The following is a 225,941-nucleotide window of genomic DNA, read 5'->3' as shown; positions in this document are numbered from 1 at the left end:
GGGGATCATCGCGATCCCGGCGATGGACACGCGGTTCTAGGACCGACACTTGCCCCCTACGGACCGCTTCGCGGTCGTCTTCCCCCAGAGGGGGAAGAGCGGTCCCGGCAGGGGGGCTCCGCCCCCTATGGGGGCGGACAGGCGGCGAAGCCGCCAGGTGGGGGCAAGTAATCGCTACCCGAGCCCCCGCAGCACCTTGACCACCGCGGCCACCACGGCCTGGTCGGTGTCCCGCAGACCGTCCTGCACGAAGCCCAGCTTGTAGGCGCGGTCCTCGTGCCCCTGGCCCAGACCGTAGGTCATCGGTCCGCTGCACGAGCCGTGCACCTCGCGCACGCCGGTCCGCGCCACCAGCTCGGCGACGTTCGACGGATTGACCCCGCCGCCGGCCAGGATGGCGATGCGGCCGGCCGCGCGCTCGACCAGGGCCGCGATCGTCTCGGCCCCGGCCATGGCGTTCAGGGCGCAGCCCGAAGTCAGAATCCGCTCGAAGCCCAGGTCGATGGCGGTCTCCAGCGCGACGGGCGGGTCCGGCGTCAGGTCGAAGGCCCGGTGCAGGGTCACGCCCAGGCCCTCGGCGTGGGCGACCAGCAGGGCCAGGGCGTCGACGTCCAGCTCGCCCGACGGGGCGTTGGCGCCGATCACCACGCCGGCCAGGCCGGCGTCCCGGACGGCGTCGATGTCCCGCAGGATGGCGTCCAGATCCTCGCCGCCATAGACGAAATCGCCGTTGCGCGGCCGGATCATCGGATAGATCGGGATTTCCGCCTCGGCCGCGATCGCCATCAGCCCCGGCGCGGGGGTCAGGCCCTGCAGGGCCAGGGCCGAGCACAGTTCGATCCGATCCGCGCCACCCGCGATCGCCGCCGCCAGTCCGGCGGGCGTATCGACACAGACTTCCAGGATAATGCGGTCGGGCATCTTCGCCTCTTCCAGGCTCGTGCTAGGGGATTCGCCGACAAGGTTGTCGGCAGCGTTCTTGGAGCACACCCATGCTGAATCGCAGAGGCCTAATCGGCGCGTCCCTGATCGGAGCGGGGCTGGCGGGCGCCCGGGCGACCGCCGCCGCGCCGGCCGGCGGAACAGGGATCCAGCTGACCAGGCCCTGCGTGATCTCCACCTGGGACTTCGGCGTGCCGGCCAACCAGGCGGCTTGGGCGATCCTCGGCAAGGGCGGCCGGGCGCTGGACGCGGTCGAGGCCGGGGCCCGCGTCCCCGAGCAGGACCTGAAGAACCACAGCGTCGGCCGCGCCGGCTACCCCGACCGCGACGGCCACGTGTCGCTGGACGCCAGCATCATGGACGAGCAGGGCAACTGCGGCGCCGTCGCCGCCCTCGAGCACATCGCCCACCCGATCTCGGTGGCCCGGGCGGTGATGGAGAAGACGCCGCACGTCCTGCTGGTCGGAGCCGGGGCCCTGCAGTTCGCCCAGGAGCAGGGCTTCCCCCGCGAGGAGCTGCTGACCCCGGAGTCCCGTGCCGCCTGGGAGGCGTGGAAGAAAGACGCCAAGTACGCCCCCAAGGCCAACAGCGAGGTCGGCGACTACGGCAAGACCTCGGGCCAGCTGGGCACGCCCGGCGGGGCGGGCAACCACGACACCCTCGGCATGCTGGCCCTGGACGCCCAGGGGAACCTGTCGGGAGCCTGCACCACCAGCGGCATGGCCTGGAAGCTGCGCGGCCGGGTCGGCGACAGCCCCATCGTCGGCGCCGGGCTCTATGTCGACAACGACGTCGGCGGCGCCACCTCGACCGGAGTCGGCGAGGAGGTGATCCGCAACGTCGGCAGCTTCCTGGTCGTCGAGCTGATGCGCCAGGGCCGCTCGCCGCAGGACGCCTGCAAGGAAGCCGTCGCCCGGATCCTGAAGAAGAAGCCGCAGGCCAAGGACATCCAGGTGGGCTTCCTGGCCGTGAACAAGCAGGGCCAGGTCGGGGCCTGGGCGATCCAGAAGGGCTTTACCTACGCCCTGTGCGACGGGGCGCGGCAGGATCGGCTGGTGGCGGGGGACAGCTTCTACTGAGAACGGAAGCCGCTCAGTACCAGCCCGCCTCGCGCAGCGTGCGGGCGTAGGCGCGGCTGACGGGCGCCTCGACGCCGTTCTTCAGGGTCAGGGTGGCGCGGCCGTCGCCCCGCTTGGCGTCCTGAACCGCCGCCTTGGCCACCCACCAGGAGCGATGGGTCTGGGCGCCCTCGATGCCCTCCAGTTCGGCCACCGCATCGGACAGGCGCAGCAGGATCAGGTCCTGGCCCTTGGAGGTGTGCAGGCGCAGATAGTGGTCCTCGGCCTCGACGGCGTAGATCTCGCCGCCGCGCAGGCGCGGGGGCAGGCGTTCGAGGAAGCGGGGCGGGGGCGCCTCCGGCGGCGCGGCGTGGGTCTCGATCGCGCGCCGGGTGGCCAGGGTCATCAGGGCGGTCATGCCGCTGGTCATCAGCAGGGTGACGCCGAAATAGGTCGCCGCGACCCGCGGGGTCAGGGGCGAGCGGCCGCCCGCCAGCCAGACCAGCACCGTGAACAGCGGCGTCAGCACCACGACGATGATCAGGGCGCGCCACCAGGTCGAGGCCAGGCCCGGCCACAGGCCGCCGACGGCCTGGGCGACGGTCGTGCCCAGCACCGCGCCCAGGACCGACAGGCCGATCCAGTAGGCCAGGCGCGGAACCAGGGGCGTGTCGCTGGTGCCCAGCGCGCCGACCAGAGCCAGGAAGACGCCGGCGACCACGGCCACCGCCAGCGGGCGCAGATAGCTTCGCAGGAAGGCCGGAACAGGCGTGTCCGTTGGCGCTTCGCCAATGGCGGCGGCCCGCCGTTCACGAACTGCCGACGCTTTCTCACGCACCTTCGGATGACCCCCGCCGCCGCCGATCCTAAGCCGGACCCGACCTTATCGCCCATCTGGGATCGCCCCAGCTCTGGCGCGATCGCTTCGGGAGAAACAAGATGTCCGACACCAGCCTGTCAATCGGCCCGGCTCGCTTTATCCGCACGGCGCTGATCGCCCTGGCCGTCACCGTGGGCCTGATCCTGGCGACGGGTGCGTCCCAGGGCCATGGACCGGCCGCCGTGCTCGGCGGTTTCCTGCACCTGAAGGGCCAGCTCCACGCGCCTCACCTGGGCCTGCTGGCGGCCGCGCCGCTCCAGATCCAGGTCCATGTGGCGGCGGTGAGCACCGCCCTGGCGATCGGCGTCGTCCTGATGCTGGGCCTGAAGGGAACCACCATCCACCGCGCCCTGGGCTGGATCTGGGTGGTCGCCATGGCGACGGCGGCGATCTCGTCGCTGTTCATCCACCGGTCCAATCCCGGCGGCTACAGCTTCCTGCACCTGTTCGCCGGCTGGACCCTGATCGCCCTGCCCATGGGGGTGTTCGCCGCCCGCAAGCACAAGGTCCGCCTGCACGGCCGGACGATGACCGGCCTGTTCGTCGGCGGCCTGCTGATCGCCGGAGCCTTCGCCTTCCTGCCCGGCCGGCTGATGTGGCAGATGGTGTTCGGCTGAGCCCTGCCGCTTGCCAGAGCCGCGCCGGGAGGCCTACGAACGGTCAAGCAAAGCGCGGACCCCGGAACATGACCTCGCAAGTTCGAGCCCCTCGCGCCCAGCCCGTCCCTCGCGCCAAGCCGGCCGGCCGCGGCCGGCCGTCCAAGGCCACGGGGCGGGACCTGAAGGAGACCATCCTCGACGCCGCCGAGGGGCTGTTCGCGCGCCACGGCTTCCACGGCGTCACCATCCGCCAGGTGGCCGCCGAGGCCGGCGTCGACACCGCCCTGATCCACTACTATTTCGGCGCCAAGCGCGAGCTGTTCGACTCGGTGTTCCTGCGCCGGGCCGAGATCCTCAACACCGCCCGCAGCGTCTCGATGGACGCCTACGAGAAGAACCATCCCGGGACCATGACCGTCGAGGGGGTGATCGAGGCCTTCATCGAGCCCCTGCTGCGCATCTCCCAGGACGGCGGCCAGGGCTGGAAGAGTTATTTCGCTCTGGTGGCCCAGGTGAACAACACCCCAGCCTGGGGCGGCGAGACCATGGCGCGGTTCTTCGACCCCGTCGTCCACCGCCTGGTCGAGACCCTGAAGGCGGTCCGTCCGGATGCTGAATATCGCGACCTCTACTGGAGCTACCAGTTCCTGACCGGCTCGATGATGCTGGCCCTGTCGGAGACCGGCCGCATCGACTCCCTGTCCAATGGCGAATGCCATTCCAGCGACCTGGGGGCGGTGCGGGCCCGACTGTTCGCCTACTGCGCGGCCGGCTTCGAGGCCGTCATCGCCCGCGCCCCCCAAGGCTGATTTCCCAGGCTTTCCCGAGCCTTGCGGCGTTCCATGTCTTCATTTCATCAGATGATGAAAAAAGGCTGGCGCAAACCGCAACTCTGGGTGACAGTGTTCTCCAATTCGCGGGCGAATGAATTCGCGGAAGCCGGGAAATGCGTCCGTTCGACGGCGCTGTCCGGCACGGGACGGAACGCATAGGGGAGGGGAAAACCCATGAAGATGATGCTCAAGCTCGCGCTGCTGGCCGGCGCGGCCTGGTCGGCGGCCGCGACGACCGCGATCGCCCAGGACGCCGCGCCCGCCGGCGCCGACGCCGCCGCCAGCCCGGTGGCGGTCGACGAACTGGTCGTCACCGCCCGCCGGCGGGAGGAAACCCTCAAGGACGTGCCGATCGCCGTCTCGGCCTTCAGCGCCGAGACGCTGGAGCGCCAGGCCGCCAACGACATCACCACCCTGTCGCAGACGACGCCGAACATCACCGTGCAGACCGCGCGCGGCTCGAACTCGACCCTGATCTCCTACATCCGCGGCATCGGTCAGCAGGACCCGCTGTGGGGCTACGAGCCCGGCGTCGGCCTCTATGTCGACGACGTCTACATCTACCGTCCGCAGGGCGCCGTGCTGGACGTGTTCGACGTCTCGCGGATCGAAGTGCTGCGCGGCCCGCAGGGCACGCTCTACGGCCGCAACACCATCGGCGGCGCGATCAAGTACGTGACCAACCGCCTGGGCGACGAGGCCGGCGGCAAGATCCGCGGGACCTACGGCAGCTTCAACCAGACCGACCTGCTGGTCGAGGGCCACACCCCGGTCGCCGGCGGCCTGTCGGTGGGCGGCGCCTACGCGCTCTACAAGCGCGACGGCTACGGCACGAACCTGACGACGGGGGCCGAGCAGTACAACAAGGACGTCCAGGCCTACCGCCTGAGCGCCGAGTACAAGCCCAGCGACGACCTGTTCTTCCGCCTGGCCTATGACAAGGTGAAGGACGACTCCAATCCCCGCCACGGCCACCGCGAACTGCCGGCCCTGGTCGGCGGCTACAAGGTGCTGGACGTCTATGACACCCAGGCCGGCCTGGGCGATTCCAACTCGGTCGAGACCGAGGGCCTGTCGTTGACCGGCGAGTACCACGCCAGCGACTATCTGACCTTCAAGTCGATCACCGCCGGCCGCAAGGGCCACACCGACACCCTGATCGACTTCGACGGCACGCCGCTGCCGACCCTGGACGTGCCGGCCACCTATGACGACCGTTCGTTCTCGCAGGAACTGCAGGCGGTCTATTCCGACGACACCGTCCAGGGCGTGTTCGGCCTCTATTACATGAACAGCCAGGCCTCCGGCGAGTTCGACACCATCGCCGGCAACCTGGGCGTGGCGATCGCCGACGGCGGCAAGGTCAGCACCCAGAGCTTCGCGGCCTTCTTCGACGTCTCGGCCAGCTTCACCGACCGCTTCAAGGTCTCGCTGGGCGCCCGCGCCACCCGCGACCACAAGCGCAGCAACACCTTCCGGTTCTTCTACCTGGGCGCCACGCGCACGCCCTACCAGGGCGGGACGGCGCGGCCGATCCTGCAGGTGCGCACCAACTACAGCGCCGAGAAGACCTTCGAGGAGTTCACCCCGCGCCTGTCGGCCTCGTACGCGCTGACCGACGACCTGAACACCTACGTCTCCTATTCGAAGGGCTACAAGTCGGGCGGCTGGGACATGCGCGGCGACGCCTTCCTGACGCCCCAGACCGTCAACGGCTACAACCCCGAGACCGTCAACGCCTACGAGGTGGGGCTGAAGGGCAATCTGTTCGATCGCCGGGTGTCGTTCGCCACGGCGGCGTTCCTGTCCAAGTACAAGGACCAGCAGGTCACCACCCAGGTGGTCGTGCCGACCGGCATCGCCAGCTCGGTCGACAACGCCGGGGCCTCCACCCTGTACGGCGTGGAGTTCGAGGCCAACGCCCGGTTCAGCCAGCACCTGTCGGGCACGGTGGCCCTCGGCTACATCCACGCCAAGTACGACACCTTCAGCCGGTTCGTGCCGGCCGGGGCGCCGAACCCGGTCAATCCGTCCCAGACCATCCCGGCCGGCGGCCAGGTGGTCAACGTGGCCGACCTCTACGGCTTCCAGAACACCCCGGAATGGACCGGTAACGCCAGCCTGACCTGGCGCGGAACGGTGGCCGGCGGCGAGCTGCAGATCACGCCGATGGTCAGCTATCGCGACGACTACCAGCAGTTCGAGCAGCCTCTGCCGCTGCTGGACCAGAAGGCCTTCACCCTGGTGGACCTGACCGCCAGCTGGGCGCCGGAAGGCGGTCGCTACAAGATCTCGGTGGCCGGCAAGAACCTGACCGACGAGCGCTATCGCACCGGCGGCTACAACTTCGGGGTCGCCACCTACAACAACTCGGTGATCGGCTTCTACGGCCCGCCGCGCACCTATTCGGCCTCGATCGAGGTCAAGTTCTAGGCCCCTTTCGATCCTCGACCTGACCGGCGACGGCTTGCTGCAACGGGCCGTCGCCGTTTCCTTGTCCATCTTGACGATTCGCGGCGGGACCCGATGAGCGACCTACAGATTCAGAAAGTCCAGGCCGGCTCGCGCTATCGCTATGTCGTGCTGGCCATGCTGATCCTGGTCTACACGCTCAACTTCCTGGACCGGCAGATCCTCGGCATCCTGGCCAAGCCCATCAAGGAGGAGTTCGGCCTGACCGACGGCCAGTTCGGCCTGATGAGCGGCCTGGCCTTCGCCCTGCTCTACACGACCCTGGCCATCCCGATCGCCTGGCTGGCCGACCGCTTCAGCCGGGTGTGGATCATGACCGCCGCCCTGACCCTGTGGAGCGGCTTCACCGCCCTGTGCGGCTTCACCGGCGGGTTCTCGCAGCTGTTCCTGGCGCGGATGGGCGTGGGCATCGGCGAGGCGGGCGGTGTGGCGCCGGCCTATTCGATGCTGGCCGACTATTTCCCCAAGTCGCAGCGGGCCCGGGCCCTGGCGGCCTACGCGTTCGGCATTCCGCTGGGCACGGCGGCCGGCGCCCTGGTGGGCGGCCTGCTGGCGGTGCATTTCGGCTGGCGGACCGCGTTCATCGCCGTGGGCGCGGTCGGCGTGCTGCTGGCTCCGGTCTTCCGGCTGGTGGTCCGGGATCCCCGCCGGGGCGGGGCCGACATGGCGGCGGGCGACACCACCACCGTCCAGGCCCCGGCCGCGCCGCTGGGCCAGGTGGTGGGCGTGCTGGCCAGGAAGCCCAGCTTCTGGCTGCTGTCGTTCGGCGCGGCCTCGTCCTCGGTCTGCGGCTACGGCGTGGCGCTGTGGCTGCCGTCGTTCTTCATGCGCAGCCTGGGCCTGACCCTGCGCGAGACCGCCTGGTACTATTCCGGCATCGCCTTCTTCGGCGGCCTGCTGGGCATCTGGCTGGGCGGGGTGGTGGCCGACCGGCTGGGCGCGAAGTCCAAGGCCGGCTACCCATTGACCCCGGCGGTGGCGTTCCTGATCTCGGTGCCCTGCTTCCTGCTGGCGATGAACAGCGGGTCGCTGGTCGGCGGGCTGGGCGGCCCAATGGGGAGCAACTGGGCGGCCCTGGCCCTGGCCTTCGCGATCTTCCTGATCCCCACGGGCCTGAACCTGGCCTGGCTCGGACCGATCACGGCCGCCGTGCAGCATCTGGCCCCCGCGCCGATGCGCACCACAGCCTCGGCCCTGTTCCTGCTGATCAACAACCTGCTGGGGATCGCGGTCGGCACCTATTATTTCGGCCTGGTCTCGGACCTGCTGAAGCCGGTGTTCGGCCAGGAATCCCTGCGCTGGTCGATCTATACCGGCATGGGCTTCTACCTGGTCGCGGCCCTGCTGTTCTTCCTGGCCTCGCGCCGGCTGGCCCGCGACTGGGTGGATTAGCATGGCGCGTCCGACGGACGCCCGATGGGGCGATTGACCGCACCCAAAGAAGCGCCACTGTTCCGACACGTTCAGGTTACAAGAGCCGGCTGACGAACGCGGGACTGCGAGCATGGGCGGCGACGACCGGCATATCTTCCACGACCCCACCGGCCGGCGGGACCGGAGGATGCGACTGATCCTGGGGATCACCCTGTCGGCCTTGGCCGCGATCGTGGCGGCCTTCCTGGCCACCCTGGCCTTCGCGCCGCGCCTGCCGGCCGTGACCCTGAAGGACCCGCACGTCCTGTCGTCCCTGCACAAGGAGTCGGCGCATCGGTTGAAGCGGAACCTCGACTGGCGCAAGGTGCCGCGCCCGACGACCGCGGCCACCGGCGCGTCCCAGTCCCGGCCGATCAGCGTCGGCTTCTATGTCAGCTGGGACGAGGACTCCCGCGAGTCCCTGCGCCGCAACATCGACAAGCTGGACGTGGTCTCGCCGCAGTGGGTGGCGCTGCGCGGCCCCGGCGGCGACATCGCCATCGACGACGACCCGCAGGGCGTGGCCCGGATCGCCGCCGCGCCCAACCATCCGGCCGTGCTGCCCCTGGTCCACAACTCGGCCAACGCCGCCTTCAACGGGCCGCTGGCCGACGCCCTGCTGGCCAATCCGCAGGCCCGGGCCAAGCTGATCGCCGGCCTGGCCGACCTGGCGGTCCGCCGCGGCTATGGCGGCTATGTCTTCGACCTGGAGAACCTGTCGCCCGCCGGCCTGGCCAACTATCCCAAGCTGCTGAACGAGGCGCGCGCGGCCTTCAGGCCGCAGGGCCGCGAGGTGTGGGTCACCGCGCCGTTCGACGGCCAGGGCTGGCCGCTGAAGGCGCTGCAGGACGCGTCCGACACCCTGGTGCTGATGGCCTACGACCAGCACTACGCCGGCGGCGATCCCGGGCCCAACGCCGGCCAGGACTGGTACGAGGGCGAGCTGGCCAAGCGCTTCGCCAAGCTGGATCCGGCTCGTACGGTCATGGCCCTGGGCGCCTATGGCTACGACTGGACCCTGAACAAGGCGGGCAAGGCGGTGGCGGGTTCGCCGGCGACCTTCCACGAGGCGATCCGCAACGCCCAGGACGCCGGCGCCAATATCGACATGGACGACGACGCCCTGAACCCGACCTACGACTATGTCGACGACAACGGCGACAGCCATGAGGTCTGGTTCCTGGACGCCGCCACCCTGTTCAACCAGGTCAAGGTCACCGACGAATGGAAGCCGCGGGGCTATGGCCTGTGGCGGATGGGCATGGAGGATCCGGGCGTCTGGAGCGTGCTGGGCAAGCCCTATGGCCAGGCCTCGGCCGCCGGCCTGACCCGCATCCCGGCCGGAACCAGCGTCGACTTCGACGGCGGCGGCGAGGTGCTGCGGGTGGCCAACCTGCCGACGCCGGGCAAGCGCAGCGTGACGTTCGATCCCGACACCGGCCTGATCTCGGACCAGACCTACGACGTCCTGCCCAGCTCGTACGTGATCGAGCGCTACGGCCAGAAGCCGGGCCTGGTGGCCCTGACCTTCGACGACGGCCCCGACGCGCGCTGGACGCCGAAGATCCTCGACATCCTCAAGGCGAAGAAGGCCCCGGCCACCTTCTTCGTGATCGGCGAGAACATGCAGACCCGGCCCGACCTGGTGAAGCGCGAGGTCGCCGAGGGTCACGAGGTGGGCGGCCACACCTGGACCCACCCCAATATCGGCGAAATCCCGATCGCCCAGACCGATGTCGAGCTGAACGCCACCCAGCGCCTGTTCGAGGTGATCACCGGCCGTTCGATGCGCTTGTTCCGGCCGCCGTTCTTCGGCGACGCCGAGCCGTCGACCCCGCACGAGGTGGCCCCGCTGGTGATCGCCCAGGAGCTGGGCTACCTGATCGTCGGCCTGCGGATCGACACCGACGACTGGCAGAAGCCCTCGCCGCAGACGATCATCGACCGCACGCTGGAGCGCCTGGACCATCCGGGCGACAGGCCTGGGCAGGTGGTGCTGCTGCACGACGCCGGCGGCAACCGCTCGCGCACCGTGGAGGCCCTGCCGGGCCTGATCGACGCCATCCGGGCGCGCGGCTATCGCCTGGTCACGGTCGGCGAGCTGGCCGGCCTGACCCCGGCCCAGGCCATGCCGGTCAGCGACCGCGATCCCTTCGCCCTGGCCCTGGACCGCGTGGGCTTTGGCCTGTTCCGCGGCTTGAAGTTCATGCTGAGCGCGCTGTTCATCACCGCCATCGCCCTGGGCCTGGCGCGGCTGGTGTTCCTGGCCGGCCTGGCCCTGGTCCATCGCTGGACTCACCAGAGCCCCGCCAACCTGGACCCGCAGAACGGTCCGCTGGTCAGCGTGCTGATCCCTTGCTTCAACGAGGAGAAGGTGATCGCCGCCTCGGTGTCGCGGATCCTGGAATCGGAGTGGAAGAACATCGAGGTCCTGGTCCTCGACGACGGCTCCAAGGACGGTACGGCCGAGGCGGTGCGCCGGGCCCACGGTTCCGACCCGCGCGTGACCCTGCTGAGCTTCGAGAACGGCGGCAAGGCGCGGGCGGTCAATCGCGGCCTGGCGGTGGCCAAGGGCGATTATGTGGTGGCGCTCGACGCCGACACGCTGTTTCCGCCGAAGACCATCGGACGTCTTGTCCGCTGGTTCCAGGACCCGACGATCGGGGCGGTGGCCGGCAACGCCATCGTCGGCAACCGCCTGAACATCGTCACGCGGTGGCAGGCCCTGGAATATGTCACCGCCCAGAACCTGGAGCGCCGGGCCCTGGCGGCCCTGGGAGCCGTCACCGTGGTGCCCGGCGCGGTCGGCGCCTGGCGCAAGAGCGTGCTCGACGCCCTGGGCGGCTATCCGTCCGACACCCTGGCCGAGGACCAGGACCTGACCATCGCCTGCCAGCGCGCCGGCTGGAAGGTGGCCTTCGACCCGGCCGCCCAGGCCTTCACCGAGGCCCCGGACACGGTCGGCGGCCTGCTAAAGCAACGCTTCCGCTGGTCGTTTGGCACCCTGCAGTGCGTCTGGAAGCACCGCGCGGCCCTGTTCAACCCCAAGACCCCGGCCCTCGGCTTCATCGCCCTGCCGCAGATCTGGCTGTTCCAGATCCTGCTGGCCGTCGCCGCGCCGCTGGTCGACCTGGCGGTGGTCTGGAGCCTGATTTCGGGCCTTTACGGCGCGCTGGCCCATCCGGTGGAGTGGTCGCCCGACGACACCATTCGCGGCCTGCTCTATTGGGGCGTGTTCATCCTGGTCGACCTGTCGGCCGGCGCCCTGGGCATGGCGCTGGAGAAGCGCGCGCCCTGGGCCGACCTGCCGTACCTGCCGGTCCAGCGCTTCGGCTACCGCCAACTGATGTACTACGTGGTGGTCAAGTCGGTGCTGACCGCGGCCCGCGGCGGACGGGTGGGCTGGGGCAAGCTAGAGCGCCGCGCGACCGCGACGCTCAAGTAATGGGCAGGGGGTGAGCAACGGATGGGCAGGCGGTCTGCGCGGCGCCCGCGTGACAAGGCTGTCATTCGCTTTCAACGATGGTAGCGGTACCTTTTTTCCGTCGATCGGGGGTCAGCCTGACCCTGTCCCAGCCCCGCGTTCGGTGAAAAAGTCCAATGGGTTTCGGGCTCGCTGGAGTCCACCCCACTTTTTCGCCTGAGCTGAACAATCGGGCCCAGCGCGGTTGCGCCTGCGAAATCACGCTCCTATAACCCGGCCACAATTTTCAGAAGCCGTCGTCGAGACCGGTCCCTCATGAACATCCACGAACACCAAGCCAAAGCCGTCCTCGCAGAGTTCGGCGCTCCCGTTCCGCGCGGTTATCCCGCCTTTACCGTCGAGGAGGCCGTCGCCGCCGCTGAAAAGCTGGGCGGACCGGTGTTCGTCGTGAAGTCCCAGATCCACGCCGGCGGGCGTGGCAAGGGCAAGTTCGAGGGCCTGGGCCCCGACGCCAAGGGCGGCGTCCGCGTCGTCAAGTCGGTGGAAGACGTCAAGACCAACGCCGCCGAGATGCTCGGCCGCGTGCTGGTGACCCACCAGACCGGCCCCAAGGGCAAGCAGGTCAACCGCCTCTACATCGAGGAAGGCGCGGCGATCGCCAAGGAATTCTACCTGTCGCTGCTGGTCGACCGCGAGACCTCGATGGTCTCGGTGGTCGCCTCGACCGAAGGCGGCATGGACATCGAGGACGTGGCCCACGCCACCCCCGAAAAGATCCATAGCTTCTCGATCGACCCGGCGACCGGCGTGTGGCCGACCCACACCCGCGCCCTGGCCAAGGCCCTGGGGCTGACCGGCGGCCTGGCCAAGGAAGCCGCGACCCTGCTGGGTCAGCTCTATACGGCGTTCCTGGCCAAGGACATGGCCATGCTGGAGATCAACCCGCTGATCGTCACGGAAGACGAGCACCTGCGGGTCCTGGACGCCAAGCTGTCGTTCGACGGCAACTCGCTGTTCCGCCACCCCGACATCCGGGCCCTGCGCGACGAGAGCGAGGAAGACCCCAAGGAAATCGAAGCCAGCAAGTACGACCTGGCCTATATCGCCCTGGACGGCGAGATCGGCTGCATGGTCAACGGCGCCGGCCTGGCCATGGCCACCATGGACATCATCAAGCTGTACGGCGCCGAGCCGGCCAACTTCCTGGACGTCGGCGGCGGCGCCAGCAAGGAGAAGGTCACCGCGGCCTTCAAGATCATCACCGCCGACCCGGCCGTCAAAGGCATCCTGGTCAACATCTTCGGCGGCATCATGCGCTGCGACATCATCGCCGAAGGCGTCATCGCCGCCGTCAAGGAAGTGGGCCTGAAGGTTCCGCTCGTCGTTCGCCTGGAAGGCACCAACGTCGAGCTCGGCAAGAAAATCATTTCGGAAAGCGGCCTGAACGTCATCGCCGCCAACGACCTGTCGGACGGGGCCGAGAAGATCGTCGCCGCTGTCAAAGGGGCTGCGTAACTCTCATGTCCATCCTCATCGGTTCTGAAACCAAGGTCATCACCCAGGGCTTCACCGGCGCCCAGGGCACGTTCCACTCGGAACAGGCGATCGCCTACGGCACCAAGATGGTCGGCGGCGTCACCCCCGGCAAAGGCGGCCAGACCCATATCGGCCTGCCGGTGTTCGACACGGTCGGCGAAGCCAAGGAAGCCACCGGCGCCGACGCCTCGGTGATCTATGTCCCGCCGCCCTTCGCGGCCGACTCGATCCTGGAAGCCATCGACGCGGAAATCCCGCTGATCGTCTGCATCACCGAGGGCATCCCGGTGCTGGACATGGTCAAGGTCAAGAAGGCCCTGCAAGGGTCGAAGTCGCGCCTGATCGGCCCGAACTGCCCCGGCGTCCTGACGCCCAAGCAGTGCAAGATCGGCATCATGCCGGGCTCGATCTTCTCGGAAGGTTCGGTGGGCGTGGTCTCGCGCTCGGGCACCCTGACCTATGAAGCCGTGTTCCAGACCACCAACGCCGGCCTGGGCCAGACCACGGCCGTCGGCATCGGCGGCGACCCGGTCAAGGGCACCGAGTTCATCGACGTGCTGGAGCTGTTCCTGGCCGACGAAGCCACCAAGTCGATCGTCATGATTGGCGAGATCGGCGGCTCGGCCGAGGAAGAAGCGGCCCAGTTCCTGAAGGACGAAGCCAAGCGCGGCCGCAAGAAGCCCATGGTCGGCTTCATCGCCGGCCGCACGGCCCCTCCGGGCCGCCACATGGGCCACGCCGGCGCGATCATCTCGGGCGGCAAGGGCGGCGCGGAAGACAAGATCGCGGCGATGGAAGAGGCGGGCATCCGCGTCTCGCCGTCGCCGGCCAAGCTGGGCGAGACCCTGCTCGAGGTGCTCAAGGGCTAACTAGACACCGAAACCCCGCCCCGCGCGGGGCCCAGGTTTTTTGCGACCGCCAGTCGACGATCCGAAAAAATCACCTGGGCCCCGTTCGTTCTACGGGCGTCCGGTGATTGAGAGACTATATTTACGCGACGCAGGTAAGCGGTGGCGTAAAAGGATCTAAGGCGAAGACGATGGCGGACGACGCAGGCATCATCAATCAGGTCTTGACCGAGACCTCGTTCCTCTACGGGGCCAATGCGGCCTTCGTGGAAGATCTCTACGCCCGGTGGGCGGAGAATCCCGGATCGGTCGAGCCTTCCTGGGCCGCCTTCTTCGCCACGCTCTCGGATCAGGCCGACCAGGTCAAGGCGGCCGCCAAGGATCCGGCCTGGACGCCGCGCCAGGCGCCGGCCGTCCGCCCCGAATGGCTGTCGGCCATCGACGGCCAGTGGCCGACCGTGGCGCCCGCCGTCGAAGCCAAGATCAGCAAGGCCGTCGAGGCCAAGGCGCCCGGCTCCTCCGCCGAGGCCGTCCGCGCCGCCACGCTGGACAGCCTGCGCGCCATCATGATGATCCGCGCCTACCGGATGCGCGGTCACCTGGCCGCCAATCTCGACCCGCTGGGCCTGGAGCCCAAGCCCGCCGCCCCCGAACTGGATCCGGCCACCTACGGCTTCTCGGAAGCCGACTACGACCGCCCGATCTTCCTGGACTTCGTGCTGGGCCTGGAAACCTCGACGATCCGCGAGATCCTGTCGATCCTGCGCCGCACCTACTGCGACAATGTCGGCGTGCAGTACATGCACATCTCGGACCCGACCGAGAAGGCCTGGCTGCAGGAGCGCATCGAGGGCCGCGATAAGGAAATCGTGTTCTCCAAGGAGGGCAAGGTCGCCATCCTCAAGAAGCTGATCGAGGCCGAGGGCTTCGAGCGCTTCCTGCACAAGCGCTTCCCCGGCACCAAGCGGTTCGGCCTGGACGGCGGCGAGGCCACGGTCCCCGCGCTGGAGCAGATCATCAAGCGCGGCGGCGCCCTGGGCGTGAAGGAAATCGTCATCGGCATGCCGCACCGCGGCCGCCTCAACACCCTGGCCGCCGTGATGGGCAAGCCCTATCACGTGATCTTCCACGAGTTCCAGGGCGGCTCGTCGGTGCCCTCCGACATCGAGGGCTCGGGCGACGTGAAGTACCACATGGGCGCCTCGTCGGACCGCGAGTTCGACGACAACAAGGTCCACCTGTCGCTGACCGCCAACCCCTCGCACCTGGAGATCGTCAATCCGGTGGTGATCGGCAAGGCCCGCGCCAAGCAGGCCTTCACCCTGCGCGAGCAGCCGGACGCCGGCCGCGGCCACGTGCTGCCGCTGCTTCTGCACGGCGACGCGGCCTTCGCGGGCCAGGGCGTGGTGGCCGAGTGCTTCACCCTGTCGGGGCTGAAGGGCTACCGCACGGGCGGCACCATCCACTTCATCGTCAACAACCAGATCGGCTTCACGACCAGCCCGCGCTATTCGCGCAGCTCGCCCTATCCGTCGGACGTGGCGCTGATGGTCGAGGCCCCGATCTTCCACGTCAACGGCGACGATCCCGAAGCCGTGGTCTTCGCGGCCAAGGTCGCCACCGAATATCGCCAGATGTTCGGCAAGGACGTGGTCATCGACATGTTCTGCTATCGCCGGTTCGGTCACAACGAAGGTGACGACCCGACGATGACCTCGCCCTTGATGTACGCCAAGATCAAGGACCACATCTCGACCCGCGAACTCTACAGCCAGCGCCTGGTCGGCGAGGGCGTGATCACCCAGGCCGACGCCGACGCCTGGGTTGGCGAGTTCGAGACCTTCCTCGACCGGGAGTTCGAGGCCGGCAAGAGCTACAAGGCCAACAAGGCCGACTGGCTGGACGGCAAGTGGAAGGGCCTGGCCCTGCCCGGCGACGAAGAGCGCAAGGGCAAGACCGACGTGGCCCGGACCAAGCTCCTGGAGCTGGGCCGTCAGATCACCACGATCCCCGACCGCATCAACGTCCACAAGACCGTCAAGCGGGTCATCGAGAACCGCCGCGAGGTGATCGAGAAGGGCGAGAACATCGACTGGGGCACCGCCGAGCACCTGGCCTTCGCCACCCTGCTCGACGAAGGCTTCCCCGTCCGTCTGTCCGGCCAGGACAGCGTGCGCGGCACCTTCACCCAGCGCCATTCCGACATCATCGACCAGACGACCGAAGAGCACTACACGCCGCTGAACAACCTGCGTCCCGGCCAGGCCCACTACGAAGTCATCGATTCGGCCCTGTCCGAAGAGGCGGTGCTGGGCTTCGAATACGGCTTCTCGTTGGCCGACCCCAACACCATGACCCTGTGGGAAGGCCAGTTCGGCGACTTCGTGAACGGCGCCCAGGTGGTGATCGACCAGTTCATCAGCTCGGGCGAGCGCAAGTGGCTGCGGATGAGCGGCCTGACCATGCTGCTGCCGCACGGCTACGAAGGCCAGGGGCCCGAGCACAGCTCGGCCCGCCTGGAGCGCTTCCTGCAATCGTGCGCGGAAGACAACATGCAGGTGGTCAACTGCACCACCCCGGCCAACTACTTCCACGCCCTGCGTCGCCAGATGCACCGCGAGTTCCGCAAGCCCTTGATCGTCATGACGCCCAAGAGCCTGCTGCGCCACAAGAAGGCGGTGTCGAACCTGTCGGACATGGCCGAGGGCTCCAGCTTCCACCGCGTGATGGTCGACGGGGCCGAGGCCGGCTGCGACGTCGGCGGCGTCACCCTGAAGAGCGACGACAAGATCACCCGCGTCATCGCCTGCTCGGGCAAGGTCTATTTCGACCTGATCGACGCTCGGGCGAAAGCCGGCCGCGACGACGTCTACATCGTGCGCCTGGAGCAGTTCTATCCGTGGCCGCTGAAGTCGGTGCTGGCCGTGCTCGGACGGTTCAAGAACGCCGAGCTGGTCTGGTGCCAGGAAGAGCCCAAGAACATGGGCGGCTGGACCTTCGTCGATCCGTGGCTGGAGCTCAGCCTGGCCAAGCTGGACGTCAAGGCCAAGCGCGCCCGTTATGTCGGCCGTCCGGCCTCGGCCTCCACGGCCGCGGGCATGATGAGCCGCCACCTGAAAGAACTCGAGACCTTCCTGAACGAAGCCTTCGCCTGATCGCTCCGCTCAGACCCTGAACCGAACCGCCCGGACCAAACAAGAGACATCGGAACCCCACATGGCCGACATCATGACCCCCGCCCTCGGCGAATCCGTCACCGAAGCGACGGTGGCCCGCTGGACCAAAAAGGCCGGGGAGGCGGTGAAGAAGGACGAACTGCTTGTCGAGCTGGAGACCGACAAGGTCAGCCTCGAGGTCGTGGCCCCGGCCGACGGCGTCCTGGCCTCGATCAGCGCCGAGGAAGGCGCGACCGTGACCCCGGGCGCGGTGCTGGGCGTGGTGACCGAAGGCGGCGCTGCGACTGCCGCTCCGGCCGCCCCGAAGGCCGCCGAGCCCGCCAAGGCCGCGCCGGCCCCCGCCCCGGCCCCTGCTCCCGCGCCCGCCGCAGCTGCCCCGGCCGCCGCCGCTCCGGTCAGCCCGGCCCCGGCCCGCATCGCCGCCGAGAACAACCTGGACCTGTCAAAGGTGGCCGGCACCGGCAAGGACGGCCGGGTGACCAAGGGCGACGCCCTGGCCGCCCTGGAAGCCCGCGCCAACGCTCCGGCTCCGGCCGCCGCCCCGGCCGCGCCGCGTCCGATCCACGAGCGCGAAGAGCGCGTGAAGATGACGCGCCTGCGCCAGACGATCGCCCGCCGCCTGAAGGAAGCCCAGAACAACGCCGCCATGCTGACGACCTTCAACGAGGTCGACATGACGGCGGTGATGGCTCTGCGCAATGCGTACAAGGACGTGTTCGAGAAGAAGCACGGCGTGAAGCTGGGCTTCATGTCGTTCTTCACCAAGGCTGTCGTGGCCGCCCTGAAGGCCGTGCCGGACGTCAACGCCGAGATCGACGGCCAGGACATCGTCTACAAGAACCACTACGACATCGGCGTGGCCGTCGGCACCGACAAGGGCCTGGTCGTCCCGGTGGTCCGCGACGCCGACGTGCTGAGCCTGGCCGAGATCGAAAAGGCCATCGGCGGCCTTGGCAAGAAGGCCCGCGACGGTCAGCTGGCCATCGAGGACATGCAGGGCGGCACCTTCACCATCACCAACGGCGGCATCTACGGCTCGCTGATGTCGACCCCGATCCTCAACGCGCCGCAGTCGGGCATCCTGGGCATGCACGCGATCAAGGAGCGGGCCATGGTGGTCGGCGGCAAGATCGAGATCCGCCCGATGATGTACCTGGCGCTGAGCTACGACCACCGCGTGGTCGACGGCCAGGGCGCGGTGACCTTCCTGGTCAAGGTCAAGGAAGCCCTGGAAGACCCACAGCGCCTGCTGCTGGAGCTGTAGGGATTGAAGCAGGGTCCCGGCGGGCGCATCTCTATCTCATAGAGCTATGGAGGCGATCTTGCCGGGATTCGAGGAAGAGGGGCGGGGTTTCAAAGGACCGACGGCCGCCGACGCCGAAGCGGCGGTCAAACGCCAGGGCGGCGCGGAGCTTTGGGCCAGGATCGACGCCATCGAAGTCTCCGAGCCCTTGGCCTATCCGGAGCAGCCGATCATTCGGGAACTGGATTTCGGCGCGTGATCCTTAGCCTCGACACCAATGTCATGATCGACATCTGTAATGGTCGGGCTGGGGTGCGAGAGCGTTTCGATCAAGCGGTCGAGGACGGCTTCGAAATCGTCGTGAACCCCGTGGCGAGCCATGAACTGCTCTATGGATGCCTGATCAGCCCGCGCCCACAGCACCATCTTGATCGGGCGCAGGCGTTGCTGGCCGATTTACGACCTGTGGACCTGACGCACGAGGACAGCCTGGCCGCCGCGCGAATTCGCCAGGACCTGCGCAGGGCGGGACGCTCGATCGGCGCCTATGATTTGCTGATCGCGGGCCAAGCGCTCAATCGGGGTTGGACCATGGTCAGCGCCAATTTGCGCGAATATACGCGCGTCGAGAATTTGCGGGTGGTCGATTGGACAAGACCAGCCAGCCATCAAACCGAGGATTAGGACTCATGGCTCAATACGACGTCGTCATCATCGGGGGCGGCCCCGGCGGCTACAATGGCGCGATCCGCGCCGGGCAGCTGGGTCTGAAGACCGCCATTGTCGAGGGGCGCGGCAAGCTGGGCGGCACCTGCCTGAACGTCGGCTGCATGCCGTCCAAGGCCCTGCTGCACGCCTCGGAGATGTTCGAGGCGGCCAGCGGCGGCGAGTTCGCCAAGCTGGGCATCGAGGTCAAGCCGAAGCTGAACCTGCCGCAGATGATGGCCCAGAAGGCCGAGAGCGTCGAAGCCCTGACCAAGGGCGTCGAGTTCCTGATGAAAAAGAACAAGGTCGACTACATCAAGGGCTGGGGCCGCATCGACGGGCCATTCTCACAGGGTATTGGCAAGGTGGTGGTCAAGGCCGAGGACGGTTCGGAAACCGTGCTCGAGACCAGGAACATCGTCATCGCCACCGGCTCGGAGCCCACCCCGCTGCCGGGCGTGACCATCGACAACAAGCGCATCGTCGACTCGACCGGCGCCCTGTCGCTGCCGGAAGCGCCCAAGAGCCTGATCGTGGTCGGGGCCGGGGTGATCGGCCTGGAACTGGGCTCGGTCTGGAAGCGCCTGGGCGCCGAGGTGACCGTGGTCGAGTTCCTGGACCGCATCCTGCCGGGCACCGACACCGAGGTGGCCAACGCCTTCCAGAAGATCCTGACCAAGCAGGGCTTCAAGTTCAAGCTGGCCTCCAAGGTCACCGGCGCCACGGCGACCGACAAGCAGGTGCAGCTGACGCTGGAGCCCGTGGCCGGCGGCGACGCCGAGACCCTGCAGGCCGACTACGTGCTGGTGGCCATCGGCCGCCGTCCCTACACCCAGGGCCTGGGCCTGGAGACGGTCGGCATCGTGCCCGACAAGCGCGGCGTGATCGCCAACGACCACTACAAGACCGGCGTCGACGGGATCTGGGTGATCGGCGACGTGACCTCGGGTCCGATGCTGGCCCACAAGGCCGAGGACGAGGCCGTGGCGTGCATGGAGCTGATCGCGGGCAAGGCCGGCCACGTGAACTACGACATCATCCCGGGCGTCATCTACACCAAGCCGGAAGTCGCCACGGTGGGTAAGACCGAAGACGACCTGAAGGCGGCGGGCGTCGCCTACAAGGTCGGCAAGTTCCCGTTCCTGGCCAACAGCCGCGCCAAGATCAACCACGAGACCGACGGCTTCGTGAAGGTGCTGGCCGACGCCAAGACCGACCGCATCCTGGGCGCCCACGCCGTGGGCCCCAATGTCGGCGACATGATCGCCGAGATCTGCGTGGCCATGGAGTTCGGCGGCGCGTCGGAAGACGTGGCCCGCACCTGCCACCCGCATCCCACCCGCGCCGAGGCGTTCCGCCAGGCGGCCATGGGCGTGGAAGGCTGGACGATGCAGGCCTAACGGGCCCGTCTTGAATTAACGAGCGTTCGCGTTCGACTGGACGTAGAGTGGCGGGGTTTCGGCAACGGAGCCCCGCCATGCTTTTATCCGCCTTGCTGCTGGTCGCCGCCGTCCAGGCCACGCCGTCCGAGAGCCTCGCCGCTGGACGGCCGACTTTCTACGGCTCAGGGCCTGAGGCCGTTGAGGCCGTCGCGACGAACAGGGCCTGCCAGACCTCCGGCCTGGACTATGCGATGAACGTCGCGCCGACCACCCGCGCCGCCGTGAAGAAACTCGGCGACCTGTCGCCGGCCAACCACACCCTGACCGTGCTGCGCAGCATCGACGGCTGCCCGGTGTCGTCGACGGTCCGGTTCAACGTGGATCGGCCAGCCGGGCGGTAGGGACATGGAAAACCCCGCCGGGGGCAATCCGGCGGGGTCTAACGCTTCGTCCTTGAGGGGAAAACGCCCTCCGTCACGCGAGGGCGGTACGCTTACTGAACTCTAGAATTCTTCCCAGTCGTCGCTGCTGGGCTGGGCCGAGCCGGCGAAGGCGGCCAGCTTGGCCTGGGCCGCGGCGACCGGGTTGGCGCCGGGGCGGCTGGCGGCGGTGGCCGGGGCGACCGGCGCGCGGGGGGGCGGACGGGTCACCTGGGTGGCCGGGGCGCTGCGGCGGGCGGGGGAGCCCACGGCGGCCTGGGCGCCCGACACCTGGAAGCGCCCGATCATCTCCATCAGGCCGTTGGCCTCGCCTTTCAGGGCGTGGCTGGCGGCGGTCGACTGCTCGACCATGGCGGCGTTCTGCTGCACCGTCTGGTCCATCTGGTTGACGGCGGCGTTGACCTGGTTGAGGCCGGTGGCCTGTTCCGAGCCCGAAGCGGCGATCTCGCTGACCAGGCCGTCGATCTCGCTGACCTTGCCGACGATGGCCTGCAGGGCCTCGCCGGTCTGGCCGACCATCGACACGCCCTGGCTGACCTGCTGCGAGGAGGTCGAGATCAGGGTCTTGATTTCCTTGGCGGCGTCGGCCGAGCGCTGGGCCAGGGCTCGGACTTCCTGGGCGACGACGGCGAAGCCGCGGCCGGCGTCACCGGCCCGGGCGGCCTCGACCCCAGCGTTCAGGGCCAGCAGGTTGGTCTGGAAGGCGATTTCGTCGATGACGCCGATGATCTGGCTGATCGACTGCGACGACTTCTCGATCTGGTTCATGGCGTCGACGGCGCTGCGCACCACGACGGCCGAACGCTCGGCGTCCGAACGGGTGGAGGTGACGACGCGCGAGGCTTCGACGGCGCCGGCCGACGAGCGCTTCACCGTGGCGGTGATCTGGTCCAGGGCGGCGGCGGTTTCCTCCAGGCTGGCGGCCTGCTGCTCGCTGCGGCGCGACAGGTCGTCGGCGGCCGAGGCGATCTCGTCCGAGCCCGAACCGATGCTGTTGGCGGCGTGGACGATGGTGCGCATCGCCTCTTCCATCTGGGCGATGGCGCCGTTGAAGTCGCTGCGCAGACGCTGGTAGGTCTGCGGGAAGTCGGCGTCGACGCGATAGGTCAGGTCGCCGTCGGCCAGGCGGTTCAGGCCCGTGGCGATGTGCTCCATGACGAAGGCCTGCTCGCGGGCGGCGGCCTCGGCGGCCTCCTGATTGCGGCGGCGCTCGGCCTCGGTCTCGGCGGCGGCGCGCTGCTGGGCGGCCTCGGCGGTGCGCAGGGCCAGGGCGTTGTCCTTGAACACCTGGACCGAGCGGGCCATGGCCCCGACCTCGTCCTTGCGCTGGGCGCCGACCACCTCGACGTCCACCGAGCCCTGGGCCAGGACGTCCATGGTGCGGGCCACGCCGGTCAGCGGGGCGGCGATCTTCGAGCGGCCGATCCACAGGGCGAAGACCAGGGCGGCGGCCGAGGCGATCAGGCCAAAGGCGATGGTCATCAGCGTGCCGGTCTGCGCGTGCTTGGCGGCCTCGGCCACCATGGCCTTGGTCTCGTCGGAGTGGCCGTTGGTGTAGGCGGCGATGTCCTTGCCGAGGCTGGCGATGTCGGGGTCGATCACGCCCATGACCATCTTGGCCGCGTCGTTGGCGTTCTGCAGGCCCAGGTCCGCGCCCTGGCGGGCGCTGGAATAGATGCGGTCCATGCGGACGCCGAAATCGTTGAGCAGCTTGGCGTCGGCCGGGTCGGTGCGCTTGATCCTGTCGAGGGCGATCTTGCCCTCCTTGTAGGCGGTGTCGATGTCGGCGCTGGCCTGCTTGGCCTCGGGCGAGGCGGCGTCATAGGCGATGGTGCGATAGGCGGCGTAGCCGATGAGCGCGACGCGACGATTGAACCGCGCGCCCTCCAGTTCCGACGGCGCGCGCTGTTCGACGATCACCTTGGTGGCGGCTTCCGCCACCCTCGCCTGCCAGGCGCCGACCCCGGTGATCGCCAGGGCGACCACGGTCAGGATGACGGCCGGCAGGGCCACCTTGGTGGAGATCTTCAGATCGTCGAACTTCATCTCTGGCCCCATGTCCGTTCGCCCCCAAAAAGGTGGGACGGGCTCCGGTCTTGGCGTCCAGAAGGCGGCCAGCGCCGTAAAAGCACAGTTAATCGCAAGGTTTTGGCCGCATTGGGCGACGGAATGTCACAGCGCGGCGGCCCCGCTTCGAGAACATCTACGCCCTTGAGTAATCGTGAATCGACTCGGCAACCTTATGGTGTATTCTCCAAGCTTCGCTGTACCGCGACACGATCGCGCCCATCTGCACGCGCGAAGGAGAGGGGACCATGACCCAGGCGAGCCGGCCCAACATCCTGCTGATCACCTGCGACCAGTACCGGTTTCCGAGGTTTTCCTATGGGGCGGACGCGGGATTCGACGAGCCGCTGAAGCGGATCCTGGGCTTCCAGCGCGAGGACGACGCCCACAACCCCTACGCCCAGTATTTCCCCGGCCTGCTGGCCCTGCGCCGGAACGCGGCCCTGCTGCGCAACCACACCATCGCCGCCAGCGCCTGCACGCCCAGCCGGGCGGTGATCTATACCGGCCAGTATGGGACCAAGACCGGGGTCACCCAGACCGACGGCCTGTTCAAGAGCGGCGATTCCTACAACTTCCCCTGGCTGGCGGCCGACGGCGTCCCCACCCTGGGAACCTGGATGCGCGAGGCCGGCTACACCACCCACTATTTCGGCAAGTGGCACGTCAGCAACCCGCCCGAGCATTCGCTGGACCGCTACGGCTTCGACGACTGGGAGGAGTCGTATCCCGAGCCGCACGGGGCGGCGATCAACAATCTGGGCGTCTATCGCGACGCCGGCTTCACCGACCAGGCCTGCGCCTTCCTCCGTCGCAAGGCCCTGGCCCTGAACTACAACCGCGCCCAGGCGAACGAGCAGGCCCAGGATCCCTACGCCTCCGGTCCCGACCTCGAGGCCATCCCGCCCTGGTTCGCGGTGGCCTCGTTCACCAACCCGCACGACATCGCCACCTATCCGGCGGTGATCGCCCAGGCCCTGCCGACCCCTGACAATTCGGGCACGCAGTCGATCTTCGGCCCGCTGACGACGCCGCTTGCCGGGCAGAAGACGCCGCCGCCGACCGCCGGCACGATCCAGATCCCGCTGAACGAACACGGCTTCCCGCAGGACTGCGCCAGGCCCTCGCCCACCCAGAACGAGTCCCTGGCCGACAAGCCCAGCTGCCAGCACGACTACGCCTACAAGGTGGGCCTGGCCCTGAACGCCAAGACCGGCTTCAACCTCGTCAACACCATCAAGACCAAGGTCGACGACAAGTTCCCCAACCTGCCGGGCCCTGGTCTGCTGGACGACGAGCGGTCGATCCAGGTCGCGGTCCAGCAGGCTCTGAACGGCGTGCTGCCGTTCCAGCTCAGCGAGGATCCCGAGTGCTACGCGCTGGGATTCCTGCAGCTCTACGCCTGGCTCCACTCGATCGTCGACGTCCACGTGGCGGCGGTGCTGAAGACGCTGGAGGAGACCGGCCAGGCCGACAACACCATCGTCATCTTCCTGGCCGACCACGGCGAATACGGCGCGGCCCACGGCATGATGATCGAGAAGTGGCACACGGCCTACCAGGAGGCCCTGCACGTGCCGGTCATCGTGCGCTTCCCGCCGTCGACCCAGGTGGTCGAGGACGAGCCGGGGACGGGCGACGGGCCGCTGGGTTGCACGCCGCGCCAGATCGACGCCCTGACCAGCCATATCGACATCCTGCCCACGGTGCTGGGCCTGGCCGGGGTGACGCCGCAGCAGCGGGCGACGATCGCCGAAACCCTGGGCCGGCGCCGTCCCGTGCCGCCCCTGCCGGGGGTGGACCTGTCGGGCCTGCTGAAGGGCGAGACCGATCAGGTGATCGAGCCCGACGGCGGCGAGCGCCGAGGCGTGCTGTTCATCACCGACGACGAGATCACCGCCCCGTCGCCGTCGAACGACGACCCGGCCAACCTCAAGTGCGACAAGGAGTTCGAGGTCTATCGGCGCGTGGTCGACACGGTGAACCAGGAGCATCCGGCCGTGAACCTGGCGCCGGGCCCGGTGCGCCAGCCCAACCATGTCCGCTGCGTGCGCACCGCCCGCCACAAGCTCAGCCGCTATTTCGACCCGTCCGGCCAGGCGGCCCAGGAGTGGGAGATGTACGACCTGGAGCGGGATCCCAACGAGACCGTCAACCTGGTGCAGGTGACGCGTTCGCCGCCGACCGCCCGCGCAGACCTACCCTCGCCGTTCGTGGCGGCGGCGGTGCAGACCGAGGCCGACCGGCTGGCGATGCTGCTGGCCGAGCTGGAGGCGCGGGATCTTTAAAAAAACCCCGCTCATCCCGGCGTTCGCCGGGATGAGCGGATCAAGGGATCAAGCCCGCGGATGCGCCTTGCCGTAGGCCGCCAGCAGGCCCGCGGCGTCCACCTGGGTGTAGCGCTGGGTGGTCGACAGCGAGGCGTGGCCCAGCAGGTCCTGGATCGCCCGCAGGTCGGCGCCGGCCCCCAACAGGTGGGTGGCGAACGAATGGCGCAGGGCGTGCGGCGTGGCGCGGTCGGACAGGCCCAGGCGGCTGCGGAGCGCCTGCATGGTCGCCTGGACATGGCGCGGCGACAGCGGCCCGCCGCGCTTGGCGCGAAACAGCGGATCGTCGGCCTGTAGGGCGAACGGCAGGGCGGCCAGGTAAGCGTCGATCCGCTCACGGACGATATCGAGCACCGGCACGAGCCGGGTCTTGCCACCCTTGCCGGTGATCCGCAAGGACTCGGCCAGGGGCGCGTCGCGGCGGGCCAGGGCCAGGCCCTCGGAGATCCGCAGGCCGCAGCCCCACAGCAGGGTCAGCACGGCCTCGTCGCGGGCCGCTTCCCAGTCCTCGCGGTCGGGGTCGAGGGACAGTTCGGCGATCAGGCCGCGGGCCTGGTCCTCGGACACCGGACGCGGGGCGCCGACCTTGAGGCGCGGGCCGCGCACCAGGCCGATGGCGGCGTTGGGCGTGTCCAGCCGATGGTCGAGCCAGCGGTGGAAGGCCCGGATCGACGACAGGCTCTGCGACAGCGAGCGCGGCGACAGGCCGTCGCGGACGTCATTCTGGGAAGGTGGCGGCTGGCGGCGGAAGGCCAGGTAGGCGCGCAGCTCGGCCGCCGTGATCCCGCCCAGGTCGGCGACCGACAACGCCTCGCCGCGATGGCGCTCCAGGAAGTTCAGATAGGCCAGGACGTTGTCGCCGTAGGCCCGCACGGTGCGCGGCGAGGCGCGCCGCTCGAGCGTCAGGTGGTCCAGCCAGTCGGAAAGGGCCGCGCGGGCGGTCATCGGCTCACCCGCGAGGCGGGGAGGCGCGGGCTCACAGGATCGGCCAGCGCTCGGCCGTGCGTTCGACGACGCGGGCCAGGAAGGCCACCAGGTCCGCGCCCATGTCGGCCGTGAAGCCTTCCGGGTCGGCCGAGCCGAAGGCCAGCAGGCCCTGGCGCGAGGGCTCCCACAGGGCCATGCGGACCAGGGCCATGCTCCTGATCTGGTCGATGCGGTCGCCGAACAGGCCCAGGGCGGGGGCGTGGAAGCCCATGCGGGCGACGCCGTGGTCGCCCATGGTCATGTCGATCTGGCCGGCGATCAGGGCGTGCCAGCCGGCGGGCACGCGGCCCGGGCCTTCCAGAACGACCACCCCGGCGGCCAGGCCGAAGCGCAGGATGGCCATCTCGTCGACCCGGCGAGCCAAGTCGGAATGGTTGCGGGCGTCCAGCAGGTCGATCACCGCGGCGTGGGTCTGGGCCTGGGCCGAGTGGTTGGCGCGCGCCGTGGCCTCGATCTGGCGGCGGACCAGGGCCTCGCGCTCGTGGGCGGCCGAGACCCGGGCCAGGGCGGCCGGGCCGAAGTCGACGATGTTGCTGGCGTCGGGGCGTAGGCCCAGGTCGCTGAGCAGGTCGGGATCCTGGTGCAGGAAGTCGGGCTCGGCCCTCAGGAAGTCGCGGACCAGCGCCGGGTCGACCGCCGGAAACAGCCTGGCTTGCGTGGCGTCGGTCATGGGGCGGGTCTACTCCGTTACACAGGCCGTCCCCATGTGTGAGGACCTGATCGATGAAGCCCCAGTTCGGTTAACAGCCGCTTGATGGTCGCCCGCCGGCTCTCGACCTGCCGGCGTTTCCAAGGCAGAACCCGATCGTCCCCATGTCAGGTCCCATGCCCCGCATCGCCTCCGTCCTGCTGCCCATGCCGCTGCCCGAGGCGTTCGACTACGCCGAGCCGGAGGGGCTGGACCTCAGTGTCGGCGACCATGTGGCCGTGCCGCTGGGCCCGCGGGTGATTCGCGGCGTGGTCACCGGCCTGCGCGACGGGACCGGCGGCAACCGGCCGCTGAAGCCGGTGCTGGAGCGGGTCGACGACCCGCCGCTGCCGCCTGGCGTCCTCAGCTTCGTGGAGTGGGCGGCGCGCTATTCGGTCGACGTTCCCGGCTGGCCCCTGGCCATGGCCCTGCGCGGCCTGCGCCATCCGGCCGCCAAGCCCGACAAGGCCCTGGTCCTGACCGGAACCCAGCCGGCCCGCATGACGCCCGCCCGGCTGAAGGTGCTGGCCGCCGCCGAGCAGGGGCCGATGGCGTCGGGCGCCCTGGCCGCCGCGGCCGGCGTCTCGGCCAGCGTGGTCAAGGGCCTGGTGGACGAGAGCGCCCTGGCGGTCACCTGGATCGAACCGGACGCCAGTTTCCCCCAGCCCGACCTGTCGCGGCCGTCCCAGGCGCTCAATCCCAGCCAGCAGGCCTCGGCCGACGTGCTGGCCGAAATGCTGGCGGCCGGGGGCTTCCAGGCCGCGCTGCTGGACGGGGTCACCGGCTCGGGCAAGACCGAGGTCTATCTGGAAGCCGTGGCCGCCGCCCTGGTCGCCGATCCCGACAGCCAAGTGCTGATCCTGCTGCCCGAGATCGCCCTGACCCAGGCGGTGCTGGCCCGCTTCGAGGCCCGGTTCGGCGTCGCCCCGGTCGAGTGGCACTCGGCCGTGTCGCCGCCCCGCCGTCGCCGGGCCTGGGAGGGCGTGGCCACCGGCCAGGCGCGGATCGTGGTCGGGGCCCGCTCGGCCCTGTTCCTGCCGTTCCGCAAGCTGCGGCTGGTGGTGGTGGACGAGGAGCACGACGGCTCGTTCAAGCAGGAGGAGGGCTTCATCTACCAGGCCCGCGACCTGGCCGTGGCCCGCGCCAAGATCGAGGGGGCGCTGGTGGTGCTGGCCTCGGCCACCCCGTCGCTGGAAAGCCTGTGGAACGCCCAGGCCGGCCGCTATCGCTGGCTGCGGCTCAGCGCCCGCCATGGGGCGGCCCAGCTGCCCGACATCGGCCTGATCGACATGCGCGAGACCCCGCCGGAGCCCGGCCGCTGGCTGTCGCCCCCGCTGGTCAAGGCCGTGTCGGTGGCCCTGTCGCGCGGCGAGCAATCCCTGCTGTTCCTGAACCGCCGGGGCTATGCGCCCCTGGTGCTGTGCCGGGCCTGCGGCGAGAAGATGAAGTCGCCCGACACCGACAGCTGGCTGGTCGAGCACCGCTATACCGGCCGCCTGGTCTGCCACCTGACCGGCTTTTCGATGAAGAAGCCCGAGGCCTGCCCGCACTGCGGGGCCAAGGACAGTCTGACCTCGATCGGTCCCGGCGTGGAGCGGGTCGAGGAGGAGGCCCGCCACCTGTTTCCCGACGCCCGGATCGCGGTGTTTTCGTCCGACACCGTGTTCGACGCGGCCGGCGCGCGGGCCCTGGTCGACAGCATGGCGGCCGGCGAGATCGACATCCTGGTGGCGACGCAGGCCGCCGCCAAGGGCCACAACTTTCCGAACCTCACCCTGGTGGGCGTGGTCGACGCCGACCTGTCCCTGCGTGGCGGCGACCTGCGGGCCGGCGAGCGGACCTTCCAGCTGCTGGCCCAGGCCGCTGGCCGGGCCGGCCGGCACGAAAAGCCGGGGCGGGCGCTGCTGCAGACCTACGCGCCCGAGCACGGCGTGCTGCAGGCCCTCAAGGCCCAGGACCGCGACGCCTTCGTCGAGGCCGAAATGGCCATGCGCCAGGAGGCCGGCCTGCCGCCGTTCGGCCGGCTGGCGGCGGTGATCGCCTCGGGGCCGGACCCTGTCGCCCTGGACGCCTATTGCCAGGCCCTGGCGGCCGCCACGCCCAATGCCGATGGCGTCGAGGTGTTTGGCCCGGCCGACGCGCCGCTGGCCCTGGTGCGTGGGCGGCGGCGCAAGCGCTTCCTGGTCCGCGCGGAGCGGTCGGTGGACCTGCAGGGCTTTCTCGCGGCCTGGCGGGCCAGGGCCAAGGTCCCGAACTCCGTGCGGGTGGTGTTCGACGTGGATCCGTACAGCTTCCTCTGACCCCAAATCCGCTCATCCCGACGAAAGTCGGGACCCAAGCTGAACCTCAGAAGGACCGTTGGGCGGCTGCGCAATCAGCGGTCGCCTTGCCGACCCGGCTTGGGTCCCGGCTTTCGCCGGGATGAGCGGAGAATGTGAGGCTAAACCGCCTCCTTCTCCAGCACGGGCTCGGGCCCCGGCTGGCGGCCGCGCAGCGGCAGCTCCGGGATCAGCAGGATCGCCACCAGCCCCGCGGCGATCACAACCAGCCCCGCCGCGAACACCCCGGTGATGGCGTGGGTCAGGGCCTGGGCCAGCAGCGGGTCGGCGTGGCGCGCTGCGCCGCTGGCGGTGGCCTTCAGCGCCAGGCCCTGCAGCGCGCCCAGGTCCAGCCCCTGGCCCTCGTTGGCTAGGCGGTGAGTCAGTAGGGCGCCGAACACCGCCACCCCGATGGTCGAGCCGATCTGGCGGAAGAACTGGTTGGAGCTGGTGGCCACGCCGATGTCGCGCACCTCGACGGCGTTCTGGGCGGCCAGGTTGAATAGGCTCTGGCCGGGTCCCAGGCCCAGGCCGACGATCGCCATCCGCCAGCACAGGTCGAGCAGGCTGGTGTGGGTCGTCACCCGGCTCAGCAGGCCGATGCCGATCATCAGCAGCACAGCTCCGCCGATCATCAGCGGCTTGTAGCGTCCCGTCTTGCTGACCAGCTGGCCCGCGGCGGTCGACGCGACGATCAGTCCGGCCATCAGCGGCAGGATGGCCAGGCCCGAGGTCGTGGCGTCCACCCCCAGGCCCAGCTGCATGTAGAGCGGCAGGAAGGTCACCACGCCCAGGAACGCCATGGAGATCAGGAAGCCGGCCAGGTTGGCGGCGGCGAACACCCGGTTGGCGAACAGCCGCAGCGGCAGCAGCGGATTGCTGACCTTGGTCTCGGCATAGAGGAACAGCGCCAGGGCGACGGCCGCGAAGGCGAACAGGCCAAGGCTCTGGGGTGAGCTCCAGGCGAAGTCGTGGCCGCCCTGGCTGAGCGCCAGCAGCAGCGGCACGAAGGCGGCGACCAGCAGGAGGGCGCCGGCATAGTCGACCGCCCCCGAGCGCCGGTGCTCCAGCGGCGGCATCTTCACCAGGATCATGAACAGCGACAGCAGGCTGAGCGGCAAGTTGACATAGAACACCCAGCGCCAGCCGGCGATCACCTGACCGCCCAGGTGGATGGTCCCATGGTCGGTGAAATAGCCGCCGATCAGCGGCCCCAGCACGCTGGCCAGGCCGAACACCGAGCCGAAGATGCCGGCGAACTTGCCCCGCTCGCGCGGCGGATAGAGGTCGGCGATGATCGCGAAGGCGGTGGTGAACAGCGCCCCGCCGCCGACGCCCTGCAGGGCGCGGAACACGATCAGCTGGACCATGCCGCTCATTCCGGCGACCTCGCCGAACTCGCCCGACAGGCCCGACAGCCATGAGCCAGCCAGGAAGATGGCGATGCCGGCCAGCAGGATGGGCTTGCGGCCATAGAGGTCGCCCAGCTTGCCCCAGATCGGCACCATCACCGTCGAGGTCAGCAGATAGGCGGTGGTCACCCACGAATAGAGGGTCAGGCCGTTCAGCTCGGCGATGATCCGCGGCATGGCCGTGGAGACCACCGTCTGGTCCAGGGCGCTGAGCAGGAAGACGATCAGCAGCCCGGCCAGGGTGGTCCGCCGCTCGGTGTCGGTGAAGGTCTGGGTGGTCATCGTCTTCCCCGCGTGTCGCCGCGCCGCTAGATGCGGACGCGACGAGCCCTTCGCAAGTCGGAACGCGGGGTGGACCAGAAGGCTTCAGGGTTCCCCACTTGCCCCCACCTGACCGCTTCGCGGTCTGTCCGCCCCCAGAGGGGGCGGAGCGCTCTTCCCCCTATGGGGGAAGACGGCCGAAGGCCAGTAGGGGGCAAGTGAGCGGTGGAGCGCCGTCAGCCCTTCTTCGCGCCCTTGCGCCGCGACAGCATGTTCAACCCCTCCACCCCGGCCGAGAAGGCCATGGCGGCGTAGATGTAGCCCTTGGGCACGTGCACGCCGAAGCCCTCGGCGATCAGCACCGCGCCGATCATCAGCAGGAAGCCCAGGGCCAGCATGACCACGGTGGGATTGTTGTTGATGAAATTACCCAGCGGGTCGGCGGCCAGCAGCATCACCGTCACCGCCACGATCACCGCGACGATCATGATCGGCAGGTGGTCGGTCATGCCCACGGCGGTCAGGATCGAGTCGATCGAGAACACGATGTCCAGCAGGATGATCTGGAAGATCGCCCCGCCGACATTGGAGATCGCCGCCGTCTTGACGTCCGGGGCGGACTCGTCGGCGTCGGGGTCGACATTGTGGTGGATCTCCTTGGTGGCCTTCCAGATCAGGAACAGGCCGCCGGCGATCAGGATCAGGTCGCGCCACGAGAAGGCGGTCTCGAAGGTCGGCTCGCCATGCGACAGCGGACCGGCCAGGCCCAGGTCGAACACCGGGGCGGTCAGGCCGACGATGAAGGCGATGGTCGACAGCAGCGCCAGCCGCATGATCAGGGCCAGGGAGATGCCGATCCGGCGGACTCTCTGGCGGTGCTCGGGCGGCAGCTTGTTGGAGAGGATGGAGATGAACACCAGGTTGTCGATGCCAAGCACGACTTCCATGACGATCAGCGTGACCAGGGCGGCCCAGGCGGCTGGGTCCGCGACGAGGTGAAGGAGTTCGTTCATCGTACCGATCTAAGCTCTGGTTCGGAAAACGCGCCACCGCCTACCCCTCCGTAGGCGCCGTTCATGCAAGGAACGCGACGGAGGCCCCCAGGCCTCGCCGAACCGAGAGTCGAGATGATGCCAGACGCCGCCAATATCAAGCCCCTGACGGCCCTTCGGTTCTTCGCCGCTTTCTGGGTGGTGATGTACCACTATTGGCCGAACCTCTCGGCGGCGGTTCCGCCGGCGATGATCGGCAAGGGCTATCTGGGGGTTGAGGCGTTCTTCACCCTGTCGGGCTTCATCCTCTGCCACGTCTATCTGCAGGGCGTCGGGAACGGGAGGTTCCGCTATGGCGACTTCCTGTGGAACCGGCTGGCGCGGGTCTATCCGCTGCACCTGGTCACCCTGGCGGGCGTCGGGCTGATGGCCGCCGCCGCCGGCCTGGCCGGAATCGCCGTCGACCAGAACATGCTGGCCTGGAGCGCCCTGCCGGCCAACCTGCTGCTGGTCCAGGGCTGGGGCTTCGCGCCAGTTTCGGGCTGGAACCACCCGTCGTGGTCGATCTCGGCCGAGTGGTTCGCCTATCTCAGCTTCCCGGCCTTCGCCTGGGGCGCCTGGCGGCTGCGGGCGCGGCCGCGCCTGGCCGTCGGCCTGGCCCTGGCCCTGATCGCCGCCCTCTATCCGCTCTTCCAGGCGTTGGCGGGCTTCCCGCTGACCGAGGCGACGATCCGCTGGGGCTTCCTGCGCATCGTCCCGTGCTTCGCCTATGGCTGCGCCCTGCACGCCCTGTGGCGTTCCGGGGCCGTCACCGGCCGGTTCTCCGGCCTGGGCGCCTGTTTTGCGGGCGCCGCCGTGCTGCTGGCCGTGCATTTGCGGGCGCCGGACCCGGTCATCGTCATGACCCTGGGGGCGCTGATCGTCATGCTGGCGGCCCTGGCCGCGGCCGGGTCGCGGTTCGCCACCCAGGCTCCGCTCGTGTATCTGGGCGAGATCAGCTACTCGACCTACATGATCTGCATCCCGTGGAAGATCCTCGCGGTCAACGCTGCGCTCAAGCTTCTGAAGATCGAGGGTGATCAACTGCCGCTCTATGCTTGGCTGTTGATTGTCGCGGCACTGGTCCCGCTGTCGGCGATGTCGTATCACATCATCGAAAAGCCGGCCCGCGAGCGGATGAAAGCTTGGGCAAAAAGCTGGGGACAGCGTCGACCTGCCGCGGCGAAAGCCGGATAAACAGACTTTTCATCTTTCCCCGTCAGGGTTATCCCTTAGCCCAGTGACGCGGGGGAGTACCCACAGCATGACGAAACGGACGAGAACCCTCTGGGGTTCCCTGGCCGCCGCCGCCATGATCAGCCTCGTGCCGATGTCCGGCGCGATGGCCGACGGGTACTGGCAATGCGTCCCGTTCGCGCGTCTGATGTCGGGCATCCAGATCTTCGGCGACGCCCGGACGTGGTGGTCGCAAGCCATCGGCAAGTACGACACCGGCTTCGTGCCCCGCGCGGGCGCCGTGCTCTGCTTCAAGCCCACCGCCCGCATGAACCTCGGCCACGTGGCCTTCGTCAGCCAGGTTCTGACCGACCGGGTGATCCAGGTGACCCACGCCAACTGGTCGATCATCGACGGCGGCCGCGGCCAGATCGAGAAGGACGTCACCGTCGTCGACGTCTCGCCGGCCGGCGACTGGAGCCAGGTCAAGGTCTGGTACGATCCGATCCGCGATCTCGGCTCGACCGTCTATCCGACCCACGGCTTCATCTACCAGAACAACCAGGCGGTCACGATCGCCGCCGCCACCAGCAAGCTGGCCCTGGCCCAGAACGCCGCCGTCTCGCTGGCCAAGTCCGCCGCCAACCAGGTCGCCGCCTCCGTGCGGGTCAGCTCGCCGCTGGACATGATCAACCAGGCCGCCGACTCCACCGACCGCATCGCCGCCCTGATCTCCCAGTCGCAGGCCTCGGGCCAGGCGCAGGACGCCGACAAGCCGCAAGCGCCGCGTTGACGCCGGGCGCGCTCTGGGCCATGCCCAGGGCTCGACTTCGTGGGCGTGAGCGAGGCTAGATCCACATGCTGAGGGTGCTGCGCCATGGCGCGCCGGGTTTCGAGCCGGGCGGCCTGACGGCCGACTGGGCTCTGCCCGCCGACGCGGTGTGGATCGAGCTGGTCAGCCCCACCCGCGCCGAGGAGGTGGCGGTCGAGAAGTCGATCGGCCTGCTGCTGCCCACCCGCGAGGAAATGGCCGAGATCGAGGCCTCCTCGCGCCTCTACCAGGAAGACGGCGGCACGTTCATGACCGCCACGGTGCTGGTCAACGCCGACGGCGACCTGCCGACCGCCGCGCCGATCACCTTCGTGCTGACCGGCGACCGGCTGGTGACCATCCGCTATGTCGAGCCCAAGTCGTTCGCGGTGTTCGCTGCCCAGGCCGAACGCCAGCCCAGCCTGTGCCCCGGCGGCGCCCAGACCTTCCTGGGCCTGCTGGACGCGGTGATCGACCGCACCGCCGACATCCTCGAGCGCACCGCCGCCGAGGTCGAGACCCAGTCGAGGATCATCTTCAGCCGGCCGCGCGGCGCGGCGTTCGAGGCCATCCTCAACCACCTGGGCCGCGCCCAGATCGTCAACTCCAAGGCCCGCGACAGTCTGGTCAGCCTGGCCCGCCTGCTCAGCTTCGCCTCGCTGGCCGACCAGTTCGAGGGCGACAAGGACCTGCGCGACCATCTCAAGTCGCTGCAGCGCGATGTCCAGTCGATCACCGACCATTCGGGCTATCTGTCGGGCAACATCACCTTCCTGCTCGACGCGGCCCTGGGCCTGATCAACATCGAGCAGAACGCGATCTTCAAGATCTTCTCGGTGTTCTCGGTGATGTTCCTGCCGCCGACCCTGGTGGCGGGGATCTACGGCATGAACTTCGCCCACATGCCCGAGCTCAACTGGCTGCACGGCTATCCGTTCGCCCTGGGCCTGATGGTGGTCGCCGCGGCCGGCCCGCTGCTGTGGTTCAAGCGACGCGGATGGCTCTGACCTTTCGGGTGAATTGAACGTTTCCTTAAAGGTGGCGTGACACGGTTCGCCGGAAAAGAGCGCCGTCTCATGCCCGCCCCCGCCCTGTCTGGTCGATCTCAGCCGCCGCTGATCCGCGCCCTGTCGCTCCCTGCGCTGAAGGCCGCGGTCGAGGCGCACCTGCGCTATCTGAAGGGGCTGCCGGGCGGGGCGCGCGCCAACCTCTCCTATGTGGATCTCGACAACGTCAACCTGGAGGGCGTCGACCTTTCCGAGGCCGACCTGACCGGCGTGCGCCTGGCCGGCGCCCTGCTGGCCCGCGCGGTGCTGACCCGCGCCACGCTCTACGGCGCCGACCTGCGCGACGCAGACCTGCGCGAGGCCAACCTGGCGCGCTGCGACCTGCGCGGCGCCTGCCTGCGCGGGGCCAATCTCGGCGGCGCCGACCTGTCGGGCTGCGACCTGCGCGAGGGCGTCATCGCCACCCAGGACAGCGTCGACGGCTTCCGGATCCTGCAGCACCGGGCGCGCCAGGGTGAGCTGGAGCACGCCGTGACCCGCGGGGCGCGGCTGGACGGCGCCCAGGTGGGCGGCGGCTTCGCCCGGGTGGCCGACCTGACCGACGCCGACCTGGCCGGGGTCAGCCTGAAGGGCGCCCGGCTGAACCGCGCCACCCTGGACGGCGCCAACCTGTCGCGGGCCAATCTCTACAACGCCGATCTGGGCGGCGCCTCGCTGCGCCGGGCGGTGCTGACCGGCGCCGACCTGGCCGGGACCACCTTCGAGGGCGCCGACCTGACGCAGGTGCTGCGCGCCCCGCCGCCGATCGTCTATGTCGACGACGCGCCCCTGCATGAGATCCTCGAGGCGCACGAACTCTACGTCGGGAGCGACGGCCGCGACGGGGCGCCGGCCAAGGTCCCGGCGGTCGACTTCCGGCCGCTGCGGCGGCTGCGCGGCCGGCGGCTGGCCGGGCTGTCGGCGCCGGGCGCGGTGTTCTTCGGCATGGACCTTGAGAACGTCCAGCTGCAGGGCGCCAACCTGGTCGACGCCGACCTGCGCGGCGTTAACCTGCGCGGGGCCGACCTGTGCGGGGCGCGGCTGGTCGGCGCCCGGCTGTCGCGGGCCGACCTCTCCGGCGCCCGGCTGGGCCCGCTGACCATCGCCCAGGGCCGGGTCCTGCGCACCGACCTCAGCCGCGCCGCCCTGCACGGCGCCGACCTAAGCGGCGCCGACGCCCGCCGCGCCCGCCTGATCGACGCCGACCTGACGCGCTGCCGGCTGGAGGGCTGCGACCTGACGAACGCGGAACTGCCGGAGGGGGTGGAGGGGTAGGACAGGCCGCGAGGGTCGGAGGGGAAGGGCGTTTGGTCTTGACCGAGACGGGCGCCGCCTGGAGACCAAGGGCTCGATCTGGCGCTTTCCCGACCTTATCGCCGGCCCGGGGCGGAAGGACTGGGCCCGTCCATGCCGACGATCTTCCGACCCCGCACATTTGCGGGCCGATGGGGCGACAAAACGTCTTCGACGAGCGTGAATTTGAGGACGGCCCGGGCCAGTCGCGATAGAGGTTCCGAACCGAGGAATCGGTGCGCCAGGATCTTGGCGTTCGGGGGAGCGAAATCGTGAACTGTCTGCCGACGAAGGCCGTGGCCGCCGCCGTTTTGAGCCTGTTGCTGTCTCAGGCCAGCCAGGCCGCGCCGGCCACCGCTCCGGTCACGGTGACCGGCGGCGCGATCGTCGGCTCGCAGGACGGCCCTCTGAACACCTATTTCGGGGTGCCGTTCGCGGCGCCGCCGGTCGGCGATCTTCGCTGGCGGCCCCCGCAACCCGTCGTCGCGTGGGCTGGCGAGAGGCCGGCGCGCGACTTCTCCCCCGCCTGCGCCCAGACGGCGACCTGGATACCCAATCCCAAGAGCGAAGACTGCCTGTATCTGAACCTCTGGGCGCCGGCAAAGGCCAAGGGCCTGCCGGTCATCGTCTGGATCCACGGCGGGGCCATGGACAGCGGCGCCGCCGCTGTGCCGGTCCAGAACGGCGCCAACCTGGCCAAGCGCGGGGCCGTCGTGGTCACCATCAATTACCGCCTGGGCATATTCGGCTTCTATGCGTCTCCGGAACTCAGCGCGGAGTCGCCCGAACATCTGTCCGGAAACCAAGGCATTCTCGACCAGATCGCGGCGCTGCGCTGGGTTAGGGCGAACATCGCGGCTTTCGGCGGCGACCCCGAACGGGTGACGATCATGGGGAATTCCTCGGGAGGGGAATCGGTCGCGCTGTTGGTGGCGTCTCCCCTGGCCAAGGGCCTGTTTCAGCGCGCCATCGCCGAGAGCGGCAACGATGCGATGCCGATTAGCCCGGAGGACGATCACCGCTTCGACCGCACGCCCGCCGCCGAAGCCAAGGGCTTGGCCTTCGCCCGAGCGGTCGGGGCTGAACGCCTGGCGGATCTACGCAAGCTGAGCGTTGGGGAACTGCAGAAGCAGGCCTGGACGCCGCGCGTGCATGTCGACGGCCATCTGCTGCGCGCCGACTTGACCACCACCTACCGCAACCACGACCAAAACGACGTGCCCCTGCTGGTGGGATGGACCGCCGAGGAGGGCAAGGACCTGACGGCGTTCTACCTGGACGCCGGCGCGTCCACCGCCGCCGGTCGCCGCGACCAGATGGCCAAGCTCCTAGGCTATCCGCCGTCCGATCGAATGCTGGCCGCCTATCCCGGCGCGACCGACGCCGAGGCTCTTGCCTCCATCAACCAGCTGACCAATGACTGGTGGGGCTGGCGAATGGTGCGCTGGGCGGCCTTGCAGGCCAACTACGGCCGCTCGAAGTCCTATGTCTACTACTTCGCCCACCGTCCCGCGGAACCGCCGACCCCGTGCTCCTGGGGCTGCGGCGCCGGTCACGGTGTCGAAATCCAGTACCTGCTCGACAATCTCGCCGTGGACCCGCGGGCCTGGACCGCGGAAGATCGGCGGCTGGCGAACCAATTGGCCGACACCGTGATCCAGTTCGCGCGAACTGGAAGCCCGGCGGGCCAGGGGCTGCCGGCGTGGCCGGCGTTCGATGGATCCAACGCGTCCATACGGGCGATCGGCGACGACGCCGAACTCCAGGCCCATCCGCTCCCGGACCTGTCGGCCTTTCGATAGCGGATGCAGCCTCCCCGCCGGACGGTATCGCTGGCGAAGGTCGCGTTTTGGAGGCGGCCCAGCATCTGGCAGTGACCCGAAGCCGCCCCCCAGCCCCCTACATCCGCTTCCTGACCGGCACGAGGTCCGGATAGACCGGCTCGCGGTTCTGGGCCTTGGCCTGGAAGGCTTCCAGCATGTGCGGCGGCGAGAACATGCCGGTCTGCCAGGTGGCGATGTAGTCCAGCCCGTCCCGGATCGAATGGTCGCGGGCGTAGTTGATCATCACCTTGCTGCCGGCCACGGCCAGGGGCGACTTGCTGGCGATCTCGCGGGCGGTGGCCAGGGCGTGGGCGACGACCTCCTCGTGGGTGGGCAGCACCTCGTTGACCAGGCCGATGTCACGCGCCCGAGCGGCCGGAAGCCGCCGGCCGGTGTAGGCCAGCTCCCGCACCCAGCCCTCGGGGATCAGCTTGCACAGGCGCGGGAAGGTGCCGACGTCGGCGGTCATGCCGATATTGATCTCGTGGATCGTGAAGAAGGCGTCGGCGCTGGCGTAGCGGATGTCGCAGGCGCTGGTGAAGTCGACTGCCCCGCCGATGCAGCCGCCCTGGATGGCGGCGATCACCGGCATCCGCGCCTCGTCCAGGCAGCTGAACGTGCCCTGCAGGTGGTGCACATGCCGGCGGAAGCTCTCGGCGGCCACGAAGCGGTCGGCGGGCTCGCCGCCCCCATTGACAAGATTGGTCACGCCCTCGCCGTCGGTGAACACCGACAGGTCCATGCCGGCGCAGAAATGCTTGCCGGTCGAGGAGATGACGATGCAGCGGGCGCGGGCGTTGTCGTCGATGTCGCGGATGATGGCCGGCAGCTCGTTCCAGAACGCCCGGGTCATGGTGTTGAGGGCCTCGGGGCGTTTCAGGCGCAGATGCGCCACGCCTGTCTCGATCTCGACATCGAAGCAGCTATAGTCTGGCTTGTCCGGCACGCTCATTTCTCCCTTATCGTTGATCAGTTTGTATCACGGGGGCGTCGGGCGCCAACGGGCCTTCCGTCGAGGGCCCGCCGCTTTCCAAAGGAGACCTTCCCCATGGCCAAACACTCGTTCGCCGCCACGCTCGGCGTCGGCGCCGTCCTCGCCTCGCTGGTCGCCGCGCCGCCGCCGGCCGCGGCCCAGTCGCGGGGGATCAGCGGCCTGTTCGGCTGCGAAGGCTCGGGCAAGAAGCAGGAGGGCGGGGCCCTGATCGGCGCCGCCGCCGGGGCCCTGGTCGGCCGTGCGGTCAGCAAGAACGAAAAGACCCTGGGCACGGTGCTGGGCGCGGCGGCCGGCGCGGCGGCCGGGGCCTATATCGGCTGCCGGATGCAGTCGACCGACCAGGCCATGGCCCAGCAGGCCACCAAGCGCGCCCTGGACAGCGGTCGCTCGGAGAGCTGGAGCAATTCGCGCACCGGCGCCTCGGGCCGCATCGACGTGGTGTCCTCGTCCTACGGCCCGCCGATCAGCGGCGACACCCTGCGCTTCGAGCGCGGCGTCCTGGTGCTGCGCAGCTACGACGCGGTCGGCGGCGACTACACCGCCCGCGGGACCGCCAACCTGCGCTCCAGCCCCTCGACCACCGGCAAGGTGGTCGGCAAGCTGTCGGCCGGCCAGCGGGTCGAGGTGCTGGGCGGGGCGCCGGGCAGCAACTGGCTGCTGGTGGGACGTGACGGCTACGGCGTCGGCTATGTCTCGGCCGCGCTGCTGAACCAGAGCGGCTACGGCCCCGAGCCCAGCTGCCGGATCATCAACGCCTCGATCAGCACCCGGGGCGACCGCCCGACCACCGAGCGCTACAGCGCCTGCAAGGACGACCGCGGCGAGTGGCGGCTGACGGCGGCCTGATCGGGGGCTGATTCCTTGCCCCCTACGGACCGCTGCGCGGTCGTCTTCCCCCATAGGGGGAAGAGCCGCGCGGTGAAGGCTCCGCCCCCTGTGGGGGCGGACAGGCCGCGCAGCGGCCAGGTGGGGGCAAGGGCATGGCCCATGCCGGTTTCGTCGGCCCTCCATGGACGAGGTCGCCCCGCGGGCCTAACCTAGGAACCAGCCGCCGCAACAGGAGCCCTTCCGCCATGGACGCGGCCGTCTTCCGGGAACCTCGCCGACGCTTCATCCCGATCGCCAGCCGCGCCGGGGCCGGCGAGATGGCGGTGCTGGAGTTCGGCCCCGCCGACCGGCCGGTGGACGTGGTCTTCGTCCACGCCAACGGCTTCAACGGCCAGACCTACCGCGCCCTGCTGGCCCCGCTGTCGGCCGGCCTGCGGATCCTGGCGGTCGACCAGCGCGGCCACGGCTCCAGCCGCCTGGCGGCCGATCCGGACCATCGCCGGAACTGGCTGGACCTGCGCGACGATCTGCTGGCCCTGCTGGCCGTGCTGGACCAGGGGGCCGTGGTGCTGGCCGGCCATTCGATGGGCGGCACAGTCAGCCTGCTGGCCGCCGCCGCGGCGGCGGAAAAGGTGCGCGGCCTGGTCCTGCTCGACCCGGTGATCATGCCGCGGATCCTGGCCTTCTACGCCCACATGCCCTGGACGTCCGGCGCCCTGTGGCGGCATCTGCCGCTGGTGCAGGGCGCGCTGCGCCGCCGGGCGGTGTTCGACAACCGCGAGGCCGCCTTCGCCGCCTATCGCGGCCGTGGGGCGTTCAGGACCTGGCCCGAGACCATGCTGGCCGACTATGTCGGCGGCGGCTTCAAGGATCGCGACGACGGCAAGGTCGAGCTGGCCTGCGCGCCGGCCTGGGAGGCCTCCAACTACGCCGCCCAGGCCCATGATCCCTGGCGGGCCATGGGCCGCATCCGCTGCCCGGCGCGGGTGCTCAAGGCCGAGAAGGGCTCGACCTGCCACGTCGGCGACGGCGCGGGCGTGATGCGCCGCCATCCGTCGATCCGCGTCGAGACGGTGACCGGCGCCAGCCACTTCCTGCCGATGGAGCGTCCCGACCTGGCGCGCGAGGCGATCTTCGAGATGGCGGCGGGCTAGGGCCTATCGTCATCCGACCTGGGCGCGAAGGACAAGGACCGCGCGCTGCGCCTGATCCTTGTTCGGCCTACAGCGCCAGCCCCGCCACCGCGTGGGTCATCAGCTCGGCCCGCGCCGCGTCGCTGATCGGCGCCACCTTGCGGGCGTCGAGGTCGAAGGTGACCGCCACGGCTTCCGACGTGCCCCAGGGCTGGCCGGTGGTCGGGTCCAGCAGCCAGTGCGCCACGTGCATCGCCGAGCCCTGGGTCCCGACCAGGCCGGAGCGCACCTCGACCCGGTCGCCGGCCCGGGGCCAGGCCAGCTGAGCCAGGCGGTACTCCAGAACCGCCCCTCCGACCCGGGCCGGCCGAGGCTCGGCGTGGCCGACCACGATGTCGCGGAACGGACCGATGAAGGCTCCGATGCCGTCCGAGACCCGGCCGATGAAGTACTCGGCGCGCATTCGTCCGAACACGTCGCAATCGGCCGGCGACAGGGCGCCCAGGCCGATGCGCTTGAGGTTCAGGGCCTCGGCGCGGGCCAGGCTGGCGGTCGGGGTAAAGGGCGACAGGTCGAGGCTGCGGGCCTGGGCCTGCTCCGGCGGCTCGACCTTCAGCGCCGCCGCCCGCTCGTGGACGATGCGCGGCCAGGCAAAGGCCTCGCCCTCGCGCGGGGTGACGTGGGCGATCGTCGTCTGGAAGGTGGCCGCCAGCTGGCCGGTGGCGGTGTGGACCAGCAGCTGCAGCACCCGGGCCTCGGTCTCGGAAATCGCGATCACCCCGCCCAGCATGTGCAGCGCCGCCCCGGCATGGGCCTCGCGCAGGAAGCGGATGTGCTGCTCGCGGACCATCAGGGTGGCGTTGGCCCAGGGCGAGAAGGCGTGCGGCAGGCCCAGCTCGGCCGCCAGCCCGGCCAGCCCCTCCATGGCCCGGGCGACATAGAAGCGCACGTTCATGTGCCCCATCTCGTCGCAGTCCCAGGTGTTGACCCCGCCGCGCCAGATCTCGACGCCGGGTAAGGCGGCCTGTTCGGTCGTCATGGCGTCGTCTCGGTGCGGGTGAACGGATGTTCGAGTCTAGCGGGGTTTGTCGAGATTCCGCAATCGAGCCTTTGGTTCACCCTCTCCCTTGGGAGAGGGAGGGGCCCGTCGCGAAGCGATGGGAGGGAGAGGGGTTACGAGGCTGGACGGCGTGCCGGCGCTCCGTCCGACGCGGTAACCCCTCTCCCCAACCCTCTCCCTTTGGGAGAGGGAGCAAATGTCTTCCGTCCGCCGCTCAACGCGCCCGCGTCACCCCTTGCAATCCGCGCACAGCCCGTGGGCCTCGATGGTCACGCCGGTCAGGGCATAGCCGGCGGCGGCGCCGGCGGCGATGATCTCGGCGCTGGCCTTGGGCTCGATCTCGCGGGTAGCGCCGCAGCAGTCGCAGATCAGGAAGGCGGCGGCGTGGCCGTCGGCCTCCTTGCGGCAGGCGACATAGGCGTTGAGGCTCTCGATCCGGTGGGCGAAGCCCTGCTTCTCCAGGAAGTCCAGGGCCCGGTAGATGGTGGGCGGCTTGGCGGGGGGACCGTCGACAGCGAAGCTGGCGATCAGGTCGTAGGCCTTCACCGGCTGGCCCGCCTGCAGCAGCAGTTCCAGCACCCGGCGGCGCGGGGCGGTCAGGCGCTGGTCGACGGCGCCGCAGCGCGCCTCGGCGGCGTCCAGCTCGGCCGCGAGGGCGGAACCGGCGACGCCGTGGTTGTGGTGGTCGTGATCGCACGCGGCGTGATGGGCCATGGCCAAGAGGTAGAGCCGGTGAGGGCCCGTTGCAACCGCGTTGGCGTCCCCGGTCAGTACGGTCGCTGGGCCAGCACCGCCGCCTCGGCCGCGCAGCGGGCGGCATCGGGGACGAGGCCGGCCGCCCGGGCGGCGTCCAGCTCGCGGCCGACGGCGGCCAGGTCGGCGGTGAAGGCGGGCGAGGTATCCAGGGTCCTGACCAGGGCGGCGGCGTTCAGCCGGCCGGCCTCGACCGAGGAGGCGTTGTGCACGCCGCAGACCACCCGGCTTTCGCCATAGGCCCGGGCGCGAGCCAGGATGGCCTCGGCCCGCTCCGGCTGGGCCTTGGCCAGGACCAGGCCGACGGTCCAGCCCCAGGTGGCGTGGCCGGACGGATAGTCGGGCGTCAGGGCGGTGACCAGGCCGCTGCGCACGCAGATCGCGCCCGGCTGGACCTGGTAGGGACGCTTGCGGTCGTAGAGCCGCTTGGGCGCCGCCACGGCCGGGCGCACGTCGCGACCGACCCGCTGCAGCAGCGCCGCCAGCCGCGGCGTGGCCTGGCGGCTGGGCGTCACGCCGAGGGCGCAGCTGTAGGCGTCGACGATCCCGGCCTTGTGGGCGTCCTGCCTGGCCAGCGACCAGCGGGGGGTGTCCTTCAGCCGCCGCGTGGCCAGGAACACCGCCCGGTCCCGCTGGTCGGCGGCGGATCCGGCGGGCGGGGGCGGCGGCACGGCCTGGCGCGCGTCATAGGCGCCCTTGGCCAGGTAGGGATCGGCCTGGGACCCTGTCAGGCTGGCGCAGCCGGCCAGCGCCAGGGCGGTCATCCCGATCATCAAGCCGACGCGCATGAAAAAGGTCCCCGAAGCAAACTTCGGGGACCCTGCAGTCTCGGTTCTTCCGTATCAAGCCTACTTGCCGAACAGCTTCTGCCAGCGCGGCTTTTCGCGGCCCTTCCAGTGCTCGCGGTGATAGGCGTCCGAGGCGATCAGCGGCACCACGGTGGTGGCTTCGGCGAACACCATCTGTTCATAGGTGGTCGAGACCTTGCCCCACGAGGCGGCTTCCTTCAGCGTCGACGACGAGCAGGCGCCGTCGCGCACGTCGGCCACGGTGATCTGCACCGCGTACTTGTGCATGTCGGCCTCGACGCCGAGGATCTCGGCGCAGACCACGGTGTCCTGGGCGAAGTTCTTGGGCACGCCGCCGCCGACCATGAACAGGCCGGTGGTGCCGGCCGCGATCTTGATGTCGGTCAGTTCACGGAAGTCCGCGACCGCGTCGATCATCAGATAGGGCTGCTTGGCGGCGATGCGCTCCTTCTGGTGCTTGACCAGGCCGAAGCCGGCCGAGCTGTCGACGAAGGCCGGGCAGAAGATCGGCACGCCTTCTTCATAGGCGGTCTGGATCAGCGAGCCGGGCTTCTTGGCGTTGCCTTCCGACAGCCACTTGCCCATCTCCCAGATGAACTCGCGCGAGGAATAGGCGCGCGGCTCCAGGCGGTTGCAGATCTCCAGGATCGTGTGGTCGCAGTTCTGGAGCTCTTCCTCGTCGATATAGGTATCGTAGATGCGGTCGATATAGTTGTCGCGCAGCACGTTGTCGTCGACCGGGCCGGCGGCCTGATAGTGCTTGAAGCCCAGGGCCTCGAAGAAGTCCATGTCGACGATCGAGGCGCCGGTGGCGACCACGGCGTCGATCATGCCGTTCTTCACCATGTCGCGGTAGACGTGCATGCAGCCGCCGGCCGAGGTGGAGCCGGCCAGGATCAGCCACGGCGAGCAGTCCTTGTCGGCCAGGGCCATGTTGAAGATGTCGGCGGCGCGGGCGGTGTCGCGCGAGCTGAACGACATCTTGCGCATGGAGTCGATGATCGGGCGGGCGTCGAACGCGGTGATGTCGATATGCTCGACGACGGTCTGGAGAAGCTCGGCCTTGGTGTTGTTCGGAACGGGAGCGTTCATCGCTTCGGTTTCCCTGACTTTGGACGCCCGTCGTTGATAGGAACCCTTCGCCGGGACGGAGCGACCGACGGGGGTAATGGGGAAATGCGGTTCGTGTCCAAACGCTCAAGCGATGGATGCGGCGCGCGGTTTAACTCAGATTTGTCACGGCGCTTAGTGACGTTTTCGCGTCGTGCGTCCTTCGAGGCCCACTGCGTGGGCGCCTCAGGATGAGGAATTCAGTGCGGTGAGGTCCTCATCCTGAGGTGCTCGCCGCCGGCGAGCCTCGAAGGACGCACGGCGGAGCAGCCCTATCGACGCCGCCGCTTCTTGCCGGCCGCGCCCTTGGGGCGCGAGAAGCGGACGATCTTGCGTTCCTCGGCCTCGGGCCGGGGCGTGGCGATCGAGCGCTTGGCCAGGCCGTACATCGAGGCCATCGGGGCGTCCGAAACCTGGGCGGTGTCGGTTTCTCCGAAGCCGTTGAAGCGGGTCGACATGGCCACGCCATAGGCGCCCAGCATGCCGATCTCGATATAGTCGCCCTCGTCGACGCTTTCCGGCAGGTAGAACGGGCCGGGCATGTGGTCGACGCTGTCGCAGGTGGGGCCGTAGAAGCGGAAGGGCTTGAGGCCCTCTTCCACCACTTCGCCGTTCTTGCGGTACAGCTTGACCGGGAAAGGCCACTTCATGTGGGCGGCGTCGAACAGCGAGCCGTACGAGCCGTCGTTCAGATACAGCGCGTCGCCCTTCTTCAGCTCGACCTTGACCAGCAGGGACGAGGCCTCGGCCACCAGGGCCCGGCCCGGTTCGCACCACAGCTCGGTGGTCTCGTGGACCATCATGTCGGCGAAGCCCCGGTCGATGGCGGCCAGGTATTCGGACATGTCGGGCGGCACCATGCCGGGATAGATCGACGGGAAGCCGCCGCCCACGTCGACGACGTCGGCCAGTACGCCGGCCCGCACCAGGGCGCGCGAGGCCTGGGCCATGGCCGCCTGGTAGGCGGTGGGGCGCATGCACTGGCTGCCGACGTGGAACGACACGCCCATCAGGTCCTGGGTCGAACGGCGGGCGGCCAGCAGCAGGGCCGGGGCGTTGTGCGGCTCGACGCCGAACTTGCCCGCCAGGCTGTAGGCCGCGCCGTCGGCCTGGACGCCCATGCGGACGATCAGGTTCAGATCCTTGGCCTGGCCGGTGGCGTCCAGGATCTTGGCCAGTTCCTCATGGGTGTCGAACGAGAAGGTCCGCACGCCGTGATCGAAATAGGCGGCCGAGATCGCCACGCGGCTTTTCACCGGGTGCATGAAGGCCATGCGCGAGCCGGGGGCGTGCTGGGTGACCAGCTCGACCTCGTTCAGCGAGGCGACATCGAAGGACCGGACGCCGGCGTCCGCCAGCTCGCGGATCACCCATGGCGAAGGGTTGGCCTTCACCGCGTAAAAGACATCGCCTTTGAATTCAGCCTGGAACCAGCGCGCCGCTACGGAAACCGCGTCTGGCCGCACGAGTGCGACGGGACGTTCCGGTGACCGCTCACGGACCAGGTCCAGGGGATTATGGTACGTGTGCAATTCACGTAGACCCCTGCAGAAGTTAAACCCAGGCCGGCGTTAGCAGCGCTTATGAGGACTTCGGGTCCGCCGGAGCGAGCGAAATAGGGTCATAGCCAGAGGATGTAAAGAGTCTTTTGGACGCGGGCCTTGCGCACGGGCAAGCCGCCGTCCCGGCCAAGCTTTCGGCGCGGTTTGCATCCCGCCCCGCCCAGGCCGGGCTGGGTAATCGATCCACCGTCCGTCACAAATCCGTTGCGTCCATGCCCCAAACCGACGAACGCATTTCCCAGCGCCTGAAACCACGGTAAGGATTCGCCCCGACCATGACGTCGGACCCTGTTCTCTCGATCCGCGCCGCCTCCAAGACCTTCGGGTCGCGCCGGGCGCTGGACGCCGTTTCGCTCGACGTGGGTCGCGGCGAGATGATCGCCCTCATCGGCCCGTCGGGTTCGGGCAAGTCGACCCTGCTGCGCTCGATCGACGGCCTGCAGACCGTGGACGCCCCCCCGGAGGGTAATGCGGGAGACGGGGTCATCACCGCCTTCGGCGGACCGGTCCAGGCCCGGGGCAAGGTCAGCGACCAGGTGCGCAAGGCGCGCATCCGCATCGGCTTCATCGCCCAGCAGTTCAACCTGGTCGGCCGCCTGACCCTGTTCACCAACGTCGCCCTGGGCTCGCTGGGGCGGATCGGCACGCTGCGCGGCCTGTTCGGGGCCTGGCCGGCCGAGACCAAGGCGGCGGCCATGGCCGCCCTGCACCGGGTGGGCGTGGCCGACTACGCCGCCCAGCGCGCCAACACCCTGTCGGGCGGCCAGCAGCAGCGCGGGGCCATCGCCCGGGCCCTGGTCCAGAAGGCCAAGATCATCCTCGCCGACGAGCCGGTCGCCTCGCTGGACCCGGTCTCGGCGCGCAAGGTCATGGAAATCCTCCGTGATCTGAACAAGACCGACGGCCTGACCGTGGTCGTCACCCTGCACCAGGTCGACTACGCCCTGCGCTACTGCGACCGGGTGGTGGCGCTGAAGGCCGGCCGGAAGGTCTATGACGGCCCGACCGCGGGCCTGGACCGCGCGAAACTCATCGACATCTACGGCCCGGAATTCGAGGACGTGTTCTGGGAAGGAGCCCCGCAATGATCCGCCGCACCGCAATCTCGCGCCTTGGGGTCGCCGGCCTCGGCCTCCTCGCCGCCCTGACGCTCGCCGCGTGCGGGGACAACAAGGCCGCCGGCCCGGCCGCGCCCAAGGACACGATCGTGTTCTCGATCCTGTCGACCGAGTCGGCCCAGAACATGGAGAGCTACTGGAAGCCCATCCTGGCCGACATGGAGACGTCGACCGGCATGAAGGTGAAGCCGTTCTTCTCGTCCAACTATTCGTCGCTGATCGTGGCCATGGGCGCCAAGCAGACCGACGTGGGCTGGTTCTCCAACGCCTCGGGCCTGGAGGCGGTGCGCCGCTCGGGCGGCGAGGTCTTCGCCCGCACCTTCGACCCGTCGGGGGTCGACGGCTACAAGTCGGTGATCATCGTCCCGGCCGACAGCAAGCTGACGGTCGAGGGCCTGCTCAAGTGCGACAAGAGCCTGAACTTCGGCATCGGCGACAAGAAGTCGACCTCGGGCACCCTGGCGCCGATGACCTACCTGTTCATCCCGGCCGACAAGAAGCCCGAGACCTGCTTCAAGACCGTGCTCAGCGCCAGCCATGACGCCAACCTGTTCGCGGTGGCCAACCACAAGCTGGACGCGGCGACCAACAACACCACGGCCCTGCGCCTGAACGAGTACGCCAAGGGCGGGGCCCAGGCCAGGAAGGTCAAGGTGATCTGGGAGTCGCCGACCCTGCCCGAGGACCCGATCGTCTGGCGCAAGGACCTCGACCCGGTGGTCAAGGAAAAGCTGCGCCAGTTCTTCCTGACCTACGGCCAGGGCGACACCCCGGTGGCGGCCCAGCAGCGCAAGAACCTGGCGCGGCTGTCGATGGGCGGGTTCAAGCCGGCCGACGACACCCACCTGCTGGTGGTGCGCGAGATGGAGGCGCTGGAGAACGTGGGCCTGGCCCGCGAGTCCGGCGACAAGGCCAAGCTGGCGGCGGCGGAAAAGTCCCTGGCCGGCATCAAGGCCGAGCGCCTGGCCGCCGAAGGCAAGGCCGGCTTGGCCGCGCCGGCCAATTAGGGGGCGATGCTCTGATGCACCAACATCCATCCGCTCATCCCGGCGAACGCCGGGACCCAGATCCAGCCTGAGCCTCCAGGATTCATCCGAGAAACCCCGTCTTATGATCTGGGTCCCGGCGTTCGCCGGGATGAGCGGATCAAAGGGGTTTCAAGGAGAGAAGCCTGAGCCTCCCATGAGCCAACAGCCATGAGCGACACGATCCCGCCCCCGCCCAGCAAGCCGCTCTCGGCGCGGGCCTTCGACCTGCTGCTGTGGGGCGGGGTGATCGCCCTGCTGGTGGTCAGCTTCAAGCCGGCCGAGATCGACAAGTTCCCGCAGCTGTTCACCGACGCCAGCAAGATGCAGGGCTTCGCCAGCGGCTTCTTCTCGCCGTTCGGCGATCCCAAGGCGTTCATGGCCGCCGACTGGGAGCTGTACATCGGCAAGATGTGGCAGACGATCCAGATGGCGCTGTGGGGCACGGCCCTGGCCATCGTCGTGGCCATCCCGCTGGGCCTGCTGGGGGCGCGCAACATCAGCCCGTGGTGGATCCAGCAGCCGGTGCGCCGCCTGCTGGACCTGATCCGCTCGATCCCCGACCTGGTGGTGGCGCTGATCTTCATCACCGCCGTGGGCCTGGGCCCGTTCGCCGGGGTCATGGCCCTGATGTTCAACACCGGCGGGGTGCTGGCCAAGCTGTTCGCCGAGGCGGTCGAGTCGATCGACAAGGGTCCGGTCGAGGGCGTGCGGGCGACCGGCGCGATCAAGCTGGCCGAGGTGGTCTGGGGGGTGATCCCGCAGGTCGCGCCGCTGTGGACCAGCTATGCGCTCTACCGCTTCGAAAGCTCCAGCCGGTCGGCGACCGTCCTGGGTCTGATCGGGGCCGGCGGCGTGGGCCAGGTGCTGCTCGATTCGATCAACGGCTTCCAGTACGACCAGACCGGCTGCATCGTTCTCGTCATCGTGGTGGCCGTCTCGCTGATCGACCTGTTGTCGCAGATCATCCGCACACGTCTGCTTTAGGGACCGTTCTGTGGCCCGGGGGCCACAATTAACGCCTTGAAAAGGCTTGTCATCGGTCTGTCATCAAAGGGTGGCGGAACCGTCACGGGACCCCCGTAAAGCGCTCCTACCTGATCCGGACCAACGGGCAGGGGGCAAAGCCTTAAGGGGAATTCTCACATGCGGAACAAGACCTCGCTGGTCTGCGGCGCGGCGCTGGGCGCCATGCTGGCCTGCGGCCTCGGCGTCGCGGCTCACGCGCAAGACAACACGATCGCCTGGAAGGGCGCTCCGCAATGGACCAACGACGACGTCTACTTCAAGGTCCGCGGCCGGATCCTGATCGACGGCGTGTTCCAGGACGTCGACCGCGAAGGCGCGGCGACCGACTACAAGACCAGCAACATCCGTGGTCGCCAGGTGTTCCTCGGCGTCGAAGGCAAGCTGAACAACTATATCGCCTACAAGGCCGAAGGCGGCTGGGTGAACGGCAACAACCCGACCTGGGACGACGTGGTCATCGAGGTCAAGCCGACCGAAATGACGTCGATCCTGATCGGCAACGTCAAGGCCACCGGCCTGGAAAACCTGACCTCGACCCGCTTCACCACCTTCATGGACCGCGGTCCGTACGGTGACTTCGGCGTCGACAGCTACCTGCTGAGCGTCGTGGGCAAGGTGCAGGGCCCCAACTGGAGCGTCACCGGCGCCGTCCAGGGCGACAGCATCAACAACGCCGACATCAACAACACCTCGTCGGCCACCAACACCAACCAGAACTCGCAAGAGCGCCTGGGCTTCACCGGCCGCGTCCACTACGCCCCGCTGCTGAGCGACACCGACAAGGTCCACCTGGCCGTCTCGGCCCGCTACCGCAACCACGGCAACGAAAGCGCCTTCAACTACCAGGGCCGCCCGGACACCAACTACGGCACCAACGGCCTGTACTACAAGACCGGCGCCATCGCCGACCGCGACACCACCCTGGCCGCCGAAGGCGCCTGGATCCACGGTCCGTTCTCGGTCCAGGGCGAATATTCGAACATCTCGGTCGAGCGCCTGGCCACCACGGCCCCGGGCTCCAACCCGGACATCAAGGTGGGCTACGCCTTCGTCAGCTTCTGGCCGACCGGCGAGACCCGCAACTACGATCCGGTCGCCGGCGAGATCAAGCGTCCGAAGATCCTGAACCCGATCACCGCCGGCGGCTTCGGCGGCGTCGAACTGGCCCTGCGCTACGACTACGCCGACCTGACCGAGGCCTACAAGACCGCCTCGACCGCGGCCAGCAAGACCCTGTCGCAGGACGCCGGCAAGTACACCGCCTGGACCCTGGGCGTGAACTACTACCCGACCGCCTATGTCCGCTTCCAGGCCAACTACACCGACGGCTCGGTCGATCCGGTCGTCGTCGGCCGCGGCACGGACATCAAGCAATTCCAGCTGCGCGCCCAGCTGGACTTCTAAGACCCACGGGCCGCCCTCTCCGGGGCGGCCCGACCTTCTCACAACGCTCCAGAGACTCCAGGAGTCCTCCATGAAGAAGCTGCTTTCCTGCGCGGCCGCCGCCGTCGCCCTGTCGGGCCTCGCCGCCGCCCCCGCCCACGCCGCCCGCGACTACGTCTGGGCCGCCGGTTCGTCGACCGTGTTCCCGTTCGCCACCCGCACCGCCGAAAACTTCGCCAAGAAGACCGGCAAGAAGGCTCCGAAGGTCGAAAGCCTCGGCACCGGCGGCGGCATCAAGCTGTTCTGCTCGGGCGCCGGCGAAGGCTTCCCGGACATCGCCAACGCCTCGCGCCCGATGAAGAAGTCGGAATTCGACGCCTGCGCCGCCAAGGGCGTCAAGGACATCGTGGCCATCAAGATCGGCTTCGACGGCATCGTGATCGCCACCGACAAGGACGGCGCCGACTACAACTTCAAGACCGAGCACCTGTACCTGGGCCTGTCCAAGCAAGTGCTGAAGGGCGGCCAGTTCGTCGCCAACCCGTACAAGACCTGGGACGAGATCGGCTCGGGCCTGCCGGGCAACCGCATCAACGTCTACGGCCCGCCGCCCACCTCGGGCACCCGCGACGCGTTCGTCGAACTGGCCATCGAGGCCGGCGCCCGCAAGTTCCCGACCGCCGACGCGATCCGCGGCGACAACGAGAAGAAGTTCAAGGCCCTGGTCGACCCGCTGCGTAACGACGGCTGGATCGACGCCGGCGAGAACGACAACGCCATCGTCGGCACCCTGACCAAGACCCCCGGCTCGCTGGGCGTCTTCGGCTGGTCCTACCTCGAAGAGAACATGGACAAGATCAAGGGCGCGTCGGTCAACGGCGTGCGTCCCTCGGCCCAGACGATCGCCGACGGCTCCTACCCGCTGTCGCGCTCGCTCTACATCTACGTCAAGAAGGCCAATATCGGCGTGACGCCGGGCCTGGCCGAGTTCGTGCAGGAGTTCACCTCCGACGCGGCGACCGGTCGCGGCGGCTATCTGCAAGGCCGTGGCCTGATCCCGCTGCCCCCCGGCCAGCACGAAGCCCAGAAGCAAGTCGCCGCCAACAAGACGGCGATGGCGCGTCCGGCTCAGTAAGGCCGAAACAGCGTCCGACAAGGCGACGCCGCGGTCCCCAGTGGGCCGCGGCGTTTTCTTTTGTATACTGGGCCACCGCGCCCGCCTGGGTCGCGCCAACCCTGAAGGGCCATGATCCTCCTCGCGCTCGCCGTCGTCCTGCTCCTCGTTCTCCTGAACGGGGTGTTCTCCATGTCCGAACTGGCGGTGGTCTCGGCCCGCCGCGCCCGGCTGCAGACCTTCGCCGACCGCGGTGACAAGGGCGCCAAGCTGGCCCTGGCCATGGCCGAGCATCCCACCCGGTTCCTGTCGGCCGTGCAGGTGGGCATCACCCTGATCGGCATCCTGGCCGGCGCCTATGGCCAGGCCACCATCGCCGGGGCCCTGGACGCCTGGCTGAAGGACAAGCCGGTGGTCGGGCCCCATTCCGAGGCGATCGCCACCACCATCGTCGTGATCGGCCTGACCTATGTCTCGGTGATCCTGGGCGAGCTGGTGCCCAAGCGCCTGGCCCTGCTGTTCCCGGACGTGATCGCCCGTCGGATGTCGCCGTTCCTGGCCGTGGTGGCCACGGTGCTGCGCCCGTTCGTCACCCTGCTGACGGTCTCGACCGCCGGCATCCTCAAGCTGATGGGCGTGCGCGACGAGCGGACCAACGACATCACCGCCGAGGAGGTCGAGACCGTCCTGGCCGAAGGCGCCGACGCCGGCCTGATCGAGCCCGAGGAGCGCTCGATGATCCAGGAGGTGCTGCGCCTGGGCGACCGTCCGGTCCGCGTGGCCATGACCCCGCGCCGCGACCTGTTCTGGATCTCGCTGACCGACAGCCAGGACCAGATCCTGGCCGAGATCCGCGACTGCCCCTATTCGCGCATCGTGGTGGCCAGCCAGGGCGACCTGGACGGCGACATCGGCGTGATCCTCAAGAAGGACCTGCTGGACGCCTGCCTGGGCGGCGAGGCCATCGACATCAAGGCCCACGTCCAGCAGCCGATCGCCATCCCCGAGACCATGTCGCTGCTGCGGGCCATGGCGGTGTTCAAGTCGACGCCGCTGCACATGGCCCTGGTGGTCGACGAGTTCGGCTCGATCCAGGGGGCGATCACCCCGCTGGACCTGCTGGAAATGATCGCCGGCGACTTCCCCGAGAACCACGACGAGAGCGACAGCCGCATCCTGCGCCGCGAGGACGGCACCTGGCTGGTCGACGCCCGCCTCGACATCCAGGAGCTGAACGACGCCCTGGGCGAGAGCTTCGAGGCCGAGGGCGGCTACCACACCGTGGCCGGCCTGATCCTCGACCGCCTGGGCCGCATCCCCCGCGAGGGCGAGATCGTGCCCCTGGGTGGCTTCGACGCCGAGGTCGTCGACATGGACGGCTCGCGGATCGACAAGCTGATCCTGCGCTGCGTGGCGAAGGAGTAGGGCGTGGGCCTGTCGAAAGAAAGCGCCCCGCGTCAATGAAGAGCCTGACAAGAAAGATCGGCGATTGGGCGGCGTTCATCTTGATGGCCGTCGGCGCCGGCATGTTCATATGGCCCTTCGGCAACCGGCACCGGACCGCACGGGAGTGGGTGCAGGAAACCGGGATCGATCTTTCGATCTGGCTTGGACTAGCAGTCGTCTTCCTTGTCGGCGGGCTATGTCTCCTGGCGGTCACCAAACTGCCTGATCGCAAGGACTGAGCGTTCTTATAGAACCGTCATCCCGGGCCTTGTGCCCGGGAACCCTGGTCCAGCTGACGGTGAAGCGAAATGGCGCCAGCGCGCCAAACCCCCGCACCTGCGGTGGATACAGGGTTCCCGGCACAAGGCCCGGGATGACGGCGAGATGGGGGAAGCGTTCCTTGAGTCCGCGTCCTCAACTAGCTCCGCCGCCGCAATCTCGTCTCTTCCACCGGCCCCCCTACCGGCTCGCCGCCGTCTCCACCAGGCGCTGGTAGAACCGCACCATGCGTTCGACATTGGCGATGGTCATGTGCTCGTTCGTGCCGTGGATCATCTCGGTGTCCTTGACCGACAACCGCAGGGGCTGGAAGCGGTAGATGTCGTCGGCGATCGGGCCCATGTAGCGGCTGTCGCTGGCGGCGGTCATCAGGGCCGGGGCGACGGGGGCGCGACTTTCGTCGCCGGCCAGGGCGGCCAGGGTCTTCCAGCCTTCGGAGGTGGTGGACGACACCTTGCTGGGCTCGTCCGGGGTCTTCACCCAGGCCAGCCTGACCGGCAGGTCGCCGACCGCGTCCCTGGCCCGGGCCATCACCTGCACCGAGCTGTCGCCCGGCGCGATGCGGTAGTTGATCCAGGCCGTGGCGTCCTGCGGCAGCACGTTCTCCTTGGGCGAGCCCTTCAGCATGGTCGGGGCGATGGTGGTGTGCAGCATGGCCGCCCCGGCCGGGGTCTTGGCGGTCTGGCTGACCAGCAGCGGTGAGAACAGCCAGGTGTTGGCCGCCGCCATCCTGATCGTCGTCGAGCTGTGCGGCGCCAGGCTTTTCAGCATGTCCGCGCCCGGGCCGCTGAACCGCATCGGGAACGGATGATCGGCGATGGCCAGCACCGCCTTGGCCAGGGTGGTCACCCCGGTCCGGGCCGGCGGGGCCGACGAGTGGCCGCCGACCGCCGGGGCCGTCACGGTCAGGGTAGCGTAGCCCTTCTCGGCGGTGGCGATCAGCGCCACGGGCTTGTTGGTCACCGGATGGTCCTCGACCACCACCATGCCCTCGTCGAGCACGAACTGGGCTTTCACGCCGCGCGACTTCAGCAGGGCCGCCGCCGCCCGAGCCCCGCCGCCGCGCACCTCCTCGTCGTGGCTGCTGACCACGATCACCGTGCGCCTGGGGACGAAGCCGGCCTTGGCCAGGCCGTCCAGCGCCTCGAACAGCGTGACCAGGCTGCCCTTGTCGTCGATCGCGCCCCGGCCCCAGACCGCGCCGTCGGCGACCACGCCGTCGAACGGCGGATGGGTCCACGCCCCCTCGCTGCCGGGGGTGACCGGCACCACGTCCTGGTGGGCCATCAGCACGATCGGGGCCAGGCTCCGGTCGGTTCCGGGCCAGGTGTAGACCAGGGCTTGGCCGGCCACGACCTCGCGGCCCATCGCCCGGTGGGCGTCGGGATAGGTCGCCTGCAGCCAGGCGTGCAGCCTGTCCCACTCGGCCGGCTGGTCCTCGGCCGGGTCCTGGTGGCTGACGGTCCGGAAGCGCACGGCCTCGCCCAGGTGCCGGGCGGCCAGGCCGGCGTCGACCGGACGGGCCGAGGCCAGGTGGACGCCCGAGGTGTCGGCCACGGGCGCCTTGAAGGTCGCCGTCCGCACCGCCACCACGGCCCCGACCGCCAGCACCAGCCCCACGGCCGTCAGCGCCGCCTTGCCCGTCCAGCCCATGGCCGTTCCCCCGAACATCTGTTTCGAGGACTGTGCGACGAGTTGAGAAGCGTGCCAACCGCCAAGTTCGCGGGGGCCCGCGCTCCGGTTCCAAGGGACGCAAGCGGCGGTCGCGTTTGCCTTGCGGCCCGGCCTCGCGCATAGGCTGGCGCTCGCGAGTCAGGAGTTTCGAGAAGCGGCATGGGCGTCCTGGTCCTTGGAGGGACGGGTTTCATCGGCGGCCCGGTGGCCGCGCGGCTGCTGGCCGACGGCGTCGAGACGGGCGTCGCCCACCACGGGGCGCGGGCCGTCGCGGCCGGGGCGGCGTCGGTGGTGCTGGACCGCCGCGACTCGGCGGCGGTGCTGGCGGCCGTGCGCGCGCTGGGCGCCGACACCGTGGTCGACCTGATCGCCTACACCGCGGCCGACACCCTGCCGCTGCTGGACGCCCTGTCGGGCCGGATCGCTCGCTATGTGCTGGTCAGCTCGGTCGACGTCTATCGCAACTACGAGGGCCTGCACCGCAAGGGCCGGCCGACGCCGATCTGGGACCGCCTGGCCGAGGACGCCCCGCTGCGCGACAGCCGCTTTCCCTACCGACTGGCCCGGCCGCGCGCCGCCGGCGATCCTCAGGCCTGGATGGACGACTACGACAAGATTCCTCTTGAAGACGCGGCGCGCGCCGCCCGTGGGTTCGAAACGGCCATCCTGCGCCTGCCGATGGTGTTCGGGCCCGGCGACCGCCAGCGGCGGTTCTCGTGGGCCATCCGGCCGATGGTCCAGGGCCGGCCGCGGTTCGTGATCCCCCATCCGTGGGCCAGCTGGCGGGCGACCTTCGGCTATGTCGACGACGTGGCGGCGGGGATCGCCCTGGCGGCCGTCCATCCTCGGGCCGGCGGCGAGACCTTCAATCTCGGCCGCGCCAACACCCCGACCAACATCGCCTGGGCGGCGACCTTCGCCGAACATTTGAACTGGCCCGGCCAGGTCCAGCTGGCCCATCCCGACGTGGCGCGCGGCGCCCTGGCCAAGGCGGTCTCGGGCCTGGACCTCGGCTACCCGCTGTTCGTCGACAACGCCAAGATCCGCCGCCGGCTGGGCTATGCCGAGGTGACGGACTTCGACGAAGCGCTGGCCCGGACCGTGGCCGACGAGATGGGGCGCTAAAGGTCCTTTTCCAGGACGATCGCTCCGATCAGGGCGGTCGCCACCCCCGCCAGCAGCCACAGGCCGCTGACCTTCAGCCAGCCCAGTTCGGTCCCGGCCCCGATGACGGGAATGAACGAGAAGGCCTGGACCCGATAGCGCCATTGCAGGGCGGTCGGGCCCAGTCCGCCGGCGGCGGGGCGGTGCGCCAGGATGACCGCCGCCGTCGCCGCAGCCGCCATGGCCGCGCCGCCGGTCGCCTCGCGCGGGTCCAGGAGCTGCAGGGCGGTCCAGATCGCCGCGCCGGCCAGGGCCAGGATCAGGGCGAAGCGCAGAGGCCGGATAGTCCAGCGGTACCAGAGGATCGGCAGGCTTGAGGCGCCGGCCGCACTGGCGATCATCGCGCCAGCGAAGGCCACGGTGGCGGCGGGCGGCGTCGCTTCCGGAGCGACCGTCATCAGGAAGCCCCACCAGACCACCAGGACGCTCTGGCCGACCAGCAGCTTCAGCGGCAGGGGCCAAGCTTTCGGTGACGGGTCGGCGTCGACCTCGCTGGTGACCACCGCCCACAGCGCCAGGGCGGCCGCGCAAAGGCCGATCCCAGCCGTCGCCCAGGCGTTGGCGGGGGCCAGGCTGGCCAGGAGCAGCAAGGCCAGGCTGAGGGGCGCCCAGCCGGCGCGCGCCCAGATCGGCGCCCGCCACGCCCAGGTCTCGCCCCACGCCCGGCGAAGCGGGAGCACGCCGAAGATCCAGAGGCTGGACACGGCCAGGCAGGCCGCGGCGCCCATCATGTAGAGTCCCAGCGCCGTCAGCGGGCTGGTCATCAGGCCGAGCGGCGCGGGGATCAGGGGGATCAGGGCGGCGATCCACAGGACCAGAGGCGACAGGTGGGGGCGAGTCAGGCGCTCCTCCCAGGCCGTCAAGGTCTCGGGATCGACGTCGGCGCGCAGGCTGGGCCGGCGGCCGATCTCGGCCAGCACCGCGCGCATGGCTGGTTCGAAGCCTGGCCAGCACCGGTCACGCCAGCTTGGTCCCCGGTTCAGCGGCCGGGTCAGGGCCAGGAAGGCCGGGCGCCGCGGGCCTTGGTCGCGAAGCAGGCCGGAGCGGAAGATGATGTCGGCGTCGCGGTCCAGCACCGCCTCGATCACGCCGCCGCCATGCAGGCCGGTGCGATCGCGGCTCCAGCGAAAGGCGTTGATGGCTGGGCGCACCAGGGGATCGGAACGCGGCGCGTTGTCGGCGATCAGGTGGGCGATGTGCTGCTCGGTGTGAACCGCCACCGCCAGCACCTCCATGGCCGGCGAGGCGACGATCGCAGCCAGGGAGGCCTCCAGGCGGGCCGGAGCGTCGTCCGTCGGATCGGCGACCAGCCCCTCCAGCTCGGCCAGCAGCCGCTCGTGCGCGTCGTGGCCGTGCAGCGCCGATGGATCCGGACGCCGCGCGGCTTCGAACGCGGGAACGCCGCCGCGCAGCAGGGTCAGCACGTCCGCGGCGTCGGCGAAGACGCCGGCCACGGGCGGAGGCTCGCCCTCCTGCTGCTCCAGGTTCTGCTGGCCGTCGTCGTCTTCCCACGCCCAATCCCAGTCCAGAGCGCTCAGCGCTTGCTCGTAGGCCTCGCGCAGGATCCTGAAGCCCTCGGCGTCGTCCTCGGGGCTGGTGACCTTCAGCCGGCGGGCATAGGCGCGGCGGATGGCGTCGCGGTCGCGGACCGGTTCCAGGCCCAGGACCTGCCAGATCTCCGAGTTCACAGGAAGGTCTCGCCGTCCAGCGCGTCCAGGCCCTGGATCAGCTCCTGTCGGGCGGCGTCGATCGCCCGCGGGTCTTGCCGGTCCAGGACGGCCTCGAAGCGCGAGATCAACTCGGCGACGTGAGCGCGGCGTTCGCCCAGGAACAGTTCATAGCAGCGCGCGGCCCGGGCGCTGGCGGCGCGGTTGGCGTCCTGGTCGCGGGGGTTGACCTTCAGGGCGGCCAGGGCGGCGCGGCGCTTTTCCAGGTCGGGCGGCGGGCCGTCCTCGTCGTCGACGATGACCAGTTGCCTGCGCTCGCCGGTGTGTGGAACGTGGACGTCCACCTCGATCAGCCCGTTGACGTCGTAGCTGAAGCGCACCTCGACCTGGATCTCGCCCGCCCGAGCCGGCGGCACGGGAATCTCGATCCGACCCAGGCGGATGTTGTCGGCGACCAGGCGCGACTCGCCCTGGAAGACGTTGAACACCACCTTGCGCTGGCCCGGCTGGATGGTGCTGAACACGTTCATGCGGCTGGCCGGCACGACGGTGTTGCGTTCGATGACCGGCGAGAAGATGCCGTCGCGCAACGTGCCGCCCGGCCCGGTCTCGGCGACGTCGACGCCCAGCGAATAGGGGCAGACGTCGGTCATCACCACGTCCTTGAGGGCGGCGTCGCGCGCCTTCAGGCCCGCCTGGATCACCGCGCCGATCACCACCGCCTCGTCCGGGTGCACGGCGTTGGATGGAAAGCGGCCGAACATCCGGGTCACCGCGCGACGCACGATCGGCATGCGGGTGGCGCCGCCGACCAGGACGATCTCCTTGAGGGCGACAGCCTGCACCGAGCCGTCGCGCAAGGCTCCCAGCACCGGCTCGCGCAGGCGGGCCAGCAGGGGCGCGGCCGCGCTCTCGAACGCCTCGGCCGTGACGTCCAGCGTCCAGCTTTCGTCTTCCCAAGTGACCGTCATCTTGGCGGCCGGCTGGTCGGTCAGGGTTCGGCGAGCCTTCTCGGCGGCGACCTGCAGGCGCTGGCGGAAGCCTAAGTCGGCCTCGGCCTTGCCCCAGGCCTTGCCATGCGCCTCGCGCATCATCTGCACCAGGACGGCGTTGAAATCCTCGCCGCCCAGCTGGTTGTCGCCGGTCGAGGCGCGGACCTCGATCACGCCCTCGAAGATCTCGAGCACCGAGACATCGAAGGTGCCCCCGCCCAGGTCGAACACCAGGAAGCGGGTCTCGTCGCCCAGTTCGTGGATGCCGTAGGCCAGGGCCGCGGCCGTGGGTTCGTTCAGCAGGCGCTCGACCTTCAGGCCCGCCAGCTCGCCGGCCCGGCGGGTGGCCTTGCGCTGCTTGTCGTTGAAATAGGCCGGCACGGTGATCACCGCCTCGGTGACCGGCTGGCCCAGATAGGCCTCGGCGTCGGCCTTCAGTCGCGCCAGCACCAGAGCGGACAGCTCCTCGGGCAGATAATCCTGCTTGCCCAGTCGCATGGTCCGGGTCGAGCCCATGTAGCGCTTGAAAGTCGTGGCGGTCAGGGCCGGGTGGGTCGAGCGGCGCTCGCGCGCAGCCAGGCCGACCAGCAGGGCCCCGTCGTCGTCGATGCCGACGGCCGACGGCGTCAGGACCGCGCCCAGGCTGTTGGGGATCAGCTCCACCTTGCCGTCGCGCCAAACGCCCACCGCGCTGTTGGTGGTGCCCAGGTCGATACCGATGATCACGCGACGCCCCCGTCCACACTCCCGCTTGGGTCTAGCCGGTCGGGAACGGGCTGAACAGTCATTCTCCACCCTGGGACGCGCCGCGCCGTGGTGAGATCGACCATCCTCGCCCGGCGGGCGTCAGCCGCCCCCGCCCAGCTCCACCACCTCCTCGAACGTCCGCAGGCCGGGGCGCTGGGCGCAGACCAGCACGGCCATGTTGCCGGGCAGGTGCTGGTTGGCCAGCATCTTCTCGTGGGCGGCGGGGATGTCGTTCCAGGGGAACACTTCCGACAGGCAGGGGTCCACCCGGCGGTCGATGACCAGCTGGTTGGCGGCGCTGGCCTGCATCAGGTTGGCGAAGTGGCTGCCCTGGACGCGCTTCTGGCGCATCCACAGGAACCGGGCGTCCATGGTCAGGTTGAAGCCGCTGGTGCCGGCGCAGATGGCCACCATGCCGCCGCGCTTGACCACGAACACGCTGACCGGGAAGGTCGACTCGCCCGGATGCTCGAACACCAGGTCGACGTCGCGGTTGCCGGTGACCTGCCAGATGGCTTTGCCGAACTTGCGGCTTTCCTTCATGTAGTCGGCGAATTCCGGGCCGTTGACCTTGGGCAGCTGGCCCCAGCAGTTGAATTCCTTGCGGTTCAGCACCGCCTTGGCGCCCATGCTCTTGACGAAGTCGATCTTGTCGTCGTCGCTGACGACGCCGATGGCGTGGGCTCCGGCCACGGCGGCCAGCTGCACGGCGAAGACGCCCAGACCGCCCGAGGCGCCCCAGACCAGCACGTTCTGGCCGGGCTTGAGCTCATGCGGCTTGTGGCCGAACAGCATGCGGTAGGCGGTGGCCAGGGTCAGGGTGTAGCAGGCGGCCTCCTCCCAGGTCAGGTGGCGGGGGCGCGGCATCAGCTGGCGCGACTGCACCCGGCAGAACTGGGCGAAACTGCCGTCCGGGGTCTCATAGCCCCAGATCCGCTGGCTGGGCGAGTACATCGGGTCGCCGCCGTTGCACTCCTCGTCGTCGCCGTCGTCCTGATTGCAGTGGATGACCACCTCGTCGCCCAGCTTCCAGCGCTTGACCTTGGCGCCCACCTTCCAGACGATCCCGGAGGCGTCGGACCCGGCGACGTGGAAGGGCTGCTTGTGGCCGTCCAGCGGGCTGATCGGCTCGCCCAGGGCGGCCCAGACGCCGTTGTAATTGACGCCCGCGGCCATCACCAGGACCAGCACCTCGTCCTCGCCGATCTCCCAGGTAGGCACGACCTCGACCTGCATGGCCTGGGACGGCTTGCCGTGACGCGCCTTGCGGATCGCCCAGGCGTACATGGTCTTGGGCACATGGAAAGCCGGCGGGATCTCGCCGATCTCGTAGAGGTCCTTCAGCCCGGGCGTCGGGTCCAGCGTCGCGGTGCTCATGTCTCTCCCCAGTCTCTTCGGCGCTGCAACACAAACGCCCGAACAGCTTCCTGCGCTCCGTGGATCGTTCGGCGCGGCGTGGACCCATCTTTCCCGGGCTCCTGGAGGGCAGTTTCTCCCCGAAGCCCGCCTAAGCTGTGACAAGCGTTTGACTCTGGCAAGCGGGAATCTATTGCGTCGCAGCATGGTTGCGCGTGAAACGACTCCTTCTGATCCGCGCATCTCGGCGTTGCCCGGACGCGCGGAGGCGAGGAGGGCGGGCCGAAAGCGGCAAAGGCTCAGCTTTCCAAATCCGCCCCTATCGGCCACGTTCCACCGATGAGCGCGATGATCCACGTCAGCCGCCCCACCGGCTCGATCCTGCTGCTGGAGCTGGACGCCCCGCCGGCCAACGCCCTGGGCCTGGCCGTGCGGGCCCAGCTGGTGAAGATCCTCGACGAGATCGCCACCGACGACGAGGTCCGCGCGGTGGTGCTGACCGGCCGGGGCGGGGTGTTCTGCGCCGGCGACGACCTGCGCGAGGCCCATGGCCGCACCGCGCCCGACGCCCTGGCGGCGGTCGAGAACTTCAACCGGCTGATGGACTGGATCGAGGCCCTGCGCGTGCCGCTGATCGCCGCCATCGACGGCTGGTGCTTCGGCGGCGGGCTGGAGCTGGCCCTGGCCTGCGACATCCGCCTGGCCAGCGACCGCGCGGCGTTCGCCGCCTCGGGGGTCAATATCGGGCTGATGGCCTCGGTCGCGCGCCTGCCCCGGCTGATCGGCCTGGCGCGGGCCAAGGCCCACCTGCTGACCGGCGCCCAGTTCGGCCCAGAGCGGGCCCTGGCCGACGGGGTCGTCACCGCCGTGCACCCGCCCGAGCGCCTGCTGCCCGAAGCCTTCCACCTGGCCGAGTGGATCGCCTCGCGCGCGCCCCTGGCCGTGGAGGCCACCAAGCGGGTCGTCGACGGCCGCTCCTATGTCGAGGAGGAGCTGCCGGCCCTGGTGGCCAGCGCCGACCACCGCGAGGCGATCGCGGCGTTCATGGCCAAGCGCTCGGCGCTGTTCCGGCGGGGGTAGTTCGAAGCCGGCCCCCTGGGTGGACGGCGCGGGGCGGCGGAGGCAGGATCGCGGCGACTTCCCGTCGATCCCGGAGCGCCATGAGCGACACCCTGACGCCCGCCAAGGTCGCCCCGCTCAGGCCGGACATGGCCGCCGCCCTGGACCGCGACGGCTATCTGCTGCTGCGCGGCGCCGTGCCCGAGGCCTGGCGCGCCGCCCTGCGCGAGGCCTTCGACGACGGCGTGGGGACGCCCGACCAGTGGGCCGCGCCGCGCAGTCCCGGCTGGCGCCACGCCCTGGTCGACCTGGATCCCGTCGTGCTGCGGACCTGCCGGCTGCCGCCCCTGCTGGCGGCGGCGGGACGGATGCTGGGCGGTCCGTTCTTCCTCGCCCAGGTCGAGGGCCGCGAGCCGCTGGCCGACGCCGGCCACCAGCCGCTGCACCGCGACGGCGCCGGCCAGAAGGCCGTGGCCGCCCTGGTCTTCCTCGATCCCTACGGGCCCGACAACGGCGCCACCCGCCTGGTGCCGCGCCCGCTCGACCCGGGCCGGCCGGACGAGGCCCTGGCCCAGGTCCTGGCGGGCGAGGCGGGCGACGTCCTGGTGTTCGACGCCGACCTGCTGCACGGCGCCACCCGCAACCGCTCCGGCGCGCGCCGCCGCTCGCTGCTGCTGAGCTTCAAGCCCGAGCGCGACCGGGCGAACGAGGAGGCCTGCCGCGCCGTCCGCAACGTGCGCATGGCGCGGAGCGAGGTGTTCGTGGTGTGAGTTGGCGCTCAAGCGCCAGTGTTCATATCCCCAACCTTCGTCATTCCGGGCCTTGTGCCCGGGATCCCTGGTTCAACTGACGGTGAAGCGCCTTGGCGCGCTGGCGCGCCACACCTCCGCACCTGCGATGGACAAAGGGGTCCCGGGCACAAGGCCCGGGATGACGGCCGAAAGAGGGAGCGAAAAGGTGGGCCAGCCCCGTCGCCTCAGGCCGCCGGCTTGCGCCTCAGCCGCGCCAGGCGTCGCAGCCGGCGCCAGAAGCGGGTCTTTTCCGGCTCGGGATAGGGCTGCAGGTTCTTGTAGAACTCCTCGGCGCAGGCCCGCCACGAGAAGCCCTCGGCGAACTTGCGCACCGCGGCGTGGTCGATCTCCAGGCAGGCCAGGCAGGCCTCGCGCAGGCCGTCGGTCTGGCCGGGAGCCAGCACGCCGGCGCCGGAGCCGGGGATGATGTCGATCGGGCCCGGGGCCGAGAACGCCGCTACGGGCACGCCGGCGGCCATGGCCTCCAGGATCACCAGGCCGAAGGTGTCGGTCAGGGAGGGGAAGCAGAAGACGTCGGCGCAGGCGAAATAGCGGCCCAGCTCTTCGCCGAACTTGGCGCCGGTGAACACCACGTCGGGATATTTCTCGGCCAGCTCCTCGCGCTGGGGGCCGTCGCCGACGATGACCTTGGTGCCGGGCAGGTCGAGGCTGGCGAAGGCCTCGATGTTCTTCTCGACGGCCACGCGGCCGACATTGAGGAAGATCGGCCGAGCCAGGCCCTCGAACACGTCCGGCTCGCCGTCCTGGCGCGGGCGGAACACGTCGGTGTCGACGCCGCGCGTCCAGGGCGAGATGTTGCGGAAGCCGTGGCGGATCAGCTCGTCGCGCATGGTGGGGGTGGCCACCATCAGTCGGCCCGACGGCTTGTGGAACCAGCGCATGTAGGTGTAGCCGGCCGACAGCGGCAGCGGCAGGCGGGCCGAGACGTATTCCGGAAAGCGCGTGTGGTAGCTGGTGGTGAACGGCAGCTTCCATTCCAGGCAGATGCGGCGGGCGGCCAGGCCGATCGGCCCCTCGGTGGCGATGTGGATCGCCTCGGGCTCGAACGACTTGAAGCGCTCCATCACCGGCTCGTAGGCGCCGATGGCCAGCTTGATCTCCGGATAGGTCGGCAGCGGGAAGGTCGGGAACTGGTCGGGGCTGACGACGTCGACCTCGTGGCCCATGGCCTTCAGCTCGGCCATCACCTTGGTGAGGGTCCGGACCACGCCATTGACTTGCGGTTCCCAGGCATCGGTGGCGAGTAGTATCCGCATCAGGCGGCGGCAGGCTCCGCTATCGGGGGCTCGAGGGTGAGCGCCCGCGCCCGGTCGATCACCGACCAGGACCTAAGCTTGGACCATTCCAGGATTTCGAGCCGTCCGTCCATATGTTCCACCAGCGCGGTGCAGCTTTCCACCCAATCGCCGTCGTTCACATAGAGCACGCCGTCGATCTCGCGCATCTCGGCCTTGTGGATGTGGCCGCAGATCACGCCGTCGACGCCGCGACGACGGGCTTCGTCGGCGACCGCGGCCTCGAAATTCTCGATGAACTGCAGGGCGTTCTTCACCTTGACCTTCAGATAGGCCGAAAGACTCCAGTAGCCGAACCCCAGCTTGCGGCGCGCGCGGTTGAGCAAGGTGTTCAGCATCAGGATGGTCCTATAGGACCAGTCGCCCAGGAAGGCCAGCCACTTGGCGTGCTGCACCACCCCGTCGAACTCGTCGCCGTGCACCACCAGGTAGCGCTTGCCGTCGGCCGCCTCGTGGATCATGTCGCGGGCCACCACCACCCCGCCGAAGTGGACGCCGCAGAAGTCGCGCACCCGGTCGTCGTGGTTGCCGGGGACGTAGATCACCTCCACGCCCTTGCGCGCCAGGCGCAGGATCTTCTGCACCACGTCGTTGTGGGCCTGAGGCCAGTACCAGCCGCTGCGCAGCTTCCAGCCGTCGATGATGTCGCCGACCAGGTAGAGCTTGTCGCACTCGATGTGGCGGATAAAGTCCAGCAGCAGCTCGGCCTGGCAGCCGCGGGTGCCCAGGTGCACGTCGCTGATGAAGATCGAGCGGTAGCGGCGGATCTCGATGTCGTTGTCGGTGACCATGGCTTGCCCCTCCGGCGGTCTGGTCGGCGTTCCCGTCCGGTCCCCCTCCGGACCGGTCGCGGCCCCGGTCCTGTCCGGGCGCTTCAGGGCGGCGATTAAGCTGATTGCATGTCGCTTTCATGAAACGGGGCCCCGCCCGTCACGTGGCGCGGCGCCGCAGCGCCGCCCGATTTTTGACCATCGGATGAAACTTGCCGGACGGGCGAGGCTTTGCCGGCGCTCGGCTGTTGCAGCGCAACATGGCTTTGGACTAGACCAGGGCCATGGACGCCGCCCGCCTCGCCAAGGATACGCCCAAGTCGCTGAAGACCCGGGCGCGGATTCTCGACCACGCGATGCGGCTGATCGCCGAGATCGGCTATTACGCCGCGACCAACCCGGTGATCGCCGACGCGGCGGGCCTGACGCGCGGGGCGATGCTCTACCACTTCCCCAGCCGCGAGGCCCTGGTCGAGGCGGCCGTGGCCCACGTCCAGGCCGAGCGCTCGGCCCTGTTCCGCGCCGCCGCCGACAGCCTGCCGCCGGGCGCCGACGTCACCGAGCACGCCATCGACAGCTACTGGGACCTGCTGCACACCGTGCCGTTCCTGGCCTTCGCCGAGCTGGAGGCCGCCGGCCGCACCGACCCGGCCGTCCAGGCCCTGCTGGCCCCGGCCCAGGCCGAGTTCGACCGCGCCCAGGCGGGCGACCACTTCCTGAAGATCCTCCACGCCGGCGCCGGCCCGAGGTTCCAGGCCTCGCGCGACCTGGCGCGGTTCATGCTGGAGGGCTTGGCGCGGGCCTCGCTGACCTACGACAGCGACGGCCGGCGCGAGCGCCTGCTGACGCTGATCAAGCGGGCCACGCACATGCTCAACCGCAAGGGCGACGTGCAGGATCTTTGGCCGGATTGAGGGGGCGGGACGTCTGTCCGCCTATTCTCAGATCGTTGCTGCCCGCACGGCTTCCCGCGCCAGTTCCCGTTGCACCTTCGAAAAGCCAAACGCCGCCGTCCAATGTTTGGTGAAGACCCAAGGACGTTTGCCGTCGGTGTAGTGCTCTGCGACGCGAGCAGCTTGATATTTTACGACGTTGAGAGGCGTGAGCTCATAGAGCTTTCGAACCAGAGGCATATTCGTTAGGCCAGGAAGAACCACCGCCCTTGGCTGGTAGTGGTCGATCAAATCTCGATTCATTCCCACGCAGAGCGGCAAGTGCTTCGAAGTGGCGAGTCGCCCAAAACGCTCGTTGAAGGCGCGACTATCGCGTGAACTCCAGAAGAACAGCTCCGCCAGAACGTAGTCGCTGTCATCCAGAAAATACTTTGCTGCCTTTGACCACCTGATCGCGCTACGGCCGCCGCCGAGCGCGACATGAAAGTCGAACCGACTGGTTTCCTCGGTCGGCTTGGGCGAGATTTTCCAGTCGTATGGCGTCTCTCCAGGATTGACGCCCATCACTACGAACCGGGGCGTCCCGCTGGGAGGTTGCCGAAGGTCGTAGAGAAAATGGTGAGCGGCGAGCAACTCGGCGTGTTCGGCGGTGTAGGCTGCAATTCTTTCGATGTTCGCAGTTAGTTTGTTGGACATGGCGTGCCCCCAAGTTCTAACTCTGGGTCAACTGTTGTTACGAATTCGCGTGCCTTGAGGGAAAGATGCATTCGCCCCAGCGGATGGAGCCTCACTTTAAACCCTTGGTGGATCGGAGCTCTGGCGTCTGGCCGTGTCAAGGACGGTGCAGGGCGCCGCCGCGGCGCGGCCGGCCAGAGGCCGGTCCTTGACACGGCCAGACGCCAACGCAGGCTCGCCATCAAGGTCTTAAGGTGAGGCCTCGCCGCTGCGGGCGGAGGGCGAAGCGGCGTTCTTTGAACTCCGCTCATCCCGGCGAAAGCCGGAACCCAAGCCGAGTTCGAAGTTTCGCGCTGAGCCAGGAACTGCCAACCCCGCTTGGGTCCCGGCTTTCGCCGGGATGAGCGGTCGTTGGAGGTCACAACCGCGCGCGACCGCCGCCCTTCAGCTTGTCCAGCGCCCGGCGGGCGTGGTCGGCTTGAGCCGCGACGGGGGCCAGGGCGGCGCTGAAAGCCGGGGCGGTGTCTGCGCCGGCCGGCGGCTTGCGCGGCGTCGGCGTCATCAGCGCCACCTTGCGGGCCATGGCGGCCAGCTCGCCGATCGCCTTGGCCTTGTCGCGGACCTTGCGGATCTCGGCCGGGTCGTGGCTGCGTTCGAGGGTCGCCCAGGCCGCGTCGAGGGCGGCCATGAGCTTGGCTTGCAGGGCCTGGGACCAGGCAAGCGACGGGGCGGGGGCGTGTTGGGTCTGGGTCATGTCCAGAAGTGTGCGCCCGTCCTGGAGGGTGGGGACAGGAAACGTGCGTTTTCGTGTAGGGCGTTGATTTCGTTGGGGGCGATTTCGGAAATGGCGGGGATAAGCGACCGCGACGCGGCCTCCCAACCATCATCCCGGGCCTCGTGCCCGGGACCCCTCCGTCCGCCGCCGGTGCAATTGTGTGGCGCGCTAACGCGCCATGGCTTCTCACCGTCAGCTGAACCAGAGTTCCCGGGCACGGCCCGGGATGACGGGCTGAAGGGCTTCTGAAGAACAACCCTGTGGATAACTTCACCCCGTCGCGATCGGCAGGGCCGTGGTGAACTTGATCTGCTCCATCGCAAACGACGACGACACGTCGGTCAGCGGGGCGGTGGCGATCAGGCGGCGGTAGAAGCGGTCATAGGCGGCGATGTCGCGGACCACGACCTTGAGCAGGTAGTCGACCTCGCCGCTCATCCGGTAGAACTCGACCACCTCGGGCAGGGCCTTGGCGCCGGCCGCGAAGGTCGCCAGCCACTCTTCGTCGTGGCGGCCGGTCTTGACCGCCACGAACACCGTCAGCGGCAGGTCCAGGGCCTCGCGGTCGATCAGGGCGACGCGGGCGGTGATCACGCCGCTGTCCTGCAGCCGCTTGACGCGCTTCCAGCACGGCGTCTGCGACAGCCCCACCCGCTCGGCCAGCTCGGCGATCGGGACGGTGGCGTCCTGCTGCAGGATGGCCAGCAGGCGGCGGTCGATCTGGTCCAGCGAAATCATTCTCTATGCGGCCGTGACTGAAGAATGGAGTTCTCCAAACCTGGCACGGCGTGGCGAATGAGACCATGTCATTCTCGCCAAGCGCGGCATCATGGAACGAGGTTTACCTGGGGCCCGCCATGCTCGATCTGTTCACCCGCCACCCCCGCTCGGTCGACGAGACCTATGGCCAGCACCTGGCCATGGCCTGGAGCTTCGCCTTTCCCATGCTGCTGGGCGGCCTGGCCTGTTTCGTCCACGGGATCTTCCCGTTCCTGTTCGAGACCACCGGCAGCCGCTGCGTGAAGCTGCTCTACACCCGGATCGCCAACCGCGGCCGCAGGCCCGACGCCGAGCTGCCCAACTGGGCGGCGTTCGACGCGGTGATCTGAATCCGAGACTCCGGCCGGGGACATGCCCTTGCGGCGTGTCCCCAGACGTCGCATGGCGCCAAGCGGTTGGGGACACGCCGCAAGGGCATGTCCCCGTTGGGCGCCGTTCACCCCGCTTGTGAGCGGTCGCCGTACAAGCTTGTCAGAATTCGTCGCCTCCGGAGCAAATTCTCCCCCTTGGCGGCGGCTTCCGGCTGCCCCAAGGTCCCGCCCACGCCTGTCCCCAAGGGACAGGCGCGAATCAAGCATTCAGAGCGTGGCGGACGCCGAAACCGGCATCCACTTTCGGCTGCCACGCTCTGGAGTCGGGAGACGAAACTTGAGCATCTGGAACCGCCGCAAGGCGATCGACACCGCCAGCGGCGACGCCGCCCACGCCCTGAAGAAGACCCTGAGCTGGTATCACCTGGTCGCCCTGGGCGTCGGGGCCATCGTCGGCACCGGCATCTACACCCTGACCGGGGTCGGGGCGGGGCTGGCCGGGCCGGGGGTGATGCTGTCGTTCCTGGTCGCCGGGGCGGTCTGCGCCTGCGCGGCCCTGTGCTACGCCGAACTGTCGACCCTGATCCCGGCCTCGGGCAGCGCCTACACCTACAGCTACGTGGCCATGGGCGAGCCGGTCGCCTGGTTCGTCGGCTGGAGCCTGATCCTCGAATACACCCTGGTCTGCGCGGCCGTGGCGGTGGGCTGGTCGGCCCACGCCCAGGGGCTGTTCCAGATGGCGGGCTTCCCGCCGGCGCTGCTGGCCGGGCCGCACCAGGGCGGGGTCGTCAACCTGCCGGCGGTGATCATCTCGATGGCGGTGGCCGGTCTGCTGGCCCTGGGCACCAAGGAGAGCGCCACGGTCAACATGGTGCTGGTGGTGATCAAGATCGCGGCCCTGGCGGTGTTCGTGGCCCTGTGCCTGCCGGCCTTCGACGCCAGCCACTTCACCCCGTTCATGCCGCAGGGCTTCGCCGCCCATACGGTCGCGGGCGCTGGCCCGGACGGGGTCAAGGTCGGGGTGATGGCCGCCGCCAGCCTGATCTTCTTCGCCTTCTACGGCTTCGACGCGGTGTCGACCGCCGCCGAGGAGACCAAGAACCCCAAGCGCGACCTGACCATCGGCATCGTCGGCTCGATGCTGGCCTGCACCCTGATCTACATGCTGGTGGCCGCGGTGGCGATCGGCGCCTCGCGGGCCGAGGTGTTCTCCAAGAGCGAAGCGCCGCTGGTCTTCATCCTGGAGACCCTGAAGCATCCGCGGATGGCCCAGCTGGTGGCCCTGGCCGCGGTGGTCGCCCTGCCGACCGTGATCCTGGCCTTCATGTACGGCCAGAGCCGGATCTTCTTCGTGATGGCCCGCGACGGCCTGCTGCCCCCGGCCCTGTCGCGGGTGAACCAGAAGACCGGCACGCCGGTGCTGATGACCCTGCTGACCGGCGTGCTGTCGGCGGTGCTGTCGGGCTGGCTGTCGCTGAAGGACATCGCCGAGCTGGCCAACGCCGGCACCCTGGCGGCCTTCATCGCCGTGGGCCTGTCGGTGATCATCCTGCGGGTGCGCGACCCCAGCCGGCCGCGAGTGTTCGCCACCCCGCTGTGGCAGGTAGTGGCGCCCGGGGCGATCCTGGGCTGCCTCTACCTGTTCTCCAGCCTGCCGGCCAAGACCCAGCTCTACTTCCTGTACGCCCATCTGATCGGGGCGGCGGTGTACCTGCTGTACGGGGTGCGACGGAGCGTCCTGGCGCGGGCCTAGAGCCGCCGCCTCTTTCCTTCCGGCCGGCCGCCGCTACAGTCTGCTCAAAACAGATGTTTGAAGCGGAAGGAACGCCATGGCCCTGGACCTCGAGACCCGCGAGCAGCTGATCGACATGGTGCGGCGTTTCGTCGCTGAACGGCTGCGCCCGATCGAGGCCAAGGTCGCCGAGGACGACGCCGTGCCGGCCGAGATCATCGAGGAAATGAAGGGGCTGGGGCTGTTCGGCCTGTCGATCCCGGAAGACTTCGGCGGCCTGGGGCTGAACATGGAGGAGGAGTGCCTGGTCGGGATCGAGCTGGGCCGCGCCTCGCCGGCCTTCCGCTCGGTGTTCGGCACCAATGTCGGCATCGGCAGCCAGGGGTTGGTGATGTTCGGCACGGACGCGCAGAAGGCCAGGTGGCTGCCGGGGATCGCGTCCGGCGAGATCGTCACCTCGTTCGCCCTGACCGAGCCCGAGGCCGGGTCGGACAGCGCGGCGGTCCAGACCCGGGCGGTGCGCGACGGCGACGACTATGTGCTGAACGGCTCCAAGCGCTACATCACCAACGCCGGCAAGGCCTCGCTGTTCACGGTGATGGCCCGCACCGATCCCGCCGCCAAGGGCGGTTCGGGCGTCTCGGCCTTCCTGGTCCCGCGCGACCTGCCGGGCCTGAGCGTCAGCAAGCCCGAGAAGAAGATGGGCCAGCAGGGGGCCCACATCCACGACGTGACCTTCGACAATGTCCGCGTCTCGGCCTGGAACCGGCTGGGGCAGGAGGGCGAGGGCTTCAAAGTGGCCATGCAGGTGCTGGACCGCGGGCGGCTGCACATCGCCGGGGTGTGCGTGGGCGTGGCGGAACGGCTGATCGCCGACTGCGTGGCCTATGCCAGCGAGCGCAGGCAGTTCGGCCAGCCGATCGCCAGCTTCCAGCTGATCCAGGCGATGATCGCCGACAGCAAGACCGAGGCCCTGGCGGCCCGGGCTCTGGTTCTGGAAACCGCCCGCAAGCGCGACGCCGGCCAGGGCGTTACCCTGGAGGCGGCGGCCGCCAAGCTGTTCGCCTCGGAAATGGTCGGCCGGGTCGCCGACCGGGCGGTGCAGATCTTCGGCGGGGCCGGCTATGTGGCCGACTACGGCATCGAGCGGCTGTACCGCGACGTGCGGATCTTCCGGATCTACGAAGGCACCAGCCAGATCCAGCAGCTGGTCATCGCCCGCGAGACGCTGAAGCGGGGCGGGTAGGGCTGCTGGGGACAGGCGCATGCGCCTGTCCCCAATCGGCGCACGGCCCCCCAAACGCAAAACGCCCCCGCCGGCCCCGGGCCGGAACGTCCCCTGTAAGGACGCTCCGGCGGAGCCAGCGGAGGCGTATTAAGATCCCCCCAGGAAAGCCTGGAGTGGGGAGCTTTTAGACTTACGCGCCGCCCGGGAAGCGGAACGGAACCTTCACGGTGCCGGTCTTGGCGCCCATCGGCAGCTTTTCAGCGATGCACATGGCGGCCTTGTCGAAACCCTTGCCGGCCGCGCTGTTGTCGACGACCTTGCACTCGGTCAGCTTGCCGGCGTCGGCCGTGCATTCCAGCATGACCTGGGCGGCGTCGCGCGTGTTGGCGAATTGTTGCAGGCAACGGCCCATTTGGTCTTCGAAGCCGCCAGCCGCCGAGGCGGCTTGAGCGACGAAAAAGCTGCCAGCGATTCCCGCGGCAATAGCGATCGGATATTTCATCCCGCTGCTCCTAGTAGTGTGTCTCGCCCCTTGGACGTCGCGTCGTCCGGACGCCTGAGCTTTTTCGCAGAAGCGAGTTAAAATATTCTGAGTCAGCGGAAGATAGTTTTCTTCATTTATTGGTAACCACGCTTACTTGGCGAATACGCCAGTTTCACTTGAAACTACACTCAGATTTCATCGTCGACGACTCGACCCTTGCATGGGCGTGACTCACGCGCGCGCCCGGTCCTTGATAACGGGGCCGCCGGATGGAAGGCCTTGCCTCGCGCGGAATCCGAGGGTGCGACACACCCTGCGGCAAACGCCCTTAACCAAAGTCAGGAACTATTAGGAATATGTCGTGATGATCGCCCTCGACGTTGGTGATCCGTGCGCACGGACCACCGCAAGAGGGGACCCAATCCGATGAAGCGCTTCCGGCTCGTCGATCTTCCGTTGATCATCAAAATCGGCTTCGCGCCGGCTTTCGCGCTTTTGATGCTGGCCCTGATGGCCGGCGGCGCGGTCGTCGTGCAGAAGAGCCAGTCCGCCGCGCTCAGGCAGGTCGTCGAGAACGACATGCGCGAGAACATGGAGATCCAGGCGATCTCCAAGCGGATCTCCAACATCAACGGCGAACTGTTCACCGTGATGACCCACAAGGCGGGGAACATCGAGGTCGACAAGAACGACGCCCGCATGGCGGCGATCCTGACCGAGACGGACGCGATCAAGAAGGACCTGACCGCTCTGAAGGGCAAGCTGCCCAAGGAAGAGCAGGGCAAGATCGCCGAGCTGATCAAGTCGCTCGACGAGTGCCGCAGCGCCATCGACACGGTCAGCGGGATGATCGGCGTCGACTTCAACATGGCCGCCGGCTTCATCGCCCCGTTCGAAGAACAGTACGCCAAGATGACCGCCCAGCTGGACGGGGTCGTGGCCGCCGCCAACACCCGCATCGCGACCGAGACCGCCAAGAAGCAGGCCGAGGCCAATGCGGCGATGAGCGCCACGATCGTCCTGTCGCTGATCACGCTGTGCGCGGTCGCCGGCCTGGCCTTCATGACCGTCATGACCACCCGCAAGTCGATCGGCGACATCGCCGGCGCCACCGAGAAGCTGTCGAAGGGCGACAACACGATCGACCTGGAGAAGATGACCCGCGGCGACGAGCTGGGCGCCATCGTCCGCTCGCTGAAGGTCTTCCGCGACAACCAGCTGCACCTGGAGCAGATGCGCGCCGAGCAGGAGAAGTCGGCCGCCCTGACCGCGGACGAGCGCCGGGCCAAGGAAGAAGCCGCCGCCGCCGCCGCCCGCGAGAACGCCCTGGTGGTGTCGTCGCTGGCCGACGCGCTGGAGCACCTGGCCAAGGGCGACCTGACCTATCGCGTCCAGGCCGACTTCCCGGGCGACTATCGCAAGCTGAAGGACGACTTCAACGCCGCCATCACCCAGCTGCAGGAAACCATCAAGGTCATCGCGGCCTCGACGGACGGCCTGCGCACCGGCGCCGACGAGATCGCCCACGCCTCGGACGACCTGTCGCGCCGCACCGAGCAGCAGGCCGCCTCGCTGGAAGAAACCGCCGCCGCCCTGGACGAGCTGACCGCCACGGTGCGCCGCACCGCCAGCGGCGCCAAGCAGGCTTCGGAAGTGGTCTCCAGCACCCGCGGCGAAGCCACCCATTCGGGCCAGGTCGTGCACGAGGCCGTCTCGGCGATGGGCGCCATCGAGGACTCGTCCAAGCAGATCAACCAGATCATCGGCGTGATTGACGAGATCGCCTTCCAGACCAACCTGCTGGCCCTGAACGCCGGCGTCGAAGCGGCCCGGGCCGGTGACGCTGGCCGAGGCTTCGCGGTCGTGGCCCAGGAAGTCCGGGCCCTGGCCCAGCGCTCGGCCGAGGCCGCCAAGGAGATCAAGACCCTGATCTCGTCTTCGACCCAGCAGGTCAGCCAGGGCGTCAGCCTGGTCGGCCAGACCGGCGAGGCCCTGCAGCGGATCGTCACCAAGGTCGGCGAGATCGACGCCCTGGTCACCGAGATCGCCGCCTCGGCCGCCGAGCAGGCCACCGGCCTGAACGAGGTCAACACCGCCGTCAACCAGATGGACCAGGTGACCCAGCAGAACGCCGCCATGGTCGAGCAGTCGACCGCCGCCACCCACTCGCTGAAGGGCGAGACCGGCGAGCTGGTGCGCCTGATCGGCCGCTTCCGGGTCGGCGACGGCCGCCAGCAGACGGCGTCCTACGAGCGTCCGCAGGTCGCCGACGCCGCCTACCACGCTCCCGCCGCCAATCCGGTGGCCGAGCAGCGCGCCCGCCTCAACGCCTTCGCCCGTCCCGGACGCGGCGGCGCGGCGACCGCGACCGCGGCCGCCCCGGCCAGCGACGGCTGGGAGGAGTTCTGATGTCGACAGCGATCGCTCTGCCCGAAACCCTTGACCTGAAGGCTTCGGGGCCGCTCAAGCAGGCGTTCGTCGAACGCCGCGGCCAGGACATCGAGGTCCATGCCGACCAGGTGCGCCGTCTCGGCGGGCTGTGCCTGCAGGTCCTGCTGGCCGCCCGCAAGGCCTGGGCCGAGGACGGCAAGCCTTTTTCGATCACCGCGCCTTCCGAGGCGTTCGTGGAAACCATCCGTCTTTTCGGGGCCGAAGGGGCCCTGCTTCAGGCCGAAATCCAAGGAGCTGCATCGTGACGCGTACTGTCCTCACGGTCGATGACTCGCGTACGATGCGGGACATGCTGCGCATGGCCCTCGCCGGCGCCGGGTTCAACGTCGTCGAAGCCGTCGACGGCGAACACGGGCTGGAAGTGCTGTCCGCCCATCGCCCCGACGTGATCATCACCGACATCAACATGCCCAAGCTGGATGGCTTCGGCTTCATCGAGGCGGTGCGGGTCGACGACGACTATCGCGCCATCCCGATCCTGGTGCTGACCACGGAAAGCGACCCCAGCAAGAAGCAGCGGGCCCGCGAGGCCGGCGCGACGGGCTGGATCGTCAAGCCGTTCAATCCCGAGAAGCTCGTTGAGGCGATCCGCCGCGTCGCGGCCTGATCGTCCAAGTGCTCTAGGTACTGAAATACCTTTGTAGGAAGTCGGGGAATGGACGAGCTAGAGGCCATCAAGGTCACCTTCTTTCAGGAATGCGAGGAACTGCTCGCCGATCTTGAAGGCGGGCTCTTGGCCATGCAGGACGGCAACGACGACGGCGACACCGTCAACGCCGTCTTCCGGGCCGTGCACTCGATCAAGGGCGGCGCCGGCGCCTTCGGCCTGGAACCGCTGGTGCGCTTCGCCCACGTGTTCGAGACCCTGCTGGACGCCCTGCGGTCGAACGAGATCCCGGGCACGCCGGACCTGACGGCCCTGCTGCTGCGCGCCTCGGACGTGCTGGCCGACCACGTCAGCGCCGCCCGCGGCCTGGGCGTCGTCGACATGGACGTCTCGGCCGCCATGGCCGCCGAGCTGAAGATCGCCACCGACCCCAACGCGGCTCCGGCCGCGCCTGCCCCCGTCGCCGCCGCGCCGGTGGACGCCGCGCCCCAGTATGTCGACGCCGCCCCGATCGTCATCGGGGCTGACGACGCCCTGGACGACGACGACCTGGGCTTCGACTTCCAGCCGATGACCATCACCCTCGACGCCCAGGCCGCCGACGCGGCCGTGCTCGACGGCAATGTCTGGACGGTGTCGATCCGTCCGAAGTCGGACCTGTACCGCAAGGCCAACGAAACGGCCCTGCTGCTGCGCGAGCTGAGCCGCCTGGGTCCGATCCAGGCCACCCTGGACGACAGCGCCCTGCCGGCCCTGGAATTCATCGATCCCGAAGCCGCCTACGTCACCTGGAGCGTCCGGCTCGAGACGGACCAGGGCGAAGAGGCCATCCGCGAAGTCTTCGAATTCGTCGACGGCGACTGCGAACTGGAGATCACCCGCGGCGAGGCCCCGGCGGCCGACGTGCTGGCCAGCCTGCTGGACGTGGCCGCCCCGGCGCCGGAGCTGGCGCCCGCCGCGATCGAAGCCCCCGTCGAAGCGCCGGTCGTCGCCGCCGCGCCGGCGCCCGAGCCCGCCGCGCCGGCTCCGGTGTCCGCGCCGGCGCCCGCCCCCGTGGCCGCCAACGCCCCCGCCGCTCCGGCCGCCAAGCCGGCCCAGATCGACGTCCCCGGTCCCGGCCAGTCGGTGATCCGAGTCGACCCCGAGCGCATCGACCGCCTGATCGACCTGGTCGGCGAGCTGGTCATCAACCAGGCCATGCTGGCCCAGCGCGTCGGCGAATACGGCATCGCCCCGTCCTCCAACCTGGCCATGGGTCTCGACGAGCTGGAGCAGCTGACCCGGGAGATCCAGGACAGCGTCATGGCCATCCGCGCCCAGCCGGTGAAGTCGGTGTTCCAGCGCATGCCGCGCCTGGTCCGCGAAGTCGCCAACATGACGGGCAAGCAGGCCCGCCTGGTGATGGACGGCGAGAACACCGAGGTCGACAAGACGGTCATCGAGCGCCTGTCCGACCCGATCACCCACATGCTGCGCAACGCCATCGACCACGGGCTGGAAAGCCCCGAGGAGCGCAAGGCGGCCGGCAAGAATCCCGAAGGCGTGGTGCGCCTGGCCGCCCTGCATCGCAGCGGCCGGATCGTCATCGAGGTCCAGGACGACGGCAAGGGCATCAACCGCGAGCGGGTCCACTCGATCGCGGTCAAGAAGGGCCTGATCTCGCCGGATCTTCAGCTGACGGACGAAGAGATCGACAACCTGATCTTCCTCCCCGGCTTCTCGACCGCCGACAAGATCTCGGACGTCTCGGGCCGCGGCGTCGGCATGGACGTGGTCAAGCGTTCGGTGCAGGCCCTGGGCGGCCGCATCTCGATCGCCTCGCGTCCGGGCCAAGGCTCGACCTTCACCCTCAGCCTGCCTCTGACCCTGGCCGTCCTGGACGGCATGGTGGTCGACGTCGCCGGCGAGACCCTGGTCATCCCGCTGGCCTGCATCGTCGAGAGCCTGCGCCCGAAGGCCGAGGAAATCCGGCCGCTGGGCCCGGTCGGCTCGGTCCTGGCCGTGCGCGACAGCTTCGTGCCGCTGATCGACGTGGGACTGACCCTGAACTACCGCGACCGCTCGCCGGCCGCGACCGAGGGCGTGGTCCTGCTGGTCGAGGGCGAGGACGGCTCGCGCGCCGCCCTGGTGGCCGACGCCATCCACGGCCAGCGCCAGGTGGTCATCAAGTCGCTGGAGCAGAACTACCAGCAGGTCGAGGGGGTCGCCGCCGCGACCATCCTGGGCGATGGCCGGGTGGCCCTGATCCTCGACGTCGACGCGGTGATCAACCTGCGTCGCCGCGGTCCGCCGCTGCCCTCCGATCCCACCCTCATCGCCGCGGAATAGCCCGATGACCGAACCCACACCCACGTCCAGCACCGAAACCCGCGAACTGATCTCGTTCCGCGTCGGCGAGCAGGAATACTGCGTGGACATCATGGCCGTCCGCGAGATCCGCGGCTGGAGCCCGGCCACCACCCTGCCGCAGTCGCCCGCCTACATGCGCGGCGTGATCAACCTGCGCGGCGCGGTCCTGCCGATCATGGACCTGGCCGCCCGCATCGGCATGCCGACCACCGAACCGAACGTGCGCAGCGTGTTCATCGTGGTCCAGGCCGGCGACCGCACCGTCGGCCTGCTGGTCGACGCGGTGTCCGACATCCTGTCGATCACAGACGACATGTGCCAGCCGACCCCGGACATCGCCTGCGAGAACGTCCGCCACTTCGTGCGCGGCATCATTTCCATCGAAGGGCGGATGATCAGCGAGATCTCGCTGGACCGCCTGCTCCCCGAGCGCGAGGCCCTGGCCGCCTGATATGACCACCCCCTCGACCTCCTTTTCCGATCGCCGCGAGGCCCTCGTCGACGGCGAGTTCGCCTTCACGAGCGCGGACTTCAAGCGGATCGCGGGCCTGCTGTACGACCAGGCCGGCATCAGCCTGCCCGACAGCAAGGCGACGCTGGTCTATTCGCGCCTGGCCAAGCGCCTGCGCACCCTGGGCCTGAAGTCGTTCGCCGAGTACTGCGCGTTCGTGGCCCAGGACGGCAATATCGACGAGCAGCAGCACATGCTCCGGGCCCTGACGACCAACGTCACCCGGTTCTTCCGCGAGCCGCACCATTTCGACGACCTGCGCGCCAACATCCTGGAGCCGGTGGCCGACAAGGTCCGGGCCGGCGGGCGCCTGCGCCTGTGGTCGGCGGCCTGCTCGTCGGGCCAGGAGCCCTATTCGATGGCCTTCACCGTGCTGTCGGTCTGGCCGAACGCGGCCGAGCTGGACATCCGGATCCTGGGCACCGACATCGACACCAACGTGCTGGCCACCGGCCGGGCGGCCGTCTACGAGGAACAGCTCCTCGAGGGCATCCCCCCCAACATGCGCAGCCAGTATTTCGAACGCGACGCCAGCGACCGCCGCAGCTTCCGCGTCTGCGAGGCGGCCCGCCAGCTGGTGGCGTTCCGCGAGCTGAACCTGAACGGTCCCAGCTGGCCGATGAAGGGGCCGTTCGACGCCATCTTCTGCCGCAACGTGGTGATCTATTTCGACGAGCCCACCCAGGAGCGGGTCTGGCAGCGCTTCGCGCCGCTGGTGTCGCCGGGCGGCAAGCTCTATGTCGGCCACTCCGAACGCGTGGGCGCGTCGGTCACGGCCTTTGAAAGCGCCGGCCTGACCGCCTATCGCAAGGTGGGAGGCCGCTGATGGCGAAGATTCGCGTTCTCGTCGTCGACGACTCCGCCACCATGCGCGGCCTGATCACGGCCGCTCTCAACCGCGATTCCGAGATCGAGGTGGTCGGCGCCGCCGGCGACCCGTTCGAGGCCCGGGGCATGATCAAGGCCCTCAATCCCGACGTCGTCACCCTCGACATCGAGATGCCGAACATGAACGGCATTGAGTTCCTCGAGAAGATCATGCGCCTGCGGCCGATGCCGGTGGTCATGGTCTCCAGCCTGACCCAGGCCGGGGCCGAGATGACCCTGCGCGCGCTGGAGCTGGGCGCGGTCGACTGCGTGGGCAAGCCGACCAACGCCACCGGCACCGCGGAGGCCCTGGCCGAGGTGGCCGACAAGGTCAAGGCCGCGGCCCGCGCCTCGGTGCGGACCAAGGCCGACGCCGCACCGGCCACGGCCCGCCGCCTGAACTACCTGCCGTCCGGCGACATCGTGGCGATCGGCTCGTCGACCGGCGGGGTGGAGGCCCTGCTGTCGATCCTCAGCCAGTTCCCCGAGACCGGCCCGCCGACGGTGATCACCCAGCACATGCCGGCCACCTTCACGGCCAGCTTCGCCGCCCGCCTGGACCGCGCCAGCGGCGCCAAGGTGCAGGAAGCCGTCGACGGCGCCCTGCTGGAGCCGGGCAAGGTCTATGTCGCGCCGGGCGGGGCGACCCACCTGGAGGTCGTCCGTTCGGCCGGGCTGCGCTGCCGCCTGGTCCAGGGCGACCCGGTCAGCGGCCACCGGCCGTCGGTCGACGTGCTGTTCAACTCGGTGGCCCAGGCGGTCGGCGACAAGGCGGTGGGCGCCATCCTGACCGGCATGGGCCGCGACGGCGCGCAGGGCCTGCTGGCCATGCGCAAGGCCGGCGCCCGGACGATCGGCCAGGACGAACAGAGCTGCGTCGTCTACGGCATGCCGCGCACGGCCTTTGAACTCGGCGCCGTGGAGAAGCAGGTCCCCCTGTCCTCCATGGGCCAAACCATCCTCGATCTGGCCTCCGCGAGGCGATGAACCCATGCCCCAAGCAAGCTCCATTTCCGTTCTCGTCGTCGATGACCAGCTGACCATGCGGGCGTTGATCCGCAACGCCTTGCAGCAGATCGGCTTCAAGGACATCCGCGAGGCCCCCGACGGCGAGGAGGCGCTCAAGAACCTCCTGGCCAAGCCGGCCAACCTGGTCATCTCGGACTTCAACATGCCGAAGATGGACGGGCTGGCCCTGCTGCGCGCGGTGCGCTCGCACCCGCCGATCCGCCAGACGGCCTTCGTGATGCTGACCGGCCGGGCCGACCGCGAGCTGGTCCAGCGCGCCGTGCAGTTCGGCGTCAACAACTACTGCGTCAAGCCGTTCACCGTCCAAGGCCTGAAGGAAAAGATCGAACAGGTCTTTGGCCAGCTGACATGATCGGTCGAGAGCCCTATCCAGACGAAGCGGGTCCCGCGATCAAGGTTCACGTCACCCAGGGCGAGAGCCATGTGTCGGCCGACCCGAACGTGGTCATGACCACGGTGCTCGGCTCGTGCATCGCCGCCTGCCTGCGCGACCCGACCACGGGCATCGGCGGCATGAACCACTTCCTGCTGCCGGACTCCGGCGACCGCAGCAAGGACAGCGGCGACGCCGTCCGCTACGGCGCCTACGCCATGGAGCTGCTGATCAACGGCCTCCTGAAGAAGGGCGCCCGCCGCGACCGTCTGGAGGCGAAGATCTTCGGCGGCGGCAAGCTGTTCGACGGCCTTTCGGACGTCGGCGCCAGCAACGCCGCCTTCGCCGAGCGCTTCCTGCGCGACGAAGGGATTCCGATCGTCTCGTCCAGCACCGGCGGCCTGTCGGCCCGCCGCGTCGAGTTCTGGCCGGCGTCCGGCCGGGTGCGCCAGCGCCTGGTGGCCGTCGACAACGCCCCGCAGGACGTCCGCCGTCCCGCGCCCGCCCCGATGCCTGCCGCGTCCAGCGGCGACGTGGACCTGTTCTGACGCCCATGACCGTCCAGCCGCTCGCCCTGACCGACACCGACGAGACCGCACCCGGGCAGCTGCCCGTGGGCGAGCTTTCGCGTCGGCTGGCGGCGGAGCTGATGGCGGCGGCGGCGATCTGCCGGGACTGCGAGCACATCGCCGGCGATCTAGCCAGCGGCGGCGCGGCCCTGGAGAACCTGTCGCGGCTGCAGGCCCTGGACGAGCTGAGCCAGCGCCTGCATGGCCTGTCCGACGTCCTGGCCCGTATCGGCCAGCACGCCTCGGGCGAGTGGAGCATGGCCGTCGAGCCGCTGCTCGAAGGCCTGGGCCTGGCCGACCTGGTGGTGCGCCTGCGCGACGCCCAGAACCACGAGGGCTGGGACGCCATGGCCGGCGAGCTCGACTTCTTCTAGGCCATGCGCGAACCGCTCCAAGCCGCCACCCGGATCAATCTCGAAAAGGTCGACGTCCTGCTCGTCGACGACAGCCTTCCGTCGCTGAACCTGCTGGCCCAGGTGCTGCTAGGCTTCGGCATCAAGAACCTGACCCGGGCCGAAAGCGCCAAGGCGGCCCAGGCGATGCTGCGCGAGCGCACCTTCGACCTGGTGGTCAGCGCCACCAACATGGCCGGGGTCGACGGCTACGAACTGGTCAAGTGGCAGCGCCGCGGCGCGCTGGAGGCCAACCGCTACCTGCCGGTGATCCTGGTCTCGGGCCACACCCCGCCCTCGCAGGTGTTCAAGGGCCGCGACGCGGGGGCCAACTTCACGATCGCCAAGCCGATCACCCCCAAGATCGTGCTGGAGCGGATCCTGTGGGCGGCCAAGGAAGATCGCCAGTTCGTCGAGTGCGACAGCTATCTGGGCCCCGATCGCCGGTTCAAGAACGACGGCCCGCCGGCTGGCGTCAAGGGACGGCGACGCGAGGACCCGCCCGAGGCGCTGCGTCCGCCGGGCGCGGTCGCGGCCCAGGCCGGGCTCGACCTCGAGAAAGTGAAATCATGAGCACCGTCCGCAAGTTCCGCGCCCCCAACCGCCTGTCGATGCTGGTGCGGGCCAATGGCGGCGTGACGGCCAAGGAGGCCCTGGCGGCCGCCGACGCGGCGCTGGAGCCGCTGCGCGCCGAGTCGCTGGCGGTGCTGGACGCCGCCCTGGCCGAGATCGACGCCCGGTTCGGCCGGTCGGCGGCGGCGACGAGGGCGGCCGGGGTCTTCGAGGACCTCTACGCCCTGGCCCTGCGCATCATCGACGTGTCCGGCTTCCTGCCGGGCTCGTGCGTCGACCAGGCGGCGGTTTCGTTCTGCGCCCTGGTCGACAACTGCGCCGAGGCCGGCGCCTGGCGCTGGGACGCCGTCGACGTGCACATCAACGCCCTGCGCCTGCTGCGCACCGCCGACCTCGGTCCTGACCAGCGCCGCGCGGTGATCGAGGGCCTCAACAAGGTCAGTCAACGGCGGATCGACGAGGCCTGAAGCCACGCTTGGAGACAAGCTTGGCCTTGATGTGGCCCAAACGACACGATTTCCGGGCCGCTACATTCCGCCACGCTTCAGCCATCTTGTGATCGGCGGTTTCATTTGATACCGCTTGCATTGCTACCGGTGTCAGGACAATGCTTCGAGCAGATTTGACACCGGTGTCAGAATAGACGGCCCAAGAACGGCCGCGCGGGAAGGAAGCGCGTACGCACTCTTCGGCCGGGCGATGCGAAAGCGTCGTTCAAAAAGAATGTGGTCACGGGAGGAGGATCCATGTCTCAGGTCTCTAAGCAGCGCGTCCGTGCGCTGAAGCTCGGTGCGTCCAGCGGCGCCATGCTGATGGCGCTGGCGCTGGCCGGCGCCGCCGCCGCGCAGGAAACGCCCGCGCCCGCTCCGGCGACCGAACCCGACAACGCCGTCGCGGAAGTGGTCGTCACCGGCTTCCGGGCCAGCCTGGCCAACGCCCTGGACATCAAGCGCCGCGAGAACGACCTGGTCGACGTCATCAAGGCCCAGGACATCGCCGACTTCCCCGACCTGAACCTGGCCGAGTCGCTGCAGCGCGTGCCGGGGGTGTCGATCGACCGCGACGGCGGCGAAGGCCGGACGATCACCGTGCGCGGCCTGGGTCCCGACTTCACCGTCGTGCGCCTGAACGGCCTGGAAGCCCTGGCCACCACCGGCGGCAAGGACAGCTCGGGCGGCGCCAACCGCGGCCGCCAGTTCGACTTCTCGATCTTCGCCTCGGAGCTGTTCAACAGCGTCACCGTGCGCAAGTCGACCTCGGCCATGAACGAGGAAGGCTCGCTGGGCGCGATCATCGACCTGCAGGCCTCGCGTCCGTTCGACTTCAGCGGCCCCGCCCTGAGCATGGGCGCCAAGATCGGCTGGAACGACCTGTCGCGGAAGAAGGACCCGCGCTTCACTTTCCTGGCCAGCAACCGCTGGGACACCGGCATCGGCGAGATCGGCGCCCTGATCTCGGTGGCCTACGCCGAGCGTAAGACGCTGGAAGAGGGCTCCTCGACCGGCCGCTGGGAAAACCCCAGCGTGGCCTTCAACTCCTCGACCGCGTTCCCCTGCACGGGCGCGGCCTATAATCCGGTCAGCGGCCCGCCTCTGACCTGCGCCCAGATCGGCACCGTGGTGGGCGGCACCACGCCGACGACGACGGCCGCCGCCGGCACCGCCAACAATCTGTGGCACCCGCGCATTCCGCGCTACGGCCGCCTGCAATATGACCAGAAGCGCCTGGGCGTGACCGGCTCGCTGCAATGGCGCCCGACCGAGAACTCGACCCTGACCCTCGACGCCCTGCTGGCCAAGTTCACCAACAACCGCGACGAGACCTATCTGGAAGTCATCTCCTTTAGCCGCAGCGGCGCGGGCCTGCCTCAGACCGACGTGGTCAACTTCCAGGCCGACGACAAGGGCCACCTGATCAAGGGCACGTTCGACGACGTCGACGCCCGGGTCGAGTACCGCCACGACGACCTGAAGACCGAGTTCAACCAGTTCACCCTGACCTACGACACCCGGTTCGGCGACGCGGGCCACCTGAACGTCGTCTACGGCCAGTCGCGGTCGATCCAGGACAACCCGGTCCAGACCACCTTCTCGTTCGATCGCTACAACAGCGACGGCTACAGCTACGACTACTCGCAGAACGACAAGCTGCCGAACTTCAACTACGGCTTCGACCCGACCAACCCGGCCAACTTCACCTACAGCGCCAGCAACGCCAACGGCGACGCGTCGCTGCTGCGCCTGCGGCCCAGCAAGGCGGTCAACACCTTCAAGACCTTCCGGGCCGACGTCGACTACGAGATCCTGGACGGCTTCAAGCTGCGCTACGGCGGCGACTACAAGGAATACGGCTTCTCCTCGTGGGAAAAGCGCCTGTTCTCGCGCAACCTGGCCGCCACGGGCACGACCTTCACCGCCGAAGCCGGCTTCCCGCTGCCGGCCGGCGTCACCGTCGCCGACGTCTCGCGCCTGATCACCGGTTTCGGCCGCGGTCTCGACCTGCCCTCCGGCGTGCCGACCTCGTGGATCGCGCCCGACCTGGACAAGCTGAAGAAGGCCATCGGCTACGACTGCAACTGCATCAACGCCAACGGCGACTTCCGCCTCAGCGTGCTCAACCAGCTGGGCGCCCTGCGGGCGATCACCGAGAAGGACACCGCCTTCTACATCCAGGGTGATTTCGACTACGACATCTTCAACATCCCGGTGCGCGGCAACCTGGGCGTCCGCTACGTGAAGACCGAGCAGTCGGCGACCGGCCACTACAACGCCGGCAACGTCGCCACGCCGGTGGCCACGCCGTTCGGCACGATTTCCGAGCAGATGGCCACCGACGCCATCCAGACCGTCAACCGCGAATACACCAACACCCTGCCGGCCCTGAACATCTCGGCCCAGCCGATGGAGAACTTCTTCATCCGCTTCGCCGCCGCCAAGGTGATGACCCGTCCGCAACTGCAGAACCTGACGCCGGGCTTCACCGCCATGAGCCAGAGCGCCCAGACCCTGACGCGCGGCAACCCGGATCTCGATCCGATGCTGGCCAACAACCTGGACCTCAGCTTCGAATGGTATCCGGACAAGGAAACCCTGCTGTCGGCGGGCTTCTTCCAGAAGGACATCAAGTCCTACATCCAGCAGACGGCCGAGGTCATGGCCTGGTCCGAGACCGGTCTGCCCAACAGCCTGCTGAGCAACGGCAACACCAGCGCCACGCCGTTCACGGTGACGACGAACATCAACAGTCCCGGCGGCAAGCTGAAGGGCTTCGAACTGAGCGCCCAGCGTCCGTTCACCTTCCTGCCGGCCCCGTTCGACAAGTTCGGCGCGATCGTCAACTACACCCACGTCAAGAGCGACATCGACTACATCATCAAGTCGCCGACCTTCGGCGGCACGCCCCGGGTCCAGACCGCCCCGGCGGTGCTGGTCACCCAGCCGCTGCTGAACCTGTCGCCCGACGCCTTCAACGCCACGCTCTACTACGAGAACGCCGGCTTCAAGGCGCGGATCTCGGGCTCATACCGCGACCAGTACCTGATCCAGGTGGCCCCCTCGGCGACCAACAACAACGACGTGCGGATCAAGGAAAAGACCTTCAACCTCGACGGCCAGGTCAGCTACGAGTTCAACAAGTTCACGGTCACCTTCGAGGCGATCAACCTGACCGACCAGGAAGACAGCAAGGTCGACGACTCCACGCGCATGAGCTCGGAAGAGTACGTGCACTTCGGCCGTCAGTTCTATCTGGGCGTGCGGTACAAGTTCTAGGTCGCCGCCCTCCCGAAACGACCGAAGGGCGCTGGTGCAAGCCAGCGCCCTTCTTCTTTGGTCCTCGCCCGCGTCCCGTCGGGAGGACTATGCGTTCACGGCGCCGTCGATCCAGGTGCGGCGCACATTCAGCGCCTCGTCCAGCAGCACCAGGTCGGCGGTCTGGCCGGCCTGGATCGCGCCGCGCTGCCCCCCCAGGCCCAGGAAGGCGGCGGGGGCGGAGGCGGCGATCGAGACGGCCTCTTCCAGCGACAGGCCCAGCATCGCCACGGCGTTGCGCACCGCGCCGATCATGTCCAGGTCCGAGCCCGCCAGGGTGCCGTGGTCATCGACGCAGACCCCGTCGACCACGCGGATATGCCGGCCCTGCAGGTCGAAGCTCTTGTCGGCCATGCCGACGGTGGGCATGGCGTCGGTCACCAGCATGAAGCGGTCCAGCGGCCGGGTGCGCAAGGCGATGCGCAGCACGGCGGGATCCACGTGACGGCCGTCGACGATGATCCCGCACCAGGCGGTCTGACTTTCCAGGGCCGCGCCCACCACGCCCGGCTCGCGGCTGGTCAGCGGCGACATGGCGTTGAACAGGTGGGTGAAGCCGGTCAGGCCCGCGTCCAGCGCCTTGCGCGCCGTGCCATAGGCGGCGTTGGTGTGGCCGGCCGCGACGATCACCCCGGCCTCGGCCAGGCGCCGCACCCGCTCGGGCGTGGTGGTCTCCGGCGCCAGGGTCACCAGGGTCTTGCCGCGCTTGAGCGAGCTGAGCAGGGCCACGGCCTCGTCGTCGAGGGTGCGGAACTTGCTGGCGTCGTGGATGCCCTTGCGCTTGGCGTTGAGGAATGGGCCCTCGATGTGCACGCCCAGCACGCCGGGCACGCCGGCCTCGATCGCCTGCTCGGTCGCCCGCATGGCCGCGTCGACCACGGCCAGGTCGTCGCTGATCAGGGTCGGCAGGAAACCGGTGGTCCCATAGGGCCGGTGGGCGGCGCCGATGGCGGCGATGGCCTCGACCGTGGTCGAGTCGTTGAACAGCACCCCGCCGCCGCCATTGACCTGGGTGTCGATGAAACCGGGAACGAGCAGGCCGCCGTCCAGGTCGTGGCGCTGAACGCCGACCGGCGCCGCGGCGGGGTCGATGAGGCCGTCGATCCGCCCGTCGCGGATCGCCACGGCCTTGCCGTCGACGATCCCCTGCGGCGTCAGGATGCGGCCATTGACGAGAACGGACTGCATCAGACGGTTTCTGTGACCTTGTTGAGGTGCGGGGGGCTGTCGGGATCGTAGCCGCGGGCCACCGACAGGGCGTTGGCCATGCGGTAGAAGCTCTGGATCATCAGGATCGGCTCGATCACCGGATGGGCGGCCAGGGCGGGGAGTACGCCCGCCCCCGTTTCGCCGGCGCCGGCCAGCAGCACGTCGCCGCCGCGCTCGGTCACGCCCTTGGCCATGGCGTCGACGCTGTCGCGGCTCTCGTCGTTCTGGGCGAACACCAGCACCGGGAAGCCTTCCTTGACCAGGGCCATCGGGCCGTGCAGCACCTCGGCGGCGCTAAAGGCCTCGGCGTGCAGGCCGCAGGTCTCCTTGAACTTCAGGGCCGCCTCCTGGGCCACGCCGAAGCCGACGCCGCGGCCCAGCACATAGAGGTTGCGGGCCAGCTTCAGGCGCTCGACGGCCGGGGTCCAGTCCAGGGTCCAGGCCTCGGCCAGCAGGGCGGGCAGGGTGGACAGCGCGGCGGTCAGGTCGTCGTCGCCGGTCCAGGCGGCGACCAGCTGGGCGATGGCGGACAGGGCGGCGATGTAGGACTTGGTGGCCGCCACGCTCAGTTCGGGCCCGGCGTGCAGCGGCAGGACCTCGTCGGCCAGGGCGGCGAGCGGCGAGTCGACGACATTGACCAGGGCGATGACGAAGGCGCCGGCGTCCTTGGCGGCCTGGACCGAGGCCAGCAGGTCGGGGCTTTTGCCCGATTGCGAAATGGCCAGGTAGAGCACCTCGCCCAGGTCCTGCTGGGCGGCGTAGACCGAGCTGACCGACAGGGCGGCCGACGAGGTCAGCACCCCGGTGCGGGTCTCGATCAGGTACTTGGCGAAGGTGGCGGCGTGGTCCGAGCTGCCGCGCGCGCAGGTGACGACGGCGCGCGGCGGCTTGGCCCGCAGGCGCTCGGCGATCCTGGCCGCGCGGGCGGCGTTGGCCCCCAGCTGGGCGGCGACCACCTGCGAGGCCTGGCCGGCCTCCAGGAACATGCGGGTCGATTCCGCCGTCAGAGGCCCACGCGTGGAGGAAGGTTCGGCGGGGGGGACGGATCGGGTCAAGACATGGGCCTCCAAGACGGGCGTTCCTTCAGATAAGCGCGGGGCGGGCCCCGTTCAGTACGGACCCTTCAGGAAAGGGCGTTCAGTTCGGCGACGAAGTCGTAGGCGTCGCCGCGGTAATAGGACTGGGTCACCTCGACGGCCCGGCCGTCCTTCAGGAAGCCGCGGCGCTCGATCAGCAGGCCGGCGTCCTTGGCCGGAACGCCCAGCAGCTCGGCGTGTTCGGCGGTGAACAGCACCGCGCGCAGCCGCTGCAGGGCGCGGGCGGGCCGGTGGCCGGTGGCCGCCAGCGCCTCATAGAGCGAGACCCCGACCGCCTCGGCCGAGGGCAGGGCGAAGCCGGCGATCGTCGAATATTCCACCGCCATCGGCGCGCCGTCGGCGTAGCGGATCCGGGCGAAGCGATAGACCTGGGTGCCCGGCGACAGGCCCAGGGTCAGGGACTCCTCGGGAGTGACCGAGCCCTCGGCCTTGCTGATCCACTCGCTGCGCGGCGTGCGTCCGCGCGAGATCATGTCCTCGGTGAACGACGACAGCTTGGAAAAGCTCTTCTCCACCCGGGCGGCGACGAAGGTGCCCGCGCCCTGGCGGCGGGTCAGCAGGCCCTCGCTGACCAGGCCGTCCAGCGCCTTGCGCACGGTGATCCGCGAGATGTTGAATTCCTCGGCCAGGTCGCGCTCGGCCGGCAGGGCGTCGTCGGGCGACAGCACCTTGGTCTGGATGGCCTCGCGCAGGGCGCGCTGCAGCTGCTTGTAGAGCGGGGCGTGATCGTCGCCGGCGAGGCCGCCGATCTTCTCAGAAAACATCGCCAATTCCACGCCCCCGCTCAAAACCGCGCCACCCCGTGACCCGGGAGATAGCATATGACCATTTCCGTACCAATAAGAACCTGGTCTGGAATTGGTTCTTTTTTGGCCTTGTCATCCGACAGATTTCCGTCACAGTCGCCCTCCGAGGCCCGAGAAGTACCGCATTCTACGGATGTCCGCAGATGATTGGTATCAGATTGGACTTGGAGTTCGCTCCGAGCCAGAGGCCTGGAACACGGGGAGAATTCGAAGATGAAAAGAATCCATAAAACCATACTGACCGCGTCCGCCAGCGTCCTGGCGGTTGCGTTGGCCGCGCCCGCCTTCGCGCAGGACTCAACGCAAGTCGACGAAGTGGTCGTCACCGGCATCCGGGCCTCTTTGCAGGCGTCGGTCGAGGCCAAGCGTAACGCCGATGCGGTGATCGACGTGATCACCGCCGAGGACATTGGCAAGTTCCCGGACAAGAACGTCGCCGAATCCCTGCAACGGGTTCCCGGCGTCACCATCCAGCGCGAATTCGGCGAAGGCGAGCGGATCTCGATCCGCGGCACCGCGCCGACCCTGAACCGGACCCTGCTGAACGGCCACGCCGTGGCCACGGCCGACTGGTTCATTCTCGACCAGTTCAAGGCCAGCCGCAGCTTCAACTACCTGATGCTGCCGTCGGAAATCGTCGGCAAGGTCGAGGTGTTCAAGAGCCCGATGGCCGACATCGACGAAGGCGGCGTGGGCGGCACGGTCAATGTGCACACCCGCAACCCGCTGGACCTGGCGCCGCTGTCGGTCTCCGGCTCGGTCCAGGCCTTCCATGACGAGAAGTCGGGCAACACCGATCCGACCGCCTCGGCCATGCTCAGCTGGCACAACGCCGACAAGACCCTGGGCGTCCTGGTCGGCGGCATCTACGACAAGCGCCGCATCCGCCGCGACGGCATCGAGGTGCTGGGCTACCAGGCGGTGACCACCGCCTCGGGCGACGGCACGAACATCAGCGGCATCACGCCCGACCAGACGGTCTATGCGCCCAGCCTGATCGGCTCGTCGCTGTTCACCCAGACGCGCGAGCGCAAGGGCGCCAACTTCGCCATCCAGTACGCGCCGACCGACAAGTTCGAACTGAACCTGACCGGCCTCTATTCCAAGATGGACGCCGACAACTTCAACCAGAACTACATGGCCTGGATCAGCCAGAAGATCGGCGCCCTCTCCACCTCGCCGGGCTCGCAGTTCAACATCACCCGCGTCGAGAACGGCACGGCCACCGCCGGCAACTTCAACGCCATCGGCGGCAACGGCGTGGTGTTCGACGCCATCGACCGCATCGCCCACACCAACGTCGGCTCGATCGACCTGGCCGGCAAGTGGCGTCCGTCCGAGGGCTGGGAGTTCAGCGGCCGCGTCGGCTACACCAAGGCCAAGGGCGCCACCGACCTGCAGCCGTTCTGGGAGACCAACGCCCCGACCGGCCTGACCTACGACCTGTCGAACGGCCTGCCGAAGGTGGCGTTCACCAACATCACCCCGACCACGGCCGACGACGAGATGACCCTGGGCTGGGTCTCGGCCAACACCACGGTCAACGACGACGACGAGTTCTACACCTTCGTCGACGGCGAGAAGTTCCTCGACGGCGGCGTCTTCAGCTCGGTCAAGTTCGGCCTGAAATACACCGACCATGACCGCGACGTGGTGCAGACCTACGGTCAGCGTCGGGCCCTGTTCGGCGCGACGGCGTGCGGCGGCCATGCCTGCTCGCTGGCCGACGTGGCCAATGGCGTGACGCCGGGCGACTATCTGGACGGCATCAAGGGGCCGGGCGTGCTCAGCTCGTACCTGACCGCCAGCAAGGACAAGATCGAGGCGATCTACGCCGCGATGGGGCCGGCGACGGTCTATGACCCGAACAACCCCAATGTCGGCGGCTGCATCGGCCTGAGCAACTGCGACCACTTCGGCCCGCTGGAGAGCTTCGACTTCAACGAGAAGACCTTCGGCGGCTACGTGATGGGCAACCTGAAGGGCGAGGGCTGGCGCGGCAATGTCGGCGTCCGCGTCGTCAACACCAAGATCGAGACCAACGCCTGGCGGGTGGGCGTGTCGGCCGGCACGCCGGGCGCCATCAACAACCCGTTCGGCCTGATGGCCCCGACCACGGGCGAGAAGGAATATACCGACATCCTGCCGTCGGCGAACTTCTCGTTCGACGTCCGCGACGACGTGGTGATCCGTCTGGCCGCCGGTCGTGTCCTGGCGCGTCCGGACTACGCCCAGATGGCCGGCTTCACCTCGCTGACCGAGTCCCTGCTGACGGCCTCGGGCGGCAACCCGGACCTGGATCCCTATCGCGCCAACCAGTACGACGCGACGGTGGAGTGGTACTTCGCGCCGCAGTCGATCCTGTCGGTCGACTTCTTCTACAAGGACATCTCGACCTACATCGTCCAGGGCGCGACGGTCGAGAAGCTGCCGCTGCAGGCGGCCGCCAACGACCCGCGGGTCGTCAACCCGGCCAACAACTGCGTCCTGCAATCGGCCGGCCTCTACAGCTGCGACTACAATGTCGGCCGTCCGGTCAACGTGGCCGGCGGCGAGACCAAGGGCTTCGAGGTCAACTTCCAGATGCCCGTCTGGAACGGCTTCGGCGTCCTGGCCAACTACACCTATTCCGACGCCAGTTCGTCGTCGGGCGTGCCGGTGCCGTCGAACTCGAAGAACATCTTCAACGTCAGCGGCTACTACGAGAACGAGCGCTTCAGCGCCCGCCTGTCCTACAACTACCGGTCCAAGTTCTTCGTCGACTACGACGCCGAGCGCGGCTACCGGCAGCTGTGGTCGGACTCGATCGCCTCGCTCGACGCGTCGGCCAGCGTCAACCTGACCGACCAGATCTCGCTCAGCCTCGACGCGGTGAACCTCACCGACGAGAAGCAGACCGACAACTACGACAACGACAAGAACCGTCCGGCCCGTATCTACAAGAACGGCCGCATGGTCTTTGGCGGCGTCCGGTTCAAGTTCTAGCCGGCATGGACGGGGTCATCGGCATCCGGGCCGCGGGCCCCGTCCTTGTTTTTCAGCCAGTCCTTGTTTTTCAGATTGTCGCGTCGGAGGCGGCATGGTCCAGGATCGCTTCATGACCTGCCCGCCGCCGATCGCGACCCAAGTCCTCCTGACTGCAAGCATGGAGCTGGGGCGGAGCGGTAAAACGCTCCGCCCGCTTTTTGCTTCCGGTCGGCTGGAGAGCCTTCGTTGATGATCCCAGCCCTGTCCTTCACCCGCGCTGCCCGGAGATTGGCCGGCGCCCTGTCGGTTTCGGCCGCCGCCCTGGCCTTCGCCTCGGCGGCCTGGGCCGCTGAACCGGCCCTGACCCTGACGCCGGCGCCTGCCCAGGCGACGATGGGACAAGGGGTCTTCGCCCTGACCGCCCGGACCCGGATCTTTGTCCCCCGGGGCGACGTCGAGGCCCGCGTCGTGGCCGGCCAGCTGTCCGACATGCTGTTCAAGGCCCGGGGTCTGAAGCTCGCCGTGGTCGAGGGCGCGCCGCCCGCCGGCGAGGCGGCTATCGTCCTGGCGCGCGGCCAGGCTGGCGGCGACAAGGCCGAGGCCTACGCCCTCCGGGTCGCCCCGACCGGCGTGACCATCACCGCCGCCCAACGCGCCGGCCTGTTCTACGGCGCGGTCAGCGTCTGGCAGCTGGCCGTCCAGGACGCGGCCAAGGGGCCGGCCCAGCTGCCGGCCGTCGCCATCGACGACAGCCCGCGTTTCGCCTGGCGGGGCTTCATGCTGGACAGCGCCCGCCATTTCCAGAGCGTGGAGACGATCAAGGCGATCCTCGACGCCATGGCCGCCCACAAGCTGAACGTCCTGCACTGGCACCTGGTCGACGACCAGGGCTGGCGGCTGGAGATCAAGAAATATCCCAGGCTCACCTCCGAAGGCGCCTGGCGCGTCCCGGCCGGGGCGGCGGGCCGGGATCCGCGGACCGGCAAGGCGATCCGCTATCAGGGCTTCTACACCCAGGATCAGGTGCGCGACCTGGTCGCCTACGCCGCCGCGCGCGGGATCACCGTCGTCCCGGAGATCGAGATGCCGGGCCACGCCCTGGCGCCGCTGGTGGCCTATCCGCAGTTCGGCATGACCAAGGCCCCGCCGCGCGCGTCGATGGGCGATTGGGGCGTGTTCCCCTACCTCTACCGGCCCAGCGAGGAGACGTTCACGTTCCTCAATGACGTGCTCGACGAGGTGATGGACCTGTTCCCATCCGAGTACATCCACGTCGGCGGCGACGAGGCGGTCAAGGACCAGTGGAAGGCCAGCCCCGAGGTCCAGGCCCAGATCCAGGCCCTGGGCGTCAAGGACGAGCACGGCCTGCAGAGCTGGTTCATCCAGCGGGCCGAAAAGCACATCAACGCCCGCGGCCGGCGGATGATCGGCTGGGACGAGATCCTGGAAGGGGGGCTCGCGCCCAACGCCACGGTGATGTCCTGGCGCGGGATCGACGGGGCGGTCGCCGCCGCCTCGCAGGGCCACGACGCGGTGCTGGCCCCCGACAGCACCCTCTACCTGGACCGCCGCCAGAGCGCCTCGGCCGACGAGCCGCCGGGTCGGATCAAGATCATCAGCCTGAGGGACGTCTACGACTTCGACGCCGCCCCGGCGGCGCTGACCCCGGCCCAGCGCGCCCACATCCTGGGCCTGCAGGCCACCTCGTTCACCGAGCACATGCGCACCGACGAACGGCTGGAACGGATGACCTTCCCCCGCCTGGTCGCGGTGGCCGAGAACGGCTGGACCCCCGTCGACAAGCACGACTGGAGCAACTTTGCGGCCCGCCTGCCGGCCGAGACCGCGCGGCTGGACGTGCTGGGCGTGGCCCACGACACCGTGCCGTACGAGCCGCAGGCGACCCTAAGCCCGGCCGACGGCGGCCAGGTCTCGGTCGCCCTGGCCTCGGGCCTGGGCCTGGGCGAGATCCGCTACACCACCGACGGCAAGGCCCCGACCAAGGCTTCGGACCTCTACGCGGCGCCCCTGGCCGTGGCGCCCGGCAAGACCGTCCGGACCCGGACGTTCCTGGGCGACGACGCCCTGGGCCGCGTCCGCGACTATCCGGTCAGCCTGCGGGCGGCCCGCACGCGCGACAGCCACCAGCTGGAGCTTTGCGGCAGCGGCATCAACCTGTCGCTTGAGGATGACGCTCCGAAGAGCGGCTCCGGGAACGGCCCGCGCGCGGTGTTCGCGGTCGACCTGATGAATCCCTGCTGGGTGTGGAAGGACGCGGACCTGTCGGCGGGCCTGACGCTGACCGCCCGCATCGGCCAGGTCCCGTTCAACTTCCAGATCGGCGCCGACCGCCAGAAGATCCCGCTGCGTCCGCCCGCCACCCGGGCCGGCGAGCTGGAGGTGCGGATCGACGGCTGCGCGGGCGAGCCGATCGCCGCCATCCCGCTGGGCGCGGCCGCGCGCGGCCCCGGGCTGGGGACGGTGTCGGGCCCCTTGCCCAAGCGCGAGGGCGTCCACGACCTTTGCCTGACCTTTACAGCGCGCACGGTCGAGCCGACCCTGGTGCTGGACCAGGTCACGCTGGCCCCCACCCCCTACTAGACCCTCCAAGAAGCAGGAAGCGTATCGGTGCCCAATCTCGTACTGTCCTCGCCGCTCAAGGGCTGGATCGCCCCGCTGGACGAGACGCCCGACGCCGTGTTCGCCGAGCGCATGCTGGGCGACGGCCTGGCCATCGACCCGCTGGGCTCGACCCTGCACGCCCCCTGCGACGGACGGGTGATCTCCGTGCACGCCACGCGCCACGCCGTCACCCTGCGGGCCGGCAACGGCGCCGAGATCCTGATGCACGTAGGGCTGGAGACCGTCGGACTGGGCGGCGAGGGCTTCGAGGTCCACGTCAAGGACGGCGACGCGGTCAAGGCCGGCGACAAGCTGATCAGCTTCGACCTGGACCTGCTGTCGCAACGCGCCAAGAGCCTGATCACTCCGGTGGTGATCACCAATCCCGACGCCTTCCAGATCGTCCGCCGCGAGCAGGACCACGCCGCCGCGGTCGGCGACTTCCTGATGGAGCTGGCCCCGATCGCCGGAGCCGGCGCGACCCTGGCCGTCGCCGAGGGCGAGGTGTCGCGCGAGGTCATTGTCCCCTTGCAGCACGGCGTCCACGCCCGGCCCGCCGCCCGCATCGCCGAGACCGCTCGCAAGTTCGCCTCGGAGGTCGCCCTGGTCGCGGTCAACCGCCGGGCCAGCGCCAAGAGCCCGGTCGGGGTGATGTCCCTGGCCATCCGCCACGGCGACCGCATCAGCGTGGTGGCCAGCGGCCCGGACGCCGACTTCGCCGTCGCCGCCGTCGTCGAGCTGATCGAGGGCGGCATGGGCGAGGGCGCGGCCCCGCCGCCGGCCGCCGCCCCGGCCGCCGTGGTCGAGGCCGTCCGTGTCGCGCCGCCCAGCGAGCCGGGCCTGCTGCGCGGGGTGATGGCCGCGCCGGGGCTGGCGATCGGCCAGGCCGTGCGCTTCGTGTCCAGCGACATCGCGGTGGTCGAGGCCGGCGCCGGCGCGGGCGTCGAGCGCGCCGCTCTTGAGAGCGCCCTGGCCCAGGTGCGGGCCCGGATCGAGCAGGCCGCGGCCCAAAGCGCCTTGGGGGGCGACACCGCCCGCAAGGCCATCCTCGGCGCCCACCTGGCCTTCCTGGAGGATCCCGAACTGACCGCCTCGGCCCACCGGCTGATCGCCGAGGGCAAGAGCGCCGGCTTCGCCTGGCGGCGCGCGGTCGGCGGCTATGTCGAGGCCCTGCGCGGCCTGGGCGACCGGCGGCTGGCCGAGCGGGTCGACGACCTGATCGACCTGGAGCGCCAGGTGCTGCGCGCCCTGAGCGGCGAGGAGGATGAGGCCCGCGCCCTGCCGCCCGGCGCCATCCTGCTGGCCGACGAACTGCTGCCCTCGCAGCTGATGGGCGTCGAGGCCGGCCAGGTGGCGGGCTTCTGCACCGCCAAGGGCGGGCCGACCTCGCACGTGGCCATCCTGGCCGCCGCCATGGGCATCCCGGCCATCGTCGCCGCCGGTCCGGGCGTGCTGGACGTCACCGAGGGCGCCAGCCTGATCCTCGACGCCGAGAACGGCACGCTCCGGGTCGGGCCGGACGCCGGCCAGCTGGCCGACGCCCAGACCGCCATCGCCGCCCGCCACGAGCGCAAGGCCGCCGCCAAGGCCGCCGCCCACCAGGAAAGCCGCACCGCCGACGGGACGCGGATCGAGGTGTTCGGCAATGTCGGCTCGCTGAACGACGCCCTGGCCGCCGCCGCCAACGGCGCCGAGGGCTCGGGCCTGCTGCGCACCGAGTTCCTGTTCCTGGAGCGCGAGACCCCGCCCGACGAGGATGAGCAGGCCCGCCAGTACCAGGCCATCGCCTCGGCCCTGGACGGCCGTCCGCTGATCATCCGCACCCTGGACGTCGGCGGCGACAAGGCCGCGCCCTACCTGCCGATCCCGGCCGAGGAGAACCCGGCCCTGGGCCTGCGCGGCGTGCGTGTCTCGCTGTGGCGGCCGCACCTGCTGAAGACCCAGCTGCGGGCCATCCTGCGGGTCAAGCCACTGGGTCAGTGCAGGATCATGGTCCCGATGATCGCCAGCCTCGACGAGCTGCGCGCCGTCCGCGCCGTGCTGGAGGAGGCCAAGCGCGAACTGGAGATCACCGAGCGGGTCGAGCTGGGGGTGATGATCGAAACCCCGGCCGCGGCCGTCACCGCCGACCTGCTGGCCGCCGAGGCCGACTTCCTGTCCGTGGGCACCAACGACCTGACCCAGTACGTGCTGGCCATGGACCGGGGCAATCCGGAGCTGGCCGCCCGCATCGACGCCCTGCACCCGGCGGTGCTGCGGATGATCGCCCAGACCTGCGCCGGCGCCGCCAAGCACCACCGCTGGGTCGGCGTCTGCGGCGGCCTGGCCTCCGACCTGGTCGCCGTGCCGGTGCTGGTCGGGCTGGGCGTCACCGAGCTGTCGGCCACGGCCGCCACTGTGCCGGAGGTCAAGGCCCTGGTCCGCGCCCTGAACGTCGAAGCCTGCCAGGCCCTGGCCCGCCAGGCGCTGGACCAGACCTCGCCCGAGGCGGTCCGAGATCTTTGCAAAGCCTTCCATTCGAAGGTTGGAGCCTAAAAGCGATGAAGTCCCCGCTCGAATTCCTCCAGCCCCTGGGCCGGGCCCTGATGCTGCCGATCGCCGTCCTGCCGGTGGCCGGACTGCTGCTGCGGCTGGGCCAGCCGGACCTGCTGAACATCGCCTTCGTGGCCGCGGCCGGCGACGCGATCTTCTCCAACCTCGGCCTGCTGTTCGCCATCGGCGTCGCCGTCGGCTTCGCCAAGGAGAACAACGGCGCGGCCGGCCTGGCCGGCGTGGTCTGCTTCCTGATCGCCACCGAGGGCGCCAAGGCCCTGCTGCACGTGCCGCCGGACGTCACGGCCGGCCTGATCAAGGCTCACGCCGACCTGGCCTCGGCCGCCTACAAGGCCAAGGCCCTGGCCAAGCTCAGCGTACCGATCGGCATCGCCTCGGGCCTGGTCGGCGGGATGTTCTACAACCGCTTCTCGACCTTCAAGCTGCCCGAATACCTGGCCTTCTTCAGCGGCCGGCGCTTCGTGCCGATCGTCAGCGGCCTGGCGGGCCTGCTGATCGCGGTGTTGATCGGCCTGGGCTATGACGGCATCAACGGCGCGGTCGACGGGGCCAGCCGGGCCATCGTCGGCTCGGGCGAGTTCGGCCTGCTGGTCTATGGCTTCCTGAACCGGATCCTGATCGTCACCGGCCTGCACCACATCCTCAACAACATCGCCTGGTTCGTGATCGGCGACTATCACGGCGCGACCGGCGACCTGCGGCGCTTCTTCGCCGACGACCCCAGCGCCGGCGGCTTCATGAGCGGGTTCTTCCCGGTGATGATGTTCGGCCTGCCCGCCGCGTGCCTGGCCATGTACCACACGGCCCGGCCGGAGAAGAAAAAGGCGGTCGGCGGCATGCTGACCTCGCTGGCCCTGACCTCGTTCCTGACCGGGGTGACCGAGCCGATCGAGTTCTCGTTCATGTTCCTGGCCCCGCTGCTCTATGCGGTGCACGCGGTGCTGACCGGCGTGGCCATGGCGGCGATGAACGCCCTGGACATCAAGCTGGGCTTCACCTTCTCGGCTGGGCTGTTCGACTATGTGCTGAACTTCGGCAAGGCCACCCATCCGCTGTGGCTGCTGCCGCTGGGGGCGCTGTACGCGGCCGTCTATTACGGCCTGTTCCGCTTCTTCATCGTCAAGTTCGACCTGAAGACCCCGGGGCGCGAGGCCGACGACGTGGTCTCGGCCGAGGCGGCGACCACGGGCGGCGGGCGCGGGGCCGACTTCGTCGCGGCCCTGGGCGGGGCGGCCAACCTGGTCTCGGTCGACGCCTGCACCACCCGCCTGCGCCTGATCGTCGCCGACCAGGGCGCGGTCAGCGAACCGGCCCTGAAGGCCCTGGGCGCGCGCGGGATCGTCAAGCCCTCGGACAAGGCCCTGCAGGTGGTGCTCGGCCCGATCGCCGACGGCGTGGCCGGCGAGATCCGCGCCGCGATGGCTGGAGGCGCCGTCTCCGCACCGGCGCCGGTGAAGCCCGCCGTCGCCAAGGCCGCGGCCCCGGTCGCCCTGCCGACCGCCGCCGACGACGCCCGGGCCGAGGCCCTGGTCGGCGCCCTGGGCGGCCTGGCCAATGTCGAGGCGGTCGGGGCCTGCTCCAGCCGCCTGCGGCTGGTGGTGCGCGACAACGCCGCCGTCGACGAGGCGGCCCTGGCGGCCCTGGACTCGCGCGGCGTCGTCCGGGTCGGCGCCCGCGCCGTGCACGTGGTGCTGGGTCCTGACGCCGAGCGTATCGGCGAGGCGGTGCGCTGCCTGCTGCCGGGGTGAGGCCATGAGCCAGGCGATCAACGACATCCTGATCGTCGGCGGCGGCACGGCCGGGTGGATGACCGCCGCCTACCTGGCCCGGCGGCTGGGCTCGACCCGGCCGGACGGGGTGCGCATCACCCTGATCGAGTCCAGCGAGATCGGCATCATCGGGGTGGGCGAGGGCACGTTCCCGACCATCCAGAACACCATGCGCACGCTGGGCGTCGACGAGGCGCGGTTCATGCGCGAGGCCGGAGCGGCCTTCAAGCAGGGCATCAGGTTCGTCGACTGGAAGACCGCGCCGAGGGACGGGGTCCACAGCCATTACTACCACCCGTTCGCCCAGCCCCGGCTGCTGAATGGCGGCCTGGACCTGGCGCCCTACTGGCTGATGGGCGAGGCGGGGGACATCCCGTTCTCCGACGCCGTCACCTTGCAGGACAAGGTCTGCGAGGCGATGCGCGGGCCCAAGCGGCTGGACGATCCGCAGTACGGCGGGCCGATGGCCTACGCCTACCATTTCGACGCCGGCAAGCTGGCGAGCCTGCTGCGCGAGGTCGGCAAGGCCACGGGCGTCAAGCACCTGCTGGGCAACGTGCTGACTGTGAACAAGGCCGAGGACGGTTCGATCGCCTCGGTGACGACGCGCGAGCACGGCGACCTGGTCGCCGACCTCTATGTCGACTGCACGGGTTTCGCCGGGGCCCTGATCGGCGAGGCGATGGGCTCGGCCTGGATCGACAGGGGCGACACCCTGTTCGTCGACCGGGCCCTGGCCCTGCAAGTCCCCTACGAGCGCCCCGACGCCCCGGTGGCCACGACCACGATCTCCACCGCCCACGAGGCCGGCTGGACCTGGGACATCGGCCTGCCCGACCGCCGGGGCACGGGCTATGTCTATTCCAGCCGCCACACCACCGACGAGCGCGCCGAGCAGGTGCTGCGCGGCTATGTCGGCCGGGCCGGCGACGGGCTGACGCCCCGGCTGCTGAAGCTGAAGGTCGGCCATCGCCAGGCGCACTGGATCGGGAACTGCGTCGCGGTGGGCCTGTCCGGCGGCTTCCTGGAGCCGCTGGAATCGACCGGCGTCGTACTGATCGAGGCCGCCGCCTACATGCTGGCCCGCAACCTGCCGCGCCGGGGCGGGATGGACGCCGCCGCCCGCCAGTTCAACGCGGCCATGACCGACCGCTACCTGCGGGCCATCGACTTCATCAAGCTGCACTACTGCCTCAGCCAGCGCACCGACAACCGCTTCTGGACCGACAACGCCGACCCGGCCTCGATCCCCGAGACGCTGCTGGACCACCTGGCGATGTGGAAGCACCGGCCGCCCAACGTGTTCGACTTCCCGAACCTGCACGAGAGCTTCAAGTACTTCAATTACCAGTACATTCTGTACGGCATGGGGTTTGAGACCACCGTCGACCCGGCGGCCCACGTGCATGGCGACCTGGCCCGGGCCGACTTCGCGCGGGTGCGGGAAGCGGGCCTGCGCGCCGCCGCCAGCCTGCCCGACCATCGCGCCCTGCTGACCGACATCTATACGCGCGGCTTCTCGACCCAGGCCCCCGGCCTGGCCACGGCCGAGGCCGGCGAGGCGCCCCGGCGGTGAACGGACCCGCCTTCGCGCCAGGTCCGGATCGGCGCGTCGAGGCGCTGCGGATCGGCCGCGAAGGCCATCCCGTGCTGGTGATCGACGGCCTGCTGACGGGCGCGGAAGACCTGGTGGCGTTCGCGGCCGAGACGGCCAGGCTGGCGCCGGTCCGGACCGCCGCCAACTTCTATCCCGGCGTCCGGGCCCCCGCGCCGGCCGGCTATGTCCAGGCGCTTATCTCCGCCCTGCGGCCGCATTTGGCGACGACCTTCGGCGCGCCGCTCGACGGCCGCGCCCACGTCACCTGCGCCCTGTCGATGGCCACCCTGCCGGCCGACCAGGCGACCCAGCCCCAGCGCCTGCCGCACATCGACACCACCGCGCCGGGGCAGCTGGCGATCCTGCATTATCTGTGCGGCCCCCCGCACGGCGGCACGGCCTTCTATCGCCACCGCGCCACCGGGTTCGAGGCGATCGACCCCGCGCGCGGTCCCGCCTATCTGGCGGCCGTGCGCCAGGAGCTGGCCGACGGCGCGGGCGGCCAGGGCGGCTACATCACGGCCTCCGACGCCCACTACGAACAGACGGCCGTGGTGGCGCCGGGGTTCAACAGGATCGTGGTCTACGCCAGCAACCTGCTGCACGCCGGCGTGCTGGCCGACCGCCCGGCCAGCGCCGACCCCCGCATGGGCCGGCTGACGGCCAACACCTTTTTCCGCCCGGAAGGCTGATCTCGCCCGCCGCGCACGACCTGGGCGCCAACGCTGTCAGGCGCGCAGAACCTTCAAGTCACGGCAGACATGTCCAAGCCCCGGGCCGGCGAACGGCCTAGCCTCCGGCCCGAACTTGGCGGTCCATTCCGCCGGACCGGCAGAGAGGGCGGGGCATGACCACATCTTCCAACGACCCGGACGGCGCCTCGCGGCGCGGCGTCGTCGTCAGCGGCCTCAGCCTGGCCCTGGTGGCGGTCCTGCCGTCCCTCGCGCCCGCCCCATCGTCCGCGGCGACGCCCCAGGCTTCGTCCAAATCCCCAGGAGACACCAAAATGAGCAGCGGCTTCGTCACCACCAAGGACGGCGTGCAGATCTTCTACAAGGACTGGGGTCCCAAGACCGCCCAGCCGATCGTGTTCCACCACGGCTGGCCGCTCAGCGCCGACGACTGGGACGCCCAGATGATGTTCTTCCTGGGCGAGGGCTTCCGGGTCATCGCCCATGATCGTCGCGGCCACGGCCGGTCGACCCAGACCGATACCGGCAACGAGATGGACACCTACGCCGCCGACGTCATCGCCCTGACCGACCACCTGGACCTGAAGAACGCCGTGCACGTGGGCCACTCCACCGGCGGCGGCGAGGCCATCCACTACGCCGCCCGCGCCAAGCCGGGCCGGGTGGCCAAGGTGGTGCTGATCGGCGCCGTGCCGCCGATCATGGTCAAGTCCGACAAGAACCCGGGCGGCCTGCCGATCGAGGTGTTCGACGGCTTCCGCGCCGCCCAGAACGCCAACCGCGCCCAGTTCTTCCACGACGTCGCGGCCGGTCCGTTCTACGGCTACAACCGTCCGGGCGCGAAGGTCTCGCCGGCCACGGTCGAGAACTGGTGGCGCCAGGGCATGATGGGCGGCGCCAAGGCCCACTACGACTGCATCAAGGCCTTCTCGGAAACCGACTTCACCGACGACCTGAAGTCGGTCGACGTGCCGGTGCTGCTGATGCACGGCGAGGACGACCAGATCGTGCCGATCGAGGACTCGGCCAAGCTGGGCATCAAGCTGCTCAAGCACGGCACGCTGAAGACCTATCCGGGCCTGCCGCACGGCATGTGCACCACCCACCCGGAGATCATCAATCCGGACCTGCTGGCCTTCATCAAGGCCTAGGACCTTTCGGAAACCCGAAGAGGGCGTCCGCTTCGGCGGACGCCCTTTTTCGCGTCCGGCGGGCTTGCGAAGCGGCGCGCGATGGGGGTTGTTTGGTCCGATGATCCCCGTCGCGACGGCCCCCTGGGCGCACCTGCCCTTCGACCTGCTGGCCTGGGGCCTGGGGACCGCCTCGACGGTGGTCGTCTATCGCTGGCGGCTCAAGGACCAGGTCCGGCCGGTGGCGGCGCGGGTCGATGGCGGCTACTTCCTGTTCCTGGCCCTGGGGGCCATTCCCGGCGCCTGGCTGGCCGGCTCCTTCAACTCCCTGCGCGAGCACGCGCCCGTCCTGTCGCACAGCGTGGCCGGGGCCCTGGCCGGCGCGATCGCCGGCGTCGAGGCCTACAAGGCGCTGCGGGGCGTCAAGGGCTCGACCGGCGGGATCTTCGTCGGCTCCTTCAGCCTCGGCGTGGTGGTCGGGCGGCTGGGCTGTTTCTTCGCGGGCCTGCCGGACGACACCTATGGCGCGCCGACTCGCCTGCCGTGGGCGGTGGACCTGGGCGACGGCGTGGGTCGCCATCCGGTGCAGCTCTACGAGTCGGCCAGCATGGCCCTGTTCCTGGCCGTCTACCTGTCGGGCCTGGCGGGCCGGCAGGACTGGGCGATGCGCCGCGGCTTCTATGTCATGTGCGGCTGGTACGGCCTGCAGCGGTTCTGCTGGGAGTTCCTAAAGCCCTATCCCCGGTTGATCGGGCCGTTTAACCTCTTCCATCTGCTTTGCCTGGGGCTGGTGATCTATGGATGGGTCTATTACCGCGCCGATCGGCGACGAGAGCGCCGCGCGGAAGATCGCGCCCTACCTGTTCCTGGGCCAGACCACCAGCCTGTGTGAGACCTGCCTGACGCTGGTCCCGGCCAAGATCATCGCCGAGGGCGAGCGGGTCTATTACCAGAAGCGCTGTCGCGAGCATGGCGTCCAGAAGACCCTGATCAGCGACGACCTGGGCTACTGGAAGGCCCAGAAGGACTGGCTCAAGCCGGGCGACCGGCCGCTGGCCGTCCAGACCCGCACCGACCACGGCTGTCCCTACGACTGCGGCCTGTGCCCGGACCACGAGCAGCACTCCTGTCTGGCGATCCTGGAGATCAATGAGGCCTGCAACCTCAGCTGCCCGGTCTGTTTCGCCGGCTCGTCGACCGGCCTGGACGCCCATCGCCCCCTGGCCGAGGTCGAGCGGATGCTGGACGCCGTCGTCGCCTCCGAGGGCGAGCCCGACCTGGTGCAGCTGTCCGGCGGCGAGCCCACCCTGCATCCGCAATTCTTCGAGATCCTGTCGGCCGCCCGGGCCCGTCCGATCCGCCACCTGATGATCAACACCAACGGCCTGCGGATCGCCCGCGAGCCCGGCTTCGCCGAGCGCCTGGCGACCTACATGCCCAGGTTCGAGGTTTATCTGCAGTTCGACAGCCTCAGGCGCGACGCCCTGATGCAGCTGCGCGGCGCCGACCTAGTCAAGGTCCGCACCCAGGCGCTGGAGGCGCTGGAGCGCAACAATATCTCGACCACCCTGGTCGTGACCCTGAAGAAGGGCGTCAACGACGACGAGATCGCCGATATCGTCCGCTTCGCCCTGACCTGGCGCTGCGTGCGCGGCGTGACCTTCCAGCCGATCCAGGACGCCGGCCGCAACGACGGCTTCGACGCCCGCGACCACCGCATCGTCTTGACCGAAGTGCGCCGCCGGATCGCCGAGGCGGGGGTGTTCGCCCTGGAGGACCTGATCCCCCTGCCGTGCAATCCCGACCAGATCTGCATCGGCTATGGCCTGCGCAACGGCCAGGACGTGGCGCCGGTGACCGCCCTGCTGCCGCGCGAGCTGTTCGTCGCCGCCGCGCCCAGCACGGTGACGTTCGAGGCCTATCCCGAACTGCAGCGCAAGATCTTCGACCTGCTGTCGCTGTCCACCGCCCAGGCCGACACCTCCGACAAGCTGGCGGCCCTGCTCTGCTGCCTGCCCGAGGCGGCCGTGCCCCAGAGCCTGGCCTACGAGCACACCTTCCGGGTGGTCGTCTCGCAGTTCCTGGACCGCTACAATTTCGACCTCGGCACGGTGAAGCGCTCGTGCGTGCACTTCGTCGAGCCGGACGGGCGGATCATTCCGTTCGACACCTACAACACCTTCTATCGCCCCGGCGCAGCGGGCGCTGGGGCGCTCGCGCGGGGGCAGGGGAGGGCGATATGAGTTCGGAGCAGGACCGTCCGGATCAAGACCGGCCCGATCCGGTGGCCAGGCTGTTCGGGGCGCTGCTGATGACGGTGGGGGCGCTGATGATGGCTCTGTGCGGCCTGTGCTCGCTGATCTTCGTCATCTCCACGGCCGGAAGCAGCGGCGGCGAGACGGGCGGCATGCTGCTGCTGGCCCTGGTCATCGGCGGCGTGCCGATCGCCATCGGCTTTGGAATCTTCTGGCTCGGGCGCTGGCTCTGGCGGCCTAAGGCTCGCTGACCGCCAGGATCGCGAAGTCCCAGCCGTCCAGCGTCACGACCCCGTCGGCGACCTGCGCCCTCCCGAACGCCGGGCCCTCGACCCGCAGGCCGCCGGGAACGGCGTAGCGCACCGGCTCGCGGCCGAAGTTCAGCAGCACCAGGGTCCGCTCGCCCCGGCGATAGGCGAAGACCCGCGGGTGGTCGGTGTCGATGTCGCGGTAGTCGCCCTCGCGCAGGTCGGCCGACCCTCGCCGGAAGGCGATCAGGGCGCGGGTGTGGGCCAGCACCGAGTCCGGCCGCGCGGCCTGGTCCGCCGCGTTGATGGTCGCGGCGTTGGGATTGACCGCCAGCCAGGGCTTGCCCGTGGTGAAGCCGCCGTGCGGGCCGTCCGTCCATTGCATCGGCGTGCGGCTGTTGTCGCGGCCCATGGCCCGGGCGTTGGCCAGGTATTCCGCCTCCGACACCCGGTGGCGCACGTCGCGCCAGCGGCCGGCCACCTCCAGGTCGTCGAAGTCGTCCAGGGTCTGGAACGGATAGTTGGTCATGCCCAGTTCCTCGCCCTGGTAGAGGAACGGCGTGCCGCGCTGGGTCAGGATCAGGGTGTTCAGGACCTTGGCCGACCGCTCGACCCAGGCCGGATCGTCGTCGCCGAAATGCGAGACCGAGCGCGGATTGTCGTGGTTGGACAGGAACACCGTGTTCCAGCCGAACGGCCCGGCCGCCTGGTCGAGCTCGGTATAGAGCGCCTTCAGCCGCGGCAGGGTCCAGGTCGTCTTGCGCCAGCCGTCGATGTCCATCCGCACGATGTCGAAATTGAACACCAGGTCCAGCTCGCGCCGCCGGCTGTCGATCAGGTCGCGCGCCTGTTCGGGCCGGATCCCGAAGGCCTCGCCGACGGTCATCGTGTCGTAGTGGTCCAGCACCTCGCGCCGCATCTCGCGCAGGTGCTCGTGCAGCCGGGGGCCGGCGGCGTAGACGAACTGCGGGGCGCGCAGCTCTTCCGGCGTCAGGTCGGGCAGCCCCGGGGGCTTGGAGATGAACGGGATGACGTCCATCCGAAAGCCCGACACCCCCTTGTCGAGCCAGAACCGCATCAGGTCGTGGACCTCCTCCCGGACCTTGGGGTTCTCCCAGTTCAGGTCGGGCTGCTTGGCGGCGAAATAGTGCAGATAGTACTGGCCGACGCCGTCGGGATCCTCGCCGTGGTCGAGGGTCCAGGCCGAACCGCCGAAGAAGGCCGGATAGTTGTTGGGCGGGCCGCCGTCGGCCTTGCCGTCGCGCCAGATGTAGTAGTCGCGATAAGGGTTGCCGGGGCCCTTCCGGCTCTCGACGAACCAGGCGTGCTCGTCGCTGCTGTGGTTGACCACCAGGTCGATGATCAGCCGGACGCCCCGCGCCTTCATCCCGGCCAGCATGGCGTCGAAGTCGGCCATGGTCCCGAACTGGGCCATCACCTTGCGGTAGTCGCGGATGTCGTAGCCGTTGTCGGCGTTGGGGCTGTCGAAGTGCGGGCTGAGCCACACCACGTCGATGCCGAGGTCCTTCAGATAGTCCAGCCGCGCCGTGATCCCCGGCAGGTCGCCGATCCCATCGCCATTGGTGTCGAGGAACGAGCGCGGATAGATCTGGTAGACGACCGCGTCCTTCCACCAGGGGCGGCCGGGACCCGGTTCGGCGGGCGGCGTCGGTGGGTCATCATGCACGAGCGATCTGTCTCCCAGGCCTAGCCCGGGGGAAACTAACCGATTTTCGCGATGGGGTTAGTGGCGGAGAGGGTGGGATTCGAACCCACGGTGCCCTTCCAGGCACGCCGCATTTCGAGTGCGGTACATTCGACCACTCTGCCACCTCTCCAGGGGGTCTTCGCAGGCCGCCCGCAGGCGCGCCTTGAGTGAGGGCGGGATACCTAGCGGCGTCGCCCGAAGAGCGCAAGAGCCTGTGACAAGCTTTTGTGTCGCGGGACGCGGTTTCCGGGCGAGAACCCGCCGGCCTAGGCTTTCGGATAGAGAACCATCTGGGTGCAGCGGAAAAGCGCGATGGTCTTGCCGGTGGCCTCGGCGGTGACGACCGCGTCCCAGACCTGGGTGTTGCGGCCGCCGTGGACCAGGGTCGCCGCGCAGGCCACGCCGCCGCCCTCGCGCACGGTGCCCAGGAAATTGGACTTCAGCTCGATGGTGGTGAAGCCGCTGGCGCCTTCGGGCAGCGACACCACGCAGCCGTAGCCGCAGGCGCTGTCGGCCAGGGCGATGACGCTGGCGGCGTGCAGGAAGCCGTTCGGGGCCATGTGATGCTTGGCCACCGTCATGCGGCCGGTCACGCGCCCAGGGACCGCCTGCGTCCATTCCAGGCCCAGCAGGCCCGGCAGGTTGTCGGCCTGGGCGGCGGTCAGTTCGGCGCTTCGGTCTTCGGTCACGGCGGTGTCTCCCAATGCTTCGCGTCAAGTTCTTCGTATGCGAAGCATCTAGGCGCGCAGTCGGACGGGAGGCAAGTCCGTTTTTAAATAGAACTGATGTCGACCGGCTGGAAGCGCTTGCCGTCCTCGCCCTGCGGGGGCAGGCGAAAGGCGCGGATCCCCACCTGCAGGGCCGGGGCGGCCAGCGGGCCGGGCGCAGCCAGGACGGCGGCGCGGCGGGCGACGAAGGCCTCGGCGGGCACGGCGTCGCCGGCGTCGATGTTGCGGGCCTTCTGGTCGGCCACGGTGGTGTTCCAGGCGTCGGCGGCCGCGCCGGTCTGGCCGACCAGCAGGCGGGTCTGCGGCGGCAGGCCCAGCAGCCGGCGGGCGGCGGCGTGCTGGCCGGCGGCGTCGGCCCCGGGGGCGGCGCTGTCGTCCAGGCCCTGGTCCGGCGGCAGCAGGGCCGAGCCGGCGAAGACCACGTCGCCCACTTGGTAGGCCGTGGCCCCGGGCAGGCGGCCGGGCAGGGCGATGGCGGTGATCTCGATCCCGCCCATCGGCAGGGCCTCGCCGTCCTGGGCCAGCTTGTCGAAGTCCCAGCCGTCCAGGTCGACGCCGTCGCTTCCCAGCACGGGGACCAGGCGCTTGAGGCTGTCCAGCACCGGGGCGCCGATGCAGATCGACGCGCCGGTCTCGTATTTCAGGTGGCCTGCCGCCGACAGGTGGTCGGTATGCAGGCCGGTCTCCAGGATCCAGGTCGGTCCCAGGTCCTTGGCGCGGACATCGGCGATGATGGCGTCGACGAAGCCGGTGTCGATGGCCTGGGTCAGCGGGTCGTAGTCGAGAACGGGGTCGACGAACGCGCAGAGCTGGGTGGCCGGATCGGCGATCAGATAGGTCACCCGCCCGGTGGCGGGGTGGTGGAAAGCGGTGATTTCCGGCTGCATAGATCGGTCCGATGACGCCCTGAGGCGGGCACCTTGACTGCAAGCTCTTAAGTATCGGCGAACAAGATCCGCCCGTTCGTCCCCGAGGCGATCGGTCTCAGGGGCGGGGCTGCGTGCGACGCCCTAGGGGCGGGCCGCCGCCGTGCAGCTCTTGTCGCCGCGCATCTGCGTCACCCAGACCGGCTCCACATAGCGGTCGCCGTCGCGGAAGCCGGGGGCGCAGCCTTCGGGGGTGTCGGACCGGCTGCGTCCGCCGCCGCCGCGCATGTCCAGCGACAGGGCCAGGGACTGGGACGTTCCGCCGCGCGGGCCCCAGCCGTAGCCGTATCCGCCGCCGTAACCGTCGTAGCCGCCATAGCCGCCGTACCCGTAGCCGCCGTGCTTGCCGAAGTCGGTCTGGCTGACGGCGACGCCCAGGGTGCCGGTCTCGCCGATCGGGATCAGACTGGAGACATAGCCGCTGCGATAGCCGCCGGTGCCGACGCTGACGCCCACTTCGCCGTGCACCTGACGCTTGCCGTCCTTGTCCAGGGGGTAGCCGTTCACGTCGAGCTCGGCGCGCGGCGCATAGTGGATCGGATCACCCTGGACCGGCGGCGCATCGGCCATCCAGGCCGACAGCGGGTCGACGGCGGCCGGTTTGGCGCGTTCGGCCGCGTCACGGGCCTGGGCGTCGGCCTTGGCCTTCTCCAGCTCGGCCTCGGTCGGCGGACGGGTGGCGCGGGCGGCGGCGGTGGTCACCACCTCGTCGTCGGCCGAACGGGCGAGCGCGGCCCCGGGCAGGACCAGCGGCAGGGCCAGGAGCGCGGCGGCGAGGGCGATGCGGGACGGGACCATGGACGAAACCTCCGACCCCGTCACACTGGGCGCGATCTGTAACCGAATTAGGGCCTGAATGTATCGGCCAGGCAAGGTCTAGCTGGGGACGCCGTCACAGCGCTTCAAGGGCGGCTTCCAGCGCCGCCATGTCGGGCGGCGGCGGGGTCTTGAACCGCAGGGGCTGGCCGGTGATCGGGTGGACGAAGCCGAGGACGGCGGCGTGGAGGGCCTGGCGCGCGAAACCGATCCCGACCAGCGCCGCCTTGACCGGCGCGGCCGGGGCGCCGGCGCCGTAGACCGGGTCGCCCAGGCAGGGCGATCCCTTGCTGGCCATGTGCACGCGGATCTGGTGGGTGCGGCCGGTCTCCAGCCGGCAGGCCACCCGCGCGGCCAGGGGCTTGTCGGCGGCGCCGAAGGTCTTCTCGACCCGATAGTGGGTGACCGCCTCGCGGCCGCCGGCCTTCAGCACCGCCATCTTCTTGCGGTCGTGTGGCGAGCGGCCCAGGCGGGTCTCGATGGTCCCGGCGGCAGGATGCGGCGCGCCGCGGGTCAGGGCCAGGTACATGCGGTCGATGTCGTGGGCGGCGAACAGGGCCGACAGGCCCTGGTGGGCGGCGTCGGTCTTGGCCGCCACCATCACCCCGGAGGTGTCCTTGTCCAGGCGGTGGACGACTCCCGGCCGGGCCACGCCGCCGATCCCCGACAGGCTGGCCCCGCAGTGGAACAGCAGGGCGTTGACCAGGGTGCCGGTCTCGCAGCCGGGCGCGGGATGGGCGGCCATGCCCGGCGGCTTGTCGACGACGATCAGGTGGGCGTCCTCGTAGAGCACGCTGAGCGGAATGTCCTCGGGCTCGGGCTCGGCCGCGACCGGCGGCGGGACCAGCACCGCGTAGAGTCCGGCCGGGGCCTTGGCCTTGCCGTCGGCCATCGGGCGCGGCGCGGCGCCCTCGACGACCAGCGACACCTGGCCGGCGGCGATCAGGGCCTGAAGGCGAGCCCGCGACAGGTCCGGAGCGGCGGTCGCCAGGGCCTTGTCCAGCCGCTGGCCGGCCAGGTCCGGGCCCAGGGCGATCCGCAGGACCTCGCCGCCGCTGGCGCCCGCATCGGGGGCGTCCAGGTCGTCGACCTCGTCGTCGACGAGCGGCGGGATCGGGGCGGGCGGCGGGATCAAGGCGTGTTCATGGCTCCGTCATGGGTCTGTCGTATCGCGGACACCGCCCGCGCCTAACGGCTCAGGTTCTAGTCTTGCGTCCGAAGGGGATAGTCGATGCGCGTGTTCCGCACCACCTTGCTCATGACCGCCGTCAGCGGCCTGGCCCTCTGCGCCGGCGCGGCCCACGCCGCCGAGCCCGGCGCTCTGGCCGCCGAACCGGTCGATGGCCAGGTCGAGGAACTGATCGTCACCGCCCAGAAGCGCGAGCAGAAGGCCCTGGACGTGCCGATCGCCCTGACGGCCTATTCGGGCGCCATGCTCGACAGGCTGGGCGTGCAGGAGTTCGACAAGCTGTCGGCCTTCGTCCCCGGCTTCCAGGTCCAGAACCAGTCGCCCAACAACCCTGGCTTCGTGATGCGCGGCATCACCTCCGACAGCGGCGAGGCGACGGTCGAGCCGCGGGTCTCGGTGTTCCAGGACGGCGTGTCGATCTCCAAGTCGCGCGGCTCGTATGTCGAGCTGTTCGACGTCCAGCGGATCGAGGTGGCCAAGGGCCCGCAGTCCACCCTGTTCGGGCGCGGCGCGATGATCGGGGCGGTCAACATCATCCAGAACAAGGCCGATCCCAAGGCCCTGGACTGGCGGGTCGGCGCCGAGCTGGGCGACCACGGCTACGGCCTGTTCGAGGCCATGGCCAACGTGCCGCTGAGCGACACCTTCGCCCTGCGCCTGGCCGGCCGCTACAAGGAGCGCGACGGCGCCACCCCGAACGTGCTGGGCGGCCGCAACCTCGGCTCGACCGACACCGGCGCCCTGCGCCTGTCGGCTCACTGGTCGCCGACGGCCAAGCTCGACGCCGACCTGATCCTCAACTACGAGGCCGACCATCCGACCGGCACGGCGTTCAAGTCCAACAGCTTCAACCCGACCAACATCGCCACCGGCCAGGCCCTGGGCGACCGCGACCCCAACAGCCCGGCCGGCCTGTCCAGTGGCTACGGCTTCGAGGGCGGCGCGCCCCTGGGCCTCAAGCGCTTCGTGCAGGGCGCGACCGCCCTGGTCGACTACCGCTTCAACGACGCCTGGACCCTGTCGTCGATCACCGCCGCCCGCCACTTCGCCAGCGACGAGGTGTTCGACCCGGACGGCTTCTCGCTGCCGATGTTCGTGTTCGCCGAGGACGCGCGCGGCCGGCAGTACAGCCAGGAACTGCGCCTGAACTACGACAACGGCGGCAAGGTCAGCTGGTTCGGCGGCGTCAGCTATTTCGACGAGGACGCCCGGACCCGCGTGCCGCTGCAGTTCGACGAGCGCTACGCCCTGGCCCTGCTGACCGGCCAGCTGACCAAGCCCAATCCGCAACCGACGGCGGTGCTGACCAACACCGCCTTCCTGTCGACCCTGGTCGCCGGCCTGACCCAAGGCGCGGCGAGCGGGGCGGTGGCCCAGGGCATCGCCAGCAATCTGGGCGTCCACACCGAGCAGTTCACCAACTACGGCACGACGAGGTCGTGGGACGTCTATGGCGACGCCACCTGGCATGTGACCGACCGCTTCGAGCTGTCGGCCGGCCTGCGCTACACCAAGGACGACAAGTCCAGCGGCGTCGGCTCGCAGGTCAGCCAGCGCTCGATCCTGGGCGGGACGATCGGCGCGCTCAGCCTGCCGGCGGCGACGCGCCAGGCGATCCTCGGGGCCCTGGCGGTTCCGGGCGCGGCCAATATCCCGACCTCGGCCGCCTATCCGGTCCCGATGTTCGGCCTGTTCGCCCAGCCGACCACCGGCAACGGCCAGGTCTCGACCCAGGACTTCACCGACGACGGCCTGACCTGGCGCCTGGTCGGCCGCTACGAGGTGACGCCCGACGCCAGCCTCTACGCGTCCTATGCTCGCGGCCGCCGTCCCAAGGTGCTGTCCTCGGCCGCGCCCGCCGCGCCGATGTCGCCGGGCAAGTTCACGCCGGTCGCCGCCGAGACCGTCGACAGCTACGAGGCCGGCGCCAAGAGCCGGCTTCTGGACGGGCGGCTCAATGTGGAAGGCGCCGTCTACTTCTACAGCTACGACAACTTCCAGACGACGGTGCGCCAAGGCGCCCAGATCATCACCACCAACGCCGGCCAGGCGGAAAGCTACGGCTTCGAGGGCCAGGCCACCTGGCAGGCGGCCAGCTTCGCCGAGGTGTTCGCGACCTACGGCTACAACCACGGACGCTTCAAGGCCGGCATCCGCGACGGCAACCGCTTCCGCCTGTCGCCGGACAACAAGGTCTCGCTGGGCGCCAGCCTGCACGCCGACCTGCTGAACGGCCGCTTCACCTTCACGCCGATCTACGCCTGGCAGTCCAAGACCTTCTTCGACGACGACAACGACATCCCGGCCCTGCAGAAGAACAACCTGCTCCCCGACCTGGTGCAGGACGAGTTCCAGAAAAGCTACGGCCTGCTGGACCTGCGCCTGGAGTACCAGCCGTCCTTCGCCCGCTGGAAGGTCGGGGCCTTCGTGACCAACGCCACCGACGAGAAGTACGTCAAGGACGCCGGCAACACGGGCGACAGCTTCGGGATCCCGACCTTCATCGCCGGCAATCCGCGCTATTACGGCCTGACGTTCTCGCTGCGGCGATAGCCGGCTCTGGCTGGACAGACATCATCATTCCACTGTTGTCTCTGCGCGAGAGACGACCAAGCGGCGCCCCCGGGGAGTTGAACATGACCATCGACAGACGCAGGGCCCTGGCCCTCTTCGGCCTGGGCGGCGCGGGCGCGGCCGGCGAGGCCGTGGCGGCCAAGCCCCGGGCCTATTTCGCTGGCCGCGCCGCCTTCCTGCACGGCGCCGCCTCGGGCGATCCGCTGGAGGATCGCGTGGTGCTGTGGACCCGGATCACGGCCGAGGCCACGACCGCGCCGATCGCCGTGCGCTGGGACGTGGCCACCGACCCCGGCTTCAAGGCCATCGTCCGCCAGGGCCAGGCCACCGCGGTCTCGGCCCGTGACTATACGGTGAAGGTCGACGTCACCGGCCTGAAGCCGGCGACCGACTACTTCTACCGCTTCCGCTATGTCCGGAAGGGCAAGCCGTTCGGCAAGGCCGTGGGCGGGCGCACCCGCACCCTGCCCAAGGGCCAGGTCCGCGACGTGGTGCTGGCCGTGGTCTCGTGCAGTCTCTACCCGAACGGCTATTTCAACGCCTATGACGCCATCGCCAAGCTGCCGCGCGTCGACGCCGTGCTGCACCTGGGCGACTACATCTACGAATACGGCGCCGCGCCCGGCGACTACGGCATGACCTCGCCGACCGCCAGGACCCGCGCGCCCGACCCGCCGCACGAGCTGCTCAGCCTGGCCGACTACCGTCGCCGCCACGCCCTCTACAAGACAGATCCCGCCCTGCAGGCCGCCCACGCCCGCGCGCCGTGGATCGTGGTCTGGGACGACCACGAGACCGCCGACAACAGCTGGATCGGCGGGGCCGAGAACCACCAGCCCGGCCCGATTTCTCAAGGAGGGGAGGGCGACTGGGCCAAGCGCAAGGCGGCCGGGATCAAGGCCTATTACGAGTGGATGCCGATCCGCGAGCCGGCGCCCGGGACCCTGCCCGAGGCCTCCTGGCGGCGCTTCCAGTTCGGCGACGTGGCCACCCTGCTGATGACCGAGACCCGGCTGACGGCCCGCACCCACCAGCTGGACTACGGCCGCGACCTGGCCGGGGCCGACGGCAAGCCCGACCTGGCCGCCTTCGCCGCCAAGCTGGCCGATCCCGACCGGCGGATGATGGGCCAGGGCCAGGAGCAGTGGCTGGCCCGCGAGGTCGACGCCTCGATGAAGGCCGGCACGGCCTGGCAGGTGCTGGGCAACCAGGTGGTGATGGCCCGGGTGGTCCCGCCCGACCTTAAGGCGACCCTGGGCGAGGCGGCCTATGCGGCCCTGCTGGCCAAGCTGCCCGCCTATGTCGCCAAGCCGGTGGAGGAGAGCCGGGCCCTGTCCCAGGCCGGCCTGCCCGGCAACCTGGACGCCTGGGACGGCTATCCGGCCGACCGGGCCCGGGTCCACGACATTTTCAAGGCCTACAAGGCCCGGCCGGTGGTGCTGTCGGGCGACAGCCACGCCTTCTGGGTCAACGAGCTGTGGGACGACGCGGGCGCCACGCGGGTTGCGGCCGAGTTCGGCGTCACCTCGGTGACCTCGCCCGGCTATGGCGACTACCTGCCCGGCGTTCCGCTGGGCCCGGCCTACGTGGCGCGCAACAAGGAGGTGAAGTTCACCGACCAGGCCGCCAAGGGCTTCCTGCTGCTGACCCTCGAGCACGGCCGGGCGACTGGCGAGCTGATCGCGGTGTCGACGATCCTCGATCCCCAGTACGAGACCCGGGTGCTCAAGCGCTTCGTCGTGACGCCGGGCGACGGCGGCGGGGTCAAGGCGCTGGCCGAGGGTTAGGTTTAAAAACCCGCTCATCCCGGCGAACGCCGGGACCCAGATCCCGAAGCCGCGTGGATGATTGGAAGGGCTCGGCGCTCATGGCGTCAGGCTCAAAGCCATCCCATCTGGGTCCCGGCATTCGCCGGGATGAGCGGATTCATCTGGCATCTTTGAGTCGCCCCCTCACCCGATCCGCATCGACAGCTCGACGTCTTCGGCGAACGGCGTGGAGAGGTAGCCGCTGGCCGGCGAGCGCACGCGGGCCAGGTAGTCGGGGCTGTAGTCGGCGTTGTCGGCGACGATCAGCGATCCCGGCCGCAGGCGGCTTTCCACCAGGCTCAGGATGTCGGGATACAGCGCCTTGGCGCCGTCCAGCAGCAACAGGTCGACCGTCTCGGGCAGGTCGACGCTCAGGGTCTGCAGGGCGTCGCCCTGGCGGATCTCGACCAGGTCGATCAGGCCGCCGGCTCTCAGGTTGCCCCGGGCCCGCTCGATCTTGGACGGCTCGAACTCGCTGGTGATCAGCACGCCGCCGCCGTTGTCGCGCAAGGCCGCGGCCAGGTAGAGGGTCGAGACGCCGAACGAGGTCCCGAACTCGACGATCGTCCGGGCGTGGCGGCTGCGGGCCAGCATGTAGAGCAGCAGGCCGGTCTCGCGGGACACGGGCAGCGGGAAGTCCTTCATCTGGCTGTAGAAGTCGAGATAGTCGGTCTTGCTCTGCATCAGGCGCCGATGCTGTTCGACCGACAGGGCCGCCGCCAGGGGACTGCTCATCGGCGAGGCGGCGTCGGCCTCCTCGAACAGACGGTCCAGCAGGGGCGCCACCGGCGCGGCGGTCAGGGTGTTCATGGGAAATTCCGGTCTGAAAGGCGCGTCCTTGCGCCGCCCCGAAAAATGCGACTAATTCGTCAGATTGACTATTCGCATCGCCCCAGACCCTGATGACCGAGCGCCCAAGTCCCCGGATTTCCTCGCGAAAGCAGCCGCAGCAGGCCCGTTCGACGGAACTGGTTTCCGCCATTCTGGAGGCGGCTGTTCAGGTTCTGGCCAAGGAGGGCGCGGGGCGCTTCACCACGGCGCGGGTGGCCGAGAAGGCCGGGGTCAGCGTCGGCTCGGTCTATCAGTACTTCCCCAACAAGGCCGCGATCCTGTTCCGGCTGCAGAGCGACGAATGGCGCCAGACCACCCATCTGCTGCGAGCCATCCTTGAGGACATCCAGCGCCCGCCGTTCGAGCGGTTGCGCACCCTGGTCCACGCCTTCATCCGCTCCGAATGCGAGGAAGCCGAAATGCGCGTGGCGCTCAACGACGCCGCGCCGCTCTATCGCGACGCGCCCGAGGCTCAGGACGCCAAGGCGGCGGGCGCCGACATCGTCCAGGGCTTCCTGCGCGAGGTGCTGCCCGGAACCTCGGAGACCCAGCGGGCCTTGGCCGGCGACCTGATCAAGGCCACGCTCAGCCAGGTTGGCAAGGCGTTCTCGGAGACGCCGCGGACCGAGGCCGAGATCGTGGCTTACAGCGACGCCATGGCCGACATGTTCCAGGCCTATCTGCGAGGGCTTGGTGGCGGTGGAGGGGATGATGGGCGCCCAGGTTCGTCCTCGTCCTTCGACAAGCTCAGGATGAGGACGAACTCAACGACGGTTCGGTAAAGCCCTCATCCTGAGCCTGTCGAAGGACGAGGGTTTCGCACGGCGTTGCAGCCGCCCAAGTCGGCCCGGCGACATGGAAAGCGGTTTCGGCAGGCGCGCGCCCCTACCGCCGCTCCAGCGCGATCCGCACGCCGAACGCCAGGAACACCCCGCCGGTCGCCCGGTCCAGCCACCTGACCACGCCTGGCCGGCGCAGGACCCTGGCGATCGGGGCGGTGGCCAGGATCAGGCCGCCGGCCCAGGCCAGGCCCATGACCACGTGGATCGCGGTCAGCAGCAGGCCGAAGGCGGCGGGGCTGGCGCCGGCCGGGATGAACTGCGGCAGGAACGACACGTAGAACACCCCGACCTTGGGATTGAGCAGGTTGTTCCAGAGCCCCTTGGCCAGGGCCGCGGCCAGACCGCCCGCGGGCGGGGCCGCGCTCGCTCCGGTCTCGAAGCGCTCGCGCGGCCGGCGCAACAGGTCGACGCCGAGCCAGACCAGATAGGCCGCGCCGGCCCATTTCAGGATCGTATAGGCGGCGTGCGAGGCGACCAGCAGAGCCCCGGCCCCGAACGCCGCCGCCGCGCCCCAGGCCAGGCAGCCCAGGCCGATCCCGACCGACACGGCGGCGGCGCGCCGCCAGCCCTCGGCCGCGGCCGTGCGCAGAATCAACGCGGTGTCCAGGCCGGGGGTGATGGTCAGGAGGCCCGCGGCCAGGGCGAAGGCGATCAGGGCTTGGGCGGTGGTCATGCGGATCTTGTCCGCCGCACTCGCGATCGCCGCAAGGGTCAGCTGATGATCCGGCCGATCGCGGCGGCCGCCGCCTGCCAGGCCGGCGACTCGGCGACCTGGACCTGGGTCAGGTGCAGGACCACCATGATCGCGCCGCCGATCAGATAGACGGGATGGGGACGGCCGCGGGTGCGCCAGTCCACCCACATGGCCACCAGCAGCAGGATGTCGCCGATCAGCGCCGGCGGCACGGCGACGAACACCGGCGGGGCGAACACCGCGGGCAGGCCGGTCGGCGGCGCGGGCGGCGGCGGGGCCGACGGCGCCAGCAGGGTCAGGAACCAGCGGGCGATCGGCGCGCCCAGCAGCGAGATCGTGGCCAGCAGAAGCAGGCGCTTGTGAGTCTCCGGTCGCCGGACCTCGACGATCGCCAAGGCGAACGCGCCGACGAAGAAGGCCAGACCGCCGATGCTCACCCAGGCGAACGCCCGCACCCCGTGCGCCAGGCCTTCGGGCTGGCCGGGCAGCGAGGCCTGGGAGATCCGCCATGAAACAATGGCCGTGACGACGAACACCATGGCGGTGGCGATGGACACGCCCAGCACGCCCCAGGTGCGGTGAGCCAGGGTCTTGCCCCGCGCCACCAGCCAGGTCTGGGTGCAGAAGAACGCCATCCAGGCGAACAGCACCAGACCGTGGATATGGACCAGCGGCGGACCCCTGAACCGGCCCTGGGCCAGCGGCATGAAATAGGTCGGCATGAAGCCCAGCACGGCGATGATCAGGCAGGTCAGCGCCATGGTGAAATAGAATTGGCGCGAGACGTTCGCCCGCGCACCGGTCTGCAAAGCCGCTTCGGCCATGTCCGCCCCTCGAAACCCCGGAGCGACGATGACACGGATCCGCGCCCGCCCGCAACTTTGGCCGAACGCTGTTCCTTGGGGATTTCTTGACGTGGTCTGCACGCGCCCTGGCCGCCGGCTCCATGCGGGCGACCCAGGATGGCGCGATGAGACCAGCCCTAAGCCTCGCGCTCGACCAGCGCGCCGTTCTCCCAGACGCGGTAGAAGCACGAGCGGAAGCCCACGTGGCAGGCGCCGCCGTCGCCCTGGGGACGGACCTTGATCAGCACCGCGTCCTGGTCGCAGTCGATCCGCAGTTCGGTGACGACCTGCAGCTGGCCGCTGGTCTCGCCCTTCTTCCACAGGCTGTCGCGCGAGCGGCTGAAATAGTGGGCGACGCCGGTGTCGAGGGTCAGCTTCAGCGCCTCGTCGTTCATCCAGGCGAACATCAGGATCTCGCCGGTGTCGGCGTGCTGGGCGATGGCGGCGACCAGGCCGTTGGCGTCGAAGCGCGGCGTGATCGCGGCGCCGCGCTCCAGGGTGGTCTTGTCGGCGGCGGGCGGGAAGATCTGCGAGGTCATGGGACGACATATGGCGCCCCCTCGCCGGGCGTCAAAGCGTGGATCAAGGATCGGGTGGCGGCGCTGGACGCCTGGGCGCGGCCCTGGGCCGAGCGTTCGCGTCTCAACGGCTGGACCTACGAGTTCTTGCTGTTCGGCCTCAAGCAGGCCTGGGCCTGCCTGTTCGGCGGGCTGATACTGGTCCTGATCGTCGGCACCCACCTGTGGTGGCCCAAGGACACGGTGCTGGCGCGCTACGACTTTCTCGTCCTGGCCTCGGTGGCCATCCAGGCCGGCCTGCTGGCTCTGAAGCTGGAACGCTGGGACGAGGCGGCGGTGATCGGCGTCTTCCACGTGGTCGGCACGGTGATGGAGGTGTTCAAGACCGCCCACGGCTCGTGGATCTATCCGGAAGCCGGCCTGCTGAAGATCGCCGGCGTGCCGCTGTTCAGCGGCTTCATGTACGCCTGCGTCGGCAGCTACATCGCCCGGGTCTGGCGCCTGATGGACTTCCGGTTCACCGGCTATCCGCCGGTCTGGACCACCTGGACCCTGGCGGTGCTGGCCTATCTGAACTTCTTCACCCACCACTACGGTCCCGACATCCGGATCGGCCTGTTCGCGGCCTCGGCGGTTCTGTTTCGCCGGACCTGGGTCGTGTTCACGCCCGACCGGACGCCGCGTCGCATGCCGCTGCTGGTCGGCTTCGTCCTGGTGGCGCTGTTCATCTGGCTGGCCGAGAACCTGGGCACCCTGGCCGGCGCCTGGGCCTATCCCAGCCAGCGCCACGGCTGGTCGATGGTGCCGATCGGCAAGCTGGGCGCCTGGTACCTGCTGATGCTGCTCAGCTACGTGCTGGTGACGGCGGCGCATCGGCCCAGGCGGGCGCCGTGACCCGACGATCAAGTTTCGAAGATCGTCCGAACGACGCCGAGCAGAGTTTCGAGCTCGTCGGCGGCCAGCGCGCCCAACTTCTTGCGCAGGCGACGCCGATCGATCGAGCGCATCTGATCCGGCACGAGCAAGCCGTCCTTGCCGTTGAACACGACCGGCACGCGAAAGGATGTGACCCAGCCCTTGGTCGTCATCGGCACGACCAGAAGCGTTCGCACCGTGGTGTTCAGTTCGTTCGGCGAGACGATGACGCAAGGCCGGGTCTTCTGAATCTCGCGACCGATGGTCGGATCGAAATTGGCGAGCCAGACCTCGCCCCGGGCCACGTCGCCCCCGGTCACCATTCGCCGTCCCATTCCTCGTCGTCAAAGTCATTGCCGAACTCGGGCCAGACAGGCTCGTCGGCGCCGGCCTCGGCCATGGCGCGGGCCTCAGCCTCCCAGCCCTCGCGGGGATGTTTCTTCGGCGCGGCGACGATGATGATGCGGTCGTCTTCCAGCGTCACGTCCACGGGATCGCCGGCCTCGGCGCCGATGCCGGCGAGCATGGGTTTGGGCAGGATCACGCCCGCCGAATTGCCGATCTTGCGCACCGAGGATCGCATGGCGTCGTCTCCGTTGGAACGGAGTTATAACATCTTATGGCTTCGCCTTCCAGATCGGCGTCCCGTCCCCCGGCAGGCCCAGCCGGGCCCACTTCTCGCTGACCGCGTCGATCACCGCCTGGTCCATCCGGATCTCGTTCCCCCATTCGCGGTGGGTCTCGGGCGGCAGCTTGTCGGTGGCGTCCAGGCCGATCTTGCTGCCCAGGCCGCTCTGCGGCGAGGCGAAGTCGAGATAGTCGATGGGCGTGTTCTCGATCACCGTGATGTCCCGCGCCGGGTCCATCTTGGTGCTGATCGCCCACATCACGTCCTTCCAGTCGCGGGCGTTGATGTCGTGGTCCACGACGATCACCCACTTGGTGTACATGAACTGGCGCAGATAGCTCCAGACGCCCAGCATCACCCGCTTGGCGTGGCCGGGATAGGCCTTCTTCATCGACACCACGGCGATGCGGTAGCTGCAGCCCTCGGGCGGCAGCCAGAAGTCGACGATCTCGGGGAACTGCTGGCGGATCAGTGGGATGAACACCTCGTTCAGCGCCTCTCCGAGTACGGACGGTTCATCCGGCGGCCGGCCCGTGAAGGTGGTCAGGTAGATCGGCTGCTTCCTCATGGTGATCGCCGTCACCTGGAAGACCGGGAACGTCTCGACGCTGTTGTAGTAGCCGGTGTGGTCGCCATAGGGGCCTTCGTCCTCGTATTCGTCGAGCAGGACGTGGCCCTCGATGACGATCTCGGCGTGGGCCGGCACCATCAGCGGCACGGTCTTGGCCGGGACCAGGTCGACCTTGGCCCCGCGCAGCAGGCCGGCGAACTGGTATTCGGACAGGGTGTCGGGCACCGGGGTCACGGCGGCCAGGATGGTGCCGGGATCGGCGCCCAGCACGGCGCAGGCGGGCAGGGGCTCGCGGTTGCCGGCCTTCTTGTGACGGGCGTAATGCTGGGCCCCGCCGCGATGGGCCAGCCAGCGCATGATGCAGCGGTCCTTGGAGAGCACCTGCATGCGGTAGATGCCCAGGTTGAAGTCGTCCTCGCGGTCCTTGCCCGGACCCTTGGTGACCACCAGCGGCCAGGTGATCAGCGGCGCCGGCTCGCCCGGCCAGCAGGTCTGCACCGGCAGCTTGGACAGGTCGATCTGGTCGCCGGTCAGCACCACGTCCTGCACCGGGGCCTTCTTCACCGTCCCCGGCCGCATGGCCATCACGGTCTTGGCCAGGGGCAGCAGGTCCAGGGCGTCCTTCAGGCCCTTGGGCGGCTGGGGTTGGCGCAGGAAGGCCAAAAGCTCGCCGACCTCGCGCAGTTCGCCGGCCGTGGTGCGCGGCTCGCCGCCCAGGGTGACGCCCATGGCCACCCGCCTGACCGTGCCGAACAGGTTGGCCAGGGCCGGCATCGGCGACGGCGTCCCGTCCGGCAGCAGGACGGTCTCGAACAGCACCGCCGGACCGCCGGTCGCCAGCAGGCGGGTCTGGATCTCGGTCATCTCCAGCACGGTCGAGACCGGCTCCTTGACCCGCACCAGCTCGCCCTTCGCCTCAAGGACGTCGATGAATTCGCGAAGCGAGCGATAGGCCATGGGGGCGGACTCCTGAACGGCGCGGACCCTAGAGGCCGCCCCGCCCCCGGGCAAGGTCGCGCCGCCAAGCTCGGCCCTAGGCGCCGCGCCGGCGGCGTGATCTCTGGCTCAACGACATTGGAGGTTGCAGCAGGATGACCGACTTTCTCAGCGAGGCCGAACCCGCCGATCCCCGCGCCGTCCGCCGGGCGACGATCGTGCGCCTAGCCACGGGCCTGGCCCAGGGCCTGCTGCTGTACGGTCTCTACCGGGCCGACAGGTCCCACGCCTGGCCGGCCACCCAGCGCGAGGTCTACGGGGCCCTGCTGCTGATCTTCCTGTTCACGCCGTTCGTGGTGCAGGCTGGGGTCTCGGCCCTGCGCTGGCGCACCCTGGCGGCCTGGAAGGCCGTGGCCGCCCTGGTCGCCGGCGGCCTCGGCGCCTATGGCGTGTGGAGTGGCGATCCGGCCGCCAGGGGCGTCGACGCCCTGGGACCGCAGACCTTCTTCGCGGTCGCCGCCCTGATCTTCATCGGCCACCACCTGGTCCAGCCGGCCGACATCGAGCGGCGGCGCATCGCGGCCTACCCGACCTATTTCGACGTCACCTGGAAGCACGGGGTGCAGGGGGCGCTGTCGGTGGGCTTCACCGGCGCCTTCTGGCTGCTGCTGTTCCTGGCCGCGGCGCTGTTCAAGCTGATCGGTGTCGAGGCCATCGACAAGCTGATCAAGCATGAGGCCTTCGCCTTTCCCGCCACCGCCGTGATGTTCGCCGCCGCCGTCCAGCTGACCGACGTGCGGGCCAATCTGGTGCGCGGGGTGCGGACCGTGGCCCTGACCCTGCTGTCCTGGCTGCTGCCGCTGATGACCCTGATCGCCGCGGCCTTCCTGGCGACCCTGCCGTTCACCGGGCTTGAGCCGCTGTGGAGGACCAAGAGCGCCACGGCCATCCTGCTGGTGGCCGACGCCTTCCTGATCCTGCTGACCAACGCCGCCTACCAGGACGGGACCGAGCGGGCCGCCGTGGTGCTGAAGTGGGCGGCGCGGCTGGCCGGCCTGCTGCTGGTTCCGATCACGGGGCTGGCCGCCTACGGCCTGAGCTTGCGCATCGGCCAGTACGGCCTCAGCCCCGACCGGATCATCGCCGCCGCCTGCGTGCTGGTCGCGGCCGGCTATGCGCTGGGCTACGCGGTCGCCGCCGTGCGGCCGGGGGCCTGGATGCGGACGCTGGAGGCCACCAACATCGCCATGGCTTTCGGGGTGATCGTGGTGCTGCTGGCCTTGTTCACGCCGTTAGCCGATCCCCGGCGGCTGTCGGTGAGTGATCAGGTGGCGCGGTTGCACGCCGGCAAGGCCAGCCCGGCGGCTTTCGACTATCAGTTCCTGCGTTTCGACGCCGGGCGAGCGGGCCGCGATGCGTTGGAACGCCTGAGGGCGGATCCAAGCGCCGAGATCGCCAAGCGCGCGAAGGCGGCCGAGGCCCAGACCGAGCGGCTTTACAATGCCGAGCCGAACCCGCCCCCGCGCCCCCCGCGGATCGCCTTCCATCCAGCGGACGCACGTCCGCCAGAGGGGTTCTTATCCATTATTCCGGAAGAGCCGCGGTTCGGCGGCTGCCTGTCCGGCGCTTTGGACTGCGACGCGCAGTTGCTCGACGTCACGGGCGACGGTCAACCCGAAGTCCTGGTTTCCCCGGGCTGGCCGATCGAGGTCTACGGCGCGGTCGCGGGTGGTGCGTGGCGCAAGCTGGGAAGCTTTCAGCCGCCGTGCAGCGGCTTCGACTCACGAGCGGCGATCCGCGAAGGCCGCCTGGGCGCGGCGACGCCGGCGGTCCGGGATCTGATTTCACCGCAAGGCGCGATGCGCTTTGAAAAAGAACTCGAAGCGTGTCCTCGCGAGAATAGGAAGTAGGGACAACGGTGGCTGCCATCCACGCCGCTCCTCGCAGCGGCCGGGGACGCGCCCTTGCGGCGTGTCCCCATCGGCAAGCGCGGCGTCTGGAATTGGGGACACGCCGCGAGGGCGTGTCCCCGGCTCAGGCCACGCCCTCGCTGACCGCGTTCAGCCGCGCATAGACCCCGCCCGCCGCCTTCAGCTCGCCATGCCGCCCTTCCTCGACGACCCGGCCGTTCTGGAAGACCAGGATGCGGTCGGCGCCGCGGACGGTCGACAGGCGGTGGGCGATGACGATCGTCGTGCGGCCGTGCATCAGGGCCTCGGCGGCTTCCTGCACCTGGCCCTCGGTCTCGACGTCCAGCGAGGAGGTCGCCTCGTCCATGACCAGGATCGGGGCGTCGGTCAGGAAGGCGCGGGCGATGGCCACCCGCTGGCGCTCGCCGCCCGACAGCTTGACCCCGCGCTCGCCCACCAGGGTGTCGTAGCCCTGGGGCAGTCGCAGGATGAACTCGTGGGCGCGGGCCTTCCTGGCCGCCGAGACGATCTCCTCGTCGCTGGCGTCGGGGCGGCCATAGGCGATGTTCTCGCGCAGGGAGCGGTGGAACAGGGCCGGGTCCTGCGGCACCACGGCGATGGCGCGGCGCAGGCTGCCTTGCGTCACCCGCGCGACGTCCTGGCCGTCGATCAGGATCCGCCCGCCCTGCAGGTCGTGCAGACGCTGGACCAGCTTGACGAAGGTCGACTTGCCCGAGCCCGTCGGCCCGACCAGGGCGACGCGCTCGCCCGGCGCGATCCGCAGCGAGAAGTGGTCGTACAGCGGCGCGCCGGCCGATTTGTAGCGGAAGGTCACGTCCTCGAAGACGATGGCGCCGGGGCCCCGAACGAAGTCCGGCGCGCCCGGCGCGTCGGCGATCTGCGGCGCCAGGCCCTCCCAGGCGGCCAGGTCCTCGGTGTCGTCCAGGCCCTTCTGCAACATGCGGATGTTCTCGCCCATGTTGCGCAGGTAGCCGCTCATCAGCATGAAGGCGGTGATGGCGAAGGCCACGTCGCCGGGCGTGGCCGAGCCGCGGCTCCAGGCGTGGATCATCGCCGCGGTCAGCCCGCCCTGCAGCAGCACCAGCAGCAGGTTCTGGCCCAGCCAGACGTCGGTGAACTTGTTCCAGGTGACCATCACCGCCTCGCGCCAGGCGGCGGTGATCTGGGCCACGCGGGCGCTCTCGCGAGCCTCGGCGCCGAAGCTCTTGACGGTCGGGTTGGAGGTCACCGCGTCGGCCAGGCTGCCGCCGATCTTCGAATCCAGGGCGTTGGACCTCAGATTGGCCGGGCGCACATAGCGGGCGGTGACCACCAGGTTGACCGTGATGTAGGCGGCCACCACGACCAGGGCGACGATCCCGGCCAGGGGCTGGCGCGCCAGCAGCATCACCGACAGCCCGACCAGCACGATCAGGCTGGGGGCCAGCCAGATGGTCACCGCGTCGGTGACGCTGTCATAGCCCCACATGGCGCGGGTCAGCTTGCGCACCGTTGCGCCGGCGAAGCTGTCGGCGTGCCAGTCGGACGAGAAGGCCTGGACGCGGGCGTAACCCTCGTTGGTCATCTCCTCCATGTTGCGGGCGGCCAGCGGGATCCAGAACCGCATGGCCAGGTTGCGGATCAGCGAGAAGCCCAGATAGACGCCGACGAAGGCCGCCCAGGCGACCCAGGCCGCGTCGATGGCCGACGGGCCCTTGGTCACGGTGTCGATCAGCCGGCCCGAGGCCCAGGGCAAGGCCAGGTCGAAGCCGATCGCCGCCAGGGTCAGGCCGACGCCCGCGAAGAACAGGCCCTTCCGGCGCAGCCAGAAGCGCGCGATGAAGCCCAGCACGCGGGCGTTGCTCAGGGCGCGGCGGCGTCCGCCGGCTTCGTCCTCGTCGATCTCGTCGGTCATGATGCGGGACAGATAGGCGCTCCACACGCCCGGCGCGAGCGGCGGTTCAAGCCTGTCGAGAAGTGTTGCTTCGGCGCCGCGCGCCGCCGAACGGCCGCCAGCGCAGGTACCAGCGGATGGCCGGTCCGACGACCGGGGTGCGCAGCAGCGGCCGCACGGCGTGGGGCCGGGTCTTGAGGAAGCACATCACCGCCCCGATCCAGAACACCGTGGTCGGCAGGCCGGGGGTGACGATGCCGACCGCCCCGATCGCCACCAGGGCGGCGCCCAGCCCGTCCAACGCCCAGTGGACCGGACGGGACAGGCGCTTGCGCGGCGGGCGAGGGGCGTTGGTCATGCGGGCGGACTGTGGGGGATGGCGCGTGAAACGAAAAGCCGTCAAAGGCGCTGTCTCGCCAGACGAGCGGACTTGCCCCCACCTGACCGCTTCGCGGTCTGTCCGCCCCCAGAGGGGGCGGAGCGCTCTTCTCCCTCCTGGGGGAAGACGATCGCGAAGCGATCCGTAGGGGGCAAGTGTGGTTGACGCCGTAGCTTCGTCCCTAGGCGAACCGCAGGTGGCTCAGGGTGTCGCCGCGCAAGCGGGCGCGGATGCGGGCGCCGAACTTGGCGCTCAAGGTCAGGCGGGCCGCCATCGGGGCGTCGCCCGCCCGCGCGAAGGCCCGGGCCGCGGCGGTCCACAGGGCGGTGGTCACAGGATGCGGCGCCACGACGCCGGCGGCCAGGCCCAGGGCCAGCAGGGTCCAGGCTTCCAGGCGATCGATCAGCAGGGCGACGGGCGGACGGGTCATGGCGGAAACCTTTCGAAGCGGAGGGAGGAGGGCCGCCGCCCCGGGGGAAAAGACGGCGGCCCTCCTCGGGCTGCGAACCGGCTGCAGGGGACGCCGTTCCGCCGACCCCACCTTTGCCGGTTGGCGACCGATCAATCCAATTGATCGTTTTTCGCGGCGAGATCGGAAAGCTCTATGCTCGTCCGTTCGGCGCGGTTGCGCGACGCGGCGGGGGAGGGCTAAGCCTTGGCCATGAGTTCGCCCGACACCGCCATCCTGCCCGACGCCGCCGCCGGCAACTGGGTCGACCGCCATGCGCCGCCGGCCCTGCGGCCGTGGCTGAAGCTGGGCCGGTTCGACCGGCCGGCGGGGATCTGGCTGCTGATGCTGCCCGGCTGGCAAGGCGTCGCCCTGGCCGCGGCCAGCCAGGGACGCTGGCCCAATCCGTGGCTCCTGGTCGCCTTCTTCGTTGGGGCGGCCCTGATGCGGGCGGCGGGCTGCGCCTTCAACGACATCGTCGACCGCGACTTCGACGCCCAGGTCAGCCGCACGGCCCTGCGCCCGATCCCGGCCGGCCTGATCAGCGTCAGGCAGGCCTGGGCCTTCCTGGTCGGCTGCTGCCTGGTCAGCTTCGGCATCCTGGTCTGCCTGGGCTGGCTGGCCATCGGCCTGGGTGTCGCGTCGCTGGGCCTGGTCGCGGCCTATCCGTTCATGAAGCGCATCACCTGGTGGCCCCAGGCCTGGCTGGGCCTGACCTTCAACTGGGGCGCGCTGCTGGGCTATGCGGCGGCCACCCACCGGCTGGACTGGGCGGCGGTGCTGCTCTACGCCTCGGGCCTGTTCTGGACCCTGGGCTACGACACAATCTACGCCATCCAGGACATCGAGGACGACGCGCTGGCCGGGGTGAAGTCCTCGACCCGCCGGCTGGGCCGGCAGGTGCAGAAGGGGGTTCTGGCCTTTTACGTCGTCTGTTTCGTGCTGGTGATCGCCGCCGCCTGGGTCGGCGGCCTGGGACCGCTGTTCCTGCCCCCGGCGGCCCTGGTCGCCGTCCACCTGTCGCGCCAGGCGGCCCGGGTGCGGCTCGACGATCCGGCCGGAGCCCTGGCCCTGTTCAAGTCCAACGCCCAGGTCGGCTTCGTGCTGTTCCTGGCCCTGGCGGCCGGGATGTGGAAGCCGCCGGGGCTCTGAGGGTTCCGGGCCTCAGAACGGCCCGTTGCGATAGATCCGCTCCAGGCCGCGCTCCAGTTCGTCCAGCCGCCGGTCGTAGAGGCGGGTCAGGCAGGCCCGGTCGGCCCCGCAGCTTCGGCGGCCGCGCAGCCACTGCTGCTGGGCGTCCATCAGCGCGCCCCGGCCGCCCATGCCAGGGTGCGCTTGTTGACCTCGTAGAGCACCGACATCCGCACGTCCTTGTCGTTCAGCGGCCGGAAGGCGCAGATGGCCTTCTCGTCCGGAGTCCGGGCCCGGCCGCAGTCGAAGCTGGCCGCGTGGCCGGCGGCCGGGACGACGAGGGCCAGGGCGAGGCCGATGGGAAACAGGCGCATGGAGGGGTCCTTCGAAGCCGCGTGACGTCGGGTCATCCTGTAAGCCGGACGCTGAACGTGGCATGATCGTTCCATGGCCGTCGCGTCCCGCATCAAGCCGCAGGAGCTGTTCACGCCGCAGGAATGGGCGCCGCTGTCGGCGCGCTCGTCGTGGCGGGGCCTGCTGATGGTCGCCCACGCCTGGGCGGTGATCGTCGCGGCCGGGGCGGTTTTCGTGCTCTGGCCCAATCCGCTGACCTACCTCATGGCGGTGATGCTGATCGGGGCCCGCCAGCTGGGCCTGGCCATCCTGATGCACGAGGCCGCGCACGGCGGGCTGCACCCCAACCTGAAGGTCAACGACGGGGTCGGCGAATGGCTGTGCGCCGCGCCGGTCGGCGCGTCCCTGGCCCGGTACCGGCCCTACCACCTGACCCACCACAAGTACGCCCAGCAGGCCGAGGATCCGGATCTGGTGCTGTCGGCGCCGTTCCCGACCACCCGCGCCTCGCTGCGCCGCAAGATCGTCCGCGACCTGACCGGCCAGACGTTCGTCAAGCAGCGGCTCGGCCCGCTGCTGGGCCAGCTGAAGGGGGCGAAGGACCAGGGGCAGCCGAAGGGCGCGATCTTCAGCGGCGAGGTCGCCCGGCAGCGGCCGTTCCTGCTGTGGAACCTGGGCGTCCTGCTGGCCCTCTCGGCGATCGGCCTGTGGTGGGCCTGGCTGGCGCTGTGGATCGTGCCCATGGCCACCTGGTTCCCGCTGGTCACCCGCCTGCGCAACATCGCCGAGCACGCCCTGGTGGCCAAGGACGAGCCCGACCCGTTCCGCCACGCCCGCACCACCCAGGCCAACTGGATCGAGCGCGCGCTGATCGCGCCCTACCACGTCAACTTCCACGCCGAGCATCACCTGTTCATGCACATGCCGTGCTGGAACCTGCCCAAGGCCCACCGGCTGCTGGCGGCCAAGGGACGGACGGCGGGCATGCTGACCGCGCCGGGCTACCTGTCGGTGCTGAAGGCGGCGTCCAGCCGGGCGCCGGCCTAGGGCCTCGCGTCCGGGGCCGGCGGATGCTCTAAGGCCGCATGATCGAAGCCTCCCTCGCCGGCCGTCGCGCCTTCATCCTGGAGAACACGCGGCTCCAGGCCCCGCCGCACACGCCGGAGCTGCGGCTGCGCCTGGCCGACGAGATCACCCCGATCTGGAAGCTGACCGAAGAGGCCCTGGCCGAGATCGGCCTGCCGCCGCCGTTCTGGGCCTTCGCCTGGGCTGGCGGCCAGGCGCTGGCCCGCTACGTGCTGGATCATCCCGAGGTGGTGGCCGGCAAGCGGGTCATCGACTTCGCGTCCGGCTCGGGCCTGGTGGCGATCGCGGCGATGAAGGCCGGCGCGGCCAGCGTGCTGGCGGCCGACATCGACGTGTTTTGCGAGGCGGCGATCGGCCTGAACGCCGAGGCCAACGGGGTGGAGGTCGCCTTCACCGAGGCCAACCTGCTGGACGCCGCTCCCCCTTCCAGCGCCGAAGTGCTGCTGGCTGGCGACATCTGCTACGAGCGGCCGATGGCCGAGGCGGTCATGGCTTGGCTGGTCCAGGGACGGGCTGCGGGAGCCAATGTGCTGATCGGCGATCCCGGCCGCACCTACTTCCCCAAGGACGGCCTGGTGAAGCTGGCAGAATACCAGGTGCCGACCACCCGCGAGCTCGAGGACATGGCGGTCAAGCGCACCAGCGTCTGGACTCTGCCGTGACGTCGCTCTAGAACATAATGAGAACAATTGGAGGGAAGGGACCATGCGCGAAGACGGCAAGATCGACTATATCGAATGGCCCGCCGGCGACCTGCCGGCCACCAAGGCCTTCTACGCCGCCGCCTTCGGCTGGGCCTTCACCGACTACGGTCCCGACTATGCGGCCTTCGAAGGCCAGGGCGCGGACGGCGGGTTCTGCACGCCGCAGGAAGGCTCGACTGACCGGCCGCTGGTGGTGCTGTACGCCCACGACATCGAGGCCATGCTGGCCAGGGTGACGACGGCCGGCGGCGTGGTCGCCAAGCCGATCTTCAGCTTCCCCGGCGGGCGCAGGTTCCATTTCACCGACCCGTCCGGCAACGAGCTGGCGGTGTGGAGCGAGGGCTAGACGCAGCCGGGGACACGCCCCTGCGGCGTGTCCCAAGGCTCAAGCGCCGAGCCCGCCGATGAGAACACGCCGCAAGGGCCTGTCCCCCGGGCGTGGTTCCTCAAAAAACCGTCACGAAACCGCGATAGATCCGTCACCGGACGATCTACGGGACGAGCGACGGTGGACCAGGCCAGAATCTGCGGCGACTGCGGGATGTGCTGCAAGCTGATGGGCGTGGCCGTCCTCGACAAGCCGGCCCACGCCTGGTGCGGCCACTATCGCAAGGGCGCCGGCTGCGGGATCTATGCCGACCGGCCGGCAGCCTGCGCCGACTATGCCTGCTGCTGGCTGAACGCGCCCAATCTGGACGACCGCTGGCGGCCGGACCGGGCGCGCTTCGTCCTGCATCGCGAGCACGAGGGCCGCACCTTGGTCGTCGAGGTCGACCCGGCCGCGCCCGACGCCTGGCGCAAAGCCCCGTTCCACGAAACCTTCAAGGCCTGGGCGGCGCGCGGCGCAGGCCAGGGCCTGACCCTCAACGCCCTGGTCGGACGGCGCGGCTACACGATCCTGCCCGACCGCGACATCGACCAGGGGCTGGTGCGCGAGATCCCAGCATGAGCGAAGCAGCCAATTCCCCCACCGTTTCCAAGTCGTGCGGCGACTGCGGCATGTGTTGCAAGGTCCTGCACATCGGAGAGCTGGCCAAGCCGGCCGGCCAGTGGTGCGGGGTGTTCCGCAAGGGCTCGGGCTGCGGCGACTACGAGGGCCGGCCCCAGGCCTGCCGGGGCTTTCACTGCCTGTGGCTGACCTCCGAGAAGCTGGACGCCGCCTGGCGGCCCGACAAGGCCGGCTTCCTGATGTACCCCGACCGCGACGGCAAGCGGCTGAACGTGGTCGTCGATCCCGGCAAGCCGGCCGCCTGGCGACGCGAGCCCTACTATTCGCGGCTGAAGGCCATGTCGCAGCGGGCCCATGACGGCTACGAACTGCTGATCTGCATCGGCGACCGGCGGGTGGTGATGTTCCCGACCGAGGACGTCGACCTGGGCGTGCTGAACCCCGACCACAAGCTGGTCAGCGGCTATGTCGACAAGGACGGCGGCAAGATCCCGTTCGCCATGGTGCTAAGCGACGCGTGACGGACCCTTAAGCGGGCAGCTCGTCGTCGAACGCCGCCTCGTCCAGGGCCAGCTCGCTCGCGCCCAACTCACCGGAAAGCGCCAGCTTGACCGGCGTCCAGCCCATCCGATGGATCGGCGACGGGCCCAGCCTGCGCAGGCCCTCGACATGGACGGCGGCGTGATAGCCCTTGTGGCCGGCGAAGCCGTAGCCCGGATAGACCGCGTCCATCTCGACCATGATCCGGTCGCGGGCCTCCTTGGCCAGAATCGAGGCGGCGGCGATCGAGCAGGACAGGCTGTCGCCCTTGACCACCGTCTTGATCGGGCAGGGCAGCTTGAACGCGTAGTTGCCGTCGACCAGGGCCATGGCCGGCTGGACGGAGAGGCCCTCGATCGCCCGGCGCATCGCCAGGCCGGCGGCGTGCAGGATGTTGAGCTGCTCGATCTCCTCGACGCTGGCCAGGCCTACGCACCAGGCCACCGCCACCGACTTGATCTCGGTCTCCAGGGCGGCGCGCGCCTTGGCGGTCAGCTTCTTGGAGTCGTCGAGGCCCCGGGGGATGCGGGTCGGGTCCAGGATCACCGCCGCGGCGCTGACCGGTCCGGCCCACGGCCCGCGCCCGGCCTCGTCCACGCCGCAGACGTGGCCGGGACCGCAGGCGGCTTCCAGCATCATGTCGGGGCCCGTGGGGGACTTGGTCGGGGGCTTGGCGGAGGACTTGGTCACGACCCCGCTCATAATCCGTTTCGGCCGGAGGGGGAAAGGCCCTGAGCCCGCACCAATCGCGCGAAACGGCCGTCGGCCAAGCGCAGGCGGGTCCAGCTCATGCGGCCGGGGCGGATCGGCACCTCATTGGAGTCGTTGGCGCCGGTCTCGACCGTCAGGCTCGGGGCCACGGGTTCGTACCAGCCGGCCGCCTCCAGCCCGGCCTCGGCCGCCTGGATCGCCGGGCTGGCGTAGCGCCACAGCGACACGTCGATAAGCTCCCGCGCCGGCAGGCCCCATTCGGCGGCTCGCGACGACGAGGCGGCCAGCAGGCGGTGGGAGAGGTCGCAGACCAGATGAGCGGCCTGGGTCGAGCTTTCCACCAGGTCGAGCAGGGCGCGGTCGGCGTCGGACTCCGGCCGGGCGACCAGAAGGTCGGCCAACCGGGCGGCTTCGCGCGGCGAGGGCTCCAGGGCGCCGCTCTCCCAGCGCGAGATCGTGGTCTGGGAGACGCCCAGCAATTCGGCGGCGTGGGCCTGTTTGACCCGCCGCGCCGCGCGCCAGACTCGCAGCGACCGTCCCAGGGCATGGGGCGGCGCGGGGGCGGCGAGGGACGACGAGGCGGCCATGGCGGCAGAATAACTTATGCGTTCGCCGCGCCAACCGGAGATGCGATCAGGCGGCGCGTTCGTACGGAGGCTGACCATGCGCGTGTTGTTGACCGGCTCCTCGGGCTGGCTGGGACGGACCCTGGGGCCGGCCCTTCGCGCCGCCGGTCACCGGGTGACCGGACTGGACGTCGTCGCTTCGCCCGAGACCACGATTGTCGGGTCCGTCGCCGACCGCGCCCTGGTGCGCCAGGTGATCGGCGACCACGCGGTCGAGGCGGTGATCCATTCCGCGGCTCTTCACAAGCCGGACATCGAACGTTTCGACCGCCAGGCCTTCATGGACGTCAATGTCACCGGCACGCTGAACCTGCTGGAGGCGGGCATCGCCCATGGTGTGGGGCGGTTCGTCTTCACCTCGACCACCTCGCTGATGATTTCCGAGACGATCCGGGCCGGGGCGGCGGGCGGGGCCAGGCGGGCCGAGTGGCTGACCGAGGACAGTCCCGTCCAGCCGCGCAACATCTACGGGATCACCAAGCTGGCGGCCGAGCAGCTGTGCCGGCTGGTGCACCGCGAGCACGGCCTGCCGGTGGTGGTCCTGCGCACCAGCCGGTTCTTTCCCGAAGCCGACGACATGGCCCACGCCATCGCCCAGGCCGACGACAACACCAAGGCCAACGAGCTGCTGTTCCGCCGTCTGACCGTGGAGGACGCCGCGCGGGCCCATGTCCTGGCCCTGGACCGCGCCCCGGACCTGGGCTTCGACCTGTTCATCGTCTCGGCCCCGCCGCCGTTCTCGCCGGACGACGCCGAGGTCCTGATCGCCGACGCCCCCGCCGTGGTCGCCCGCTATTTCCCGCGCTACGCCGAGCTCTACGCCCGTCGCGGCTGGACGATGTTCGACAGCATCGACCGCGTCTACGACCCGTCCCGGGCGACGGCGCGGCTGGGGTTCACCTGCCGGACCACGTTCGCCGACGTGCTGGCGGCCCTGGAAGCGGAGACCGGTCCTAGATTTTAGATTACGTTCGTAATAAAATTGCTTGACCGCGCCCCGTCGTTCTCAGCAATCTATTTACATGTGTAAAATAGAGGGCGGGATGCGGAACGATCAACCGAGCTACCGGCGCGACATCGACGGGCTGCGCGCCCTGGCCGTGGCGGCCATCGTGGTCCACCACGCCTTCCCGGCCGTGCTGCCCGGCGGCTTCGTCGGGGTCGACGTCTTCTTCGTGATCTCCGGCTTCCTGATCACCCGGATCCTGGTCGAGGCGCGGGACGAAGGACGGTTCTCGTGGGGCGCGTTCTATCTGCGCCGGGCGCGGCGGATCGTGCCGGCCTATGTGCTGGTGACGCTGGTCACGGTCGCCCTGGCGGCCTGGATCGAGATGCCGCGCCTGCTGGTCCAGACCGGCGCGGCGGCCGCCGCCTCGGGCCTGTTCCTGGCCAATGTGCTGGCCGCCCAGAGCCCCGGCTACTTCGCGCCGTCGGTCCAGCAGAACCCGCTGCTGCACCTGTGGTCGCTGGGCGTGGAGGAGCAGTTCTACCTGGTCTGGCCTGCGCTGATCGGACTGCTGTCGCTGGGCTGGCTGCGACGGGCGCGGACGGCGCTGGCTCTGGGCCTGCTGGCGGCGTCGCTGGCCTTGGCCCAGATCCTGGTGGCCGGGGGCGGCGGCGTCGCGGCCTTCTTCCACCTGCCCGCCCGGGCGTGGGAGTTCCTGGCCGGCGGGGTGCTGGCCCTGGGCCTGGCGCCTCCGGCCGCCGACCGCCGGGTCGCCAATCTGGCGGCGGCCAGCGGCCTGCTGGCCATTGGCTGGAGCCTGATCGCCCTGACCGAGGCCAGTCCGTTCCCTGGCGTCTCGGCGGTTCCGGCCTGCCTGGGCGCGGCGCTGCTGGTCTGGAGCGGCCAGGACGCGGCGCCCGGCGCGACGACGATCCTGCGCGCCGCGCCGGTCGTGGCCGTCGGCCGGGTGTCGTACGCGCTCTATCTCTGGCACTGGCCGCTGCTGGTGCTGGCGGCCGATGTCGCCCAGCAGCCGCTGACGATCGTCCAGCGCCTGGGCCTGATGGTCCTGTCCCTGGGGCTGGCGGCCCTGACCTGGCGGTTCGTCGAGCAGCCGCTGCGGCGCGGACCGGCCGACCGTCCGTGGCGGCGCCTGGGCGGCCTCCTGCTCCTGCTGCTCGCGCCCGTGGCGGCCGGCGCGACGCTGTTCCTGAGCCACGGCCTGCCCCAGCGCCTGTCGCCGGACGCCCGGGCCCTGGCGAGGCTGGAGGAGACCGACGTCAATCCGGCCCGCAAGGCCTGTTTCGAGCAGGCCGACAGGGCGACGCCGCAACAGTGCCGGTTCGGGGCTCCACCCGGCAGCCAGGGGGATCAGGTGCTGGTCTGGGGCGACTCCCACGCCGACGCCGTCACCCCGGGCGTGGTCGCCTGGGCGCGGTCCAGGAATTGGAGCGTGGGCGAGGTGGCCCGGGGCGGATGCCCGCCGCTGGTCGGCGTGCGGGTGCGGGCCTTCGGCCGCCTGGACCGGGGCTGCGAAGCCTGGGCGGCCAGGACCCTGGAGCGGATCGCCACCGACCGCCAGCTGACCCTGGTGGTGCTGGCCGCGCGCTGGCCCCTCTATCGCGACGCCCCGCCGTTCTACGACGTCAATTCGCCGCGCGTGGCGGTCGACACCGCCGGCCAGCCCGGCGTCAGGCCGGCGTTGTCCGCCGCGCTGACGGCGACGCTGGACGCTATCGCTCGTCGCCGGCCCGACCTTCGGGTGGTGGTGATCGGTCCCGTGCCCGAGCTCACCCTGGCCCCGCCCGAGTGTCTGGCCCAGCAGCGCCAGCTGGGCGGCCGGGCCGAGGTGTGCGCCTGGGTCGAGGCCGGACCGCCCCTGGCCCGCGCGACACCGGCGGAGGCGGAGATCCGCGCCGCCGTCGAGGACCGCCCCGGGGTGGCCGTGGTCTTTCCGACTGAGACGCTGTGCCGTCACGACGGCTGCGTGGCCGTGATCGCCGGTCGTCCGATCTATTTCGACGACGACCACCTCAGCGCCTCTGGCGCGCGACGCCTCGTCCCGTCCTGGATGGACGACGGTTGGCGGCGGCTGGCCGCGCCGCTCGGCGAACCGCCGGCTACAGCGCGGCGTTGACGACGGGCGGCGCGCGGCCGCGCAGGTCACGGGCCTGAAGATAGTCGAGCAGGGTCGCGGGCCGGTTGGTCTGGATGACGCTGACGCCATCGTCGATCAGCCGCGCCCAGGTGCGCCGCCCGTCGGCCGCCGCGCCGCCGGCCCAGGCTCGCGTCCAGAACCCCTTCAGGCCCTTGGCGGCCAGGGCGTTGCTCCACAGCCGCACCCGCGCCAGCCGGGCGGCGGCCCGCACGGCCTTGAATTGCGAGCGCCGCAGGTCGCAAAGTTCGATCGCCGGAATGCGGTTCTCGGCCAGGATCTGGCGAGCGGTGATTCCCGCCGGATCACCGGCCGGACGACCACTGACGGCGCCGACCATCGGCATGAAGGCCAGGCCGCTGTAGGCGGGCAGGTCGGCCATCGGCGCGGCGTCGGCCTCGGCCCGGGCCTTGACCAGAACCTGGCCGGCGGCTCCGCTGGCCAGCACCACCTGCGCCACCTGTTCGGCGATCGGCTCCTTGACGTCCAGATTGACCAGGATGCGGCCCTGGGCTCGCGCCAGATATTCCCCAAGCGTCGGCGGGGCTTCGGCCAGGCCGCCGTTCGCGGCGTTGAGGCGCAGCGCCTTGAACTGTCGCAAGCTCATCTCGGAAACCCGACCCCGGCCGTTGGTGGTGCGGTCGACGGTGGCGTCGTGCATGATCACCAACGCGCCGTCGGCGGTGCGGCGAACGTCGATCTCGACCATGTCGACGCCCAGGGCCACGCAGCGATCCAGCGCCGCCAGGGAGTTTTCCGGCAGGGCGGTCGTCAGGCCGCGCGAGGGCGCCGGCGCGTGGCAGGCCCGGTGAGCCACCACCAGCACGCCGTCGGCCCAGTCATAGAGCCGGCCGCGCAGATCCGCTCCCGGCCGGTCCGCCGAGGGCTCGGCCAGGGCCGGGCCGGCGCCGGCGACGAGCACGGCCGCGATCGCGGCGAGGCGTCGGAAGAGGAAGTGAGCAGGGCGCATGGTCAAGCTCTCCACTGCCCCTGTTTGACAGAGTCGCGCAACAGTAGAGCGTCAGAAGCTCGACAAGGCTGTGACGAGCGCTTGCGGAAAGCCGGCCTTTGCCTCTGCCCTGTGCTCTATCGCGCGAGCTTGCGGCATTCCTCGTGGCGGAAACAGGTCGTCAGGTGGTCGTTGACCAGGCCCGTCGCCTGCATGAAGGCGTAGACGATCACCGGGCCGCAATATTTGAAGCCCTTGGCCTTGAGCATCCTGGCCATGTCGACGGCCAGCGGCGTCTGGGCCGGGACGTCGCCGCCGACCCAGTGGTTCTGCACCGGCTTGCCGCCGACCATGTCCCATAGCAGCGTGGAGAAATCCTGACCCCGCTCGCGCATGTCGCAATAGATCCGGGCCCCCGAAATGGCCGCGTCGATCTTGCCGTTCGAGCGGATGATGCCGGCGTCGGCCATCAGCCGGGCGCGATCGGCGTCGCCGAACCGGGCCACCTTGTCGGGATCGAAGTTGGCGAAGGCGGCGCGGAAGGCTTCGCGCTTGCGCAGGATGGTGATCCACGACAGCCCGGCCTGGAAGCCGTCCAACACCAGCTTCTCCCACAGGGCGCGAGAGTCGTACTCCGGTACGCCCCATTCGGTGTCGTGATAGGCCTCGTAGAACGGGTCGCCGTTCATGCCGCGCCAGGTGCAGCGTTGGATCTCGGTCATGGGGCGGAGCTTGGTCGAGGTTGCGGAGAAATTCCAGAACTTTTCGAGAACAAATGACTCGCGAACGCAGCGCCGCTGCATCTAAATTCGACCTCATCCTGAGCTTGTCGAAGGACGAGGACCACGCAAGGCGGTTGGTTTGGTTACTTCGACGCCGCCAGCCAATCCGGCCAATCCACGGCGACCGCCCGCCCGTCCGCCGTCAGCTCGGCGCCCTCGATGCGGTCCAGCCGAAGCAGGGCCATGGCCCGGCCGTCGCGACCCGACAGCACCTCGCCGGCCCGAAGCTCGCCGGCCAGCACCTCGGTCCCGAAGGCCGGGGCGGGGCCGTCGAAGATGACCGGCAGCATGCGGTTCTTGATCGTCCCGCGGCGTTTCATGCGGCTGGTCGTCTCCTGGCCGACGAAGCAGCCCTTCTTGAAGTCGATCCCGTTCAGCAGGTCGAAATTGGCCTCGATCGGATAGGTCCTGTCGGTTCCCCAGTCGGCGGGGCCCGGGACGCCTAGGGCCAGGCGATGGGCGTCGTAGTCGTCTTCGGTGGCGTTCGCCGTCGGGTCGTCGCCATAGAAGCGCCAGCCCAAGGCCGGCAGGCGCGGATCGGCGGGATAGCCGTCGATAGCGTCCGGATCGAAGCCGAACAGGGCGTAGACCTTCAGGTCGTCGTCGGTCTTCAGCTCGACCTTGGCGCGGAGCTTGTACATCGTCAGGCGGGTCAGGATGGCGTCGCGGTGCTCGGCCGCTACATCCAGCAGTACGGTCTCGCCGGATGCTCCGACGAAAAGGTCATAGAGCAACCGCCCCTGCGGGGTCAGCAGGCCCGCGAAGCGCAGTTCGCCCTGCGCGACGGTCTGGGTCAGAAGGTTGTTGAGGAAGTCCACGACGTCGGGACCGGTCGCCGTGATGACGGCGCGGCTGGGAAGCAGGGCGATGTTGGGCTTGCTCATGCCTCCCATGTGGCAAGACTGACGCGCGCGCGCCAGTGCTCGGCGAATAGAAAGCTGAGCCGTTATCGAGGGATGCGCCGACTCGCCGGACGCCCTATACAAGGACGGATGACACAGCGGGCCTTCCCGATTCTCTTCATCACCGCCACGCGGATCGGCGACGCCGTGCTGTCGTCCGGCCTGATCAAGTTCCTGGCCGACCAGATCCCCAACGCCCGCTTCACCATCGTCTCGGGCCCCCTGGCCGCGCCGCTGTTCGCCCATGTGCCTGGCCTGGACCGGGTGATCGTCATGGAGAAGGGCAACGGCAAGGGCCACTGGTTCAAGCTGTGGAACCAGGTGCGCCACAGGAAGTGGGGTCTGGTCGTCGACCTGCGCGGCTCGGGCACGGCCTATTTCCTGCGCCGCGAGAAGCGCGCCGTCTGGAAACGCAACACCGGCGAACCGATCCACAAGGTGGTCGAGGCCGCCAGGGTGCTGAAGCTGGAAGGCGATCCGCCGGCCCCGCACCTCTACATCACCCCCGACGTCCAGGCCCTGGCCGACCAGCTGCTGGAGCCCCGTCCGGGGGAGGCGGCGGGCCCGATCCTGGCCGTCGGCCCGGCGTCCAACTGGGTGGGCAAGATCTGGCCGATCGAGCGCTTCGCCCAGACCGCCCAGCAACTGCTGGGACCCGGCGGCGCGCTGGCGGGCGGGCGGCTGCTGATCCTGGGCGGTCCCGGCGACGGCCGGATGGTCGAGGAGCTGCGCATGGCCTCGGCCCGCGGCCGCTATGTCGACCTGACGGGCAAGGTGGATCTGCTGACCGCCTATGCGGCCTTGAAGCGGGCGGACCTGTTCATCGGCAACGACAGCGGCCTGATGCACATCGCCGCCGCGGCGGGCGTCCCAACCATCGGCCTGTTCGGCCCGTCGGACGAGCGCCGTTACGGCCCGTGGGGCCCGCTGACGAGGGCCGTGCGCGGCCCGCGCTCGTTCGAGCAGTTCCTGGCCGTCGACCCGGACCTGTCGCAGGCCATCCGCCACATGAGCGACCTGCCGGTGGCCACCGTGGTCAAGGCGGCCAAGGCGCTGCTGGCCGAGGTCAAGGCGAACAGGGAGGTCGCCGCGGCCGCGGCGGACGCCGAGGAACCCACGGTCGAGGACGCGGCGGTGACGCCGGCGCTGCAGGCGGTGGTCGAGGACGTGGTCGAGCCGGCCTCTGCGCACGACGAACCGGTCCTTGAGGACGCCGCCCCCACGTCCGCTCATCCCGACGAAAGCCGGGACCCAAGCTGAGCCTGGGGATCGATCGCGGCCGATCGATCGTCCAAACTCTATCCTGACGTCCCGCTTGGGTCCCGGCTTTCGCCGGGATGAGCGGTGTTTGGCCGCCCTAGAGCAAATCGCGCGATATAGGAATCGCACGACCTGCTCTAGATTTTGTTTTCGCATCGCTTTTGCGGAAAACTGGCGTCCACTTTTCCGCGCGATGCTCTAAATCCGCCCCAGCCCGTCCATGATCGCCGTCAGGGCCAGCACGGTCTGGACCTCCATCGCGCTGTGTCCTGCGTTGGTCCGCACATAGGTCGCCGGCGTCGCGCCGACCGAGTCCAGGGCCGCCACCAGCCGGGAGGCCTGGGTCAGGGGGCAGACCTGGTCGAAACGGCCGTGGACGATGTGGATCGGCAGGCGCGCGATCTTGTCGACCTTGCGGGCGATGTAGTCCGGCTCCAGGAACAGGTCGCGCGCGAAGAAGTGGGCCTCGATCTGGGCGAAGCACAGGGCGAAGTCGGCCTCGCCGAACTTTCCCGGGTCGCCGGTCTCGGGGATCATGTTCGAGATCGCGCCCTCCCAGACCGACCAGGCCAGGGCCGCCCGCAGCTGGGCCTGGCGGCCGGCGTCGTCATCGGGCCTGGCGTCGAAGATCGCCTTGTAGGCGCCCATCATGTCGCCGCGCCGCTCGGGCGGAATGACCTCGACGAAGGCTTTCCACTCGTCGGGATAGGCGACATAGGCGCCCGGTTCGCTGAGGGCGTAGGGCGTCTGGTCGAAGACGGCGGCGTTGCCCTGGTACATGTAGAGCAGGTCCTCGCGCGTCCCCAGGAAGACGCCGCGCAGGATCAGCGAGGCCACGTGCTCGGGGTGGCGGATGGCGTAGACCAGGGCCAGGGTGCTGCCCCAGCTGCCGCCGAAGACGTGCATCGGCCCGGCGATCCCCAGCGCGTCGCGCAGGCGGTTGATGTCGGCCACCAGATGGTCGGTGTCGTTTTTCAGCAGGGCGACCTCGGGACCGTGCGAGGCCACCGTCGGCGTGCTCTTGCCGCAGCCACGCTGGTCGAACAGGATCACCCGGTAGCGCGCGGGATCGAAGAACCGCGACATGACCGGCGCGCAGGCCCCGCCCGGCCCGCCATGCAGGAACATCACCGGCTCGCCCGCGGGATCGCCGTACTCCTCCCAATAGAGGGTGTGGTCGGGCGCGGTGTCGACCGGCAGCATGCCGGTGCGGTTGGGCGCGGCTTGCGGATATTTCCACTCGCTCGTGACCTTGCTGCCGGTCTGGAGTCTGGAAAAGTCCATGGGGGCCTCGTCGCGCTGGGAAGACGACGGGGAGGTGCGCCCGTCGCGCGCGGCGGTCAATCTCGGAAGCGGCCATTTTAAATCTTGCGGCCTTGGGGATGGGCTCCTAGACCGCCTCGAACCCCCGCAGGAGCCACGCCCATGACCCAGACCTTCGACCTGATCGTGCGCGGCGGCGAGGTGGTCAACCACGCGGGACGCGGCTTTACCGACATCGGCGTGCGCGGCGGCAAGATCGTCGCGATCGGCGACCTTGGACAGGCCTCGGCCGGCGAGGTCTTCGATGCGGCCGGGCTGACCGTCTTGCCGGGCGTGATCGACAGCCAGGTCCACTTCCGCGAGCCGGGGCTGGAGTGGAAGGAAGACCTGGAGAGCGGGTCGCGCGGCGCGGCCCTGGGCGGGGTGGTCGCGGTGTTCGAGATGCCCAACACCGAGCCGACCACCACCGACCCGGACGCCCTGGCCGACAAGCTGGCCCGCGCCAAGGGCCGCATGCACACCGACCATGCCTTCTATGTCGGCGGCACCCACGAGAACGCCACCTTCCTGGGCGAGCTGGAGCGCCTGCCCGGCTGCTGCGGCATCAAGGTGTTCATGGGCGCCTCGACCGGCACCCTGCTGGTCCAGGACGACGAGGGGGTCGAGAACGTGCTGCGGCATGTGAACCGCCGCGCCGCCTTCCACTCCGAGGACGAATACCGCCTGGCCGAGCGTCGCAGCCTGGCCCGGCCCGGCGACTGGACCAGCCACCCGGAGGTCCGCGACGCCCAGGCCGCCCTGCAGTCGACGCAGCGCCTGGTCCGCATCGCCAAGAGCCTGGGCAAGCGCATCCACGTGCTGCACGTCACCACCCACCAGGAGATCGACTTCCTGGCCCAGAACAAGGACGTGGCCAGTGTCGAGGTCACGCCCCAGCACCTGACCCTGGTGGCGCCCGAGGCCTATGAGCGGCTGAAGGGCTTCGCCCAGATGAACCCGCCGATCCGCTCGGCCGAGCACGTGGCGGGGGTCTGGCGCGGCATCGAGACCGGCATCGCCGACGTGCTGGGCAGCGACCACGCGCCCCACACCCGCGAGGAAAAGGCCAGGCCCTATCCGGCTTCGCCGTCGGGAATGCCCGGCGTCCAGACCCTGGTTCCGGTCATGCTGACCCACGTGGTCGACGGCCGCCTGTCCCTGGAGCGCTTCGTCGACCTGACCAGCCATGGCGTCAACCGGATCTTCGGCCTGGCCGACAAGGGCCGCATCGCCGAGGGGTTCGACGCCGACTTCACCATCGTCGATATGAAGGCCCGGCGCATCATCACCCACGACTGGATGGCCACCCGCTCGGGCTGGACTCCGTTCGACGGCTTCGAGGCGAAAGCCTGGCCGGTGGCGACCATCGTGCGCGGGACCGTGGTCATGCGCGACGACGAGATCGTGGCGGAAGGAACGGGCGCGCCGGTGCGGTTCCTGGAGACGCTGGCGGGGTAGCAGGTTCCACTTGCCCCCACCTGACCGCTTCGCGGTCTGTCCGCCCCCATAGGGGGCGGAGCCTTCGCGCTTGGCTCTTCCCCCTCTGGGGGAAGAGGGTCGCGAAGCGACCCGTAGGGGGCAAGGGTTCGCCGCCCTCGACTTTCTTCGCCATCCCCTGTCGAAATCTCCCACCCCCGCGCGTCTTCCAGCGAGGGCGCGCGCCGTGCGCCGATGGAGGGATCGATGAAGTACCTGCTGATGATCTATTCCAGCGAAGCCGAGTGGGCGCGGCCCGAGACCGATCCGATCAAGCCGGATGTCATCGCCGCGCACGAGGCGCTGCAGGCCGAGCTGCGGGCCAGCGGCATGGCCTGGCTGGGCGCGCGGCTGGTCGACACCCCGCATGCCCGCACCATCGCCCAGACCGCCGACGGGCGCCTGGTCCATGACGGCCCGTTCGCCGAGACCAAGGAGCAGCTGGCCGGCTTCTACCTGGTCGAGGCGCCGGACATGGCCGCCGCCGAGGCCTGGGCGCGCAAGATCCCGCAGATCCCGGGCGGCAAGGTCGAGGTCCGGGCGGTCGCGCACGAGGTCGCCTGAGGCCGGCCGACCGGGGGGCGCCGAAAAACTTGCGGGCGAATGTCGAGTCCGGCCAGGCTGGCCCGTCTCTGATCCGAGACCGGGCGGCGCCCTTGCCGACCGGCCATCGAGGAGGACCGATCCATGCAATACGCCTTGCTGATCTATGAGGACGAGACCGCCTATCGCGACGAGAACGGCCGCGCCTGGCGGGAGATCATCGCCCAGCACCAGGCCTTCGCGGCCGAGCTGGTCGAGAAGGGCCTGCTCCGGGGCGGGGCGGGCCTGAAGACCACGAACACCGCCACGACCGTGCGCAGGGCCGCCGGCCAGTGCGGCCTGCACGATGGACCGTTCGCCGAGAGCAAGGAGCAGCTGGGCGGCTTTTACCTGATCGAGGCGGCCGACCTGGACGAAGCTCTGGCCTGGGCTCGGAGGCTGCCGCTGGCGGGGGACGGCTCGGTCGAGGTCCGGCCGGTGATCGACGGGACCACCTGACCGCCATGGCCAGGAGCCTTCTCGACCAAGCCGCGCGGACCCACGGCGGGCGGGTGATCGCCGCCCTGGCCGCCAGGTTCCGCGACCTGGATCTGGCCGAGGAGGCCTTCGCCGAGGCCTGCCTGGCGGCGGCCCAGGCTTGGAGCCAGACGAGCGCAGGCGGGGGCGCCGCGCCGCGCGACCCGGCCGCCTGGCTCTACAGCGTCGCTCAGCGGCGGGCGCTGGACATGCTGCGGCGGCGCGGCGTGCGGACCCGGCTGGTTCCCGATCCACCCGCGCCGCCGCCCAGCGCGGAGGAGGCCATGATCGACGACGCCCGCCTGATCCCGGATGAGCGGCTGCGGCTGATCTTCGTCTGCTGTCACCCGGCCGTGGCCCCCGACGCCCGCGCGGCCCTGACCCTGCGCCTGGTCTGCGGCCTGACCACCCAGGAGATCGCCCGCGCCTTCCTGGTGGCCGAGCCGACCCTGGCCCAGCGGCTGGTGCGGGCCAAGCGCAAGATCGCCGAGGCCGGCGTCGCCTTCGAGGTTCCCGGTCCTGAGGCTTGGCCCGAGCGGATCGGGGCGGTGCTCTCGACCCTGGAGATCGCCTACGCCAAGGCGCACGAGGATGCCGCCGGGGCCGGCCAGCACGCCGGATACGCCAAGGAGATGCTGGACCTGACCGCCGTGCTGGCCGAGCTCCTACCCGACGAGCCGGAGTGCCTGGCCTTCGCCGCCCTGGTCCGCTACGCCGAGGCGCGCCGCCCGGCGCGGCTGGACGACGGCGGGACGATGACGCCGCTGTCCGAACAGGACCCGACCCTCTGGCGGCGACCGCTGATCCGGGAGGCCGAGCGGCTGCTGCACGCCGCCGCCCGCTGTCGCCGGCCGGGACCGCGGCAGCTGCAGGCGGCCATCCACGCGGCCTGGTGCGACCGCGCCAGCCTGGACGAGCCGGCGCCCTGGTCCACCGTGCTGGCCCTCTACGACGCCTTGCTGACCTGGCGCGATGACGCGGTGGTGCGGCTGAACCGCGCCGTGGCGGTGGCCGAGGTGGCGGGGCCAGCCCAGGCCCTGGCCGAGGTGGATTGGCTGGACTCCGTCGCCTTCCGCGACTTCGGCCCGTTCCACGCCGTGCGGGCCGACCTGCTGGCGCGGCTGGGCCGGCGCGGCGAGGCGTTGTCGGCTTACGACCGGGCCCTGGCCTTGGACCCGGCGCCAGCGGAGAGATCGTGGCTGGAGCGGCGGCGGGCGCAGGCGGCGACCTCGCCCGAGAGCGGATCAAGAGGTGGGATTGCCACCTGAAGAACTCCAGTTAACACTCCTGGCATGGATGGGACGTCAGAGACCCACGCGCCGTTTCGCGACGCCCGCTACGCGCCCCGGGCGCTGGAGGTCGAGCGGCGCGGCGACGTCCTGATCCTGCGCAATCCCACGCCCTATTCCAGCACCGTCCAGACCGTGACCGCGCCGCTGGTCCGCTGGGCGTCGCAAACCCCGCACCGTATCTGGCTGGCCGAAAGGCCAGGCGACGGCGCGGACGGGTGGCGAACAATGACCTACGCCGAAGCCGCCGGCCAGGTCGCTCGCCTGGCCGGTGGTCTTTCGAAGCTGGGCCTGTCGCGCGGGAAGCCCCTGCTGATTCTGGCCCGCAACGGCATAGACAACGCGTTGATCGGCTACGCCGCCATGAGCCTGGGCGCGCCGATCGCCCCGGTCTCGCCGCAGTACGGCCTGGGCGGCGCGGACCTCTCCCGCCTGGCCTTCGCGGTCGAGCGGCTGAAGCCGGCGGCGGTCTATGTCGATGACGCCGAGGCCTTCGGCGACGCCCTGGCCGCGCCGTTCCTGGCCGGCCTGCCGGTGATCGCCAGCCGCAGCGCCCGCGGCGGCGACTTGGGGTTCGAGTCCCTCCAGGACTCGCCGCCCCAGCCGCCTGTCTGCCGCCCCGACGACGTCGCCAAGCTGCTGCTGACCTCGGGCTCGACGGGCCGGCCCAAGGCGGTGATCTGCACGCACGCCAACATCGCCCTGAACGCCGCCCAGATCGCCGCGTGCTACGAGGATCCCGACCCGCCGGTGCTGGTCAATTCCGCGCCGTGGAGCCACAGCCTGGGCGCCAACGCCATCCTGCACATGGTGCTGCACCGGGGCGGGAGTCTTTACATTGATGCTGGCCAGCCGCTGGCCGGCCGGTTCGACGAGACGGTGCGCAACCTGCGCGAGGTGGCGACGACCTATCACAACATGGTCCCGGCCGGCTGGGGGCTGCTGGTCGGCGAACTGGAGCGCGATCCGGTCCTGGCGGCCAGGTTCTTCGAGAAGGTGCGGGTGCTGCAGTATGGCGGTGCGGCGATGGCCCAGTCGGTCCTCGACCGCGTCCAGGCCGTGGCCCTGCGCACCATCGGCTGCCGGGTGACCTTCGCGGCCGGCTATGGGGCCACCGAGACCGGCCCCACGGCCTGCAACATCCACTGGCTGAACGCCCGCTCGGGCATGATCGGCCTCCCCACGCCGGGTACGGCTGTCAAGCTGGTCCCGGCTCCCGACGGCCAAGGCGGCGTTTTGGCCGACAAGTTCGAGATCCGGGTGAAGGGGCCGCAGGTCTCGCCCGGCTATCTGGACATGCCCGAGGCGTCGGCGGCGGCGTTCGACGAGGACGGCTTCTACCGGCTGGGCGACGCGGCCCGGCTGGCCGACCGGCTGGACCCGTCGGCCGGCCTGGTGTTCGACGGTCGGCTGGTCGAGAATTTCAAGCTGGCCAACGGCACGTTCGTGGCGGCCGGCGCCCTGCGGGTGGCCGCGGTCTCGGCGATCGCCGGGGCGGTGTCGGACGCGGTGGTCTGCGGCGAGGGACGCGAGGGCGTGGGGCTGATGCTGTTCCTGGACCCCAAGGCGGCCTCGCGGATCGGCGATCCCGAGGCGGTGAGGGCGGCGATCCGGGCCGGGCTGGAACGGCTGAACGGCCTGGCCAAGGGCGGCGGCAAGGTGGTCCGCGCCCTGATCCTGGACGGCGCGCCCGACGCGGCCTGCGGCGAGTTGACCGACAAGGGCTACATCAACCAGGCCCTGGCCCGGGAGCGGCGGCCGGCGGAGCTGGCGCGGCTGTTCGCCGAGGCGCCGGACGACGGGGTGATGGTGTTCATCTGAACGCTATTTGTTCGGGATTCCCCAATCTCCGCTCATCCCGGCGAAAGCCGGGACCCAAGCCGAGCTTGGAGGTCTTCACGGGCGATCGATCGACCGGGCCTGGTCTGCGCCTCAGCTTGGGTCCCGGCTTTCGCCGGGATGAGCGGACTTGTAAGGTCTGAATGGTACGGAGAAGGCCATGAACGGCGCCGACGCCCTGATCACCACCCTGGCCGACAACGGCGTCACCGCCTGCTTCGCCAATCCCGGCACCAGCGAGATGCAGTTTGTCGCGGCGCTCGACCGCGAGCCGCGCATGCGCAGCGTGCTGTGTCTGTTCGAGGGGGTGGCGACGGGCGCCGCCGACGGCTATGGGCGGATGACCGGGACGCCGGCCTGCACCTTGCTGCACCTGGGTCCCGGCTACGCCAACGGCGCGGCAAACCTGCACAACGCCCGCCGGGCCTTCACCCCGGTCGTCAACGTCATCGGCGACCACGCCGTCGACCATCGCAACTACGACGCGCCGCTGAACTCCGACATCGCCGCCCTGGCCGCGCCCAATTCACTGTGGGTCAGGTCGGCCGACAGCGCCGACGCGGTCGGGCCGCTGACCGCCGAGGCCGTGGCCGCCAGCCTGGACGCGCCGGGCGGCAATGCGTGCTTGATCCTGCCGGCCGACAGCGCCTGGAACGCGACCGCCGTGGCGGGGCCGGTGGTAGAGCGTCTCCGCTTTCGCGCTCCAGATGGGGCCGCCGTCGCGACAGTGGCCAAGGCCCTGAAGGCCGCGGCCAAACCTGTCCTGCTGCTGGGAGGCGGCGCGTGCGGCGAGGCGGCCATCGCCGCCGCCGGCAGGATCGCGGCCAGCGGCGTGCGCGTGCTGACCGACACCTTCACCGCCCGCCAGGCGCGCGGCGAGGGCCGCTTCCGGCCCGACAAGCTGCCCTATTTCGGCGAGCAGGCCCTGAAGGACCTGGAGGGCGTCGATCTGATGGCGCTGGTCGCCACGACCGTTCCCGTAGCGTTCTTCGCCTATCCCGACCGGCCCAGCGTGCTGGTCCCCGACGGCTGCGCGACCCTGGCGCTCTGCGATCGGGGAACCGACGCGGCGGCGGCGCTGGGCGCCCTGGCGGACGCCCTGGAGGCGCCGACGGCGGGGGCGGTCGAGCCCTATGCGCCGCCGCCGGCTCCGGCCGGCAGGCTGGACGCCTGGGCCATGGGCGCGGCGATCGCCCGCCACATGCCCGCCGGCGCGATCGTCTCCGACGACGCGGTGACCGCCGGCTTGCCGATCTTTACCCAGACCCGCAACGCTCGGGCCCACGACTGGCTGTCCCTGACCGGCGGGGCGATCGGCCAGGGGATCCCGGTCGCCATCGGCGCGGCCGTCGCCTGCCCGGACCGCAAGGTGCTGAGCCTGAACGGCGACGGCGCAGCGATGTACACGGTGCAGGGTCTGTGGACGATCGCCCGCGAGCGGCTGGACGTGACCGTGGTGGTGTTCGCCAACCACGCCTACCGCATCCTGGGCATCGAGATGGGCCGCACCGGCGGCGGCGAACCGGGGCCGGCGGCCTCGCGCCTGCTGGATCTCTCCGATCCGCGGATCGACTGGGTCTCGGTGGCGAGCGGGTTGGGCGTGCCCGCCGAGCGGGTCGAGACGGCCGAGACGTTCGACGCGGCCATGGCCCGGGCCATGGGCGAAGGAGGGCCGCACCTTATCGAAGCGGCCATGCGGTAGCGGGGGACAGGTACATGTACCTGTCCCCATTCTCGTCGGACGCTCTACCCCGGCAACCTCAGCACCGCCCTCAAGCCCCCCATCGGCGACCTCTGCAGCGTCAGCTCCCCGCCCAGGCCCCGGGCCATGTCGCGGGCTATGGCCAGGCCCAGCCCGACGCCCTTCTCGTTCTGGTTCCGCGACTCGTCCAGGCGGTTGAACGGGCGGAAGGCTTCCTCGTGGCGGTCCTCCGGGATGCCGGGGCCGTCGTCGTCGACGAAGATCCACACCCCGCCCGCCGGGGCGGCGGTGGACGAGACCCGCACGGTCTCGCCATGGGCGGCGGCGTTGTCGATCAGGTTGGCCAGGGCCCGCTTGAAGGCGTTGGGCCGCAGAATGGCCGTCAGGTCGTCGCCGATCGACAGCTCGACCTTGGCCCCCGACCGGGCCGCGCCCTCGCACACGCTCTCGATCAGCGGCCGCAGCAGGACCTGGCGGGCTTCCTCGCCGCCTTCGCCGCGGGCGAAGGCCAGGTACTCGTCGATCATGTGCTCCATTTCCGACAGGTCCCGGGCCATGGCCTCCAGCTGCGGACTGGGCTCGGCCAGGGCGATCTCCAGCTTCAGCCGGGTGAGGGGCGTGCGCAGATCATGGCTGACGCTGGCCAGCAGGGCGGTGCGCTGCTCGATATGGCGCTGGATGCGGGCCTTCATGGCCAGGAACGCCTGGGCCGCCTGGCGCACCTCGCGCGCGCCGTGCGGCTTGAAGGCGGCCTGGTCGATGCCGCGCCCAAAGGCGTCGGCGGCGTCGGCCAGCCGCTCGATGGCCCGGACCTGGTTGCGGATGAACAGGATGGCCACGGCGGTCAGCAGCAGGGTGGCTCCGACGATCCACAGGATGAAGATGTGGCCCTGGGTGGCGAAGGCCCGGTCGCGCGGGGCGATGATCCGCAGGACGCCCTGCGGCACCTTGACCCGGATGTCGACATGGGCGGGATAGTGGTCGCCGCTGGCGTCGAACCAGAACGGCGCGTCCAGGCGGTCGGACAGGGCGCGGTTCAGCGAGCGGTCCACCACCCGGAACAGCGAGTTGCGCTTGCCGGCCGGCAGATTCTTGCCCTTCTGCAGCGCGATCGACAGGTCCATCGAGTCCTGGGCGCGCTCGGCCAGCTTGTCGAGGGCGGCGGGCGAGGGATCGTCCTTGTAGCTCTCGACCGCCCAGGCCACGTCGCCGGCCAGGCCCTCCGACAGGCGGCTGGTGACGGTGTCCCAATGGGCGTCGAAGAACGCCCAGGTGACGGCGATCTGCATCACCGCCACCGGCAGGACGATGATCAGCAAGCTACGGCCGAACAGCGAGCTCGGCAGCCAGCGCTTGATCGGACGGGGGATGTGCAGCCGGGCGCGGAGGCGCATCATGGCCGGAGGGGCCCCCTCCGGCCCTTCGGACCACCTCCCCCAAGGGGGGAGGAGCTACGCCGCGCGGATGCTCCCCCTTCGGGGGAGCTGTCGGCGAAGCCGACTGAGGGGGTCTTCGCCGCACCCATCAATCGGGCGCCAGCCGATAGCCGATCCCGCGCACCGTCTGCAGGTAGCGCGGGTTCTTCGGGTCGGGCTCGATCTTGCGGCGCAGGCGGGTGACCTGGACGTCTACGGCGCGGCCGGTGGCGTCGACCGTGTCGCGGGCCAGCTCCAGGCGGTCGACGGGAGCGTGGGCCGCCTTGGCCAGGCGGCGCAGCAGGGCGACCTCGGCCTCGGTCAGGCGGATCGGCTCGCCGTTCCGGGTCAGTTCGCCGCGCTCCGGCTCGAAGGCGCAGTCGCCCAGGCTGATGGCGCGAGGACCCGACGGCTTGGGCGCCGACCGGCGCAGGATCGACTCGATGCGCAGCAGAAGTTCTCGAGGTTCGAAAGGCTTGGCCAGGTAGTCGTCGGCTCCGTGGGTCAGGCCCTCGATCCGGTCGCTGGTCTGGTCGCGGGCGGTCAGCATCAGGATCGGCGTCTGGCCGGCCTCGCCGCCCCGGGCCCGCAGCCGCTTGGTGAACGAAAAGCCGTCCTCGCCGGGCATCATCACGTCCAGCACCAGCAGGTCGAAGTCCATGGATCCGGTCAGCCGGTCGGCGTGGGCGGCGTCGGCCGCGGCGCTGACGCGAAAGCCGGCGCGGGTCAGGAATTCCTTGAGCAGGGTGCGGATGCGGTCGTCGTCGTCGACGACCAGCAGGTGGCGGTCCGCGCGTTCTTCCGGCGTCATAGCGCATCCCGACGATTGAGGCCGACGCCCTGGCGCGGTCCGGCCAGGGCGGCCAGGATCCGGCGCGCGCCCGCCACCCCGTCCAGGCCGCCGGTGCGGTAGGCGCGGCCCAGCAGGGTGCGCAGGCGCTCGGCCACCCTGTATTCGAAGGCCATCCCCTCGGGGGTCAGCTCGGCGGGGCGACGACGGGCGTCCAGGTCGCCGGCCGCCTTCTGCGCCAGGTTCAGCCGCTGCAGGTCGGCCAGGGTCTTGCTGGCCGCCTGCTTGGACAGGCTGGTCAGTTTCGAAAGGTCCTGCACCCCGAGACCCGGCCGGCGGCGCAGCAGGAAGGCGGCCCGCCAGTGCGAGCGGCCCAGGCCCGGACCTTCGCCCTCAAGGGCCGCATCGACCGCCGCCCACAGGCCCGCCTCGGCCAGCAGCAGCAGCTCCAGCCCGCCGTCCAGCTGTTCCTCGCCGAGGATCAGGCGCGGATCGGTCGAGCCGCCGGACATCCCTGCGGTCGGGCCCCCGGGTGGTCCCGATGAAAGCGGCCCAGCCATCAGCTTGCGTCCATTTTATTTGACCTTCCGCGGCTCGGAGCGTCTAAGAACCGGGTTCCAAATAAGGAGGTCTTTGACCGATGTCTCTCGTTCCCTTCGATGATCGCGATGGTTGGATCTGGCTCGACGGCCAGTTCGTCGCCTGGCGGGACGCGAAGGTGCACGTATTGACCCACGGCCTACATTACGCCTCGTCGGTGTTCGAAGGCGAGCGGATGTACGGCGGCGAGATCTTCAAGCTGACCGAGCATACCGAGCGCCTGTTCAAATCGGCCGAAATCCTCGATTTCAAGATCCCCTACACGGTGGAGCAGATCGACGAGGCGTGCAAGGCGACCGCCGCCAAGAACGGCCTGACCGACTGCTATGTCCGGCCCATCGCCTGGCGCGGCAGCGAGATGATCGGCGTCTCGGCCCAGCAGACCAGGATCCACGTGGCCATCGCCGTATGGGAATGGCCCAGCTATTTCGACCCGGCGACCAAGGCCAAGGGCATCCGCCTGACCTGGGCCAAGTACGACCGCCCGGCCCCGAACACCATCCCGACCGCCGCCAAGGCGGCCGGGCTCTACATGATCTGCACCATCTCCAAGCACGCCGCCGAGAAGGACGGCTACGCCGACGCGATGATGGTCGACTATCGCGGCTATATCGCCGAGGCGACCGGGGCCAATGTGTTCTTCGTCAAGGACGGCGTGCTGCACACCCCGACCCCGGACTGCATCCTGAACGGCATCACCCGCCAGACGGTGATCCAGATCGCGCGCCAGCGCGGAATCGAGGTGGTCGAGCGCCATATCGAGAAGTCGGAACTGGCGAGCTTCACCGAGTGCTTCATCGTCGGCACCGCCGCCGAGGTCACCCCGGTGTCGGAGATCGGCGAGTTCCGGTTCACCCCGGGCGCGCTGTCGTTGTCTCTGATGGACGAATATGCCCGCCTGGTGCGGCGGGAGCTGGTGGCGGCCTGAGGGCCGGGTTCCAGCGTTGAATTGAAAATCCCGGAGCGCCTGGCGCTCCGGGATTTTTTTGTGTCTGGACGCTGGCGTCAGACCAGCCAGGTCAGGGGTCTGGGATAGGCCTCGCCCTTCAGCAGATAGACCAACCCCATGATGCAGCGGACCACGAAAAACACGCCGATCGCGCCCATGATCGCGCCGCCGACGATCAGCATCGGGATGCCGATCAGCAGCACCGCCAGGGCCAGGCCGACCAGGAACAGGGCCAGGCCGATCAGGAACCACCAGATCGACAGCCAGAAGGTGCGGATCGCGAAGGTGTAGTGGCTGGCGTTGATCGGCCCGGCGGTCTCGCGGTTGAGGTAGGCGACGATCAGACCGGCCAGGAAGGTCAGGCCGTTGGTGAAGCCCAGCAGGTACAGGGCGTAGACCACGATCGGCAGGACCTTGTCCTCCTCGGCGCGGTCGGGGGCGGTGGGGGCGGCGTCGCTCATCAGATCATCCAGTTGCGCGGCGTGGGATAGGCCTGGGTCTTCAACAGCCAGGACAGGCCGAGGATGCATCGCACCGCCACCCAGATGCCGACCGCCGGCAGGATCACGAAGCCGATTCCCACCGGCGTCAGCACAAGACCGATCAGGCCGAACAGCAGCGACAGCCAGAAGGTGCGGATCTGGAAGACGTAGTGGCTCTGGATCCACTCGGGCGCGGCGCCCTTGCTGACATAGGCCAGGATCACCCCGACCACCGAGGTCATGCCGGCCGAGACCAGGGCGGCTAGATAGAGGGCGTAGACCACCACGGGCATGGTCTTGTCGTCCTGCAGCGCGGGCGGGACGGCGGGATCGGGAGCAGGGTCGGTCTGGGTCATGGAACGATGGTCGCGAAAAACGGCGACCAACGCAAATGAAGGTCCTGTCAGGCTGGACGGCGTCTAGCCGCCCGGCAGCAGATCCTCGGGAAGGGCGTGCGGGTCCAGGCCGTGGCCGCGTCCCAGCCAGGGCAGGGCGGCGGCCAGCAGGATCAGCAGGAAGGCCAGGCGGGCGGCGATGGCGATGGCCATGCCGGCCATGTGCGGGCTGAAGGCCAGCAGCAGCATCACCGCCGTGCCGAAGCCCAGCAGGCCCATCACCCAGGTCAGGCCCTCGCGCGGCGCCATGGCGCCGGCCAGTTCGAAGCGGGCGCGGGGCGCCAGGTCGGCCGCCACCGCCGCCACGGCGCGGGCCAGCAGCGAGAAGCTGGCCAGCCGGTCGTCAAAGCGGCCGGGGCCGACGTAGCTCTGCGCGGTCAGGATGGTCTTGCGGCGGCCGAAGCTCAGGGTCAGCACCCGGCGGCGACCGCCGGAACGCGGCCTGGCCAGGCGGAAGACTGTCAGGCCGGCCAACGGAAAGCGCTGTTCACGAGGTCCCCGGCGCTCGACCAGCTCCGCGCCCTCCAGCGTCCAGACCGTCTCGGGTTGGAATGGGGAAAGGCGGGCGCGGTGCGACAGCTCGCTCATGACCGGCGGCTCACCCCCGGACGGCGGTGATTTCCACGCCGGCCGCCGCGGCGTGGGGCGCCAGGGCCAGGGGCTTTTCGACCCGCACCCGGGCGCGGGTCACGCGGCCGTCGGCGAAGCTGGCCTGGGCCAGGCGTTCGGCGAAGGTCTCGACCAGATCGATATGGCCCTCGGCGGCGATGGCTTGCGCGGCCTGCAGGATGGTCTCGTAGTTGACGGTGTCGCCCAGCGCTTCGCAGTGGCTGGCGGCGACATCCAGCTCGACGTCAATGACCAGGGGCTGCTGGCGGCCGTGCTCGTGGTCGTAGACCCCGATCCAGGCGTCGACCTTCAGGCCGCGCACGAACACCTTGGTGACGATCACCCGGGCCGGCGTCGGCTGGGGAGCCGTGTTCGGAGCGTTGGTCAGGGGTTGGGCGGCCACGGCGACTCTCAGGAACCGATGATGTCCGGCGTGCGCCAGCCCAGATGCTGACCCGCGTCGACCGCGATCATCTGGCCCGTGACCGCCTTGGCGTCAATGAGGTAGCGCAGGGCCGCGGCGATGTCGTCCGGCGAAACGGCCCGTTCCAGCGGCGTGCCGGCGGCCTCGCGCTCGAACTCGCCGGGCGCCTGGTGCGTCGAGGCCAGGGTCGGACCGGGGCCGATGGCGTTGACGCGGATGCGCGGCGCCAGGTCCTGGGCCATGGTCCGGGTGACCCACCACAGGCCGGCCTTGGACAGGCTGTAGCTGAAGAACTGCGGATTGGGCCGCAGGACGCGCTGGTCGACGATGTTGACGATCTGGCCTGGCTCCTCGGCGGGCAGGGCGGCGGCGAAGGCCTGGGCCAGGACGACCGGGGCCCGCAGGTTGGCGTCCAGATGCGCGTCCCAGCTTTCGCGCGTCGCGGTGGCCAGGCGGTCGTCCTCGAAGGTCGAGGCGCTGTTGACCAGCAGGGTGACAGGGCCCAGGGCCTGGGCGATGCGCGGGATCAGGGCGGCGGTCTGGGCTTCGTCCGCCAGTTCGGCGTCGAGGACGACGGCGCGGCGACCCAAGGCGGCGACCTCGTCGGCCACGGCCTGGGCGTCGGCGCGGCCCGTGCGGTAGTGGACGGCGACGTCGAACCCCGCCCGCGCCGCCTCCAGGGCGAGGACGCGGCCGATCCGGCGGCCGGCGCCGGTGACCAGGGCCGCGCCGCGGGTCATGGTCTTAGTCGAAACGGCCGAACTCGAACTTGTTGAGGCCGAGGATGACCGCCAGGAAAATGGCGATGACGCCGATCGCGAGCATGAGCGTGGGTCCGTTGTCGGATTGAAAGACAATGCCGGCTTTAACGGGGGGCGAGGCTCGCCGCAAGGCTGGCGACCGCCAAAGCTCGTCCGGATCGCCGGATGACAGAGGAAGGACCAGGCCGTACGCTTGCGTCATGCTCTGGCGTCGTCGCGTCGAACCTTTCACCCGTCCCTTGGTCTATGCCTGGTTCCGCTGGCGGCGGGGCCTGACGCTGGGGGTGCGCGGCGTGGTCACCGACGCCGAGGGGCGAGTGCTGCTGATCGAGCATACCTATGTCCATGGCTGGCACCTGCCGGGCGGCGGGGTCGAGCGCGGCGAGACGGCGGAGACGGCGGTGATCCGCGAGCTGCAGGAGGAGGCCGGCGTGCGCGTGCTGGGGCGGCCGACCCTGGTCTCGGTCCACAGCAACGAGCCGCGCCATCCGGGGGACCACGTGCTGGTCTACCGCGTCCACGCCTGGGAGCCCTGCGCCGCCAGCGCCCAGGGCGAGATCCACCGGGTCGGCTGGTTCGCGCCCGACGCCTTGCCGGCCGAGGTTACCCCGGGCAATCGCCAGCGGATCGCCGAGGTCTTCCACGCCGCCGACCGCGATCCCATGTGGTGACGCGAGGGCGGCCGACGATCGCCCCTTCCCCAGTGATCAATGATCATTAAAATGGATGTTTGAACGAGGGCCGCCGTCCGTCCGGACGTGAACCGCCCCAGCCCGGAGGAGCACGGCATGCGCGACTACCTGAAGTTCTACATCGACGGTCAGTGGGTCGAGCCCAAGGGTTCCACCACGGTGGACGTGATCAATCCCGCCACCGAGGCCGTCGCCGGCCGGGTGACGCTGGGCGCGGCCGAGGATGTCGATCTCGCGGTCCGCGCCGCCCGCAAGGCCTTCGCCAGCTACTCCCAGACGAGCCGCGAAGAGCGCGTCGACCTGCTCGAGCGGATCATCGCCGAATATCAGAAGCGCTTCGAGGACATGGCCAAGGCCATCACCGAGGAGATGGGCGCCCCGTCGTGGCTGGCCCAGCGGGCCCAGGCGGCCATGGGGATCGCCCACGTCCAGACCGCCCTGCAGGTGCTGAAGGACTATCGCTTCGAGGAGGATCGCGGCACGACCCGGCTGGTCAAGGAACCGATCGGGGTCTGCGCCTTCATCACGCCGTGGAACTGGCCGATCAACCAGATCGCCTGCAAGGTCGCGCCGGCCCTGGCCACCGGCTGCACCATGGTGCTCAAGCCCTCGGAAGTGGCCCCGTTCTCGGCCTGGGTCTGGACCGAGATCCTGGCCGCCGCCGGCGTGCCGGCCGGGGTCTACAACCTGGTCAACGGCGACGGACCGACGGTGGGCGCGGCGCTGAGCTCGCACCCCGAGGTGGACATGGTCTCGTTCACCGGCTCGACCCGGGCCGGGATCGAGGTGGCCCGCAACGCCGCTCCGACCGTCAAGCGCGTGCACCAGGAGCTGGGCGGCAAGAGCCCCAACATCATCCTCGACGACGCCGACTTCCAGAAGGCCGTCGGCGGCGGCGTGGCCTCGGTGATGATGAACTCGGGCCAGTCGTGCAACGCTCCGACCCGGATGCTGGTCCCGCAAAAGCGCATGGACGAGGTGATCGCCATCGCCAAGGCCGCCGCCGAGGCCCACACGGTGGGCGACCCGAACGGCAATTCCAAGCTCGGGCCCGTGGTCTCCGAAGTGCAGTGGAACAAGATCCAGGGCCTGATCCAGAAGGGCGTCGACGAGGGCGCGACCCTGGTCGCCGGCGGTCCGGGCAAGCCGGAAGGGCTGGAGACCGGCTACTACGTCAAGCCGACCGTGTTCGCCAACGTCACCTCGGACATGACCATCGCCAAGGAAGAGATCTTCGGTCCGGTGCTGGCCATCCTCGGCTATGACGGCGTGGACCAGGCGGTCGAGATCGGCAACGACACCGAATACGGCCTGGCCGCCTATGTCTCGGGCGCCGACCAGGACCAGGTGCGCGCGGTGGCCTCGAAGCTGCGGGCCGGCCAGGTGATCCTGAACGGCGCCGGCCCCGACCTGATGGCCCCGTTCGGCGGCTACAAGATGAGCGGCAACGGCCGCGAATGGGGCGACCACGCGTTCGGCGAGTTCCTGGAGACCAAGGCCGTGCTGGGCTATTCGGCCAGGCAGGCGGCGGAGTAGAACGCCTCATCGCGATCCGGAGCCGGGGACGCGCACTTGTGCGTGTCCCCATCCACGGAGCGCCACATTAGGTTTGGGGACACGCACGAGTGCATGTCCCCGGTCGCTACTCTGTCGCCCCTTCCACATAGGCCGGCCAGGCCAGCGCGCCGCGATCCAGCACGATGGTCTTGTCCGAATAGCCCATGGCCATCAGCCCCGCCGGCTTGGCGGGAATGGCCGAGACGCCGCGCGGCCAGCCGTCGCGGATCTCGACCACGGCCACCTCGACCTTGCCGGCCGGACGGGCGGTGAAGCTGAGGGTGACGCCGTTGGGATCGGGCGCGTGGTAGCTGAGGCTGGACCATTCGCCGGCCTGGGTGGGCAGGGCGATCGGCCGGCCGTTCAGGCGCGGCTCGTGCAGGGCGATGCTGGGCCGCAGGCGCAGGGTCAGGACCTCGGCCCCGGCCGTGGGCACGGCGCGCACCAGCAGGCGGTCGCCGGCCCGGTCGATCGACAGCACCGGCCGCTCGACCGGCAGCACGGGGGTCGGGGCCATCCACACAGGCTCGCGGTACAGCGGCGGATAGGCCTGGCGCACCGGCCGGGCGTCGTTGTCCGACAGCACCACCCGCGACCAGGGATCCAGACGCGGTTGCGGCGACACCCGCCAGGCCGTGCCCGTCGAGAGGTCGGCCAGGTGGCTGGCCTCGACGATTTGCGGCCGGGTCGGCCCGCCGTCGTCCAGGCCGGCATAGACCAGCAAGCCCGCGCCCGCCGCCACGGCGACGCCGGCGAAGGCCGGGGCCCAGCGATAGGCGGCGAAGTCGAAGGCCAGGGGCAGCAGGGCCGGGGCGGCGAGGATCGCGAACGCCGCTAGCACCGCAGGCTCGGTCAGGCCCACGCCCGCGAAGGTCCAGGCCCCCCACGCGCCCAGCTGGGCGACGACGGCGATGGCGATCAGAGCGACCACCAGGGTCAGGACCCAGGCGACACGGCGGTCGCGGGTCCCGCCGACGGCCATGACCAGGGCGGCCGCCAGGCTGGCGGCCAGCAGCGGCCAGGCCAGCATCACCGAGCCGCCCGGCAGCAGGGCCTGCACCGCGACCGCCAGGCCCAGCACGACCAGCAGCGCGCCCAGCCAGGCGCCGAACACCCCCACGCCCTTGCCCAGGCTCAGCCAGGCCAGGACGACGACCGCGACGCCGAGGCCCAGGCCGATCTGGTCGAAGCCGCCGATCAGGCTGCACGCGCCGCCGGCCGCCAGGCCGGCCAGGCTGATCCAGATGCGACCCCAGACCCCGCCGGCGCCCCGCGCCTGCAGGGTCAGGACGGTCAGGCACACCCCGATCAGCAGGATCCCCGCGCCGGGCAGCAGCAGGTTGAACTGGCCCAGCATCGCGTAATAGCGCTGCTGGTCGCCGATCCCGATCAGCCGGCCCGCCAGGTGCAGGGCCAGCACCGCAGCGGATCCCAGCAGCAGGAAACCGGCGATCCCGCGCAGGATTTCGACGAAGGTCACGGCCTTACCGCGCAGGGCGCGAAAGCCGGTGAACAGGATCAGCACGCCCGCCACCGCCAGGATCGCCCAGCCGACATTCACCGGATAGGCCACCAGGACCCGGGCCAGGACATCGGAATAGATCAGGTCCGGCGACTTCGAGGGCAGGGTCGCGCCCATGGCCAGGGCTCGAACGGCGGGCAGGGCCTGGTCGCCCAGGTTCTGCAGGCTGCCCTGGTCCAGATGCTCGGGCGTGGCCAGCGGCGTGTGATAGGCCAGCTGGTCGTCAATGAAGGCGAAGTTCAGCCCCGGCAGGCCCTTGCGCAGGGCGTGGGTGAGGTCGGTGTCGTTGGGCATCCGCGCATAGATGGCGGCGGCCAGCGAATTGGCGGTCGGCTGACGGGCCGCGCCGGCGTAGAGGCGGACCAGGTCGCCGCTGTCGGGACCGGTCTGGAACATGGCCGCCCGCCCGGCGTCGCCCCGGGCCTCCAGGTTGACCACCACGCCCACATGCTCGCGCAGCGGGTCGCGGGCGAAGAAGGCCTCGGCGCCCAGCAGGCCCGGCTCCTCGCCGTCGGTGAACAGGAAGATCACATCGCGAGCCGGGGCGGGGCCGGCCTTCAGGGCGCGTGCGATTTCCAGGGCGGCGGCGACCCCGGCCGAGTCGTCGGCGGCGCCGGGCGAGTTGTGGACGGTGTCGTAGTGGCTCATCACCAGCACCGCCGGGGCGTCGCCGTTCGTCCCCGGCAGGGTGGCGACGATGTTCTGGACGGCGCCGACGGCCACCGAACGGGGAGACCACCTGGCCGCCTCGCGCACCCCCTCGCCCGGCCGCACCAGCACCTTCAGCCCCAGGCCGTTGATCCGCGAGAGCAGATGGTCGCGCACCCGGACGATCTCGGCGGAGCCGATCGGATGCGGCTTGCGGCCGATGGCGCGGACGTCGGCCATGGCGCGGCCGGCCGAGAACTGATCGGCGGGGGCGTTGGCCGGCAGGGGCGGGGGCGTTCGCAGGGCCAGGTTGGCGATCGCCAGGCCCAGCAGCAGACAGACCCAGACGCCGAGCAGCCGGATGGTCTTCATGCGATGGGCCTCCCGCAGCGAATCCCCCACCGCAGGGTGGGGCGCTTCGGGGTTCGAGGAAAGCTTGGTTAAGGGCGAAAAAGAGCCCAACGAAAAGGGCGACCCGGTCGCCCGGATCGCCCTTCCGCCTTCTGTCCTTGTCTCCGCCCTTCCGACTTTCGCCGAGGGGGCGGATCCCCGGATCTAATACTTGGCCCGCAAGGTCAGGCCGTAGGTGCGCGGCGCGCCCAGGAACGCGTCGTAGGTGATGGTGTCCAGCGCCGGGTTGTAGATCTTGTTCGTGGCGCTCAGGCCCGACGAGCCTTGCAGGGTGCCGTTGAACGCCACCTGCAGGTACTTCTCGTTCAGCAGGTTCTGGCCCCACAGCTCCACGGTCCACTTGTCGTCCTGCGAGCCGATGCCGATCCGGCCGTTCACCACGGTGAAGCCGCTCTGGATCTTCGGCGGGAACAGGTCCGAACCCGTGTTGTAGTTGGAGGTGTACTTGGCGCCGATGTTGGCGCGAGCCTTGAGGCTGGCGCCGATCGGGCGTTCGTAGGTCGCCGAGAACGAGGCGGAGTGCTCCGGCGCCAGCGACATCCGGTTGCCCGGCAGCTGCGACAGGGCGTTGGTCGGGTCGTTGGCCACCGGCTGGTCGCCGTACTCGGTCTTGGAGTAGCTGTAGCCGCTCTGGATCGACAGGCCGTGCACCGGGGTGAACCACAGGAAGTCGACGTCGACGCCCTTGGAGGTCACTTCCTCGATCGAGCGCACCGCGAACGAGGTGCCCAGGAACGTGTTCAGCTGGAAGTCGCTGAACTTTTGATAGAAGCCCGTGACGTTGAACAGCACCGTGCGGTCGAACAGGGTGTTCTTCAGGCCGACTTCATAGCTGTCGACGAATTCGGCCGGGAACGAAGTGTCCTTGATCGGCACGACGCCCAGGCTGCCGCTGGGCAGACCGTTGGACGACTGGGTGCGGTCCAGGTTGAAGCCGCCGCCCTTGTAGCCGCGGGCGTAGGAAGCGTAGCTGAAGACCTGCGGCGAGAAGCGGTACGAGGCCTTGATGGTGCCGCTCCATTCCTTGTCCGAACGCTTCTGATTGGTGCCGCGGCCGTTGAACAGCGGATTGGCCCAGGGCAGGCAGAGGTTGCCGATCACCGTGCCGGCGTTGGCCGCCCCGACGATGCCGGCGATGCGGGCCTGGCCGGCCGGCGACATGGCGGTGGCGCAGGCGACGCCGCCGTCGCTGTTGGTCTGGTAGGTGTCCAGGTCCTTCTTGTCGATCGAGTAGCGCAGGCCGGCCGTGATGTCGAAGGCGTCAGTCACGTGCCAGGTGTTGTTGGTGAAGCCGGCGACGGTGGTGGCGCGCTGCTTGTACTGGTCGCGCAGGCCTTGGCCGCCGACGAAGCTGGTGTTGGGTGCGCGGTTCAGCAGCAGGGCGATGAAGTTGGGGATGCCGCCGGTGGCGGGGGACGCCGAAAGCGACAGCAGGCGACCCAGATACTGTTCGTAGTTGTTGCCGTAGAGGAAGTTGGCCTTGTTATCCAGGTGCTCGTCGGCCAGGAACGCGCCGACCAGCCAGTCGAACTTGTCCGTCTGGCCCGCCAGACGGATTTCCTGGCTGAATGTGGTGAACTCGCTGTAGTTGGTGCCGTCCTTGTTGCGATAGGCGATGTCGGCGGTGCTGAAATCGGAGTCCTGGCCGTTGTCGGTGCGCCAGTTGCGGATGGCCGAGATCGAGGTGATCTCGCCGAAGTCGGTGTCGATCACGCCTTGCAGCGACACGCCCTTGTCCTCGATCGACGACGGCGCGCCGCGGTTCGAATAGGCGACGCGGGCGTAGGGATCGGCGGTGGCGGCCAGAGCTGGACCGCCATTCACCAGGGCCAGGATGCCAGCGGTCGGGCCGGTGCGGATCTGCACGGCGCCGCAGCAGTTCTCGTCGCGCTTGGTGTAGTCGGCGATCAGCCGGAAGGTCGACTTGTCGTCCGGCACGAACAGCAGCTGGCCGCGGACGGTGTAGAAGCCCTGGTCGGCGTCCTCGTCCCGGTCGCTGGGGCCCTTGCCGGTGACCACGTCGTTATAGCCGTCGCGCTCGCGCGCGGCCACGTACAGGCGGGCGGCCAGGGTCTCGCTGCCGAACAGCGGCCCGGTCACCGAGGCGGCCAGGCCGTGGGCGTTGAAGTTGCCGATCGTCGCCTCGGCCTCGGCGCCGAAGCCGAATTCCGGCTCCTTGGTGACGATGTTGATGACGCCGGCCGAGGTGCTCTTGCCGAACAGCGTGCCTTGCGGGCCCTTCAGGACCTCGATGCGCTCCATCTGGCCCAGGTCGCCGAAGCCGACGCCGTTGCGCGGGCGATAGACGCCGTCGATCACCACGCCGACCGAGCTTTCCAGGCCGGGATTGTCGCCGACCGTGCCGACGCCGCGGATGCGGGCGGTGGTCGAGGCTTCCGACGAGGTCGAGGTGACGGTCAGGCCGGGGGTCAGGATCGTCAGGTCCTTGATGTTCTTGACGCCGGTGTCCTGCAGCAGCTTGGCGCTGACCGCGGTGACCACCACGGGCACGTCCTGCAGGTTCTGCTCGCGCTTCTGGGCGGTGACGACGATGCTGTCGACGGTGGGGATTTCGGTATCCTGGGCGGCGGTTTGGGCCTGAGCCGCCAGCGGGGTCAGACCGGCGAGCACGACGGCGGACGCCGTGCCGCAAAGCACCTGTGTAAAGCGCATTTCCTACCTCGGTTCGTTTTATGGCTTGAGCGCTTGCGCCGCCCCCGCCTTTTGATTTGGTCTTGACCCGAACGATTGTTCGAATTGACACGCAAGGGTTACGGTTCCGCTGGTGTCTCGGCAAGGAGAAACCTTATGGATTAACGGTTCGAGAACGGCTGTTGCGTGGAAGCGACAGCGTTCGGCGACCATCCCCAACCTTCCGCCGGCCTGCAAATGAGGTCGGCGCGCTTGCGTCCGGCGGCCGGGCGGCTCATGTCCCCGCCATGCCCGTCTCCGCCGCCTATCGCCCCGACCCGGTCTTCACGCGCTTGGGGGGCGAGTTCGCCGATCCCGTGACGCCCGCGCCGTTCCCGCAGACCCGCCTGCGGTTTCGCAACGACCGCGCCGCGGCGAGCGTGGGGCTGGAGGGCCTGACCGAGGCCGAGTGGCTGGCGCATTTCGCCCGTTTCGCGCCGCTGCCGGACAACCAGCCGGGGCCGCTGGCCATGCGCTATCACGGCCATCAGTTCCGCAGCTACAATCCCGACCTGGGCGACGGGCGCGGCTTTCTGTTCGCCCAGCTCCGGGAGGCCGGCAGCGGCCGGCTGCTGGACCTGGCCACCAAGGGCTCGGGCCAGACGCCGTGGTCGCGGGCCGGCGACGGGCGGCTGACCCTGAAGGGCGGGGTGCGCGAGATCCTGGCGGCCGCGATGCTGGAGGCCCTGGGCGTTCCGACCTCCCGCGCCTTCTCCCTGGTCGAGACCGGCGAGGCCCTGGTACGCGGCGATGAGCCCAGTCCCACCCGTTCGGCCGTGCTGACCCGCCTGTCGCACAGCCACATCCGGTTCGGGACCTTCCAGCGCCAGGCCTTCCTCGAGCGGCGGGACAACATCACCGTGCTGGTCGACCATGCGGTCGAGACCTACTTTCCGGACGTCGCCGACCAGCCGGACCGGCCGAAGGTGCTGCTTGAGCAGGCGGTCGCCGCCAGCGCCCGTCTGCTGGCCCGCTGGATGGCGGCCGGCTTCGTGCACGGGGTGCTCAACACCGACAACATGGTCGTGACGGGCGAGAGTTTCGACTACGGCCCCTGGCGGTTCCTGCCGAGGAATGACCCCAACTTTACCGCCGCCTATTTCGACCATTCGGGCCTCTACAGCTTCGGCCGCCAGCCCGAGGCGGTGTTCTGGAACCTGCAGCAGCTGGCCGGCTGCCTGGCTCTGGTCACCGACGACGCCGGCCTGATCGCGACGCTCAACAGCTTCTCCGACCTCTATCGCGACGCCCTGCGCGCCGCGATGCTGGACCGCCTGGGCCTGAAGAGCCGCTCGGCCGAGGACGACATCGATCTGGTCCAGGCCGCGTTCACGGCGCTGGCGGCCGGCGGCGAATCATTGCGCTGGGAGCCGTTCTTCTTCGACTGGTTCGGCGGCGAGGCGTCGCAAGTCCGCGCCCTGGCCGGTCCGCGCGCGGACCTCTACGGCCAGGAAGCTTTCCTCGACTTCCGCCGCCGGCTGTCGGCGTTCGAGCCCGAGCGCCCCGAACGCCTGGAAAGCCCTGTTTTCAAGGGGGTGGAGCCCGAAGAACTGCTGATCGACGAGGTCGAGGCTCTGTGGGCGCCGATCGCCGAGGTCGACGACTGGTCGCCGCTTGAGGAAAAACTGGCCCGAATAGAGGCCGTTCGTGTCGCCTACGCTTTGGGAGACTGACATACGGGTGAGACATATCTGCCGCATGCTGAGCTTTTCCGACGCGGATCCTCGGTTCGTAGGAACAAACGTCAAGCTTCGGCCTTATCTGGGCTGAAACTCGCCTCGCGAACGAACTGGCCTGTGGAGAATTTCGCATGCGTTTCTTCCAACCCGTGATGCTGGTCTGTGCGGTCGCCATGTCGTTCATCGGCGCCCTGGGCCTGCCGGGCTGCGCCCGCGCCATTGGCGAGTGCCTGAGCGACAAGCACGAGATGGCTTGATCGATCCTCCCCTTTTGGGGAGCATCTATTTAGCTCACCCCAGCCAAGGCGCGGTCGCCATCCGCTTGGCCAGGAACGCGATCAGCACCTCCACCCTTGCCGGCCGGATCGGGCTGGGCGGGGTGACCAGGTGCAGGGCGATCGGCGGCGGGGCCCAGTCGGGCAGAACCTCCTCCAGCAAACCACTCTTGATGTCTTCCCAACTCAGGAAGTCCGGCTGCATGGCCAGGCCCAGGCCGGCCAGCAGAGAGGGACGCAGGATGTCGGCGTTGTTGACCCGCAGGGGCGAGGGCACGCTGACCGCATATTGTCCGTGCTCGGCGTGCTCGAACCGCCAGACGTCTCGTGAGCGGCCGCCGGTGTAGAACAGGCCGTGGTGGGCCGTCAGGTCCTTGGGATGGCCGGGCCGGCCGTGTTTGTCGAAATAGGCCGGCGCGCCGACCAGCATCACCCGCACCGGACACAGCCGTCGGGCCAGCAGGCTGGAATCCTCCAGGGCCGAGATTCGCAGGGCCAGGTCGAAGCCCTCCTCGACGATGTCGACCAGCTGGTCCGACAGCGACAGCTCGACCGAGACCTCCGGATAGAGGGCGAAGAATTCCGGCAGGGCCGGTCCCAGATGGGCGACGCCGAACGACATCGGCGCGGCCACCCGCACCAAGCCGCGCGGGGTGGCCGACTGGGCCGAAGCCTCGGCCTCGAGCGCCTCGCCCTCGGCCAGGATCCGCGCCGCGCGGTCCAGCGAGGCGCGGCCGGCCTCGGTCAGGGACAGCCGCCGGGAGGTGCGATGGAACAGCGTCGCTCCCAGTCGCGTCTCCAGCCGGCCGACGGCCTTGGAGACCGTGGCCTTGGACAGGTTCAGCTGCTGCGCGGCCCCGACGAAAGAGCCGGTCTCGGCCACCTTGGCGAACACGGCCCAGGCCTCGAAGTCGGGAAGTTTCATGGCGCGGCGCTTTCTTCGCTCGTTCGGCGTTCATCGACGAGGGGAGGGGTGAATAAAAATGGAAACGGTAAGTTTCGATCATTTCCATTTCGGAGCAGCGCGCAAGAGGCCATCTTCTCCTCAACAGAGACGGCCATCCGGCTTCGTCTCCAGGAGACAAGACGATGATCGACGTTCGAACCTTCGACAGCCTGGGCGGCGCCAACCACGGTTGGCTGGACGCCAAGCATCACTTCTCGTTCGCCGACTACCACGACCCTTCGCGCGTCCACCACGGCGCCCTGCGGGTGTGGAACGACGACACCATCGCGGCCGGCACGGGCTTTCCGTCCCACCCCCACGCCGACATGGAGATCATCACCTATGTCCGCGAAGGTGCGATCACCCACCAGGACAGCCTGGGCAACAAGGGCCGCACCGAGGCGGGCGACGTTCAGGTGATGAGCGCCGGCACCGGCATCCGCCACTCCGAGTACAATCTGGAAAGCACCGCGACCAAGATCTTCCAGATCTGGATCATTCCCAACAAGCGCGGCGAAGGTCCGGCCTGGGGCGCCAAGCCCTTTCCCAAGGGCGACCGCAGCGGCCGCTTCGTGGCCCTGGCCAGCGGCTTCGAAGGTGACGCCGACGCCCTGCCGATCCGCACCGACGCCCGCGTGCTGGGCGCGACGCTGAAGGCGGGCGAGACGACCGAGTACGCGATCGGCGCCGACCGCAAGGGCTATCTGGTGCCGTCGACCGGCAAGGTCGAGGTCAACGGCGTGGCTTTGAACACGCGCGACGGCGCGGCCATCCAAGACGAGGCCGTGATCCGCGTGAAAGCGTTGGAAGACGCCGAACTGGTGCTCGTCGACGCCGCCTAGTCCTTCTTTCCCGAGCGGGGACAGGCGCATGCGCCTGTCCCCGGCTGCATCTCAAACCTGGATTATCAAGGAGCTTCTCATGGCCAAGGTTCTCGTCCTCTACTATTCCGCCTACGGCCACATCGAGGCGATGGCCAACGCCGTGGCCGACGGCGCCCGCGCCGCCGGCGCGACCGTCGACGTCAAGCGCGTGCCGGAACTGGTCCCGCAGGAGATCGCGGTGAAGTCGCACTACAAGCTGGACCAGGCCGCGCCGGTCGCCACGATCGCCGAGCTGGAGAACTACGACGCCATTATCGTCGGGGTCGGCACCCGCTTTGGGCGCATGGCCTCGCAGATGGCCAACTTCCTCGATCAGGCCGGCGGCCTGTGGGCCCGCGGCGCGCTGAACGGCAAGGTGGGCGCGGCCTTCACCTCGTCGGCCACCCAGCACGGCGGCAACGAGACCACGCTGTTCTCGATCATCACCAACCTGCTGCACTTCGGCATGACCATCGTCGGCCTGCCCTATAGCCATCAGGGCCAGATGACCCTGGAGGAGATCACCGGCGGCGCGCCCTACGGCGCCACCACCATCGCCGGCGGCGACGGCTCGCGCCAGCCCAGCGAACTGGAGCTGGCCGGGGCCCGCCACCAGGGCGAACTGGTCGCCAGGACGGCGGCCAAGCTGTTCGGCTAGAGCAAATCGCGCGATATAGGAACCGCACGACTTGCTCTAGATTTTTGTTTTCGCATCGCTTTTGCGGAAAACCGGCATCCACTTTTCCGCGATGCTCTAGATACTCGACCCGAGCCCTCGCGGCCGTTCGTCCTCTCTAAGAACCGCGTCGCCAACGACCGGCCGGCTCCCTGCGGAGCCGGCCGGCTTTGTTTTCAGGGCGGGCGCGGACTTCTTCCTGAGAAAAACAACCTAAGAGGAAAAATATTAAAAACTGTTACCAGAAGGTGCATTTCTGCACGTCCAGATGGGCTGGCGCCTGTTACACAATCATAAGTAGCTTAAATCCCCTCTCACATCCAAAGGATGCGCCGGGCCGAGCCGCGCGGACGCGTCCGTCAACCAACTCATCAAGGGAGAGTAAGCGATGGCCTATGATGCTGATGCTGCCGCCGTGGGCATTTCCCAGGTCTACTGGGACAAGGGCCTGAAATATTTCACCGCCGGCGACGACGCGACCACCGCGATCCAGAACCTGTACCTGGACTGGAAGCCGCCGTTCGACCTGGGATCGCTGGCCGCGATCATCGGCGCTCTTTACGCCGACACCTACTGGGCCGCCCTGCCCAGCGACGGCCAGCGGATGTCGGTCACCCAACTGGCCAACGACCTGAGCGCCGCGATCGGGGTCAACCTGTCGGACGCGACCCGGGCGGCGCAGTTCGCCTTCTCGCGCTGGTACGGCCTGTTCGTGCGGGGCAACATGGCCAACAGCGGCGAGATCCCCAAGCAGGGCACGCTGACCGCCAGCCCCGACGTGCTGGTCAACGGCGCGTCGCCGATGATCCCCCGGCTGATCATCACCAACTGGAACCAGGACACCTGGGGGCCGAAGCCTGGCCTCAAGAACTACGCCTACGGCCGGTCCCAGAGCCTGAACATCGGCGTGCCGATCACCCAGCCGACCGTGCGGATGTACTATACCGACGCCGGCTTCGTGCCGCCGCCCAGCAGCTGGATCCAGGTCTTCACCTATGACGATCAGCTGGAAAGCTCGCCGCTGGTCGACATCAACGGCGGCCAGACCCTGGTCCCGGGAACCCGGTCGGCTAGCAAGCTGGCGTTCGGGGTCAATTTCCCCGGCACGGGCCACTACTGCATGATCACGGCGGCGGCGTCGGAATACTTCACCAACAAGCCCAACGCCGGCCAGGGCAACTGGGATTCCGCGACTTGGCTGCAGTGCAACGGCGCGGCCGGCTGGCACAATCTCGACGTCTCCAGCACTGGCGAGGCGTTCCTGAAGTTCTATAACCAGGACGACAGCGCCGAGCGCTTCGCGTTCGAGGCCCACTGCCACCAGGTGGACAAGGGCGCCCGGGTGTCGCTGGCCATCGACGGCCTGCTGCGGTCGACCGAAGCGGCGATCACCGCCGACTACCAGGTGGTCAGCGCCGAGATCGAGGCCCCGCCGCATCACGTCGGCGAGCTGGCGGTGCGGTTCGGCAAGCTGCCGCCGGGCTCCTCCGTGACCTTCTACAAGTACTGGGTGCTGCCGGTCGGCCATCCCTACCACCCGCACGCCGCCAGGCTGGTGGGCGACTTCGACGCCCTGGTCTCGGGCCAGCCGGTCCGCGTGCCGATGGGCGACTACACCTTCGTCGGCCCCGAAGACTAACGGGACCACGAGGCGAAGCCGGGCGGGCGCGGCATGTCCGCGCCCGCTGCGCCTTGGACGCGGCGGCCTCAGCCCGTCCGCGTCATCTTGAAGATGCCCTGGGCGTTGCCGCTGTCGAACCGCAGGTCCAGCCGTTCCACGCCGGCCTCGTCCATGAAACGGTCGCGCGAGATGAACTCGTGGAACGAGCCGGGGACGGTCAGGGTCACCTCGCCGGCGTCGGTGACGAACACCCGCTCGACCGGCTGGGCCTTGAACGCCGTCTGGCGCACGCGGCCCGAACCCGAGACCTCGACCTTGTCCTTGACCGGCCGGCCCAGGCCTTTCTGGCCTTCCGCCACGGCCTCGACGTCGGCCACCCGGTCGGTGGCGTGGTTGAAGGCCTGGCCCTCGGTGGCGATCCAGGCGGCCTCGGCGGACTCGGCCAGCAGGGCCTGGTAGTGCTCCAGCCGCAAGGCCCCGTGGGTGCGCTCGAAGGCGGCCACGACCTGGGGCAGGGCGGCGCGGGCCGCGTCCAGGTCGCAGGCCCCCTCGGTGGCGAACGCGGCCAGGGCCCGCTGGGCCTCGACGCCCAGGGCGTCGGCGGTGGAGTCGAACACCGCGTGGGCGATCACCTGGAAGGCCGGCGAGAACCGCTCGACGTGCAGTTCGCTGACGAAGAACTGCGGGATCGCCTCGGGACGGTCCAGGTGGGCGTAGGCCCGGCCGGTCATCTTCAGGCGGTCCAGCGGATAGAGGTCGGCGACCTGGTAGCCCAAGGGTTCGAGGATCCGCGCGAACGCCAGGTGGCCGGCGGGCAGGGCGCCGGTCGGAGCACTGTCACCGAAGTCGATCGTGCGCAGGGCGCCGTGGTCGAACAGCACCTTGCAGCCCGCCGCCCGGCGTTCGGCCACATAGGCCGCGCCCAGCGGCACGCGGCCCATGATGTCGTGGAACAGCACCGCGTTCAGCGCCATGGCGAACACCGCGCGCGAGACCGGCCCCTCGGCCTCGGCTGCCAGGGGCGGGGCGATATCCAGCACGTCGAGGATCGTGGCGGCGGCCTTCTGGCCGACGGCCGAGGCGACGAGAGTGGCGAGATGGCTCATGGGGTGGTCCGGTTATGGGCGGGAGCGATGTTGGGAGGCGGCGTCGAGGCTTACACGTTGAAGGTGACCCCCTGCGCCAGGGGCAGGGTGGTCCCGTAGTTCACGGTGTTGGTGGCGCGGCGCATATAGGTCTTCCAGCTGTCGGAACCCGCCTCGCGGCCGCCGCCGGTCTCCTTCTCGCCGCCGAACGCCCCGCCGATCTCGGCGCCTGAGGGGCCGATATTGACGTTGGCGATGCCGCAGTCGCTGCCCTGCGCCGACACGAACAGCTCGGCCTCGCGGACGTTCAGCGTGAAGATCGACGACGACAGCCCCTGGGCCACGTCGTTCTGGGCGGCGATGGCGTCGGCCAGATCGCTGTAGCGCATCACGTAGAGGATCGGCGCGAAGGTCTCGGACTTCACGATCTCGGCCTGATGGTCGATCTCGACCAGAGCGGGGGTCACGTAGAAGGCGTCAGGCCCGTCGATGGCGACGCGGTCGCCGCCGATCACCCGGCCGCCGGCCGCGCGGGCCTGGTCGAGCGCCGACTGCATGGCCTCGAACGCGGCCCTGTCGATCAGCGGGCCGACCAGAACCCCGGCCGCCCGCGGGTCGCCCACCGGCACGGTGGGATAGGCGCTCTTCAGCCGACCGACAAAGACCTCGTAGACGCTGTCATGGACGAACAGGCGCCGCAGGGTGGTGCAGCGCTGGCCCGCCGTGCCCATGGCCGCGAAGGCCACGCCGCGCAGGGTCAGGTCCAGGTCGGCCGACGGGGCGACGATGGCGGCGTTGTTGCCGCCCAGCTCCAGCAGGGCGCGGGCGAAGCGGGCGGCCAGCTTCGGCGCCACCGTCCGGCCCATGGCCGTCGAGCCGGTGGCCGAAACCAGCGGAACCTTGGGATGGTCGACCAGGGCCTCGCCGACCGCGCGATCGCCAATCAGCAGCGTCGACAGGCCGGCCGGGGCGTCCGGACCGAAGCGAGCGACGGCGCGCGCGAACAGGGCCTGGGTCGCCAGGGCGACCAGCGGGGTCTTCTCCGACGGCTTCCAGACGACGCTGTCGCCGCAGACCAGGGCCAAGGCCGCGTTCCACGACCAGACCGCGACCGGGAAGTTGAAGGCGCTGATCACCCCCACCACGCCCAGCGGATGCCAGGTCTCCATCATCCGGTGCGACGGGCGCTCGGTGGCCAGGGTCAGGCCGAACAGCTGGCGCGACAGGCCCACGGCGTAGTCGCAGATGTCGATCATCTCCTGCACCTCGCCCAGGCCCTCGGAGACCACCTTGCCGGCCTCCAGGGTCACCAGGGCGGCGAGGTCCGCCTTGGCGGCGCGCAGTTCCTCGCCCAGCAGGCGCACCAGTTCGCCGCGGCGTGGGGCGGGGACCTTGCGCCAGGCGAGGTAGGCCTCATGGGCGGCGTCGATGGCGGCGATGGCTTCCGCGGGCGTGTGCTCGCGCAGATGAGCCAGCGTCTCCCCGGTGACCGGCGAGCGCGCAGCCAGGGTCCCGCCGTCCAGGGCGGCGGAGTCGACGCCGAGGCGGTCGAGGATGGCGCGGGCTTCGGGGATGGCGGAGGGCAGGGGGGGCATGCTGGTAGTCCTGGAAATCTATTCTCTGATCCGCTCATCCCGGCGAATGCCGGGACCCAGATCCCATGGCGGTGTGTCGGGCTGGATCAGCTCTGAGTTCGAGGAACCCGGCTCTGAGCCATTCCATCTGGGTCCCGGCATTCGCCGGGATGAGCGGACGAAGTAAAGGTCATTGTTCAATTGATCTCGGTCGGAGGGCCGAGACGAACGCTCGCCGAGCTCGTCCCGAACACCGCCGCCACCGCCGCCGAATAGTCCTGGACGAGACGCGGCGTGAACCGGTCATAGGCGTCCTGGAAGGCTCGGCCCAGGCCGTGCTCGCCGCTGAAGCTGGCGCCGAAGCCGTCGACGGCCAGGGTCAGCACCGCCTCGCGCAGGGCCGCGCGCCTCTCGGGGTCATTGGCCTTGTCGGCCGGCCCGACCAGGTTGAAGTGCACCCCGCCGTCCGCCACGTGGCCGAAATCGCACAGGGCGTAGTCGGGGAAGTCGGCCTCCAGCATCAGCACGGCCTCGCGGCGGAAGCGGGCCAGGTCGCGGCGGCGGAAGCTGAGGTCGAAGCCGACGACCGGGCCGCTGGCCCGCAGGCCTTCCGACAGCGCATGGCGCAGGGCCCACATCCTGTCGACTGGCCCGAACAGGGCGTCGATCAGCAGGCCGTCGTCGCGCTCCAGCAGGTCGGCCGCGATCTGCTGCAACATCTCGTCCAGCGGGGCCTCGCCCTCGCGCGGGGCCCAGGTCCGGGTCAGCTCGACCAGCACGGCGTAGTCGGGAACGCCGCCGGCGAACGGGTTGCTCAGCGACGGAACATGGTCGATGGCCCGGGTCATGGCCGCGCGCGACATGCCCTCGAAGGCGGTCAAGGTCGAGCCCGCCTCGACCTCGAAGGCCTGTAGCAGCGGCGGCACCGCGTCGAGATCGCGCGGGACCAGCAGGGCGGCGGCGGTCTGGCGCGGGCGGTGGTGAACCTCGACGGTGACTTGGGTGATGATCCCGAAAGCGCCGCAGCCGCCGACGAACAGCTGGCGCAGGGCGACCGCGGCGTTGTCCTTGCGCAGGCCGTGCGAGAGCTGCAGCACCGTGCCCGCCGCGTCGGCCAACACCACCTCCAGCCCCAGCACGTGACGGCGCATGTCGCCATAGCGCAGGAACCTCGCCCCGCCGGTATTGGTGGCCGCCATGCCGCCCAGGGTGGGATCGGCGCCCAGGTCGATCGGCAGGAACAGGCCGTGCGGCTCCAGCGCCGCGTTCAGGGTCGACAGCCGCACGCCGCCGCCGACCGTCGCTGTGCGATCGCCCGGGTCGATCTCCAGCGGCCCGGTCAGGCGGTCCAGCGACAGCACCAGGTGCGTCCCGCTGGCGTCCGGCGTCGAGCCCTCGGCCAGGCCGGTATTGGCGCCCTGCGGCGTGAACCTCAGGCCGTGGCGCACGCAATAGCCGACCACCGCCGAGACCTGCGTCGTCGTGGCTGGCCGCATGACCGCCGCCGCCGTCCCGCCGGCGTAGCGGGCCGGGGTTTCATAGGCCGCGCGGTCGGCCGGATCCGTGATCAGGCCGCCGGGCCCGACCAGGGCGGCCAGCGCGTCTTGGTGAACTTGGTCCAGCACGGGGCAAACTCCAGGGGCGGACATCATCTTCGCCGTTCCGTCGAATCCTAGTGGCCGGATCGTCGGTTTGACGGCAGGATTTCGGCGAAATGCCGAAATAGGCCTGCATTATGACGATAGACGCCATCGACGAGAAGCTGATCGCCGCCCTGCGGGAGAACGGCCGGGCCTCGACCGCCGACCTCGCCCGGAGGGTCGGCCGCTCGCGCACCACCGTACAGAGTCGGATCGAGCGGTTGGAGCGCGACGGGGTGATCACCGGCTACACCGCCCGCCTCGCCCCCGACCATGCCCACGGGGCGGTGCGGGTGCACGTTATGATCAAGATCGGCCCCAAGGAGGCTCGCGCCGTCGAGGCGGCCCTGCGCGCCATCCCCCAGGTGCGGCTGCTGCACTCGGTCAGCGGCGACTACGACATGATCGCCATCGCCGCCACCGCCACGGTCGCCGAGATGGACCAGGTGCTGGACCGGATCGGCCACGTGGCCGGCGTCGAGCGCACCACGTCGTCGATCATCCTGTCGACCAAGTTCGACCGCTGACGCCCGCTTGCGCGACGACGGCGCTGATGGAAGATCGCCGCCGGGACGTCGTTCCCTCTTTTGCGTGACTTCTCGCCTTCCTCGTCAGATCGAATGGAGAAGACTATGCCCAAGAAATATACGGCCCAATGCGCGTGCGGCGCTGTGAAGTTCGCGTTCGACACCGACCCGACGTTCGTCGCCAACTGTCATTGCAACGATTGCAAGCGGGCCTCGGGCGGCGAGATGGCGACCTTCTTCGCGGTGCCGGCCGACGATTTCGACCTGCTCAGCGGCCAGCCCAAGGCGTTCCACTACGTGGCCAATTCCGGCAATGGGCTGGACCGGAACTTCTGTCCGGACTGCGGGTCGCGGGTCTTCACCAGCAATCTCGACGGCTTTCCCGGCGCGGTCTTCGTCCAGCTGGGCAGCCTGGATCGGCCGGACCTGATCGCGCCCAAGCTGGAGATGTTCACCACCCGCCGGCTGCATTGGAACGCGCCGCTGGACCTGCCGCAGTTCGACGGCATGCCGAACTGATCTAATCGGACCGCAGCCGCGCACGAACGTCCTGGTAGGCCGCGGCGATCAGGGCGTTCAGCGCGTCGGCGTCGACCGGCAGCCCCCAGCGGATCTTCACGTGCCGCATGCGCTTGCCCGCGCCTTCCAGCAAGCCGGCGGGGTCGTCCAGCGCCGCGCCGTGGAAGAAGCCGAGATTCACATGGGCGCTGAACGCATCGACATAGGCGAACGCCGCGTCGCCCACGCACGCGGTGGGATGTCCGTCGTGCAGCAGTTCGCGAACGTCGGGCCCGCAGGCGCGCAGGCTGTCGAACCACGGCTGGGCCAGGCGCCGCAGGTCGTGCTCGGGTGCGCTGAACCAGGCGTCGACCTCGGGGTCTCTCCGCACGGCGCCGGCAAGTCGGAAGAGGTCCGTCATCCGGCCAGAATGCCAGCGTGGCGCGGGCTTGTCGAAAATCCGGCGGCGGTTCCGCTCGCCAAGCCGTCGTGGCCCGACGAGCGGAGACCCCCGTCGTCAGGCCATGCCGACGGCCTGGCGGACGATCCGGGCGGCCTCGACCATGTTGGCCAGGGCGGCTTTCGTCTCGGGCCATTTGCGGGTCTTCAGGCCGCAGTCGGGATTGACCCACAGCTGCCCGGCCGACAACCGCGCCTGGGCGGCCTTCAGCAGGCCGGTCATCTCCTCGACCGCCGGCACGCGCGGCGAGTGGATGTCGTAGACGCCGGGACCGATCTGCGCCGGATAGGCATAGGCCTCGAAGGCGTCCAGCAGCTCCATCTTCGAGCGGGCGGTCTCGATGGAGATGACGTCGGCGTCCATCGCCCCGATGGCGGCGATGATGTCGTTGAATTCCGAATAGCACATGTGGGTGTGAATCTGGGTGTGGTCGGCCACGCCGCAAGCCGCCAGGCGGAAACACTCGACCGCCCAGTCCAGATAGGCCGCCCAGTCGCCCCGGCGCAGGGGCAGGCCCTCGCGCAGGGCCGCCTCGTCGATCTGGATCACCTTGGCGCCGGCCGCTTCCAGGTCGACCACTTCGTCGCGAACCGCCAGGGCGATCTGGCGGCAGGCCAGGGACCGGGGGATGTCGTCGCGAACGAACGACCAGTTCAGGAGGGTCACCGGCCCGGTCAACATGCCCTTCATCGGTCGATCGGTCAGGGACTGGGCGTAGGCCCACCAGTCGACGGTCATCGGGGCCGGGCGCGAGACGTCGCCGAACAGGATCGGCGGCCGCACGCAGCGCGAGCCGTACGACTGCACCCAGCCGTGCCGGGTGAAGGCGAAGCCCGCCAGTTGTTCGCCGAAGTACTGGACCATGTCGTTGCGCTCGAACTCGCCGTGCACCAGCACGTCCAGGCCGATCTCCTCCTGCCACGCCACCGCACGGGCCGTCTCCGCGCGCAGGAACGCGGCGTAGTCGGCCTCGCTCAGCTGGCCCCTGCCGTGAGCGGAGCGCGCCTGGCGAACCGCCTCGGTCTGGGGGAATGAGCCGATCGTGGTGGTCGGGAAGGCCGGCAGGTCCAGGCGCGGGATCTGCACCGCCTGACGACGGCCGAACGGCGAGCGGCGCTGCGCCATCGCCGAGGTCACGGCCGCCAGGCGCTGGGCCGCCGCCGGGTCGTGGATACGAGGCGAGGCGCGCCGCGCCCGCGCCGCCGCCGCGCTCGCGGCCAGCTGGTGGGCGACCGCGGCCCGGCCTTCGTTCAGCGCCGTGGCCAGGACCACCAGCTCCTCGATCTTCTGGACGCCGAAGGCCAGCCACTGGCGGATTTCCGGATCGAGCGCCGTCTCCAGGTCCAGGTCGATCGGCGCGTGCAGCAGCGAGCAGGACGGCGCCAGGATCACCCGGTCGCCGCCCCGCCGGGAGACGATCGGATCCAGGCGGTCGAGCAGGGCGGGCAGGTCGGCCCGCCAGACATTGCGGCCGTCGACCACGCCCAGCGACAGCACCAGGCTTTCGCGGGCCAGGGCCAGGACGGCGTCCAGTTCCTCGGGCGCGCGGGCCAGGTCGACGTGGACGCCGTCGACCGGCAGGTTCACCGCCGTAGCCAGGTTGTCGCCATAGGCCCCGAAATAGCTGGTCAGCATCAGGCGCAGGCCGGGGGCGGCATGGGTCAGGGCGCCATAGGCGCGCCGCAGCTCGCCGCGTTCGAAATCGGTCAGGTCCAGCGCCAGGCAGGGCTCGTCCATCTGCACCCAGTCGGCGCCGGCCCGCTGCAGCCGGGCCAGGACCTCGGCATAGACCGGGACCAGGGCCGACAGCAGCGACAGCGGCGAGAAGCCCTCGTCCTTGGTCTTGGCCAACTTCAGGAAGGTGACCGGGCCCAGCAGCACCGGACGGGTATGGACGCCCAGGGCCCTGGCCTCCAGGAACTCGTCGACCGGCTTGGTCGAGGACAGGGCGAAGACCTGATCGCGCGACACCTCCGGCGCCAGGTAATGATAGTTGGTGTCAAACCACTTGGTCATCTCCTGGGCCGGCAGACCGTGGTCATGGCGGTGATCAGGGGTGCAGCCGTGGGCGCAGGCCTCGTCGGTGGAAGCGCCCTGCGTTCCACGCGCCATGGCGAAATAGGCGGCGGTGTCGATCGGGCCGCCCGTCCAGCCGTAGATGGCCGGGATGGCGCCGACCATCACGCTGGTGTCCAGCACGTGGTCGTACAGCGAGAAGTCGTTGCTGGGCACGTGATTCACGCCCAGCGCGGCCTGCCGGGCCCAGGCCTGGGCGCGCAGGGTCGCGGCCTTGGCCAGCAGGGCCTGGGCGTCGGACTTGCCCGCCCAATGGTCCTCCAGCGCGAACTTCAGTTCGCGGCGCGGGCCGATGCGGGGAAAGCCCAGGGTGGCGACGGTGACGGTCATGTTCAAAAGCCTCTGCCGGTGTGATGGCGGAGGCTGATCGGGACGCGCGCGGCCACGCGCACGGGCCATGGAGGTCCGGTCACGCCTTGCATGCGACCAGACCGGACACCCCGCCGGAGGACGTTATCTGTCGGGGCAGGTCTCCTGGCTCACGGGTCAGCGCCCCTGTCCTGGCCTTCCCGACACGCCACCGATCCAGCTTCGGCGCGTCAGTGACACGTATCGGACAGCGGCTCGCCGCTCACAGTTGCGGGGGCAGCGCCGGATTTGGGTTCTGAGGCCCTCACCGACTTCCCTCTTAGCTCCGAGCGCGCGAACGCCCGCAGACCACGACCCCAGCAGAAAGCGCGCGTTTCGGTCCGTCGTCAAGAGGATATAAGGATATCTTTATATCATTCTGCGGGGTGAGCTCCGCGCGCAAAATGTCGCATCCGGCCGTCCTTAAACCTCGGGGAAACGATGCTTCGACTAAGGCTTCGCTTCGGGCGGGCTTCCTCGCGTGCGTAGGGGGAAGGGAGAGGGCGTGTTGCGGAAACCAACGGATCTCGGCGCCGCCAAGCGGGGGGGCGGCAGGTCGTGGCTGAGCCAGGCCAATCTGCGGCTTGAGGCGGCGATCTTCCTGCTGGTGGCGGTGTCGTTCGCCGCGGTGCTGGGCAAGAGCGCCATCACCAGCCAGACCTTGGTCCTGTCGTCGCAATCGGGGCGGTTCGCGGCCTACAGCTTTTCCGACACCGAGGCCGGCGGGCGCTCGGTCGTCTCGGTCGATCCGCGCAGGCTGCTGTCCTGGTCGTGCGATATCCGAGAGGGCGCGACCTACCCCTATTGCGGCTACGGCCTGAAACTGGATCTCGGGGCGGACGCCGAGGGCATGGACCTCTCGCGGTTCCAGACCGTCACCCTGCGCTTCTCGTACCAGGGGCGGAGCGACCGCCTGAGATTGGCCGTCAAGGCGTCGCCAGGGCCGATCGCGCGCGACAAGATGAAGGGCGAACTGACGCCCCTGGCCGTGGACATCCCGGTCGTCCAGGGACGCAACGAGGTCAGCGTGCCCCTGGATCAGCTGGCGGTCGAGGAGTGGTGGGCGGCCGACCATGGCCTTTCGGCGGACAAGACCGCGTCGAACCTCAAGGCCGTCCACTCGATCGCCATCGCCTCCAGCGGCGGGAAGACTGGCCGGATGACCGTTTCGGTCGACGACCTGACGTTCAACGGGGCGTACCTGTCGACCGAGCAATTCTACCTGGTGATCCTCGGCGTCTGGCTGGTGCTGTCGGCCGGCTTCCTGGTCTGGCGCTTCCTGCGCGTGCGCGGCGACTACGAGGCGCGGCGGCTCCGCCAGGCCGAAGAGGCGCGGCTGCTGGCCCAGGCCCACGCCGCCGCCGAAGCCGCCAGCAGCGCCAAGTCGCGGTTCCTGGGCAATATGAGCCACGAGCTGCGCACGCCGCTCAACGCCATCATCGGCTACGCCTACTGGCTGGAGCGCACCGCGCTGGACGCCAGGCAGCGCGCGGCGGTCAAGACTGTCCAGGCCAGCGGCGAGCACCTGCTGGCGGTGATCAGCGACATCCTGGACGTGGCCAAGATCGAGGCCGGCAAGTTCGAGCTGTTGGCCGCGTCCTTCGACCTGCACGGCTGCGTGGCGGGCGTGGGCGAGATGTTTCGGCTGCCGGCGCGTGACAAGGGCCTGGACCTCGCCGTCGATCTGGACCCGGGCGTGCCGCGGCGGATCGAGGCGGATGAAAAGCGGGTTCGGCAGATCCTGATCAATCTGCTTGGCAATGCGATCAAGTTCACCGCCAGCGGTCGGGTCAGCCTGCGGGTCAGCCTCGCCGGGCCTCCAGGAGAGGCGGCGCGCCTGCGTTTCGCCATCGAGGACACCGGCGTTGGGATCGCGCCGGACCAGCTGGACAGCATCTTCCGCCCCTTCGAGCAGGCGGGCGACCCGACGGGCCGCAATGAGGGCACGGGGCTGGGCCTGAGCATCAGCCAGCAGATCGTCGCCCTGATGCAGGGCGAGATCCAAGTCGAGAGCACCTTGGGCCAGGGCAGCCGCTTCACGGTCGAGATCACGGTCCCGGTTCCCGAGGCCGAGGTCGAGGCGACGAGGCCGGCGACGCCGCGACTGCGGCGCTCGAGATAGGAAGCTTCCGGGGTTCATTGTCACCGCCGCCGCGCCCGGAGGCGAGCGTGCGGCGATTTCCAGGGTCGAGGTGAACGCGGCGCTTTCTGCGGCGGATCACGCTCCATGGAACGCGGTTCGCGATCTTGACTCGCGTACTACCTGTGTGTCACACAGTGTATGGTACACACCATGTGACGCACGCCATGCCGACGGACGCCGACATTTTCGAGACCCTGCGGCAGGAGCTGCGGCGTGGGACGCTGATCCTGGCCGTGCTGGCCCAGCTGAAGGTCGAACGCTACGGCTACAGCCTGCGCCAGGCCTTGGCCGAGGTGGGGCTGGAGATCGACGAAGGCGCCCTCTACCCGATGCTGCGTCGCCTGGAGAGCCAGGGGCTGCTGACCAGCGAGTGGCGCGAGGAAGACAAGCGCAAGAAGCGCTTCTACCGGCTGTCGGCCGAAGGCGAGGCCGTGCTGGTGCGCCTGTCCGACGAGTGGCGGGCGATGAACGACACCCTGCAAAATCTCATCCGATGAGGAAGGCCACGACCATGGACCTGCTCGATCGCTACCTGGCCGCCGTCGCGGCCCTGCTGCCCAGGGCCCAGCGCGAGGACATCGTCGCCGAGCTGCGCGACATCCTGCTGAACCGGCTGGAGGAGAAGGAGGCCGAACGGGGCCGGCCCCTGGAGGCCAGCGAACGCGAAGCCGTCCTGAGGGCCTTCGGCCATCCGATCGCCGTGGCCGGCCGCTATGGCGCGTCGCGGACGCTGATCGGGCCCGAGCTCTATCCGTTCTACATATTCGCGGTGAAGGGACTGCTGATCCTGGCGGCGGCCGTGACGGCCATCCCCCTGGTCATCTCGATCCTTCTGGGCGGAGAGGACGCGGCGAGAGGGCTGGCGCATTTCCTGTCCGGCTTCCTGACCACGGCCATGACCCTGATCGGCGCCGCGACGATGGTGGCCGCGGGGATCGAGCGAGGCTGGATCCCGGTGGGCGACCTGCTGGACTGGAAGGTCGCCGACCTGCCGAACCTCGGTCGTCCGGCCCGCAAGACCAAGACCCGCTTCGAGGCCGCGTTCGAGCTGGGCATTCTGCTGTTGTTCATCTGCTGGTGGACGGGCCTGGTGGCGGCGCCCTGGGCGCTAATCGTGGGCCAGCAAGGCGTCTTCCTGGCCGCGGCGCCGATCTGGACGACGCTTCATCTGCCGATCCTGGCCCTGGCCGTGCTGCAGGCGATGGCGTCCCTGGTGACGCTGGCCCGTCCCGACGCGATCCGGGTCCGGGCCTGCCTGGACATCCTCGCCGATCTTGGTGGCCTGGCGCTGATCGCCGCCCTATGGACGGCCGGGCGACTGTTCACGGTGGCGCCTTCGGGCGCGGCGGGGAGCAAGGCGGCCGACATCGCCGGCCTCCAGGCCTCGCTGGACCTGAGTTTCCATCTTACTGTCGGCGTCATGGCGGTGGTGTTTCTGAGCAAGATCGCGGTCGCTGTCTGGCGGCTGTTCAGGGGTGTCGAGCGGCCGGCTTTGGTCGCCGGCTAGGCGATACCCGCGCCGCGACCCGGGTCGCTGCGGTTGCGCCATGAACGGGTCTTAGTTCGGCCCGCAACGTCAAGCGGAGTGCCTGCCTCGGGTGGGGGCATGAGGCAATGGCGCGACGGGGCGGGGCAGGCTCAAGAGGAACTGTGCGGACGCATGCGCTGATCGCGTCCGCCGTCCTCCACGCCGCCCTGTTAGCCTTGCTCGCGCGCCAGGTCGCGATGGACAGGTCGGTCCATGGCCAGGCTCCGCTTATCCAAGTCACCCTGGTTTCACCGCCGGACCCGGCGGATCGCCAAACGGTCCGTCACGCTCGCCGCGGCGGCCCTATCCGGCCGGAAGCCTCGCTCCCGTTGCCGCCGCGATCAGCCTCGCCGTCCGATCTCGGAGCCGCACCTTCGCCGTCGACCGGCCTCGTCCCGGAGGGGGCGCCGCCCCATGCGCCAAACCTTGCGGCGAGGGGAGCCCTTCGCGGGCTCACCGGTTGTGATCGACCGTCGTTGACAAGACAGGAGCGCGACCGCTGCGAGGCCGAACGCTGGGCAGGGGTCGCGCCGGCCGCCCCGCGGCTGAACCTGGATCCGTCCGGTCGCTACGCCAAGGACCCCACGCCCTACCTGTCGCGCCGTCCTGAGAAAGGCTGTCGCGCCCGGCTAACCGGCGAGGTCGACGCCCGGGGCGACGACGAAAACGTGCGCGCGGGGATTACCTGCGTGAAACGGTTCTGAGGCCTGTTCCTACTTCTTCACCGTGTTGACCACCGCCCCCGCGCTGGCGCCGACCACCGCGCCCACGGGGCCGGCGACCACGGCTCCGGCCAGGGCGCCGCTGGCCGCGCGCTGCTCCATGTTGTGTCCGCAGGCCGACAGGCTTAACGCCGTCGCAACCCCTAGCGGAACCCAGCGCAGAGCAGTCATCACGTCCTCCGGGACAATTACACCTATACGGTAGAGTAACGGCGGCGCGAGCCTGGGGTTCCGTTGAGAGCGACGCGGCGGAAGTCTATCCCGGGCGGTGAATATTCGTCGCAGACCCGATTTTCGGGACTGTCGTGTTTTTTCGTTAGAATCAAACAATTAACCAATCCATCTGTCGCGCGGGCGGCCAAAATTCAGGCTGCGGCGCCGCGTGCGCTTGCGACTCGTGGCCGGATGCGTCATAAGGCGGTCATAAGCAGGACTTCGGCCACGATCGTGAACCGGCCGAGCCTCCGCTTTCAGGGCTGCCCGACAGTGTTTTTCCGGGTCGCTTGGGGGCGTTTTTGTCGGGGGGCGGACCGCCCTCGCCGCGCAGGACACGAGTTTTGAATATCAAGTCGCAGACGTGCGCAGACGCGCGCGCGCTGATCGGCGCCGTATTGGTTGGGTCGGCCACGGGTCTGGCCCTCGGCGGCGTCTACCTTGCGGGGGGCATGGCCCAGGCCGCCAGTCAGCACGCTCGCGTTTCTCGCCTGGCCGACGGCGCCGAGGGGAACTTCTCCGACGCGGCGCTGTATCAGGCCGCGTCGCGGATGGACGCCGGAGCCTTGGCTATCGCCCGTCGTCACGATCCCTACACCGTCGCCGGCGGCGCCCAGCGCGACCGGCAGTCGGCCCTGCTGGTCGAGCGTCTCGAACAGCGCCAGCAGTCCGACATCCAGCGCCAGCCGCTGCTGCTGCGCGCCAGCTTTGGCGGCCCGTTCAATCCGGCCGTCGCCCCGTTCCGCCTGACCAACGCCCTGGAAAGCTCGCGTGAACTCGAGTGCCTTTCCGAGGCGGTCTATTACGAGGCCCGTGGCGAGACCCCGAGCGGCCAGGCGGCCGTGGCTCAAGTGGTTCTAAACCGCGTACGCCACCCTTCGTTCCCGAAATCGATCTGCGGCGTGGTGTTCCAGGGCGCTTCGACGCGCGGTTGCCAGTTCAGCTTCGCCTGCGACGGTTCGATGCGCTCGCCGCGTGAACGCGGCGCCTGGAGCAGGGCCCAGAAGGTCGCCGCCCGAGCGCTGTCCGGCGCGGTGATGACCGAGGTCGGGGCCGCCACCCATTTCCACACCACCGGCGTCGCGCCGGGCTGGGGTCCGCGCCTGCTACGCGTCGCCCAGGTGGGCATGCACGTGTTCTACCGCTTCGGCGGTCGCTCGGGAGCGCCGGACGCCTTCAGCCGCACGCCGCGCCCGTCGACGGCCGACGAGCTGCCGGTCATCACCCTGGCCAGCCTGACGCCGCCGGCCCAGGCGGGCGGGGGAACCGCCGACGGCAAGCCTGCCCCGATCCAGCTGGCCAGCGCCGTGGTGATCTCGCCCGACAAGCCCGCCACCGTCGCCGGCGGCATGGGCGGCCCGCTGGGCCCGGTCTCCGAGCCGGCCTCCGCGCCCGCCATGCACCCGACCAAGACCTCGTCCCCGTCGGGCGACGCGGTCAAGGCCGCTGCAGGGGCGGTCGCGAGTGGAGCTGCTTCCTGACCACGCCGGGCATGTGGCTGCTGGCGAAGCGCAGCTGCCGGGCCCGCTTGCCGACGAAATAGTGCAGGTCCTTGCCGTGGACGGCGCGCCAGACCACCTCGGCGGCGTCTTCCACGGGATAGACCGGCAGGCCGTCGCTTCGCAGGGTGTCGGCCATTGTCTGGTTGCCGCCCGGCGCCCCGGCGTTGAGGATCGGCGTCTCGACGAACCACGGCATCACGCAGGCGACGCTGACGCCGTGCGGCTTCCACTCGACGTCCAGGGCTTCCGAAAGGCCTCGCACCGCGAACTTGGTGGCCGAATAGACCGCCAGGCCAGGCGCGCCGTAGAGGCCGGCGCAGGACGAGACGTTGATCAGCCGCGAGCCCGGCGTCGCCTTCAGCCAGGGCAGGGCGGCCCGGGCTCCGCTGATCACGCCCTTGAGGTTGATGTCCAGCTGCAGGTCGATCTCGGCGTCGTCATGGCTGTCGAACGGCCCGAACCTAGCCACCCCGGCGTTGTTGATCAGCACGTTCAGGCGGCCGTCGGTCAGCCGGGCGAAACCGGCCAGGGCGGCGGTCCAGGCGTCTCGGTCGCGGACGTCCAGGGTGAAGGTCGCGCCGTGATCAGGGCCGATCGCGGCGAGAGCGGCCTTCAAACCCGCCGTGTCGATGTCGGACAGGCCGACGAACCAGCCCTCGGCGGCGAAGCGCTTGGCGCTGGCCAGGCCGATGCCGCTGGCGGCTCCCGTGATGAAGACGGCCTTGCGGCCCCCTGCCGGGCTCATCGCGTCCCTCCCGTCTTGTTTGTTATCACTGATCAGACGCCGGGGACGGCGGCGGGGTCAAGCGTTTGGGGGCGCGAAGCCACCTCCAGCCCTCCGGACCACCTCCCTGAGTGGGATCTGCCGTGGTGACTGAAGGGGCTTCACGCGCTGGAACTCAGTCCGTCTGGTCGTCGATCTCGGCGTCCGGGCCGTTCTTCTTGATCGATTCGATGGCGTTCTTGGCCGAGGCCTTCGAGGCGTAGCCTTCGGTCCAGAAGATGGTTTCGCTGTTGTAGACGAAATAGGCGACGAACTCGCCGGCCTTGTTCTTCTTGATCTGGAACTTGTGAGCCATGGTCGCTCCCTTGAGACTCTTGCTATGTCGACGAGCCGACGTGGCAGCCTCGCCTCGGCGAAGCTGAGCGTCAATCGCGCAAGACTTCACAATGCGTCTGGAAGACACATCTTTTACAAACCTTCACGGACGAGCCGCCCATGACCCCCGACCAACGCCTCGACCAGCTGTCGCGCGACCTGCTGGCCACGCCCTACGCCCAGCTAACGGACGTGAAGAAGAGCGTCATCGACCTAATCGCGGACGAAGCGCCCACGGGCCTGAACAAGGCGCTGGTCGCCGATGATCGCACCTATTGGGATCGTCTGGCCGACAGCGTGGCGGCGATCGGCGGCTCCTGGGCGTTCATCGGCGGCTTTTCCCTGTGCCTGGCGCTGTGGATTGCGCTGAATGTAGGCTTGAAGCCGCTGGACCTGGCGTTCGATCCCTATCCGTTCATCTTCCTCAACCTGATCCTGTCGACCGTCGCCGCGCTGCAGGCGCCGGTGATCATGATGAGCCAGAACCGCCAGGCCACGAAGGATCGGCTGAACGCCGAGCACGACTATGTCGTCAACCTGCGCGCCGAGCTGGAGATCATGCGCCTGCACGACAAGCTGGACGCCCTGCGCGAGCAGGAGATGGTCGAGATCCTGCGCTGCAACACCGAAACGCTGGAGATCCTCAAGGCCCAGGTGGCGCGGATGGCGGCGGAGCGGGGCTAGAGCATCGCGCGATTCCTAAATCGCGCGATTTGCTCTAGGCGGGGGAACGGTCGCGGACCGGGCCCAGGCCATCTGGGCTCCCTGCGACAAGTCGTTCGACCTCGGCGATGACCTCCGCCGCTAGAGCGATGGGCACGCCCCAATAGTCGAAGATGCCGCCATCCTTCCGGTTCTGCCCGCAGGTGACGAACAGGCCGGTCCCGAACCGCTGCTTCAGCCGGCTGGCCAGCCAGCCGACAAAGCCGCTGTTGTCCGCGCCAGCCGGAAAATGGAAGCGGAACAGGCCAAAGCGCTCTTCGGCCGGGTCGTCGCAGGGCACGAGCTGGCTCCAGACCATGTCGTCGCGAACCAGGGCCAGGGCGTCGGCGCGGACCGCCTTTGGAAATTCGGCCAACGGAAACTCCAGGAAGGCGTAACCGCCCTCATAGGTCTGCAGCCGCGCCCGGGAGGTCACGGCGAGCAGGCGGCGTTCGGTTTGTTGGTGGGTTTCGTGCGAGACGCTGACCATCATCGGCTCCGGTGACTTCAAGATAGCCTGACCTAGCCTGGTCGTCAGGACGGGCCGGGGCTCGTCTCGAGCGCGGAGCGTACCGACCGCGCCGCCCGCCGCAACGCCTGGGGCGGCTGGCCGAACGTCCGCAGGAAGGCGCGGCGCATGCGTTCCGGGTCGCCGAAGCCGGTCTCCAGGGCCACGTCCTCGACCTGCAGGGGCTGGCTGTCGAGCAGGGCGCGGGCGGCTTCGACGCGCAGGCGCTCGACCGCCTTGGCCGGGGTGGACCCTGTTTCCATCGCGAACAGCCGGGCGAAGTTGCGCGGGCTCATCGCCGCCTGCTGGGCAAGCTGGTCGACGGTCAGCGGCAGGGCCAGGTTCTCGCGCGCCCAGGCCAGCAGGTCGTCGAACCGCCCGCCCTGCATCTCCAGCAGGGCCGAGAACTGCGACTGGCCGCCGGGTCGGCGATGATAGACCACCAGCTGCTGGGCGACGCCGCGGGCGATGTCCTCGCCGAGGTCCGCGCCGATCATCGCCAGGGCCATGTCGATGCCGGCGGTGATGCCGGCCGAGCTCCATAGCGACCCGTCCTGGACGAAGATCCGGTCGGGCTCCAGCCGCACGGCCGGGTAGCGACGCTGGAAGTCCTTGGATCGTCGCCAGTGGGTCGTCGCCCGGCGGCCGTCCAACAGACCGGCGGCGGCCAGAACATAGGTTCCCGAACAGACGCTGGCGGTGCGGCGGGCGGTGCGGAAGGTGGCGCGGGCGAAGGCCAGGGTCGCCTCGCAGATCGCCGGCGACCGCGTGCCCTCGCCGCCCGAGACGATCAAGGTGTCCAGCGGCGGCGCGTCCTCGAACGCCGCCGCATACATCGCCGCCCCGGACGAGCTGGCCACTCTGCCGGGCTCGCGGGCCAGGACATGCAGGCGGTAGGCGCCGGGCGTGAACCGGTCGGCGATCTCGAACGCCGCGATCGGCCCCGCCGCGTCCAGCAACTGGAAGTCCGGGAAGATCAGGAAGCCGATGTCCCGAGCCATGGCGTCGTCCTTCGGATTTGGCGGATTTCGAGGGAACTATGTCATTTATGCCGAAGGCTAGGCGGGCCATGCTGCGGCGTCAACAGGAGGGTTCCCCATGGCGAAACCACCGCCGTTCCACATCGTCTTCGCCCTGTTTCCCGATGTCACCCATCTGGACTTCACCGGCCCGCACCAGATCCTCAGCCGCCTGCCCGGCGCCCAGGTGGTGATCGCCAGCGAGGCGGGCGGCGAGATCGAGGCCGAGGGCCTGGTGTTCGCCCGGGTGGCGCGGCTGGCCGAGATCGAACGCTGCGACCTGCTGTGCGTGCCGGGCGGCTTCGGCGTGACCCAGGCGATGGCCGACCACGCCTATCTAAGCGAGCTGCGACGGCTTGCGGCTGGCGCGCGCTACGTCACCTCGGTTTGCACCGGCTCGTTGCTGCTGGGCGCGGCCGGGTTGCTGCAGGGCAAGCGCGCGGCCTGCCACTGGGCCTGGCGCGACCAGCTGGCCCTGTTCGGCGCGACGCCCGATCCGGCCCGGGTGGTGCGCGACGGCAAGGTCTTCACCGGCGGCGGCGTGACGGCCGGCATCGACTTCGCCCTGACCGTCGTGGCCGAGATCGCCGGCGCGGAGACCGCCCAGGCCATCCAGTTGGCGGTGGAATACGCCCCCGACCCGCCGTTCCACGCCGGCCGTCCGGAGACCGCTCCGCCGGCCGTGCTGGAGCGTATCCAGGCGGTCTATGGTCGCGGCATGCAAGAGCGCCGGGAGGCGGCGCGCAAGGCGGGCGCCGCGCTGGCGGTTCAATAAGGCCCTTCGACTTGATCCGGACACGAACCTGCCTCACAACGCTCTCAAGCGGAGAGATCGTGAATGCGGATCAAGTCGTTTCTCGTCGGGCTGACCGCCGCCGCTGGCCTGGCGGCCGGTTTGGCGGCCGTTTCGCCGGCCTCGGCCCAGGACGTGCCGTTCACCTACGGCGTCTGGCGCAATCCCAAGAACAGCGTCCATGTCGAGATCAAGCCGTGCGGCGGCGGGCGCGCCTGCGGCGTCGTGGTCTGGGCCAATGACGACGCCAAGGCCGACGCCAGGAAGGGCGGCACGCCCGAGCTGGTGGGCCTGCAGCTGCTGCGCGATTTCCAGCTGCAGAAGAACGGCAGCTGGAAGGGCAAGGTGTTCGTGCCCGACCTCAACATGAACTTCAACGGCACCGCCGACTTCCCCGACGCCACCACCATGAAGGCCAAGGGCTGCCTGATCGGCGGGTTCCTCTGCAAGTCGCAGACCTGGCGGCGGGTGGACGTGGCGGCGCGGACGACGCCGTCGAGCTGAGATTTCTTCAATCCGACCGTTGGCGGTCGGCTCGCTATTCCGGGTCCAGCTCTGGATAGTGGCGGAAGATTCCTTCCGTGCTGAAAGGGATCCGCCGATCCGACGCCAGATAGGCGGCGATGTTCGGCCGCTGCGCCACCGCGTCGCGAACGGCGATCACCCGGCCGAGCCCGGGCTCCAGCCGCGCCATCGCCCGGGGAAAGGCGTAGCGTAGGCCTTCGACCACCTGAAACAGCGACAGGTCGGCATAGGTCAGGGTCTCGCCCGTCAGCCATCCGCCCCCGTTCCCGGCCTTTGGTTGCGCCCGGGCCAGCACGGTCTCGAACCAGCCCAGATACTTCTTCATCCGCCGGGTGCGGAATTCCTCGGCCCGTCGCGCGGCTTCCTGCTTCTGGTCTTCGTAATAGAGGCCCATGCCCACCGGATGGTGGACGTCGTGGGTCTCGGCCACCAGGTCGGCGATCGTCAGCTGCAGCTGGTTGACCCACAGCCGTCCGCCCTCGTCGCGCGGCGCGAGGGCGTGGCGCAGGCCCAGGTGCAGCAGGATGTTGGCCGTCTGGCCGATCACCAGGTCGCCGTCGACCAGATAGGGTGGGGCGAACGGCGGGCGGTCATGCTCGGGCATGTCGGCCATCAGGGCCTGCTCGCCGCCGCCGTCCGCCTCGTCGCCGCGCGCCACGTCGACATAGGCCGCGCCGGCCTCTTCCAGCGCCAGTCGCACGAACTCGCCGCGGCCCTGGATCGTGGGCCAGTAATGCAGTTGGTAGGTCATGCGAGGGAGAATGGGCGGGGCGGGGAAAGGATGCCTGACGCGATGGGGAGTGTCTTACCCCACCCGCACGCTCGTCATCGACACCGCCGCGAAGACCGCGTCGGTGAAGAACGACACCGGCTCGCCGGGCGTCTGGGCGCCCAGCACGTAGAGCAGCGGCAGGTAGTGCTCGGCGCTGTTGATCGCCGCCTCGGCGTCGGGGCCCAGGGTGCGCCAATCGACCAGCGGGTCATGGTCGCCGGCCGCGATCAGGGCCTTGGCCGTCTCGTTGAAGCGCGGCGCCCAGTCGGGAACCCCGCCGGTGCGGAAGTTCACGGCGCGCAGGTTGTGGACGATGTCGCCGCTGCTGACGATCAGCACGCCCTCGTCGCGCAGGGCCGCCAGGCGGCGGCCGGCCTCGTAGTGCCAGCGATCGGGGCGGCCGCGGTCCAGGGAGAGCTGCACCACCGGCACGTCGGCGTCAGGATACATCGGCTTCAGCACGCCCCAGGCGCCGTGGTCCAGGCCCCGGGTCGGGTGCAGGACCACCGGATCGGGCGACAGCAGCTGCGCCACCCGTTCGGCCAGGGCCGGATCGCCGGGCGCGTCGTAGCGCACGTCGAACAGCGCCTGGGGAAAGCCGCCGAAGTCGTGGATGGTCTCGGGACGTTCGGCCGCGCTGACCGCGCTGGCGCCGCGCGTCTCCCAGTGGGCGCTGATCATCAGCACGGCTTTCGGTCGCGGCAGCTCGGCCCCGAGCGCCGCCCAGGCGCGGCTCCAGGCGTTGTCCTCGATGGCGTTCATCGGCGAGCCGTGGCCGAGGAACAGGACGGGCAGGCGGGCGGTCATGGCGAAGGATCCATTAGATACTGATATGGTTACAGATAGGACGCCGGCGCGGCCGTGCAATATCGGCCGCGTGGCTGGCCCGGGGGCGGATGATCGGATAGCTCTCGGCTCGAAGAATTGGAGGACGGAATGCCGAGCGCCGCAGAGACACGCCTGGCCACCTACGGCACCCTGGCGCCGGGCAGGCCCAACCACCATCAGCTCGCCGCCCTGAGCGGCGAATGGAGCCAAGGACGGGTGCGCGGCAGGCTGCTTGAAGCGGGCTGGGGCGCCTCGCTGGGCTATCCCGGCCTGGTCCTGGATCCCGAGGGCGCGGAATTGGGCGTCCAACTGTTCCGCTCCGACGACCTGCCTGAACATTGGGCGCGCCTGGATGCGTTCGAAGGCGACGGATACCGACGCGTGGTCGCCCCGGTCCTGACAGCCGACGGCGAGGTCGAGGCGTATATCTATGTTCTGGCGGAAGCCTGAGCTGACTTGGCCTGTCGCCCTCGGGCGACAGTCCGACGCTCACGTCATCTGGCTGCGCCGATGCTCGCGCCGCGTGCTTTCCCCTCGGGCCGGGCTTTGTTAAGGCGGAAGCATCGTGAACGCTTCCGCCCTTCCTCCCCTGTCGCCGCGAGCCGGCGAGGCCACGCCGGTCGCCGCCGCGCTCGTCGATCCGCCCCGCCGCGCGGCCACCCGGGGCGGCGCGCTGGACCTCCTGCGGCTGCTCGCCTCGTTGCTGATCGTCGTCTACCATTTCGGGGCCGAGGGCCCGATGCGCATCGAGCGCTTCGGCCAGGTGTTCTCGCGCGGCTTCCTGGCCACCGACTTCTTCCTGATGCTGTCGGGCTATGTACTGGGCCGGGCCTATGGGGCCTCGACCCTGACCGGACGGATCAGCCACGGCCGCTTCTGGGTGCGCCGGGTGGGCCGGGTCTGGCCGGGGCACCTGATCGTGCTGGCCATGATGGCCGTGCTGGTGCTGGTGCTGAACGCCCTGGGCACCGACGCCCACAAGCCGTCGCGCTTCGCCTGGGACCAGCTGCCGGTCCAGGCCCTGCTGGTCCACGCCTGGGGTTTCAACAGCGACGGCTGGAACCTGCCCAGCTGGTCGTTGTCGGCCCTGATCGTCTGCTACGCGGTGTTCCCCTGGCTGTGGCGGGCGGTCGACAAGGTGCGGCGCCCGTGGGTCCTGCCGCTGATCGGCGCCCTGGCCTTCGCCGTCTGCGAGGTGGTGGCGCGGACGGTGTTCGACCACGCCCTGTCGGACCTGCAGTTCCGCTTCGGTGTCGTGCGAGCCCTGCCGCTGTTCATCCTGGGCGTCTGCCTGGCGCGCGCGGTCGAGATGGACTGGCCGTCGGAAAAGGCCGCCAGGGCCCTGCTGGTCGCCGGCTGCGTCGTGCTGCTGGCCATGCAGCCGCTGGACCGCTACGCCCTGCCTGACGAGCTGATCTTCGACCTGCCGTGCCTGGCGGCCATCGCCGCCATCGTGCTGGGCGCGGGCCGGCTGCCGGTCCGTCATCCCCGGGCCTGGATCGAGGAGGGGGCCAAGCTGTCGTTCGCCCTGTTCATCACCCACATCTTCGTGGGGGTGATCTATTGGAGCGCGGTGCACAAGCTGATCGAGACCGTGCCGATCGGCATCGGCTGGCAATGGCTGATGTGGCTGGCCTCGTTCCCGATCGCCATCGGCGCGGCCTACCTGTTCCACACCTATGTCGACCAGCCGCTGCAGGACCGTCTGGCCCCATGGTTACGGGGAAAGCGGTAGGCGCGGCCCCTCAGCCCTGCCCCTTGTTCTCGGCGCGGCGCTTTTCCAGCACGCTGGCCAGGCCCTGCAGGATGGGGCCCTGAAGGGCGGGGTTGTCGGGGGCGCGGTGCAGCAGCTTGATCGAGGCGACGTGCACCTTGATCCCGGCCAGGGTCGACGGGGCCAGGCCATCGGCCTCGTCGAGCAGCTCGCACAGCGACCGAGCGGCGACCTGGACGGCCACGTTGCGCTCGGCGCCGCACAGGCCGATGATATTGGCCGCCAGCTGATACAGGCCCTCGATCCGCGCCGCGGGCTCCGCCCCGACCTCGGCGACCAGCAGGGCGTCCAGCGCCACGATCAGCTCGTCGATGCCGGTCAGGGACGGTTCGCGCAGGGTCTCCAGCGTCGCGTCGGCGCGCTTGAGAGCTTCGGCGACATACATGCCGCCGCTCTTCTCGGCCATCAGCTGGGCGAGGCGCGGCCGCATGCGGATCTTGCGGACCTGGCTGGCGGCGGGGGCGTCGGTCATGCGATCGACCTCAGCGGCTTGATCAGCATGTCGAGCTCGTCCTGGCTCATGTTCAGGCCCTCTCCGTCGCTCAGCTCGATGGACTGGTCGTCCCGGCGGCGGCCATCGGGGAATTCGATCGGCGGACCGGCGTTGCGCCAGCGCCGATCCGGTCCGACATAGCTTTCGGTCTCGATGAACAGCCGGTCGTTCCGAGCCACCCAGAGGATGCGTTCCAGCATCACGGCCGGCGAGATCGGCTTGGTGATGATGAAATTGGCGCCGCAATCGCGGGCCTTCTCGACCTGGCTGCGACGGGTGTGGGCGGACACGATGATGGCGGGGGTCATGCGGCTGGCCTCGTCGGCCTGGCGGCGCAGCCAGCGGATCAGGTCGTAGCCGTCGATCTCGGGCAGCTGGGCGTTGGTCAGGATCAGGTCGACCGGGCGGAACTCCAGCTCGTCTCGGGCCTCCCGGCCGGATTCCTTGCGGATGACGTTGCGCAGGCCGAAACTGGTCAGCACGCCGACCAGCAGGTCGAGCGACTGCTGGTTGTCGTCGACGATCAGCGCCCGAGCCTTCTCGAGATTGATGTGCTGGCTTGGTTGCAAGGCCCCGACACGCTCCGACCGTCCCTCGATGGGACCATTACCTATCCCTGGACACGGTTAAGAAAGCTCTGCCGCGCGACCGGGGCGGAGTGTCGCAGGCGATGGGATTCAGGCTTCGGAATCTAAACTCAACCCTGGAATGCTCATGAATATCATCCATTCAGAGTGGTTTTTGAGGCCCAAGCGGTTGATAAGTTCATTGTGTGCGGGATTTTGAAATAACGTTAAGGAATTTTGTAGTGCAAAATGTATATCAGCCCCAAAAATTCATAAGCAATATTAGTTACTAATCGCGATGTATTTACTTAATGATCCTTTAAGAATTTAAATATCTCCGAAGGGGGTTCCCCCTTTCTTTCAATCTCGGTCGACAAGGGCGGCGCGGGGTAGATCTGGAGGAGAGATAGGTCAAATGAATATTCTGCGTGACTTCATTCGCGAAGAAGAAGGCGCGGCCGCGGCCGAGTACGCCTTGATCCTGGCGATCATCGGCAGCGCCATCGCGGTGGCCGCTGTCCTGCTGGGCACCAACATCGGCGTGGCGATCACCGACGCGGCCACCTGCGTGGCCAATCCGTCGGCCGCCAACTGCTGACCGCCAGCCGCTGATCTTCGGCGGCGCGGCCCTCAACCGCCGCGCCGCCGGTTCCGGACGACGGGCCGAGCAAGAGCCCGCCGCCGTTCTGGGGAGGGGTTGCCCCCATGCAGACGAGAACCGTCATTTCCCTGGCGGGCGCCGTGGCGCTCGGCCTGGGCGCGGTGCTGGCCGCGCGGGTCTATATGAGCGCGGGCCGCGAAGCCGGCCCCGCCGTGCGCGAAAGCGCCTCGGCGCCGGTCGTGGTCGCCGCCCAGCCGCTGACCCGCGGCTTCAAGCTCCAACCCGCTGTCCTGAAGGTGGTCCGCTACCCGGCCGACTCCGTGCCGCCGGGCGCGTTCACCACCGTCGCCGCCGCCGCGGCCGCCCAGGGCGGCGCGCGCATCGTGCTCAAGGACATCGCCGCCAACGAACCGATCCTGCCTGACCGGATCTCGGGTCCGGGCGGACGGGCCAACCTGTCCGGATCCCTGACCGAAGGCATGCGAGCGGTGTCGCTGCGCGCCAACGACGTGGCCGGCGTTGGCGGCTTCGTGCTGCCGGGCGACCGGGTCGACGTGCTGCTGACCCGCAGCCGGGACAACAACCAGCCCGACACCAGCCTGACCCAGGTGCTGGCCGAGAACGTCCGCGTCGTCGGCGTCGACCAGTCCGACAACCAGGCGGCCGACAAGCCGGTGGTGGTCAAGGCGATCACGGTGGAGGTCACCCCCGACCAGGCCCAGGCGATCACCCTGGCCCAGGCGGTCGGAGCGGTCTCCCTGGTCCTGCGGCAGATCTCCGACCAGGCGCCGCTGGCCCGCCAGGTGACCACCCTGGCCGACCTGTCGCGAGGCGGCGCGCCGCGCGCCGCGGCGCCGGCCGCGCCCGTCCGGGCCAGCGTCCGGGTCCGGGCTCCCGTCGTTCGCGCCGCGGCGTCCGCCGCGCCGCGCACCACCGAGGTGCGGGTCACCCGCGGGGTCGTCACCACCGGCTACGAGGTGGGGTCATGACCGCCCTGGTCCCGCTCGCGCCCTTCCCCTTCCGTCCGCGCCGGCCCATGCCGCGCCCCATCGGACCTTCGTTCATGAACCGCAAGATCGTGCTGCTGCGCGGGGTCGCCGCCGCCGTCGCCCTGCTCGCCGTCGCCGCCACCGTGGCGATCCCGCCTTCGGCCCAGGCCCAGCCCGCCGCCCTGTCGGCGTCGGCCCTGCGCAAGGTCGAGGTCACGGTGCCGGTCGGCAAGGCCCAGGTGCTGGAGCTGCCCGCCCCCTATGTGGACCTGATGATCTCCAATCCGGAGACCGCCGACGTCCTGCCCCTGACCCGGACCTCGGTCTATGTGGTGGGCAAGAAGCTGGGCTCGGCCACGCTCACCGCCTACGGCCCGGGTCGCCAGCTGGTGGCCGCCGCCAATGTGGTGATCTCGGCCGACGTCGACAGCCTGCGCCAGAGGCTGCACGACACCATGCCCGACGAGGACGGCCTGGTGGTCGGCGCCAGCAACCAGTCGGTCGTGCTGTCGGGCCCCATCAGCAGCGGGGCCGCCGCCGGCCGCGCCGCGGCCCTGGCCGAAAGCTTCGCGCCCGGCCAGGTGGTCAACATGATGTCGGTGCAGGGCACCCAGCAGGTCACCCTGTCGGTACGCATCGTCGAGATGGAGCGGTCCACCGCCAAGGCCTTGCGCCTGAACGTCGCCACCGCCGACCCGACCGCGCCTGGCTACCACAATTTCGAGATCGGCACCGGCGACACCGGCGTGGTCAGCAGCGTGCTCGACAGCTTCGGCCTGCTGAAGTTCCCTCTGCGCGCCGGCGACGTGGACCTGAACGTGCTGTTCGACGCCCTGGAGACCAAGGGCGTGGTCAAGACTCTGGCCGAGCCGAACCTGACGGCGATGTCGGGCGACACGGCCAGCTTCCTGGCCGGCGGCGAGTTCCCGGTGCCGGTGGCCCAGAACCAGAGCGGCGGCCTGACGACCATCACTGTCGAGTTCAAGCAGTTCGGCATCGGCCTGGCCTTCACCCCGACAGTGCTGCAGGACGGCATGATCAACCTGGTGGTCAATCCCGAGGTTTCGAGCATCGACCCCAACAGCTCGTTCGTCAGCAACGGCCTGCGCATCCCGGGCATCAAGGTCCGCCGCGCCAAGACCACGGTCGAGCTGCGCGACGCGGAGTCGTTCACGATCGCCGGCCTGATCCGCGACGACTATCAGAACCAGGTTCGCCAGTTCCCGATGCTGGGCGACCTGCCGGTGCTGGGCGCGCTGTTCCGCTCGACCGGCTACCAGCGCAACCAGACCGAACTGGTGATCGTCGTCACCCCGCACCTGGTCAAGCCCACCCGCGGGCGGACGGCGACCCCGGCGGACGCCTTCACGCCGCCGTCCGACACCGAACTTTTCCTGCTGGGCCGCGGCCAGGCGAACCAAGGCGCCCTGTCGCCCGAGGATCGCGTGCTGCTGACCGGCGCCGCCGGCAAGGGAGGGGTCGATGGACCCTATGGCCATGTCCTGCACTAGAATGATCCCGCTGGCGGCCCTGGCCGTCGCCGCCGCCCTGTCCGGCTGCGTGGATGCGCGCCGCGACCTGTCGCCCGGCTTCGGAAACACCGTACGGGCCGACCTGGCCGCCCAGATCGCCGATCCCGAGGCCCGCTACGAGCGGGTCCGGCAACCGGGGGGCGACGGCGTCCGCGCCGCCCTGGCCGCCAGCCGCTACGGCAAGAACCAGGTCATCCAGCCGGCCCAGGCCGCGACGTCCAGCATCGACTCCAAGGGAGGGGCGAAGGGCCCGGGCCCCGCCAACTGACATGTCTCTCGCGCGACGTTTTCTTCATGACCAATCGGGGGCCGTGGCGGCCCTCACCGGGGTGGCCCTGGTCGGCCTGGTGACGATCGGCGGCCTGGCCTACGACATCAGCCGCGCCTATGCCCTGCGGGCGGAACTTGAGAGCGCGGTTGACGCCGCGGCCCTGGCCGGGGCCAGCCAGTTGGACGGAAGCGCGGGCGCCATGGGCCGGGCCCAGACCGCCGCCATGGGCAGCCTAGTCAGCAACCGCGAGGCCCTGGCCGACGCCTTCGAGGGCAATGTCGCGATCAGCGCCGGCGACATCGCCTTCCTCAGCGGCCACGATCCCGACGTCGCGGCGACCAGCGACGCCAACGCCAGCTTCATCCGCATCAGCCTGACGCCGCGCGCCCTGGGCCTGGTGTTCGGCGCGCTGACCGGCGTCGGCGGGTTCAACGCCACGGCCCGGGCGGTGGCCGGCTACGGCACGGCGATCTGCAAGGTGCCGCCGCTGCTGCTGTGCAACCCCAACGAGGCCACCAGCCTGACCTTCGACGGCGACGCCTATATCGGCAAGAGCGTCCTGCTGACCCCGCCGCCCGGCGGCAACGGGGCCTGGGGACCCGGCAACTTCGGCTTCCTATCGGTGGGATCGGGCGCGGCCGACGTCAAGAACGCCATGGGGCGCAGCCCGCCGCTGACCGAGTGCTTCGGCGCGACGGCCCAGACCCAGACCGGCAACATCGCCTCGGCCGACGACTGGTTCAATGTGCGCTTCGACATCTACAAGTCGTCGGCGGCCGGCAACAAGAACGACCCGCTGTTCCTGCCGGCCATGAACACCATGATCGGCGCCAAGACGGCCGCCGGGAACAGCGCCTGCACGCCCACGGTGTCGGCGCCCAGCAATTCGTGCGCCAGCACCGCGGCTCTCGCCAGCGGCATGGGCTTCCCGCTCGACTGCGGCCAGACGGGCGTGCTGGGCAGCGGGGTGTGGAACGCGGCCCAGTACTTCGCCACCAACCATGCGGGGATCAATCCGACCACCTACACGCCACAGGTCCCCGCCGGATCGAGCGGGACCGGCTGGGCGGCCTACGGCCCCGCGCCGGTCGCCGGCGCGACCAGCCCGACCCGCTACCAGGTCTACAAGTGGGAGCTGGCCATGCTGGACGGCTCGATCGCCAAGCCGGCCGGCGCGTTCTCCGACGGCCAGACGGCCAGCAGCGGTACGCACGACTACGCCGCGCCCCAGTGCAACAAGACCGGCGCCCAGGTCGCGCCCGACCGCCGCACGATCTCGGCGGTGATCGCCAACTGCCAGGCCGACAATGTCCACGGCAGCTCGACCGTGCACATCATCGCCTATATCGACCTGTTCCTGACCGCCCCGGCCGTCAGCAACTCGATCTACGGCGAGGTCATCGGGGCCACCACCGACGTTTCGTCGGTCGGGGCGGAGACCAAGCTCTATTCGGTGCGGCTCTATGACTAGCCGTCCGATCCCCATGCTGCGCCGGTTGCTGGCCGGCTGCGGCGGCTCGGCGGCGGTGGAGTTCGCGCTGGTCCTGCCGTTCATGACGCTGCTGTGCTTCGCTTTCGTCGGGGCGGGACGGCTGTTCTGGAACTACCATATCGCCGTCTCGGCGGTGCGCGACGCGGCCCGCTACGCCGCCCGCCTGCCGATGACCTGCGCCGGGCTGACCAACACCGGCGACACGGCCAAGGTCCAGAACGTGGCCCGGACCGGGGTCGGCGACGGCACGGGATCGCCGCTGATCGCCAACTGGACCAGCAACGCCAGCGTCGTCGTCACGGTGTCCTGCGTCAGCAACGCCGGCGGCGCCTATGCCGGTCGCTACGAGGACATGACCGGCGTGCCGATCGTCCAGGTCAGCGCCACGCCGCCCTATATCGACTCGTTTGGTCCCCTCACCGGGGTGTCGCTGACCAGCTTCACGGTCAGCGCCCAGCAGGCGTGGACCGAATGACCGCCCGGGCCCGCCACCTCCTTCGACTGGCGCGCGACGAGCGAGGCGCCGCGGCCGCCGAGTTCGGCCTGGTGTGCCTGGTCTTCGTCTCGATGCTGCTGGCGATCATCGACATGGGCCGCCTGGCCTGGACCATCAACGCCGCCAAGACCGCCACCCGCGAGGGCGTGCGCCTGGCCGTGGTCAGCCCGATCGTCTCGACCTACATGGCCGGCTACGACGGCCTCAGCCAAGGCATCGCCGGCGGCGGGACGGTCCCGGACATGGCGTTCAGCTGCTCCGGGGCCAGCTCGACCTGCACCCAGATCGTCGGCGGCGGTGGAACCGCCGGCTTCGACGCCACGACGTTCGCGGCCGTGCTGGCCAAGATGCAGGCCTACGATCCCGACATCACGGCCGCCAACGTGGTGATCACCTATCGTCATGTCGGCCTGGGCAAGGTGGGAAACCCCTTCGCTCCGGACATGGAGCCCCTGGTGACGGTCAGCCTCACCGGCATGACCTTCCAGAGCGCCGCCCTCCAGGTCGTGGGGGTCACGCCCTTCACCCTGCCGAACATGGCCTCGACCCTCAGCGGAGAAAGCCTGTCATGAGCCTGCTCCCCTTCAACCGGATCAAGCCGCCCCCGGTGGAGCCGGCGCCGCCGCAGCGGCCTTGCGCGTGGCGGGTGGGGCTGTGCCTGCCGGGTCTGGGCGCGGATCCGCCCCTGGCGATGCTTTCGGCCATGTTCCCGGCGGTTACCTTCCGGGGGCTGGACACCCCCTGGCCCGAGCGGGCCGCCCAGACCTTCGACCTGCTGATCGTCGGCCTGGACGCCGCCGATCCGGCCGGGATCGATCGCCTGACCCTGCGCCTGTCGGCCTGTGTCGGCCGGATCGAGGTGCTGGTCGTGATGCGCGACGCCAATGTCGAGCTGACCCGCCGCCTGATCCACCAGGGCGCGGCCGACGTGCTGCCGGCGCCGGTCACCGACACGGCCCTGGCCATCGCCCTGGAGCGGATCTTCTGCCGCCTGGACACCGGCCGGGCCCAGCGCCGCAGCGGCGAGATCATCACCCTGCTCAAGGCCGGCGGCGGTGTCGGGGCCACCTCGCTGGCGGTGCAGACTGCGGTGCGGCTGGCCGCCAACCCGGCCTCCGCCGGGGTCTGCGTGGCGGACCTGGACCTGCAGATGGGCGCCGCGGCGCTCTATCTCGACATTCCCGACCCGGTCACCGTGGCCCAGGTGCTGGCGGCGGGCGGGGCGGTCGAGGAGATGTCCTTCGCCTCGGCCCTGACCGCGCACCGCAGCGGGGTCAGCGTGCTGGCCGCCCCGGGCGAGCTGATGCCGGTCGAGAGCCTGAACCCGGCGCTGATCGACGGACTGACCGCCGGCCTGCGCCGGGACTTCGAAATCACCCTGGTCGATTCGCCCGCCGTCTGGACCGCCTGGACCAACCGCCTGCTGCGCCAGTCGCAGCGCATCCTGCTGGTCACCCGGCTGTCGGTGCCGCACGTGCACATGGTTCGCCGGCAGCTGCACATGCTGTCCGCCCAGCGGCTGGACGACGTGCCGGTGACGCTGATCTGCAACCAGGTCGAGGCCGACGGCGCCGGCGGCCTGACGCTGAAGGCGGCGCAGCAGGCGATCGGCCGGCCCTTCGACCTGGTGATCCCGGAGGACCGCCGGCTGATGCATCAAGCCATCGACCAGGGCGTGTCGCTGGCCGCCGTGCGGCGCGGCAGCAAGATCGAGGCGGCGATCGACCGCCTGGCGGACTTGGTGGCGCCGACGCGTGTCGCGGCGGCGGTGGGAGCGGAGAGGTAAGTCATGCTTTGGGGCGACGAAACCCGACATATCGAGGCCACGGCGGTGGCCGCCGCCTATCCGCAGGGGGCGCCCATCGACGACGCCCTGGGGCTGAAGGTCCGGCTGCACCAGCGGCTGATCGACCTGCTCAATCTGAGCCTGCTGGACCGCACGCCGCGCGACGCCCTGCGCCAGGATATCCGCGGCGCGGTCATCGGCCTGCTGATGGAGGAAAAGCGTCTTCTGACCCCCAGCCAGACCGACCAGCTGGTCGAGGAGATCCTCGACGAGCTGCTGGGCCTGGGGCCGCTGGAGCCTCTGCTCAAGGACGACAGCGTCACCGACATCCTGATCAACACCCACGAGGTGGTCTATGTCGAGCGGGCCGGCCGCCTGCAGCGCACCAACGTCCGCTTCCAGGACACCCGCCACCTGGTGCGGATCATCAACAAGATCGTCGCCGCGGTGGGCCGCCGGGTCGACGAGAGCCAGCCGATGGTCGACGCCCGCCTGGCCGACGGCTCGCGCGTCAACGCCATCATCCCGCCGCTGGCGGTGGACGGGCCCCTGGTCTCGATCCGCAAGTTCGCCCGCACGCCGCTGGCCATGGACCGCCTGGTCGAGCTGGGCAGCATCTCGCGGGAGATGGCCCTGGTGCTCGAGGCGGTGGTCCAGGCGCGCCGCAACGTGCTGATTTCCGGCGGCACCGGCTCGGGCAAGACCACCCTGCTCAACGCCCTGTCGGCCTATGTGGACGATCACGAGCGGATCATCACCATCGAGGATTCCGCCGAGCTGCAACTGCAGCAGTCGCATGTCGGCCGCCTGGAGACCCGACCGGCCAATATCGAAGGCCAGGGCGAGGTGCAGCAGCGCGAGCTGGTCCGCAACGCCCTGCGCATGCGCCCCGACCGCATCATCGTCGGCGAGGTCCGCTCGGGCGAGGCCTTCGACATGCTGCAGGCGATGAACACCGGTCACGACGGCTCGATGACCACCGTCCACGCCAACTCTCCGCGCGACGCCCTGTCGAGGGTCGAGCAGATGGTCGGCATGGCCGGGCTGGACATTCCCGCCCGCTCGATCCGCGGCCAGATCGCGTCGGCGCTCCACGTCGTGGTCCAGGCCGAGCGGATGGAGGACGGGACGCGCCGCATCGTCTCCGTGGCCGAGATCTCGGGCATGGAGGAGGACGTCATCTGCATGCAGGAGATCTTCCGTTTCCGTCGCGTGGGGCGCGGGAGCGACGGGCGCGTGCTGGGCCAGTACGAAGCCACCGGCGTGCGGCCCCGGTTCATGGAGGCGCTGGCCGCGCGCGGCATCAGCCTGTCCAGCGACCTGTTCGCCCTGGGCCGGGTCTCGGCGTGACGCGATGGACAGCCTTTTCTTCCCCATGGCGCTGGTCCTGGCCTTCGTGGCCGTGGCCATGGCCGGCCAGACCCTGATCGGCCTTTTCCTCGGCGCGCGCGAACAGACCCAGCGGGTCAATCGCCGCCTGACCCTGATGGCGGGCGGCCTGTCGCAGGAACAGGTCTACCAGACCCTGGTGCGCCAGCCGCGCGACAGCTGGATCGGCCGCACGCCCTACGCCGCCCTGCATGCCCGGGCCACGCTCTATTGCCGCCAGGCCGGGCTGTCGGCCGGGCCGGTGCAGGTGCTGGGCGTGGCCGCCGGCGCGGCGGCCACGCTCTGGCTGGTGGCCGTGATCTTCCTGCGTGGCGCGTCGGTTTCGTCGCCCTTTCCCCAGGTCCTGATGGCCGGCTTCGGCGCCACCGGCCTGTGCTTTGCGGTCGCGGTGCTGTGGATCGCCCGCCGCCGCGCCGGACGGCTGGCCAAGCTGGAGGAGCAACTGCCCCTGGCGCTGGACGTGATGATCCGCGCCCTGCGGGCCGGCCATCCGGTGATCTCGGCGGTCAATCTGGTGACCCAGGAGATGCCCGATCCGATCGGCAGCGAGTTCGGCCTGGTGATGGATGAGACCACCTATGGCGGCGAGTTCCGGGACGCCCTGCGCAACCTGGCCCACCGCACCGGTTCGCCCGACATCGCGTTCTTCGCCGTCAGCATCGCCATCCAGACCGAGACAGGCGGCAACCTGGCCGAGATCCTGTCCGGCCTGGCCACGGTCATCCGCGGCCGGGCTTCGCTGAGCAAGCGCATCCGCGCCCTGTCCAGCGAGGGGCGGATGTCGGCGCTGATCCTGTCCTTGCTGCCCGTGGTCTGCGTCTCGGCGGTCAGCCTGTTCCACCCGGAGTTCTACACCAGCAAGTTTTCCGATCCCGCCTTCTGGCCGATCGTCGGCGGCATCGTGCTGCTCTACGGGGTCGGCCAGCTGATGATCCGCCGGATCGTCACCTTCAAATATTGAGGACGTCATGGACGACGCGCTGAGCATCATCTTGCAGGTCGCAGTCTTCGCGGCCGTCGTCGGCGGCGCCCTGGCCGTGGTCTGGCGTCTCGAGCAGGGCGCCTTGATCCGCCGCCGGATGAAAGACGCCCCGGTCGCGGCCCAGGGCGCGTCCGACGAGACGCTGCTCAAGACCGATCGGCCGGCCAATCCCCTGCTGTCCTGGGTGCAGGCGCGTCTGCCGGCGGCGCGGAAGGATCAGCCTTCGCGCCTGGCCCGCACCCTGGCCGAGGCCGGTTTTCCCGCGCCGTCCGCGCCCGCCTGGTACGCTCTGGCCCGCATCGGCTCGGCCCTGGGCCTGCCGCTCTTGCTGCTGGTTTCGCAGAAGCTGTCCTCGGCCCCGATCACCGGGCTGCAGCTGGTGGTCGCCGCCCTGGTGCTGTGCGGCCTTGGCCTGGTCACGCCGGCGATCGTCGTCGACCTGCGCGCCGCCGGCCGGCGCGAGCGGCTGGAGAACCAGTTCCCCGACGCCCTGGACCTGATGGTGGTCTGCATCGAGGCGGGGCTGGGCTTCGACGCGGCCTTCGTGCGGGTGGCGCAGGAGATCGCCGCCTCGCATCGCGACATCGCCTTCGAGTTTGGCCGCGTCTCGCAGGAGCTACGCGCCGGGCGCTCGCGGCCGGACGCCCTGCGGCGGATGAGCGACCGGGTCAATGTCGACGCCCTGCGCGCCTTCGCCGCCCTGATGATCCAGACCGACAGCCTGGGCGCCAGCATCGGCCAGACCCTGCGCACCTATTCGGCCGAGATGCGCGAGCGGCGATTCCTGCGCGGCGAGGAGAAGGCCATGCGCATCCCGGTGCTGCTGACCATGCCGCTGGTCGCCTGCATCCTGCCGGTGATCGTCACGGCCCTGCTGTTGCCGGCCGGCCTGGATGTGGCTCACAACCTGCTTCCCGCTCTCAAGAGGCACTGACCATGCGACGCCTGTTGCTGACGACCGTCTGTTGCGCGCTGCTTCCCAGCCTATGCGGCTGCGTGGTCTGGCGCGAAGTGGCCAACCTGGTCCGGCCGGGGCCCCAGGTCGCCGAGATTCAAGCCGCGCCCGCGCCCGGCCTGGTCGCCCCGGCGCCGACCGCCGTGGCCGATCGGCTTTACGCCCGCGCCGCCGACGCCATCCGCGCCCGCGACTACGCCCTGGCGCTGGAGCTGCTGCAGGTCGCCGCGGCCCGTGCGCCGGCCGACGTGCGGGTGCTCAACGCCCAGGCGGTGGTCTACGACAAGCTGGGGCGGTTCGACCTCAGCGCCCGCTACTACGCCCGCGCCCTGGCGGTCGATCCTGGCTCGTCGATCGTCACGCACAACATGGCCTATTCGGCCCGGCTGAGCGGGCGGGCGGTCGACGGCGGACCGCTCCTGGCGGGCGGTCCGCCCGACGAATCCGCCGCCCGGGCCGGCGGGGCGATCCCGGTGGGGACGCCCTGATGGCCAGGGTCCTGTTCGCCGCGGCCGGCTGCGTTCTCCTGCTGGCCGCCACGCCCGCCGCCGCGGCTGGCGGCTGGGGGCGCGCCAAGCCCGCCGTCCCGCAACCCGTCGCGCCGACGGCCGATCCGGCGGCCCGCGAGGCGGTGGCGGCCGCCGTCGAGACAGCCCTGGCCGAGGATCGCCTGGTGGACGCGTCCAGCCTGCTGGGCCAGGCCCTGGCCGCCGACAGCGGCGATCCCCGCCTGCTGACCCTGCTGGGCGAGACGAGCCTGGCGCGGGGCGACGCCCAGGCCGCCCTGGTGACCTTCGCCCGGGTTCCCGTCGGCGATCCCTCGGGACCGCGGGCGCGGCAGGGCGAGGGGCTGGCCCTGTCGGCCCTGGGCCGTGCGGACGCCGCGCTCCAGGCCCTGCGCGTCGCCGTGGCCGGCGATCCGCGTCTCTGGCGCGCCTGGAACGGCCTGGGCCGCGAATATGATCGCCGCCGCGACTGGCCGGCTGCCGAGGAGGCCTACGCACATGCGCTGGAGGCCTCCGGCCGCGACGCCCTGGTGCTCAACAACCGCGGCTATTCGCGGCTCCTGCAGGGTCGGTTGCCGGAGGCGTCGGCCGACCTCGTCGCGGCGCTGGAAAAGAAGCCCGAGCTAGCCGCCGCCAGGAACAACCTGCGCTTGGTCCTGGCGCTGCAGGGAGACTACGCCCGGGCCTCGTCGCGCGGGGCGGGCGGCGACGATCCCGCGGCCTTGCTCAACAACGCCGGCTTCGCCGCCCTGCTGCGGGGCGACTACGACGCCGCCGTCGCCCTGCTCGATCAGGCCGGCAAGGCGCGTAGCGCCTACTACGCCAAGGCCGGCGAAAACCGTCGCCTGGCCTTGAGCCTCAAGGCCCAGGACCAGCGCCTGGATCGGCCGGCGTCCGATGCGTCGGCGGCGAGCGGAGGGGGCGGCCATGGAAACTGACTACGGACGCCTGGTGTGGGCGGGCGCCTATGCTGGCTTGCTGCTCATCGCGGCGGGCAGCGACGCCTGGAGCCGCCGGATCCCGAACGGGTCGGTGCTGGCCATCGCCGGCCTGTTCCTGCTCGGCCTGCCGTTCGGCTGGCCGGTCGCCTCCTGGGCCGCCTGCCTGGGCGCCATGGTCCTGGCGCTGGCGATCGGATTTCCGATGTTCGCGGCCAAGCTGGTAGGGGCGGGGGACGTCAAGCTGCTGGCCGCCGCCGCCCTGTTTACCGGGCTGGACCACCTGCTGCTGCTGCTCGTGGCCACCGCCGTGGCGGGCGGCGTCCTGGCGCTGCTGGCCCTGACCGCCCGGCCCTACGTCCCGGCGCTGGCCGCCGCCGGCTGGCCGCGGTTGCGCCCCGGCGTGCCCTACGGCGTCGCCATCGCCGCGGGCGCGATCTATGCGGGCTGGAATGCGGGCCTGTTCAGGATCACCCAGCACCTGGTCCATATCGATCTGGGGCCATGAACCGAGAATACGGCTTATCCGGATATGTATTCCGTTGGGCGAATTTCTCCCGAAAAACGAGATGTTTTCAATCTGTATCACAACAATTGACTACCCAATCCGGGGTACGATTACGGCGAAGAAATAATATCAAATGCTGATAGGAGCGATCGAAGCATGATGGATGTGGAAGTATACGAAAAGGTGTAATTTGAACTGCACAACTGCCGATTTACACCTGAAATTACTTCCAGATGATCCGGCAAGCCGCGAGCGCGCATAACAGCGTGGGTGCCGCAGATGGGATTGATCAAGATGATCGAGGTCGTGGATTCGGAAGTTGAGCGGGGCGTCTTCGAGGCGCACGTGGCCAACGCCATCCTCAATCTGGTGAACTTCGGCGTGATCGTCGCCGACAGCGAGGGCTGCGTCTACGCCGCCAACGACCTGGCCTGGAGCTATGTCCAGCACGGCGACGGCCTGGGCGAGAAGGGCGGCTTGCTGAACGCCGAGAACGACTTCGAAGCCGAAGCGCTTCGCGGTCGGATCGCCGGCGCGGTTCGACAGGGGCGATCCGGCGCCATGCTGGTCCACCGCTCGCGCAGCCAGAAACCGCTGGTGCTGCTGATCGAGCCCTTCAGCACCGACGACAGCAGTTTTCGCTGCGCCCTGATCACCGTGCGCGAGGTCGGCCGGTCCTCGGCCCATGCGGTCGAGCGGGCCCGGATGATGTTCAATTTCTCGCCCGCCGAGGCCGAGATCGTCTCCCGGGTCGCCCAGGGGCGCGAGCCGGCTGAGATCGCCGCGGAGCGCGGCGTCAGCATCAATACACTGCGGGTCCAGATGGCCTCGGCCATGGTCAAAGTCGGCGTTCACCGTCAAGCTGAGCTTGTCTCGGTGCTTTCGTCAGCTGACGTATTGGAGTGATTGACAAATCTCTGTGATTTATTTCGCCGCTTAACAAAGCTGCATTATTGGTGGTCGTTGAATAGATGGTAATATTACTGTGTCGCCAGATGAAGCCCTCCCGGTATAGTCTGGAGCGACATGACCGGCTCACCGATGTGGTCCGCAACGTCATCGGTGAACTCCAGCGGCGCGCTCCGCCCGCCGAGCGTCGGATCAAGGTTCAGCACCCCCACCGCCTTGATCCGACGCCGGTCGATCCGCCAGCGCCCATGAGTTGCCGTGCGGTCTTCATTCTCGCCGCCCCAGCAATCTCCGATATAAGCATAGTAAGAATGTATTATTCTGATTTGACTACTGAGTCATATTTACTCTGTATTTAATTGCGACAATCTATCATCCTTATTAAAAAATTTGTTTACCAAGCTTTATGGTGTGCTGTTTAACCCTCGCGCCGGATGATCCTCCCGTCATCCTCTCTCTCGGGGTTTGCAATGCGCACGAAGATTTTCATGGCCGCCGTGGCCTTCCTCGGTCTGGCCTCCAGCGCGGTCGCCGCGCCCAGCAGCTATCAGCTTCGCCTGGAAGGCCATGTGCCGGTCATCTGCCGGGTGGACCTGCAGGCCGGCAGCGCCTCGGCCGACCAGGCCACCGACCTGGGCAAGATGACCGAGTTCTGCAACAGCGCCGCGGGCTATGACGTCTGGCTGTCGCACGCCCAGGGCCTGAGCGGCGCCGCGGTCTATGTCGACGGGCAGAAGATCCAGCTGTCGGCCTCGGGCCAGACCCTGATCAGCCACTCCGCGACCGCCGCCTCGCGCTCGCACGTGCTGCGCCTGGAGCCCGGCGCCGACGCCGGCCACGTCGGCGACCTGTCGCTGCGCATCACCGCCCTCTGAGGGCGGCGCGGCTTTCCCGACCGTCGTCGATGGATAGGAAGAACCCCGCCGGACCAGATCCGGCGGAGTTTCAGTTTGGCGATCGCCGCCGTGGGAACCAACTACATGCAAGCCACGGGCGTCGTCGCGGGCGGCACGGCGAGAGGGGTCACCGTGACGGTCAGGATGTCCTGGTAGTTGGGCGCCGGAGCCTTGCCGGCGCCGCCCTCCAGGAGGGTCGGGGTGATGGCCAGGTACTGGCCGCTGAGGCCGGCCCGCTGGCATGTCACCGTGCTGAAGGTCGGGGAGGCGGTGGTCCGGGTCTGGCCCAGGAAGTCCAGTTGGTAGGGAATCCGCTGGTTGGCCGTGCCCAGGTTTCCGCCGGGATAGGTCATCCGGAACTGGTTGGCCGAGGTCAGGGCCACCGAATAGGGCCCCGAGCTGGCCACCCGCACATTGCCCGTCCGCTGCTTGACCGAATTGGGCGTCGAGGGCAGGGCGGCGGTGGTCAGGGCGCCGATCTCGCCGAAGTCCAGGGCCGGGCCGACGAAGCTGGCCTGCAGGGCGCTGAGCACGTTGATCCGGATGTCCAGCGAGTTGGGCACCACGCCGGATTCGTCGGCCGCTCCGCCCGTGCGCTTGCAGAAATATTTCTGGTCGACGAACAGGTCGGTGGTGCCCGCCGCCAGGTCCGCGCCGCTGGGCACGGTGATCGTCACCACGAAGGTCAGCACGTCGGGCTGGCCGACGCCGCCGAAGTTCAGCTCGACTTCGTTGGGATTGACGTTGTTGGGGTCCAGCACGTGGCCGGGCGGGTTTTCCAGGATCTGGCCGCCCGTCGAGGTCTGGACGATGGCCAGGCTGGCGGGCGTATCGGGCCGGCGCAGGTAGATGAAGTCGACCTCCTGCGTCTTCTTGCCGCCCACCGCCGGCGGCCGGCGAGCCGTGATGGTCAGGGTCTGGACCGTCGTGCCGCTGGGGTTGAACGGGTCGAAGGTGCCCGACAGCACCACCGGGTCGAAGGTCACGCACTGGGCTTGGGCCGCATGGGCCGTCAGCGAGGCCGCGCCGACGGCGAGCCCCAGGAACAGCATGCCGATGCCGCGTTTCATGTCAGCCTCCCGAGGCGCTGGGCTTGAGGTCGCCGGCCTTGACGAAACCCTCCGCGCTGGCGGGAACGTCGAGGAAATAGACGGTGGGGGGCGTGGTCCCCATCTCGATCCGCCAGCGGCCCGGGTGCAGGCCCGAGGCGCCGAAGCGGCCGATGCGATTGGTGAACAGCACGACCGCCGGCTGGTCGGGCTTGGCCATTTCCGTGGCGGAACCCGAGATCAGGGCCAGGGGCTGGCCGTCGCCATCCAGCAGTCGGCCGATCGCGGTGATAGAATAGTCCGACCCCACCACCAGCCGGTAGCCCGACCGATAGGGCGGGAACATCCGGAACGAGCCTGAGCCCAGATCGTAGCCGGCCGGCGCGTTGGGCGCGTCCACTGTGATTGTCCGCTCGGCATAGGCGCTGAGGTTGGTCTCCAGCGCCGTGCCCAGGCCCCCGGTGTTGGCGGTGTAGCCGAACGGGGTGGGGTTCACGATGATGTCGGCGCCCTTCAGGCTCTTGTGGCCCTCGACGATCGCGAAGCTGTCATAGATCGGACGTCCGACCGAGACCGCGCCGTCGGCGAAGCCCAGGGATGTGCCGACCCGCAGCGAGGTGCGGCCGTTGTCGGGCCCGTCGAACGCCGTGAAGTGCGACAGGCCCAGCTCGGCGCGGTTGGCGATGTAGTTGAAGCTGCCATTGAACGCAGCGTCGGTGGGCGAACGCGAAACCTCGCCATAGGCGTTGTACGAGCCCACCCCCTGGCCATGCAGGGTCTGGTAGACGAGCCGCGCGCGGTCGTCGCGGCCGTCATATTCGGCCCGGAGGCTGGAATTGTCCGAGAACTGCCAGGACAGCGAGAAGAACGCGGTGGTCTCGCGCCGTCCAGGCACGTCGTCGTACATCAGGTTGGCGGTCAGGGCCAGGTTCGAGGTCAGGCGATAGCCCATGCCGGCCCGATAGGAACTGGCGTCAGGGAAGCTGTCGCGGCCGTGCGAATAGCGGCCGTCGAAACTGGCGTAGATCGCGTCGCTGAAGGCGTGTGAATAGCCGACGCCCAGTTCGTAGTCGTAGCGGTTGTCGGGGATGAAGGTCCCCACCGGTCCGAACTCGCGGCTGCGGCTCTCGAACGACAGGTTCAGGGCGTCGGCGCGGCCGCCGGCGAACTGGAACAGGCGCTGCAGGGTGACCGTCGTCGCATAGCCCGAGCCGAAGCCGTCGATGTGCGACAGGGCGAAGTCGACGCCCAGCGTGCCGACCGGCAGGCCGAACAGGCCTTCGAACCCGGCCATGACGGTATCCTCGTCGCCCTGGCCGTTGACCCCCAGGGTCACCCGGTCGGTGACGCCCCGCCGGTAGAAGCCGCTGAAGGTGAAGTTCTGGGTATAGTCGGGTCCGTCGGCCAGCAGCGGTGCCTTGACGCCGGCATAGGCGCCGAATTCAGACAGGCCCGGATCCAGCTGGGCCCGGTCGAAGAAGACGTTGAACTGCAGGACCTCGCGCCGTCCGGTGTCGTCCTCGACCACCAGGCGCACGTCGTTGGAGCCCTGGGCGAACGGGAAGTCGCGCACGTTGTAGCGGCCCGGATCCAGGTGCAGCCGACGGGTCAGCTGGTTGTTGAGGATCACGCTGACGTCCGAAGGTCGGGCCAGGGTGAAGCTCTCGCGGCCGCGCGGCCGGGCGATCGTCTGCGGGGCCAGCACGCTGTAGGAGCGGAAGACCGAGATCCCGGCGATGTCGGGCGCCGACTGGAAGCCGCGGCTGGTGGCCTGCAGGTCGCCGAACGTCCAGCGGGCGGTGTGCTTGAGGTCGTCATAGACCACCCGGGTGCCCAGGCGCTGGTAGTCGTTGCGCCCGCCCGGCTGCCAGACCGCCTCGTTCTCCAGCACCAGGCCGGAGAGCCGGATGGCGCTGTCGAGCAGGAAGGTCGGGTCGCCCAGCCCGTTGTCGACGCCCTGCTCCACATAGTCGACCGAGCCGCGGATGTTCAGGTATCCGCTAAAGCCGGCCGGCGGGGTGAAGCTGCCCAGGCCCGCATGGTCCATCGGGGTGACCTGCAGGCTGCGCACGGCCTTCAGCTCGGGCGGGATGTTGATCCGCAGCTCCAGGGCCTTGGGGTCGTAGGTCATCTGCAGCTGGGCGTGGGTGACCGCTTCGGGTCCGACCAGGGCCCGGCCGTTGAAAGCCGAGCGCAGGGCGGCCACCGAGGCGGCGTCCAGCACCGGGGCCAGCAGGCCCAGCAGCCGCTCGGACGGCATCGACAGCTGGCCGTCCGCCGAGATCGTCAGCGGCATGTCGCCCAGGTAGAAGTCGCCGTCCTTCAGCGGGACCGTCAGGTTGACGTCGCGGCCCGTGGGGTTCAGCCGGCGCAGGGCGTCGGCTGAGGCTGGGCCGTTCGATGGCGTGGCCGTCGGTTCCTGGGCGAGCGCCAGGTACGGGATCGGGTCGGCCAGGGCCGCGACCGGGGTCGCGGCGGCGGCCAGGCAGCCGGCGAGCAGCCAGCGCCGGTAGGCGCGCGTCCTAGCGCCCTTCGTCGGACGAGAATTGAGCCTCAAGGGAGCCTCCTGCTGCCGCCGTCAGCGGCAGTTCGATGGGAACGGCGATCCGGCGCGTCTGGCCGGGGGCGATCAGGCCGAAGCCGATCGTCTGCTGGATCTCGGGGCCGGGGAGGGTTCGCTGGAAGACGACCTTTCCCGCGGCGTCCTTCTCGGTGATCTTCAGCCGTCCGCGAGACAGGTAGCCGTGGGTGTTGGAGGTGTCGGCGACATAGACGATCGGGATCGGCTTGCCGTCGGCGTCCGCGCCGATCTCCGACTTCGACAGCGCCAGGTTCGGCTTGCCGCCGTTGGGGGCGACGCTGGCCAGGACCTGGAAATTGTACAGGATCTGGATCGCCGACTGGCCCTCGGGCAGCTTCACCGGCATCTGGGCGACGGTGACGTAGTAGTGCTTGCTCTGGGCCAGGGCCGGGTCGCCGACCCACTGGATCCGGAACGACTGGGTCTCGCCCGGCTGGATCACCGCCTGGGGCGGAAAGATCAACAGGTCGTTGGTCTGGGTGTCGCCCGGATGAGCGCCCTTGTCGTCGAAGGTCAGCTCCTCGGCGCGCAGCTCCACCGGCAACGGGTTGGCGAAGGTGTTCTGCACGGTCACGATCTGCGACATGCCGCGCCCGGTGGGCTTGAGGTCGATGACGACCGGCTGGACGGTCATGGCCAGGGCGGCGCCGCCCAGCAAGGGCGTCCCCGTTCCGGCCGCGCCGGCCAGCGCCAGGCTGGCGGCGGCGACCGCTCCCAGCCAACGCTTGCGATGGTTGTTCGAACACAACATTAGGGGTCCGCTCCTTGTGGTTCAGTTCGAGGCTTCGATTTCGACGACCAGCGTTCCCGCGTAGTCGCCGGCGACCATCGGCGCGCCCCCGCCGGTGATGTTGACAGTGAGGTTCATCAGCCCGGCCGCGCCGTTGGCGGTCTGCAGGTTGATCGGGGTGGGAGAGCTGCTCTGGCCGGTGGCGCTCAGCCCGGCCCAATCGGCCGACAGCTGGAAGCCCAGGCTGTCGCGGAAGCCAGGGGCCGGGGCCGGTCCAGCCGTGCGCGTCAGGCCGGCGCCGTCGGTGCGCACCACCAGGCGATGGGCCGAGTTGCAGACCACCGGGAAGCCCAGGCTGATCACGGCGTCGCGCGGCTGGGCGGTCTGCGGATCGATGAACTGGGTGAAGCGCACCACGCCTTGCGCCCCTTGGGCGGTGAAGCTGGCGTTGGTCCCGGCGGCGCTGGACGGCGGCGACAGCACGCAGGCGCTGGGCGCGACGCCGAACAGGTCCAGCGTGTTGCTGGCCCGGTCTCCGGTCGAGGCGGTCTGGGCCTGGGCCGAGGCGACCGCGCCGAGCGCGGCGCCGACGACGAAGGGGGCGAGGACGAGGGCGGCTTTCATTGGGGTTCCACCGTCAGCCTGAGGGTGTCGCGATAGACGCCCGACACCAGCGGCGCATTGGTCTGCAGGTTCGTGGCCCCGGGCTGGATATCCAGCCGCAGGACGATGTCGCCGACGACCGGCTGGTCGACCGCCTGGGCGCTGTCGCGGAGCCGCCGGGCGCTGGCGTCGGCCTGGAAGGTGTTGCTGACCGGGCCCCAGATCAGGGTGGCGGTGTAGGGCACCCCGTCGCTGAAGCCGGTCGGGGCCGGGGTCAGGCCCAGCTCCGAGCGCCACAGGCCGTTGTTCTGGCTCTCCAGCACGATCTGGTGGGCGTAGTTGCAGACGGCGGCGAAGGTCACCTGGGCCGAGGCCGCGCGAGTCGACAGGGTGACCGGGTCGGTCAGGGCGTCGACCTCAAGGCTGGAGCCGTTCAAGGTTCGGAAATTGACCAGGGCGCCCGAGCTCAGGGCGGGGGCGGCGAGGGTGCAGACCTTCGGCACACGGCCGCGCACCACCATCTCGCGGGTGTTGTCGTCGGTCTGGGCTCTGGCCATTTGGCCGACCAGCAGCAGGGTGACGGCCGAGGCCGTGACCAGGGTGGCGACGGCGATGGATCGGGTGTCGCGCATGATCGTCCTCCTTCAGCTGGCCGCGGCCAGGGTGACGACGACGGCGCCCTGGTAGACGTCGTCGGCGACCGGGCGCAGCGCCGGGCCGCCAGCGGTGGCGAAGCCCGACAGGCTGATCGTGATGTCGGCGCTGCCCGCGGTTTCACGGACCTGCGAGGCCGCGGCGTTGGCGGCGGCGCCGGTCGAGTAGCTGGCGTCGATCGGCGTCCAGCCCGAGGCCGTGGCCGTGTAGTCGACGCCGCGCGAGAAGCCGGTCGGCGGGGGGGTGACGAAGGCCTGGGCGGTCATCGGGGTGGCCGCGATGGTCAGCTGGCTGCGGGAGCTGCACTGGGTTCCGGTCAGAACCTTGGGCGGCGCCGACAGGTCGGGACGCAGCAGGCCGGTGGCGGTGTCGACCAGCACGCCCACGTCGAACAGGTTGTCGCCGTCGCTGAGCGCGCCCAGGGTGCAGACATTGTTCGGCACCGTGGCGGTGATCTGGATCGGTCCGGCGGAGTCCGAGGGACCCACGGCCTGGGCGTGGGCGGCGACGGCCAGGGCCAGGACGATCGGCGGCGCGATCAGGAGGGACAGGGCGCGATGCATGGCTCAGCTCCCTGAATTGGTCAGGCCCGCGTCGGGCCCGAGGGTGATGGTGACCAGGGCCAGGTAGGTCCCCGGCTGCAGCAGGTCGTCGGCGGCCGTGGCGAAGTCCGAGACCACCAGGGTCAGGTCGGTCGCCTTGGGCGCGGCGCTCGTCGAGCGGACGCCGTCGCCGGCGGCGTTGGTGGCGCTGGTGCGGACGGTGGCGGCCGTCGCCCCCCAGGCGCCGATCGAGCAGGTGTAGTTGACCGCGCCGGTGAAGCCGGCCTGGGCGACGCCGCTGGTCACGGCCAAGGGCGAGGCGCTGATGGCCAGGGCCGCGCCGCCATAGTTGCAGAAGGTGCCCGGCAGCTGGATCGTCTGGGCGGCGATCGGCGCCAGCCGTCCGACCCGGGCTCCCGAGGCCTCGGAGATCTGGCCCAGCGCCAGGCCGGCCGGGTTCGGCTCGCCCAGCATGCAGACCCGGCTGACCTGGGCGTCCAGTCCGACATTGCCGCGGGCCGGGTCCTGGGCCCTGGCCGACGTGCCGGCCAGGGATGCGGCGAGGGCCAGGGTGGTCGCCGCGAGTCCGACGGTTCGATGCTGGATCATGACGACCTCCTTGCTGGCGCGGGTTCAGGTGGTGGGGGACAGCGTGACGATCACCGAGCCGGCGTAGGAGCCCGCCACCAGCCGGCCGCTGGTCGGCGTGGTCGGGTCGGCGAAGCTGACGACGATGTCGCTGCTGAAGACGCCCGTGGTGCTGCCCGCCCCGCCCCCGGCCGCCAGGGTGCTGTCGCTGGCCGACACCGCCCCGCCGGCCGGCGAAGCCGTGGCGGTGGCCGTATAGTCGACGCGGCGATCGAAGCCGGCGGGGGCGGCGTCGGTGAAGCTGGTGTTGAGGATCGGCAGGGCCTCGACGGCCATGCTGGCCGACACCCCGTTGCACCAGCCGTTCAGGGTGGCGGTCCGGCTGGTCAGCTTGGCGCCGTCGAGCCTGCCGATGGCGGTGGTGTCGCCGGCCAGCAGGGACAGTTCGCCCAGGTCCAGCACCACGTCGCCGGTCACGAACAGGCAGCGGTTGGCCACCGTGCCGTTGACCTGCACCGTGCCCGTCGCCGTCTGGGCCAGGGCCGGGCCCGCTCCGCAGGCGAGCACGAGGCTCGCCGCGGCGGCGGACAGGATGATCGGATGTCGCATGGTCGTGCTCCTGTCGCCCGGAGGGTCAGACGGGTTCGATGGTGATGGAGATGACGCTGGCGTAGTTGCCGGCCATCAGCAGCGCGCCCGACGCGGTGTTCAGGGCGTAGGCCTTGACCGTCAGGTTGTTGGCGCTGTTGGCCAGGCTGTCGGACAGCGACTGGACCGTGGCGGCGGGCAGGGCCGCGGCGGTGACGTAGCTGACCGTCTGGGTCGAGCCGTTGGCCAGGGCGGCGTCCAGCGCGGCCGTGTAGTCGATGACGTTGGCGTAGCCGGTCGGGGCGGTGGCGGTCGGGGCCAGGGCCAGGCGGGTCGAGCTCAGCGTCACCTTGGGCGCGGCGCTGTTGCAGTTGACCCGGAACTGGGTCGAGCCGCCGGGGCTGGCGTTGGTCGAGCCGGCCAGGGTGGTGGACAGCGTGCCGTCCGTGCCGGCCAGTTCGCCCAGCGGGATCGAGCCGCTGAAGCTGGAGCCGCTGCCGCCGGTGATCACGACGCACTTGGCCGCGACGCTGCCGGTGACATTGACCGTGCCGGTGACCGTCTGGGCCATGGCGGCCGGGGCGGCGGCGAGACCCAGCAGGGCGGCGCCGATCAGGATCGTCTTGTTCATGTCGTTTCACTCCCAAATGTTGCACCGGCGAACCGGCCTTCGTTCAGCGGGGCGGGGCCCCAATTCCCCCTGAAGGACGACCGGATCCGCCGGGGGAGCGGACCAGGAAGCGCGTCATGGCGAGACGCTGAGCGTCACCGTCAGCGAGTCGGCGTAGGTGTTGGCCGCGGCCAGGATCTGGGCGCCGGCGTAGGCGGCGCGGCGGACCCGCAGGTACGAGCCGGAGACGTCGTAGGACGAGCCGTTCAGCCGCAGCCCCTGGCTGGCGGTGGCGGGTCCCTTGAAGGTGCAGGTCGCGCCGGAGCTGGTCTTCAGGTCGCCGGTGTCGCAGGTGGCGCTGACCGGAGTGACCCCCGTATCGCCGACCAGGTTCAGGTCGACGAGGTAGGGCGCCAGGTTGGTGTAGCCGGTCGACGGCGTGACGCTGGACGCCAGCAGGCCGCCGTTCTGCGAGATCACCGCCGCCCGGAACGGCACGGTGCATTCCAGCGTGAACGGGAAGTCGGCCGAGAAGGCGTTGTTGACCTCGCCCACGTCGGTCGAGCCGTTGGGGGCCATGCCCGGGGCGAAGCCGCAGCGGCCGCCGACCGAGGCGGTGACCGGGATGGACAGCACGATGTTGGACGGCGATCCGCCGGCATAAGCCGTGACTTGGGCGTGGGCCAGGTCAGCGCTCGCGGCCAACACCGCCAGCATGATCACGCCGCCGCCGACCAGCCAATCCAGCCGCCGAGGCTTGCGTTCCGAGCGAAAAGCCGGGGGAACCATTGTGCATTTGCCTGCCATCGCCCAGCCCTTGTTTGATTAACAAGTTCTTAATGCTTGGAAGACGATTGCAGAGATCTAGAGGTGTGAAATCCCCCAGCTTGGGTATGCGTAGTAGTTTCGCTTAAATGGGGAATTGAAATCGGGATGTGTTTGTTATGGTGACTTTAATAATACAAATATTCTAAGGATTTTGGGAGTTGCGATACGGTTGCATTTAGTATGCGTCAAACCGACGCTATAATGTATTCATTAATCTTAGGTTGTGGAAATTCTTGCCTAATGTGCGTTTAAATAAGGAACGCTCGAACCCAGAAACCAGGGTTCAGTTAGATGCTGGCGCCAAGACCAGCGCACAGGGAAGGGGCAGGGCATGGACGGCACGCATTCGCTGGCCGCGTTACGAGATTTCGAGGTCATAAGATTCTGTCTCGACGAGGACGAGGTCGCCCGGATCGTGGTCGATCCGCAGGGACTGCTCCTCTGGCGGTCCAGGGCGGCGGCGATCCTGCTGCACGGGGACTGTCCGCTGGTCGATCGGGCCGGCAAGCTGGGCGGGGTTGATCGCCGCACCCAGCAGTTCCTGAACGAGCGGCTGGACGAAGCCTTCGCGGGCGAAGAGATCTGCCAGTTCATCGAGACCGACCAGGGACGCCGCTTCCTGTTGCGCATGCGTCCGGTCGACGAGGACGGCGAGCGGGCGGTGGTGATCACGCTCAAGGACTTCGAGGCGCCGGTCCATATCCCGCGACTTGAGCGGCTTTTCGGCCTCAGCGCCATGGAGGCGCGGATCCTGCAACTGATCATCGAGGGCGCCAGCGCCGAGCGGATCGCCGACAGCAAGGCCATCTCGATCCTGACGGTGCGGACCCATATCAAGCACATCCACAGCAAGATGGACGTCCGCTCCAAGGAAGAGATCCTGGCGATGATCGTCAAGATCTTCGCCTGAGACGGGGGAACGGCTGAACGGGAGTTGCCGATCGGCCTCCAAGCCGCCAAATGGTGGGCGCACGACAATTCGGGCCGCGCCATGACCACCACGCCGATCGACGACCGTCTCGCCGCCGCCGCCTTTCACAGGCTGGTCGAGCATCTGCGCCTGCGGACCGACGTCCAGAACGTCGACCTGATGGGCGTCGCCGGCTTCTGCCGCAACTGCCTGGGCGACTGGGTCAGCGAGGCCTCCGACGGCGCGCTGAGCCGGGACCAGGCCCGCGAGGCGATCTACGGCATGCCGCAGTCCGAGTGGAAGGCGCGTCATCAGGGAGCGGCGACGCCGGAACAACTGGCGCGCATGGAGGCCAGCGTGGCGCTCAATGAGCGGTTGCGCGCCGAGCGGGAGGCCCGGCTGGACGAGGCGCTGGAGGACAGCTTCCCGGCCAGCGACCCGCCGGCCATGAGTGAGCCGGGACGCTGAATCCGGTCAAATCTCGATGATCCCGCGCCGGGCGGCCACGGTGACCGCGTGGGTGCGATCGGCGACGTCGAGCTTGGCGAAGATGCTTTTCAGATGGGCCTTCACGGTGTCCTCCGACAGCGACAGGTCCCAGGCGATCTGCTTGTTGGCGCGGCCCGCGGCGACCAGGCGCAGCACGTGGACCTCGCGATCGCTCAAGGCCTCGTCAACGGCGTGGATGGCGATCTCATGGGCGACCTCGGGCTGCAGCTGGCGGCGGCCGGCGTGGACGTTGCGGATGGTGTCGAGCAGTTCGCGGCGCAGGGTGCTCTTGAGCAGGTAGCCGGTGGCTCCGGCCTTGAGGGCGCGCAGGGCCTGGACGTCGCCGGCATAGGTGGTCAGCACCACGATCCGGGCGGCCGGGGACTCGGCGCGGATCGCCTCGATCGCTTCCAGCCCGCTCATGCCGGGCATCTGCAGGTCCATCAGCGTCACGTCGGGCCGCAGCTCCCGGTGGCGGGCGACCGCCTCGGCGCCGTTCTCGGCCTCGCCGACCAGCACCATGTCCGGCTGCAGGGCCAGGACCGCGGCCACGCCTTCGCGCAGCATCGGATGGTCGTCGACGACCAGGACACGGATCTGCGGGCCGGTGGGAGCGGCGGTCATGTCAGGTCTCGCTGGTCAAGGCGCGGCGCCGGAAGGACGGCCAGGCGCGTCGGCCGGAACTGAGGTAGGCGACGCCGCCCGGAATGGTCAACGCAATCTCGGTCCCCGCCCCGGGACGGCTGCGCAGCTCGAACTCACCCTGGATCTTGCGGGCCCGTTCTCCCATGCCCGTCAGGCCGAAATGGCCCTCGCGCCGGCCGCTGTCGAGCACGGTCTGGTCCAGGCCGAGGCCGTCGTCGCGAAACAGCACGGTCAGGGCGCCGCGGCCATAGCCGACGGTGATCTCGACATTGCGGGCCTGGGCGTGGCGCTGGGTGTTGAACAGGGCCTCGGACGCGATCCGCTCGATCTCCTCGCAGACCAGGGGGTGCAGGCGCCGGGGCGTTCCCTCGACCACCATCCGCACCTTGATCGCCGGCTCCAGGCCAAGGCGCTCGACCTGTTCGGCCAGGATTTCGTGCAGGTCGCCGGCCCGGTCGGCGCGCAGGCTCCTCACGCGGTCGCGGCCCTCGACGACGACATCGTCGGCCCGGTCCAGCGCGCTTTCCAGCGCCTGGCGGGCCGGCTGGTCGGCGGGGATCTGGTCGGCCACCGACTGCAGGCGCAGCATCAGGCCCTGGACGCCCTGCAGCAGGGTGTCGTGCAGTTCGCGGGCGATGCGCTCGCGTTCGGCCATGCGCTCCTGCAGCCGGCCATGGATGCGGTCGGACATCTGGCGCAGCCGCAGGGCGTAGAGGCCCCACAGCACGCCGATCACCGCCAGGACGCAGAGCGCCCGGAACAGGTTGGTCTGGACAAAGGTTGGCGGGTTCTCGAACGCCAGGACCGCGCCCCGGTCATTCCAGACCCCGTCGTTGTTGGCGGCCAGGACCTGGAAGCGATATCGGCCGGGCTTGAGATTGGTGTAAAAGGCCTGCCGCCGTCCGCCCGCCTCGACCCAGTCCTTGTCGACGCCCTCCAGGCGGTAGCGGAAGCGCACGCGCTCGGGAACGCTCAGGCTGAGCGCCGTGTAGTCGATCTGCAGTTTCGAGGCGCCCCTGGGCAGGACCAGATCGCGCGGATCGCGGCGGACCTGGCCGTTGACCGTCAGGCTGCGGATTAACACCGGCGGGGGCAGGGCGTTGCGGTCAATGCGGGCCGGGTCGATCCAGGCCACGCCTTCCAGGGTCAGCAGCCAGATCCGCCCGTCGCCGCCCCTGACCACGTCCCGGACGCCGTTTTGCTGCGGCGGGCCGGGCAGCCCGTCCTTCATGTTGAAGAGGCGGTAGCTCACCGATCGGCTAGGGTCGTCGAACGCCCGGTCGAGGTCTTCGGTCCGCATCTGGACGACGCCCAGGGCGCCCAGGACCCAGGTCTCGCCCGCCGGCGTCTGGACGACGCCCTGGACGCCCTTGGCCCAGGGGAAGCGGGCGACCTGCAGGGCCTGGAACCGGTCGCCGGTCAGTCGCAGCAGGCCGAATTCGCAACCGATCAGGAAATCCTTGGGCCCCTGGTAGAAGGCGCGCATGCCGCCGACCGCCAGCTTGGCGGGCGGGCGGAGGGTCTGGACCGTCCCGTCCGGGGCGATCCGCGTCAGCACCCTGGGCCGCGGCAGCAGCACGCGGCCCTCGCGGTCGATCTCGACATCGCTGTAGATCGCGTTGGCTTCGAGCGGCGGAGACACCGTCCACCGGCCTTGGGCGTCGAGGCGGCCATAGCCCAACGGGAACAGCGCCAGCCAGAGGTCGCCGCGCCCGTCGATCACGCAGCCGGAATAGGGCGCGCCGGACGGAACGGGCGGGGTCGCGGTCCGTGGTCGGCCCCCCAGCCGCGTCAGGAGGTCGCCGGCCCCCAGCCAGACCCCGCCGGCCTTGTCCTGGCAGAGGGCCGTGGGATTGCTGAGCCGGTCGCGCATCATCCTGGGCGCCTGGCCGGGGAGGGCGCGATAGACGGCCTCGCTGTCGCCGATCCAGACGGCGCCGTCGCGGTCGGCGAACTGCATGTAGCCGAAGCGCGAGGACCGGGCGATGCCGGGCTCGACCACCACATTGGCCGTCCGCAGGCGGTCAAGGCCGATCGAGGTCCCGATCCAGAGATTGCCCTCCCGGTCCTCCAGGATCGGCACGGCCTTGTCGGAGCTCAGCCCGTCCTTGGCCTCGTAGGTTTCGGCGTGCGGCCTGGGCGCGCCGGCCGTGAGGGCGGAGTCCGGCCGGGCGACCCGGAAGGCGCCGGTCGAGAAGGTCGTGCCCCACAGGGCGCCCTGGCGGTCGAACAGGATGCGGGCGTAGCGGGCGGAGTCGGAGACCGCGTAGCCCGTCGCGCCGGCCGGGACCGGCTCGCCCTTGGCGACGTTCGGCAGGGGCCGGGCGCCCAGCGAGTCCGAAACCCACAGCCGGCCGCTGGGGTCCTCGGCCAGGCCCGCCCCGGCGCCCATGACCACCTCGGTGCGCTCGAACCGCCGAGCGCCGGGCCGCAGGAAGGACAGGCTGCCGTCGATCGCCACCCACAACGTGCCGTCGCGGGTGATCTTCAGGTCCATGATGTAGCCTTCGGGCAGGTTCCACGACGGATCGATGTCCTGGCGCTGGCCGCCGACGAACCGGGCGAGGTTGTGCTTGATGCTGTTGAGCGCCACCCAGACAGCCCCGTCAGGGGCCGCGGTCATGGTCAGGACGCCGTCGCGGTCGGCGCTGGGAAGCTCGCGCAGCTTGCCGTCGCGAAAGACGGCGATGCCGCCTCGCCGATAGCCGGCCCAGAGTTCGCCCGAGGGGGTGACGACCAGGGCGTTGACGTGCTGGGAGTGGGAATAGTCGTCGTCGGCCAGGGGAACGGCTTCGAACGCCACGCCGTCGAACCGATAGAGGCCGCCGGCCGCGCCCAGCCACAGATAGCCGTCGGGCGTCTGGGCCAGGGCCCAGATGTTGGTCGGGGCGCCGTCCTCCGCCGTCCAGCTGGTATGCTTGAACTGGAGGATCGAACGGGCCGGGTCCAGGGCCAGGGCCCGGCCGCCCAGGCCCAGCAGCAGGGCGATCGCGAGGAGAAGTCTGGCGGCCGTCTTCATGCTTGATCGTCCCCGCCGGCCGCCAATGCTCCAGGCCTTGTTTTCACGAGCCGGGAGCGCGCGAAACCTCGAAAGGGTGACGCGTGGCTCCCCCGTCGGGAGCTTAACGGCGGGGGCGAGAACGGGATAGCGCTGTAGCCTGCAACAGGACGCGTCCCATGTTTCTCGGCGCCATGTTTCCGGGCGGTCTGGTCGGCGTGGCGCTCCTGCTCGGGCGCCTGGCCGCCGCGGCGGTGCTGGTCCTGGTCCTGCGCGGCTTCGCGCAGGACGCGCCCTGGGCGGTCTTTCCGATCATCGTGCTTGCGGCCAGCCTGGCGGCCGGGCTTTTGACCCGCTGCGCCGCGGCCTGCTGCGCGGCCCTGGTGATGGTCGGCGCGGCGAGGGCGGACGGTGCGGTGTCCGCCATCCTGGCGCTCAACGCCCTGCATGTCGTCGGGCTGGCTCTGACCGGGGGCGGGGCCTATTCGCTGGACGCGCGGCTGTTCGGCCGGCGCGTGATCCGGCTGGACGACTGACCCGGCCACCCGATCGGGCGACAGGCGCCTACCCGTTCGGGATTTACCCGGTCTGGCCTTCGACCGATCGTCCGGCCATGTTCTTGCAACCAGGGGGAGCGTGTCATGACCGTTGGTAGCGTCGCGGAAAAGGGATCCGACCTTGCGGACCTGTTCGCCGCCCCGGCCCGGGTGGGCAAGCTGAAGATGGCGGCGGTCGAGATCCGGCTGCCGGAACCCTCTCTGGACGTCACGCCCCCGCCGCCCCGGATCGACGCCCTGATGGTCCGGCTGCAGCTCGGAGACTACCGCGGACAGCGGTACTGGGAGGACGGCGTGGCCGCCCCGACCCGCGACATCGCGGCGGGCGAGGTGCTGTTCCACGACCTGCGGCGCGGACCGCGGCTGGTGCTCGACCAGCCCTATCACGCGCTGCACGTCCACATTCCCCGCGCCGCCTTCGACGTGGTCGCCGCGGACTCCCACGCCGTCCCGATCGGCGATCTCGACTACGCGCCGGGCGTCGGCTTCGAGGACCCGACGATCGCCGGCCTGGGCGCTTCGATCCTGGCGGGCCTGCGGATGGGCCTGGCCCAGAACCAGCCGTTTGTCGACCACCTGATCCTGGCCCTGGCCGCCCATGTGGCCGCCCGCTATGGCGGCATGACGGCCAAGCCGCGCGCCGTGCGGGGCGGGCTGGCGCCGTGGCAGGCGCGCCGGGCCCGCGAGATCCTCGCGGCCAACCTGGACGGCGGGGCGCCGCTGGTCGAGGTGGCGCGGCAGTGCGGTCTGTCGGTGGGTCATTTCTCGCGATCGTTCCGGCAATCGTTCGGCATCACGCCGCACCAGTGGCTGGTCCAGCGGCGGCTGGAAGCGGCCAAGGACCTGATCCGCTCGTGCCGCATGCCGCTGTCGAACGTGGCGCTGAGCTGCGGTTTCGCCGACCAGAGCCACCTGACCCGGGTGTTCACCCGCGAGGTCGGGGCCAGCCCGGCCGCCTGGCGCCGCGAGGTTCAGCAATAGAGCATCGCGCGGAAAAGTGGACGCCGGTTTTCCGCAAAAGCGATGCGAAAACAAAAGCCTGGAGCAAATCATGCGATTTTTGAATGGCGCGATTTGCTCCAGGCTTCAGAACGCCAGCTTCCTGGCCTTCACCCGCACCCGGATGACGCGGTGGTTGGACGACATGTAGAGATGGCCGTCGGCGGCCAGCTCGCAGTTGGAGATCACGTCGTCGGCCCGGATGATCCCGATCCGCTGGCCGGCCGGGGTGAAGATCGAGATCCCGTCCTTGCTGGAGGCCCACAGGTTGCCGGCGCGATCGACCTTCAGGCCGTCGCCGCCGTCGATCCCGCTGGCGGCGCGGTCCACGAACTGCCGGCGGGCGGTTGGCGCGCCCTTGGCGTCCAGGTCCCAGGCCACCCAGCCGGATTTGCGATCGGTGGCGTACAGCGTCCGGCCGTCGGGCGACAGGCCGATGCCGTTCGGCTCGACGGTCCGGTCGATGATCGTCACGACATTATCCGTTCCCAGACGATAGACGCCGGCATAGTCCATCTGGCGGTAGGGCGAGCCCCAGTCGCCCTTCAGGCCCCAGGGCGGATCGGTGAAGTAGATCGCCCCGTCGCGGGCCAGGACCAGGTCGTTGGGGCTGTTGAAGCGCTTGCCCTCGAAGGTGGCGGCCAGCACCGTCTTCTTCTGGGTCTTCAGGTCGATCCGCGAGACGCAGCGGTTGCCGCTATCGCCGACCACCAGTCCGCCGCGCGCCAGGATCAGGCCGTTCGAGCCCGCCTCGCGCAGGCTGTTGGTCTCCGGACCCGCATAGCCCGAGGGCGACAGCCAGACCGCGCCGCCCGTCGCGGGAGACCAGCGCAGGATCTTGTTGGCCGGCACGTCCGAGACCAGCAGGAAGCCGTCCCTGCCGCCGACCCAGACCGGTCCCTCGCTCCAGGTGAAGCCGTCCAGCACCTGCTCGACCGGGGCGTCGGCGTCGACCAGGGCGTCCAGGGCCGGGTCCAGGCGCTCGACCTTGCCGACCACGGGGTAGGTGGTCGCCGCCTTGGCGAGAGCCGGGGCGGCGGCGAAGGCCAGGAGCGAGGCGGTCACGCCGCGGCGGCTCATCGGCACGGTGGGGATCATGGCGGCGCTCCTGGCTATGCGACTCTCACCCCGCCCTTGTGCCCGGCGTTGGCGACTCGCGCCACTGGTCGCGCCGAAGACGAGGGCGCCAGCGCCGCGCTTCCCCCTCCGTCCCCTTCGGGGCCACCTCCCCCAAGGGGGAGGATCTGCGCTGTACGAGCTGCTGCCCCTCTGGGGGAGCTGTCGGCCCTCCCGACCGGCCTTTGGCCGGTCGCAGGATAAACTCCGCCGACGGAGGGGTCTTTCGCAGGCGCGGCTTCACGCTCACGCGCCGAGGCTGCGATGGGATGGGAAGGGTGCGAAGCGCCCGGGCCTCGCCCGGATGATTTGCAGTTATGTGTACCGTTTCGACGAAGTCAGGCGCTTCGCGTGGAGCCGTTATCCGCAAGGCCGGGGCGCGCGGGCCTTTTCCGCCCTTCACCCCACCCGGTGTCTCCTCGTGGATCTGTGCACCGCATGATTTCAGAGGCGGGAGTGAGCCTTTCGAGGACCGGAGCGAACCCCACGACGGGCGGGACCTTCCCAGCATGAAAGTCCCGATGGGCGAGCTTACGTCCCTCGCCCTCTGTTTAAGCCCGCCGACCGCAAACTCACGCGCCGCCGACAAGCCCCGCTCGTCCACCCCTGAAAGCCGCATCGGTCGCTGGCCTCGCGCCCTCCCCGTGCCTTCAGGTGGGACCAGTATGGCGGTGGTTTGAAGGGATGAGGACAGACCAGGGTCGAGAAAATCCAGAGCGTTGATTTTCCTCGCTTCCATCCTCGCCCATCCCCGCGTCAAGACGAGGCGAACAGGCCTTGATGAACTTCAGGTAACGGAGTTCTCGCGTCCGTGATCCGATGTGATCGCCGCATGATTGCGCGGCGTCGCGGCATGCATACCTGAAGCGTGGCCGCTGTTTCATGGAGCGATCATCGCTTCCCAGGCGGCCACATGGGGCTACCTCAATGTCTAACCTCTTGGCGTTGGGACCGCTGGTCGGTTCGGCGCTTTTCGTCGTGCTCGCGGCGGTGTTCGTGGCCGCGTCGGGCATGGTCCGCTACATCGGCAACAACCGCGTGGCGGTGGTCGAGAAGCTGTGGAGCCGGCGCGGCTCGATCGCCGGCGGCCTGATCGCGCTGAAGGAGGAGGCGGGCTTCCAGCCCGACGTCCTGCGCGGCGGCCTGCATTTCTTCTTCCCGTTCCAGTACCGGCTGCACGTCCAGTCCCTGGTGACCATTCCCCAGGGGCGGATCGGCTATGTCTTCGCCCGCGACGGCGCGCCGCTGGAGGCCGACCAGACCCTGGCCACCCATCCAACCGGCGTCGACTTCCAGGACGCGCGCAAGTTCCTGGAGGCCGGCGGCCAGAAGGGGCCGCAGCGCAAGATCCTGCGCGAGGGCGCCTACGCCATCAACCTGGCCCAGTTCGTGGTGGTGACCAAGGACCGCACCTTCGCGCTCAGCCTGGAGCGCAGCGAGGCCGACCTGCTGGAGCAGATGGCCGAGATCATCGAGGAACGCGGCGGTTTCGAGCCGGTGGTGATCAAGGACGCCGACGACCAGATCGGGGTGATCACCGTCCATGACGGCCCCGGCCTGCCGGCCGGCGAGCTGATCGCGCCGCTGGTCGGCGCCGATCCGGACGACCCCGCGACCTTCCACAACAGCTTCCAGGAGGCCGGCAAGTTCCTGGCCGCCGGCGGCCGCAAGGGACGCCAGCTGCAGGTGCTGGTCGAGGGCACCTACTACATCAACCGGCTGTTCGCGACCGTCGAGCGGATCAACAAGACCGTGGTCGAGGTCGGCCAGGTGGGCGTGGTGGTGTCCTATACCGGCGCCCTGGGCGCCGACACCTCGGGCGAGGGCTATCGCCACGGCGAGCTGGTGGCCAACGGCGAGCGCGGGGTGTGGCGCGACCCGCTGCTGCCGGGCAAGTACGCCTTCAACACCTATGCCGGCCGCGTGACCATGGTGCCGACCACCAACTTCATCCTGAAGTGGGAAACCATGGCCGTGGGCTCGCACAAGTTCGACGAGAACCTGGCCGAGGTGTCGCTGATCACCCGCGACGCGTTCGAGCCGACCCTGCCGGTCTCGGTCGTGGTGCACATCGACTATCGCAAGGCGCCGCTGGTCATCCAACGGTTCGGCGACATCAAGAAGCTGGTGGAGCAGACCCTGGACCCGATGGTCAGCGCCTACTTCAAGAACATCGGCCAGACCCGCACCCTGATCGAGCTGCTGCAGGACCGCAGCGCCATCCAAGGCCAGTCCAGCGAGGAGATGAAGGCCAAGTTCGGCCTCTATAACCTCGAGCTGCAGGAGGTGCTGATCGGCACGCCGCGTCCCGCGGCCAGCGGCGACGACCAGATCGAGAAGATCCTGACCCAGCTTCGCCAGCGGCAGATCGCCGACGAGCAGATCGGCACCTACGAGCGGCAGAAGTTCGCCGCCCAGAAGGAGCGCGAGCTGCGCGAGGCCGAGGCTCTGGCCAAGCAGCAGACGGCGATCACCGAAAGCCAGCTGTCGATCCAGGTGCAGCAGAACGCCGGCAAGGCCAGCCTGGCCCGCTCGGAACAGGAGGCCCAGCAGCGCCGGACCCTGGCCAAGGCCGAGGCGGACGCCACCCGCCTGCTGGGCGAGGGCGAGGCCGGCAAGGTCGTGGCCCTGGCCCGGGCCGAGGCCGAGAAGGTGACCAAGGTGGGCCTGGCCACCGCCGAGGCGATCGCCAGCCAGGTCGAGGCCTCGGGCGGCGCCCGCTACCAGCTGGCCCGCCAGGTGGCCGAGCGCTTCGCCGAAGCCCTGGAGACCAGCGGCGTCGACGTGGTGCCCAAGGTCTCGATCACCGGGGCCGGCGGCGAGGGCGGCGCCAACGGCGGCGTCATGCAGGCCCTGCTGACCCTGCTGATGTCGGAGAAGCTGGGCCTGGCGGTCGACGCGACCGACCAGCGGGTCGTGGAGGCGGTGGAAGGCTAGGCATTCCAACCGGCGAATCCGGCCTGTCCTGGCCAACCCGGGACCGATGCGAGCCAAGGCTTGCGGCGGTCCCGGGTCTTCGCCGGATTGGGCCGGGCGCTTGTTTTGGGGCCGCGATCTGCGTAGGCAGGCGGCGTCACCGCCAGTCTCCGAGGCCCCCATGACCGTCGTCGTCCTGCAGACCGCCCGCGCCCGCGTCGAACTGCTGCCCGCCCTGGGCGGATCGGTCGGCCGGTTCACCTGGGACGGCCGGGACGTGCTGCGGCCGGCGCCGACGGGGACGATCGAGGTGCTGGAGACCGGCAACTTCGCCCTGGTCCCCTTCTGCAACCGCATCCGCGACGGGCGCTTCGGCTTCGGCGGCCACGACGTCGCCCTGTCGCCGAACCTGGCCGGCCACCCGCACGCCCTGCACGGCCAGGGCTGGCGGGAAGGCTGGACCGTCGTCTCGGCGGGCGAGACCGAGGCGGTGCTGGCCTTCGACCACCCGCCCGGTGAATGGCCTTGGGCCTATCGCGCCGAGCAGCGCTTCACCCTGGGCGATCACGGCCTGCGCCAGGCCCTGTCGGTGACCAACACCGGCGCCGAGCCGATGCCCGTCGGCCTGGGCTTCCATCCCTATTTCCCGGCCCGCGCCGGCGAAAGGCTGCGGGCGGGCGTGACCGGGGTCTGGCTCACCGACGAGGACTGCCTGCCCACCGTTCACGTCGAGGGCGCATGGCGCTCGGACTGGGCGGCCGGCGCGCCGACCGCGGTCTCCGAGCTGATCGACAACTGCTACACGGGCTGGGACGGCGCCGCGACCCTGTCGGCGCCGGACGGGGCGAGCACGGTCCTGACCGCCTCGCCCGAGTGCCGCTGGCTGCACGTCTATTCGCCGCCGGGAGCCGACTTCGTCTGCGCCGAGCCGGTCGCCAACCGCCCCGACCCGTTCAACGGCGAGGACAGTGGGATCAAGGTCCTGGCTCCGGGCGAGACGACGTCGGTGTGGATGAACGTCAGCGTGAGCTAGTCCCGGCCACCCTATCGCTCGTCATGCCGGGCCTTGTGCCCGGGAACCCTGGTTCAGCGGACGGTGAGTGGCCATGGCGCGCCAGCGCGCCACACATCCGCACCTGCGGCGGATAGAGCGACTGTCTGGATGGTCAAGCCGGTACGAAGGCGGCGCGAGCATCCCTGGCCTTGGCGTTGAGGCGGACCAGGAGCTTTCGGGCGACAGCG

General features: G+C 69.6%; 211 protein-coding genes, 1 tRNA gene, 2 pseudogenes and 1 riboswitch (1 of these 215 running past the window's edge). Of the genes and pseudogenes, 123 read left to right on the top strand and 91 right to left on the bottom strand.

Going from position 1 to position 225,941, the window contains the following annotated elements; translation table 11 throughout:
• Positions 1-40 carry the end of a WD40 repeat domain-containing protein gene (locus EV278_RS14615; RefSeq protein WP_132092729.1) on the top strand. 968 nt of this gene lie to the left of the window's left edge, so only the last 40 of its 1,008 coding nucleotides appear in the window; the start codon falls outside the window, past its left edge; its stop codon occupies positions 38-40.
• Positions 41-174: 134 nt separating this feature from the next.
• Here the strand turns inward: EV278_RS14615 and EV278_RS14610 are convergent, their stop codons facing one another.
• A complete protein-coding gene (locus tag EV278_RS14610; protein ID WP_132092726.1) occupies positions 175-921 on the bottom strand; it encodes a copper homeostasis protein CutC in 747 nt (248 codons plus the stop codon).
• Positions 922-992: 71 nt separating this feature from the next.
• Between EV278_RS14610 and EV278_RS14605 the strand changes: the two genes are divergently transcribed.
• On the top strand, positions 993-2,021 hold the full coding sequence (locus tag EV278_RS14605; protein WP_132092723.1) for a N(4)-(beta-N-acetylglucosaminyl)-L-asparaginase: 1,029 nt from the start codon (positions 993-995) through the stop codon (positions 2,019-2,021).
• A 13-nt stretch (positions 2,022-2,034) separates the two neighbouring features.
• Here the strand turns inward: EV278_RS14605 and EV278_RS14600 are convergent, their stop codons facing one another.
• Positions 2,035-2,838: a LytTR family DNA-binding domain-containing protein gene (locus tag EV278_RS14600; RefSeq protein WP_132092720.1), complete on the bottom strand. Its 804-nt coding sequence runs from the start codon at positions 2,836-2,838 to the stop codon at positions 2,035-2,037.
• 101 nt (positions 2,839-2,939) lie between these two features.
• On the opposite strand from EV278_RS14600, the gene EV278_RS14595 reads away from it, so the two are divergent.
• Entirely contained in the window at positions 2,940-3,497 is a 558-nt protein-coding gene (locus EV278_RS14595) for a DUF2306 domain-containing protein (RefSeq protein WP_132092717.1), read from the top strand.
• 68 nt (positions 3,498-3,565) lie between these two features.
• Positions 3,566-4,288 carry a TetR/AcrR family transcriptional regulator gene (locus EV278_RS14590; protein ID WP_132092714.1) on the top strand — a complete coding sequence of 241 codons (723 nt, stop codon included), beginning with the start codon at positions 3,566-3,568 and terminating at the stop codon, positions 4,286-4,288.
• 47 nt (positions 4,289-4,335) lie between these two features.
• On the opposite strand, the gene EV278_RS24045 is transcribed toward EV278_RS14590, so the two are convergent.
• Positions 4,336-4,503 carry a hypothetical protein gene (locus tag EV278_RS24045; RefSeq protein WP_165916650.1) on the bottom strand — a complete coding sequence of 56 codons (168 nt, stop codon included), beginning with the start codon at positions 4,501-4,503 and terminating at the stop codon, positions 4,336-4,338.
• Here EV278_RS24045 and EV278_RS14585 point away from each other — a divergent pair.
• The 11 genes from EV278_RS14585 to EV278_RS14535 all read left to right on the top strand — a co-directional run bounded on the left by EV278_RS14585 (position 4,487) and on the right by EV278_RS14535 (position 20,912).
• Positions 4,487-6,745, top strand: coding sequence for a TonB-dependent receptor (locus EV278_RS14585; protein WP_132092711.1), 2,259 nt, complete (start codon positions 4,487-4,489; stop codon positions 6,743-6,745). The genes EV278_RS24045 and EV278_RS14585 overlap by 17 nt on opposite strands.
• Positions 6,746-6,838: 93 nt before the next feature.
• Positions 6,839-8,176, top strand: coding sequence for an MFS transporter (locus EV278_RS14580; RefSeq protein WP_132092708.1), 1,338 nt, complete (start codon positions 6,839-6,841; stop codon positions 8,174-8,176).
• A gap of 169 nt (positions 8,177-8,345) precedes the next feature.
• Positions 8,346-11,642: a glycosyltransferase gene (locus EV278_RS14575; protein ID WP_243692205.1), complete on the top strand. Its 3,297-nt coding sequence runs from the start codon at positions 8,346-8,348 to the stop codon at positions 11,640-11,642.
• Between the two features lie 294 nt (positions 11,643-11,936).
• Positions 11,937-13,136 (top strand): ADP-forming succinate--CoA ligase subunit beta, encoded by a 1,200-nt coding sequence (sucC, locus tag EV278_RS14570; RefSeq protein ID WP_035092318.1) that lies wholly within the window; start codon positions 11,937-11,939, stop codon positions 13,134-13,136.
• A gap of 5 nt (positions 13,137-13,141) precedes the next feature.
• Positions 13,142-14,026: a succinate--CoA ligase subunit alpha gene (gene sucD, locus EV278_RS14565; RefSeq protein WP_132092702.1), complete on the top strand. Its 885-nt coding sequence runs from the start codon at positions 13,142-13,144 to the stop codon at positions 14,024-14,026.
• 170 nt (positions 14,027-14,196) lie between these two features.
• Positions 14,197-17,160 (top strand): 2-oxoglutarate dehydrogenase E1 component, encoded by a 2,964-nt coding sequence (locus EV278_RS14560; protein ID WP_132092699.1) that lies wholly within the window; start codon positions 14,197-14,199, stop codon positions 17,158-17,160.
• A 61-nt stretch (positions 17,161-17,221) separates the two neighbouring features.
• Positions 17,222-18,445 carry a 2-oxoglutarate dehydrogenase complex dihydrolipoyllysine-residue succinyltransferase gene (odhB, locus tag EV278_RS14555; RefSeq protein WP_132092696.1) on the top strand — a complete coding sequence of 408 codons (1,224 nt, stop codon included), beginning with the start codon at positions 17,222-17,224 and terminating at the stop codon, positions 18,443-18,445.
• 58 nt (positions 18,446-18,503) lie between these two features.
• Complete coding sequence (locus tag EV278_RS14550) at positions 18,504-18,683, top strand: hypothetical protein (RefSeq protein WP_132092693.1); 180 nt, start codon at positions 18,504-18,506, stop codon at positions 18,681-18,683.
• Entirely contained in the window at positions 18,680-19,108 is a 429-nt protein-coding gene (locus EV278_RS14545; RefSeq protein ID WP_132092690.1) for a PIN domain-containing protein, read from the top strand. The genes EV278_RS14550 and EV278_RS14545 overlap by 4 nt, the downstream gene beginning before the upstream one ends.
• A gap of 5 nt (positions 19,109-19,113) precedes the next feature.
• Complete coding sequence (lpdA, locus tag EV278_RS14540; RefSeq protein ID WP_132092687.1) at positions 19,114-20,529, top strand: dihydrolipoyl dehydrogenase; 1,416 nt, start codon at positions 19,114-19,116, stop codon at positions 20,527-20,529.
• A 77-nt stretch (positions 20,530-20,606) separates the two neighbouring features.
• Positions 20,607-20,912 (top strand): hypothetical protein, encoded by a 306-nt coding sequence (locus EV278_RS14535; RefSeq protein WP_132092684.1) that lies wholly within the window; start codon positions 20,607-20,609, stop codon positions 20,910-20,912.
• 102 nt (positions 20,913-21,014) lie between these two features.
• Here the strand turns inward: EV278_RS14535 and EV278_RS14530 are convergent, their stop codons facing one another.
• On the bottom strand, positions 21,015-22,997 hold the full coding sequence (locus EV278_RS14530) for a methyl-accepting chemotaxis protein (protein ID WP_132092681.1): 1,983 nt from the start codon (positions 22,995-22,997) through the stop codon (positions 21,015-21,017).
• A 269-nt stretch (positions 22,998-23,266) separates the two neighbouring features.
• On the opposite strand from EV278_RS14530, the gene EV278_RS14525 reads away from it, so the two are divergent.
• Positions 23,267-25,306: a sulfatase-like hydrolase/transferase gene (locus EV278_RS14525; protein ID WP_132092678.1), complete on the top strand. Its 2,040-nt coding sequence runs from the start codon at positions 23,267-23,269 to the stop codon at positions 25,304-25,306.
• Between the two features lie 48 nt (positions 25,307-25,354).
• On the opposite strand, the gene EV278_RS14520 is transcribed toward EV278_RS14525, so the two are convergent.
• Positions 25,355-26,290, bottom strand: coding sequence for a tyrosine recombinase XerC (locus EV278_RS14520; RefSeq protein ID WP_132092675.1), 936 nt, complete (start codon positions 26,288-26,290; stop codon positions 25,355-25,357).
• A gap of 31 nt (positions 26,291-26,321) precedes the next feature.
• Positions 26,322-27,002, bottom strand: a complete 681-nt coding sequence (locus tag EV278_RS14515) for a DUF484 family protein (RefSeq protein WP_132092672.1) — start codon at positions 27,000-27,002, stop codon at positions 26,322-26,324.
• Between the two features lie 155 nt (positions 27,003-27,157).
• Between EV278_RS14515 and EV278_RS14510 the strand changes: the two genes are divergently transcribed.
• A complete protein-coding gene (locus EV278_RS14510; RefSeq protein ID WP_132092669.1) occupies positions 27,158-29,320 on the top strand; it encodes a primosomal protein N' in 2,163 nt (720 codons plus the stop codon).
• A gap of 140 nt (positions 29,321-29,460) precedes the next feature.
• Here EV278_RS14510 and EV278_RS14505 read toward each other — a convergent pair whose 3' ends face one another.
• Positions 29,461-31,032 carry an MDR family MFS transporter gene (locus EV278_RS14505; RefSeq protein ID WP_132092666.1) on the bottom strand — a complete coding sequence of 524 codons (1,572 nt, stop codon included), beginning with the start codon at positions 31,030-31,032 and terminating at the stop codon, positions 29,461-29,463.
• Between the two features lie 215 nt (positions 31,033-31,247).
• Positions 31,248-32,024, bottom strand: a complete 777-nt coding sequence (locus tag EV278_RS14500; RefSeq protein WP_132092663.1) for a TerC family protein — start codon at positions 32,022-32,024, stop codon at positions 31,248-31,250.
• A gap of 117 nt (positions 32,025-32,141) precedes the next feature.
• Here EV278_RS14500 and EV278_RS14495 point away from each other — a divergent pair, with 117 nt between their 5' ends.
• The 5 genes from EV278_RS14495 to EV278_RS14475 all read left to right on the top strand — a co-directional run bounded on the left by EV278_RS14495 (position 32,142) and on the right by EV278_RS14475 (position 38,170).
• Positions 32,142-33,239 carry an acyltransferase gene (locus EV278_RS14495; RefSeq protein WP_132092780.1) on the top strand — a complete coding sequence of 366 codons (1,098 nt, stop codon included), beginning with the start codon at positions 32,142-32,144 and terminating at the stop codon, positions 33,237-33,239.
• Between the two features lie 67 nt (positions 33,240-33,306).
• Entirely contained in the window at positions 33,307-34,011 is a 705-nt protein-coding gene (locus EV278_RS14490; protein WP_132092660.1) for a CHAP domain-containing protein, read from the top strand.
• A gap of 65 nt (positions 34,012-34,076) precedes the next feature.
• Positions 34,077-35,036, top strand: coding sequence for a magnesium transporter CorA family protein (locus EV278_RS14485; protein ID WP_132092657.1), 960 nt, complete (start codon positions 34,077-34,079; stop codon positions 35,034-35,036).
• A 69-nt stretch (positions 35,037-35,105) separates the two neighbouring features.
• Positions 35,106-36,350 (top strand): pentapeptide repeat-containing protein, encoded by a 1,245-nt coding sequence (locus tag EV278_RS14480; protein ID WP_132092654.1) that lies wholly within the window; start codon positions 35,106-35,108, stop codon positions 36,348-36,350.
• A gap of 290 nt (positions 36,351-36,640) precedes the next feature.
• Positions 36,641-38,170: a carboxylesterase family protein gene (locus tag EV278_RS14475; RefSeq protein ID WP_243692204.1), complete on the top strand. Its 1,530-nt coding sequence runs from the start codon at positions 36,641-36,643 to the stop codon at positions 38,168-38,170.
• A gap of 97 nt (positions 38,171-38,267) precedes the next feature.
• On the opposite strand, the gene EV278_RS14470 is transcribed toward EV278_RS14475, so the two are convergent.
• On the bottom strand, positions 38,268-39,143 hold the full coding sequence (locus EV278_RS14470; protein WP_132092651.1) for a crotonase/enoyl-CoA hydratase family protein: 876 nt from the start codon (positions 39,141-39,143) through the stop codon (positions 38,268-38,270).
• A 96-nt stretch (positions 39,144-39,239) separates the two neighbouring features.
• Here EV278_RS14470 and EV278_RS14465 point away from each other — a divergent pair, with 96 nt between their 5' ends.
• Together EV278_RS14465 and EV278_RS14460 are read left to right on the top strand one after the other, a co-directional pair.
• The gene (locus EV278_RS14465; RefSeq protein WP_132092648.1) at positions 39,240-40,031 is read left to right on the top strand and encodes an SH3 domain-containing protein; all 792 of its coding nucleotides are present in this window, start codon (positions 39,240-39,242) and stop codon (positions 40,029-40,031) included.
• Positions 40,032-40,258: 227 nt separating this feature from the next.
• A complete protein-coding gene (locus EV278_RS14460; RefSeq protein WP_132092645.1) occupies positions 40,259-41,167 on the top strand; it encodes an alpha/beta hydrolase in 909 nt (302 codons plus the stop codon).
• A 67-nt stretch (positions 41,168-41,234) separates the two neighbouring features.
• On the opposite strand, the gene EV278_RS14455 is transcribed toward EV278_RS14460, so the two are convergent.
• From EV278_RS14455 to EV278_RS14430, 6 genes are all read right to left on the bottom strand, one after another.
• Complete coding sequence (locus EV278_RS14455; RefSeq protein WP_132092642.1) at positions 41,235-42,185, bottom strand: thioesterase family protein; 951 nt, start codon at positions 42,183-42,185, stop codon at positions 41,235-41,237.
• Between the two features lie 36 nt (positions 42,186-42,221).
• Complete coding sequence (locus EV278_RS14450; protein WP_132092774.1) at positions 42,222-42,404, bottom strand: hypothetical protein; 183 nt, start codon at positions 42,402-42,404, stop codon at positions 42,222-42,224.
• A gap of 30 nt (positions 42,405-42,434) precedes the next feature.
• A complete protein-coding gene (locus tag EV278_RS14445; protein WP_132092639.1) occupies positions 42,435-42,920 on the bottom strand; it encodes a Fur family transcriptional regulator in 486 nt (161 codons plus the stop codon).
• A 53-nt stretch (positions 42,921-42,973) separates the two neighbouring features.
• Positions 42,974-43,747, bottom strand: coding sequence for a phosphatase PAP2 family protein (locus EV278_RS14440; RefSeq protein ID WP_132092636.1), 774 nt, complete (start codon positions 43,745-43,747; stop codon positions 42,974-42,976).
• 60 nt (positions 43,748-43,807) lie between these two features.
• Positions 43,808-44,860, bottom strand: a complete 1,053-nt coding sequence (locus EV278_RS14435) for a deoxyhypusine synthase (protein ID WP_132092633.1) — start codon at positions 44,858-44,860, stop codon at positions 43,808-43,810.
• A 290-nt stretch (positions 44,861-45,150) separates the two neighbouring features.
• Positions 45,151-46,410, bottom strand: coding sequence for a type III PLP-dependent enzyme (locus EV278_RS14430; RefSeq protein ID WP_132092630.1), 1,260 nt, complete (start codon positions 46,408-46,410; stop codon positions 45,151-45,153).
• A gap of 305 nt (positions 46,411-46,715) precedes the next feature.
• Between EV278_RS14430 and phnC the strand changes: the two genes are divergently transcribed.
• The 7 genes from phnC (at position 46,716) to EV278_RS14395 (ending at position 53,794) form a co-directional block, all read left to right on the top strand.
• A complete protein-coding gene (gene phnC, locus EV278_RS14425; RefSeq protein WP_132092627.1) occupies positions 46,716-47,528 on the top strand; it encodes a phosphonate ABC transporter ATP-binding protein in 813 nt (270 codons plus the stop codon).
• The gene (phnD, locus tag EV278_RS14420; RefSeq protein ID WP_132092623.1) at positions 47,525-48,565 is read left to right on the top strand and encodes a phosphate/phosphite/phosphonate ABC transporter substrate-binding protein; all 1,041 of its coding nucleotides are present in this window, start codon (positions 47,525-47,527) and stop codon (positions 48,563-48,565) included. The genes phnC and phnD overlap by 4 nt, the downstream gene beginning before the upstream one ends.
• Positions 48,566-48,754: 189 nt before the next feature.
• Positions 48,755-49,570 carry a phosphonate ABC transporter, permease protein PhnE gene (phnE, locus tag EV278_RS14415; RefSeq protein WP_132092620.1) on the top strand — a complete coding sequence of 272 codons (816 nt, stop codon included), beginning with the start codon at positions 48,755-48,757 and terminating at the stop codon, positions 49,568-49,570.
• Positions 49,571-49,729: 159 nt separating this feature from the next.
• Positions 49,730-51,016 (top strand): porin, encoded by a 1,287-nt coding sequence (locus EV278_RS14410; protein ID WP_132092617.1) that lies wholly within the window; start codon positions 49,730-49,732, stop codon positions 51,014-51,016.
• 70 nt (positions 51,017-51,086) lie between these two features.
• Positions 51,087-52,130 (top strand): substrate-binding domain-containing protein, encoded by a 1,044-nt coding sequence (locus EV278_RS14405; RefSeq protein WP_132092614.1) that lies wholly within the window; start codon positions 51,087-51,089, stop codon positions 52,128-52,130.
• Positions 52,131-52,241: 111 nt separating this feature from the next.
• Positions 52,242-53,534, top strand: coding sequence for a hemolysin family protein (locus tag EV278_RS14400; RefSeq protein WP_132092611.1), 1,293 nt, complete (start codon positions 52,242-52,244; stop codon positions 53,532-53,534).
• A gap of 35 nt (positions 53,535-53,569) precedes the next feature.
• Complete coding sequence (locus EV278_RS14395) at positions 53,570-53,794, top strand: hypothetical protein (RefSeq protein WP_132092608.1); 225 nt, start codon at positions 53,570-53,572, stop codon at positions 53,792-53,794.
• A gap of 220 nt (positions 53,795-54,014) precedes the next feature.
• On the opposite strand, the gene EV278_RS14390 is transcribed toward EV278_RS14395, so the two are convergent.
• Positions 54,015-55,487 (bottom strand): M20 family peptidase, encoded by a 1,473-nt coding sequence (locus tag EV278_RS14390; protein WP_132092771.1) that lies wholly within the window; start codon positions 55,485-55,487, stop codon positions 54,015-54,017.
• Positions 55,488-55,667: 180 nt separating this feature from the next.
• Here EV278_RS14390 and EV278_RS14385 point away from each other — a divergent pair, with 180 nt between their 5' ends.
• The gene (locus EV278_RS14385) at positions 55,668-56,633 is read left to right on the top strand and encodes an NAD-dependent epimerase/dehydratase family protein (RefSeq protein ID WP_132092605.1); all 966 of its coding nucleotides are present in this window, start codon (positions 55,668-55,670) and stop codon (positions 56,631-56,633) included.
• Here EV278_RS14385 and EV278_RS14380 read toward each other — a convergent pair.
• The 3 genes from EV278_RS14380 to ccrA form a co-directional block, all read right to left on the bottom strand.
• Positions 56,630-58,360 (bottom strand): J domain-containing protein, encoded by a 1,731-nt coding sequence (locus EV278_RS14380; RefSeq protein ID WP_132092602.1) that lies wholly within the window; start codon positions 58,358-58,360, stop codon positions 56,630-56,632. The two genes, EV278_RS14385 and EV278_RS14380, sit on opposite strands and share 4 nt — an antisense overlap.
• The gene (locus tag EV278_RS14375) at positions 58,357-60,057 is read right to left on the bottom strand and encodes a molecular chaperone HscC (RefSeq protein ID WP_132092599.1); all 1,701 of its coding nucleotides are present in this window, start codon (positions 60,055-60,057) and stop codon (positions 58,357-58,359) included. The genes EV278_RS14380 and EV278_RS14375 overlap by 4 nt, the downstream gene beginning before the upstream one ends.
• Positions 60,058-60,177: 120 nt before the next feature.
• Positions 60,178-61,455 carry a crotonyl-CoA carboxylase/reductase gene (ccrA, locus tag EV278_RS14370; protein WP_132092596.1) on the bottom strand — a complete coding sequence of 426 codons (1,278 nt, stop codon included), beginning with the start codon at positions 61,453-61,455 and terminating at the stop codon, positions 60,178-60,180.
• 318 nt (positions 61,456-61,773) lie between these two features.
• On the opposite strand from ccrA, the gene EV278_RS14365 reads away from it, so the two are divergent.
• Together EV278_RS14365 and EV278_RS14360 are read left to right on the top strand one after the other, a co-directional pair.
• Positions 61,774-62,514 (top strand): enoyl-CoA hydratase/isomerase family protein, encoded by a 741-nt coding sequence (locus EV278_RS14365; protein ID WP_132092593.1) that lies wholly within the window; start codon positions 61,774-61,776, stop codon positions 62,512-62,514.
• A gap of 80 nt (positions 62,515-62,594) precedes the next feature.
• Positions 62,595-63,263, top strand: coding sequence for a phytanoyl-CoA dioxygenase family protein (locus EV278_RS14360; protein ID WP_132092590.1), 669 nt, complete (start codon positions 62,595-62,597; stop codon positions 63,261-63,263).
• 206 nt (positions 63,264-63,469) lie between these two features.
• Here the strand turns inward: EV278_RS14360 and EV278_RS14355 are convergent, their stop codons facing one another.
• Both EV278_RS14355 and EV278_RS14350 read right to left on the bottom strand, forming a co-directional pair.
• The gene (locus EV278_RS14355; RefSeq protein WP_132092587.1) at positions 63,470-64,561 is read right to left on the bottom strand and encodes a glycosyltransferase family 1 protein; all 1,092 of its coding nucleotides are present in this window, start codon (positions 64,559-64,561) and stop codon (positions 63,470-63,472) included.
• On the bottom strand, positions 64,561-65,391 hold the full coding sequence (locus EV278_RS14350) for a UDP-2,3-diacylglucosamine diphosphatase (RefSeq protein WP_132092584.1): 831 nt from the start codon (positions 65,389-65,391) through the stop codon (positions 64,561-64,563). Before EV278_RS14350 ends, EV278_RS14355 begins: the two co-directional genes overlap by 1 nt.
• A gap of 263 nt (positions 65,392-65,654) precedes the next feature.
• On the opposite strand from EV278_RS14350, the gene EV278_RS14345 reads away from it, so the two are divergent.
• Entirely contained in the window at positions 65,655-66,284 is a 630-nt protein-coding gene (locus EV278_RS14345; protein WP_019848189.1) for a TetR/AcrR family transcriptional regulator, read from the top strand.
• A gap of 27 nt (positions 66,285-66,311) precedes the next feature.
• Here the strand turns inward: EV278_RS14345 and EV278_RS14340 are convergent, their stop codons facing one another.
• The 3 genes from EV278_RS14340 to EV278_RS14330 form a co-directional block, all read right to left on the bottom strand.
• Positions 66,312-66,959, bottom strand: a complete 648-nt coding sequence (locus EV278_RS14340) for a hypothetical protein (protein ID WP_132092581.1) — start codon at positions 66,957-66,959, stop codon at positions 66,312-66,314.
• A gap of 397 nt (positions 66,960-67,356) precedes the next feature.
• The gene (locus EV278_RS14335; protein WP_132092578.1) at positions 67,357-67,692 is read right to left on the bottom strand and encodes a hypothetical protein; all 336 of its coding nucleotides are present in this window, start codon (positions 67,690-67,692) and stop codon (positions 67,357-67,359) included.
• 291 nt (positions 67,693-67,983) lie between these two features.
• Positions 67,984-68,451 (bottom strand): Lrp/AsnC family transcriptional regulator, encoded by a 468-nt coding sequence (locus EV278_RS14330; protein ID WP_132092575.1) that lies wholly within the window; start codon positions 68,449-68,451, stop codon positions 67,984-67,986.
• Positions 68,452-68,570: 119 nt separating this feature from the next.
• On the opposite strand from EV278_RS14330, the gene EV278_RS14325 reads away from it, so the two are divergent.
• From EV278_RS14325 to EV278_RS14315, 3 genes are all read left to right on the top strand, one after another.
• The gene (locus tag EV278_RS14325; RefSeq protein WP_132092572.1) at positions 68,571-68,822 is read left to right on the top strand and encodes a DUF6356 family protein; all 252 of its coding nucleotides are present in this window, start codon (positions 68,571-68,573) and stop codon (positions 68,820-68,822) included.
• A gap of 319 nt (positions 68,823-69,141) precedes the next feature.
• Positions 69,142-70,557: an amino acid permease gene (locus EV278_RS14320; RefSeq protein WP_132092569.1), complete on the top strand. Its 1,416-nt coding sequence runs from the start codon at positions 69,142-69,144 to the stop codon at positions 70,555-70,557.
• Positions 70,558-70,633: 76 nt separating this feature from the next.
• Positions 70,634-71,782 carry an acyl-CoA dehydrogenase family protein gene (locus tag EV278_RS14315; RefSeq protein WP_132092566.1) on the top strand — a complete coding sequence of 383 codons (1,149 nt, stop codon included), beginning with the start codon at positions 70,634-70,636 and terminating at the stop codon, positions 71,780-71,782.
• A gap of 172 nt (positions 71,783-71,954) precedes the next feature.
• Here the strand turns inward: EV278_RS14315 and EV278_RS14310 are convergent, their stop codons facing one another.
• Positions 71,955-72,266 carry a hypothetical protein gene (locus tag EV278_RS14310; RefSeq protein WP_012284370.1) on the bottom strand — a complete coding sequence of 104 codons (312 nt, stop codon included), beginning with the start codon at positions 72,264-72,266 and terminating at the stop codon, positions 71,955-71,957.
• Positions 72,267-72,628: 362 nt separating this feature from the next.
• Here EV278_RS14310 and EV278_RS14305 point away from each other — a divergent pair.
• The 13 genes and pseudogenes from EV278_RS14305 to EV278_RS14245 all read left to right on the top strand — a co-directional run bounded on the left by EV278_RS14305 (position 72,629) and on the right by EV278_RS14245 (position 85,739).
• Positions 72,629-74,657: pseudogene (locus tag EV278_RS14305) on the top strand (methyl-accepting chemotaxis protein).
• Complete coding sequence (locus tag EV278_RS14300; RefSeq protein ID WP_019847923.1) at positions 74,657-74,944, top strand: STAS domain-containing protein; 288 nt, start codon at positions 74,657-74,659, stop codon at positions 74,942-74,944. Before EV278_RS14305 ends, EV278_RS14300 begins: the two are co-directional and overlap by 1 nt.
• Positions 74,941-75,306 carry a response regulator gene (locus tag EV278_RS14295; RefSeq protein ID WP_028038734.1) on the top strand — a complete coding sequence of 122 codons (366 nt, stop codon included), beginning with the start codon at positions 74,941-74,943 and terminating at the stop codon, positions 75,304-75,306. The genes EV278_RS14300 and EV278_RS14295 overlap by 4 nt, the downstream gene beginning before the upstream one ends.
• Positions 75,307-75,354: 48 nt before the next feature.
• Positions 75,355-77,634, top strand: a complete 2,280-nt coding sequence (locus EV278_RS14290; RefSeq protein WP_132092560.1) for a chemotaxis protein CheA — start codon at positions 75,355-75,357, stop codon at positions 77,632-77,634.
• A gap of 4 nt (positions 77,635-77,638) precedes the next feature.
• Entirely contained in the window at positions 77,639-78,106 is a 468-nt protein-coding gene (locus tag EV278_RS14285) for a chemotaxis protein CheW (RefSeq protein WP_019847926.1), read from the top strand.
• Between the two features lies 1 nt (position 78,107).
• The gene (locus EV278_RS14280) at positions 78,108-78,992 is read left to right on the top strand and encodes a protein-glutamate O-methyltransferase CheR (RefSeq protein WP_132092557.1); all 885 of its coding nucleotides are present in this window, start codon (positions 78,108-78,110) and stop codon (positions 78,990-78,992) included.
• Positions 78,992-80,020, top strand: a complete 1,029-nt coding sequence (locus EV278_RS14275; protein ID WP_132092554.1) for a chemotaxis response regulator protein-glutamate methylesterase — start codon at positions 78,992-78,994, stop codon at positions 80,018-80,020. Before EV278_RS14280 ends, EV278_RS14275 begins: the two co-directional genes overlap by 1 nt.
• Before the next feature lie 4 nt (positions 80,021-80,024).
• A complete protein-coding gene (locus tag EV278_RS14270) occupies positions 80,025-80,414 on the top strand; it encodes a response regulator (RefSeq protein ID WP_019847929.1) in 390 nt (129 codons plus the stop codon).
• Positions 80,411-80,983 carry a chemotaxis protein CheD gene (locus EV278_RS14265; RefSeq protein ID WP_132092551.1) on the top strand — a complete coding sequence of 191 codons (573 nt, stop codon included), beginning with the start codon at positions 80,411-80,413 and terminating at the stop codon, positions 80,981-80,983. Before EV278_RS14270 ends, EV278_RS14265 begins: the two co-directional genes overlap by 4 nt.
• Positions 80,984-80,988: 5 nt before the next feature.
• Positions 80,989-81,378 (top strand): chemotaxis protein CheU, encoded by a 390-nt coding sequence (locus tag EV278_RS14260; protein WP_132092548.1) that lies wholly within the window; start codon positions 80,989-80,991, stop codon positions 81,376-81,378.
• Between the two features lie 3 nt (positions 81,379-81,381).
• Positions 81,382-81,969 carry a response regulator gene (locus tag EV278_RS14255; RefSeq protein ID WP_132092545.1) on the top strand — a complete coding sequence of 196 codons (588 nt, stop codon included), beginning with the start codon at positions 81,382-81,384 and terminating at the stop codon, positions 81,967-81,969.
• A complete protein-coding gene (locus tag EV278_RS14250) occupies positions 81,966-82,436 on the top strand; it encodes a chemotaxis protein CheE (RefSeq protein ID WP_132092543.1) in 471 nt (156 codons plus the stop codon). Before EV278_RS14255 ends, EV278_RS14250 begins: the two co-directional genes overlap by 4 nt.
• A gap of 279 nt (positions 82,437-82,715) precedes the next feature.
• Complete coding sequence (locus EV278_RS14245) at positions 82,716-85,739, top strand: TonB-dependent receptor (protein ID WP_132092540.1); 3,024 nt, start codon at positions 82,716-82,718, stop codon at positions 85,737-85,739.
• A gap of 87 nt (positions 85,740-85,826) precedes the next feature.
• On the opposite strand, the gene nagA is transcribed toward EV278_RS14245, so the two are convergent.
• The 3 genes from nagA to EV278_RS14230 all read right to left on the bottom strand — a co-directional run bounded on the left by nagA (position 85,827) and on the right by EV278_RS14230 (position 88,848).
• Entirely contained in the window at positions 85,827-86,966 is a 1,140-nt protein-coding gene (gene nagA, locus EV278_RS14240; RefSeq protein WP_132092537.1) for an N-acetylglucosamine-6-phosphate deacetylase, read from the bottom strand.
• Complete coding sequence (locus EV278_RS14235; protein WP_243692203.1) at positions 86,966-87,973, bottom strand: SIS domain-containing protein; 1,008 nt, start codon at positions 87,971-87,973, stop codon at positions 86,966-86,968. The genes nagA and EV278_RS14235 overlap by 1 nt, the downstream gene beginning before the upstream one ends.
• A gap of 137 nt (positions 87,974-88,110) precedes the next feature.
• Positions 88,111-88,848 (bottom strand): GntR family transcriptional regulator, encoded by a 738-nt coding sequence (locus tag EV278_RS14230; RefSeq protein WP_132092531.1) that lies wholly within the window; start codon positions 88,846-88,848, stop codon positions 88,111-88,113.
• 255 nt (positions 88,849-89,103) lie between these two features.
• Here EV278_RS14230 and EV278_RS14225 point away from each other — a divergent pair, with 255 nt between their 5' ends.
• The 10 genes from EV278_RS14225 to EV278_RS14180 all read left to right on the top strand — a co-directional run bounded on the left by EV278_RS14225 (position 89,104) and on the right by EV278_RS14180 (position 104,726).
• Positions 89,104-91,875: a TonB-dependent receptor gene (locus EV278_RS14225; protein ID WP_132092528.1), complete on the top strand. Its 2,772-nt coding sequence runs from the start codon at positions 89,104-89,106 to the stop codon at positions 91,873-91,875.
• Positions 91,876-92,106: 231 nt separating this feature from the next.
• Positions 92,107-94,458: a family 20 glycosylhydrolase gene (locus EV278_RS14220; RefSeq protein ID WP_132092525.1), complete on the top strand. Its 2,352-nt coding sequence runs from the start codon at positions 92,107-92,109 to the stop codon at positions 94,456-94,458.
• A gap of 27 nt (positions 94,459-94,485) precedes the next feature.
• Entirely contained in the window at positions 94,486-97,014 is a 2,529-nt protein-coding gene (gene ptsP / locus EV278_RS14215) for a phosphoenolpyruvate--protein phosphotransferase (protein ID WP_132092522.1), read from the top strand.
• 5 nt (positions 97,015-97,019) lie between these two features.
• Positions 97,020-98,780 (top strand): N-acetylglucosamine-specific PTS transporter subunit IIBC, encoded by a 1,761-nt coding sequence (gene nagE, locus EV278_RS14210; protein ID WP_132092519.1) that lies wholly within the window; start codon positions 97,020-97,022, stop codon positions 98,778-98,780.
• A gap of 4 nt (positions 98,781-98,784) precedes the next feature.
• Positions 98,785-100,377, top strand: a complete 1,593-nt coding sequence (locus EV278_RS14205) for a tryptophan halogenase family protein (protein WP_132092516.1) — start codon at positions 98,785-98,787, stop codon at positions 100,375-100,377.
• Positions 100,374-101,090, top strand: a complete 717-nt coding sequence (locus tag EV278_RS14200) for a DUF6445 family protein (protein ID WP_132092513.1) — start codon at positions 100,374-100,376, stop codon at positions 101,088-101,090. Before EV278_RS14205 ends, EV278_RS14200 begins: the two co-directional genes overlap by 4 nt.
• 314 nt (positions 101,091-101,404) lie before the next feature.
• Complete coding sequence (locus EV278_RS14195; protein WP_207905491.1) at positions 101,405-102,241, top strand: alpha/beta hydrolase; 837 nt, start codon at positions 101,405-101,407, stop codon at positions 102,239-102,241.
• Positions 102,242-102,341: 100 nt separating this feature from the next.
• Positions 102,342-103,112: a prolipoprotein diacylglyceryl transferase family protein gene (locus tag EV278_RS14190; protein ID WP_132092507.1), complete on the top strand. Its 771-nt coding sequence runs from the start codon at positions 102,342-102,344 to the stop codon at positions 103,110-103,112.
• Positions 103,018-104,463, top strand: coding sequence for a radical SAM protein (locus EV278_RS14185; protein ID WP_132092504.1), 1,446 nt, complete (start codon positions 103,018-103,020; stop codon positions 104,461-104,463). The genes EV278_RS14190 and EV278_RS14185 overlap by 95 nt, the downstream gene beginning before the upstream one ends.
• Positions 104,460-104,726 carry a hypothetical protein gene (locus EV278_RS14180; protein WP_132092501.1) on the top strand — a complete coding sequence of 89 codons (267 nt, stop codon included), beginning with the start codon at positions 104,460-104,462 and terminating at the stop codon, positions 104,724-104,726. The genes EV278_RS14185 and EV278_RS14180 overlap by 4 nt, the downstream gene beginning before the upstream one ends.
• Here the strand turns inward: EV278_RS14180 and EV278_RS14175 are convergent.
• The 6 genes from EV278_RS14175 to EV278_RS14150 all read right to left on the bottom strand — a co-directional run bounded on the left by EV278_RS14175 (position 104,713) and on the right by EV278_RS14150 (position 110,036).
• On the bottom strand, positions 104,713-106,410 hold the full coding sequence (locus EV278_RS14175; RefSeq protein ID WP_207905490.1) for an alpha-glucosidase: 1,698 nt from the start codon (positions 106,408-106,410) through the stop codon (positions 104,713-104,715). The genes EV278_RS14180 and EV278_RS14175 overlap by 14 nt on opposite strands.
• Positions 106,411-106,471: 61 nt before the next feature.
• Positions 106,472-106,561: transfer RNA gene (locus EV278_RS14170), tRNA-Ser, on the bottom strand.
• 136 nt (positions 106,562-106,697) lie between these two features.
• Positions 106,698-107,120 carry a PaaI family thioesterase gene (locus tag EV278_RS14165; protein WP_132092495.1) on the bottom strand — a complete coding sequence of 141 codons (423 nt, stop codon included), beginning with the start codon at positions 107,118-107,120 and terminating at the stop codon, positions 106,698-106,700.
• 83 nt (positions 107,121-107,203) lie between these two features.
• Positions 107,204-108,046: an MBL fold metallo-hydrolase gene (locus tag EV278_RS14160; protein ID WP_132092492.1), complete on the bottom strand. Its 843-nt coding sequence runs from the start codon at positions 108,044-108,046 to the stop codon at positions 107,204-107,206.
• Positions 108,047-108,169: 123 nt separating this feature from the next.
• Positions 108,170-108,883, bottom strand: coding sequence for a hypothetical protein (locus EV278_RS14155; protein WP_132092489.1), 714 nt, complete (start codon positions 108,881-108,883; stop codon positions 108,170-108,172).
• Positions 108,884-108,977: 94 nt separating this feature from the next.
• A complete protein-coding gene (locus EV278_RS14150; RefSeq protein ID WP_243692202.1) occupies positions 108,978-110,036 on the bottom strand; it encodes an RluA family pseudouridine synthase in 1,059 nt (352 codons plus the stop codon).
• A gap of 96 nt (positions 110,037-110,132) precedes the next feature.
• Here EV278_RS14150 and EV278_RS14145 point away from each other — a divergent pair, with 96 nt between their 5' ends.
• Both EV278_RS14145 and EV278_RS14140 read left to right on the top strand, forming a co-directional pair.
• Positions 110,133-112,643, top strand: coding sequence for a TonB-dependent receptor (locus EV278_RS14145; RefSeq protein WP_132092486.1), 2,511 nt, complete (start codon positions 110,133-110,135; stop codon positions 112,641-112,643).
• 83 nt (positions 112,644-112,726) lie between these two features.
• The gene (locus EV278_RS14140) at positions 112,727-114,451 is read left to right on the top strand and encodes an alkaline phosphatase D family protein (protein WP_132092483.1); all 1,725 of its coding nucleotides are present in this window, start codon (positions 112,727-112,729) and stop codon (positions 114,449-114,451) included.
• A gap of 165 nt (positions 114,452-114,616) precedes the next feature.
• On the opposite strand, the gene EV278_RS14135 is transcribed toward EV278_RS14140, so the two are convergent.
• The gene (locus tag EV278_RS14135) at positions 114,617-115,282 is read right to left on the bottom strand and encodes an O-methyltransferase (protein ID WP_132092480.1); all 666 of its coding nucleotides are present in this window, start codon (positions 115,280-115,282) and stop codon (positions 114,617-114,619) included.
• Between the two features lie 92 nt (positions 115,283-115,374).
• On the opposite strand from EV278_RS14135, the gene EV278_RS14130 reads away from it, so the two are divergent.
• Positions 115,375-116,085, top strand: coding sequence for a TetR family transcriptional regulator (locus EV278_RS14130; protein WP_132092477.1), 711 nt, complete (start codon positions 115,375-115,377; stop codon positions 116,083-116,085).
• Positions 116,086-116,188: 103 nt separating this feature from the next.
• On the opposite strand, the gene EV278_RS14125 is transcribed toward EV278_RS14130, so the two are convergent.
• From EV278_RS14125 to hisI, 3 genes are all read right to left on the bottom strand, one after another.
• A complete protein-coding gene (locus tag EV278_RS14125) occupies positions 116,189-116,818 on the bottom strand; it encodes a LysE family translocator (protein ID WP_132092475.1) in 630 nt (209 codons plus the stop codon).
• A 38-nt stretch (positions 116,819-116,856) separates the two neighbouring features.
• A complete protein-coding gene (locus EV278_RS14120) occupies positions 116,857-117,663 on the bottom strand; it encodes a hypothetical protein (RefSeq protein WP_132092472.1) in 807 nt (268 codons plus the stop codon).
• Positions 117,664-117,821: 158 nt separating this feature from the next.
• Entirely contained in the window at positions 117,822-118,223 is a 402-nt protein-coding gene (gene hisI / locus EV278_RS14115; protein ID WP_132092469.1) for a phosphoribosyl-AMP cyclohydrolase, read from the bottom strand.
• A 54-nt stretch (positions 118,224-118,277) separates the two neighbouring features.
• Between hisI and EV278_RS14110 the strand changes: the two genes are divergently transcribed.
• Complete coding sequence (locus EV278_RS14110; RefSeq protein ID WP_132092466.1) at positions 118,278-119,096, top strand: DUF817 domain-containing protein; 819 nt, start codon at positions 118,278-118,280, stop codon at positions 119,094-119,096.
• Between the two features lie 8 nt (positions 119,097-119,104).
• Here the strand turns inward: EV278_RS14110 and EV278_RS14105 are convergent, their stop codons facing one another.
• Genes EV278_RS14105 through EV278_RS14095 form a run of 3 tightly spaced genes read right to left on the bottom strand, consistent with a single transcriptional unit; the run spans position 119,105 to position 121,273 of the window.
• Positions 119,105-119,422 carry a type II toxin-antitoxin system PemK/MazF family toxin gene (locus tag EV278_RS14105; protein ID WP_207905489.1) on the bottom strand — a complete coding sequence of 106 codons (318 nt, stop codon included), beginning with the start codon at positions 119,420-119,422 and terminating at the stop codon, positions 119,105-119,107.
• An 11-nt stretch (positions 119,423-119,433) separates the two neighbouring features.
• Positions 119,434-119,700 (bottom strand): AbrB/MazE/SpoVT family DNA-binding domain-containing protein, encoded by a 267-nt coding sequence (locus EV278_RS14100; protein ID WP_132092460.1) that lies wholly within the window; start codon positions 119,698-119,700, stop codon positions 119,434-119,436.
• A gap of 34 nt (positions 119,701-119,734) precedes the next feature.
• The gene (locus tag EV278_RS14095) at positions 119,735-121,273 is read right to left on the bottom strand and encodes a UbiD family decarboxylase (protein ID WP_132092448.1); all 1,539 of its coding nucleotides are present in this window, start codon (positions 121,271-121,273) and stop codon (positions 119,735-119,737) included.
• Positions 121,274-121,407: 134 nt separating this feature from the next.
• On the opposite strand from EV278_RS14095, the gene EV278_RS14090 reads away from it, so the two are divergent.
• A complete protein-coding gene (locus EV278_RS14090) occupies positions 121,408-123,162 on the top strand; it encodes a DUF4153 domain-containing protein (protein ID WP_132092445.1) in 1,755 nt (584 codons plus the stop codon).
• Positions 123,163-123,286: 124 nt separating this feature from the next.
• Here the strand turns inward: EV278_RS14090 and EV278_RS14085 are convergent, their stop codons facing one another.
• The 3 genes from EV278_RS14085 to EV278_RS14075 form a co-directional block, all read right to left on the bottom strand.
• The gene (locus tag EV278_RS14085; protein WP_132092442.1) at positions 123,287-125,077 is read right to left on the bottom strand and encodes an ABC transporter ATP-binding protein; all 1,791 of its coding nucleotides are present in this window, start codon (positions 125,075-125,077) and stop codon (positions 123,287-123,289) included.
• A 46-nt stretch (positions 125,078-125,123) separates the two neighbouring features.
• The gene (locus EV278_RS14080; protein WP_132092439.1) at positions 125,124-125,414 is read right to left on the bottom strand and encodes a DUF454 family protein; all 291 of its coding nucleotides are present in this window, start codon (positions 125,412-125,414) and stop codon (positions 125,124-125,126) included.
• A 202-nt stretch (positions 125,415-125,616) separates the two neighbouring features.
• Positions 125,617-125,865, bottom strand: coding sequence for a hypothetical protein (locus EV278_RS14075; RefSeq protein WP_132092436.1), 249 nt, complete (start codon positions 125,863-125,865; stop codon positions 125,617-125,619).
• 231 nt (positions 125,866-126,096) lie between these two features.
• Between EV278_RS14075 and ubiA the strand changes: the two genes are divergently transcribed.
• The gene (ubiA, locus tag EV278_RS14070; protein ID WP_132092433.1) at positions 126,097-127,035 is read left to right on the top strand and encodes a 4-hydroxybenzoate octaprenyltransferase; all 939 of its coding nucleotides are present in this window, start codon (positions 126,097-126,099) and stop codon (positions 127,033-127,035) included.
• A 12-nt stretch (positions 127,036-127,047) separates the two neighbouring features.
• Here ubiA and EV278_RS24440 read toward each other — a convergent pair whose 3' ends face one another.
• The gene (locus EV278_RS24440) at positions 127,048-127,185 is read right to left on the bottom strand and encodes a hypothetical protein (RefSeq protein ID WP_243692201.1); all 138 of its coding nucleotides are present in this window, start codon (positions 127,183-127,185) and stop codon (positions 127,048-127,050) included.
• Positions 127,185-127,388 (bottom strand): hypothetical protein, encoded by a 204-nt coding sequence (locus EV278_RS24435; RefSeq protein WP_243692200.1) that lies wholly within the window; start codon positions 127,386-127,388, stop codon positions 127,185-127,187. Before EV278_RS24435 ends, EV278_RS24440 begins: the two co-directional genes overlap by 1 nt.
• A 73-nt stretch (positions 127,389-127,461) precedes the next feature.
• Here EV278_RS24435 and EV278_RS14060 point away from each other — a divergent pair, with 73 nt between their 5' ends.
• The 5 genes from EV278_RS14060 (at position 127,462) to EV278_RS14040 (ending at position 130,628) form a co-directional block, all read left to right on the top strand.
• Positions 127,462-128,415 carry a fatty acid desaturase family protein gene (locus tag EV278_RS14060; protein WP_132092430.1) on the top strand — a complete coding sequence of 318 codons (954 nt, stop codon included), beginning with the start codon at positions 127,462-127,464 and terminating at the stop codon, positions 128,413-128,415.
• A gap of 38 nt (positions 128,416-128,453) precedes the next feature.
• On the top strand, positions 128,454-129,116 hold the full coding sequence (locus EV278_RS14055; RefSeq protein WP_132092427.1) for a methyltransferase: 663 nt from the start codon (positions 128,454-128,456) through the stop codon (positions 129,114-129,116).
• Between the two features lie 43 nt (positions 129,117-129,159).
• The gene (locus EV278_RS14050) at positions 129,160-129,504 is read left to right on the top strand and encodes a VOC family protein (RefSeq protein ID WP_132092424.1); all 345 of its coding nucleotides are present in this window, start codon (positions 129,160-129,162) and stop codon (positions 129,502-129,504) included.
• A gap of 162 nt (positions 129,505-129,666) precedes the next feature.
• The gene (locus tag EV278_RS14045) at positions 129,667-130,107 is read left to right on the top strand and encodes a YkgJ family cysteine cluster protein (RefSeq protein ID WP_243692199.1); all 441 of its coding nucleotides are present in this window, start codon (positions 129,667-129,669) and stop codon (positions 130,105-130,107) included.
• Complete coding sequence (locus EV278_RS14040) at positions 130,104-130,628, top strand: YkgJ family cysteine cluster protein (RefSeq protein WP_132092421.1); 525 nt, start codon at positions 130,104-130,106, stop codon at positions 130,626-130,628. The genes EV278_RS14045 and EV278_RS14040 overlap by 4 nt, the downstream gene beginning before the upstream one ends.
• A 7-nt stretch (positions 130,629-130,635) precedes the next feature.
• Here the strand turns inward: EV278_RS14040 and EV278_RS14035 are convergent, their stop codons facing one another.
• Together EV278_RS14035 and EV278_RS14030 are read right to left on the bottom strand one after the other, a co-directional pair.
• Positions 130,636-131,286 (bottom strand): ribonuclease HII, encoded by a 651-nt coding sequence (locus tag EV278_RS14035; protein WP_132092763.1) that lies wholly within the window; start codon positions 131,284-131,286, stop codon positions 130,636-130,638.
• Between the two features lie 59 nt (positions 131,287-131,345).
• On the bottom strand, positions 131,346-131,945 hold the full coding sequence (locus tag EV278_RS14030) for a helix-turn-helix transcriptional regulator (protein WP_132092419.1): 600 nt from the start codon (positions 131,943-131,945) through the stop codon (positions 131,346-131,348).
• 76 nt (positions 131,946-132,021) lie between these two features.
• On the opposite strand from EV278_RS14030, the gene EV278_RS14025 reads away from it, so the two are divergent.
• Entirely contained in the window at positions 132,022-132,948 is a 927-nt protein-coding gene (locus EV278_RS14025) for an NAD(P)-dependent oxidoreductase (protein ID WP_132092416.1), read from the top strand.
• Between the two features lie 79 nt (positions 132,949-133,027).
• Entirely contained in the window at positions 133,028-135,067 is a 2,040-nt protein-coding gene (locus EV278_RS14020) for an acyltransferase family protein (RefSeq protein WP_165916648.1), read from the top strand.
• Here EV278_RS14020 and EV278_RS14015 read toward each other — a convergent pair.
• The 3 genes from EV278_RS14015 to EV278_RS14005 all read right to left on the bottom strand — a co-directional run bounded on the left by EV278_RS14015 (position 135,051) and on the right by EV278_RS14005 (position 137,700).
• The gene (locus tag EV278_RS14015; protein ID WP_132092410.1) at positions 135,051-136,055 is read right to left on the bottom strand and encodes a glycerophosphodiester phosphodiesterase family protein; all 1,005 of its coding nucleotides are present in this window, start codon (positions 136,053-136,055) and stop codon (positions 135,051-135,053) included. The two genes, EV278_RS14020 and EV278_RS14015, sit on opposite strands and share 17 nt — an antisense overlap.
• Positions 136,056-136,171: 116 nt before the next feature.
• Positions 136,172-136,756: a DNA-3-methyladenine glycosylase I gene (locus EV278_RS14010; protein ID WP_132092408.1), complete on the bottom strand. Its 585-nt coding sequence runs from the start codon at positions 136,754-136,756 to the stop codon at positions 136,172-136,174.
• Between the two features lie 143 nt (positions 136,757-136,899).
• Complete coding sequence (locus tag EV278_RS14005) at positions 136,900-137,700, bottom strand: folate-binding protein YgfZ (RefSeq protein WP_132092405.1); 801 nt, start codon at positions 137,698-137,700, stop codon at positions 136,900-136,902.
• 108 nt (positions 137,701-137,808) lie between these two features.
• On the opposite strand from EV278_RS14005, the gene EV278_RS14000 reads away from it, so the two are divergent.
• Entirely contained in the window at positions 137,809-138,978 is a 1,170-nt protein-coding gene (locus tag EV278_RS14000; protein WP_132092402.1) for a glycosyltransferase family 9 protein, read from the top strand.
• A 198-nt stretch (positions 138,979-139,176) separates the two neighbouring features.
• Here the strand turns inward: EV278_RS14000 and pip are convergent, their stop codons facing one another.
• Positions 139,177-140,262 (bottom strand): prolyl aminopeptidase, encoded by a 1,086-nt coding sequence (gene pip / locus EV278_RS13995; protein ID WP_132092399.1) that lies wholly within the window; start codon positions 140,260-140,262, stop codon positions 139,177-139,179.
• Positions 140,263-140,403: 141 nt separating this feature from the next.
• Between pip and EV278_RS13990 the strand changes: the two genes are divergently transcribed.
• The 6 genes from EV278_RS13990 (at position 140,404) to EV278_RS13965 (ending at position 147,645) form a co-directional block, all read left to right on the top strand.
• Positions 140,404-141,738: a dihydroorotase gene (locus tag EV278_RS13990; RefSeq protein ID WP_132092396.1), complete on the top strand. Its 1,335-nt coding sequence runs from the start codon at positions 140,404-140,406 to the stop codon at positions 141,736-141,738.
• Positions 141,739-141,963: 225 nt separating this feature from the next.
• Entirely contained in the window at positions 141,964-142,320 is a 357-nt protein-coding gene (locus EV278_RS13985; RefSeq protein ID WP_165916647.1) for a YciI family protein, read from the top strand.
• 123 nt (positions 142,321-142,443) lie between these two features.
• A complete protein-coding gene (locus EV278_RS13980; protein ID WP_132092390.1) occupies positions 142,444-142,797 on the top strand; it encodes a YciI family protein in 354 nt (117 codons plus the stop codon).
• A gap of 5 nt (positions 142,798-142,802) precedes the next feature.
• The gene (locus tag EV278_RS13975) at positions 142,803-144,083 is read left to right on the top strand and encodes a DUF6596 domain-containing protein (RefSeq protein ID WP_132092387.1); all 1,281 of its coding nucleotides are present in this window, start codon (positions 142,803-142,805) and stop codon (positions 144,081-144,083) included.
• A gap of 24 nt (positions 144,084-144,107) precedes the next feature.
• Positions 144,108-145,925 carry a feruloyl-CoA synthase gene (locus EV278_RS13970; RefSeq protein WP_132092384.1) on the top strand — a complete coding sequence of 606 codons (1,818 nt, stop codon included), beginning with the start codon at positions 144,108-144,110 and terminating at the stop codon, positions 145,923-145,925.
• A gap of 178 nt (positions 145,926-146,103) precedes the next feature.
• Positions 146,104-147,645 (top strand): acetolactate synthase large subunit, encoded by a 1,542-nt coding sequence (locus EV278_RS13965; RefSeq protein ID WP_132092381.1) that lies wholly within the window; start codon positions 146,104-146,106, stop codon positions 147,643-147,645.
• A gap of 44 nt (positions 147,646-147,689) precedes the next feature.
• On the opposite strand, the gene EV278_RS13960 is transcribed toward EV278_RS13965, so the two are convergent.
• The 3 genes from EV278_RS13960 to EV278_RS13950 all read right to left on the bottom strand — a co-directional run bounded on the left by EV278_RS13960 (position 147,690) and on the right by EV278_RS13950 (position 150,362).
• Complete coding sequence (locus EV278_RS13960; protein ID WP_132092378.1) at positions 147,690-149,042, bottom strand: ATP-binding protein; 1,353 nt, start codon at positions 149,040-149,042, stop codon at positions 147,690-147,692.
• A 127-nt stretch (positions 149,043-149,169) separates the two neighbouring features.
• Positions 149,170-149,871 carry a response regulator gene (locus EV278_RS13955; RefSeq protein ID WP_132092375.1) on the bottom strand — a complete coding sequence of 234 codons (702 nt, stop codon included), beginning with the start codon at positions 149,869-149,871 and terminating at the stop codon, positions 149,170-149,172.
• Complete coding sequence (locus EV278_RS13950) at positions 149,868-150,362, bottom strand: helix-turn-helix domain-containing protein (RefSeq protein ID WP_132092372.1); 495 nt, start codon at positions 150,360-150,362, stop codon at positions 149,868-149,870. Before EV278_RS13950 ends, EV278_RS13955 begins: the two co-directional genes overlap by 4 nt.
• A gap of 128 nt (positions 150,363-150,490) precedes the next feature.
• Here EV278_RS13950 and EV278_RS13945 point away from each other — a divergent pair, with 128 nt between their 5' ends.
• On the top strand, positions 150,491-151,378 hold the full coding sequence (locus tag EV278_RS13945) for a branched-chain amino acid aminotransferase (RefSeq protein ID WP_132092369.1): 888 nt from the start codon (positions 150,491-150,493) through the stop codon (positions 151,376-151,378).
• A 77-nt stretch (positions 151,379-151,455) separates the two neighbouring features.
• On the opposite strand, the gene EV278_RS13940 is transcribed toward EV278_RS13945, so the two are convergent.
• The 6 genes from EV278_RS13940 to EV278_RS13915 all read right to left on the bottom strand — a co-directional run bounded on the left by EV278_RS13940 (position 151,456) and on the right by EV278_RS13915 (position 154,272).
• Complete coding sequence (locus EV278_RS13940; RefSeq protein ID WP_132092366.1) at positions 151,456-151,860, bottom strand: hypothetical protein; 405 nt, start codon at positions 151,858-151,860, stop codon at positions 151,456-151,458.
• On the bottom strand, positions 151,860-152,237 hold the full coding sequence (locus tag EV278_RS13935; protein ID WP_132092363.1) for a hypothetical protein: 378 nt from the start codon (positions 152,235-152,237) through the stop codon (positions 151,860-151,862). The genes EV278_RS13940 and EV278_RS13935 overlap by 1 nt, the downstream gene beginning before the upstream one ends.
• A gap of 63 nt (positions 152,238-152,300) precedes the next feature.
• Positions 152,301-152,864 (bottom strand): hypothetical protein, encoded by a 564-nt coding sequence (locus tag EV278_RS13930; RefSeq protein ID WP_132092360.1) that lies wholly within the window; start codon positions 152,862-152,864, stop codon positions 152,301-152,303.
• A gap of 10 nt (positions 152,865-152,874) precedes the next feature.
• Complete coding sequence (gene folB, locus EV278_RS13925) at positions 152,875-153,273, bottom strand: dihydroneopterin aldolase (RefSeq protein WP_132092760.1); 399 nt, start codon at positions 153,271-153,273, stop codon at positions 152,875-152,877.
• A 23-nt stretch (positions 153,274-153,296) separates the two neighbouring features.
• A complete protein-coding gene (locus EV278_RS13920; RefSeq protein WP_132092357.1) occupies positions 153,297-154,049 on the bottom strand; it encodes an SDR family oxidoreductase in 753 nt (250 codons plus the stop codon).
• A 4-nt stretch (positions 154,050-154,053) separates the two neighbouring features.
• Positions 154,054-154,272: a hypothetical protein gene (locus EV278_RS13915; protein ID WP_132092354.1), complete on the bottom strand. Its 219-nt coding sequence runs from the start codon at positions 154,270-154,272 to the stop codon at positions 154,054-154,056.
• Between EV278_RS13915 and EV278_RS13910 the strand changes: the two genes are divergently transcribed.
• Positions 154,271-154,741, top strand: coding sequence for an NUDIX domain-containing protein (locus EV278_RS13910; protein ID WP_132092351.1), 471 nt, complete (start codon positions 154,271-154,273; stop codon positions 154,739-154,741). The two genes, EV278_RS13915 and EV278_RS13910, sit on opposite strands and share 2 nt — an antisense overlap.
• A 117-nt stretch (positions 154,742-154,858) precedes the next feature.
• Positions 154,859-156,298, top strand: coding sequence for an aldehyde dehydrogenase family protein (locus tag EV278_RS13905; protein WP_132092348.1), 1,440 nt, complete (start codon positions 154,859-154,861; stop codon positions 156,296-156,298).
• A gap of 106 nt (positions 156,299-156,404) precedes the next feature.
• Here EV278_RS13905 and EV278_RS13900 read toward each other — a convergent pair whose 3' ends face one another.
• Both EV278_RS13900 and EV278_RS13895 read right to left on the bottom strand, forming a co-directional pair.
• Complete coding sequence (locus EV278_RS13900) at positions 156,405-158,861, bottom strand: M20/M25/M40 family metallo-hydrolase (protein ID WP_132092345.1); 2,457 nt, start codon at positions 158,859-158,861, stop codon at positions 156,405-156,407.
• 183 nt (positions 158,862-159,044) lie between these two features.
• Positions 159,045-161,573: a TonB-dependent receptor gene (locus EV278_RS13895; protein WP_132092340.1), complete on the bottom strand. Its 2,529-nt coding sequence runs from the start codon at positions 161,571-161,573 to the stop codon at positions 159,045-159,047.
• 266 nt (positions 161,574-161,839) lie between these two features.
• On the opposite strand from EV278_RS13895, the gene EV278_RS13890 reads away from it, so the two are divergent.
• On the top strand, positions 161,840-163,264 hold the full coding sequence (locus EV278_RS13890; RefSeq protein ID WP_132092338.1) for a protein adenylyltransferase SelO: 1,425 nt from the start codon (positions 161,840-161,842) through the stop codon (positions 163,262-163,264).
• A gap of 137 nt (positions 163,265-163,401) precedes the next feature.
• The gene (locus EV278_RS13885; RefSeq protein WP_007667460.1) at positions 163,402-163,527 is read left to right on the top strand and encodes a hypothetical protein; all 126 of its coding nucleotides are present in this window, start codon (positions 163,402-163,404) and stop codon (positions 163,525-163,527) included.
• Positions 163,528-163,561: 34 nt separating this feature from the next.
• Here EV278_RS13885 and EV278_RS13880 read toward each other — a convergent pair whose 3' ends face one another.
• On the bottom strand, positions 163,562-164,470 hold the full coding sequence (locus tag EV278_RS13880; RefSeq protein WP_132092335.1) for a LysR family transcriptional regulator: 909 nt from the start codon (positions 164,468-164,470) through the stop codon (positions 163,562-163,564).
• 164 nt (positions 164,471-164,634) lie between these two features.
• On the opposite strand from EV278_RS13880, the gene EV278_RS13875 reads away from it, so the two are divergent.
• The 3 genes from EV278_RS13875 to EV278_RS13865 all read left to right on the top strand — a co-directional run bounded on the left by EV278_RS13875 (position 164,635) and on the right by EV278_RS13865 (position 167,669).
• Positions 164,635-165,333 (top strand): pirin family protein, encoded by a 699-nt coding sequence (locus EV278_RS13875; protein WP_132092332.1) that lies wholly within the window; start codon positions 164,635-164,637, stop codon positions 165,331-165,333.
• Between the two features lie 79 nt (positions 165,334-165,412).
• On the top strand, positions 165,413-166,012 hold the full coding sequence (wrbA, locus tag EV278_RS13870; protein ID WP_132092329.1) for an NAD(P)H:quinone oxidoreductase: 600 nt from the start codon (positions 165,413-165,415) through the stop codon (positions 166,010-166,012).
• Between the two features lie 406 nt (positions 166,013-166,418).
• Positions 166,419-167,669 carry a hypothetical protein gene (locus tag EV278_RS13865; RefSeq protein ID WP_132092326.1) on the top strand — a complete coding sequence of 417 codons (1,251 nt, stop codon included), beginning with the start codon at positions 166,419-166,421 and terminating at the stop codon, positions 167,667-167,669.
• 68 nt (positions 167,670-167,737) lie between these two features.
• On the opposite strand, the gene EV278_RS13860 is transcribed toward EV278_RS13865, so the two are convergent.
• The 3 genes from EV278_RS13860 to EV278_RS13850 form a co-directional block, all read right to left on the bottom strand.
• Positions 167,738-168,757 (bottom strand): DUF1338 family protein, encoded by a 1,020-nt coding sequence (locus tag EV278_RS13860; RefSeq protein ID WP_132092323.1) that lies wholly within the window; start codon positions 168,755-168,757, stop codon positions 167,738-167,740.
• A 50-nt stretch (positions 168,758-168,807) separates the two neighbouring features.
• Entirely contained in the window at positions 168,808-170,331 is a 1,524-nt protein-coding gene (locus EV278_RS13855; protein WP_132092321.1) for an aldehyde dehydrogenase family protein, read from the bottom strand.
• Between the two features lie 176 nt (positions 170,332-170,507).
• Positions 170,508-171,935: an FAD-binding oxidoreductase gene (locus tag EV278_RS13850; protein ID WP_132092318.1), complete on the bottom strand. Its 1,428-nt coding sequence runs from the start codon at positions 171,933-171,935 to the stop codon at positions 170,508-170,510.
• A gap of 110 nt (positions 171,936-172,045) precedes the next feature.
• Between EV278_RS13850 and EV278_RS13845 the strand changes: the two genes are divergently transcribed.
• Both EV278_RS13845 and EV278_RS13840 read left to right on the top strand, forming a co-directional pair.
• On the top strand, positions 172,046-172,477 hold the full coding sequence (locus tag EV278_RS13845; RefSeq protein ID WP_132092315.1) for an Lrp/AsnC family transcriptional regulator: 432 nt from the start codon (positions 172,046-172,048) through the stop codon (positions 172,475-172,477).
• Between the two features lie 105 nt (positions 172,478-172,582).
• The gene (locus EV278_RS13840) at positions 172,583-172,996 is read left to right on the top strand and encodes a GFA family protein (RefSeq protein ID WP_132092312.1); all 414 of its coding nucleotides are present in this window, start codon (positions 172,583-172,585) and stop codon (positions 172,994-172,996) included.
• Between the two features lies 1 nt (position 172,997).
• Here EV278_RS13840 and EV278_RS13835 read toward each other — a convergent pair whose 3' ends face one another.
• Positions 172,998-173,396 carry a DUF1801 domain-containing protein gene (locus tag EV278_RS13835; protein WP_132092309.1) on the bottom strand — a complete coding sequence of 133 codons (399 nt, stop codon included), beginning with the start codon at positions 173,394-173,396 and terminating at the stop codon, positions 172,998-173,000.
• A 96-nt stretch (positions 173,397-173,492) separates the two neighbouring features.
• Complete coding sequence (gene metE, locus EV278_RS13830) at positions 173,493-175,841, bottom strand: 5-methyltetrahydropteroyltriglutamate--homocysteine S-methyltransferase (RefSeq protein WP_132092306.1); 2,349 nt, start codon at positions 175,839-175,841, stop codon at positions 173,493-173,495.
• 116 nt (positions 175,842-175,957) lie between these two features.
• A riboswitch (cobalamin riboswitch) is annotated at positions 175,958-176,188 on the bottom strand.
• Between the two features lie 176 nt (positions 176,189-176,364).
• On the opposite strand from metE, the gene EV278_RS13825 reads away from it, so the two are divergent.
• From EV278_RS13825 to EV278_RS13810, 4 genes are all read left to right on the top strand, one after another.
• Positions 176,365-177,981, top strand: a complete 1,617-nt coding sequence (locus EV278_RS13825; protein ID WP_132092303.1) for an ATP-binding protein — start codon at positions 176,365-176,367, stop codon at positions 177,979-177,981.
• A gap of 185 nt (positions 177,982-178,166) precedes the next feature.
• Positions 178,167-178,499, top strand: a complete 333-nt coding sequence (locus EV278_RS13820; protein ID WP_132092300.1) for a helix-turn-helix transcriptional regulator — start codon at positions 178,167-178,169, stop codon at positions 178,497-178,499.
• Positions 178,496-179,509 (top strand): hypothetical protein, encoded by a 1,014-nt coding sequence (locus tag EV278_RS13815; RefSeq protein WP_243692198.1) that lies wholly within the window; start codon positions 178,496-178,498, stop codon positions 179,507-179,509. The genes EV278_RS13820 and EV278_RS13815 overlap by 4 nt, the downstream gene beginning before the upstream one ends.
• Before the next feature lie 497 nt (positions 179,510-180,006).
• Complete coding sequence (locus EV278_RS13810; RefSeq protein WP_132092297.1) at positions 180,007-180,234, top strand: hypothetical protein; 228 nt, start codon at positions 180,007-180,009, stop codon at positions 180,232-180,234.
• A gap of 9 nt (positions 180,235-180,243) precedes the next feature.
• On the opposite strand, the gene EV278_RS13805 is transcribed toward EV278_RS13810, so the two are convergent.
• The gene (locus EV278_RS13805) at positions 180,244-180,423 is read right to left on the bottom strand and encodes a hypothetical protein (RefSeq protein WP_132092294.1); all 180 of its coding nucleotides are present in this window, start codon (positions 180,421-180,423) and stop codon (positions 180,244-180,246) included.
• A gap of 386 nt (positions 180,424-180,809) precedes the next feature.
• On the opposite strand from EV278_RS13805, the gene EV278_RS13800 reads away from it, so the two are divergent.
• A complete protein-coding gene (locus EV278_RS13800; RefSeq protein ID WP_132092291.1) occupies positions 180,810-181,946 on the top strand; it encodes a cell wall hydrolase in 1,137 nt (378 codons plus the stop codon).
• Here EV278_RS13800 and EV278_RS13795 read toward each other — a convergent pair.
• Both EV278_RS13795 and EV278_RS13790 read right to left on the bottom strand, forming a co-directional pair.
• Positions 181,903-182,712: an SDR family oxidoreductase gene (locus EV278_RS13795; protein ID WP_132092288.1), complete on the bottom strand. Its 810-nt coding sequence runs from the start codon at positions 182,710-182,712 to the stop codon at positions 181,903-181,905. The two genes, EV278_RS13800 and EV278_RS13795, sit on opposite strands and share 44 nt — an antisense overlap.
• A 154-nt stretch (positions 182,713-182,866) precedes the next feature.
• On the bottom strand, positions 182,867-183,046 hold the full coding sequence (locus EV278_RS13790; protein WP_035074511.1) for a YegP family protein: 180 nt from the start codon (positions 183,044-183,046) through the stop codon (positions 182,867-182,869).
• A 140-nt stretch (positions 183,047-183,186) separates the two neighbouring features.
• On the opposite strand from EV278_RS13790, the gene EV278_RS13785 reads away from it, so the two are divergent.
• Positions 183,187-183,750, top strand: coding sequence for a DUF1003 domain-containing protein (locus EV278_RS13785; RefSeq protein WP_132092285.1), 564 nt, complete (start codon positions 183,187-183,189; stop codon positions 183,748-183,750).
• Between the two features lie 34 nt (positions 183,751-183,784).
• Here the strand turns inward: EV278_RS13785 and EV278_RS13780 are convergent, their stop codons facing one another.
• Together EV278_RS13780 and EV278_RS13775 are read right to left on the bottom strand one after the other, a co-directional pair.
• Positions 183,785-184,258, bottom strand: coding sequence for a DUF6196 family protein (locus EV278_RS13780; RefSeq protein WP_132092754.1), 474 nt, complete (start codon positions 184,256-184,258; stop codon positions 183,785-183,787).
• Positions 184,259-184,302: 44 nt separating this feature from the next.
• Complete coding sequence (locus EV278_RS13775) at positions 184,303-185,277, bottom strand: GlxA family transcriptional regulator (RefSeq protein ID WP_132092282.1); 975 nt, start codon at positions 185,275-185,277, stop codon at positions 184,303-184,305.
• A 97-nt stretch (positions 185,278-185,374) separates the two neighbouring features.
• Between EV278_RS13775 and EV278_RS13770 the strand changes: the two genes are divergently transcribed.
• Positions 185,375-186,070, top strand: a complete 696-nt coding sequence (locus EV278_RS13770) for a DJ-1/PfpI family protein (RefSeq protein ID WP_132092279.1) — start codon at positions 185,375-185,377, stop codon at positions 186,068-186,070.
• Between the two features lie 63 nt (positions 186,071-186,133).
• Positions 186,134-186,592: a DUF2147 domain-containing protein gene (locus tag EV278_RS13765; RefSeq protein WP_132092276.1), complete on the top strand. Its 459-nt coding sequence runs from the start codon at positions 186,134-186,136 to the stop codon at positions 186,590-186,592.
• Between the two features lie 34 nt (positions 186,593-186,626).
• Here the strand turns inward: EV278_RS13765 and EV278_RS13760 are convergent, their stop codons facing one another.
• Both EV278_RS13760 and ygiD read right to left on the bottom strand, forming a co-directional pair.
• A complete protein-coding gene (locus EV278_RS13760) occupies positions 186,627-187,364 on the bottom strand; it encodes a glutathione S-transferase (RefSeq protein WP_132092273.1) in 738 nt (245 codons plus the stop codon).
• 54 nt (positions 187,365-187,418) lie between these two features.
• Positions 187,419-188,192, bottom strand: a complete 774-nt coding sequence (gene ygiD / locus EV278_RS13755; RefSeq protein WP_132092270.1) for a 4,5-DOPA dioxygenase extradiol — start codon at positions 188,190-188,192, stop codon at positions 187,419-187,421.
• 129 nt (positions 188,193-188,321) lie between these two features.
• Here ygiD and EV278_RS13750 point away from each other — a divergent pair, with 129 nt between their 5' ends.
• Positions 188,322-188,663, top strand: a complete 342-nt coding sequence (locus EV278_RS13750; protein WP_132092267.1) for a gamma-glutamylcyclotransferase — start codon at positions 188,322-188,324, stop codon at positions 188,661-188,663.
• Positions 188,664-188,778: 115 nt separating this feature from the next.
• Positions 188,779-189,948: an acyltransferase gene (locus tag EV278_RS13745; RefSeq protein WP_132092264.1), complete on the top strand. Its 1,170-nt coding sequence runs from the start codon at positions 188,779-188,781 to the stop codon at positions 189,946-189,948.
• 10 nt (positions 189,949-189,958) lie between these two features.
• Here EV278_RS13745 and EV278_RS13740 read toward each other — a convergent pair whose 3' ends face one another.
• Positions 189,959-190,459 carry a hypothetical protein gene (locus EV278_RS13740; protein WP_132092261.1) on the bottom strand — a complete coding sequence of 167 codons (501 nt, stop codon included), beginning with the start codon at positions 190,457-190,459 and terminating at the stop codon, positions 189,959-189,961.
• Positions 190,456-191,049, bottom strand: coding sequence for a response regulator (locus EV278_RS13735; RefSeq protein WP_132092258.1), 594 nt, complete (start codon positions 191,047-191,049; stop codon positions 190,456-190,458). The genes EV278_RS13740 and EV278_RS13735 overlap by 4 nt, the downstream gene beginning before the upstream one ends.
• Before the next feature lie 412 nt (positions 191,050-191,461).
• On the opposite strand from EV278_RS13735, the gene EV278_RS13730 reads away from it, so the two are divergent.
• The 16 genes from EV278_RS13730 (at position 191,462) to EV278_RS13660 (ending at position 205,275) form a co-directional block, all read left to right on the top strand.
• Positions 191,462-191,644: a Flp family type IVb pilin gene (locus EV278_RS13730; RefSeq protein WP_132092255.1), complete on the top strand. Its 183-nt coding sequence runs from the start codon at positions 191,462-191,464 to the stop codon at positions 191,642-191,644.
• 107 nt (positions 191,645-191,751) lie between these two features.
• A complete protein-coding gene (gene cpaB / locus EV278_RS13725; protein WP_132092252.1) occupies positions 191,752-192,636 on the top strand; it encodes a Flp pilus assembly protein CpaB in 885 nt (294 codons plus the stop codon).
• A 74-nt stretch (positions 192,637-192,710) separates the two neighbouring features.
• Positions 192,711-194,147, top strand: a complete 1,437-nt coding sequence (locus EV278_RS13720) for a type II and III secretion system protein family protein (RefSeq protein ID WP_165916646.1) — start codon at positions 192,711-192,713, stop codon at positions 194,145-194,147.
• The gene (locus EV278_RS24040) at positions 194,134-194,436 is read left to right on the top strand and encodes a hypothetical protein (RefSeq protein ID WP_165916645.1); all 303 of its coding nucleotides are present in this window, start codon (positions 194,134-194,136) and stop codon (positions 194,434-194,436) included. The genes EV278_RS13720 and EV278_RS24040 overlap by 14 nt, the downstream gene beginning before the upstream one ends.
• A 43-nt stretch (positions 194,437-194,479) precedes the next feature.
• Entirely contained in the window at positions 194,480-195,910 is a 1,431-nt protein-coding gene (locus EV278_RS13715) for a pilus assembly protein TadG-related protein (protein ID WP_165916644.1), read from the top strand.
• Positions 195,903-196,406, top strand: a complete 504-nt coding sequence (locus EV278_RS13710) for a TadE/TadG family type IV pilus assembly protein (RefSeq protein WP_132092243.1) — start codon at positions 195,903-195,905, stop codon at positions 196,404-196,406. The genes EV278_RS13715 and EV278_RS13710 overlap by 8 nt, the downstream gene beginning before the upstream one ends.
• Complete coding sequence (locus tag EV278_RS13705) at positions 196,403-196,999, top strand: TadE family protein (RefSeq protein ID WP_132092240.1); 597 nt, start codon at positions 196,403-196,405, stop codon at positions 196,997-196,999. The genes EV278_RS13710 and EV278_RS13705 overlap by 4 nt, the downstream gene beginning before the upstream one ends.
• Positions 196,996-198,213, top strand: coding sequence for a hypothetical protein (locus EV278_RS13700; protein ID WP_132092237.1), 1,218 nt, complete (start codon positions 196,996-196,998; stop codon positions 198,211-198,213). Before EV278_RS13705 ends, EV278_RS13700 begins: the two co-directional genes overlap by 4 nt.
• 3 nt (positions 198,214-198,216) lie before the next feature.
• On the top strand, positions 198,217-199,563 hold the full coding sequence (locus tag EV278_RS13695) for a CpaF family protein (protein WP_132092234.1): 1,347 nt from the start codon (positions 198,217-198,219) through the stop codon (positions 199,561-199,563).
• Between the two features lie 4 nt (positions 199,564-199,567).
• Positions 199,568-200,563 carry a type II secretion system F family protein gene (locus tag EV278_RS13690; protein WP_132092231.1) on the top strand — a complete coding sequence of 332 codons (996 nt, stop codon included), beginning with the start codon at positions 199,568-199,570 and terminating at the stop codon, positions 200,561-200,563.
• Positions 200,564-200,570: 7 nt separating this feature from the next.
• Positions 200,571-201,518, top strand: a complete 948-nt coding sequence (locus tag EV278_RS13685; RefSeq protein WP_132092228.1) for a type II secretion system F family protein — start codon at positions 200,571-200,573, stop codon at positions 201,516-201,518.
• A 2-nt stretch (positions 201,519-201,520) separates the two neighbouring features.
• Positions 201,521-202,027, top strand: coding sequence for a tetratricopeptide repeat protein (locus EV278_RS13680; protein ID WP_132092225.1), 507 nt, complete (start codon positions 201,521-201,523; stop codon positions 202,025-202,027).
• Complete coding sequence (locus EV278_RS13675; RefSeq protein WP_132092222.1) at positions 202,027-202,983, top strand: tetratricopeptide repeat protein; 957 nt, start codon at positions 202,027-202,029, stop codon at positions 202,981-202,983. Before EV278_RS13680 ends, EV278_RS13675 begins: the two co-directional genes overlap by 1 nt.
• Complete coding sequence (locus EV278_RS13670; protein ID WP_165916643.1) at positions 202,973-203,491, top strand: prepilin peptidase; 519 nt, start codon at positions 202,973-202,975, stop codon at positions 203,489-203,491. Before EV278_RS13675 ends, EV278_RS13670 begins: the two co-directional genes overlap by 11 nt.
• Before the next feature lie 279 nt (positions 203,492-203,770).
• Positions 203,771-204,397 (top strand): LuxR C-terminal-related transcriptional regulator, encoded by a 627-nt coding sequence (locus tag EV278_RS13665; protein WP_132092216.1) that lies wholly within the window; start codon positions 203,771-203,773, stop codon positions 204,395-204,397.
• Positions 204,398-204,870: 473 nt separating this feature from the next.
• A complete protein-coding gene (locus tag EV278_RS13660; protein WP_132092213.1) occupies positions 204,871-205,275 on the top strand; it encodes a hypothetical protein in 405 nt (134 codons plus the stop codon).
• 101 nt (positions 205,276-205,376) lie between these two features.
• Here the strand turns inward: EV278_RS13660 and EV278_RS13655 are convergent, their stop codons facing one another.
• From EV278_RS13655 to EV278_RS13610, 10 genes are all read right to left on the bottom strand, one after another.
• A complete protein-coding gene (locus EV278_RS13655; RefSeq protein ID WP_132092210.1) occupies positions 205,377-206,366 on the bottom strand; it encodes a hypothetical protein in 990 nt (329 codons plus the stop codon).
• 1 nt (position 206,367) lies between these two features.
• The gene (locus tag EV278_RS13650) at positions 206,368-208,902 is read right to left on the bottom strand and encodes a fimbrial biogenesis outer membrane usher protein (protein ID WP_132092207.1); all 2,535 of its coding nucleotides are present in this window, start codon (positions 208,900-208,902) and stop codon (positions 206,368-206,370) included.
• Positions 208,868-209,677, bottom strand: a complete 810-nt coding sequence (locus EV278_RS13645; RefSeq protein WP_132092204.1) for a fimbria/pilus periplasmic chaperone — start codon at positions 209,675-209,677, stop codon at positions 208,868-208,870. Before EV278_RS13645 ends, EV278_RS13650 begins: the two co-directional genes overlap by 35 nt.
• Before the next feature lie 21 nt (positions 209,678-209,698).
• Positions 209,699-210,280, bottom strand: a complete 582-nt coding sequence (locus EV278_RS13640; RefSeq protein WP_132092201.1) for a hypothetical protein — start codon at positions 210,278-210,280, stop codon at positions 209,699-209,701.
• Positions 210,277-210,891, bottom strand: coding sequence for a hypothetical protein (locus EV278_RS13635; RefSeq protein WP_132092198.1), 615 nt, complete (start codon positions 210,889-210,891; stop codon positions 210,277-210,279). Before EV278_RS13635 ends, EV278_RS13640 begins: the two co-directional genes overlap by 4 nt.
• Before the next feature lie 12 nt (positions 210,892-210,903).
• Positions 210,904-211,476, bottom strand: coding sequence for a hypothetical protein (locus tag EV278_RS13630; RefSeq protein ID WP_132092195.1), 573 nt, complete (start codon positions 211,474-211,476; stop codon positions 210,904-210,906).
• Positions 211,477-211,479: 3 nt separating this feature from the next.
• Positions 211,480-212,064, bottom strand: coding sequence for a hypothetical protein (locus EV278_RS13625; RefSeq protein WP_132092193.1), 585 nt, complete (start codon positions 212,062-212,064; stop codon positions 211,480-211,482).
• A 24-nt stretch (positions 212,065-212,088) separates the two neighbouring features.
• The gene (locus EV278_RS13620) at positions 212,089-212,652 is read right to left on the bottom strand and encodes a hypothetical protein (RefSeq protein WP_132092190.1); all 564 of its coding nucleotides are present in this window, start codon (positions 212,650-212,652) and stop codon (positions 212,089-212,091) included.
• Positions 212,653-212,677: 25 nt separating this feature from the next.
• Complete coding sequence (locus tag EV278_RS13615) at positions 212,678-213,262, bottom strand: hypothetical protein (protein WP_132092187.1); 585 nt, start codon at positions 213,260-213,262, stop codon at positions 212,678-212,680.
• Positions 213,263-213,376: 114 nt separating this feature from the next.
• Positions 213,377-214,030, bottom strand: a complete 654-nt coding sequence (locus EV278_RS13610; protein WP_132092183.1) for a hypothetical protein — start codon at positions 214,028-214,030, stop codon at positions 213,377-213,379.
• Between the two features lie 370 nt (positions 214,031-214,400).
• Between EV278_RS13610 and EV278_RS13605 the strand changes: the two genes are divergently transcribed.
• The gene (locus EV278_RS13605) at positions 214,401-214,979 is read left to right on the top strand and encodes a LuxR C-terminal-related transcriptional regulator (protein ID WP_132092180.1); all 579 of its coding nucleotides are present in this window, start codon (positions 214,401-214,403) and stop codon (positions 214,977-214,979) included.
• An 81-nt stretch (positions 214,980-215,060) separates the two neighbouring features.
• A pseudogene (locus tag EV278_RS13600) lies at positions 215,061-215,369 on the top strand (DUF1244 domain-containing protein); the annotation flags it as partial.
• 84 nt (positions 215,370-215,453) lie between these two features.
• On the opposite strand, the gene EV278_RS13595 reads toward EV278_RS13600, so the two are convergent.
• Together EV278_RS13595 and EV278_RS13590 are read right to left on the bottom strand one after the other, a co-directional pair.
• Positions 215,454-216,092 (bottom strand): response regulator transcription factor, encoded by a 639-nt coding sequence (locus tag EV278_RS13595; protein ID WP_132092177.1) that lies wholly within the window; start codon positions 216,090-216,092, stop codon positions 215,454-215,456.
• A 1-nt stretch (position 216,093) separates the two neighbouring features.
• Positions 216,094-219,132, bottom strand: coding sequence for a sensor histidine kinase (locus tag EV278_RS13590; protein WP_132092174.1), 3,039 nt, complete (start codon positions 219,130-219,132; stop codon positions 216,094-216,096).
• Positions 219,133-219,290: 158 nt separating this feature from the next.
• Here EV278_RS13590 and EV278_RS13585 point away from each other — a divergent pair, with 158 nt between their 5' ends.
• Both EV278_RS13585 and EV278_RS13580 read left to right on the top strand, forming a co-directional pair.
• A complete protein-coding gene (locus EV278_RS13585; protein WP_132092172.1) occupies positions 219,291-219,647 on the top strand; it encodes a hypothetical protein in 357 nt (118 codons plus the stop codon).
• Positions 219,648-219,752: 105 nt separating this feature from the next.
• Entirely contained in the window at positions 219,753-220,649 is an 897-nt protein-coding gene (locus EV278_RS13580) for an AraC family transcriptional regulator (protein WP_132092169.1), read from the top strand.
• 105 nt (positions 220,650-220,754) lie between these two features.
• Here EV278_RS13580 and EV278_RS13575 read toward each other — a convergent pair whose 3' ends face one another.
• A complete protein-coding gene (locus tag EV278_RS13575) occupies positions 220,755-221,765 on the bottom strand; it encodes an SMP-30/gluconolactonase/LRE family protein (RefSeq protein WP_132092166.1) in 1,011 nt (336 codons plus the stop codon).
• A 945-nt stretch (positions 221,766-222,710) separates the two neighbouring features.
• On the opposite strand from EV278_RS13575, the gene EV278_RS13570 reads away from it, so the two are divergent.
• Positions 222,711-224,720 (top strand): SPFH domain-containing protein, encoded by a 2,010-nt coding sequence (locus tag EV278_RS13570; protein ID WP_132092163.1) that lies wholly within the window; start codon positions 222,711-222,713, stop codon positions 224,718-224,720.
• 160 nt (positions 224,721-224,880) lie between these two features.
• Complete coding sequence (locus tag EV278_RS13565; RefSeq protein ID WP_132092160.1) at positions 224,881-225,732, top strand: aldose 1-epimerase; 852 nt, start codon at positions 224,881-224,883, stop codon at positions 225,730-225,732.
• Positions 225,733-225,941 lie beyond the last annotated feature (209 nt).

It is taken from the genome of Caulobacter sp. BK020 (genome assembly GCF_004342605.1).
GTDB lineage: Bacteria > Pseudomonadota > Alphaproteobacteria > Caulobacterales > Caulobacteraceae > Caulobacter.
This window is presented reverse-complemented; position numbering and strand designations above follow the sequence as displayed.

Coding starts and splice junctions, on each gene's coding strand:
- EV278_RS14040 (WP_132092421.1), top strand. CDS start 130,104: ATGAGCGAAGCAGCCAATTCCCCCACCGTTTCCAAGTCGTGCGGCGAC.
- EV278_RS13625 (WP_132092193.1), bottom strand. CDS start 212,064: ATGATCCAGCATCGAACCGTCGGACTCGCGGCGACCACCCTGGCCCTC.
- EV278_RS14190 (WP_132092507.1), top strand. CDS start 102,342: ATGATCCCCGTCGCGACGGCCCCCTGGGCGCACCTGCCCTTCGACCTG.
- EV278_RS14120 (WP_132092472.1), bottom strand. CDS start 117,663: ATGGCCGAAGCGGCTTTGCAGACCGGTGCGCGGGCGAACGTCTCGCGC.
- EV278_RS14360 (WP_132092590.1), top strand. CDS start 62,595: ATGAGCGACACCCTGACGCCCGCCAAGGTCGCCCCGCTCAGGCCGGAC.
- EV278_RS14365 (WP_132092593.1), top strand. CDS start 61,774: ATGAGCGCGATGATCCACGTCAGCCGCCCCACCGGCTCGATCCTGCTG.
- EV278_RS14530 (WP_132092681.1), bottom strand. CDS start 22,997: ATGAAGTTCGACGATCTGAAGATCTCCACCAAGGTGGCCCTGCCGGCC.
- EV278_RS14385 (WP_132092605.1), top strand. CDS start 55,668: ATGGGCGTCCTGGTCCTTGGAGGGACGGGTTTCATCGGCGGCCCGGTG.
- nagA (WP_132092537.1), bottom strand. CDS start 86,966: ATGCAGTCCGTTCTCGTCAATGGCCGCATCCTGACGCCGCAGGGGATC.
- EV278_RS24435 (WP_243692200.1), bottom strand. CDS start 127,388: ATGCGCCTGTTTCCCATCGGCCTCGCCCTGGCCCTCGTCGTCCCGGCC.
- EV278_RS13935 (WP_132092363.1), bottom strand. CDS start 152,237: ATGACCCAGACCGACCCTGCTCCCGATCCCGCCGTCCCGCCCGCGCTG.
- EV278_RS14155 (WP_132092489.1), bottom strand. CDS start 108,883: ATGGTCCCGTCCCGCATCGCCCTCGCCGCCGCGCTCCTGGCCCTGCCG.
- pip (WP_132092399.1), bottom strand. CDS start 140,262: ATGGACTTTTCCAGACTCCAGACCGGCAGCAAGGTCACGAGCGAGTGG.
- EV278_RS13780 (WP_132092754.1), bottom strand. CDS start 184,258: ATGGTCAGCGTCTCGCACGAAACCCACCAACAAACCGAACGCCGCCTG.
- EV278_RS14395 (WP_132092608.1), top strand. CDS start 53,570: ATGAAGAGCCTGACAAGAAAGATCGGCGATTGGGCGGCGTTCATCTTG.
- EV278_RS14185 (WP_132092504.1), top strand. CDS start 103,018: ATGGATGGGTCTATTACCGCGCCGATCGGCGACGAGAGCGCCGCGCGG.
- EV278_RS14130 (WP_132092477.1), top strand. CDS start 115,375: ATGACCGAGCGCCCAAGTCCCCGGATTTCCTCGCGAAAGCAGCCGCAG.
- EV278_RS14055 (WP_132092427.1), top strand. CDS start 128,454: ATGATCGAAGCCTCCCTCGCCGGCCGTCGCGCCTTCATCCTGGAGAAC.
- EV278_RS13595 (WP_132092177.1), bottom strand. CDS start 216,092: ATGACCGCCGCTCCCACCGGCCCGCAGATCCGTGTCCTGGTCGTCGAC.
- EV278_RS13720 (WP_165916646.1), top strand. CDS start 192,711: ATGAACCGCAAGATCGTGCTGCTGCGCGGGGTCGCCGCCGCCGTCGCC.
- EV278_RS14225 (WP_132092528.1), top strand. CDS start 89,104: ATGAAAAGAATCCATAAAACCATACTGACCGCGTCCGCCAGCGTCCTG.
- EV278_RS24040 (WP_165916645.1), top strand. CDS start 194,134: ATGTCCTGCACTAGAATGATCCCGCTGGCGGCCCTGGCCGTCGCCGCC.
- EV278_RS14220 (WP_132092525.1), top strand. CDS start 92,107: ATGATCCCAGCCCTGTCCTTCACCCGCGCTGCCCGGAGATTGGCCGGC.
- EV278_RS14335 (WP_132092578.1), bottom strand. CDS start 67,692: ATGACCCAGACCCAACACGCCCCCGCCCCGTCGCTTGCCTGGTCCCAG.
- EV278_RS14000 (WP_132092402.1), top strand. CDS start 137,809: ATGACACAGCGGGCCTTCCCGATTCTCTTCATCACCGCCACGCGGATC.
- EV278_RS13965 (WP_132092381.1), top strand. CDS start 146,104: ATGAACGGCGCCGACGCCCTGATCACCACCCTGGCCGACAACGGCGTC.
- EV278_RS13990 (WP_132092396.1), top strand. CDS start 140,404: ATGACCCAGACCTTCGACCTGATCGTGCGCGGCGGCGAGGTGGTCAAC.
- EV278_RS14400 (WP_132092611.1), top strand. CDS start 52,242: ATGATCCTCCTCGCGCTCGCCGTCGTCCTGCTCCTCGTTCTCCTGAAC.
- EV278_RS14025 (WP_132092416.1), top strand. CDS start 132,022: ATGCGCGTGTTGTTGACCGGCTCCTCGGGCTGGCTGGGACGGACCCTG.
- EV278_RS13610 (WP_132092183.1), bottom strand. CDS start 214,030: ATGGTTCCCCCGGCTTTTCGCTCGGAACGCAAGCCTCGGCGGCTGGAT.
- EV278_RS13910 (WP_132092351.1), top strand. CDS start 154,271: ATGCTCTGGCGTCGTCGCGTCGAACCTTTCACCCGTCCCTTGGTCTAT.
- EV278_RS13930 (WP_132092360.1), bottom strand. CDS start 152,864: ATGAGCGAGCTGTCGCACCGCGCCCGCCTTTCCCCATTCCAACCCGAG.
- EV278_RS13805 (WP_132092294.1), bottom strand. CDS start 180,423: ATGACTGCTCTGCGCTGGGTTCCGCTAGGGGTTGCGACGGCGTTAAGC.
- EV278_RS13690 (WP_132092231.1), top strand. CDS start 199,568: ATGGACAGCCTTTTCTTCCCCATGGCGCTGGTCCTGGCCTTCGTGGCC.
- EV278_RS13950 (WP_132092372.1), bottom strand. CDS start 150,362: ATGTCCGGCGGCTCGACCGATCCGCGCCTGATCCTCGGCGAGGAACAG.
- EV278_RS14100 (WP_132092460.1), bottom strand. CDS start 119,700: ATGCGATCCTCGGTGCGCAAGATCGGCAATTCGGCGGGCGTGATCCTG.
- EV278_RS13875 (WP_132092332.1), top strand. CDS start 164,635: ATGATCGACGTTCGAACCTTCGACAGCCTGGGCGGCGCCAACCACGGT.
- EV278_RS13815 (WP_243692198.1), top strand. CDS start 178,496: ATGAGGAAGGCCACGACCATGGACCTGCTCGATCGCTACCTGGCCGCC.
- EV278_RS14315 (WP_132092566.1), top strand. CDS start 70,634: ATGGCCCTGGACCTCGAGACCCGCGAGCAGCTGATCGACATGGTGCGG.
- EV278_RS14490 (WP_132092660.1), top strand. CDS start 33,307: ATGACGAAACGGACGAGAACCCTCTGGGGTTCCCTGGCCGCCGCCGCC.
- EV278_RS13590 (WP_132092174.1), bottom strand. CDS start 219,132: ATGAAGACGGCCGCCAGACTTCTCCTCGCGATCGCCCTGCTGCTGGGC.
- EV278_RS14275 (WP_132092554.1), top strand. CDS start 78,992: ATGGCGAAGATTCGCGTTCTCGTCGTCGACGACTCCGCCACCATGCGC.
- EV278_RS13675 (WP_132092222.1), top strand. CDS start 202,027: ATGGCCAGGGTCCTGTTCGCCGCGGCCGGCTGCGTTCTCCTGCTGGCC.
- EV278_RS13640 (WP_132092201.1), bottom strand. CDS start 210,280: ATGAAAGCCGCCCTCGTCCTCGCCCCCTTCGTCGTCGGCGCCGCGCTC.
- EV278_RS14245 (WP_132092540.1), top strand. CDS start 82,716: ATGTCTCAGGTCTCTAAGCAGCGCGTCCGTGCGCTGAAGCTCGGTGCG.
- EV278_RS14325 (WP_132092572.1), top strand. CDS start 68,571: ATGCTCGATCTGTTCACCCGCCACCCCCGCTCGGTCGACGAGACCTAT.
- EV278_RS14455 (WP_132092642.1), bottom strand. CDS start 42,185: ATGACGACCGAACAGGCCGCCTTACCCGGCGTCGAGATCTGGCGCGGC.
- EV278_RS14085 (WP_132092442.1), bottom strand. CDS start 125,077: ATGACCGACGAGATCGACGAGGACGAAGCCGGCGGACGCCGCCGCGCC.
- EV278_RS13615 (WP_132092187.1), bottom strand. CDS start 213,262: ATGAACAAGACGATCCTGATCGGCGCCGCCCTGCTGGGTCTCGCCGCC.
- EV278_RS13890 (WP_132092338.1), top strand. CDS start 161,840: ATGCCCGTCTCCGCCGCCTATCGCCCCGACCCGGTCTTCACGCGCTTG.
- wrbA (WP_132092329.1), top strand. CDS start 165,413: ATGGCCAAGGTTCTCGTCCTCTACTATTCCGCCTACGGCCACATCGAG.
- EV278_RS13565 (WP_132092160.1), top strand. CDS start 224,881: ATGACCGTCGTCGTCCTGCAGACCGCCCGCGCCCGCGTCGAACTGCTG.
- EV278_RS14195 (WP_207905491.1), top strand. CDS start 101,405: ATGAGCAGCGGCTTCGTCACCACCAAGGACGGCGTGCAGATCTTCTAC.
- EV278_RS14235 (WP_243692203.1), bottom strand. CDS start 87,973: ATGTTCCTGGAGGCCGGCCAGGCCTCGCAGGTGGTCGCCGCCCAGCTG.
- EV278_RS14485 (WP_132092657.1), top strand. CDS start 34,077: ATGCTGAGGGTGCTGCGCCATGGCGCGCCGGGTTTCGAGCCGGGCGGC.
- EV278_RS24440 (WP_243692201.1), bottom strand. CDS start 127,185: ATGGACGCCCAGCAGCAGTGGCTGCGCGGCCGCCGAAGCTGCGGGGCC.
- EV278_RS13795 (WP_132092288.1), bottom strand. CDS start 182,712: ATGAGCCCGGCAGGGGGCCGCAAGGCCGTCTTCATCACGGGAGCCGCC.
- EV278_RS13630 (WP_132092195.1), bottom strand. CDS start 211,476: ATGCATCGCGCCCTGTCCCTCCTGATCGCGCCGCCGATCGTCCTGGCC.
- metE (WP_132092306.1), bottom strand. CDS start 175,841: ATGACCGTCACCGTCGCCACCCTGGGCTTTCCCCGCATCGGCCCGCGC.
- EV278_RS14075 (WP_132092436.1), bottom strand. CDS start 125,865: ATGACCCGTCCGCCCGTCGCCCTGCTGATCGATCGCCTGGAAGCCTGG.
- EV278_RS14310 (WP_012284370.1), bottom strand. CDS start 72,266: ATGAAATATCCGATCGCTATTGCCGCGGGAATCGCTGGCAGCTTTTTC.
- sucC (WP_035092318.1), top strand. CDS start 11,937: ATGAACATCCACGAACACCAAGCCAAAGCCGTCCTCGCAGAGTTCGGC.
- EV278_RS14090 (WP_132092445.1), top strand. CDS start 121,408: ATGACCGACTTTCTCAGCGAGGCCGAACCCGCCGATCCCCGCGCCGTC.
- phnE (WP_132092620.1), top strand. CDS start 48,755: ATGAGCGACACGATCCCGCCCCCGCCCAGCAAGCCGCTCTCGGCGCGG.
- EV278_RS14435 (WP_132092633.1), bottom strand. CDS start 44,860: ATGAACGCTCCCGTTCCGAACAACACCAAGGCCGAGCTTCTCCAGACC.
- ccrA (WP_132092596.1), bottom strand. CDS start 61,455: ATGAGCACCGCGACGCTGGACCCGACGCCCGGGCTGAAGGACCTCTAC.
- EV278_RS13750 (WP_132092267.1), top strand. CDS start 188,322: ATGCCGAGCGCCGCAGAGACACGCCTGGCCACCTACGGCACCCTGGCG.
- EV278_RS14470 (WP_132092651.1), bottom strand. CDS start 39,143: ATGAGCGTGCCGGACAAGCCAGACTATAGCTGCTTCGATGTCGAGATC.
- EV278_RS13855 (WP_132092321.1), bottom strand. CDS start 170,331: ATGCCCCCCCTGCCCTCCGCCATCCCCGAAGCCCGCGCCATCCTCGAC.
- sucD (WP_132092702.1), top strand. CDS start 13,142: ATGTCCATCCTCATCGGTTCTGAAACCAAGGTCATCACCCAGGGCTTC.
- EV278_RS14005 (WP_132092405.1), bottom strand. CDS start 137,700: ATGAGCAAGCCCAACATCGCCCTGCTTCCCAGCCGCGCCGTCATCACG.
- phnC (WP_132092627.1), top strand. CDS start 46,716: ATGACGTCGGACCCTGTTCTCTCGATCCGCGCCGCCTCCAAGACCTTC.
- EV278_RS13685 (WP_132092228.1), top strand. CDS start 200,571: ATGGACGACGCGCTGAGCATCATCTTGCAGGTCGCAGTCTTCGCGGCC.
- EV278_RS14505 (WP_132092666.1), bottom strand. CDS start 31,032: ATGACCACCCAGACCTTCACCGACACCGAGCGGCGGACCACCCTGGCC.
- EV278_RS14520 (WP_132092675.1), bottom strand. CDS start 26,290: ATGACCGCCCGCGCGGCCCTTTCCGACTGGCTGGACCACCTGACGCTC.
- EV278_RS14595 (WP_132092717.1), top strand. CDS start 2,940: ATGTCCGACACCAGCCTGTCAATCGGCCCGGCTCGCTTTATCCGCACG.
- ubiA (WP_132092433.1), top strand. CDS start 126,097: ATGAGTTCGCCCGACACCGCCATCCTGCCCGACGCCGCCGCCGGCAAC.
- EV278_RS13765 (WP_132092276.1), top strand. CDS start 186,134: ATGCGGATCAAGTCGTTTCTCGTCGGGCTGACCGCCGCCGCTGGCCTG.
- EV278_RS14480 (WP_132092654.1), top strand. CDS start 35,106: ATGCCCGCCCCCGCCCTGTCTGGTCGATCTCAGCCGCCGCTGATCCGC.
- EV278_RS14250 (WP_132092543.1), top strand. CDS start 81,966: ATGAGCACCGTCCGCAAGTTCCGCGCCCCCAACCGCCTGTCGATGCTG.
- EV278_RS13660 (WP_132092213.1), top strand. CDS start 204,871: ATGCGCACGAAGATTTTCATGGCCGCCGTGGCCTTCCTCGGTCTGGCC.
- EV278_RS13835 (WP_132092309.1), bottom strand. CDS start 173,396: ATGACGGACCTCTTCCGACTTGCCGGCGCCGTGCGGAGAGACCCCGAG.
- EV278_RS14340 (WP_132092581.1), bottom strand. CDS start 66,959: ATGTCCAACAAACTAACTGCGAACATCGAAAGAATTGCAGCCTACACC.
- EV278_RS13575 (WP_132092166.1), bottom strand. CDS start 221,765: ATGATCCCCACCGTGCCGATGAGCCGCCGCGGCGTGACCGCCTCGCTC.
- EV278_RS14605 (WP_132092723.1), top strand. CDS start 993: ATGCTGAATCGCAGAGGCCTAATCGGCGCGTCCCTGATCGGAGCGGGG.
- EV278_RS14460 (WP_132092645.1), top strand. CDS start 40,259: ATGGACGCGGCCGTCTTCCGGGAACCTCGCCGACGCTTCATCCCGATC.
- EV278_RS14125 (WP_132092475.1), bottom strand. CDS start 116,818: ATGACCACCGCCCAAGCCCTGATCGCCTTCGCCCTGGCCGCGGGCCTC.
- EV278_RS14535 (WP_132092684.1), top strand. CDS start 20,607: ATGCTTTTATCCGCCTTGCTGCTGGTCGCCGCCGTCCAGGCCACGCCG.
- EV278_RS13705 (WP_132092240.1), top strand. CDS start 196,403: ATGACCGCCCGGGCCCGCCACCTCCTTCGACTGGCGCGCGACGAGCGA.
- EV278_RS14205 (WP_132092516.1), top strand. CDS start 98,785: ATGAGCCAGGCGATCAACGACATCCTGATCGTCGGCGGCGGCACGGCC.
- EV278_RS14080 (WP_132092439.1), bottom strand. CDS start 125,414: ATGACCAACGCCCCTCGCCCGCCGCGCAAGCGCCTGTCCCGTCCGGTC.
- EV278_RS14020 (WP_165916648.1), top strand. CDS start 133,028: ATGCGGAACGATCAACCGAGCTACCGGCGCGACATCGACGGGCTGCGC.
- EV278_RS13605 (WP_132092180.1), top strand. CDS start 214,401: ATGGACGGCACGCATTCGCTGGCCGCGTTACGAGATTTCGAGGTCATA.
- EV278_RS13865 (WP_132092326.1), top strand. CDS start 166,419: ATGGCCTATGATGCTGATGCTGCCGCCGTGGGCATTTCCCAGGTCTAC.
- ygiD (WP_132092270.1), bottom strand. CDS start 188,192: ATGACCGCCCGCCTGCCCGTCCTGTTCCTCGGCCACGGCTCGCCGATG.
- EV278_RS13580 (WP_132092169.1), top strand. CDS start 219,753: ATGACCGTTGGTAGCGTCGCGGAAAAGGGATCCGACCTTGCGGACCTG.
- EV278_RS14260 (WP_132092548.1), top strand. CDS start 80,989: ATGACCGTCCAGCCGCTCGCCCTGACCGACACCGACGAGACCGCACCC.
- EV278_RS14525 (WP_132092678.1), top strand. CDS start 23,267: ATGACCCAGGCGAGCCGGCCCAACATCCTGCTGATCACCTGCGACCAG.
- EV278_RS14465 (WP_132092648.1), top strand. CDS start 39,240: ATGGCCAAACACTCGTTCGCCGCCACGCTCGGCGTCGGCGCCGTCCTC.
- odhB (WP_132092696.1), top strand. CDS start 17,222: ATGGCCGACATCATGACCCCCGCCCTCGGCGAATCCGTCACCGAAGCG.
- EV278_RS14270 (WP_019847929.1), top strand. CDS start 80,025: ATGCCCCAAGCAAGCTCCATTTCCGTTCTCGTCGTCGATGACCAGCTG.
- EV278_RS14035 (WP_132092763.1), bottom strand. CDS start 131,286: ATGATGCTGGAAGCCGCCTGCGGTCCCGGCCACGTCTGCGGCGTGGAC.
- EV278_RS13985 (WP_165916647.1), top strand. CDS start 141,964: ATGAAGTACCTGCTGATGATCTATTCCAGCGAAGCCGAGTGGGCGCGG.
- lpdA (WP_132092687.1), top strand. CDS start 19,114: ATGGCTCAATACGACGTCGTCATCATCGGGGGCGGCCCCGGCGGCTAC.
- EV278_RS14285 (WP_019847926.1), top strand. CDS start 77,639: ATGACCGAACCCACACCCACGTCCAGCACCGAAACCCGCGAACTGATC.
- EV278_RS13775 (WP_132092282.1), bottom strand. CDS start 185,277: ATGGCTCGGGACATCGGCTTCCTGATCTTCCCGGACTTCCAGTTGCTG.
- EV278_RS14440 (WP_132092636.1), bottom strand. CDS start 43,747: ATGCGCGTCGGCTTGATGATCGGGATGACCGCCCTGGCGCTGGCCGGC.
- EV278_RS13585 (WP_132092172.1), top strand. CDS start 219,291: ATGTTTCTCGGCGCCATGTTTCCGGGCGGTCTGGTCGGCGTGGCGCTC.
- EV278_RS13860 (WP_132092323.1), bottom strand. CDS start 168,757: ATGAGCCATCTCGCCACTCTCGTCGCCTCGGCCGTCGGCCAGAAGGCC.
- EV278_RS14010 (WP_132092408.1), bottom strand. CDS start 136,756: ATGACCGAGATCCAACGCTGCACCTGGCGCGGCATGAACGGCGACCCG.
- EV278_RS14180 (WP_132092501.1), top strand. CDS start 104,460: ATGAGTTCGGAGCAGGACCGTCCGGATCAAGACCGGCCCGATCCGGTG.
- EV278_RS13900 (WP_132092345.1), bottom strand. CDS start 158,861: ATGAAGACCATCCGGCTGCTCGGCGTCTGGGTCTGTCTGCTGCTGGGC.
- EV278_RS13895 (WP_132092340.1), bottom strand. CDS start 161,573: ATGCGCTTTACACAGGTGCTTTGCGGCACGGCGTCCGCCGTCGTGCTC.
- EV278_RS13840 (WP_132092312.1), top strand. CDS start 172,583: ATGCCCAAGAAATATACGGCCCAATGCGCGTGCGGCGCTGTGAAGTTC.
- EV278_RS13915 (WP_132092354.1), bottom strand. CDS start 154,272: ATGACGCAAGCGTACGGCCTGGTCCTTCCTCTGTCATCCGGCGATCCG.
- EV278_RS14230 (WP_132092531.1), bottom strand. CDS start 88,848: ATGTTTTCTGAGAAGATCGGCGGCCTCGCCGGCGACGATCACGCCCCG.
- EV278_RS14610 (WP_132092726.1), bottom strand. CDS start 921: ATGCCCGACCGCATTATCCTGGAAGTCTGTGTCGATACGCCCGCCGGA.
- EV278_RS13710 (WP_132092243.1), top strand. CDS start 195,903: ATGACTAGCCGTCCGATCCCCATGCTGCGCCGGTTGCTGGCCGGCTGC.
- phnD (WP_132092623.1), top strand. CDS start 47,525: ATGATCCGCCGCACCGCAATCTCGCGCCTTGGGGTCGCCGGCCTCGGC.
- EV278_RS14580 (WP_132092708.1), top strand. CDS start 6,839: ATGAGCGACCTACAGATTCAGAAAGTCCAGGCCGGCTCGCGCTATCGC.
- EV278_RS14355 (WP_132092587.1), bottom strand. CDS start 64,561: ATGCGGATACTACTCGCCACCGATGCCTGGGAACCGCAAGTCAATGGC.
- cpaB (WP_132092252.1), top strand. CDS start 191,752: ATGCAGACGAGAACCGTCATTTCCCTGGCGGGCGCCGTGGCGCTCGGC.
- EV278_RS14015 (WP_132092410.1), bottom strand. CDS start 136,055: ATGCGCCCTGCTCACTTCCTCTTCCGACGCCTCGCCGCGATCGCGGCC.
- EV278_RS14265 (WP_132092551.1), top strand. CDS start 80,411: ATGATCGGTCGAGAGCCCTATCCAGACGAAGCGGGTCCCGCGATCAAG.
- EV278_RS14300 (WP_019847923.1), top strand. CDS start 74,657: ATGTCGACAGCGATCGCTCTGCCCGAAACCCTTGACCTGAAGGCTTCG.
- EV278_RS13790 (WP_035074511.1), bottom strand. CDS start 183,046: ATGGCTCACAAGTTCCAGATCAAGAAGAACAAGGCCGGCGAGTTCGTC.
- EV278_RS14515 (WP_132092672.1), bottom strand. CDS start 27,002: ATGACCGACGCCACGCAAGCCAGGCTGTTTCCGGCGGTCGACCCGGCG.
- EV278_RS13770 (WP_132092279.1), top strand. CDS start 185,375: ATGGCGAAACCACCGCCGTTCCACATCGTCTTCGCCCTGTTTCCCGAT.
- EV278_RS13665 (WP_132092216.1), top strand. CDS start 203,771: ATGGGATTGATCAAGATGATCGAGGTCGTGGATTCGGAAGTTGAGCGG.
- EV278_RS13670 (WP_165916643.1), top strand. CDS start 202,973: ATGGAAACTGACTACGGACGCCTGGTGTGGGCGGGCGCCTATGCTGGC.
- hisI (WP_132092469.1), bottom strand. CDS start 118,223: ATGACCTCGCAGATCTTCCCGCCCGCCGCCGACAAGACCACCCTGGAG.
- EV278_RS13635 (WP_132092198.1), bottom strand. CDS start 210,891: ATGCGCGACACCCGATCCATCGCCGTCGCCACCCTGGTCACGGCCTCG.
- EV278_RS14255 (WP_132092545.1), top strand. CDS start 81,382: ATGCGCGAACCGCTCCAAGCCGCCACCCGGATCAATCTCGAAAAGGTC.
- EV278_RS14145 (WP_132092486.1), top strand. CDS start 110,133: ATGCGCGTGTTCCGCACCACCTTGCTCATGACCGCCGTCAGCGGCCTG.
- EV278_RS13960 (WP_132092378.1), bottom strand. CDS start 149,042: ATGATGCGCCTCCGCGCCCGGCTGCACATCCCCCGTCCGATCAAGCGC.
- EV278_RS13645 (WP_132092204.1), bottom strand. CDS start 209,677: ATGTTGTGTTCGAACAACCATCGCAAGCGTTGGCTGGGAGCGGTCGCC.
- EV278_RS14330 (WP_132092575.1), bottom strand. CDS start 68,451: ATGATTTCGCTGGACCAGATCGACCGCCGCCTGCTGGCCATCCTGCAG.
- EV278_RS14590 (WP_132092714.1), top strand. CDS start 3,566: ATGACCTCGCAAGTTCGAGCCCCTCGCGCCCAGCCCGTCCCTCGCGCC.
- EV278_RS14500 (WP_132092663.1), bottom strand. CDS start 32,024: ATGAACGAACTCCTTCACCTCGTCGCGGACCCAGCCGCCTGGGCCGCC.
- EV278_RS13880 (WP_132092335.1), bottom strand. CDS start 164,470: ATGAAACTTCCCGACTTCGAGGCCTGGGCCGTGTTCGCCAAGGTGGCC.
- EV278_RS14405 (WP_132092614.1), top strand. CDS start 51,087: ATGAAGAAGCTGCTTTCCTGCGCGGCCGCCGCCGTCGCCCTGTCGGGC.
- EV278_RS14140 (WP_132092483.1), top strand. CDS start 112,727: ATGACCATCGACAGACGCAGGGCCCTGGCCCTCTTCGGCCTGGGCGGC.
- EV278_RS13655 (WP_132092210.1), bottom strand. CDS start 206,366: ATGAAACGCGGCATCGGCATGCTGTTCCTGGGGCTCGCCGTCGGCGCG.
- EV278_RS14030 (WP_132092419.1), bottom strand. CDS start 131,945: ATGGCCGCCTCGTCGTCCCTCGCCGCCCCCGCGCCGCCCCATGCCCTG.
- EV278_RS13740 (WP_132092261.1), bottom strand. CDS start 190,459: ATGACCGACGCCCCCGCCGCCAGCCAGGTCCGCAAGATCCGCATGCGG.
- EV278_RS13970 (WP_132092384.1), top strand. CDS start 144,108: ATGGATGGGACGTCAGAGACCCACGCGCCGTTTCGCGACGCCCGCTAC.
- EV278_RS13730 (WP_132092255.1), top strand. CDS start 191,462: ATGAATATTCTGCGTGACTTCATTCGCGAAGAAGAAGGCGCGGCCGCG.
- EV278_RS13695 (WP_132092234.1), top strand. CDS start 198,217: ATGCTTTGGGGCGACGAAACCCGACATATCGAGGCCACGGCGGTGGCC.
- EV278_RS13785 (WP_132092285.1), top strand. CDS start 183,187: ATGACCCCCGACCAACGCCTCGACCAGCTGTCGCGCGACCTGCTGGCC.
- nagE (WP_132092519.1), top strand. CDS start 97,020: ATGAAGTCCCCGCTCGAATTCCTCCAGCCCCTGGGCCGGGCCCTGATG.
- EV278_RS13845 (WP_132092315.1), top strand. CDS start 172,046: ATGACGATAGACGCCATCGACGAGAAGCTGATCGCCGCCCTGCGGGAG.
- EV278_RS13955 (WP_132092375.1), bottom strand. CDS start 149,871: ATGACGCCGGAAGAACGCGCGGACCGCCACCTGCTGGTCGTCGACGAC.
- EV278_RS13820 (WP_132092300.1), top strand. CDS start 178,167: ATGCCGACGGACGCCGACATTTTCGAGACCCTGCGGCAGGAGCTGCGG.
- EV278_RS14290 (WP_132092560.1), top strand. CDS start 75,355: ATGGACGAGCTAGAGGCCATCAAGGTCACCTTCTTTCAGGAATGCGAG.
- EV278_RS14585 (WP_132092711.1), top strand. CDS start 4,487: ATGAAGATGATGCTCAAGCTCGCGCTGCTGGCCGGCGCGGCCTGGTCG.
- EV278_RS14350 (WP_132092584.1), bottom strand. CDS start 65,391: ATGGTCACCGACAACGACATCGAGATCCGCCGCTACCGCTCGATCTTC.
- EV278_RS14160 (WP_132092492.1), bottom strand. CDS start 108,046: ATGCAGCCGGAAATCACCGCTTTCCACCACCCCGCCACCGGGCGGGTG.
- EV278_RS13980 (WP_132092390.1), top strand. CDS start 142,444: ATGCAATACGCCTTGCTGATCTATGAGGACGAGACCGCCTATCGCGAC.
- EV278_RS13760 (WP_132092273.1), bottom strand. CDS start 187,364: ATGACCTACCAACTGCATTACTGGCCCACGATCCAGGGCCGCGGCGAG.
- EV278_RS13905 (WP_132092348.1), top strand. CDS start 154,859: ATGCGCGACTACCTGAAGTTCTACATCGACGGTCAGTGGGTCGAGCCC.
- EV278_RS14050 (WP_132092424.1), top strand. CDS start 129,160: ATGCGCGAAGACGGCAAGATCGACTATATCGAATGGCCCGCCGGCGAC.
- EV278_RS13570 (WP_132092163.1), top strand. CDS start 222,711: ATGTCTAACCTCTTGGCGTTGGGACCGCTGGTCGGTTCGGCGCTTTTC.
- EV278_RS13940 (WP_132092366.1), bottom strand. CDS start 151,860: ATGAGCGACGCCGCCCCCACCGCCCCCGACCGCGCCGAGGAGGACAAG.
- EV278_RS13620 (WP_132092190.1), bottom strand. CDS start 212,652: ATGCGACATCCGATCATCCTGTCCGCCGCCGCGGCGAGCCTCGTGCTC.
- EV278_RS13975 (WP_132092387.1), top strand. CDS start 142,803: ATGGCCAGGAGCCTTCTCGACCAAGCCGCGCGGACCCACGGCGGGCGG.
- EV278_RS13700 (WP_132092237.1), top strand. CDS start 196,996: ATGAGCCTGCTCCCCTTCAACCGGATCAAGCCGCCCCCGGTGGAGCCG.
- EV278_RS14095 (WP_132092448.1), bottom strand. CDS start 121,273: ATGGCCTATCGCTCGCTTCGCGAATTCATCGACGTCCTTGAGGCGAAG.
- EV278_RS14410 (WP_132092617.1), top strand. CDS start 49,730: ATGCGGAACAAGACCTCGCTGGTCTGCGGCGCGGCGCTGGGCGCCATG.
- EV278_RS13680 (WP_132092225.1), top strand. CDS start 201,521: ATGCGACGCCTGTTGCTGACGACCGTCTGTTGCGCGCTGCTTCCCAGC.
- EV278_RS14345 (WP_019848189.1), top strand. CDS start 65,655: ATGGACGCCGCCCGCCTCGCCAAGGATACGCCCAAGTCGCTGAAGACC.
- EV278_RS14510 (WP_132092669.1), top strand. CDS start 27,158: ATGCCCCGCATCGCCTCCGTCCTGCTGCCCATGCCGCTGCCCGAGGCG.
- EV278_RS14445 (WP_132092639.1), bottom strand. CDS start 42,920: ATGGCCCATCACGCCGCGTGCGATCACGACCACCACAACCACGGCGTC.
- EV278_RS13920 (WP_132092357.1), bottom strand. CDS start 154,049: ATGACCCGCGGCGCGGCCCTGGTCACCGGCGCCGGCCGCCGGATCGGC.
- EV278_RS14560 (WP_132092699.1), top strand. CDS start 14,197: ATGGCGGACGACGCAGGCATCATCAATCAGGTCTTGACCGAGACCTCG.
- EV278_RS14280 (WP_132092557.1), top strand. CDS start 78,108: ATGACCACCCCCTCGACCTCCTTTTCCGATCGCCGCGAGGCCCTCGTC.
- EV278_RS14575 (WP_243692205.1), top strand. CDS start 8,346: ATGCGACTGATCCTGGGGATCACCCTGTCGGCCTTGGCCGCGATCGTG.
- EV278_RS14495 (WP_132092780.1), top strand. CDS start 32,142: ATGCCAGACGCCGCCAATATCAAGCCCCTGACGGCCCTTCGGTTCTTC.
- EV278_RS14390 (WP_132092771.1), bottom strand. CDS start 55,487: ATGGGCTGGACGGGCAAGGCGGCGCTGACGGCCGTGGGGCTGGTGCTG.
- EV278_RS13945 (WP_132092369.1), top strand. CDS start 150,491: ATGTCTCTCGTTCCCTTCGATGATCGCGATGGTTGGATCTGGCTCGAC.
- EV278_RS13885 (WP_007667460.1), top strand. CDS start 163,402: ATGCGTTTCTTCCAACCCGTGATGCTGGTCTGTGCGGTCGCCATGTCG.
- EV278_RS14135 (WP_132092480.1), bottom strand. CDS start 115,282: ATGAACACCCTGACCGCCGCGCCGGTGGCGCCCCTGCTGGACCGTCTG.
- EV278_RS14060 (WP_132092430.1), top strand. CDS start 127,462: ATGGCCGTCGCGTCCCGCATCAAGCCGCAGGAGCTGTTCACGCCGCAG.